A 230,686-nucleotide genomic window follows, 5' to 3' on the forward strand; every position below is an offset into this window, starting at 1 on the left:
ATATGCCCATAATGCGGTAACTCCAACATAACAAGCTGCAAGACTAATCCAGAAGGAAACAGTTAGGATTGATTTTCCAAACAGTGTAAATGACATAATGGATACGAGTGACAAACCGACTATATAGATCAGGCTCAAGATTAGGGCGTTACCACGTTTTAGAAACATTTATGTGTCACTCCCATCCTGTAATTTGTTGCCGCACTCCAGACAGAACTTCTGACCGGGTTTCACTTCGTGATGACAATGATTACATTTCAAAACCAGGCTGGAGCCACAATTGCCACAAAATTTGATATTGCCTAAATTGATATGATTACACGATGGACATGGACTTGGCATAGGTTGATGACACTGAACACATTCATTGGCATTCTCTGGATTATCTGCTCCGCAAGAAGGACAAGCATGGTATTTGTCTCCACAATTAGGACAAAATTTGGTTCCTTTTTGCATGGAATAACCACATTTATTACAGTCCCTTACTGTTGTTTCAATTCCCAAAGTCTTGCCGCATTTACTACAAAAAGAAGCATCTGCCTGATTCGGGTGATGACAATGATCACATAAGCGCATGCCTGGTGTTTCGGTAGTAGACATTACCCGTGACATCTGGGACATTTCGCCCCCGAATGTGCCACCTAGGCCGACCCCCATGCCCATTCCAAGTCCAGCTCCCATTAAGCCAGATTGCATGCTTCCTTCATTTTTGGCTGCACCTTCAAGCGTATCGAATGAACGCTCCTGTTGATAGGTGTACCCGATAATGTCCATTTCGGCTTTGCGTGCCAGCGCTTCTCTCAATCGAATGACCGAGGGGTCCTCTTCAGGCAGATTCACACTGTGGATATACAGGTTCATTAACTCAATACCAAACTCTTCAAAAGCAGATGCGATCGTATCAGCAAAATGTCGTGATATTTCGGCGATATAAGCATTGATTTCCAGTACACTTACTTTTCTATGTATTAGATAGGAAGACAGCATCGAGTTAATATTCATAATAATCAGCCCGCGAAAGTAATTGACCATATTAACCTGGTTGAATTCGGGCAGCGTTCCCACAAGTTTAACTAGAAATTTGCGAGAATCCGCTATTTTTATTCCCATCTGCCCAAAGGCTCTCACAGGAACGATAATATTATATTTTGGGTCCTGTATCTGAATTGGATTTGCTGTTCCCCATTTCACGTCTAATGCACTTACTTGATTGACATACCACACTTCTGCTGCAAAAGGTGATTTTCCTCCGAACGGAAGGTTAACTATCCGATTTAAAATCGGGATATTCGCCGTACTTAGCGTATGTCTTCCTGGCCCGAACATATCAAGCGCCCTTCCATCCTTAAAGAGGATTGCCTGTTGGGATTGATTCACAATCAACTGGGTCCATGTTCCCAATTCGTTCTCAGGATGCTTCCAAGCAAATACATCAGGTGAACCGTCATACTTGATTACGTCAATAATGGCCATTTCTCTTCCTCACTCCAGTTGTAGAATACTATAATTTCACTTAATCACTTGCACTAACAATCGATTTCTAACAATCTAAAGTTGAACCATTTGATATATTCCTTATCTATTAATCTTTCAACAAAAATATTTTTCATGTTTAGGCATTGCTATTTTACCATTTCTAACCTCCCTTCGCACTAGTATAGTTCATATTTCGTGAGATTTTTTTCCTATTTTAGTGTTATAAATATACTAAAAAACCTCTTGCATATAGATACATACAAGAGGTTTATGAAATTTTCTGAAACACTCCAGTTAATTCAGGAGACTTTCCAAATGTACTTCAGGTCCGTCCAGGAAGTTTTCAAAAGAACATATCGTTCCATGCTCCTGATGTTCAATGTCAGCATAACCAATCATTTTTTTACTCGGATTCCAGACGATCAGGAGATGGGAGTACTGATCCACGTCAGAGGATATGCGCAGCAGTTTCTGTCTGCCCATCTTCATTTCTACCGTATCAACCAGTTGGAAGAATTCGATGTACCCCACGCCAGACGGATTGTCCGGCAAGTCAATTCTGTGCGGGCCTTCGTTCAGAAAATGTATCAATGCATCAGGCAGCCTATACGATTTGAGCGCATGCAATTTGTTGCTCAGATCGTGAAATTTTTGTGGCTCATGAGCCTTCAGATATTCTGCCATTTCTTCATTCTTTTGACTGATGGCAATCGTATATGCCCGTTCCCCATCCTTCTCCTGAAGGGTTACATCGGACCCCTGTTCCACCAGAAATTGGACCATCTTCATATTGTTGCTGCGAGCAGCTACCGTAAGCGGGGTAGCCTTATAGGGATATACCATATCGGGCTCGTTGTAATTGATGTCCACGCCCTCGTCCAGCAAATACTGGACCATCTTCATGTCGTGATCCGAAACAGCTTTACGTATCGTTTTGCCGCCATATTTTCGAATATCCAGTCCGAGGTCATTCAGCACTGTGATGTTCTTTTTGTTACCATAATACGCTTCATCGTATGCACTGGACTTGACCTTGTTTAAACCGTTCAATTTGGCGCCCTTCTGATGCAAATATCGGATAATCTCTTCTCCACCATATCGGACCGCCTTGAGGATTGATGGCTTATCCTTCACATTCAGGTTCACTCCATGCTCTACCAACCGCTTGACCACTTCCTGCTGATTAGTGATAAGAGCAAGGTCCAGGGGTGTCAAAGCTATGTACTTGCTGAGCGAAATCTCTTGTTCGAGATCCATGCCCTCTGTGATAAATTTTTCTACCGCAGCAGTATCTCCCTTGTAAATCGCCATAGCGTGATCGGGCAACGTTTCAAACGTACCTTGATTTCCGATTTTGAACAAAAGTCTAACCTCCCCCTGGTTAATAACTACACGACTAATTCCTGTGATGCACATTACTAATAGTATACCTGCTATCTATTTCTTTTGTACAAATCCTCCAACTTTCAACAGATAAATGTTCTGTGGTCTGCTCCGGTGTATCAGTAAATACGAATATCCGAATCAGTCTGCGGTTCAGTCCTTTCTAATCCGGATTTCTGAGGTGTTAGAATTGAGAACTTATTTATTCGTATGCTATGATGATGGTTCAAACCTTTTTCTACTGAATACTCAATTTATGGGATATGTCCCAAATAAGAAAGGACATTATGAATCCTTTATCCATACCATCTATGTTGCATCACATCATCCCGCCGCTGGATCTGCGCAGCTGCCTTGTCAGCGTACGTGGTGAACTCATTTACGAGCACTATCGCAACCAAGAGGCTGCAACCCATATTGCTAAAATCAATTCATGTACCAAGAGTGTGCTGTCCGCACTTATCTGTATGGCGATGGATCAAGGGATGCTGCCCGAGGCAGGCACACCGATCTCCACTTTTTTCCCACAGCTGGAATCTGATCCTGACCCACGCAAAGCGGAAATTACATTGGAGCAGTTACTAACCATGACGGCCGGATTCAACTGGGACGAATTCGGAGGACAGAATTCATTTCCGCGCATGACGCGTACAGATCACTGGGTAAATTTTGCGTTGGAGCAACGCTTAAGTCATGTACCAGGTACACATATGGAGTACAATTCGGGAGTATCACAGATCTTGTCTGCCATCCTCATGCAAAGTACAGATATGTCGGTAGCTGAGTTCGCGGAACGTTATCTATTTGGCCCCTTAGAGATTCAAGAGTATCAATGGGAAAGCGACCCTCAGGGTGTTCATACCGGGGGGTTCGGCTTAAAAATGCTCCCGAAGGATTTGCTAAAATTCGGACAACTGTTTTTGCAACAAGGCATGTGGAACGGACAGTCGCTAATTTCGAAAGATCTTGTTAGCCGCTCTACCAAACCTGCGATTACGGTAACTCCACCCAATCATGGCAGCTATGCTTGGCATTTGTGGGTCGATGTCTATTCAGACGAGACCACTTCCTTATCTGATGCATCCATTTCATCGGAACAGAACCTGCCTCCACTGGATTATTACTATGCCCGCGGATTTGGCGGTCAATTTGTATATATCGTCCCGGCTCTGGAACTCGTTGCCGTGCTGACTAATGACAAACGAAAGAAAGAAAAACCTCCACTGGATGTGTTCCCCAAACGGATTGCACCTCAACTGGCGAAACTCTTATAATCAGATTTGATTGATTTTTGGTTATCGCAAAATAACCCCTTAGCTTACCAGCTACTTCATTGGTAAACTACGGGGTTATTCAATCATTTTTTCAGATTATTCATAACTAATCAAAATCAACTTGAACTTTAATTTTCATAAGAATTAGGCCGTTTCACCAATACCTCTTCCACCGCAAGAGTTATTGGGTAAGGACCCGATTCTTTGTTGGAGAGGACAACAACTTGCACGTTGTGATCCGGATATACAGAAGACATGAACGACACCCCAGGATCAAAACCCATCAGATGCCATTTAAATAGTTCTTCCCCTCTCCGATCAATCCAGATCCCCTGCCCATAAAAGGTTTCATCGTCCTCAGGCACATATGGCGTAATCAACTTTTCAGTTGTTTCTTGGCTCAACAGTTCATTACTTAATAACGCTTCCCAGAAACGAATCATATCCGGCGCTGTCGTATAAGCTCCACCATCAGCCCCACCCTTAATAGGAATGGAAAAAATGTTGCTTGTCCATGAGCCGTCTTCATGATCCATATATCCGATCGCAGTATTACCCGGAAGCCGGTCTGTCACGAAATAACCCGAACTCGACATGCCGCACCTTTTGAAAATATATTCCTCTACATACTCCGTAAACGAATGTCCCGTGTGCTCTTCAACAATAAGGCCCAATACGATGAATGCCGCATTATTATAGTGGAACCGTTCACCCGGGGCAGATTTCATAGGCAGATGCTGAAACATCGGCAAAAAATCATTCAATTGCCGCATCGAATAGACGGGCCGGTCCTTCCACAATTCAGCAAAATCCTCCATCACTTCTTCATCAAAATAATCCGGGATGCCTGAAGTATGTGTTAACAGCTGATGGATTGTAACTCCTTGATCCCATAGAGGAAACTTAATGCTCAAGACATCTGCCAACCTGGAATCGTACGATAATTTTCCTTGTTCAATCAATTGGCATATACTCACTGCCGTAAAGATTTTGCAACCAGATGCAATGCCGAACCGTGTATCTGGCTGATTCAACCGTTCATCACTTCGATTGGCATATGCACGAGCCGTATTCAATAGCGTATCTCCGTTTTGTTTTATCAAAACTACGCCCGAAAAATCAACCTTCTCCATCACTTCTTCTATTTTGCGTGTCAGATCTGTTATATTCATCATTCTATTATTCACCTGATTCTTTTGATTTGATTTCTATGCTCCGGCTGGAAATCATACGATGTCATATCAACAACTGAATGAGGAATGTAATCACCTACAAACTTTTCTATGTAATCGTTATCTTCCTCATTATTTATTCTTGATCAGAACCTGTATACCTTCCTATTTCTGCAAATAAAAAGAAGATTCCCTTATCCCATCAAGGAAATCCCCTTTTAAGTTAATTCAAATTACGCCTGACAAAGCATGCTTAAATGTTGTCCAATCACGTTTTCCACCTTTTGAACGGTTAGCCTTTCAGGCTGCATCAACATATGAATGGCAAGTCCATCAACCAAGGCATACAACCTTTCGGTTTCGATCTCAGCATCCATCCCCGTACGTGCCATACCCTGTTTCTGCAACTCCTGAATTACAAACTGGGCAGCCCGATACATGCCTTGATGCATCTGATCACTTAACTTTTGCAGTTCGGGATAAACCAGCACTTTAGCCGAAAAAGAGAACCAAACCTCCATTTCTATTTTTCTGTCTTCATCTAAAGGAAGAAATTGCAGTAGCAGATGTTTCATATTTTGTAATACAGAATCAGTCATCTGTAATGCCTCTACTCTTTGTTGAACTCTTTCAGCGAAAAGGTTCATGCAAAAGGCAAAGAGCTCCGCCTGTGTGGCAAAATAATGCCTCATGGAACCTACGGATAACCCCGCTTCCTTTGCTATATTTCTTACGGTAGCATGATCCAGTCCGTTATCCCGAATGACTCGAATGGCTGCGTCAGCAACGATTATTCTTTGTTTTTCATGATCTACGATTTTTGGCATACTCCCATTATACACCAAGCTTCTCTTTTTTTAATACGTCGTGCTATAATAAATTTTATAGTACATTGTATTAAAAAAATATAACAAGAGAGGATTTAATGGCAGATGGACACAAGTATTCAAAGCAAACACAAACGTAAATTTGGAGTATTGAAGTTCACCCTCGGGCTGTTCTGCACCGTTCTATTGATTATTGGTGGAGGTTTCCTGTATGAGTGGTACGCCTCTTCTCAGGCCAAAAGTGAGTTCCCTCCTGCAGGAAAGTTGGTTGAAGCAGGAGGTTACAAGCTTCATATTCATAAACAGGGGAATGGATCACCTACCATTATTATGGAGGCCGGTAGTGGTGAGACCAGTTTGTCCTGGAGAGATATCCCCTCTGAGCTTGCTAAACACGCAACTGTCGTGACCTATGATCGGGCAGGATACGCCTGGAGCGAAGCCGCGCCCACAGAGCGTACAGGAGCCAACATCGTACAAGAGTTACATCTGGCTCTCGAAAATGAAGGTATTAATGGACCATATGTCATGGTAGGCCACTCCTTGGGGGGCATGTATGCCAGACTATTTACGCAGATGTACTCAAACGAAGTACAGGGCCTTGTCTTAATTGATGCCCGTCCCGAGGATGATGATCGGAATACGAAAGCTTTACTCCAACAGGATCATTTCATAGGGAACCCGCCTGCCTCATTATTATCACTGTTGAAGTTATCCGGAAGTTTCCGTCTATTTCCAGACTTCATGCTGGAAGGACTGGTTGCAGAGCAAGATCGGGATGCATTTATTAACGTGATAGCAACCCCTTCCTTTTTTCATGCCAAAGAAGAAGAAGGCGCTCTCGCATTTACAACAGAAGATGCCATTCGTGGGCAGAATCTCGGATCCATTCCGATACGAATCATTGCCAGGGGTCTCCCCCAGAACTATGCCCAGGCGGGAATTTCAACTGAAGTTGGGCAGCAACTTGAATCCATATGGCAAACCGGTCAGCGTAATATGATGAATCTGTCCAGTGATAGCGAGTTTATCATTGCCAAGCAGAGTGGCCATATGGTTATTCATGATGAACCGGAATTGGTTGTGCAGACAATTCTTGAATTGATTTCGAGTAGGAAATGACCGGGAAGGCATGAATTGAACCCCTGTTTTAGCAGAACATTTCTGCAGGGGCTGGCATATAACAAAGACCTCTCTCACCATATTGGTGAAAGAGGTCTTTGGGATGGCATATTAGCATTTTTCCAAAAATACAAAATTCATAAATTGCGCTCACAGTTCCGCCTCTTGATCACTATTCTACCTCTTGGCTGGACCCAAAGACCTTGTATTGACCAGATAGTACAGCGTGGCATAGATCGTAAGAATAAATGTGCCAAAGAACATACAAAACGCAAGTGATGGCCGACTTACACTCTCATGCATCAGTTCAACCAGCGTGTCCCGATTGGTTAATGCATCCCAGCTGTTCAGGCGATAAACACGTCCCAGCAGCACGCCGTAACTTCCCAGAGCACAACCTCCAAGCACGAAGATCCATGAAGCCCATCGTCCCAGGTGGTAATGGATCACTTCCTGCAGCTGATACATCGATAGGAATCCGAGCAATAATCCCGTCCAGACGAACATCAAGACCACGATCAAGTCATACCAGTACATGTAGTCCACACCATGTCCACCGCCGTAATAGCGGGAACTGCGTGCTGTCAGATGAACCAGATCCGTTACAATGTAGGAAGAGTTCGGAAAGAACAGCAGCCATAACAGTCCGCTTGCAACGGCAAGCCATGCTGCACCTTTCCATTTCATATGACTGAAGCCATAGGCGATATAAGAGAATACAAAAGGAATCCAGCCCAGAAACAAATTCCAGATAAGGAAACGAAAATAGCGATGATCCAGCCAATCCGCTGCCGCGTAATACAAACCCAGGGTCACCACTGTGACCACACTAAGGAAAATAAATATTTTGATATAATTCAGTCTTCTCAATGATATTTACCTCACTTGATCCAATGAAATACATTCAGTTCCGAAAATATCGGATAATCTCTTCCTTGTTCTTTTCGACACGAAGATTCAGTCCACGTTTATCCTTCAAGCCATATTGTTGTAGTTCATGTCCCGGATCAAGCACCAACGGTTTGGTTGCCACATCCTCCAACAAGTTCATCGTCAGTTGATAGGTTTCACGAAGCTTGTCCACCGGAATAATGGATTCATATCGCTTAATCAACTCCAACAGACGCTCCGCATACACCAGACGTACCATACTATCCGCACTGGATAGTTGTCTCGATGCGAATGCTGTAATTGCAGCGATGATCAGCGGATTCGCATGATATCTGGCAATCAGGGTAAGCTCATCAACTGCGTCCCAGTTCATAATGGATAATTCAGACGTTAACTGATGGATTCTTTCGTCCTTCCATGTCTGCTCCAACTCCTGCGGCACATCCCATTGTTTATATTCCGCATAAACACCACCACGATGCATTTGAACAGCGCTCCCGTAATGTTTAACAAACAACGCCTGGGGAACAGCCCAATCCATTTCCACCCAACCACCACCATACTGTCTCTATTTTTGCTCATTTTCATTCGGCATTACATAAATTTTACTGTAAAAACCATACTAGGATCATACCACTTCCCAAAGGAGAATCAAATTCACATGAATGAAAATCAAATGCAATTCAGAAATGAAGCAAACCCAGGCCTCACGCCCCATATGAACCATGGTGGACATGAAATGTTCGATATGCATGAAGTCCTGTCATGTGCAATCAACGTATTGGATCAATACATGATCTTCAGAACGTTTGTGCAAGATACCGAACTGCTTGATATACTTGACCGCCAGTACAATTTCATGTTGTCTCAGTACAATGTGACTGCTGAATGTTTCTCCACTGGACAGAAACCCGGGCAGGAGACAGGGACCTACATGATTCCAGACATGGTTCCGCCTATCTATGGTCTTAAGCCAGCTGCACCAAAAAAACCAAACCAATCCCTGGCTGATGTAAAAGATGCCGGAATCAGCGGTCATATGCTGGGACTGATCAAAACACACGCTTCTCTGCTCGCCATGGCTGCTCCTGAAATTACAAATCCGACAGTACGCCGTGTGGTTGCTGCTCAGGTTCAACATTTTATCGAGATGGCTTACGAAATTTTCATGTATCAAAACAAAAATGCTTATTACCAAGTTCCGCAACTCAATGCAAATGACACACAGCAGATGCTTAAGGCTTACGTACCAGCAACCGGCGCACCGCAAATGCCAACGAACAATAAACCACCTCTTCATTAGATTAAAATGATGTAGGATCAACAAAGAACAGGCTCTTCAACCCGTACAGGTTGGACGAGCCTGTTCTTTGTTTTCAGAAACATCCGATTTCTATGGCTTACCCCCGTTATACATTTTTCAGTGAATATATACTTGATTAGATTACCAAAAACTGGTTTAATCAAGTGAAACCTTTACTGTGCTGACCTGCGAACCACACGTCTAATGCTATAATGCAATCATAAAAATATAAGTATAATTGGAGACCACTTATTATGTATTAAGGGAGGACCTTGAATGCGATTGAAATCATCTATTAAGCTCAGTTTTCTAGCCATTACCCTAAGCATTACGGCTATTGGTACAACATGGACATCATCCCAAACTGCTTTGGCTGCGCCTGTTTCAGCTTCCAAAACGGTATATCATCAATTTCAAATGTACTGGAAAAATGCAATGCATTCCACGTGCAGCCTGATTCAGGCACGTAAATATCTATCGAATCATATCGATGAGGTTGGCCCATGGCAGGCCACCTTGATGACTCTTCAACTGGAAAATTTGCAAAAGATCCAACTGGCTGACCTGGATCAAAGAATGTATACAGAGTTGTTTCAACATGTTCTTTCCGAAGCCCATTCCAAGATAGGATATGAAAAACAGCTTACATACAGCCGACTGCTCAAAGAGATTAAAGATCCGGCGGTTCACAAGCTTTTGCAGGAAGCATCTGATTTGGGGTTCAAACTGGAAACCAGTGAAGGTCTGTACTATCCCATCATCAATTATGAAATGTACAAAAAGTTTCAACCCTACGTGAAACCTGACATTGTTGCTTACATTGATATTATGGCTGCGGAATCCAACCAGCCTACCACTTCAGATGCGGGTCTTATAATAACCTGGAATGAACTCATCCGTCGCACCTTGGAAAAGGAAGCTTTCCTGAACAACTTCCCAAGCTCCAATCGTGCGTCAGCAGTCAAGAATTTACTGTTCGTCAGTTACCTGTTTTACGGAAGTGATAACACTCCGGCCTATGACTGGTACTCGGAAGAAGAAATCCGTACAATCGATCCAGAAGTAAAAAAAGCATACGAAAAGGCTGTCGCTAAGAGAGAGCCTAATACTCAGAGTATACTTCTCGACACAGTGGAGAAGATTTTGCATCTCCTTGATGAGAGCAATAACGAACTCACCCCGGAAATCAAAGAAATTATAGAACATGTTGAGAAACAATTTACCAATGAATGATGAAGGCAAACCCTGGAAACGGTTCAACGGCCCTTTGTTGGCCACGATCAAAATCGCTTCAAGCGATAAGCCAAAAAAGCGGCACTCCTTTTTACAGGTGTGCCGTTTTTGCTTGTTTCCATACCTTTTATCCTGTACCCATCCAAAACAGTATTATGTCGATACCGATGTTAGTTTGTCTGGATTCACAACCAGATAAACTCCCTCAATCCGTTCACCCGAAGAATCGAGTTCCAGACACAGAACCTCGGATAACTGACCCCTTTCCAATAACGCAAGGTGAGGCTCTCCGTTAATAACTGTAGGTACCCACTCTCGTTCTCGCAATCGGGTAAAAACCCGACGAGAGGTCAACAAGGCGAGTACGCCCTTGCGAACTCTCATCGTTCTCATGACCGTATGCACACGCCCACCGCCATCTGCGGTAAATACAGGTTGTTCGGCTAGCAGATCCAGCATGGCGGACACATCATAACTCAGAAAAGCGGTTGTAAAGCGGGCAAGTAATTCCTCTTTTACAGCATACTCAGCAGGGTTCTGTTCCATGGTAGGAAGGCGATCAGGCAGCTTGCGTCTGGCCCGGCTAAAGATCTGACGGCAGTTGCTCTCCGATTTACCCAGCCAATCCGCGATTTCGTTATACTCATACTGGAATGCTTCACGCAGGATAAAAACAGCACGTTCCATCGGAGAAAGCTTCTCCAGCATAACCAGATAAGCGTAGGAAATCATCTCCTTCTGCTGCACGGTTTCCTCCGGAATATTGGCTGATCCACCGTTACTCATCGGCTCTGGAAGCCATTCCCCAACGTAACTTTCCCTTTGATTGCGGGCAGAATTCAGCAGATTCAGACTGCGGTTTACGACCAGTTTCGCAATGTAGGCCTTGAGATTACGGATATCATGAAGGGGCTTGCTCTGCAGCTCTGCAAAACAATCCTGCACCATATCCTCAGCCTCTACAACACTGCCAAGCATGCGGTAAGCTATGGAAAATGCATAGGATTTGTAGCGAATGTACAGTTCACCAATCTCCAGAGAAGACACTTCTGGCTCATTGGTGAAGAAATTGGATTTCATGAAAATGGCCTCCTCTGGCAGATGGTTATCGTTTCATTTAGTTGAAGCAGCCAGGGTACATCCCTGTTGTAATCGCAATCCGGTTCCAGTTATTAATGGTGTTAATCGCCAGAATCAGATCCACCAGTTCGGCATCACTGAAATGATCTTTCACTTTTTCAAACAATTCAAGTGGCACGCCTTGATCCGAAATACAGGTCACGGCTTCAGCCAGCTCCAGCATAACACGTTCTTTTTCCGTAAACAAAGGCACCTCACGCCACACACTCAGCAGCAAAATGTGATCGGCATAATCGCCCAGCTTCAACAGATCTTTGGCATGCATATCAAGACAAAAGGCACAACCATTGATTTGTGATACACGAATTTTCAACAGTTCATATAACACTTTATCTTCAAATTGACCCGAAACATGCTGCTCCATGGCCATCATCGCTTTGAAAGCCCCCGGATTAGCCACTCTGTAATTCACTCTTAAATTCATCTCATTCGCCTCCGTATATTGGTCTACAATCTGAAGACAAATGAAGACTCACATCTGTGACACTTTTCTTCAAAAAAAATTCCTATTACATTTGAAGACAAAATAAATACGCGACGACATTAAAAGGAATAGCATGAATGAAACGTTGCCCAATTGTTATATAGTTTACATAAACTGTTAAGTTCAAACCGATCCTTCCGTTTTTATGTTAGGTATCTGCTCTTACGTTTGTCATTTCAAACAAAAAAGGATTACACATATTGATATACCAAACAAAAGAGTAGTAACATACGACTACAAAGTAAACTTTTCTGACATTAAAAATGAATGATTTATTATTCTAGCAAGGAGTGACTTCCATGATAACTTCCAATTCCAATCCTCAACTACCATCTGAACTGCCCCGTGGCTGCACATTCTCTGCTGAAGACTGGCATGTCTTATCCCAATATTGGTATCCGATTGCACAGGTAAGTGAAGTAACAGATAAACCTCTCGCAGCTCAATTGCTTGATGTCCGATTGGTCCTGTATCGCAGCAACGACAACGTTGTGGTCGCCAAGGATCTTTGTTTTCACCGAGGGGCCCCGCTTAGTAAAGGATGGGTTGAAAATGGGGAAATCATCTGTCCTTATCATGGTTTCCGTTATAACTGTGAGGGAAAATGCACCGCCGTACCTGCTCACCCCAGCTCCAAAATCTCTCCCAAACTGAAACTTATTGTATATCCAGCAGTCGAACGTTATGGCCTGATCTGGACTTCACTCGCCGGAACAGATGAGCAGATTCCTTCATTCCCAGGTTGGGATGATCCGGATTATATTAATATCCTGCCTCCGAATTTTGATATTGCAGGTTCTGCCGGAAGACAAATGGAAGGATTTCTGGATGTATCCCATTTTGCCTATGTGCATACCGAGACGTTTGGCGACCGAAATAATACAGAGGTACCCCAGTACAAAGTAAAACGCGAAGGCAATGAACTGCTTGCCGAGTATTGGAGTTCTGTTAGCAATTATGGCAAGGGCCAGGATAACGTGGCGCCGGAAGGATTTCAATGGCTGCGCGAATTTCGGGTATTCCCGCCCTTTGCTGCATCACTTACAGTTCACTTCCCGGAAAACGACAAGCTGAACATTCTAAATTGTGCCTCCCCCATCTCTGCACGTTATACGCGTTTATTCTGTCCCATTACCCGCAACTTTGACAAGGATGCTCCGATCGAAGATACAATCAAGTTTAACTTACAGGTATTTGAGGAAGACCGTGAGATGGTGGAATCACAGAAGCCAGAGGATCTGCCACTGGACCTGTATGCGGAAGCTCATATTCCCGCAGATCGCACCTCCATTGCTTATCGTCAGTTATTGACCGAACTTGGGTTGGGACGAAACTACACATCGTAAATCCAAAAACAAATGGAAAAAGAAGCAGAAACGTTCCCATGAACGATCTGCTTCTTTTTCCATGGTGGCTGCAATCTCACTCATGACGACATACCGGGATCGAGCCCATCCTAATAAGTCTAGATCTGTCACTTACCCTTGAATATTTTTATTCACCGGAGGTTCTGTATAATACGGACAGCCTGGTTCGTGAATAATACGAGGATCTACCCACGTTCCCCAATATGGAAGGCGATTCACATATGGCTGTTCGTTGGGCTGACTGTTCGGATGCGGCATATTTGTGGTCGGGGAAACTTGAGTTACACAGTCTGCTGGAGGCCCCACAATCACTGTTTTTTGGATTGGAGCGAGCGTATCCTTCACCTTGTTCTCATCCAGACAATACGTATGGGCCAGAACACTCGCTGGTGTCAGACGTAGAATATCTGAACCAAATATGGCTTCAGGGATTGGAGCATCAAAGATAGCCAGCAGGTGGGTCTGATCTACCGTTGCCATTTCATAGTGCCACCAGCCTTGCGGAACATTGGCTACTTGGCCTGGGGTGATCGTAAAGTTTAACAACTCATGAGTAAACGGGTTAATGAGGGAAACAACGGCTGAACCACGGATGCAATATACCAGTTCGGATGCATTCTGATGGATATGAGGTTCAACTACACTGCCGGTATTCAAGAAAATATCCAGAAGGGAATTATTCCCCAACGTATTTAATTGTTTAATGGATAGGTAATTAATATAGTTTTGTTCATCTTTTTTGAAGAAAGGATTCTGGTTCAAGTCAAATGTAAATTGAGTGGTTGGTAAGGTATAGTCCATATAGGAAGTTGCCAAAATAAACGCCTGCCCTTCGCTCTCGGTTTAGGTGATAACCTATACGCCAGCTTATGCTCTGGGCTCCTATGCGTGAGCCCATTTCTGTTGAAGGTTTGCTGATCCCAAAGAACCCTGACAAAGGAGGCCTTATCAGGGGTTTTTCGTTATTCATTTTCTTCTTCCGCCAAAGTCTCTTTCCAACCGATGCCCACGGGTGTATTGGTCAAGTCCACGTGCTGCAACCAATTCATCCGCGAAACGACATCAGGAGTCTCTTCAATTAAGCTATTCGTCACACCTAGATAACGCAGATTCTTCAGCTTCTCCAGCTCAGGAGGAAGAACACGTATCCCAGAATAAGCAATGTTTAAACTTACTAATTCGGTCAGTTCTCCTATCTCCGCAGGAATGGAATCAAAACTAAGCTCTGATTTGGACTTTGGTTTCCATCCCGGCACCACACGGTCAGAACTTCCACAATAAATCGTTAGTCTCTGTAACTGCTTTAACTGTCTGATCCCCTTAGGAATGCACTCCAGATCAGCCGTCATAATTTCCAATTCTTCCAGTGTGGTCAATTCAAATAAAGCCAGGGGAAGCTTAAATACATCCTGCTCAAATATCTCAAGTTTCTTCACATGCTTTAGTTCCCGAATCCGTTCCGGAATCTCGGTCAAATGATGGGAGCAGATCTGGAGAACATCGGTCTGATGATTGATCGCATCGTCCAGATAACTTTCAAATTCACGATGCCTATCCAACCTGAAAAACAAGCCAGGTATCCTTTCCATCAAGTCGCTAGCCTCTTCTTGGGTAATATGCATTCCATATATATTCTCATGTGCAACGTTAAAGAAATAATCACTTCCATCCTGCTTCAAAAAACAAAGATCATCTGGCAGTGATGGATACAACCAGTCATGAAAACGATTTGCTTCTTCCTTAAGGATCTGACCCGATTCCGGCGTGCAGCGATATATGTAATAAATCCCCTCTGAATACATGGCTCCACTCTGCATCATCATTTCTTCCATCGTACAGCTTTCAATAAGATGAGGCTGGAGTCTTCCCAATACTTTGGAAACCCTTGGTGGTTCGTCTTCATTGTACCGTCGTCTGTCAACTAGTAAAAAACGATCAGTCTTCTTGATTAATTCGTCAATTAATTGTTCATAGGCAGAGCCTCTTGGATCGGTATGAAAAAAAACGGTCAACACTCATCTCCCTCTCTGCGCTTGCATCCTTATATTGAATCCTTTGTATCATCTATTTACATCTTGGCATAGGCTGATATCATCAATCGAGTCATTGGAGGCATGCAGCATGGTATACGGACCTGGTTCTGTTTCATCCCCGCAATCAGCGGGTTATCCTTACCCTTATTATCCACCAGCACCCTATCCCTACCCTTATCCATATCCATATCCATATCCGCCCATCGTCCCGTTTCCACTACCATTCCCGATAGGCGGACCTTGGTGGCATGGTGGCTATCCGGGTGGCGGTTACCCAGGCGGACCACACGGCCCATACCCTGGAGGTGGCTATCCAGGCGGTCCTCATGGTGGAGGACCTGGAGGACCTGGGGGTCCTGGCGGAGATTTCCACGGCCATCGTTTCTTTTAATGATAATATGAGCAATACAGGAGCTGCTATCGGCAGCTCCTGTCCTTATTCAACTTTCTTTTAAAACACCTAAAGATGATGTCCTTCTTTCATAAAGCATTCTACCTGCTCAATACTCAATTTCATCCATGATCCTTAGATTCCGAGTGGACATTTCCAGCAATTCTGTAAATGTATCTGTCAAATAATAAACAAAGTCCGGATCATGCACATACATAATAATCTGTCCATAGTTCCCCTGTTCTGCCGGATCAAAATCAAGCATCAAATACAGGGAACCCCCGGCCATCGTTGCAAAAGGAATCCATTGTTTATGAAATAAATACGGCTTGATTTCCGGGTCCAGCTTACTGATCTCTTCCGCGGAATAGTACTCATCCAGTTTCATGTCTGCTTCACAAAAGTATTGTTTGGTTTCACGTATGTCCTCCAGTGACATCAGATAAAACGGGGTACACTCTTCTTTTTCCGCATCGCCTGGATACAAGATATGAAATGCATAACCACTGCCATCCTTACGCTGATAGAAGGCCCGAAAATCTTCCGGCAGCCGGACACCATATTCCGTTTCAAATGCGGTTAGGTATTGCTCGGAAGCACCCTCCCGATGCTGGTATTCCTCGTATAATTGCCGAATTTCGTCATCTTGGATTTTTTCGTTCAGAAGCTCATTCAGCGTGTTGAACAAGTCATTCCATCTTGCGGTGTTCTCATGTGTCACGAAGCTTCATCTCCTTCTTCACTCAGCTCTGCCGGTTCCCACACATATTCCTGCTAATTTTTCGGTTAAATCCGTCATTCTGTACGTCGGATATTACCAGCGCACAGGTTCTTCTCCGCGCCATAACACATAACGCTCCAACTCACGGAGGGTTCCTGTGCCAATGCCATACTCATCCATCTTATCGGAATGCAGATCAAGGATGTGCAGCATGCCTCCAAACGTACCCACGGCGAGCTTCGACTGATCAGTAGAAACGACAAGGGAATAGATGGTGCCGCCTACAAAATGTCTCCACACTTCCTGTCCGTTACCATTCACGCAATATAAATATCCGTATGCATCCCCAAGCACCATGCCTGCATCTATCTCTACAGCAGCGTAAACGCGGGCATTCTCATCCATTACAGGCCAATCTTCTTTACTCTCATTACTATCAATCGTTTCCAACTGAACTTGTATCGTAGCACCGTTATAAAAGTGACATGCATTAAACCATACCTTCGAGCTATCGGTGGTGAACACTGCATAATGAGGATAGCTGGATTCAGGATAAAGTGAATACGTCTTATTCTGTTTTCGATCCAGGACCATATGGTTGCTCACCTGGCTGCCGTAGGCAATCCAGCGACCATCACGCGAGACCGCTGCATGACCCATATCAATCTGTGTGTCTTCCAACTCATATTCTTCAATCTCTGCAAGATCCGGATGCAGCAGGGATACCTGGTCTTGCTCAAGCAGATAGATCCCATAATTGGAGAAGATAAGAACGGATTTTCCTGTATTAAACGGAATGAGTCCTTCAAGTGTACGCTCCGGGTGCTCACAGTCAGCAAGGGATTCGATACGCGGCAAAGCCTGCTGAATACTGGATTGAATATCTTCCCAACGATACACTGCGAGCTCTTGTCCCTCCAGATGGCGATCAGGTTGTCTAATGACACGAATAGTTTCAGGTCCGGCAAGGGCATAGTCCATCCCATCCGGTGAACAGCCTGCGAAGGTATACTGGGAGAAAGGTACACATCCATGTACATTAGCCGTGTACACACAACCATTCTCTGTAAAGGCACCGAGCGAAAATACCAATGTGTCCACATTCAAATAGCCAACCACGCGTATAGCCTGCATGTAGGATTGAAAATGTTCATTCAATGGCCATGTTGCAGCAGGCAATTCCAGCCGGAGCCGTTCCAAATCTCCTTGAAGATTGGCTTGCTTCACCATCTCCCACACTTCAGTGCTGATCTGGGCTCTGGCATCCTCCGCAAGTTCCATTTCATCCAGCTGCTCTCCCGCCATGCCTCTTCGCACAAAGGCATTCACATCCCTTGCATACCGTTTGCCTTCATTACGCCATGATTCCGCAATTTCTTCGTTTATCCAACTCAATGGTTATTCCTCCCCTCCGCCTCTATTCAAAGCCGTACACTGATGTGCCAACAAAAAAAGATTAATCTCATGATCCATCGCCCCTTCGCCTCCATCCATTTCTTCATAGAAGAGCGCAATTTCTCGTCCATTCGCATAATTAAAACGCAAATATCCGCCCATGGAAGCCATAAACAGCTTACACATATATTCATTTTCTAGCACGGCATCCCACTTGAATCTCGCTTTGCACAAATCAGCCAGTTCTTTCATGAAGCCTTCACGCGTGGTGTTAGCCAAGTGGTAAAATGTGTGGTTTCGCAGTTCATTCCAGGGTTCAAAATAGGCTGGGGTCAGCGGTTTATCCTGATGGTAATAGGTGCAATAGATCCGGTTCAGCGTCTCTGCAAAATCAGCTTCAGGACATGTCCACAGGATGATATTCTCATCATGACGCGGGAGCCATAACAATCCCTCCACGTCTGGATGAACTGCCAGGAAATCCCCATCCACCGAACTGCCAATACTGATACACTCTTGAAGCTGATCTTGAGTGACCGGTGTATCCTCCGTATGCATCCAAAAATCATATTCAGCAAAAGGTTTCAATACCTCCTGATCCGGCCGCTGCACATTCATCCAGCCTGTGTACGTCCCTTCCCCGTATTGTTCCAGCCATTTTCGATAAGAGGAAGGCAACGAGATGGAATGCTGTTTTTCAAATTGATCCAATTCCTCAGCGGGTACGGGTTTAAACGTACGGGTTACCATATACATTTCACGACATCTCCCTACGATCCGTTCGATCAGTTCGTTCAATTCATTCCGTTCATGAAGATCGTTCACTCTATATCCGAACGTGATAATTCATTCAATCCTTCGGCAAATCAATCAGCTATGCCCGTTCTTCCTGCACTATTTCGGTCACGACACCCTTGCGGTTTACAATGCTAATGGCAAAGGCATCATAGCCGTCACGTTTCACTTGCTCAAAATCCATGCTCTCTCCCGTAATTAGTTCGTATTTTCCGTCTTCATCCACATCTTCTCCAAACTCTTCATCCCACGGCACGTTGTAAAAAGCAGATAGCTGTACTTCAAATATATCTTCTCCTTCAACGTCCAAATAAGGTCGCAGAGGCCTGTTGTTCAGGTCCTCCTCCGGATAGGTCTCGCATAACATGGCATCATAACCGTGTTTGGCTGCATCGATCAACAAGTATCGTTCTCCGGTTACGGTGTGCTCCGCATATACGATGAGCGGTGTCGAATCATGCCAGGTTATCAGATCATCCTCGGTTAAGTCACCATAATAAAAGATATGGAACTTGTCATGGCCATCCCTCGTTTGCAACTTGCCTTTCCATTCCACTTCATGAGTCTGAACATCCCGAATTCCCTGAACCACCCCTTCCAAATATGCAGGTCCTTTATGTACACCAAACAAATTCATGATCTCGCCTCCAGTTTATTCATTCGAATGGTTACGACTTTATGTTCTTCATCGACGTCCAGCTTCACATCGATATTCAACTTATCATGGAACAATGTCGTAACGTTGATATAAGGATCACGAGCAGCTTCGCTGCCTCCATTGGTAGAACGACTCATTCCCTGATGAATAATGGATTGGACCAGCTGTCCATCCCCTTTTCCGGTATTTTGATAACTATAAATCACCTCTTTATCCTGATTATAAAAATGTAACACCGTTGTAAAATCTTTGGCATTGGTATATTGCTTTTCGGTTTTTACATATTCGTTTTCTGTGGATTGATAGCTGATCGTTCCCGCCAGATAGGGATTGTCTTCACTGGGTTTAATATCAAACTCCTGATAGGCGATGCGAAAAAGGTATTGGATATGACTCATATCGACCCGGTAATATAACTGACGGTTGTCTTCCTCCTTATCCATGGCAGCGAAACTATTGATGAGCGGCAAGGCATCATAAGATTTGCCGTTCACGTCCACAGCGAGAGCATAGTCGGACAGTACCTTTTCTTTTTGAAACACACCATACGTCTGTAAAATAAAATAGGCCGGAATGAGTAATATGCCTATAATTACCGCAAATATCGTGATCTTTAGACGAACTTTCATCATCATCCTCCTTAGCGACCCGCGTTCTACCGGTTCATCCTGTCGTGTGCTGAAGTTTGGTCAACGTGCGGACCACCAACTCCCTGTTCTTGGCGTTCTTGATATACGCAGGGATGGTATGTGAAGCCGTCTTCAAAGGTACAATTCCAGGTTTCACGCGCAATTCGGCCGAAATATACGAAATCAGATAATTTAAATGCGCCCGATTAACGGCCCATACCATCTTTCCTCTGATATAGTCTAAAAAATACAATTCCATTTTAAATATAGGATCTCGTCCGTCTCGAATATCGGGATAATACCCTCTATATACTGGCTTTTTATGTAATACGACATGATTGACACTTCCACAATGCGGGCATTCGATATGCGATGATTTGTGGGACGTCTTTTTCTCATCTGTCACTTCAACATTGAACCAGCGTTCACATTGGACACAATTGCTCTTGGCTTTATACTGATATTCCGTCTCATGAACTCCGTGAGCGAAACATTGTGAACATTTCCATGCCAGGTGACCATCTTGGTTTAATATATAGGCATGACCACCGCAGCATTTGCATTTTACATCCACCTGCTCGCACCGCCGAAGAACAGCGTAGAAGCTGTATTTATATGCCCCTTCGTCTTCGAAACGTTTCATTCCGAGCCCACCTCCCTCTGATTTCTCGATCTCCCTTCACATGAAGTATGACCGAATCGAAACAATCAACATTTCCCAATTGCTATCTAAAATTATATGAAACTCTGCTGCTTTTCACAAGAAACCTCCACCAGAAAGATCATCGTATGCACCAAAAAATGACGTAATAAAGTGTGTTTCGCATCACACCAGACCTCGGCTCAATGTCGTAATCTAAACCTATATTCAAAAGAAATATATTCGTTTCATTTTATTTGTGAAAAATATTACTTGATTAAGGTTGTGTTCTCCATGTTCTCTTTGTCAAATCATGTATCCAAGGTTTCGATAATGCTTGTTGTATTCACTTCTGTACTCTCACATTGCAGTTCTTCCGAAACCATTAAACCTGCTCAGCACAGTGAAGTCCCCTCTACCGGGGTCAATCAACCAAGTCAGCCGCCAGTGGATCCGGTCATTCGCAGGGAAGGCACCACAGTATATATTGAGATGACTGCTCAAGTAACGGATATCGAAATCTCGGAAGGCGTCATGTATAACGCTTGGACGTTTAATGGTACAGCCCCCGGGCCGGTACTTCGTGTGACTGAGGGAGATACCCTGATATTCACGCTAAAAAACAAAGATTCCAGCCTGCCTCACTCTATGGATTTTCATGCTGTTCATGCTTCACCCAGCAGCAAATTCATCGATGTCATGCCGGGTGAGGAAGGTACTTTCACCTACGCAACTTCCTCACCTGGCGTATTTATGTACCACTGCGGGACAAAACCGGTTCTCGCTCATATTGCCAACGGTATGTATGGCATGATTATTGTTGAACCCAAAGCCGGTTATCCTTCTGATCATCTGATTCATCGTGAGTATACGCTTGTTCAGAGTGAATGGTACAAGGAGCATACTTATGATGCCTTTTTGAACGAAGAACCGGACTATGTTGTGTTCAATGGGAATGATTACGGACTGACCCGTAATCCTCTGCTTGCCAAAGTTGGAGATACCGTTCGCCTCTATGTAAGCAATGCCGGACCGAACGAAGTCTCTTCTTTCCACATTGTTGGTACGATCATGGACCGAGTATATATAGACGGAAATCCCCGAAATATACAATATGGAATGCAGACGGTTATGCTTCCGGCGAGTGGTGGGGCTGTCGTGGAATTTACCGTAACAGAAGAAGGAGATTATCCGATTGTAACGCATCAGTTTAACCATGTATCCAAAGGGGCTTCTGCTGTTCTTCGTGTAACCAAGGATGGCAAAGACCATGGAGGTCAGGCAATGTCACACTGAGACATCCTGACGGGAACTATACATATCCTGGACGATTTGAGGTGAGAGAAGAAATGATCTGTACGCATCAAACTCAAGACCCCTGTTTTCTGAAAGTGCCTCTATTCCAACATCTTGGCCCGGAAGAATCTGCAATGTTGACCTCACTCCTGCATTCCCGCAAGTATGATAAAGGCGAGTATGTCGTTCAGGAAGGTGAACGCTCGGATACGCTGTACATTGTTCATCAGGGATGTGTCAAGTTATCAAAATACGGCCAGAACGGCAAAGAACACATCATCCGTTTCCTGTTTCCGGGTGATTTCTTTGGGCAAGCTGCCCTGTTACACCAGAAACCTCATGATGCGAATGCCGAAATTTTGGAGTCTTCTGCCCTTTGTTCCATGAACAAGCACAACTTTGATCTTCTTCTCGAACAATATCCTAAGCTTGCATATCATTTCCTGCTTGCCGTTTCCGATCTTCTCGGTACGACAGATGAATGGAATAGTGCCCTCAGTTCCATGGATACTGAACAAAAGATAGCAAATTTGCTCTTGTATTTTCATACTCGAAATCATGCACCACATGAGATCCGATTGCCTGTTTTCAAAAAAGACATGGCACTGCTACTGGGCATCACACCCGAAACACTTAGCCGCAAGCTGGCCGCCATGCAGAAACAGGGACTGCTCCAGGTTACAGGAAATTGCATTCTGATTCTTCAACTGGAGCAACTTAAGGAAAAGATTCAATAATGAAGAAGTCTATCTAACTCCGTGCACGTTTCATATTTAACATTGAATGTGAGTAACGTCACAGTACGCATTCCCGTTCCATTATACAGTTAAGAAAAGCTCTGCAGGAGGTTGACGATATGAGTACGATTGTAAAATTGGACAAACAGATCATCATGCACAAAATGCAGGAGTTATGCTCACTCCTATTACAAGATGAAGGCTACAAAGAGATGCGCGACATGATAGATCAGTTTGCCGCAGATGAGCAGGCCACAGCGCAATACGAACGGTTTATGGAGAAACATCAGGCTTTGGAGGAAAAAGAACGGCAAAACATCGAACTGCTTGCATCCGAAATTCAGGTGTATGAAGAGGAAGAACGTGCGCTGTATGATCATCCGCTCATTCGCAGATTCATATATGCACAACGCGAATTTAGCCAGCTGCATCAGCAGATCAGCCACTATTTCACAAAATCCGTTGAGTTGAACCGTTTACCCGAACCGAAGGAACTACACAAGGAAGCATGCGGTTGTGGAGGAAACTGTTCCGGTGGACACTAGAATCTTACATTGAACGCAAAAATAAGAGTATCCATGATCAGCTCATGATCTGAATGGATACTCTTGTTTGCACTTCCATATCTCATCGTTATAAATCAAGCAAAAGTGATACCAGCAATCCCATGGAAGCAATAAATCCTACTACGGGACCACCCTCTTCAAAGGCTTCAGGCATCATGGTGGAACAGATCATGGCTATAATTCCTCCACCTGCAAATGCACCAATAGCCGCCCCCATCTCCTTGGGCAGCTGTTCCAGGAACAAATATCCACCCAGGGCTGCCAGCGCGGAGATCAGCAGTACACCCAGCCACATCAACATAATTTTGGATCGTGTATATTTATTACGCTGTAGTCCAACGGTACTGGACAGACCTTCAGGAATGTTGCTGACAAAGATGGAGACGACAAGTACAACGCTGATGCCATTCCCGGTCAGCAGACTTGCCCCAAGCATGATTGATTCCGGAATGGCATCCATAACCGTACCTGCAAAAATGCCAAGCCCACTTTGGTTCGATTCTCCTGTGCCAACCTCTTCTGAACGTTTACGCCCTGCTCCTCCCTTACTGGAAATAAGCAGATCGAACAGCGTATATACAACCGCCCCCGAAGTGAAGCCGATCGCTGTCGGTACAATTCCTCCATCATTCAATGCATCACCAATAAGTTCAAATGCAGCTGCACCGATCAGAGTCCCTGTACCAAAAGCCATAATCCAACCGATGACCCGTTTCGGAATCTTCAGAAACAGCGCCGCAAGCGCCCCAATCACAACCGCTGAGGCGGAGATGCCGCCCCACATGAGCGCAATCCACATCCAAGCCGCCCCCTCTTCTGTTCATTTAGATCTATCCATCCATTAACCCGGGGAATGACTTCAAAAACAGGAAACCGGACGAATGACTGTACGCACCTCATTAAGTCACCCGATCATTTGCAATGAAAAGATACCTTTGTGATTTATATCACCTGTCAGAATCATAAATCACGGTATGATGGAGAGATCAGACTTATAACAGGACAGACCATAACAAAAATTGCACCGAACCAACAATCTCAATGATGCCTACCTTCATGGGACGTAGAGATTTTCCCGCATAAATGAAGGTTCGTGCAGCCGAGTAGATATAAGCCAGTATCATCCATGGATAACCGATCACTGCAGGGATCACTAACAGGAGCAGATGGACCAGACGTGTCAACATTAACCAGCGTTTGTTGGTCCGTTCCCGGAAGACGGATTTCACAAAAAACGTACTTCCTGTAAAATGAAGAAAACAAAACAGAATGACTGCACCCATTTTGATATCCCAGCTGCCGCCGCCAATGAGATAAGCAGCCGCACCTCCGAGAGAGAACATCAACATCGCACAAAGGTCATTGGTCAGTGAGCGTTCCGCTTTGTGCCTGACATGCCAAACGTTCACAAGCAGCAGCCCGCCCAAGACCGGACCGAAGAATAACAGGGAGGATTGTTTAATAATCGGTGGGATCAGACAGATCACGGCTGCCAAACCGTATATTCCGGCCCATCTGTAAAAGCGAGTTCGATTGGACTTTCTTTTCAGAGACTGAAGCATAGGATACGCGGCGAGATAGAGTCCAAGCCAGGCGATAAATAACGGGACATGCAGCCACTGTGGATGGCTCGCGACTACACCTACGAAAAAAGGTACACTAACCATGGCCCATCCGCCATGTTCATGAGGGATAACGATTTTATGATTTGTCACTTCACAGTTAACCTCCTTCATATTAATGACATAGAAAGGACGAGTAGTTATGCGCAGGGAAAACAAAGATACGGCAGCTGAGTTTTTGCAGCAATTCCCCATCTTCCAGGAACTTACCCCGGAGGAACTGAACCAGATAGAGGATATTTCCATTTCCAGAACCATTCACAAAAAAACGGTGATTTTTGCCGAAGGCAGTGAGAAGGAAGCCGTATTTTTCATCCGAACCGGAATCGTTAAAGCTTACAAAACGGACGAAAATGGACATGAACAAATTGTCTCCTTCCTGAAAACAGGCGATATGTTCCCACACACCGGCTTTTTCAACACACATCCCTACCCTGCCACAGCTGAAGCAATCACCCCTACCGAACTTCTTGCCATTCCCGTCAGGCTGTTCGAACGATTAATGCTGAACACGCCGTCGATTGCGATCAAGATCATGCGAGTGCTAGGCGATAAAATACGTGAATTACAGGATAAATTGCAGGTACTCTCCGGTCAGGACGTACGAAACCGTGTGCTTTCCTTCCTGCTGATGTTAGCGGAGCAGCACGGTCAGTCGGATGGTCAGAAAGTCATCATTAACCTGCCCATGACCCATCAAGAGTTTGCCAATTCCATCGGTACAACAAGGGAAACGGCCAATCGTCTCCTGAATCAGCTTACGAAGGAGCAGCTGCTCGAGGTAGATCGCAGCCGAATTATTATTTATGATTTGCAAGGGTTGAAGCAACAAAGAGATACCTGATCGCCCCTCCTCCTCTCCCCTGTGAGCGTAGCGATATCACAGGTTGTGCACCACAATACTTTACACAATACAGTGTGCAAAAGAGACCTTAACGCCTGATACTCCTTGTTAAGGTCTCTTGCTGTATGCATAATCACCCGTACTACTATCTGGCGATCGAGAGATCGGGTTTGCCCATATCACTGAACATGCCCGCGTAATATTTTACTTCGCCAGCTTCGTTACGGATTGCCGTAATACTCAGCCATTCCTGATATATCTCTCCGTTTTTCTTCCGGTTCCATATCTCACCCTGCCAATACCCTTTTTGCCTCAACTCCTGCCATAATTGTTCATAGAAACCTTTATCCTGCTTGCCCGATTTCAGCAGACTTGGCTTCTGTCCAACTGCCTCCTCAGCACTGTAGCCAGTGACCGCAGTAAAGGCTGGGTTCACACTACGAATAACACTGTTTGTATCTGTAATCAATATCGCTTCAATTGTATTCTCCAGAATGCTCGCAGATAACTGAAGCTTCTCCTGATAGAACATCCAGATAACGAGTACCAGACTAACCAATGCGAACTGGGATAAAGCCATGAAACCAATGGCGTAATGTCCAGTCATGCTGTAGAGCAAAGTGAGCATAAGTGGTGGGAAAAACCCACCCAAGCCACCCATGGCGGATATAATGCCGTTAGCGATACCTGGTTGTTTAACGAAATACATTGGCACTAATTTGAAAATGGTACCGTTCCCCGTACCTGCGCACAAAGCCACCGTCAAACACCCGATTGTGTAGATATAGATTGATGGTGCGAAGGATAATACGATCGCGGCGATCGTTAATCCGCCAAAAACAAATATTAATATCTTGAATGGATTAAAACGGTCTCCCAGCCATCCTCCAACCGGCCGCATGATGGTTGCAACGAGAATAAATCCTGCTGTGCGAATCCCTGCATCCACTTTGTCCATCTGAAAGTAGCTGACCAGGAAATTCGGCAAATAAACCGTAAACGCTACGAACGAACCAAAGGTCAGGAAATAGAACAAACAGAGCAGCCATAGTTTATTGTTGCGTGACACCGCCTTCAACTGCTGCATCAATGGAGCGTTAACGCGGGCTTCTTGTTTATCACCCAGAACAAAATTCAGCAACGCCATGCCTATTAACAAAATACTGTATAGCAGAACGGTTGTAGACCACCCCATTCGATCCGCAATAAGCGGGGCTCCGAACGCCGAAAGTGCTGTCCCCAGATTACCAATGCCATAGATTCCGTTGACGAATCCATGTCGCTCTTTGGGATAGTATTTGGGTAGTGAAGTTACACCGACCGAGAAGACAGCTCCTCCAATACCGAGGAACAGACCACCCGTAACCAGGTCACCAAAGGTCGTTGCGCGGCTAATCCACCATATAGGAGCCAATAGCAGCACAAAGCTGATGATGAATATGTTCCGTGCCCCGTATCGATTCGTCCAATAACCAATCGGGATACGGGCGATCGAGCCAATCAATACGGGAATGGCTGTCGCCCATGCAAGCTGAGAGGAGGTCATAGCGATATCCTCTTTGATAAACGGCATCAGGGAGGACAGGATAACCCATACCATGAAGCCAAGGATCAGACTTGCCGTTTGCAAGGGCAGTTGAACTTTTCCTTTGTGCTGCATTTACATCGCCCTTTCTTTTTTTGATTTCTGATCAGGATAAACAGCTCCGTCTCTTCTCCGGTATAACACATAACTGCGTTTCAGATAACCAAGAGGCATGCTCAGCATATGAACCAGACGTGTAAATGGAAAAACGCAGTACAATACAAATGTGAGCAGGATGTGCACTTTAAAATTCAGCGGCACCGTCTGCATCAGAACCGGGTCAGGCTGAAACACCATCAGGCCGCGCAGCCATGGATTGATCGTTGTTCGATAGTCAAATCCACTATGATTCACCGCATTCGCTGAGGTCGCTAGAATCCCGGTTACAATGACAATGATCAGCATGGCGAGTGCCAGCCAGTCACCGATACTGCTTGTTGCCCGCACTCTGCGAGCAACATATCGGCGTACCAGCAATATGACTGCACCTACAAATGCAATAATCCCTGCAGGCAATCCACCTGCAATAGCCATCAGGTGATAGCCTTCGTCACTAAGGCCAATCCACCGATAGAATTCCACGGGAACAAGCAAACCGGCAATGTGCCCACAGATTACAGCAAATATTCCAATATGAAAGAGCAGACTGCCCCATTTCAGCATTCGTTTCTCCAGCATCTCACTGGACTTGGACGTCCAGCTGAAGGGATTGGTCACATATCGCCAGATCGTCGCTGTAATACAGAAAACAATGACCATATAAGGGAGAGCGCCCCACAATAGCAGTTCCAGTGTACTCACCGATTCCCCCTCCTCATCTGAGCTTCCATCTGTTGTCTTGCTTCAGGAAGTTGGCTGTTCTCTTCTCCAGGCTTCGTTGGTGCAGGAGCAGGCTCAAGGATAACCTGTAGCATCAGGCTGAGCAATGGTGCATACGGGCTGCTCTGTCCTGCTATGCTTTCTGTCATCGTGACCAGAGCCTTAAGGCAGCTGGAGAGAACTCCCATTGCATCTTCTTCGGGAGCCTCAGCCACAAATTCAAGTACCATGGGCAAATAATCCGGCAACTCACTAACTTCCATATAAAATCCCGCAGCTTCATATCTGCGCTTCAATTCAATCAACGCCGGGCCCCGATCCCGCTCATCGCCATGTATGGCGTAGGTCAGATACAGATTGGATTTTTTGTCAAAATCAAAAGTACGAACATAGGCATCCTGCCACGGAATGGAACCGGAAGACATGGCTTCATCTACAAACGTCAACAGGATTTGGTTTATCTTTTCATCCGATATTGACTGTACAGCTTCCCGGACACCTGGCAATCCTTCTCTCCACTCCGCATCGGGATATTGCAACAGATAGGAGATGAGTTTACACACCATTCTGTTCAGATCTGTTCCACAACCTAGAGTCGGGCTCGTCACTCCATTAGTATCGATTGGCATCACTGTCGTTGTCTCCTCTCCCATCAGAATACCCCGCAGGAACCCGGACCACCTGCAAAATCAAGTCCACAGCTGCCCTGTTCACTGAAGAGATCCTCCACTTCCTCGCGGTGAGCTGGCGGGATCACAAAACGGTCATTGTATTTCGCTATAGCGAGCAGACGATACATGTCCTCCACTTCCTGAGCATCCATGCCTACACTCTCCAGCAATACCGACTCACTGGTCTTACCCGTCTGCTGATTACGCATGTGAATGCGCATAACTGCCATTTTCCGCAGTACTTCACGGATTCGACCCGTATCTCCTGCCGTAAGCAGATTGGCCAGATATTCCACGGGAATACGCATGTTGTCAATTGCCGGGAAAATATCATTGGCCTCCAGGGAACTTCCCTGTCCCTCTACCCGATTGGTAATCGGACTAAGCGGCGGAATGTACCATACCATTGGCATGGTCCGGTATTCAGGATGAAGCGGGAGCGCAATTTTCCAGTCTATAACCATTTTGTAAATAGGGGACTGCTGGGCCGCAATAATCCAATCCTCTGGGATTCCTGCCTCGCGCGCTTCACGAATAACCTCAGGATCTTTCGGATCAAGAAAAATATCCATCTGGGATTCATAGAGATCCTGGTCATTTTCAACAGAAGCTGCAGCTTCTACACGGTCTGCATCATACAGCATCAAGCCGATATAACGGATACGTCCCACACAGGTTTCGGAACAGATCGTTGGCAGACCCGCTTCAATCCGTGGGAAGCAAAGGGTACATTTCTCGGCCTTGTTCGTCTGCCAGTTGAAGTAGACTTTTTTGTACGGGCAACTCGACACACAAAATCTCCAGGCCCGGCAAGCATTCTGATCTACCAGCACGATGCCGTCTTCTTCCCGTTTGTACATTGCTCCTGAAGGACAGGAGGACACACAGGATGGATTGAGACAGTGTTCACAGATCCGGGGCAGGTACATCATGAACACCTGTTCAAAATCCATTTTGATCGATTCCTCGACATCTTTCATATTAGGATCTTCCATACCTGTTACATGGGCACCCGCCAGATCATCCTCCCAGTTCGGTCCCCATTCCAGATTCATATATTCTCCGGTAATCTGGGATTTCGGTCTTGCAACAGGCTGATGTTTCTTCTCCGGACTATTCGTCAGTTTCTCATACTCATACGTCCACGGCTCGTAATAATCATCGATGGTCGGCTGATCGGGATTGTGGAAAATATTGAGCAGGCGTCTGGTACGTGTGCCCGATTTCAACTCCAGTTTGCCATTTTTTATTTCCCAGCCGCCGCGATAACGCTCCTGGTCCTCCCATTGTTTCGGGTAACCCACACCTGGTTTGGTCTCTACATTGTTCCAGTACATATATTCTGCACCAGGTCGGTTTGTCCACGTGTTTTTGCACGTTACACTGCATGTATGGCACCCGATACATTTGTCCAGATTCATGACCATGCTGACTTGTGCTTTAATCTTCAAGCCAATCCACCTCCTGCAGTTTTCTTATGATGACGTTCAGGTCACGTTGGTTGCCTGTCGGGCCATAATAGTTGAACCCGTAACTTAATTGGGCATAACCGCCGATCATATGGGTGGGTTTCACATGAATACGGGTCGGGCTGTTGTGCGTACCGCCACGTGTCTGTGATATCTTCGTTCCCGGAACGTTAATGTGTCGGTCCTGGGCATGATACATGAACGCCATCCCACGAGGAATGCGGTGTGTCACAACTGCTCGGGCAACCACGACACCGTTACGGTTAAAACATTCGATCCAATCGTTGTCGACCAACCCGGCTTCCTCCGCATCCTCATGGTTCATCCAGATCGTCGGTCCTCCACGGAACAGGGTAAGCATCGGCAGAGCATCATAATACATGCTGTGGATCGACCACTTGTTATGCGGGGTCAGATAGTTGAGAACAATTTCCTTGCCACCTTCAATCGGACGTTTGCTGTTTGGATGGAATGGCGTATGTTTCAACACAGGTTTAAACGTCGCCAGCGTCTCCCCGAACTCACGGAGCATGGCATGATCAATGTAGAACTGCTGTCTACCCGTCAATGTACGCCAAGGAATCAGACGCTCAACGTTAGTGGTGAATGGCGAATATCGACGGCCCCCTTTTTCCGATCCGCTGAATGCAGGTGACGTGATGACCGTTTTCGGTTTCGAAGTAATCTCATCAAATGTAAAGCATTCCTCCGACCGCTCTTCAGCCAGGTCTTTCAGATGCAACGCCGTTTTCTGTTCAAGCGCTTCCCACGCACGTACAGCCATCTTGCCGTTCGTTGTACTCGACAAGGTCAGAATGGCCTCTGCAACATTACGGTCTGTGCTCAGATCCGGACATCCTTGTCCAACACCATCTTTACGGTGAACGCCCAGGATGCTCTTGAGTTTTTCATATTCTTCACTAGCAGACCAGGATATGCCTTTGGTACCAATTGGTTTATCCTTCACAACAGGTCCAAGGCTGATCATTTTGTTATATACGGCAGCATAGTCACGTTCCACGACCTGAATATGCGGCATCGTTTTCCCAGGGATCGCTTCACATTCTCCCGCACTCCAGTCTTTAATCTCTCCGTACGGTTGAGCAAGCTCATCCGGTGAATCATGCAAGAGCGGTGTAGCTATGATCTCCTTCTGCGGCCCATCGAATTGCTGCGCAGCCATCTCGGAGAACACACGCGCAATTTCCTTGAAGGTATCCCAATCGGAACGGGATTCCCACTGTGCGGCTACAGCCGGGTTGAATGGGTGAACAAACGGGTGCATATCCGTACTGCTCAGGTCGCTTTTTTCATACCAGGTCGCTGCTGGCAAAACAATATCGGAATACATCGCTGTACCTGCCATCCGGAAATCCATATTAATCATCAGGTCAAGCTTGCCTTCCGGTGCTTCATCAACCCACTCCACATGCTCTGGACGCAGTCCATGATCGTCATCGTTTAACAATCCGTTCGTTGCACCAAGCAGATGCTTGAGGAAATATTCATGTCCTTTCCCGGAACTTGAGATCAGATTCGCTCTCCATACAAATAACACACGCGGGAAATTCGCTGGATCATCCGGTTGCTCAATCGAGAACTTCAGATTTTTGTTCTGCAATTCAGAGGCTACATAAGCACCAATCTCATCCTTCGTCGTTGCTCCGGCTTGCAATGCATCCTGATGCAGATCAATCGAGTTGCGATTGAATTGTGGATAGGACGGAAGCCAGCCCAGACGTGCAGCCATGACATTATAATCAGCCACATGCTGGAACCGCGGTTCACCCTCAAGCGCCGAGGTCAGCTCTCCTACTTGGGTTTCCTCGTATCTCCACTGATCTGTTGCAAAATAGAAGAACGATGTTCCGTTCTGCAGACGTGCAGGCCCGGTCCAGTCGCGTGCAAAGGCAATCGTCTGCCAGCCTTCAGCTGGACGCAGTTTCTCCTGACCGACATAGTGGGCCCAGCCGCCGCCATTCACACCCTGACAGCCGGTCATCAGGATCAGATTGATAATCGCGCGATAGATTACGTCGGAGTTATACCAGTGGTTAATGCCGGCTCCCATGATGATCATGGAACGACCTTGGGTATCGATCGCATTTTGTGCAAACTCGCGGGCAATCTGAACCACAGTCTTCTGGTCTACACCCGTAATTTTCTCTTGCCAAGCAGGGGTAAAAGGCTGTTCTTGCTGACCATACAACTTCTCCTGCTCTCCGTTGTTCTGCGGACCGCCCTTATCTGCAGCAGATACTACTTCTGTTGCATCCGCAGAACGGGTCATCTCCCGTTCAATGCCGTACTTCGCAAGTACCAGATCGTATACTGTTGTCACTGTAATCCATCTGTCTCCCACCCAGATCTGACGAACAGGGATCTGCCGCTGCATCACATGTTTTCCCTCGTCATCAAAGTATGGCAATTGAATCGTCAACAGATCGTGGTGAACACCGAGCATGGAGAGGCGTGGATCAATCGGATCGCCGTTTTCCACTTGTTCCATTTTCAGATTCCAGGTGCCTTCTTCCCCCCAGCGGAAGCCCAAACTGCCTTTTGGCATCGCATATGTTCCACTGTTCTCATCGTAAACAAGCGTTTTCCATGCCATGTTATTGCCCGTGATGCCCAGGTCTTCCCCAACGAGAAATCGGCCTGCTGTGTGTGCGCCATCTTTTTCTTCCACAATCAGCAGATTTGGAAAGTCGGTATACTGTTTGGCATATTGCATGAAATAGTCCGTAGGTTTTTCAATATAAAACTCTTTCAAGATGACATGACCCATAGCCATCGCCAGAGCGCCGTCCGTTCCTTGTTTTACTGACATCCACGTATCAGCGAATTTCACATACTCCGCATAATCCGGGCTGATCGACACCACTTTCGTTCCCCGATAACGTGCTTCAGCCAGGAAGTGGGCATCCGGTGTCCGAGTCATTGGCAGATTGGAACCCCAAACCAGAATGTATCCCGAGTTGTACCAGTCACTGCTCTCCGGCACATCCGTTTGATCGCCCCAGATCTGAGGTGAAGCCGGAGGGAGATCCGCATACCAGTCATAGAAGCTGAGCAAGGGTGATCCCATCAGGGATAAGAACCGTGATCCTGCTGCATAACTGACCATCGACATGGCAGGAATCGGAGAGAAACCAATAATCCGGTCCGGTCCGTATTGTTTGATCGTATGAATCAGTGAAGCGGCGATAATCTGTGTCACTTCACCCCAGGACGCACGAATCAGACCACCTTTTCCACGTACGGACTTGTATCTTTTCACTTTGACAGGATCATCTGCAATGCTGGACCAGGCTTTGACCGGATCACCATGCACCTGAAGTGCGTCACGCCAAAGATCCAGTAATGCACCGCGTACGTAAGGATGCTTGACACGCAGCGGACTGTACAGATACCAGGAGAAGCTCGCTCCACGTGGACATCCCCGAGGTTCAAATTCTGGCATATCCGGTCCGGTTGAAGGATAATCAGTTGCTTGCGTTTCCCAGGTTACAATCCCATCCTTCACATAAATCTGCCAGCTGCATGAGCCGGTACAGTTGACTCCGTGTGTAGATCGCACCACTTTGTCATGCTGCCAGCGGCGTCGATACACTTCCTCCCAATCCCGGTTCACCGGGGACATTTCACTCCAGCCTTCCGCATTTTTTTCACGTTTGGCGAAATATTTGAGTTTGCCCATCCAGGGCGTGCTTTGCTTACTCATTGTTGTCCTCCCACAAATATGACCTATAGTGTGAATCTGAATCCTGAACTGCTGTTTCTAACCTCCGATTTGCGACATATGTCGCACCGTCGGAACGCCCTCGATCAGCTGCCCGTTCAAAGCTTTGACCATCTCATGTGTCTCGGGTTTAGCACCGAGAGCCTTGTAAAACAGAGCCTGAACCGCCTTCTCATCACCTATTAGGGGGCGAACATTGAATTCATCCGACCAGTAGAGACATGGTTTGATATTGCCGTCTGCCGTTAGTCTTAACCGATTGCAGTTTCCACAAAAGTGACTGCTCACCGGATGAATCAGACCAAAGGTTCCAGCCGCTCCCCGTATGCGGTAACTATCTGCCGGACCGTTACCATAGATCTCTGCGCAGCTTTCGTACTCCCATAGGGCTCCGCACGTTTCCAGAACATGTTCGAGAGGCATATACCCCGATTTCCAGATTTCTCCACTTTCACCTATGGGCATGTATTCAATAAAACGAATATGGATCGGTTCTTCCCGGGTCATCTGCAGAAAATCTTGCACCTCATCCTCATTCACACCCTTCATCAGCACCACGTTCAGCTTGATTGGATGAAATCCGGCTTTTTGACTGGCTCTAATGCCTTCAAGCACACGTTGTAATTTCCCGCCCCTTGTAATGCTGGCGAAACGATCAGGCTTTAAAGAATCCAGGCTAATGTTGACTCGGGTCAGCCCAGCAGCTTTGAGCAAATCCGCATAAGCTGCCAAGTAGATACCATTCGTTGTCAGTGCAATATCCTCAATTCCTGGAATAGCGGATAACATCGCAATCAGTTGGTCCAGTCCCTTGCGAACAAGAGGCTCCCCTCCGGTCAAACGCAATTTCCGAATGCCCAGTGGAGCAAGCGTCTTAACGATAGACGTGATTTCTTCATAGGACAGGATTCGTTCTGTCGGTTCAAACTGCATTCCTTCCTCTGGCATGCAATACACACAGCGGAGATTACAGCGATCCGTAACCGAAATTCTTAAATAATCATGCACTCTTCCAAACGGGTCCATTAATATTGATTCCAAACACATACCTCCCTTCTCTAGGGTGCTGTCTTAACATCAGCCGAAGGAGAAACCTGCTTTCTCTCATCCAGTGTCATCTTGACGCTAAATATAAGGATGTCTCGCTCGCCGAACTGTGCAAAATATCACAAGAAGTGAAACATAGCACACAGTTGCACATTTATATATGCTCCGCAACCCTTTTCCAAACAGGATTTTCCTATAAATAAGTCAAGATTATGACAAACGAAAATATGTGAGCAGGCTCACACAGACCCCTCATTGCGTTATCTATAATCAAATTGCAACACCACAACATCCCAATTAGGAGGAACGACCTATGAACACATATGCAGCTACCATCAATGCCACGGAGTATCCACCACACCTGAAGCATAAAATCATTTTCGAAACCTTTGATCAGTTGAAACCCCAGGAAGCCATGCTGCTCATCAATGATCACGATCCGAAACCTTTGAGATTCCAGTTCCAATCCACACACCCTGAGGGCTTTGAGTGGGAGTATGTTGAACAGGGTCCTACAACGTTTCAGGTCAAAATCAGCAAATTATAGATTGGGGCTGAGCCGTTATGCCACACGTTGAAATCATTGATGATACTACGCTTCGCATTATGCTTGGGCTGGAAGATGCAATCGCCATGGTGCAAATGGCACATCGTGAGCAGGTGAAGTATGCACAGGAAATCATCACAATTTATGAGAAAATGCCACTGTTTGAATATACTCATTTCTGCTTCTATGCCTATGACAGTGCAGGACTTTTTGAGCATATGCTTGGAACGGACCCCAAAGCATATTTGTCCTTTTCGCTTGATGCACCGGATTCATTCTTTTATGCCCTGTACGGTGGAATGGCTGCCCTGTATGAATCGTCTCTAAAATTGGTGCAGCAGGCTGATGTAGTAGGAACAGGATCGGATGTGAACGCACATGTCTCCATCTGATGTTCATATGGTTGAATTGGATGTGCGTCCTCATCTGAGTAAAAAGCTGGAGCCATTTCAGTTGATCATGGATACGGTGAAAGGGCTACGAACCGAGGATGTGTTTGTACTTCATACTCCATTCAAACCGACGCCCCTGCTCGGTATTCTCAAATTGAAAGGGTACTCCAATTCATCTGAAAGAAAGAGTTCAGATCACTGGGTCACCACATTTATTCACAAAAGAAATATGAACAGTGCAAAAGCATTATCTGAAATGGCTTTATCGGGTTCAGAGGCTGATTCAGAACCCGATTCAGACGAAGAATCAGCTTCATGCGCGGGACATCCGGAGGCGAATGTTGTTGCGGTTAGAGGGAATGAATGCCTCGAAGCTCCAACTGTTGAGCTGGATAACCGGGGATTGCAGCCTCCACAACCGATGATGCGAACACTTGCCGCACTGGAGCGCTGCAAGCCTGGAGATATCGTTGTGATTCACAACGATCGAGTCCCTGTATTTTTGATAGAGGAGCTGAACAATTTGGGCTGTCCTTATATGATTGAGGATCAAGCCGATGGTACGGCCAAAGTGAGAATTGAAAAAGGGTAAGGAGGCGAAAGCCATGTCCAGGTTGCCGTTTCTTTTTATCATCACGGGCATCTTTGGATTTGTAATGTATCACGCCTTCTCCCTGCTCTCGCTGACAGGCTGGCTTGGTGATGAATTAAGAGGACCCGAAGGCTGGTTTCATGCCCATCTGTTTGTGCTCGGGTGGGCAACCATGCTGGCCATGGGTGCCGCTTATCAGCTGATACATGTTATTTTGCAATCCAATATTTACAGTCTGTTTCTCGGTTATTGTCATTACGTCTTGTTCACAATCGGAATTACGGGCATGTTATATGGCTTCATTCGAGGAGATGTTAGCTGGATTGCGGGTTCTGCCACACTGGCGCTCTCAGGCATTCTGTTGTTTGCATGGAATATGACCGTTACCCTCTTCCGAGCTTCACAGTGGAATCCGGTGACGATTAGCGCCGCCTGCGCCTGCCTTTATCTGGTACTCACCGGGCTATCCGGTATGCTGATGGGTCTGAATTTTGCCTTTGGTGATTGGAATGGCCTGCATGAACGGTTATTCGGCGCACATATCTGGATGGGAACACTCGGCTGGTTTGGCATGTTAATTACCGGGTTCAGTTACAAAATGCTGCCCATGTTCTACTTGTCCCACAATTATTCCATACGATTGCAAAAAGTGGTCTTGATCCTGTGGAATGCAGCTGTAATTACAGGTGTGGTTGCTTTTCTGACAGGAATAAAAGGTGGATTGCTCTGGTTTGCTCTATTACTTCTTACCGCAGCCGTTCTCTTCTATGTGTATCATCTGGAACAAATACAGGAGAACCGGCACAAAAGCAACCCCGGTCCAGGCATCCGCTGGTCTGTTTATGTAAGCCGTGCCTTAGCCGTATATGCTGTCGCTCTGCTGATCTACTCTGCACAAGGGATCGAACTGCTGCTCCATCCACGTGTTGTTCTACTGTCTGGATGGGTATATCTCGGGGGTTGGGTGTCACTCACCATACTTGGCTACGCCTCCAAAATCGTGCCTTTTCTGTGGTGGACCCACAAATATGGCAAGCAGGCAGGCAGACCCGGAACACCGCTGATGACCGGTATGTTGAGTGAACGGAACGTCAATTGGGGCATGCTCGCTATGGTGGCTGGAAGCCTTCTGCTTGTCAGTGGAATTCTGATTAATCTGGCAGAGGTTATGATGGTTGGAGGGACGATTTTATCTCTTGTCTCAATCGTTTATATTGCGAATATTGCTTTGGTATTCAGACGTTAATAAATATTAATAAGGTGGACTGGAGAGTGAAAAAGATGGAACAAACGACTCATTTGCTGGAATGTCTGAAGGAAGTATATGATCCTGAGCTAGGTGTTAATATTGTTGACCTGGGGCTTGTGTATGAAGTACGGGAAGAACCGGAGCGGGTATACGTACGGATGACGTTGACTACACCAGGCTGCCCTCTCCACGACACCATTGTAGGTGCTGTGAAGTGGGTATTGCAGGAGAATACGAATAAGACCGATATTGAGGTTCAGGTCGTGTGGGAGCCTCATTGGACCCCCCAACTCATGTCAAGTGAAGCCAAGGAAATGCTAGGATACTTCTAACGATGAACATGAATTATTCACGACTGCTCCTAACGTGGAAAAAGCGTACTTAAGCTCTGATCCTTTCAGAGTAAAGTACGCTTTTTGTTGTTCTTAAACAGGGTCATTCATCAGATAGGATGTGGAGTTACACATCCTGAGCGTACGAGGCATCCGGCACTTGATTCAATACTACAAACAGGCGTACTTCATGATCTCCAGTATTGTGGAATGCAAACTCAGTCTCACCGCTGCAGCAGATCACATCTTCCTGCTTCACTTCCTGTCCTTTCCCGTCCAGAATGATGGTTCCTGTACCTTCGACCACCAGCAAGATAACGTCTGTCCCCGGATGTTTGTGAACCGGAAGCTGTTGTCCTGGCAGAAAATGAAGCACAAATGTGACCCCACCTCCCTGCTGAAATAAAACACGTTTTGTAAAACGGTCTGCGTTAAACTCCCTTACTGCTTGCAAAGACGTAATACTCATCATTTTTTCCTCCTTCTATACTCTTGGAATGGATTCATCATAAAGCAAAAACACCCGGAAATCCTTGATCTAAATCAAGGATTCCGGGCGTTACGAATAATTACACCATCATTTTGCGCAGTGAAGATATATATCTCGAGCGAATAACGAAGAAATAGAAGGTTTGTGCAAGCAGAAATGCACCAAATACGGTTAATACCGGAACCGTATAATTGGTAATACCGAATTCAGTCAGAAACGGCTTAACAACAACGAGAGTTTCAACAATGGAGATCAGGATTGGGAAGAAAAAGAGAACCGCGATCTGAATCGTGGATGATCTTTTCATCTCCTGAAAACTGAGACCCATTTTGGACAGGGAATGCACCATTTTCCCATCTGCCTCCAGATCCGTGTGCAGTCTGAAATACAGAAAGCTGGCGGAAGAGATCGAGAAGATTAATCCAATGAAAACGCCCAAAAAGGTAAAGAGCGCTGTCCCCTGTCTGTATCTCTCAAAATCTCCGTATCGCGTGCTCAGATATCCAGAGTATTTATCATTTGAAGGGTTATCGTTTTGGATTGAATCCACGGACGAAAGCAATTGATCGCTAACCATGGCTTCCGAAGATTGCCGATCAGGCACAGCATGGCCCCAAGCCGGAATCTGATACAAATATTTCCCCGATATATAATTCTCTTTGACGTCATGTGTCATTGCTTTGTACTTTTCATCCGGGACCACGACAACGCCTGTGGCATAGATCAGGTTTGCAAACCTGGGCTCTATGTCTGTAGCCGTAACCTTTGCTTGCACTGTGCCAGCGTCCAGATTTAACGTCAACGTGTCTCCTTTCACATCATTGCGAAACCTGTTTCGTTCAATCTGATCCTGATTCTCATCATTACGGGAATCCACAAAAATCACTGATTCAGCATCCAATTGGTACTCCTTTTTTCCTTGGATTGCATTGAATCGATTGTAATGACTTAGCGGCATGACTGACACAGCACTCTGATCCGCATCAGCCCAGAAATATTCCAGGTAAACTTGCTGATAATCCAAGCCTGCGGCTTCAAGTCTCGAATCTATTGATGTCAGATCCAGACGATCCGATGGCTCGTATGCATTGTATTGGATTGGAAAATCATTATTTGTAAACTGTTCCCGGTTCTGCTGATCCAGTGACAAAATGACAACTGCACTCATGGAAGCAATGGCTATAACCACCGTCACCATAAACAGCATTCTTGCGTTGTCTTTGATTTTGTAACTCATTTCCGAAATCCACAGTAATCGCGTCCCATGCCATACTCGTTTACGATTACGCTTCAGGAGCCGGATGGCAAGAACGGAGAGTTGGGAGTAAAAGAAATAGGTTCCCGCAATACCTGTTACTGCGGCAATCAATATGGTCCCGCCATTCAGCTCGCTGCGCAGTGCAACGAATCCCGCTGTAAGTAATGCCAGTCCCAGAAGTGAGAAGAACCATGAAGCTTTGGGCTCCTTTTTGGGTTTGCTGGTACCTGTTAAGAGCTCCAATGCCCGCTTGTTCCCGATAAAAACCAGCGTGAAGAGCGAAATGCAGAAGAATAGCAGCAAAAAGGCTACTACCGTAATCAGAATCGCTTTGATCGGAAAATAAAAGGGCAGATCATCCATACCAATAAAACGAGTGGTTAACATCAGGAACAACTTCGACAGCAACATGCCTCCGCCAATACCGGCAATAATGGACAGGCAGCCGATCAACATGTTTTCCAGAACAACCAATTTCCGAATCTGTCCAGGTTCAGCACCAAGTATGGTCAGAATGCCAAACTCCTTGTTCCGTGATTTAAGAAAAGCACTGATGGAATACATGACAAAGAAAAATGCAAACACATACACAATAACCGATGCTACCTGCATACCTGTAGCGGTTGTTGCACCAATCGGTAATTCTTTCACATATGGATGATAGGTAAACATGGCGTAAGCGAAAAAAATCATGACCATAAACACACTACTGAGAAAAAAAGCAATATACGCTCGCCCATTCCGGCGAATGTTGTTAAACGCGAACTGAGGAAAGCTCATGCGAATTCCCTCCCCAGAACGACAATGTATCAATAATCCGCTGAAAGAACGTCTGACGGTTATCTCCCCGATGCACTTCGGCAGCGAGCTTTCCATCCTTGATAAACACAATCCGATGGCAATAACTTGCGGCGAGTGGATCATGGGTGACCAGCATAATGGTTGTTTTCTCCTGCTGGTTGATCTGTTCGAGCGATTCCATTACCGCTTGCGATGATGTCGAATCCAGCGCACCTGTCGGTTCATCAGCCAGTACAATGGATGGCATATTAATCATGGCTCTGGCGATGGCTGTACGCTGCCGTTGCCCGCCTGAAATCTCATAGACGCGTTTATCCAGAATGTGATCGATTCCAAGTTGAGCGGTGATTCGATTGAGCCTGCTCTCCATCTCTTTGAGTTTGACCTTGTCCAGCGTCAATGGGAGTACGATATTTTCAGCTACGGTCAGAGTGTCGAGCAGATTGAAATCCTGAAATACAAACCCGAGTTCCCTGCGTCGGAACATGGCCAGTTGTTTCTTTTTCATCTCAAACGGATTCATGCCATTAATCAGAACTTTGCCCGAACTTGGCTCATCAATGGTCGACACCATATTGAGCAGAGTCGTTTTCCCACTACCCGATGGCCCCATAATCCCTACAAATTCACCCTGCTTGATGGTCAGATGAATATCACTAAGGGCTTGCGTCTGCACTTTGCCCTGATACACTTTGTTTAGTGCCGATACTTGCAACATTTCCATAGGTGTTTCCCCTCCAATTGAACGATCTTGGTTTTCATACCCTTATCCTAAACGACCTCCCACAACCCTGCTATCGATTTACCTTAAACTTTCCTTACACGGCGTTTAAGGTTATGTTCCCTTCCATGCGAAATCCCCACTTCCATGAAAAAAAGCACCTCACCCATGGGCAAAGCGCCTCTATTTCCGATTCATCCAGCTGAATCTGACCAATGTTCCTTCATCCGGTTTGGAGAACAATTCAATCTGGTTACCCAAACGTGAACTAACCTCACGAACCAGATACAGTCCCATGCCTGTAGATTCATGATACTGTCTTCCCCGCTCTCCAGTGAAGTAAGGATTAAACACGCGATGAATATCTTCAGCCGATATGCCGATTCCCTGATCCTGTATATCCAATACAATTCGTTCTTCCTTTACATAGGCGGTGATTATGACTTTTTTGCCGGCTTTGCTGTCAGAGTAGTTGACGGCATTGGTCAAAATCTGGGTAAATATAAACCGCAACCATTTGGAATCACTGTATATGTGAAAATCTTCTTCCATTTGGATTACCGGAGTAATACCTTTGCGTATAAACAAACGTCGATTCTCGGCGATACTGCTCCGAACGACCTCAGATAATGACAGACGCTCCACGCGGAAATCCCCTTCGAACTGCTCCAGCCGGGAAGAATGCAGCACCATTTCAAGTCCTTTACGCAGCTTATCCAGCTCATCCTGAATACTGGCAGCTGTCCTATCCTCCACGTCTTCAAGTGTTAATTGAATAATCGAAAGCGGAGTCTTCATCTGATGTACCCAACGGTTCATGAATATAACCTGCTGTTCCTTACGAGTACGTAAATGGCCGATCGCATGCTGACGGTTACGCTCCAGTTCGTGCATTAATTGGTGGATGGCTTCAGCTACAGGAGCTGCACCAAGCGATTGTAAAGGCTCCTCTACCAGTAGTTGCGGCTGTTGGAGTGCTTGATAATAATGACGTAACTGAACATAACGTACGACCAGATACACAATCAGTACCACTGTGCTTAGCAACATGCCATAGAGAATGATTTTCAACGGCCGCTCTTCACCCGAGAGCCAATATGCACAAGGAACCATCACCATCTGCAATAAATAGAATCCGAATAAAGTAAGCTGGTCTTTCAGAAAGAGCTTCATTGCATTCCCTCCTGGAAGCGTGATTCGAGATCAAGCAATCGATAGCCCGCTCCCCGAACGGTTTCCAAAATCTCATCAGCCCCCAGATCCTTCAGCTTGCGGCGAACACGTGTAATATACACATTCAACGTATTATCATCAATAAAATGCTGATCTTCCCACATGAGTTCAAGCAGCCGTTCGCGGCCAACAACCCGACCTGCCTTGCCCATCAGTGCTTCGACCAACACGGATTCTTTTTGTGTCAGTTCCACGGAACGACCATCATACTCCAGTACATATCTCTCGGGATACAGCAGCATGGAACCATTCTTCACTTTCATTTCTTGTTGTACAGCTGCATACATCCCATATGCCCTACGCAATTGACTGCGAACCTTGGCCAGAACAACCTCATATTGAAAAGGTTTCGTAATATAATCATCCGCCCCGTGCTCCAGCGCCATGACCTGATCCATACCACTGTCACGAGCCGAAATAAACAGAATAGGACATATGGAATGTGTACGAATCTGTCTGCACCAATAATATCCATCGAACTGGGGCAAATTCACATCCATGAGCACCAGATCCGGTCCGTTTTCCACGAATTCATCCAATACATGACGGAAACCAGTTACAGTCTGCACCTGAAAACCGTTTCGAATCAGATATGCACCCAGCAATCCTGCGAGCTTGGCATCATCTTCAACCAGCAATATCGATTGCATTGTCAACCCTCTTTCCATACTTTAAACATGGCTTCTAACATCTAGTTTACCATTCTAGTCAAAAACAGTTTGGAAATAAAGGGTCAGACCACCAAACGTCCACGTTTTTCCGCCAAGCCAATGGTTGCTTCCACCCCGGAATTAAATTCAAGAAAGTCCTGTTCTACACCGTCGCTGAAAATAACTCCATCCTCTGGCATCTGTGATACGATCCGCAAAGGCTGTTTCGGATGAATCTGTCCAAACACCAGATTGGCAGCCGTCGTCCGGCTGGGAAAGGGCTCACGTACCGTAAAGTACAGATACGGTGCATCCCAACCGAATGAATTCAGATGACTTATGCCTCCATGTGAGGAAATGGTTGCAGGAGCTTTCGTTTCTAAAGCCCCTTTTTCCTGAACAACGTCAGAACTGAAATGGTTTTTGCCTCGATTGGAGAAAATCTGTCCATCTGAATGGATGAGCTGCCATGCCTCTGAGCCTACGACTCCAGCAGCGCCTGTTAACACACTTTTAAACCATCCCGTCGATCCCATTCCGGTAGATACAATTACACCACTGGAGGATTGCTGTTCTACCGAGGAGCCCAATCGAACTTCATAACGGGCGGAGACATGAGTCTTCCGGCCAATGAACAGATCGTTAACGCCATACAGATATTGCCCATCGTTCAACTCGACTTTGGCCAGGGTCACCTCTTTCAGGGAGCGCCGTTTACGAATAACATCGGGAATAATGAAGCTTAGATCCTCCACGGTAAATGGCAGCAGTACCCCATCCCATCGCATCGGATCAGGATTTACACCAATGAGCGGTTGTTCGGTTACATACTTGAGTGTATTGGCAACAAGACCATCCTGTCCGATCACAACCACAATGTCCTGTGCTCCAAAGATGAAGTTGGGTACATGCTCCCGATCAATCGTCTGAACCCGGCCCAACGGGCTCAGCTGCTGCTGGGCCTGCTGTACTGCATGATGATAACGCCTATCCTCCTCCAGGTAATCACTAAAATCTGCTCCCAGTCGTTCAATATAGAACTGGGCTTGCTGGACCGTATTATACCGTACCACCAATTCTTCCAGCCTTGTTCTTCGTTTGACCAAAATCAACTTGTATTCGGTCATTCGCTCTTCTGCAACAGGGTGTGCTGCTACTGGTTTGCTTGCTTTACCCAATCTCATCACGCACGACCTCCTTGCTCTCTTGCCTGAGGCGTCATTAATCCTTGCAGCAGATCGGGCGAGATGTTCAGCTGTCCAATCTTCCCGGCATTCTCCGCCAGTTCCTGGAACGCAAGGGCTATCAGTTTATCCGAATTCATCCCCATATTAGCCATCGCTTGCAGCACATTCGGCTCAACATTCTGTAATGAATTCATTACGGCAGCAATTTCATAGGCTTTCGCATCAGCTTCGGCATTGTGATTGGCAATCGTCAATTCAATAAGCTGTCGCTTCCGTTCCTCCATCGCTGTATTGAACTGGAGCTGCTCCTGTTCCATCTCATTCTGTTTCTGTTTCACCGAGCGCTCGGCATGCAATTGGGTTTCACGAATTTGTTGTTTCTTCGTCTCAACGGCAATTTCCGTGTTCAACTCGTTCTCCTTCACTCTGCGCTCCTGTTCAATGGAAGCATTGCGACGTACATACAGTGCCTCGTCAGCCTGTCGCAAAATGTCTTCCCTCGCTTGTGCTTCCAGAGCACGCATGGTCTCTTTATTGGGTAAAATGGCAAGGATGGACAGACTCATTAACTCTACGCCCAGTTTCTCCAGTTCTTCACTCTGAACCACTTCCCGTTTCATGCTGCTTGCCAGTCGTTCACTGGATTGAATGGCCTCCTTCAGCGGCATTTGTTCCAGGTGTTTTTTGGTTAGCACTTTGGCAATCGTGATCACACGTTGATCCAGCTTGCCAGGGTCATCGGAGATGTATCGGTTTTTACGCAAATTGTACGTGTAATTCAAGCTTTGGGTAATTTTCGTATAATCAACAATTCGATAGCTCAGTTGGCCTTGGACGGTAACCGTCTGATAATCAGCCGTGATCTCTTCGAACATGAATGGTACATCCACCGAAGATACGGGCAAAACGACCACCGAAGTGGTTGGCTCATAATAATAAAAGGACAAACCTACACCTTGACGTTGTACCTGACCATTCTTCACTTTCATTACATACTCACTGGGTTGAAACTTCACGAATCGGAATCCAAACATGGTTCATTCCCCATTTCTCAATATTATCATTATGATATTATCGAAATGATATCAAAGAAGTTCAATATTGTCAATATGACATTAACAAATCCCTTTTTCTTTTGACAGCAAAAAAAACCGCCCCAGGCCAAAGGCCCAAGACAGGTTGATTTTCTATAATAATAATCAGTAATGACTACTTATGATGGATTGGACGTTATTTTAACATTACCTGTAACATTAACATTAACATTAACATTAACATTAAGACTAACAGCAACCCCGTCGCTGCTCATTTATTTATTTGCTTTGTTCAGCACTCTTCGTGATCAGATCAACAAACAAATCAATCTGGGCTGTAATGGCAATCGGATCATACCGATAGAATGTATCAAAATCATTCTCAAAGAATCGGTGATTCTTCACCGCATCCAGACCGTTCCACACATTGGACTGTTTGAATTCCTTCAACGCCTCTCCCTTTTTCTCGGGATCGTACACGGTCATGAACATATAATCCGCTGCGTATTCAGGCAGCACTTCCAGAGATAGTTGGGCAGTTTGATTATCATTACTTACCTTGCTTGGCATTTTCAATTTCAAAGCGTTATAGACGGCTTGCCCGCCTCGGCCAGCATTATCACCAAACGTCCATAGGTCACCTTTGTCTGTCAACTCGTACAAACCAACGGTTGTATTTTCGTCCACGATGCCTTTCAGCTTCTCGCGTCCTTCAGCCGCCTTTTTCTCATACTCGGCAATGAACGTCTTCGCCTGCTCCGGTTGACCGATCAAATCACCAAACAGCTCAACGGTCTTGTAGATATCTGTCGCTGTGCCGTATGGGATATGTACGGTTGGCGCAATTTTGGACAGTTCCTCATAGTTATCATCATACATCACAACAATCAAGTCAGGCTGTAACTCCAGCGTCTTCTCCACGTTAACCGGATAACCCACATCAGAGGTGTCTTTCAGCTGTTCCTTAATGAACGGATTGTCAAAAGCACTTGGCTCCACACCGACCAAATCCCCGCCTACAGACAGGATTTCGCCACCATAGTAATCGGTCACAATACGCTTGGGATGTGCAGGAATGGTGATAGTTCCTTTGTCCGTCTCATAGTCGCGTGTTTCACTTTCCGTTGATTTATTCTGAACTGAATCGGTTCCATTGGATTCCTGATTCTCTGTCGTCTGTCCTCGCTCGCTTCCCGTATCATCCATTGCCTTTTCTGCATTTCCGCAACCCGCTAGAACAAGCGCAAACACAATGAATAATGTGTAAATGGACAGCATCGATTTGGATTTAAACATAAATATGATAGCCCCCTATAATTCAACGCTTTTTATGATAATGGTAATCATTATCAATTAGATCATAGCAGAATTGGTCTCTATCTGTCTACCATTTAGATGAATAAACAAACATAGGGATCGAGCCAGAAAGGCCCGATCCCTATCTCATGTATACACTTAGAATGAATAGATCTGCTCCATCATTCTGGCTACAGCGACTGCTCCCTGTGCACGGTTAGCATTCTGTTTCGGCGCAAAGTTGCCATCAGCCATCCCGTTTAACATGCCCTGTTCTTGCATCAAGGCAACAGCTTGTTTTGCATATTCGGATATCTCTGCATTATCCTTAAATCCGGTACTGCTGGATGTACTTATGGTTGAACGTTCATTCTTCGTCATAACCTGTATTGCACGGTTTAACATCACCGCCATGTCCTCACGGGTAATACGTTCATTAGCTGCGAACGATCCGTCTGCTCTACCTTGCACGATTCCCATCTCCAGACCAAGGCGTACGGAATCTGAATACCATTGATCACTCTTCACATCCGCTAGGGCTGAAGTGGATGTATCCGGCAAACGTGATTCGCCAATACCCTTAATAATCATTTGTAGAAATTGTGCTCTTGTCAGCTCTCCCGCGGGATTGAATCGAGTATCCGTCATGCCTGTAATGATTCCTTTGCCATACAGATTCTGAACCTCTTTCATGGCCCAGGAGAAGGATTGCAAGTCATTCAAGGGAACCTGCACTTCAGTAATCACGAAATGGCCTGATTGAAGCGGCTTAAATGCCAAACTTTTAGTCGTTTCATTATATTGAGTAAAAGTTACTGGCATCATTTCACCATTTGGCAAAAGGGATTGAATAACCAGCACAACGTCTTCTGCATTTGAATTTTGAACATTCGACATCGCGATTTCAACGGATCTGTCTGTCCACTGTAACGGCTGCCCGTTTAACAACAGATTCACGCTGACCACGTTGTGGTTACCGATGGTTTTCTTTTGCGCTTCAGACAGATTCGCTGTGGAGTCTTCGGCCAGAATGACATCCATTGTAGCCTCATCTTCGCTACGAGCATCCTTCAGTAAACTTAATGGGATACGGACAGATGTCTGTTTCATGATCAGCTCCAGCGACTGTAATGCCTGAGTACGTGCCCATTCCTGAAGTTGATTTGCATTGAGCTGAAAGGTCACAGACTTTGCATCCTTAGGAATATCCGCAATCAAGGTTAGCTTTTTGCTCCCCGCTCCCATTCCACCAATCGTCTGAGACAACTTCTTCATATCAGGTTGAATCACATAGGTGTCCACTCCCGTACTTGTCCCTTTGATTGTAATGGAACCACTTTCTCCTGGATTAACGGATTCAACTGGCGGCGTTACAATAGGGTTGCCAGGATTCTGCGATGATCCAGGTGTGGAAGGCTGAGCAGGTTGGCCGGGCTGTGATGGCTGACCCGGGGTCGATTCTTGCCGCACAAGCTGACTAACCGCCATTTTCAAAGCGTTATCCGCAGCACTGATTTCCTGTGCACTTGCTTCTGCATCATTGATAAGCACGCGGGCAAACGACAATGCCTGTGCAAACACATTCCAGCTTGCGGCTGTGTATTCACTTTGACGTAGCTTCGCAGCGGAATTCACTGTAGTCTCCATGGCAGATTTGTTCGCCGGGAAAACCCCGTACGCTTCAAAATCCATAAAGCCTACCCAATCGGAACCTGCCGTTACGGTAAGACGAATATAACGCGCCTCCGTGCCTGCGGGCAGGATATGTCTTGGATTGGTGGATACAACGACATCACTTGTTGTATCCACGACTTTCACAAAGTTCTTGTTATCGTCGGATACCTCAATCTTGTATTTAATGCCACCACTCCACATGGACATTTCCAACTTGCGGATTACAGCGGTTGCTCCCAGATCCACTTGCCACCAGCTACCCACACTTTGATCGGTTCCCCATGAAGTATTGGGATTGCTGTCGATTGCACCCCCAGGCGAGTTAGCTTCTCCACCACCTGTACCTGCACTGCTTGATGCAGTAGCTGTTTTGCCTGTTGTTAATGCTTCCAGCAAAACAAGACTGTTATTCGCTTTTTGAAGTGTAGTCAGAGCCCCTTGCACTTCAGATTGTATGGCATCCTGCTTGTCTCTAACTGTGATTGCAGATAACAAAGCCGATTTTAGGTTCGCCCAGCTTCGTTGGGTAAATGACGATTCGGTCAATTGCTGCATTTCACCGATGAACTGTGTTAGCTCGGTTTTGTCCACATTGGATAAACCATGGATCGCGGCTTCCACTTGTTTTGCTGCTGTATTTACCTCTGTTTGTGTCGCCCTTTCATCCGCCATGACCTGTTCTGCATGCACTAGAGCCTTGGTCAAACGCCCCCACGTGGCAGCAGACCAGTCGGTTTGCATGTATGTCTTGGCTTCGGCGATAATCGCCTGAAGTGTGTCCCGATTCGCAGCTATAACATCCATCTGCTGCATAACCGTATTCAGCGCCAACGTCGCAGCATCCGTATCCTGCTGTGTCACACCACCAGATGTGTAAGCCAATTTGTACGTATTCTCGGCTGCCTCAATGGCTGGACCGAGTGTGTTCCAGCTTTCAGTTGTGAAATCACTGACTACGAGCGCCTGTGCGCGTGTAATGGCTGCCGACAACTCTTTCCGATCTGCGGGCAGATTGTCCAAGCCACGTTTGTACACATCCAGCGAGGGTAGAGCACGGCCTTCATAGGAGTAACCGCCATTAGCCGGATATTCGTCATAATCAAACATGGCATGATTCTCCCATGCGTCTCCCTCCGATGCAATCCAGCCTACATTAGCTGCAATCCATGCAGGCTCCCAATAGAAGAAACCGGCTCCCTTCTGATCAGGAACTTGTGAAATCATGTCCATAATGCCTGCAATCGCATCATATTGTCCCTGTACGGTTGCCGGGAAGGTCGCTCCTCCTACATTCAGCGTATCGGGATTGCCAATAATATTGCCATGGGCATCCCCGTTTTTATACGAGAACGGATAGGACGTCTCGGCGATAATAACTTCCTTTCCATATTTGGCGGATACTTCATTCATCGTTTTTCGCACATCTGCAAATGTTCCGTGCCAGAATGGATAATACGAAAGACCGATGATATCGTATTCCAGCCCCCGTTTCTCCAATTCACCGAAATACCAGTCAAAGGTATCCGCTTTGCCCCCTTCAGCCAGATGGATCATAATTTTGACCTGATCTCCTCCAGGGACTGCGCGAACACCATCCACCCCGCGCTGAAGCAAGGCAGCGTTTTCATCAAAATTGACTTTACTATTCAATCCGTTTAATACACCACTGTTGATTTCATTACCGATTTGAACCATGTCTGGCATGGCGCCCGCTTCCTTCATTTCGCCTACCACTTCACGCGTGTAATCATAGACAGCTGTCTTCAATTCTTCGAATGAGAGGTTTTCCCAAGCTTTAGGACGAAGCTGTTGACCCGGATGTGCCCATTCATCAGAATAATGGAAGTCGAGCAGAATCTTCATGCCTTTCGCCTTTACCCGCTGGGCCAGACGAATCACATCTTCCTTGTTGTTATATCCATTGGATTTCTGTGGATCATTCCACAGACGAATCCGCACGTAGTTCACGCCGCGGTCTTTCAGAATGTCGAGCAGATCGCGCTTTGCGCCATTACTTTCCAGATAATAACCGCCATGATCCTCAATAGCTGTCAACGTGGAAATATCCACACCTCTGACAAAATCACTGCGGTATCCTTCAACTGTAACTTCGGCTTCCGGTTGTACCGGCGCTCCATAGACATCACCTGTGACCGTAAATTTGCGTGCTGATGCGTACTGTGAAGGCTCAATCTCTTCCCAAGTAACCGGAACAAGGCCAGATTTCCCGTTCTGGTAATGTGCCTTAACTTCGGTAGGCAGAACAGGTACAGTACGACTTACGGTAGATACATGGACTGCATCATATTCCACGATATCTGCCGGGTTCCTTGCCTCTTTCTCTCCCCAGACTTGAAACTCGGAAATGCCAGGCCACCAGTCAGTACCCGCATAATAAGGAATCGTGACCTTTACAAACTGAACTGCGCCAGCTTGAAAATCCAGGTTGGCTATGCTCTGAGCCGTTTCATTGGACGTTTGATCCGCTACTTTTGTCCAGTTCGTGCCGTCAGCAGAAACTTCGACGAGAAACTTTACAACCTGGTTTGCATCCTTCCATGTCAATTCAGCTCCGGAGAGCTGGTATGAATCTCCCAGGTCGACCATTAACCAGTGAGGCTGGTCCACTGAGGTCGCTCTGTCCGCACTCCATTTTGTATCCCCTTTGCCGTCTACAGCGTTCTCTTTATTGCCTCCCCACTTTAGATCTTCCGCGCTAACCGTTACCGCCTTGTTCAGTGCAACGTTTGTTTTCTCTGCTGCTGCTGCCGGTCGAACGATCAGTCCCAGATCGCAGAACAACATTAATAATACGAGACAGCCGCTTATGTATTTCTTGTGCACGCTTGATCTCCCCCTTATCATGTTTGGATAAACTTGAATCCATGAGTTTGTAAATCATTATAATTGTAAGCGCTTTATGTTGATCAGGGACACGGCATTATCCCAAGTAAACAGCAGTTATTTTAACAATCGTCTGGTAATTCCTTACTCACCGTGGATCGTTTCCCATTGTTAACATAAAAAATCTGCCCCCTCTGCCAGACAGGCAGAATGGAACAGATTTAGGCGTGTAACGATGTACATAAATATTGGTTTCTCCGTCTACATCACTGGAATGTAAAACAAGTTGGATTAGTCTTATGTACTCAATTCTTACTTGCTGAGCTTCAGCTCCAACCGTACCTGGATATCATTCTCGGCCGAGAGAACAACAGAGTGCGGATTTTTCAACCCAAAATCTTCAAAGGTAACCATCGTTGTACCAGACAACAACACCTGATTATTCTCATAAGCCGCTTTCACGTCAAACGTAACCTCTTTCTCAATTCCTTTTACCGTAAGGATTCCATTCATTTTGAAGTCCACCGTCTGCCCTGCGGTCCATTCTGCTGGCACATTCTCGAAGGAAGTTGCGGTGAATGTAGCTTGAGGGTATGTGCTCGCGTCGAAGAAATCGGCCTCTTTTACATGACCATCGCGCTGACTGTTACCCGAGTCGATTCCATTCATCTGGATCTGTCCTTCCGCTTTCATTTGGGAAGGGTCTGCCACATTGATCGTCCAGTTACCACTCACCTGCTCGTCCGCAAAATTGACGGTCTCCTGAGATGTTGTTACCGAGAAATAAACTTTCGAACCTTCGCTGATGCTCCAGTCTCCATTCAGTTGCTCTGCTCCAACGGTTTCTTTGGATACTTTTGTCCCACTGCCGCTGTCCGATCCGGTTTCCGTTGTGGAAGCTGCCGTACTCACAGGAAGCACTTGCTCAATCTCAACATTATTTCCCAGATAACTGTTCGCGAAGTAGTAACCTCCGCCCCCAAGAATGACGACTGCTGCGACACCTGAAATGATCCATGTTTTTGTCTTTTTGTTCATCTCTATTCTCCTCCAATGGATAACGGTATAAGTTGGTTGTTAATCAGCATCTTAACAGTCCAATGTGTCAGGATGACGTCAAGAAATGACGTATAACGCATTTTTTTCTGAAAATAATTGCCTCATTGGCATTGTGCTCCCGCTCATGTAAAATCAGTACACAAGCTTCTGAAGTGAAAGGAGACATCTTCTTGAGATCCATACTCATCGTCGAAGATGAACAAGCTATTGCCCGCGTGCTGGCTGCCTATCTTCGAAAAGCGGGATTTGTCGTTCGTCACGCAGCGGATGGACATGCCGCCCTCACTCTATTTGATTCGGATGTCCCATCCCTGGTGTTGCTGGACGTGATGCTGCCCGGCATGGACGGTTGGGAGCTGCTGCGAATGATCCGTGAAAAAAGCGCTTGTCCTGTCATCATGCTTACCGCATTGGATGATATTCAGGATCGTCTGAACGGTCTGAATGCCGGAGCTGACGATTATATGAGCAAACCCTTTGTCCCGGAGGAAGTCGTGGCCCGGGTGAATGCCGTACTTCGCCGCAATCCGCACTGGACCGCTGGTGGTGAAGGCAAACGTTACTTTGGCAATCTGGTCATTGATCTGGCCGCCAAACAGGTGCTTTTGAACGGAGCTGAGGTTGCATTGACACCACGTGATTTGTCACTGCTCCTGTTTCTGTCCGAATACCCCAACCGCACGTTTACCCGTGAGCATCTCATTGAACAGGTATGGGGGATGGACTATGACGGAAGTGACCGGGCTGTAGATCTTTCCATCAAAAGACTGCGTCAGGCGCTTTCTCATTGGATACCGGAAACAGGAGAAATTCGGACTTTACGGGGAATGGGGTATCAATTTTGGATCGCCAACTAAAACGAAATAAACCCAAACGCAAAACATCCATTCTATCCTATTGGACGCTTCGATATTTTCTAATTCTCTGCATCGGCTTCATTATTATTGTTGCAGGTGCACTCTACTGGATCAGAATCACTTCCATTGAGAAGAGTCTCAAAACAGCTCAACTGCTAGGCTTCGAAATTGCGGAGAAGATTACTGAAAACGAGAACAAGCTGCATATTCCTCCCGATCTTGACAGACTGGTGGACAAGCGTATCAAGCTGTTCAATACAGATAACTATTTTTGCATTATGGTGCTCGACAACAATAATCAATTGATCTATTCCAGACCGAAAATGACGCAGCAAGATGTGTATTACAGGCTGTCAGATGACCTGCGCGAACCACGAAACAACAAATTTGCCGGGGTGACAGTTAACGTCACAGATGACGATCAGACGCTGGGTAAGGTGTGGGTCATGCAATCCAAAAAATCCATTACATATAATCCGGAAGCGATGCTGGTGGTATGCCTAATTTTTGGCGCATTAATTCTGTGTGGATGGTTTACAATCTACCTCCTGTCACGAAAGCTCTCCAGACCGATTCGCCAGGTCGCTCTTGCAGCGGAGCAGATTCGAAACGGCAATTATGAAGTCAATCTGAATCTGAATACACGGGAGTGGGAGATGAATGAGCTGGTTGATTCCTTCCGGGAGATGTCCATTCGTTTGCAGCAGCTGGAGGAATGGCGTGCCCTGTCCCTTGCAGGGGTATCCCATGAATTAAAAACACCCGTCACTTCCATTAAAGGACTTGTGATGGCCGTTCGGGATGATATCGTCAGTCCGCAGGAAGGAAAGGAATTTCTGGATATTGCACTAAAAGAATCTGAACGTATGGAACGTATGGTCGCTGATCTGCTTGATTACAATGCAATGAGTGCTGGCAATGTTGGTGTGCGTCAGGAGCGCATTGATCTGAATCTGTTGGTGGGTGAAATTATCTATCAGTGGAAAATTGCATATGAGAACAAGTCTCCCGAGATTGAACTGCTAATCCCTTCGAGTACACTCTATGCCATTGGTGATGCGCTTCGGATTCAGCAAATCATTGTTAATCTGCTAAATAACGGTCTACAGGCGACAGCTTCCGATCAAGCTACGGTCTTTCATATCCGTTTGCGGGCCGAGGAAGACAAGCTGTTCATTGACGTTCAGGACAACGGTACAGGGATTATCATGGAAGATCAGCCCAAAGTCTTTGAACGCTTCTATCGCGGTGAGATCAAGAAACGTCATACTCGCGGACTCGGCCTCGGTCTGACCTACAGCAGCTTGCTGGCTCGTGCTCAAGGCGGGGAATTGTTACTGACCTCCAGCAGCCCTGAAGGCAGTCTCTTCACCTTATCGCTGCCGCGTTGGTCTGCCCCGGATAAACCTGGGAAAGAGTCATCTTACCGGGCGACTGCTAATGCTTAATACAACATGCTGAATTACCAAATAGCCCGGTTTCCTTTGAAGGAATACCGGACTATTTTCTTTCTATGTGATCAGACTATTTCCTGTCGTCCTCCCCAAGTTATGGGGTTAGAACACGTGGCATATATTCTGTATACGCATCATTGATTAACTTTTTTGCAGCGGACTACTGGCAATTATGGCTTTTCGCTTGGCCTGGAGTCCAATTTGTTGCAAGAAAAAGTAAAATTTGCTATTCTAAACATGCATCGTTGTGTATAACGCAAAAAAGCCCTCTATTTCCTCGAGAGAGCATAGCATTTTTTCCAGATAGCAAGCGGCAACTTGCATTCTGGGTTTTCTTTTATACCAACGAATGTAAATCCAAACAAAGTGAGGTTTAACAATCATGGCAAAAGACGTATTATGTGAAGTTGATTCCTGTCGTTACTGGGCTCAAGAAAACAAATGCAACGCAACTTCGATCTACATCGTGAGTCACAGTTCCAAACCAGTCAATGAATCCGCTGAAACGGATTGCAAAACGTTTGAAGTGAAATAAGAAATTAATTTTGTTTGTACCAAGTAAAAGGAGCCCCAGCCGGTTCCTTTTTTCTTTTGTATTGTAACAAGAATGATAATTATTATCAAGCTCTTTTATAAAGCTTTCATATTCATTTCTCTCCATGCACAACAGAGTGCCTATTTACGTACACTACGAGAGAAGTCAAACTGCCCATGAACGATTCAATCCAAGAGGTGAGTAACGATGCCCGCTAAAAGTGGCAAACAGTATATTGAACGTATCGATACCCAGACTGTCCCCTGCTGGTACAAAGGAGAACTGGTTACCGGAAAACGCTCTGAACATTTTGCTTTTGCAGGTTTAATGAAAACGCAAGCCAAGCTGTATGATCTTCAGAACGATCCGCAATGGATAGATACAATGACTTATTCCTCCCCAACCGATGGAAAGCCTGTAGGCATGTCCTTTCTGCCTCCAACCAGTGTGGATGATTTGCGCAGGCGTCGTGAAGCGATGAGTGTCTGGTCAGGCATGCATCATGGATTTCTGGGCCGCTCACCCGATTACATGAACACAGCGATCATGGCATTTTATACAGGAGCTGACATTCTTGCCGAGTTATCACCACAATATGTCGAAAATCTAAAAAACTATTATGCCTACTGTCGGGATAATGACATTACGCTCTCCCACGCATTCATTCAGCCCCATGCCAGCAAAATATCGGGACAGTTGGATGCAACCGAAGATGCCATTGCCGCCAAAGTGGTCGAACGGACGAATGAAGGCCTGATTATCAACGGTGCATTCATGATGGCTACCCAGGCTGCAACGTCGGACGAAATTCTAGTGTATCCTTCTCCATCACCGGCTCCATTCGACGATGAAAACCCGTTCGCTTTTGCTTTTGCAGTGCCAAACGACTTGCCGGGAATCAGCCTGATCTGCCGGGATACCTATGCATCCGAATCCAAATTTAACTACCCCCTCAGCTCCAGATATGAAGAGATGGACAACATTGTCATCTTTGATCATGTGCTTGTTCCTCATGATCGGATATTTTTCGCGGGAAATGAAGAAATGTCCTCCCGCTTATTCACCGGAAGCCATTTTCACATCCACGCGGGTCATCAGGTGTTATGTCGCTATATTGCCAAAACGGAATTTGTCCTCGGCACGATCCAGTTACTCGCAGATACGCTCGACCAGGCAGCCGAAACTCACGTAGTGGAGAAAACAGCGCGTGTCCTTGCTGGACTTGAATCCTTAAAAGCATTGGCCGTGGCAGCTGAAGTAGGTGCCATAACGGACGAACGTGGTTTTGTGTTACCTGCCCCGAAACCACTAATGGCCGCCAACCTTCTGTACCCCAAACTGTATCCTGAAATGATTGAAATACTACAACTTTTGGGTTCCAGTGGCGTCATTATGGTGCCTCAGGAAGAAGAGTTTCGCTCAGATATCGCACCACATCTGGATACGTATCTTCGCGGGAGCGACATGGTATCGCAGGAACGTACAGCTTTATTTCGTCTGATCTGGGAGCTAGGGGCAGGATCATTTGGGGGAAGACAGACCCAGTTCGAACGGTTCTTTTTCGGTAATTCAATCACCGTGTCAAACCGGTTGTACTCCGCCAGCTCCAAAGATTATTCGTACCGACAGCTCGTTCGAGATTTTATTACGAATACTGGCACATCGCTATGAACGGTTATACCATCCTTTAGACCAGATGGTCGTATACCGTCATCAGCTCAGAGGCTGGTCTGCTTGCATCGTTATTCCGAAGCACAGACTGGTCTCCGTAACCGATGTGGAATACACCCATTACCTTTTCCTCACTGGTTAACCCCATCAAATTCATAAACACGGGGTGCTGTTGATAATCATTGATCTTCCAGACGGCATTAAGGCCATGTTCCGCTGCCAAGATACAAAAACGTTTGCTCCAGGCTTTTGCAGGCAATACATGGTCCTCGCTGGCCCTTGAAGGAGTCACGACAACCAGATGCGCCGGGATAGCCTCTGTATACTGATATGTAGCCCAATCCCCGTACCGATCTGCCAAATGTGGTGGGTAACTCTGCCTAACCGCCTCCAGATAAAGCTGACGTCCTTCACTGGCGAACAACATAAACCGCCAAGGCTCTGGACTCATCACATACAAAGATGGATCGGCTTCATCCAGTAACCGTCGTATAACCGACTGTGGCACAGGCAACGGACTGAATTCACAAGTTCCTGTACGTTTCTTCTTGCCGCTTGCGGCATCTTGTCCCAAACCGGTAGACATGGCTCTTCACTCCTTAATCTGCGCGATATACCACAATATCCCTCGATCCTTACATCAACCAGTTTTTTTTCGGTTCGATCTCACTTCTCCAGCGATCGACCTCTTCATGGACTCTGGCTTTGTCCTGAACTGTAAATTGATCAGACTCCACCTTCTCTTCGCTCGGAATGCTATCCCGAATCAGTCGAAGATAATCCATCGAACGGACAAGCGATTGACGTCCTGGGATATATCGAATCTTGCGCCCTTCGAGCAAACAATAGATTTCGATCATGCCTGGCAACTTGCCAAATGCTTCCCAGCAGAACGCGCTCACCATATGCTGGTACGCCTCAACAACATTTGGATCATGGACAACCATATATTTTTGGATGAGCAGTGAATCCCAGCCCTCTGGCAGCCAAGCCGTATGGAGGATCATGGACAGATGCATCGACAGGGAAGGAAGTTCCGTTCGCCATTGTTCAAACAGAATGGCCGGATACTTCAGATCATCGTTCATCGCAATGGCGAGCGATAATTCATCCGTAATTTTGTTTTTTACATCCCAGTAATGAAGTACCGATTCGAAGCCGGTTGCCTTTCTGGGCCACCACTTTTCAAGCAGATACTGGACAGGCATCTCTTTGCGCACATCCGAGTCCAAACTGTAAAAAGCGTTGACTGCATGGCTGACTGCATATTGTACATGGTGTCTCCATTGCAGCGGAGCGTACTGCTTTGCCTCCGGTTCCGGGCGGATGAACCGATGCGGGCTGCGCAGCATCTCTTCCAGTCTGTAATCTACAAGCAGCCGTTCCGGGACGTCTGACACTCCTGGCTGCATAGCTGCCTGAACATTATGTCTTAACATGAGTCCTAGGACACCTGTAATCCGGCAGCAGCGAAACGCTTGCCAAAGTCACGGCATGTATCCTTCTCCTGCTCCATCGGACTGTATTCAATCTTTAGCATCTCTGGAAATACCTCCGCCCCACGCTCCACCAGCTTCGCAGCCGCAAGATCTACAGCACCGCAATACTGCTCGTAAGAAGTATCCCCGCTTCCGAACACCGCTGCCCGTTTGCCACTCAAGTCAAGCTCATCCAGCTCTTCGTAAAAATCGAGAAATTCATCTGGCAGTTCACCGTCTCCCCACGTGTACACACCAATGAGGAACCCGTCATAGTCGAGCACATCAGAGGCATTGCAATCCGTGACGGACTTGAGGTCTACTTCATGCCCACCTTGTGTAATGCCTTCCACGATCAGTTCCGCAATCTCTTCCGTATTTCCCGTCATACTTGCATAAGCCACCAACCATTTAGCCATCTATTTTTCCCTCACTTTTTATTGATCCTGTCATACGGTTCCTGAAGAGTAACATTTGAATGTATCAGAATCATAAGTGATAATGATTATCATTGTCAAATTAATTTTCGTTTGTATTCCATTTCAGTATATGGGAATGAAGCAAATTCAACACCTTAAAGGGCACTTCGCCCTTTAAGGCGCCCACCACAACTGGCGTACAGGCCCTTTTTTGTTGTACAATAGTATCCAAATGACTTTTGAAGGATGGATAAATCATTATGTACGTAGCAAAGAACTGGAAGGACTATGAAGTAATTGACACAGGAGGCGGTGAAAAGCTGGAACGTTGGGGCGATGTCATTTTGCGCAGACCCGACCCACAGATTATTTGGCCCCTTGAAAAGGAAACCAATGAATGGCGCCAGGTGCATGGCCATTATCACCGCAGTTCTTCGGGCGGCGGCAGCTGGGATATGAAAAAACCGATCCCGGAACGCTGGACCATCGGATACGAGAACCTGAAATTTCATATTAAACCAACCAGCTTCAAACATACTGGTCTGTTCCCTGAACAAGCGGCCAACTGGAGCTGGATGATGGATAAAATCGCCGGAGCAGGCCGTCCCATCTCTGTACTGAACCTGTTTGCGTATACAGGCGGTGCAACCGTTGCTGCAGCTTACGCCGGTGCTTCGGTTGTACACGTGGATGCGGCCAAAGGAATGGTGCAGTGGGCCAAAGAAAATGTTCAATTATCCGGGCTTGCTGATCGCCCTGTTCGTTTCATTACAGACGATGTATTCAAATTTGTACAGCGCGAACAACGCCGCGGAAATCGATATGACGCTATCATTATGGACCCGCCTTCCTATGGTCGAGGCCCTAACGGGGAGACATGGAAGCTGGAAGAGAACCTCTACCCATTCCTGAAATCGTGTATGACTATTTTGTCGGACAACCCGTTATTCATGCTGGTGAATTCCTACACAACGGGGATCTCCTCCACCGTTCTGCGTAATATGCTGACAATGACGATGTCTGCCCAATATGGCGGTCAAATTACGGCAGGTGAAATTGGCCTCCCCATTACCCGCAGTGGTCTGGATCTGCCTTGCGGCATCTTGGGCCGCTGGGAGTCCTGATCATGTCCGAGCCATTGCAAGGAACCGGTGATATTCCGATTCTGTTTGAGGACAATCACCTGCTGGGCATTACGAAGCCGGTCAATGTACCTACACAGGAAGATGCATCCGGTGACCCGGATTTGCTTACACTGCTGAAACAGGATCTGAAAGAGCGGTATAACAAACCGGGCAACGTCTATCTCGGACTGGTCCATCGTCTTGATCGCCCCGTTGGTGGTGCAATGATTTTTGCCAAAACATCAAAGGCTGCTTCGAGATTATCCGAGATGGTCCGGGGACGTCATTTCCGCAAAATATATGCGGCTGTTGTCCATGGCAAGCTGCCAGCACAGCAAGGAACGTTAAAACATACGCTGCTGAAAGATGCGCGCACCAATACCGTCACTGTTGTGCCCAAAGGCACTACGGGTGGCAAAGACGCCGTTCTGGATTACCGGGTCATCGGTGAAACAGACCGTTATAGTCTGGTTCATATCGAACTGCACACCGGCAGATCTCATCAGATTCGGGTTCAAATGAAGGAAATCGGCTGCCCACTGTTCGGGGATCAGAAATACGGGGCAGGTGTGAATAAGCCGGGACAACAGATTGCACTTTGGTCTGCCATCGCTGCTTTTCCTCACCCCGTAACCAAGGAAGAGGTTGTCCTGCAGTCCCTGCCTCCCCGTGAATTCCCATGGGCAGAGTGGCCGGCTGCTGTGTATGAGAAAACATTTAAAGCGGAACAATAACCAACACACTTTAAAAAATCATTCACAGGATCAAGTCAAATCTGATCGTACACCGTGTCATCCAGATTCCGAATCTGAATGGCACGGTTTTTTGATCTCTTTCCATTCCAGCGATATGATAAACTAGTTTTGTTGGAATTACCACCATACTTAGACCCTATTGGCTTACTCAAATGGAAAGGAAGACTCACTACTATGACACCGTTTACCAAGCAGGTTGTCGCCATCATCGCATCAATCCCTGAGGGAAAAGTCATGACCTATGGTCAGATTGCCGCTCATGCTGGCAGTCCGAGAGCTGCCAGACAGGTTGTACGCATTCTGCATTCGATGAGCCGCAAGGAACGCCTTCCCTGGCACCGTGTCGTCAATGCCAAAGGCCAGATCTCCATTCCCGACGAACATTCTCGTTTGATGCAAGAGACGGAGCTTATTAGCGAAGGTGTTGAATTTCAGATGGATGGGAGCATCAACCTCAGACTCTTCGGTCATGATCCCGGTCCTACCTTCCTCCTTGATCCATCGACCGATGAAAAATAAAGCCAAAATAAGGCATAGCAAAAGAGAGTCCAAGCAGTGTAATCTGCCTGAACTCTCTTCTGCATATATAAAACCTTTATTGGATCAATAATAACTGTAATCTAGGTTAATTTAAGCTGTTGCATTCACTTTTTGTTGCTCTGTTGTAACAGGTTCAGTAGCCGGTTTTGTTTTACGAATAAAGAACGCCAGCAGCAAAGCAACAACAGTCATCGCAGTCGCTACAACAAACGCATAGTTTACGCCGTAGATGGTTGCATCTGCGGTAGCACGCATCATTGCAGCCTTATCATCTGCAGCAATTTGGCCTGTAGCCAAGGTATCTGCCAAATGAGATTTTAGCTTACTACTCATAATTGTAACGAGAATCGCTGTACCAATCGCACCCGCAACTGTACGCAGTGTGTTGGACATCGCTGTACCATGCGCATTCAGGCGCTGTGGCAGCTGATTCAGACCCGCCGTTTGAATCGGCATCATCAACATCGACATACCGAACATACGAGCTGTGTAGATAAACATCATGTAACCATAAGTCGTATCGATCGAGAGTCGGCTAAGGCCCCAAGTGGTGATAGCTGTAATCGCAAGACCGGCAACGGACAACCAGCGTGCTCCAACTTTGTCAAAGATACGACCTGTGATTGGAGACATAATCCCCATCAGAATGGCACCTGGCATCATCAGCAAACCTGATTCAATCGGTGAGAACCCTCGAATATTTTGCAGGAAAATCGGAAGCAAAATCATACCCGCAAACATCGCCATCGTAACGAGCATATTAATAATTGTTGTTAATGTGTACATGTTGTATTTGAAAATACGGAACTCCAAAAGCGGATGATCGGTTGTCATTTGTCGAATAACGAACAGGATCAGGGATATGGCCCCGACGATCAGACATCCGATAACAATAGCACTTCCCCATCCATCTGTCCCCGCATCACTGAAGCCGTACAACAAACTACCAAAACCGAGTGTGGAAAGAATAACCCCTGGATAGTCCAGTTTAGGTTTGGATTGACGTGTTACATTTTTGACAAATGCAATACCAATTGCAGTTGCAATAACCGAGAATGGCAAAATGATATAGAACAACAGTCTCCATGAATAATGCTCCACCACATAACCTGACAGTGTCGGTCCAATGGCCGGAGCAAGAATCATCGCAATCCCCATCGTACCCATGGCCTGACCACGCTTCTCAATTGGGAAGATCGTCAAGAACACAACCGTCATCAGAGGCATCAGTATACCTGCGCCTGCCGCTTGAATAACACGACCTACCATCAGGATACCAAAGGTCGGACTAAGTCCACAGACCAATGTCCCTAATGTAAAGAGGGTCATCGCTGTAATAAAAATTTGACGTGTCGAGAATTTGGCGATCAAATACGCCGTAACCGGAATCAACACACCATTCACGAGCATATAACCGGTAGTCAGCCATTGGGCTTTGTTCGCTCCGATGCCGAGGTCTTCCATGATCTTAGGAAGAGCCACGTTCATCAATGTTTGATTCAGGAAGGCAACAAATGCACCGATTAACAGTGCGGCCACAATCGGGCCTTTCTTGATATTGTCCATCGCTGATGATGGCGCTGCTGCTGCAGTAGTACTCATTGGTTGTTCATCTCTCTTCCTTCTAACTTTTCAATCATTTGATTATGAATTCTTAGCAGATGCTCAAGGTCTTCCTTCGGGATATCCAGAATGGGTGAAACTCGTTCCATCCACAAGTGGTGTGTTTCCTGCTGAGCCTGTTCCCCTTTGTCCGTAATCTGTAGCTTTACGGATCGGCGATCAGAGTCGGAACGCGTACGAACTATGTACTCCCCTTTGACCAAACGTTCCACCACAGCGCTCATGGAACTGCTGCCCATATGACAGAGTTCAGCCACTTCATTAATCCCGATCGAAGGGCGCTCCTTCAAAATGGATAACACCATAAATTGAATCGAAGTGAGCTCAATTTCCTTGTTTTCATTCCAGAATGCACGGAAGAGCATTTGATTGACCTGCCGAAACGAATTGATAATGTAAAATACTTCGTATGTGTCAGACATTAATTCACCCTTTTTACTTATGGAATATAATATTTCGTACACGAAATATCAGGGGAACAATTATTTATTATAACAAAAATAATTACATAGTCAACTCTTTACATATAAAATTTTAGAAATTATTCTTAGTGACTCAAAGGAGGCGATATTTTTAACGTATACATAAATAAAATAACCATAGTCGTCCTGCATGATTCAGCAAGAGTTCCATGGTTACTATAATTCCAATGTAATTAAGATGTAGATAAGGCAGGCTCTTTTGTTTTTGGTGTTGTCATTTTGTTCAGCAGATAGATCAGCAACTGCTGGTTATGCATCGAAATGTTGCTGAGAACGGAATTCATAAATTCATTCCGGATTGTGATCCCCCGTTCGGTCTCCATTCTTCCCTTGTCAGACAGGGATACCCATACAATGCGCCGATCCTGATCATCCCGATCCCTGCGAATCAGTCCATTTTTCTCCATGCGATCCAGCAGCATCGTTACTGCTGCGGGCGTTGTAGCCAAGAAAGGAATCAGGTCGGATGGTTTCATCTTCTCATGGTCCTCAAGAACCTCCAGTACAGCCAACTGAGCCTCCGTTAACGAGGGGGCCAGCTCATGATCCATATGCAGCTTGTAGTCCTTGGTCAGCCTCGACCAGCACTTGGCAAAATCGGAATTATACATCTTGCATCGCTCCTCTCTGCAACCGGTTATCACTTCACCTGCTTAAGTTTTCGCCCTTCAAAGCCGCATTCCTGCTGCCTTTTTTCAATTTCCCAGCGATCGACCGTAATCGACGAAGGTTGTTAAACTTCGCATGGAGGGCATCTTTTAATCCGCGTTTGAACAACAAAAAAAGACTTTCCGCATGACAGGATCAGCCTGTACTGCGAAAAGCCTTGTGTTGATATTTCTTATGAAGATGAAGCTGGCTGATTCTCGTTAAAATCCGTCAGCAGTTCCACGATCTCATCCTGTTTGTCCACATGAACGAGCAATTTACCGATATGCTTCCGCTCAGTAATAGGCACACTTTCAGAAGAAATATGATGTGATTGTCCTTCTTTCGTCATCACCGTTACATTCCGTTGTTCCCGACAATAAAACGCTCCAGCTATGCGGCTGCCGTTCGGCTTCACCCGTTTGCCTTCCTTGAATTCAAATGTTGCCAGCCCCTTGCCGCCACGACTTTGCAGCGCGTAATCCAGCAACAACGAGCGTTTACCGTAACCCAAGTCAGTCAATACAGCGACTTCGCCTTCATCGCCTTCCACCCATAGAGCAGATACAATTTCATCCGTATCTTTTAACTGAATACCACGTACGCCTCCAGACACACGTCCCATCGGATTCACCTCATCTTCACGGAAACGGATGGCCATAGCTTCTTTGGTGATCAACATGATGTCCTTGCCAGCTGTGCTTAGATGAACGGATAATACTTCATCATCCTTGCCCACTTTGCAGGCTGCTACAGCACCGGAACGCTTGGTGACGTATTCCTTCAGCTCGGTACGTTTAACCTGTCCTTTGCGGGTGACAAAGACCAGACTGTGATCCGGTTCTTCGAAAGATTTAACGGCAAGTACACTTGAGATCCGATCATCCTTCGCCAGAGGAATGACGTTGACGATCGCTGTCCCCGGATCTTTCCACTTGAATTCGGGCACCTGGTGGACAGGCAGCAGGAAATACTGCCCTTTCTTCGTAAATACCAGCAGATTCTCAAGGGTGTTCACTTCAAGAACCTGGGCAATATAATCGCCATCCTTCACGCCACTTGCGTTACGTTCCCCGCCGGATCGTGTAAATGACTGCATACCCGTACGCTTGATGTATCCTTCTTTGGACAAGGTAACAAATACATCTTCCGCGTTGACCAGCACTTCCAGATTGACCTTGAGTTCTTCCACTTCACCCTGAATGGCAGAGCGACGGTCTATTCCATACTTTTCGCGAATCTCCATCAATTCTTTGCGGATAACTCCGATCAGCTTGCGATCGCTATCCAGAATGGAGCGTAATTGCGAGATCTTCTTCATTAATTCGCCGAGTTCCTTCTCCAGAGAAGTAATCTCCAGATTGGTCAACCGGTACAATTGCAAAGTCAGAATGGAATCCGCCTGACGTTCCGAGAATCCGAACATCCACATCAGGTTATTTTGAGCATCCTGACGATTTTTCGACGCTTTGATGGCCGCAATGACCTCATCGAGGATGTTAAGAGCCTTTACCAGGCCTTCCAATACATGCGCACGGTCTTCCGCTTTCTCCAGCTCAAAGCGGGTACGGAACGTTACAACCTCACGCTGATGGGCAATATAAGCCTCGAGGATTGATTTCAATCCCAATTGCTGAGGAGCTTTATTCACAATCGCAACCATGTTGAAGTTGTAGGTGACCTGCAGGTCGGTTTTCTTCAGCAAATAAGCCAGAATGCCTTGAGCATCCGCTTCTTTTTTCAGCTCAACCACGATCCGCAGGCCTTCACGCCCACTCTCATCCCGGACTTCGGCAATCCCTTCCACCTTTTTCTCAAGCCGGATGTTTTCCATCGCAGTAACCAGACGGGATTTCACGACCTGATAAGGGATCTCCGTTATAACGATCTGCTGTTTGCCGCCGCGCATATTCTCGATATCGGTTTTGGACCGGATATAGATCCGTCCTTTACCTGTTCGATAGGCATCCAGAATCCCGTCGCCGCCCATGATTAATCCACCTGTTGGAAAATCGGGACCCTTCATGAACATCATGATCTCGTCCAGCTCAATGGATGGCTTCTCCATCACAGCGATACAGGCATCTATGGTTTCACGCAAATTGTGAGGAGGAATCTCCGTTGCAAATCCGGAGGATATTCCGCTCACGCCGTTAACGAGCAAATTGGGATAACGGGATGGCAGTACAACCGGTTCTTTGGCCGTATTATCAAAGTTATCTTTAAAAAGAACGGTCCGTTTCTCGATATCGCGAAGCATCTCCATCGCGATGGGCGACAACCGAGCCTCTGTATAACGCATCGCCGCTGCCGGATCATCATCCTGTGAACCCCAGTTACCATGACCATCCACGAGCATATGACCCATTTTCCATGGTTGTGCCATCCGCACCATACCTTCGTAGATGGAGGAATCCCCGTGAGGATGGTAGTTACCCATAACATCCCCAACCGTTTTGGCTGATTTCCGATACGGTTTCTCCGGAGTATTACCTGAATCGTACATGGCGTATAGAATACGCCGCTGCACGGGCTTCAAACCGTCCCGAACATCGGGAATAGCCCGGTCCTGAATAATGTATTTGGAGTAGCGACCGAAACGGTCCCCTACGACCTCTTCGAGAAAGGCGGGCATAAATTGTTCTGATAGACTCATTCCAAGCACCTTCTATTCTTCGTACTCTGTAAAGTCGACATTCTCTACAATCCAGCGTTTGCGCGGATCAACCTTATCACCCATGAGTGTAGATACACGGCGTTCCGCTTTTGCTGCATCCACTATTTCTACCTTGAGCAATGCGCGCGTTTCCGGATTCATCGTTGTCTCCCACAGTTGATCCGGGTTCATCTCACCAAGTCCTTTATAACGTTGAAGCTCCACATTGTTTCCGAATTCTTTCATGTAATTCGCCAGCTCTTCATCGGTCCAAGCATAACGCACACTCGCCATTTTGCCTGATTTGCGTGTGAGCTTGTACAGCGGTGGCTGAGCGATATATATTTTACCTGCATCAATTAGCGGCTTCATATACCGATAGAAGAAAGTCAGCAACAGGACCTGAATATGTGCGCCATCCGTATCGGCATCCGTCATAATAATGATTTTGGAATAATTGCTGTCTTCAACTGCGAATTCGGTTCCAATTCCTGCTCCGATTGCGGATGTAATGGCACGGTATTCTTCGTTTTTCAGAATATCAGCCAACTTTGCTTTTTCCGGATTAAGGGGTTTGCCCTTAAGCGGCAGAATCGCCTGAATTTTGGAGTCACGTCCCTGTTTGGCTGAACCTCCAGCGGAATCCCCTTCGACGATAAACAATTCATTCCGGGTAAAATCCTTGGATTGAGCCGGAGTCAGCTTGCCATTCAAATTGGAGCTTTCGCTGCGTTTTTTGCCTGTACGCATCTCATCGCGTGCTTTGCGTGCAGCTTCTCTGGCCCTGGAGGCCTGAACTGCCTTACGAATAAGTGTTTGTGCAACCTGCGGGTTTTCTTCCAAAAACCGCTGGATATTCTCGGATACGACAGAATCCACGGCGCTTCGCGCGGAAGCGCTACCGAGTTGGTCCTTCGTTTGGCCTACGAATTCAACCTCCGACATTTTGACGCTGATGACCGCCATCATGCCTTCACGCAGATCATTACCTTCAAGGTTTTTGTCTTTCTCCTTAATCATGCTGGTACGCCGTGCGTAGTCATTCATCACACGTGTATAAGCCGCTCTGAATCCGGTCTCATGTGTACCCCCGCCCCTCGTGGGAATCGAGTTTACGAACGACGCCAGCGTTTCCGTATAACCCGCGTTATACTGGATCGCCACTTCGACCTCAATATCATCCTTCTCCGCATAGAAGTGAATGACATCATGCAGCACATCTTTATTTTCGTTAAGAAAAGCAACAAACTGGCTTGCTCCGCCTTCGTACATGTACTCATCCTGATTGCCTGAACGTTCGTCCTTGAGTACAATTCTCAGACCCGAATTCAGAAAAGCAATTTCCTGAAGACGTTCTGCCAGTGTATCATAATTCAATTGAATCCCGTTCTGGAACACCCGAATATCCGGTTTAAACGTAACTTTGGTACCCGTCCGATTGGTGTTGCCCAATACTTCGAGACCCGACACCGGCTCTCCGACATGTTCAACGCCTTTTTTGTCCTGCCAATATTCGAAACGTTGACGATGTATCTTGCCATCACGGAAAATCTCGACTTCAAGCCATTCGGACAATGCGTTTGTAACTGACGCACCTACACCGTGCAAACCGCCGGATTTTTTATATCCTGATCCACCGAACTTTCCGCCTGCGTGCAAAATCGTAAACACGACCTGGGGAGTGGGAATCCCTGTTTTATGTATGCCTGTCGGAATTCCCCTTCCGTTATCCTGAACCGTAACAGAACCGTCCTTATGCAGCGTGATATCGATTTTGGAGCAGAATTTGGCGAGATGCTCGTCGACAGCGTTATCCACGATTTCCCATACCAAATGATGTAGACCTGAAGTGCTGGTGCTGCCGATGTACATCCCCGGCCGTTTCCGTACCGCTACCAGTCCTTCAAGTACTTGAATGTCGTCCGCGTCGTAGCCTGAAGACCCTTGTCCTCCGCCTGTCGAACCTGCCGACATATCGATTTGCTCGACCATTCATGCTCCCCCTTCTTAACTTGCAACTAAAAAAATGCCTGAAATGCAAACAGATGTTTTCTTATCCTTGTCCATTTTAATTCAAGATATCCCGTTTCGTAAAGACAATGAATGACACAAAGAGTGAAGCAATGCCCCAAACGCTAAGCACAATAAGGGAAAAACCCAAATTCATCCCTTCAATTGGCGGCAATCCGCCAGACAAATAATCCGGTAGTTCGAGATTCACCATAAACAGATATTTCGCTGACTGCCAGGAGGCAGCCATGCTGGTGAGAATGGTTCCTGCGATGAGTGCTGCCATCATAATGACAATACTTGCAGCTGTACTTCGCACTAAGACTGAGACCATGAATGCAAGCATCGCCACAATTACACTGACAAACCAGATCAGTCCAGCCTGCATCAACATGTATAGCCATTGGTCCACAGCATGGACTGCCGACATATCAACATCTGTGCCCACAACCTTGAATCCGGTAAAAATCGGCATGCCGAAACCTTTATATCCGAACACCGCTCCCGATATCACATAACAGATAATGTACGCCGACACCACGATAATTGACACAAACATAATCAGTGTAATGAGCTTGCTCAGCAATACTTTCCAGCGTTTTACCGGTCGGGTTAGGAGCATTTTTATCGTTCCTGTGGTACGCTCACCGGACACCAGGTCGGAAGCAATCGCCATAATGAGCAGCGGGATGAACAGTCCAACGGCGTTATTCATGAATTCCCTCGTAAAAGTTACACCGCCAGGCTCCTTCGGATTGATGTCATTCTCCAGATAGTATTGCATTTGCTGGATGTACACTGTCCTGTACTTTTTGTATTCTTCAGGTACCCGGTCACTGCCAAGCGAGTTCTGATTATCCGTAATAGCCTGTTGCAGTTCCAGCCGCCAGTCGCCACCAAACTTGTCACGATTATTTTCTGCAGATTTCATCTGGGCATACGTAAACATTGGTACCAGGACCGCCAGTACAATAAAAATAATATAAAGACGTTTCTTCTTGACCATCTTGATCGTTTCGTTGCGGATCAGCGGCATAATGTTACTCAATGGATTCACCTTCTGTCATTTTTAAGAATAACTGTTCCAGCGTAGGCTGAATCCGCTGTACGCCTTCAACCTGAATTCCGGCTTGTACCATCTGCTGTACCAGTGCCGGAATCCGATCTTCATGCATTTCAGCAACGACAGCATTCGGACCTAGCCCTGCAACAATGGTATCATCCATAACATCCGCAGGCCGATCTACGAGGGAAACACCTGCATCCAGCAGCATTTTTTTGCCTTCTTCCAGCGGCGTAACATGCCATATTGCCAATTTGGAATGGTCTTCAATCAGTTCATTGACGCCTCCAACTGCCAGCACACGTCCTGCACTGATAATGGCGACTCTGTCACAGAGAAGCTGAATCTCACTGAGCAAATGACTGCTGACGAATACAGCCATACCTTCACTTGCAAGCTGTTTGATAAAGACACGAAGTTCCTTAATCCCTTTGGGGTCAAGTCCATTCGTAGGTTCATCCAGTATCAGCAGTCGCGGGTGTCCAAGCAGAGCCTGTGCAATACCAAGGCGTTGACGCATTCCCAGAGAGTAGGTTCTTACTTTATCATGAATCCGCTGATCGAGCCGCACAATATCCACAACTTCCTGAATACGGTCATTATCCACGCCAGGCTGCATTCGGGCAAAATGCTCCAGGTTCTCCCATCCGGTCAAATATGTGTAGACCTCCGGGTTCTCCACAATGGATCCCACGTATTTCAGGGCTCTTTCAGGATCACGATTTACATCATAACCACAGACTTTAATCTTGCCTTCCGTCGGTTTAATCAGATCGACTAACATCCGGATAGTTGTAGTCTTCCCGGCACCATTGGGTCCCAGAAAGCCAAAAATTTCACCTGGTTTAACGTCAAACGTAACATCCTTAATGATCCACTTGCGTCCAATCTTTTTCTTCAGATGCTGCACGGACAATACGGGATCAGTCTGTTCTTGTGCCATTTATTTTCCGCTCCCTTCTGCTGGAGTCTCTGCCTGATATTCCTGCGCAACCCGAGCGGCAATCTGCTCGTATCCTTCTCCATTGGGATGGAAATGATCTGATGACAGATACTGTCCCAGATGATTTTCAAACAGATCAAATGTAGGCACGAGTGTCATCTTGTCCTCGTTGTTCATAACCTTCAGTGCAGCATTGTTCCATGCTGCTACAACCGCATTTCCCGGCCCTTTGAGTTCTTTCACATCACCAAACGGGTTGTATAGCCCTATGTAGGCAATCTGTGCATCAGGGTTAATTCCTTTCACTTTCTTCAAAATCTCCTGCAAACGCTTCGATGTCTCGGGCAATGCGGCCGCAAGTGTCTCTGCAGTTGGAGGATCTTCTCCCTGTAAGACTTGTCCACCCTGGAACAGATCATTGGCTCCGATCGATAACAGAATAAAGTTGGACTGTTGTAAGACATAACGTACGCCTTTTTCATCCAGCTTGCTCAACAATGCGTCTGTTCTCAAACCGTTCACACCCATATTGTTGAGCACTTGCACATCATATCCCTGATCTTTGAGCAAATTGCCTGCTCTCCTTACAAAACCAAGCCCCTCATCATCCCCCGTACCTCTTGCCAGGGAATCACCGATTACAGCCATTCGAATTTTGCCATCTTTCACCACAGGTGCTGACTGCCCGTTACCCTTCGCAGGTGTCATTGTCTGCTGTCCTTTCCCTAACTTGGCATCTCCCTCTGGAAAAATGACGTCTTTGATGGCATACCCAAATCCAAATAACAGCAGCAATGTTGTCAATATGGATACTGTACTGATGGTTCTCCAGATCCATGGCGCTGAATCAAGATTTCTTTTTTTCATTCATCACATCTCCGCTCATGTACACCTGGCCGGGTACTTAAAATTTAAAATGATTTTACATTAAGATGACGCTTTTTCTAAATAACATAAATGTTCTGTCGTTAATTTGCAAATTTTGCTGTTATATAAGTGGAATTCGGTATCCAATACGTTTTTACACAAAAAAAGCCATGTCACGCACAGCTTCAAGCCGTGATGACATAGCCTTTTTTTGAATTAAACCAGATTATTCTTCAATAAAAATGATTAATTGCCGATAAATTCTTGAGCCCAATATCCGTTGTAATATCCAACACCAATTTTGGTAAAGTTTTTGCTCAGGATATTCGCACGGTGGCCTTCACTATTCATCCAAGCTGTAACAACCTCTTGAGGTGTTTTTTGCCCTTGCGCGATATTCTCGCCAGCATAGCTGTAAGTTACTCCGAATTGTTTCATCATGTCAAACGGAGAACCATAGGTTGGTGATTGGTGGTCAAAATAATTGTTGTTGCTCATATCTTTCGCTTTGGCTAAAGCCACTTTGTCCAAAAGAGCATCGGAAGCCAATGCGCTCAGACCTGCTTTGGCACGTTCAGCGTTAACCAGTTTTACGACCTGAGCTGCAAAATCCGATTGTGTGCTCTCACTGCCACTGTTGTTTGTATTGCCTGTAGTCGTTCCATTTCCAGTATTTGAAGGATCTTTGGCAGGTGTAGTTGCCGGTTTCTTCTCTGGAGTTGGTTTTGCAGGTGTTACCGGTTTTGCAGGTGCTGTCGGTTGAGCAGGTTTAGTGGCTTGATCAGGCTGTGTTGCAGGCTTCTCTACCGTTGTTTGCCCTTCGCCAGTGGATACAGTGTAACCATTATCTTTCAACCATTGTTCAATGTATGCTTTTAGACTCTCTGCACTCGTAATTTTATACGTTGTAGTCTTATATGATACATCTGCAGCAGAAGCGGAAGCAGGGAGCATAATCCCTACGGCAAGTACGGCTGTCAGACTGCTGGTCACGACGGTTTTCATCCATTTCTTCTTCAAATTCAATTCATCTCCTTAGAAATTAGTTATGACAACTTTGTAATTAATACTCTAGGAGTATATCAATTCATAAGTAGAATGTGAACCTATAAAATATGGAAAAGTAACTTTTTTGTCATTTTTAGGACCTCTTTCAAAACAGATCTGACGGTTCAATCCCATTGCATCATCGTCAGGAATCGCTTAAGAACACTGCATATTTAATGATTAATCACATCAATTCAAGAAAAATTGCATAAAAAAACGGCATTCGGACAAAAAACTGCTCGCCGAATGCCATTCACCATCTATTTATCATTCACCACACCAGAACGTGAAGATCACGATATAATGAAATTTTTTCTATAGAAGAACTTTACTGAAACGATAGCCTCTCTTCTGGAAGCCAATGTGCTCATAAAAAGAATATGCCGTTGAAGTCACTTCGCGATTCGCACCTGTGACAAACAATTGTTTCCCGCCTTGTTGTCTGCCCCAGTCCTCAGCACGAGCCATCAGACGACGGCCAATCCCGCCTCCACGGTGCTCCTGACCTACGATCAAGGACGTGATTTGGGCAGCAGGTTCCGGATAGGCATGACTTTGCACACACTGCAAGCCAATCACACCAATAATTTGTTCATCCACTTCGGCAACAAGCATGCATGCGTTAGGATTGCTCTCCAAACATTCAATGCGCTCTTTCATAACATTAGCTGTTGTCGGATAGCTAACCTCTCGCATCAGTCCCGTTACCGCTTCAGCATCTCGCAGTTCACACTCCCGGATCATCAGTACAGGGGCCTCAACATTATTGGACATGATTTACCTCCACTTTCAGCATATTAGCGGCTTGAACCGCAGTTTTACGAGCTTCTTCCACATCTGAACCGGCGCTTAATGCTACGGCCATACGGCGTCCCACTTTGGTTTCAGGCTTGCCAAATACACGAACCTGAGTGCGAGGAAGCGCAAGCGCTTCTTCAATCCCGCCTATAGTAAAGTCAGATGTTTCATCATTAGCCTTCAGCGTAGCTGAAGCTCCCGGTGTCAGCAGATGTACATCTGTGACCGGAAAACCAAGAATTGCACGTACATGCAGCGCAAACTCGGAACTGTCTTGCGTCACCATGGTAACCATGCCCGTATCATGCGGGCGAGGAGATACTTCGCTGAACACAACACCGTCTGGTGTCAGAAATAATTCAACGCCGAACAGTCCGTAACCGCCAAGTTCATCTGTAACCGATTTGGCGATATGACAAGCTTGTTCCCATTGCTCAGAAGTCATGGCATGAGGCTGCCAGGATTCGACATAATCCCCATCCTTCTGAATGTGACCAATTGGAGGACAGAATACGGTTCCTGATACGGAACGTACAGTTAACAGCGTAATTTCACTGTCAAACTTCACAAAGCTCTCCACAATGACTCGTACGGATTTGCCACGAGCTCCCGAAAGAGCGATGTTCCAGCAATCCTCCACGTCATCCGGTGTATGGCAAACACTCTGCCCTTTGCCGGAAGAACTCATCAGTGGTTTAATCACACAAGGTGTGCCAAGTTCACGTACGGCTTCCTGAAGCTGTTCCAGGTTGTCCGCAAAAAGGTAGGCCGCTGTTGGAAGATTCAGTTGTTCGGCTGCAAGACGACGGATGCCTTCGCGGTCCATGGTTAGACGTGCAGCTCGCGCGGTAGGCACGACACAAAATCCCTCTTCCTCAAGCTCCAATAAAGCTTCTGTTGCGATAGCTTCAATCTCAGGTACGATGTAATGAGGTTGTTCCTTACGGATCAATTGTTTCAAAGCTTCGGCATTTAACATGTCGATGCAGTATGACCGATGAGCAACCTGCATTGCAGGTGCGTTGTCGTAACGATCGACAGCGATCGTCTCTACTCCCAGTCTTTGAGCCTCAATAACGACCTCTTTTCCCAATTCTCCACTGCCCAAAAGCAGCATTTTTTTGGCTTGAGCCGTAAAAGGAGCACCCCACATGTTCTTTCCAATCCTCCCAAAGAGAAATCTTCTATATCTATCTCTCTATTTTCGGGGTTTTGGTTAAAGAATGCAAGAGTGCTCCCTATTTTTCTTGTGAATTTTACAAGATTTTTTGTTTTTTTTCGATCAATTTTTACAATTACCGCTTATAGATTCGATACTCCTTCCATTCCTCCCAAATTTAAGGTTGTAATTCTAATGTTAGTCAACATTCGGTCATAAACTTGATGAAGCCTACTTCCCTAAAGTTCTCCCAACTTGTATTTGCCGATTTTTCTCTCGGAAAAGGTCATATGATACACTCCGCTATCATCCAGTGAATGAACATTGGCCTCAACCAACTGACCCGGCAGTTTGATGGAGATGATCCAATTGGTCAAAACGTTACACTGGGTTTCGCTATAATCTTCCTGCATCGTTCTCCCTCCAGCCATCCTGATTCGTTCCTATCGGTTATCTTTAAAAGATAACATAAATAAACAAAAGACACTCACGGTATGCCTTATCCCTGCCTTCAATAAAACAATTGCTTCTTGAAGTAAATAGGGATTGAGGTTACCGGAGTGTCCGTCAAAAAAAGTCTAAAGTATATATGGACAGGTGTTCATTTACAAAAATCTGTATTGAGCTTCTATTAAGCCATTATAAACCCCTTGTTTCTGGATAAGTTGCTCATGGTTTCCTTCTTCCTTAATTTCGCCATGATCCAGCACAATGATCTTATCTGCATTTCGGATCGTCGAGAGACGGTGGGCTACCATAAAGGAAGTTCTTCCTTGCAGCAGCACTTTCAAAGCCTCCTGAATTTTGAGCTCCGTTTCGGTATCTATACTGGCCGTCGCTTCATCCAGTATCAAGATCCGAGGGTCTGCAAGCAAGGCGCGGGCGAAGGATAACAATTGCCGTTGCCCCATGGATAATACATTCCCGCGTTCCTCCACTTCGGTATCATATCCCCCGGGCAGCTTCATAATGAATTCATGCGCATTTACAGCCTTCGCAGCTTCTTCCACTTCTTCATTGGTTGCGTCCAGCCGTCCAAAACGAATATTGTCTCGAATGGTGCCAGAGAAGATAAACGTATCCTGCAACACAATACTGATTTGGCTGCGCAAACTTTCTACCGTTACGTCCCTTACATCCTGACCGTCAATGGTGAGTCGTCCGCTAGATATGTCATAGAACCGGCTGATGAGATTGATAATGGTACTTTTACCGGAACCCGTATGACCTACAAGAGCAATCGATTGTCCTGCACTTGCAGAGAAACTGATTCCTTTAAGCGCCTGTCTGCCTTTCTCATATTCAAACACCACATTGTCGAATACAACATCTCCTTTAATAGAAGCAAGCGGCTTGGCCCCAGGTTTATCTGCAATACTCGGCTCCTCATCCATAAACTCGAAGATCCGTTCAGAGGAAGCCATCGCAACGAGCAGCTGATTGTACATTTGCCCCAGACGATTAATCGGGTCCCAGAAGTTACCGACATAGTTGGCAAAGGCAACAAGCAATCCGATCGTCAGCTGCCCTTCTTGAATCAGGTAAGCACCAAACCAGAACAGGATTAACGTCCCGAATCCGCCCGTAATTTCAATCAGAGGACCAAACCCCTGATTCATGGCCGATGCTCTGTCCCAGGATTTTTTGCTCGACAGATTCATGTTGTCAAAATATTTGATGTTCTCTTTTTCCTGTGTATACGCCTGAGTTACCCGAATCCCCTGAATGGATTCATTCAAATGGGAATTGATACGGGAGTTCTTCATACGTACATCCTGCCATGCTCGGCGGATCAACACGCGTAGTTTGGTCGAAATGATAAACATGAGCGGAACGGTAATAATGACCGCAAGACCCAGTTTCCAGTTGATCAGCAGCAGGATAACGATAATTCCGAGCAGCTGCACACAGTCAATCATAACGTTTACCGCACCGTTGGTGAATAGATCCTGCAGGGAGTTGATGTCATTGGTGATACGCACCAGAACCGAACCCGCAGGTCTTTTATCAAAAAAGTTAAAAGACAGCTTCTGGATATGTTTGAACAGATCCGAACGAAGATCGTAGATGACCCGTTGCCCGATAATGTTCGTCAATTTGATTCGGTACGTATTGGCCGCCCATTGAATCAGGTACAACACAAGCACAGAACCAGCAATAATATAAAGCATCGTCAAGCTTGGCATCCCCGTTGCAGGTGCAATCGCTTTATCAATCGCCAAACTGATCAGGAATGGAACAGACAATTTCGTAATCGTGCCCAAAATCATCATGAGGATAATGAGTGGTAACAGTTGTCTTGCATAAGGTTTCATATATGAGAACAATCGTCCGAATTCCCGCCAGTTAAACGGTTTTTCTATGATTTCATCATCCTGATATACAAAACGTTCATTCATTTTCTTGTCAGAGGCTTCTTTAGCCTCGCGCCTATCGGCTACCGTTTCGGCACTCATGAATTCACCTGCTCCCCAGCCTCCCGCTTACCGCGGGCAATATAATCTGCGTATTGAATCTCATATACGTCCCGGTAAGGCCCCGGCTCTGCAATGAGACGTTTGTGTGTACCACGTTGAACGACCCGTCCTTCATCCAGCACCAGTATCTCATCTGCGTGACGTAATGAAGAGATCCGATGTGCAATGATAAACGTCGTTCTTCCACGCATGACTTCCTGGAACCCGGATTGAATTTCATGTTCGGTCTCCATGTCGACTGCACTCGTTGCATCATCCAGAACGAGAATTTTCGGATTCTTGAGTAAAGCCCTCGCAATCGCTATCCGCTGTTTCTGTCCTCCCGACAAGCCCATACCGCGTTCGCCAACAACCGTATCGTATCCTTCAGGGAATTCCATGATGAACTCATGGGCTTTGGCAAGTTTGGCTGCGCGAATAATTTCTTCCATTGTTACATTCTTGAGTCCATATGAAATGTTGTTTCGAATGCTGGAAGAGAACAGGAACGTTTCCTGGAACACAGAAGCAATCTGACTCCGCAAGCTGCGAATTCCAATGTCCTTAATATTTTTGCCGTCCAGCTTGATGGTTCCCGAGTTCACGTTGTATGCACGCATCAGGAGCTGAATAATGGTCGATTTACCCGAACCTGTTCCTCCCAGGAAACCGATGACGGAGCCTGGTGGTGCATCAAAGTTAATATCGGTTACTGCCGGCATTTTATTGCCGTAAGCAAAGGTAACGGATTCAAAGGTTACATGCCCATTGACTTGATCAGCCTCCACAATGACTGGATCTTCTGTCTCTTGCACATCTACCGGCGTATTCAACAGTTCCAACACCCGTTCACCCGATGCTTTGGATTGCGTATAGTTGTTGATATGGAAACCAAGGTTCCACATTGGACCGATTATGTACCAGATCAAACTGAAAAAGGCAACGAGTTGACCGAGTGTTAACGATTTTTGAATAACCATGTTTCCACCAACCAGGAGCAGCAGGACTACGCTGACCGAAGCGAGAATCTCCATGATCGGAAAATAGTGGCTCCACAATGTGGCTGCATGAATCTGATTTGTTTTGTAACGCTCGTTGCGTGTGGAAAACTTCTCCACTTCGTAAGGCTCGCGCGCAAAAGATTTTACAGTGCGCACCCCTGTGATATTCTCCTGTACCGCAGTCGTCAGTGAGCTGAGGGCGAGCCGCATTTCTTGGAACGCTGGGTGAATGCGGGATTCGAATCTCAGCGCAACGAAGGCAAGCAGAGGAATACATATGAGCGTTAGCAGGGTAAGCTTCCAGCTCATGGTCATCATCATGATTGCGCCGAATACGACCATCAGAACCATATTGAGAATCTGGGCGAAGCCAAATCCGATAAAGTTACGGATTGCTTCGAGATCTCCCGTGAGGCGGGACATCAAGTCACCCGTTTTGGCCGTATCATAATACCGGAAGGATAAAAATTGAAGCTTTTCGTAACAGGCGTTACGAAGTCGGTACGCCAGAAAGTTCCCCAGGCGACCTCCAAAAAGACCGTGTAAAAATTGCATTCCCGCTTTCAAAATAACGACACCTAACACTGTCAAAGCAAGTTTGGGAACGTCTTCAAAATTACGCGGGGTAATGACGTCATCAATCAGTATCCTTAGCAGGTTCGGATACACCAGTCCAAGCGCGGTCGCTATGGCGAGGCATAAGATCGATAAAAATAAATACGTGCGCTTCTCCCAGAAAAAGATCTGCAATTGCCTGAGAACATCCATGTCTCTCCTCCTCTTATATCGTTCAAAAACAGTATGAACATTTATGAAGTTTATCACCGTCCCCCATTCGCGGCAAAGCGAATAAGCGACCATATTCAGGCTACTTTCACCTTAATGCGTCATTAAGGGAGGCAGATACCCTCCTATCAATCAAATGTTTGAATATTCTCTTCCTTTCAGGTTGTTCGTATCAAAAAAGGCTCCCTGTATGCCTTTAGGGGCAGGGGCCTTTTTGGGTACAACGACAACATTTCAAAATATCGCTGTATAACTCATTTTGTTTTACAACCGTTTCCATACAGACATGGATTTCAATACCTTTTATTCACGTTCAATCTGCCCAAGGTGTACAGACAGACTCTCCCACTTTTCTGCAGGAATTCCACTGGTCAGTGTCTCATGAAGGGCACTTACAGCCTCCTCAAGTCTCTCTTCCAATTGACGGGATTGATGCTGCAAAGACTGCCCGATCTGGCTGTCATAAAACTGAATCAGCTTGTTCTCCGCAGCGGGCAGAACATCGATTATCATCTGTTTTATTACAGGATCAAGCGCCTCCTGCAGCCGTTGTCGTCCATCTCCCTCGAAGAACTGTTTCGGATTACGGAAATAACCGAGATATGCTTTCCACCCCGTTGGCTCTTCCAGACGCACCTCTTCCAGGACAGGTGTACTCCAGCGTTCAATCGGTGGCAGCGACAGATCCATGCCTCCGGATAATCGTTTCAGTTCATCTATACATTCGTTCACTTGCTTGTGCAGCCAAGTCTGACCTGCCTGTTCGAGTCTGAGTGTGGTGGCAAGCAGTTCCTGCTCCAGCTCGATGGCAATCATACGCAGCAATTCGCGTCCGCAGGCGGCGAAGGCAGCTTTCAGATTCCCGCGGTCCTCCCGAAGCACGGACGGATGGAATGCTTCTGCCATGAAGAGGCCGAAGCGGTAACCCAGGCGCTGCCGCACATGGAAGAGCAGTTCAGCCGTTTCCTGAACCAACTCTGCCTTCATGGACCGTTCTGCAAGCAACTGTATCCTATGAAGTGACTGCTCCTGAATTGAACCCAATTCATCACGACGTCGCTGTAGAGCCACTTCGCCCTGAGCCGCATCCTCGGCACGTGTCTTGAGTCGTCTGATAACCCGTGCAATCTCTTCTGCAGCCCCGCCGACGGCAAGATCCGCAAGTTCTGTGCCTGCAAAGCGGTTAAATTCTTCCTCGAACTGAATAAATCCGGATTGCTCCATCAGCTTTGCATCGTTTGCAATCTTGCCTTCCATCGCCAGCATACTGGATACCGGAAAGAGTCGTGGTGCCCGAATGCCGTTACTGCGCAGTTGTGTGCTCACATGATCCAGAACCTGCTCCAGCTCTTCCTCAGAAGATGACAGATCGCTTGCATTAACTACAAAGAACATCTGATCCATCGCCGAGCTGTCTTTCACTCGTCCCAATTGATTCAGAAACTGTCGATCTCCCTGAGAGAAGGCATGATTGTAGTACGTTACGAAAATAAGTGCATCCGCATTCTTCATATAATTGAAGGTCACACCTGTGTGACGGGCATTCACGGAGTCTGCACCCGGCGTATCCACAAGCACAATGCCTTGTTCGGTCACATCACAACTGTAGTACAGGTCAATACTGTCGACAAAGCAAGACTTTTTCTCGTTGGCCACAAAGTTTCGATAACCGTTCAGATCCACCAGCACATCCTGGCCAAGCTGTTCCGAGGTATCCTCCCATCCGGCCGCGGCTGCCTGCAAAAAGCTGTAATGCGGGCGCCCCGCCGGATGTACATCCTGTGGCGAAAGAGTTTTGACGCGTTTTTGCCAGTCTCCCCCAGGCTCGCCCAGTCCGAGTAAACGGAAGGAATACGCAAGATCTTCCTGGAAAGCGTCCCGGGACTTCATCCGGACCCGGGCTGTTCCATGCTCCGCGCCGCCTGCCGGAGCCATGATCCGGTTAATTGCCGCAGTCGTTGGATGCGGCGAGACCGGTAGTACAGCTTCGCCGAGCAACGCGTTGGCGAAGGAGGACTTGCCGGCGCTGAACGCTCCGAACAGCGCCAGCGTAAACGTGCCGCCCGCAAGCGAAGCCGCGCGTGCACGCAGATCCCGTACCGCCGACCCCATGGCGGGGTACGGCTCGACCAGCGCAGCGGCGGCTTCCAGCCGTGCCGCCGCTGCGTCCAGGCGCCGGCGGCGCTGTGCGCCAGCCGCCGGCTGCCCAGGCACCGCCGCTTTGCGCGGCGGCGGTGCCCCTGGAGTCTGTGGCTGCGCAGCCACAGACTCTGCCGTGCCCGTGTGCGAGCCGGGTGAAGCACCCGGCTCATGCGCGGGCACGGGCGGGCCCTGCACCTCCGGCAACAGCCCGGAGGTGAGGGGGCCCGCGGCAGGCAGCAGGCTGCGCAGCCCTGCTGCCTCTGCGTCGGCGGCGCGCTGCAGCGCCGTGTAGCGCGCCGCCGACGCAGATTGCGCCAGCAGCGCTGCGCGGCTGGCGTCCAGCGCCTGAAGCGCGGCTTCGCCCTGCGCGCCCAGCGCTTCAAGCAAACGGTCGGCCAGCATCATGGCCGCCCTGCGGTAACGGGTCTCAATCTCGCCCCGTATGTCTTTGCTGAATTGAAGCACATACTCGGGAGATACCTCTGCACTGGCGCTCCGTTTCATCTCCAGCAGTGCTTCATCTACCGCAGGCAACTCCGCGTTCAGTGCCTGCTCCCACTCTGCGCCCCATAGCTGATGGGCTTCACCCAACTGTCTAAGCATGGTACGGATATGCACCTCAACTTGCCCCGAGGCCTGATCCTGCAAGAGCCTCACAAGCTCGGCCGCGCGACGCTGCTTCTCCTGCTCGGTCTTGCCACCAGCGAACAGTAATCCTACCCGAAATCCAGGTTTGCGGCTCTCCAAGTACTCCCCGGCGGAAGTTCGAATATCTGCCGGGGTCAGATTCGCATTCGCCAGAAGAGGCTCCAGTTCTGCCCGAAACTTCTCCCGTTCACGTGAAGGTTTAGAACGAAGCTGCGTTTCCTGTTGATCCAGGAGCTCCAGTTCCCGTTGCAACCGTCCCATACCTTCCTTGCCCCCAACTTCCTCCAGAAGTGCAGCTTCTTGTTCCTCACGTTCCTCGGCCTTCCGTGTTAGGTGCTGCTCTGCAATGTGGTTCGCCGAACTAGCCAGACTGTGCCGTATTAGTCCTTCCTTTTCTTGCATCATATGCTTAATGAGTTCAGGAAGCTGATTCCATTGGCTGTAACGATGCTCCTTGTCTCGAAGCGAAGTGAACAACAGCCCGTCATACCTGACCTCCCATGCTGCAAAAATCGCTTCTACCCCTACTACATATTGATCAAACGAAAGCTCACGCTCTCGATGTTTATCAATTTGGTTCACAATAAGAAACAACGGTTTTCCCCAATCAGATAAACTCTTGGCAAAAGAAAGATTGCTCTCGGATTGTACATGGTTATAATCCATCACATAGAACACCACATCAGCAAGATGAAGTGCTGAATGTGTTGCCAGGCTGTGCCCCTGATCGGTCGAGTCCACGCCTGGCGTATCAAGTAATACCGCATCATCTTTCAGAAGAGGGATGTCATCCCATACTTCAATGGAGGTGTATGCCCCACCATTCTTGCAATACTCTTCCAATTGTTCTGGAGAAACCTCAATAACTCCCGCTGAATTGTCAGCGCTTACGTTCGACGACGTATAAATAAGTGCTCTGGGTTCACCGTTACGGATGGAAACCACATTCGCACTCGTTGGCACGGGACTTGAAGGCAAAACCCGCTTACCGCATAAACTGTTGATTAGACTCGATTTACCTGCCGAGAAATGTCCACAAAACGCAATCGTTAACTGTTTCATTTCCGCTTTATTGATCAAATCCGTTAATGCCTGTACAGCTGTATGGTCTCCTGTCTGCTCCATCGCTTCTCGCAGTGGAAGCAGAGGTTTGGCCATCTCTACTGGGTAATCTGTTCTGGACATGACTGGCCTTCCCCCTGGCTCCTCTAATTTGACATCTGTTCCGATGTCTTTATCTTATAATTCATTTATTTTACCATGATCAAGTTTGAAATTGAACGATTAGAATTGCAGGCAAGCTGATAACGAATACGCACAAGCCATTCTCCACATAAAAAAATAAAACCGATCCTGTCGGTTTTATCTGCGAAATGATTGTATTCATAAGCATGCTGCATTCACGCCCAACGAGATAGGTCCTTCCAAGAGGATAACCCTTTGGACTTGAAGCAGCATGGCTCCTTGGTTCAAATCTCTTATGAAACAGCGTTCTCCATTGAAGGCAGCAAAATTTCAAATACTTGTCCATGCTGCAAAATCGTAATGCCACGACCTTTGTCTCTCATCACAACGACCTCTGGTTTGACAGACATACGCTCCAAATAATGTTCAGGCACATCACCAGAATGACTTACAGTGATTCCTTCTACTTCTTTTTCTTCGTTTTCAGCCATCTCCTGTTCAACGATTTGTTCGAAAATATCGGAGAAGGCCTCAAAATTGTCAGTGTACACGGAAATGCATTTCATAATTACTCATCCTCTTCTGCTCATTAATTTATTTTTCGTTTTGGGGTTGTTGCACGTTCCTTATCTTTCCTGATTTGGGACGTTTTCATACGTTTTTTCCCTTCCCTGCATATGTCCAGCAATGGACAAATATGACATTGAGGGTTCTGTGCCTTGCAATGGTAGCGTCCAAAAAATATGAACCGGTGATGAGTTAAAGTCCACTCTTCCCGGGGTACGCGCTTCATCAGTTTTTTCTCGACTTCAAGTACGGAGTCATCCCAACCTGCCAGTGCCAACCTTTTGGATACACGTTCAACATGCGTATCCACCGCAATCGCCGGGACTCCAAAAGCATTCGATACAACTACATTTGCGGTTTTCCGTCCGACACCAGGAAGCGTAACAAGCTGATCATGTTCTTGTGGTACGTCTCCGCCATATTGCTCTATTAAAATTCGGCACATGTTCTGAATATGCTTGGCCTTGTTACGATACAAACCGATCCGCCGGATATCCTGTTCCAACTCCTCGAGAGGAACGGCCAGATAATCGGCTGGGCTCTTGTATTTTTGGAACAAGTCTGCGGTTACCTTGTTTACCGTTTCGTCGGTGCACTGGGCAGACAACAGAACGGCTACCGTCAATTCAAACGCATTGCTGTGATTTAATTCGCAATGTGCATCAGGAAACATCGCTTCCATCGTCTCGAGTATATGCCTAACAGTCGCTGCATTCATGAAGAGCTACCTCCCACAAAATAACTCCACGCCGTGGAGCCTTACTTCGAAGCTTCTTTCGAGTACTTTGCGGAGAACCCAAAATCTTGCAAAAAAAACGTCCTGATACGGGAAAGATCCCGCATCAAGACGGTCATTCTTTTGATCCTCGAAAAGAAACGATTACTGTTTTTGGATCTCCAGTACAACGTTGTTCAGGAGATACAATACAATATTATCATTATCTTTGAGAGATTGCACGCTTAAAGTGTTGTCACCCTGGTGAACAAATACGCCCGTTCCCAGCGCAAAACGATAATTCGTGTCTGATGTAGACTCACGTTTAACCAAAATTTGGTTACCTACTCCATCATAAGACCAGAACTGTTTGCTCATGACCGTCAACACTCTGAAACGAGTGGAATTATCCGTATCCTTCGTCATCTCAACACGGTCACCTACAGTAAGACTGGTAAGAGTGGTTAACGTAGATCCCGATTTGACCACTTTAACAGTGCCGCTCACAGGAACCGTCTCGCTTTGACCGTTAAATAGCTTAAGTGTGACTGACGAAGCATCAACAGAAGTAACTTCCGCCAGCGTACGTTTGACCACTTGAACCGCTTTTGGCGTTGTTCCCTCAAAAGTAACATTAATCAGGTTGCCAGCTGTCAGCTGTGATGCCGTAATCGTCTGGCCAGTTTCATTTGTGAGAACCGCTTGATCCACGTAGAACTGACTGGTCAGGGCATCCGATTTTACACGAACGCGGCCATTGGTTTCCACAGACACAACTTCAAATTGTGCCACCGTGTTCAACGCCACTTTCTGTACGAAGTCCTGGTTTGAACCCAGTGTAACTGTAACTTTATCACCGATCTTCAGATCACTTAGACTTGCTCCTGACTTGTTGTAAATCTCAATCGAAGGAAGTGTGGAGTACGGCACAGTGATCGTTTGGTTTCCGGACAACAAACTGATTTTTCTGCCCGCAGTATCGATGCTGCTAATTGTGCCTTCGTACTTGAAGATCACTTTAACGGATAGCGCACGAGTTCCCACATATGTCAGATCCAATTTGCGACCGTCATTCAACAACGATTCCAATCCAGCAAGTGTAGGCTTCGTTGCATTGTAGTCCAGCTTCGTTTTGTCATCAAGCGTGAACACAAACGGTTTTTTATTGCTGTCAAGAACCGTCAATACTTTGGTTTTGCTGTTGTAAGATACAACAGATGCCCCGTTCATGGGCTCCATCTGACGTCCGACCACTTGAATGCGCGTCACGCGATCTTCAGAATTTAACGTAAGCTCAACCTGATCTCCATTGGTTGCGTCTGTAATCAGATCATTCAACGTTGCATCCTGTATTCCGTTAATGATTACTTCCGGCTTCTCTACCAGCAGCTTCGCTTCCAGAGATCCACCTTCACGTTTAAATGTCAGTGTGGACTGGTTACCACCGATTTCCACCAGTGTGCCGCGTACAGACTGCTCTACACCTTGCGACAATTCAATGGTTTGCAGGACACTGTCTTTCACCGTATATTTTACAGCACTCCCCGCTTTTAGCTCAGCCAGGGAAAGGATTCGGTCCTGATAACGAATGATCAAATTATCGTTATAGGTGTACTGCTCTGTAGCTCCGGCTGCATTGGTCAGTTTAATCGTTTTGGCTGAAGTCGTTACTTCAGCAATGACACCACTATCACTTTTATTGACAATACCGGACTTCACACGAATAACGACTGTCTTTTTGTCAGCCGAGAACGTCTCACGTTGTACTTCAATGGTGCTGTCTGTTGTAATATCAGACAGTTTGATTGCATTTCCGTTTTGATCGATAAATGCCGTTGCCTCATCATAGCTATACGTTTCATAATTCTCGCCTACAAACAAGCCAATTTTATTACCTGATAATGAACGAGCAAAAATTCCTTCAACGCTTTCTACCTGTGGCGTAGCATCAACCACTTCCACATAGGAAGCTGTACCGGCAGCACCTACAACCTGAACTTTCGTATACAGCTTCACATCCGCAGACGATGCACGGGATTCACTGTCTTTTGTAAAGTAAGGTGTACTGCTGTTCACTGCGAAGTTGACAGCTTTGCCGTCCACAACCAGCGTGATCTGCCCATCTTTTAATCCTGTTACATAACCTGTAGATGTATTCGCATACTTCGTATCCGTTAACGTTTCGCCACGGCTAAAGAATGTAGCGAGTTGGGCACGAGTTACAGAGCCGGTTGGATTAAATTTGTTGCCTTCTACACCTTTGGCCAGATCCAGACTTACAGCCAGATTAATGTATCCTTTTCCACTTTGGGAAATGCTATCATTATCAGCAAATCCGGTAGATTGGTTGTTTTGCGCCTTCGCTTCAGCATCTTTGTTCAACGAACGGATCAGCAATTTCGTAATCCATTCCCGTGATGCCTGTTTCTGTCCCCAGGAAGTTTTGGACACATCCACTGTAGATTCTTCGGTTTTATCAATCAGTCCCAGTTGAAGCGCCAAAGCGACATATGGCTTGAAATAGTTTCCCACTTCCATATTTGTCGGTAATGCCGTAGCCGTGCTGTCGTTCAACTGGTTCTCCTTGTTCATAAAACGGATCGCCATCGTCACAGCTTCCTGCTGTGTTACCGCGTCTCCCGGACGGAACAGGCCGTTGTTACCGAGAAGAATGCCTTGGTAGGCCAGCTTGTACACATGTTTCTCAGCCCAGTATCCGACCTTGATATCACTGAACAAGCCGGTTGATGCAGCTGTATTGCTTACAGTCGCAGTCTGGCCTTTCCCCGTTTCTGTTGATTCTGCTGCCAAGGCAGCTCCGCCGGCACTAAGGGCCATCATGCCTGCAAGCACGGCTGAAACTACTTTTTTAGAGTGTGATGGATTGTTATATTTAAAAGTCAACTGTGATTCCCCTCTCTCATGTAAAACGGCCGATATTCCGCAGATTCACGGTAAACAACATGCTGTACAACCTATTCGGATCGTGTCATTGGATGCTCAAGATCCACATGGCCCATCAAGCTCTCGGATGGCTGGCCGTCCACCAGCAAATCAAGCGATTTGACTTCATCAAACTGGAAGAACGTTTGTTTCAAGGCATCAATGGCAAACACTTCGCCACCTGCACCAAGACGTGCTGTATCTGGCATGTGGATATCCAGTGTAAGCGCCCCGTCTTTGAACTGAGCAGATTTCAATTCTATTTCTTTTGCCCAAAGAGGAACGAGTTTGTCGTCCTTGCTTTGTTGCAGCGCTGCAAATGCAGCCTTGTATTTGGCATCATCTGAAGCGTAAGAAAGTTCTGCCGTTGCTTTGTGCAATTCCAGCTCTTCCGGATCTGTGTAGTACACATCAATGGTCTTCTTCTCATTGCTTTCGGAAGTTCCAGGCTTCTCCGAGGAAGTTTCGCTCGATGGAGTAGTTGTTGTACCCTCCGTACTGCCTTCTGTAGTACCCGGTGTCGTCGTTGTTTCCTCCGGTTCCACGATTGCAGGTTCAGTAGTTTCCGTCTCATTCTGATTTTCAGACGCATTATTCTCTGTTCCCGCACCTTGTGTCTGACTTGGAGATGGAGCTGCTGTTGGCTTGCTTCCACATCCAGCAGCAACTGCCATAACCGTTACCAACAGCGCTGCAATCCATAATTTTTTGTTCATTCTAACTCCGCCTCCTGATCATAAGGGCTAAAACCCTTATTTAATTCCCAGATACTCCTTGATTCCTGCAACAATCCCTTTGGCTACACTGTTCTGGAAGCTTTCAGTGAACAATGCAGCTTCATCACTCTTGTTGCTCAGGAAACCGGCTTCCAGCAAAACTGCCGGCATCGTTGTTTCGCGGGTTACGTGGAGACTCGCCGTTTTCACTCCCCGATCCTTCAGACCAGATGATTGCAAAAGGTACTTATGCATTACCGTAGCCAGTGCCTTGCTGTTAGAACGGGTATAATATGTCTCCACACCGTTCGCCGCAGCAGAACCACTGTTTGCATGAATGGAAATAAAGATATCAGCCTTCAAGCTTTCTGCGATCTTCACACGTTCTTTCAAAGCCAAAAATGTATCATCGCTGCGCGTCAGCACAACGTCAATGTTGGATTCTTTTTTCAGCAATGCTTCCACTTTCAGCGCCATTGCCAGATTGAAATCTTTCTCTCTTTTGCCCGTTACCCCAATGGCTCCTGGGTCCTGATCACCGTGTCCAGCATCTACAACAACAACCTTTTTGCCATTGTTTCCAACTGGAGGTTGTGGTGTTGTAGTCCCTTCTTTGTTCAGATCAATCATAACGAGGCCCGAGTCACTTTGCACGTCATAACCTTTGGCATTGCTCAAATCAATAACAAAGCGAAGCGTCGAAGGGCTATTGCTGTATAAAGAATAACGAATTTTCGACACATCCGGATATCCACTCACAACAAGCTGTCCATTCTGGTTGCTATCAAGAGCTTGTCCTTCACTGAAAGAATCAGCAAAAGCAGTGTTCGGCAAGTCAATAACGATTCGATCCGGTCCTGTCATCGTGAAGACGTTCGGCTTCGTATTACCGCTTGTTGCAATCAAGAGGCGGTTATCGCTGAAGCTGATGCCGTTCACCAGTACAAGACCCTCCTGATTGGAACCTCCGCCGTCATTGCCAGAGTTCGGAGGAGTGGTTGTCCCGTTTCCGGAACCTGAATTCTGGGTAACTAATGTTACCGTCTTCGTTGTATTGTTCCAACCCACCTTAAGACCCATTTGCTCACCAATGAACCGGAGAGGCACAAGTGTGGTACCATTTTTTACGAGTGGTGGGGCATCCAGGTTCACGTTACTGCCGTTCACCGTTGCCGTCTTCTGTCCTACAATCATCTGCATGGCAGTGTTGTCTTTACTAATAGTCACGGTGCTTGTTGCCTGTTTCCAGTCCACACCATATCCCAGGCTCTCCGAAATCACCCGAATCGGAACCATCACTTTACTGTTGATGATTTCCGCTTTGGCATCCGAAGGCTGTACAATCTCTTTCCCATCTAGGATAATGTGCGTATCTGCTGCTGCATGACTATAGCCCGGGAAAACGAGCCCAAAGACAAATAACAGTACCAAAAAACCGAACTTCTTCATCCTTCACCCCTACCATTCTCATATTTTTTTGCCGCATGTTGTGAATCTTCAGCTCCGACTGACCACTTGGGCATTACCAGACACCTATTAGACGCCCCGCGCTCCCAAAAGTTGCGAATATATTCCAACATAACAGAAAAAAAACGTTGTCAAATCAAGCTTTTTCTACATTTTATTGTCTGGATTTTCCCTTTATTATCAAATATGCATCTCTAAACAACGAACTGTCCTAATCTGCATAATTGCGCATACAAAGCTTATAAACCCAAATATTCCACGATTCCGTCGACAATGGCCTGTGCACATTTATCCTGATAATCCTCTGTAAGCATAATTGCTTCATCGGAAGGATTGCTTAAAAATCCGAGTTCAAGTAGAACCGCAGGCATTGTTGTTTCACGGGTTACATGCAGACTTGCTGTTTTGACTCCCCGATCCTTGAATCCCGTAATTGGTAACACATGTTTGTGCAGTATGTCAGCCAGAGTTTTGCTTTCCTTGCGACTGTATAGTGTTTCTATCCCATTAGGAACTGGGGTTGTGAACTTGTTTCCATGAATGGAGACAAAAATATCCGCTTGATTCAGTTGGGCGATATCCACACGCTGCTGCAGGGATAACTCCGTATCATCCTGTCTTGTGATCACCGTCTGAATCTCCGTATACTGTTTCATTAGCTCCTGCACTTTTAATCCCACAGACAGATTAAAATCCTTCTCATAGGCACCTGACACACTCACGGCTCCCGATTGACGTCCGCCATGTCCCGGATCGATAATAACGACCTTTTTGCCATCATTGGTTGGCAATGCCGGCTGACTTGTTGGTTCTCCGTCACTTGCTGTAAGGTCAACGAGCAAGACGTTGTTCTCGCCTAGTGACCATTTGGCAGTAGCTGCCTGATTCAGATCTAGTACCACACGCACCGTTGAAGGTGACTTGCTAAATATCGCATATCGGACCTTCGAGACCAGTGCTGAATCCGTAACCTGAATACTCCCGCTCCCATCCGGACTGCTTACTTGCCCCTGACTGAATTCCTTGGAAAATGTAGTGTCAGGCAGATCCACGATAATGCGATCAGGTCCGCTGATACTGGACACTTTGGGTGTCATATCACCATTCGTCGCAACAATCAGTCGATCCCCGCTGAAGCTGATGTTCTGAAGCTCTCCAAGACCATTCGATGCAGGTGTTTCTACTGGATCATTTTCATTTTCTGGATCTGCTACAGGAGGGATGCTAAATAGGCTAACTGTCTTGGTTCCATTGTCCCATCCCACACGCAGACCCATGCCCTCACCGACAAACCGTAGTGGAACCAGTGTAGTCCCCTGCTTAACAAGGGGCGGCGAGTCCAGACTGACCCGACTTCCATTCACAGTGGCTGCATCCTCACCGGCCGTCATCTGGATACTGCTGTTACCTTTGAGAACTCGGACGGTCTGGGTGGCTTTCTCCCACTTCACCTGATATCCGAGATTTTCAGAGACAATCCGAATGGGCACCATCACGGTCTTGCCAATGTTCTCGGCCGGAGCTCCCGATTGTTGCTTAATGGTCACACCGTCCAGCACAATCGATGGAGACGAATCGGCATTTGCCATGACAGGAAATAAACACAGGAACAGAAAAACAAAGACTGCTGCCGACCACTTTTTCATACATCAACCACCATTCTGTTTGTCTTTTGAACCTTCCACCTGATTCGCTGTGATGCAACACTCGACTCTATCAACCCTTCCATAATCTACTAATCAGTTTATCAGATATTGTCTCTTCATCCGGTTACAACGTTGTCATATTTAGTCGGATTATCCCTACAATCAGAAGCTGCACGCTTAATAGGCACAATGCAAAAAAACCTCAATCCCGAGTCTGGAACGTTGAGGTTCCATGCTCGGTCTAGAGGTTCGATATTCATTTTGCCAAAATTGAAACGCTTGGTTGGTTGAAGCTATTTATCCAAACAATTTAGCCGCGTGACGCTCTTCATAAGCTGTAATTTCATCATCATGCTGAAGTGTCAGACCGATATCATCCAGACCTTGCAACAGGAATTGACGACGGTGTTCATCCAGATCAAAATCAATATGCAACCCGTGTGCATCTGTAATCGTTTTGTTTTCCAGATTCACATTTAGTTCATAACCTTCATGAGTCGCTGTACGCTGGAACAGATCTTCTACCTGCTCTTCCGACAGTTGAATTGGCAGAATGCCATTTTTGAAACAGTTATTATAGAAAATGTCAGCATAGGATGGTGCAATCACGCAACGGAATCCGTAGTCCATAATTGCCCATGGCGCATGCTCACGGGATGACCCACAGCCGAAGTTGGCACGTGAAATCAGAATGGATGCCCCTTTGTAACGAGGTTTATTCAGTTCGAAGGAGGGATTGTTGTTCCCCTCTTCGTCAAAACGCCATTCATAGAACAAAAATTGTCCAAATCCGGTCCGTTCGATCCGTTTCAAAAATTGTTTCGGAATGATGGCATCTGTATCTACATTGACCCGATCTACCGGTGCAACGATGCCTTGCAGTGTTTTAAATTCTTCCATATCATTCGTTCTCCCTTCAATCCGTTCCTATGTTAGATAGCTGCTTCCGTTTTGAAATTCCAGTCACGTACGTCAACGAAGTGTCCCTTAACCGCTGCTGCTGCTGCCATTGCAGGAGATACAAGGTGAGTACGTCCTCCGCGTCCCTGACGTCCTTCGAAGTTACGGTTGGATGTCGAAGCACAGCGTTGTCCTGGTTTCAATACATCCGGGTTCATGGCCAGACACATACTGCATCCTGCATCACGCCATTCAAATCCAGCCTCAGTGAAAATTTTATCCAAACCTTCTTTTTCGGCCTGAATTTTAACACGTCCCGAACCTGGAACAACGATCGCTGTAACATTACTGGATACAGTGTGACCTTTGGCTACCTGTGCAGCAGCACGCAGATCTTCAATCCGTCCATTGGTGCATGAACCGATAAATACATAATCAACCGGGATTTCGGAGATTGGTGTTCCAGGTTCCAAGCCCATATATTCAAGCGCTTTTTCAGCTGCTTTACGTTCATTTTCAGTTGGCAATTCAGCCGGTACAGGAACTTTCGAAGAAATGTCGGTTCCCATGCCTGGACTTGTGCCCCAAGTTACTTGCGGAATCAATGTTTCCACATCGATTTCAACCACTCGGTCGAATTCAGCACCTTCGTCGGTTACAAGCTCTTTCCAGGCAGCAACCGCTTCATCGAATTTGCCATCAGCAGGTACGTATTCACGTCCACGCAGATATTCAAATGTGGTTTCATCCGGAGCAATCATGCCCGCTCTCGCTCCACCTTCGATGGACATGTTGCAGACGGTCATGCGCTCTTCCATGCTCAGTTCACGGATCGATTCACCTGTATATTCAATAACATAACCTGTTGCAAAATCTGTACCGTATTTGGCGATAACTGCGAGAATCATATCCTTCGCCGTTACACCCGGGTTACGCTTGCCGACAAAACGAACTTCCATCGTTTTGGCTTTGGCTTGCTGCAAACATTGGGTTGCCATAACATGCTCGACTTCACTTGTTCCGATTCCGAATGCCAATGCACCAAATGCACCATGTGTGGATGTGTGGCTGTCTCCACATACAATCGTTTTACCTGGATGAGTCAGACCCAGTTCAGGTCCCATAACGTGTACAACACCTTGGTCGATGGTATCCAGATCATACAGTTTTACGCCGAAATCACGGCAGTTTTGTGAAAGCGTGTCAATTTGTTGTTTGGAGATCGGATCTGTAATGTTGAAACGATCCTTGGTTGGAACGTTGTGATCCATGGTCGCAAACGTCAGTTCAGGGCGACGGACTTTCCGACCACTCAGACGCAGACCTTCAAATGCCTGCGGTGATGTTACTTCGTGCACCAAATGCAGATCAATATACAAAATGCTTGGCTTGCCTTCTTCCTGATGAATCACGTGATTTTCCCAAATTTTCTCAAACATCGTTTTTTTACTCATCATTTTCACCTCATCATAAGTTCGGTCCTTGGAAGAGCCTTGTACGTTCCTCTAAAAGTAAAGCTCTTGAATGACATAAATATATCACCCTGTCCTTCATTGTTCCAAGATATAATTTCTATAGATGTAATAGGTTCAGCCTATAACGAGGAAAATGCAAATAAACCACTGCTTTACGCAGGGGTTCCAATTGATAACAATTATCATTATCATATAAATTTTATACTACGTTCCAGCCTCTTCTCTGTCAATGCTTTTTATATAAAACACAAAAAAAGCAGCCCTGTTACCAGGGCTACCATGAATACATCTCACCTGTTCCAGACGATCGTATTCCCCATATTTATCCATTCATTGCATTCCTGCCTCTGCTGGAAGTGAATTACTTCTTGTCCCCACTGCTTTAATAACGAAATTGTAGGCTTTAGCAGAATCTATGCCGTTTACTGTATAGCTGTAACTCATCTGACCACTTACCGCCGGTACATATATGCTCCAATTTGTGCTGACTTTATCATTCTTCTCGTAAATCCGGTAACCTCGCACCGGCTCAGAGCTATTTGCTGGCGCTTTCCACGAAAGAACTGCACGGTTCCCGGACTGTCTTACTGCGCTTGGGTTTTGAACTGTGCCGGGTTTGACGTCCGTCCGTTTAATACTGTAAACATCATAGACAGCAAGGGGTTTATCTTTAACAGCTGTGTAAGATGTAAACTTCAGCACGTCGTTTGAAATGGAAACATCCACAAACATTTTCTTGTTGGGCTGCTCGTTTTTTGCTGCAAAAAACGTGTCTGCATCTGGATTAAGAGCATAGAATTTCGAAGCGGCCGAGTTACCCATTAAATATACAGTCCCCTTGGGATTCAGCACATTTCCTTGCTCATCGGTAATGACATTCTTAATTGGAACGTTGTTCAGCATTTGAAAAGACCTCATATACATATGGTCATGTCCCTCAAACACCATATCCACACCCAGCTCATCAAATACAGGAATCAGATATTTCCGGTAAAATTCTACCCGATCGCTTTCGGCCGAAGCATTATCCCCTGAAGAATAAGCTCCCTTATGCATAGAGACGAATTTCCACTTTTTGTCGGTCTTTGCCACCTGATTCCGCATCCATTCCAACTGCTTCGTGAACTGAATATCCGCTTTGTAAGGTTTGACCTCCCCTTCGTACTGGGAATTGATTTGCATGAACAAGGCATCGCCGTATTCGAAAGCATACACCGACCCGTCATGAGCGCCCGTCCCGACATCCTTTGGAAGATTAAAATGGTTATAGAAGTTATTATTCGGATAATCCTCTATCTCATGATTACCGATGATCGGCGCAAATGGCACATTGGCAAATTCTTTTTTCGGCACTCCCAAGAACCACTGCCACAGCTGCTCCAGATCACCGTCATCCGTTAGATCCCCTGTAAGAAGAACAAACTTGGGATCTACTGTTTTCTCAATAGCTCTCTTAAAAGTATCCTGCCACAGATCGAAATTCGACTTGCTGGAGCCTTGGGTGTCGGTAACATAGAGGAAATGGAAATCCTGATTATTCGCCTTGTCCGTAGTAAAAGAACCTGTCTCGCTCCAGCCGTCCGCATCACCGTTACCAGCTCGGTACATATACTTGGTTCCAGGCTTGAGATCGCTTGCGATAACCTTATGACTGGCGAACTTTTTATACTTCTTGGAGCTTCTGTCTCCTGAGGTCATTAAGGTTTCAATAACTGTTGAGCTGCCCTCATACGAAGTCGCCAGTTGTTCCGGGAAATCGTTTCCTCCCGCATTGGAGGCCTCCACCACTTGCACTACTGTACCTCTGACGGTTTCGGCTGTATACCAGTCAAAGGCGATACTTGTCTTTGGATCCCCATTAAAAGTCATGTTCAGCAGTGTTGGTGTTTTGTTGCCGGTATCCAGAGACTTCGTCTTAAAGCTCCAGGTAATATTGTTGTCCGGTGTCCGGCCGTCCATAGCCCCCTTAACAAGCTCTTTAGGGATGGTCACCTGGTAAGTTTTTCCTGAAGTAAAATTAGGGTGGCTGACTCTAACCGTGTCTTGACCGAGAAGCGAGGCAGAGATGTTGTTAAGCGGGACACTGTTTTCCGTGATTACAACTTGAAAGCCACTGTCGAGACTGATGGCTTTATTAAACTTTATTGTGATCTCTGCGTTAAGAGAAACATCTGCAGCTCCTGAGGCTGGAGTTTTGCTTACCTCAAGTGTGGGAGTGTCCCCAGGTTCGCCACTAATACGTGTTCCTTTAATGACTACATCCTTGATTCTGCTTGAGCCTGAGCTGGACACCGTTCCTCCGCTTACGCTTTTTACAGAGTCTACCACCCAACGGATATAGACTACATCTTGATTGTTTATTCCCGCAGGCAAAGCGAGGTTCGTTAATTTGCAGGAATTATTAGCACAATTAAAATTGTTCTGGGCAAGAACCAGTTTACCGCCTACAACATCTGTCCATTCCTGCTGATTTGTACTGTATTGCACCTTAAAATCCTTGGGTCCCGTACTTGAAGAAGTTTGCTGTGAAGAGAGGGAGATAGCTTCGAAGTCTTTGGTCGAAAGCGTGGCCAGCCAGTATTTAATGCCCGTTCCTTCATGCCAGCCCTGGTTGCGTACACTGTTCTCACCTGACTCATAGGTGTATGCATCTGTATTTGTTCCTACATCACGAATGGATGAAGCCGTTTGATTTACCCCGCCGGTAGCCGGAAATAATCCGTTCTCGCCTTTGTCCTTAAAAATCCACTGGGCAATCGTTTCCTGTACTGCAGCTGCTTCACTTGCAAGACCTTCCTCACTTTCTTCCCTTCCTGCTGAGACAAAACCGGTCAACTCCATGGCAAGCAGCAAACCTATAGCCATTAGACTGATCACCTTGGAAAATCTGTTCTTGAGATAAGATTGGTTTTTATCCATTTGGCCCATCTCCTTCTTCATTAAACTCACTTATCATCAAACCGCCGTCACCGAGAAGAACGGCGGTTCTGCTACCCTTACATTCCTGTTATTGGAGTTCCCAGTCGGTGACTTGACGTACTGCCGAATCTGCGCTCTTCAGGTCTGTCTCCCCCATGTTCAGCAAATTACTCCATTGCTTCACACGATTCTTCCCGTTAGGCGGAGAGTTGTACTCATTCGTATCCACAATCTTGGTCCGTTCTTTATAAAATTTGGTCATGAAAGTCTTCTCATCCGTGCTGCTTCCTGATTTACCCAAAAGCCCTTGAAGAGTCTCGGAGCCGCCGGTCGCTCCATGATTCAGCGCAGCGTCCACGAAGGAACCAATCGTTAATGCCGAGTTAAAGCCGCGTTTGCGGGCCTGATCCACACTGTACTTAATATAGACATTGTAGAACGTTTTCCACATAGCCTCTCTCCACTCGGGATCATTCTGCAAATTGCCGATCTTTTTGCAGAAACTCTTTTCACTTTCATTGATTTCGAGGATCTTCCCTTTCATCGCACCCTTGACACCGATTCGGGCCAATGCGCCTTTAACCGAAGGATTACTCGCGCCTTTGGCAGCGTCATATTCCTTGAACAGATCCGGACCGTCGGGACCGGTGTCATTTGAGCCGCCTGTAGTCGCACCGAATATTCCAATCGTATAACCACGGTCATCATCAATATCTTCACAATATCCGTAAAACTTGGTCCAGTTCAGATCGTCCTGCTCCGGTTTGTTGACAAGCATCATAATATTGTTCCATTGCTCACCATCGAGACCAGTGTTAATACGCAAGAATTGAAGTGTTGCCGGTGAGAAATTTGAATCAGGGTTCCCTGCCGCGTAACTCTTCTGTTGGAACGTACTAGACAGAGAGCCATAAGAGATAATGATTGAAAAACTGAGCAGGATCAACAATGAAAATTTCATCTTCCTGAAAACCTTGCTATTCGTTGAATTAAGCACCGCAATCTCTCCCTTAACCAAATAGTATAAGCGCTTTAACTTTTAACAGAGATGAACCTTATCCCCAAACCTCTGAGCATGACACCTCCTTTTCCAGCACTTGGTAAATTCAGCTTAAGCTTAACTCAAAAAGTTTGTCTAAACAGCACGTATTCTCTTGTAATTATTAAATTTTTATACATATATTGCTACACACTATAGATCAAGTCTACAATCCTCTTAGGGGGTGCTAAATGAAGCCGGTATTTTATGAGTCTACTCTTTTTGACATCAGCCACAAGAAACAGGTATATACCAGCATGCCTTCAAGTCACTATCATGATGCATATGAGATTCTGTATTTAATATCAGGAGATTTTTATTATTTTATAGGGGACAGAACATACCAGGTTGCGGGTGGAACACTGCTATTTGTGGATATTCACGAAAAGCACAAACTGGTTAATTCCGGCTGCAATATGTATGAACGGGTTACACTGCTGTTCAAGAAAGAATTTCTGCAGCATTTCTGCACCGGCGGTCAATGTGAGGAACTGCTCAAATTGTTCAAAAGTGATTACCGCTCTTTGAAGATGAACGGGAAGGATCAGTATTTCATGGAACAGCTTTTTCAGAAGATGATTCAGGAAGAGAAAAAGCAAGCTCGCGGATATGAACAGTACCAACAAATTTTATTGGTGGAGTTGCTCATCAATCTTAATCGTAAACTATTTGACAGCCTTGCAGCTCCATTGGTGGAATCCAATCGTGCACACAAGAAAGTCCTGGACATTGTTAATTATGTAAATCAACATTATATGGAACCGCTTAAGCTCTGTGAGATTTCACGGCAATTCGATATAAGCTCTTCCTACCTTTGCCGAACTTTTAAAGAATCCACCGGATTCAGCTTCATTGAATATATCAATAACATCCGTATTAAAGAAGCGCGTGATTTGCTGGTTGGCTCTTCTTTTAATGTTACTGAAATTGCGGGAATGGTTGGGTTTGATAACACCTCCCATTTTGGACGAACCTTCAAATTAATGATGGGCATCTCGCCGCTCTGCTTCCGCAAACAATTTAAGTCTTAATAGCAAAACCACTGGAATACCAATCATTAGAGAAAATAAAATGCCCAATCTCTCCCCCGTCTATCGTATCGTACCCTGCCGACATAGTATAACGATAGGATATTAACATTCCGGTTAGTGAGATTACCTCATATACTCATTCGCCATTATGGATACCTTTTGAAAAATACCCATAATCGAGTAGGAGGGGGCGTTTAAGCCCCCTACCTCTCACACCACCGTACGTACCGTTCGGTATATGACGGTGCATTATTAGTAGCCATTCTTCTCCTTATTACGTGCTTCATTCTTTTGATTCAGGGCAGTTATACACACTACTTTATAGAAAATACCATTATAAGAACTAGTTGTATCGTGTACGCTTCTGTTATTTTCTTCGGGCGATGGGTGACTTTAGACAATAGTTACTAGGCATGAAAAACTGCCTTAAAGACATGCAGACCACAGTTTAAGCGCTTAAACTTTCACGCGACAAATCACACCGTAGCTTTAAGAATTAGAGAATCAAGTCCACTGCATCCTGTGAAACCCACACTTTATCTTTAATCATTACCGTCAGTACATTGAGTTTCGTTGTTTTGCCGTCCAGAATGGCGATGTTTTTATCTATAGGCAGCTTGAGAACTTGGCCTGCTTTTTTCACTACAACCACCGGATTGGTCTTATCTGCCTTATCTAGGGTGATCGTAGCCCCTTTGGCCTTGAATTTATCACTGGATACGTACAGTGTATTCTGAAGTTGAGCCAGATTTAGTCCAGTCACTTCTTGAATATACTTACTCACATCCGTATTCTGGATTACGCCGCTGTTCACGAAATCGGTCGGTTTAAAATTAGCCGGATGATAGGCGAACAATCCGACTTCTTCCGATGTGTGATCATCCGTGGAGAAGGTTACGCCTGTCTTATTCCCCAAGATTTTACCGATGACCGGCGAAAGGTTATCTTTCATTCCTTTTTTGACTCGTTCTGCTTCTTCTTTAGTTAAATCACTAAGTCCATAATTATCCGCAAGGACCTTCTTGAAATTGTTCTCATTAATACTGCCTTCAATGTAATAACTGGTATGCTTCGCTTTCTTCATCACGGAGACAAGGTCCTTGGTGGAATCATAGTTCGTCATATTGAGCCCACCGGTAGCATGATCCGAAACCGATAGGACTGCTGTATTTCCATCTTTTTCTGCAAAGTCAACAGCGGCTTTGAAGGCTTTATCAAACGCTAATGTCTCACTCATAATCCCCACCGGATCGTTATCATGACCATACCAGTCAATCTGACTTGCTTCGACCATCAGAACAAAACCTTTCTCATTCTGTGACAATTTCTCTACAGCTACTTTGGTCATTTCAGCAAGGCTCGGCTGTTTTTGCGGGTTCAGGTCAAAATCAGCATCCAGCGCTTCGGAGTTGAACAGACCCCAGATTTTATTCGTTTTAGAATTTATTAATCCTGCTTTATCCGTTACATATTCATATCCATTCGATTTAAGGACTTTGGTTAAATCTTCTCCGTCCTTGCGGTTAATGTCTTCTTTGCCGGGTACCAAATACCCAGCCCCACCCCCGAGAAGAACATCTACCCCACTGTAGACCATCTGCTCTGCAATAGACTGCGCATTGTCACGCGTGTATGCATGACTTAGAAATGTCGCAGGCGTCGCATCCGTTAATTCACAAGTAAATACCGTTCCTGTACTTTTCCCTGCCATTCTGGCTGCATCCATAATCGTAGGGAGAGGTTTGTTCACGTCCTCGGGTTTAACTGCATCCACGAACGGCATCGTTATTAGGTCTGGAAGTATGGATACCGTCTCACTCTTAACCTTATGGCCTGTGGCATATGCCGTAGCCCCCGCAGCGGAATCCGTGGTAAGTGAATCCGTGGAATACGTTCTGACCAGGCCGCTAAAATACTTATCCATCGTAAGCGCCTGTCCTCCCTGATACCATCTGGCCAAGTTAACATCGGATAAGCTCATCCCATCCGTAATAAACAGGATCACATTCTTGACCGATTTGTTCGTAGGAGCATCAGAGTTATTGACGCCATTGGCGTAGGTCGTTCCGTTGTTCGCCGCAAGCAGACTGCAAACCAGAACTGTAGTGCAAATTCCCCCGATAACCTTTTTGCGCATTTGAATCCCCCTCTAGCAGATTTTGTTAAGTACGCTTCAAGTTTAAAGGAGGATTGTTTGCGGGAACAGCACCTATTCTCTTGTTATATGTTAAATTCTATGCATATTTTGTCTTGACCTGTGCTACTGATATATGTAAAAAAAGGGCGCCCTTTTCAGTACTACACTGCCTTATTACGAGGATATCGCGAGGTGATCTACCAGTGCTTTGAATTTGGGGAATTTCGGAGATTGTAAGGTTACGGCCTACCAATATCAACGAAGATGAGACATTATTAAAGTTAAAATTACTCAAGTTCGCTACATTCTGTATGGGTCGGAATGTGAAGAAAATAAAAAATAAGCCCACTAGACTTATCTAATGGGCTTTCGCTGTGGAATCGCAAATAATAGTGATTTATAGAATTTGACCGCCCACCATCGTCCAGAGAACCTGAAATTCATCATCCAATAGGACGAGGTCGGCATCGAAACCAGAGGAAATTTCCCCCTTTTGTTGAAATCCAAGAATATTGGCTGGCGTAGTTGAAGCCATCTGTAAGGCATCTATCAAGGGAATTCCGGTTTCGACAGTATAACGTAAGGCTTCATTCATGGTAACTGTACTGGAGGCCAGTGTTCCATCCTCCAGTTTTGCAATGCCACCCGATACCGTGACATGATGGCCTCCAAATAGATAATTCCCATCGCCCATACCCATTGCTTGTAAAGCATCTGTGATCAAGACCATTCCTTCCGGTCCTTTCAGGTTATGCATCAGTCGAATAATAGCAGGATGCAGATGGACATTATCTACAATAGCTTGAAGACTTACATGTTTCTCTTCAAAAGCAGCCACGATCAGACCCGGGTCTCGATGATGGATCGGCCGCATGCCATTAAAACAATGCGTAACATGACTCGCACCTGATGTAAAGGCTTGTTTGGCTTCCTCATATGTAGCATCCGAATGAGCGATCGCTATAACTACTCCCTGTTCTTTCAAAAAGGAAATCAAGTCCATTCCTCCCGGCAGCTCGGGAGCAATAGTAACCATCTTAATGAGTGACCCTGCTTCCTGGAAAATGATCTTCATTTCTTCTATGTTGGGATGCCGCAAATACTTTTCATTCTGCATTCCTTTTCGCTTCGGGTTCAGATACGGCCCCTCTAAGTGAATCCCTGCGATCTTTGCCCCCACTTCTTGTCCTATTACACGCTTGACACTACGAATCATTTCCAGAAGATCCTCCATCGTAGAACTAACAGATGTAGCCAGAAATGAGGTACACCCCGTTAAAGCACATTGGCGTGAAACTTCTTGAATACTCTCTTCAGTACCGTCCATCATATCAAAGCCATTGGCACCGTGGATATGAACATCTATCATCCCAGGTACTAGCAAATGTCCTCTCCCATCAATCCGTTCATACTCTCCTTCTAGCGTAGGAAGATCACCTGTGTCTATCCTCATGATTTTCCCTTCAGAAATCCACACATTGGCTGATGGAACGATACGGTTGCGAAGTGCCATCTGTACATTATGCAAAATATAATACATAAAAACCCTCCTCTTTCCTATGGTTATCAGTCTTGCTTTCGAACCTCTTCATTTTCTTCCTGACACTCAATAACAGTGATGTTCTTCTGATCCAGAACTTCTCTGATCTCACTCGGGAGTTCCAGATTTGTGACTAAAATGTCAACGAAATCAAAGTCCAGCCGATGAATAGATTTGCCAATAAATTTTGTGTGATCGGCTACTACGATAACCTGATCAGATCTTCTCGCCATTTCTTTCTTTACCCGGGCATCTTCTTCATATGGATAATAGAGCCCATCAGACCGGATTGCCGATGCTCCAATGAAGGCTTTATCAGCACGAATTTCACTGAGTTTATCGATAATGGAAGATCCATATAAAAAGCGGTGCTTTACATTCAAGTAACCACCGAGAATATAGATTTGAAGATCCTCTCGATTGGACAAGATCCCTACGTTATCAATCGAGTGCGTGACCACCGTGCAATTTTTTGCGCTAATTTGTTCCGCTACAAATTGCACCGTAGTTGATACGTCTAAAATCACAGTCTCATGGTCTTGGATAAGTTTTGCCCCAAACTTCCCTATTTTTTTCTTACTCTCGGATTCATCAATCAAACGATCCTGATAAGACAGCATTTCTTTCTGTAACTCAGGTAACGATAGCCCCCCATGAGTTCGAATCACAACGCCTTCCTGTACTAATCTAACAATATCCCTTCGTGCAGTATCCCTTGATACTTCAAACAGCGTACAGATATCTGTAACACTCATCGATTGGTGTTGTTTCAAGTATTCGAGTATTTTTAACAATCTTTCCTCTTGATACACAATACTTGCACCTCCTTTTAAGTAATTATAAGTATAATTTTTATTTTTCGCAAGTTAATATAAGCAAGTTTTAAGTTTGTTTAAGTATTTATTCCTGACCGTTCATAATAAAGACGTTAGCCAGATGAATTTACATCCGTTAACGTCTTCATAAGTTAAGATTTACTGCTAAGAAAAAATGAAGGATGGATTTCGGAGCCATTTGCTTAACAAATTGACTTAAATCACTCAGATACTTATCATCAAAAAGCGCTCTAATGCTCGTTGCAGAATTGGACTTCCCGCTCCCCCCCTTGCGGGGCCGTTTCTTTTTGTTATAGTTGTGCCTGTGTTGTATTAACTCTTTTTAAGCAGTGCAAGCGTTTCAGCAAAAATAACGATTTCTTCATCTGTAGTGCTATAATGATGGCATAACGAAAGGAATGACGTGTTGATATGGAATTCAGACAACTTCAATATACGCTGCAGATCGCGGCAGAGCGGAATTTCTCCCGTGCAGCCGAGAAGCTGCACATCGCCCAGCCTTCGCTAAGTCAGCAGCTGTCCAAGCTGGAAAAGGAGCTGGGTGTACTTTTATTCCAGCGTAATACCAGCACCGTGGAGCTAACTCATGCAGGGGTGACTTTTGTAGAGCAGGCCCAGAAAATCATTGATGCCGTCGAGCTGCTCAGACAGGAAATGTCAGACATTTCCCAGCTGCGTAAAGGTAAAGTCGTTGTAGGCAGCATGCCAATCACTGGCTCCCACCTACTTCCGCATGTGCTTCCCGCATTTCAGCAGGCCTATCCCGAGATTGAAGTAACCTTGCTGGAAGACTCCGGGCTTACGCTTGAAAAGCTGACGGCCAGTGGCAAAGCAGACTTAAGCCTGCTCTCCCTCCCATTGCAGGAGCCAAGCCTATCTTATGTAACAATTGGGGAAGAGCGAATTGACTTGGCTGTTCCCCCAAATCACCCTCTGGCACGCAGAGGAGATCCGGAACATCCGGTTCCCGTACGGATGGAAGAGCTTCGCGATGAACCATTTGTTGTACTGAAGAAAGGACAGGGATTCCGCAAACTTACTTTTGATCTGTGTGAGGAAGCCGGGTTTGATCCCAATGTGGTGTTTGAGAGTACAAACATTGAGACGGTACAGTCACTGGTCGCTACAGGCATGGGGATTACACTGGTTCCACGCTTTATTGCCCGCGCGCCCCGCAGTGAATTTGTTCCAGTTTATGTACCGTTGGCCGAGCCAACCCCCAGCCGTACACTGGTGGTTGCTTACCGCCAAGGGCGAGTCCTTTCCAAAGCTGCTGAAGCTTTCATCCATACGTTTCAACAAACCGTCGCCGAACTTTCTCAAGGAGAATAACAGGATTATCCGCAAATTATGTTCGCCACACATGTCAATAAAATAAACAAAGGCTTGACCCATAAGGGCCAAGCCTTTGTTCTATACTCGTCTCCCGCATCCGCAGGATAAAGTTCTTACATGGTATTAGCAATTATCGTTACATTACAATGTTGCTGATGTCATTATTGAATTGTTAACGTAAAAACGTACATATGAGAATTTCAAGTTTGGCGGTTTATTTTCGCAAATTACGTTCACTTGTCAGCCTGTTCTGCTGATTCACAAGGCGGCCTTCGTCCTGAACAGATCGTTCAGGGGGTGATAGCCCTCCTGCCCCATTCTCTAAGAATGGCCTAAAGTGATCTACCCTGGTGTTTTCCTGTTCCAGTCTCCTGAGCGTATCTTTCACATGGTTGTCCATTGATTGATCATCCTCCTTGGTGACGGGATAGTTATCATTACCCGCCTCTCGGGAGAATAAACACTTTATTTGGAAAATTACCGTTTTTTATTTACCGCCAAAATAAATGCCTGGTCTGCGGTCTTCGAATACCGGAATGCGGCCACGAACCTCATCCACAAGCGAAGGACGGATAATTCCGGTCACGATCTCTTCTCCTTCTCCGCCTTCAGCCACAATTTCACCCCAAGGATCAATAATGAGGGAATGTCCGAAAAATTCAGTGTCTCCCCCTTTGCCTACACGGTTGCAAGCAATAACATACATCTGATTCTCAATGGCTCTTGCTGTGAGCAGCGTGCGCCAATGATGCAGGCGCGGGTTAGGCCATTCAGCGGGTATGATTAATGCCTTGGCCCCGTTCAAGGCAAGCGTGCGAGCCAGCTCGGGAAAACGAATATCGTAACAGATTGAAGCTCCTGCGGTAAGACCATTCTCCAGCTCAAATATTTCAGGTTCTGCACCAGGCTGCAGATACTTTTCTTCATCCATCAGACGGAACAAATGCAATTTATCATAACGTGTTACCTGATTTCCTTCGCTATTGTAGGCATACATTGTATTGTAAATTTGGCCATCACGTTTCTCCGCAATAGAACCGCCGACGATAGAAATTCGATGTTTTTGGGCAAAAGCCGCAAGCCATTCCCTTGATTTCTTTCCTTCCGGGTCAGCAAGCTCATGAATTTGTTCCAATGCATAGCCCGTGTTCCACATTTCGGGCAGTACAGCCAGACCCAGATCGGGATACTGTTCTACCGCCCGTTCGAGCAAAGACTGCATATGTTTATGGTTGGCCTCAGGGTCTCCGAGCTGAATATCCCCCTGAATGAGGGCTACACGCATTTCCCCTTGTTGTTTTGTCATGACAAGCACTCCTCTGAATCGTGATACCTGTAATCATAGCTTGAGCTTCCAGACGTCTGCAACCTGTTTTCGTTATGAATTGTGCACAATAACCCACGAAGCAGCGTTAACAATCGGTTCCTTGCTCAATGGACAAAAATAAATGGCCTGTTTCAATTTTGTTCAAAAACCAGTTCATTCTTGCCGTCTTCGAGTAACTGAAGTGTTTTCCCCTCTATACAGCTCGGGATTGACGTGATAAATTAATGAATACTATTGCCATCTTTCATAACCGGAGTGATGTATAGCATGACTAATCTGCCTAATTCATCGGGTCGTTCCGCCTTTACCATACCTACATCCGATGTAATGACACAGCTACCAACACAATTTTTTGCTTCCCTTGTTCAAAATGTAAACCGCGAAATCGCAAGTGGTCACGATGTTATCAATTTGGGTCAGGGCAACCCGGACACACCTACACCGCCCCACATTGTTAAAACGTTGCAAGAGTCGGCAGAGAATCCGCTTTACCACAAATATTCACCTTTTAGCGGTCATGCCTTCCTGAAGGAAGCCGTTGCGAAACGTTACAAGGAAGATTACAACGTGGACCTGGACCCTGAAACGGAAGTTGCCATTTTGTTCGGCGGAAAAACTGGCTTGGTCCAGTTGCCTCAGATATTGCTCAATCCCGGCGACGTATGTCTCGTGCCTGATCCAGGTTATCCGGATTATTGGTCCGGTGTGGCACTGGCAAAAGCACATATGTCTTTCATGCCACTGCTGGAGTCCAATGCATTCCTGCCTGATTATGAAACAATCTCTGCCGGAGATCGGGAAAAGGCCAAGCTGATGTTCCTGAACTATCCCAACAATCCCACATCGGCCACCGCTCCGCTTGCCTTCTATGAAGATACGGTAGAGTTCGCCACTCAGAATAAAATCGTCGTAGCCAGTGACTTCGCCTATGGGGCGATCGGATTCGATGGCCATCGTCCAGTGAGCTTTTTGCAGGCACCAGGTGCCAAAGAAGTGGGCATTGAGTTCTACACATTATCCAAAACGTACAACATGGCAGGTTGGCGTGTCGGTTTTGCGTTGGGCAACGCCGAGATTATCTCCAAAATCAATCTGCTGCAGGATCATATCTACGTGAGTCTCTTCGGAGGCATCCAGGCCGCTGCAGCGGCTGCACTGACATCTTCCCAGGAATGTGTTACTTCATTGGTTGCACGTTATGAATCACGTCGCAACATTTTCTATGATGCACTCTCATCGATCGGCTGGCAGGCCCCAAAACCAGGAGGTTCCTTCTTTGGCTGGCTGCCTATTCCAGCGGGCTTTACTTCTGCTTCCTTTGCAGACGTGTTACTTCGTGAAGCGAAGGTTGCGGTCGCACCGGGCATTGGTTTCGGTTCACATGGTGAGGGGTATGTGCGTGCAGGACTGTTAAGTGATGAAGCTCGATTAAAAGAAGCTGCAGAGCGGATTGGCAAGTTGAATTTATTCAAGTAATTTACAGGGGCATCCCCCCTTTGCATCTACCAAGTTTCCATGGTATGTTATAAGGAAATATTGAACGAAACGTGATGACGGGACCAGTACGAGAGGATCAGCCGCGCCCAGAGAGTAAATTCCATCCGGCTGCAAGAATTTACCGCGGCTTCTCTCCGAAACCTACCCCTGAGCGGCCTGTGATGCACAGGACAGTGCCTTCTGTTACAGGGCATGAAGCCGGATGATTCAATCATCAATAAAGGTGGTACCGCGGAAGTAACGAACTTTCGTCCTTTTTAACTAAAAGGGCGGGAGTTTTTTTTGTACCCAACGGTCTGCTTTCAAATCTCTCATTAATATTGTTTAAGGAAGTGAAAACATGACCTCACGTATTGTCGTTAAGATCGGAAGCAGTTCGCTTACTACGGAAGAAGGCGGGCTCGATCGAAGTTCCATTACTTTTTTTGCCGGAGAAATTGCTGCCTTGGCTGAACAAGGCCATGAAGTTCTTCTTGTTACCTCAGGAGCAGTGGCTGCCGGTTTCCGGGAGATCGGTTACCCCCAGCGTCCCAAGCAACTGCATGAAAAACAAGCTGCAGCGGCTGTTGGTCAAGCTTTGCTGATGCAGGCATATCAACAGGCTTTTGCAGCGCACCGCGTTACTACAGCACAAATTCTGCTTACCCGTACCGACTTTCATAGCCGGAAACGGATGGGCAACGCGGGCATGACCGTGGAAGAGCTGCTCAAACAGCGCGTCATTCCGATCTTTAACGAGAATGATACGGTGTCTGTTGATGAATTGAAGTTTGGAGATAACGATCTTTTGTCGGCTCTTGTGGCGAATCTGGTCAAAGCGCAGCATCTGATCATACTTACGGATACCAACGGCCTCTATACAGCCGACCCACGCAAAGATCCATCAGCTGTACGTTATGACCGCATTCCCGAAATCACAGCTGAGATCTACGCTTACGCTGGCGGTTCGGGATCATCGGTTGGCACAGGCGGGATGCGATCCAAGGTAGATGCAGCCAAAGTGGCTACCCGTGGAGGCGTGCCTGTCTTTGTGGGAAGCGTGAATGAACCTGGAGATATGCAGAAGGCGGTAGATGGGACTGGAAAAGGAACCTATTTCGAGACTCGCCTGGCTGCGCTCTCACGTAAAAAGCAATGGCTTGGCTTCATGTCCACTCCGCTCGGAACCGTCGTTGTGGATAATGGTGCCGAAGAAGCTCTTGTCCATGGCGGTCACAGTCTACTGCCTGTAGGGGTGAAGCGGGTGCTGGGCACCTTCCACGCCGGAGACGTTGTAGAGGTCGTTGGTATGGATGATACCTTGCTCGGTCGTGGTATCGTCAATTATGATGATGACCAGCTTCGTCTTATTGCGGGATTATCGAGTGGCGAAGTGATGAAGCAGCTGAACAGCATCCATCGACTTGAAGTCATCCATCGGGATGAATGGATTACGTTAAAATAGAACATCTATGGTCCTGACGATTCACCTCTCAGGGTTCATAATTATCACCAATAAACAATCTTTTGTTTCCACTTTTAAATATGGGAGGAATTTATAATGAGTGAAGTCAGAGAAAAAGCGAGTAAGGCCCAAGCCGTAGTTCCGCAGTTGAATCGCCTGAGTACAGAACAAAAAAATAACGCGCTGCTGGTTATGGCAGACGCATTGATTGCCCAGACCGATTCCATTATTGCAGCGAACGCTGAGGATCTGGAACGTGGCAGAGAGCAAGGCACTCCGGAATCGATGCTGGACCGCCTCGCTTTGAATAAAGAGCGTATCGCCGGTATCGCTGAAGGACTGCGCCAGATCGTTGAGTTGCAGGACCCTGTCGGTGAAGTGCTGGAGACATTCACCCGTCCGAACGGATTGCATGTTGAAAAATTGAGAGTACCGATCGGTCTGATCGGCATTATTTATGAGGCTCGTCCCAATGTGACCGTAGATGCAGCCGGGTTATGCCTCAAAACAGGCAATGCTGTTCTGCTTCGTGGCGGCTCCTCTGCTCTGTCCTCTAATCGCAAGATTGTTGAGGTGCTGCATCAAGCACTCGCTACAACAGACATGCCCGCTGACGCATTGCAGCTTGTTGAGGATGCAGACCGTTCTTCCGTAGACGAAATGCTCAAGTTAAACGGACTGCTGGATGTCATCATCCCGCGTGGTGGAGCCTCGCTGATCCGCAATGTGGTTGCCAATGCAACAGTGCCTGTGATCGAAACAGGAGCAGGTATCTGTCATACCTATGTGGATGAATCCGCCGATCCAATCATGGCAGCTCAGATCGCTGTTAATGCCAAGGCACAGCGTCCTTCCGTATGTAACTCTATGGAAACTTTATTGCTTCATGCTGTATTTGCAGAAGAGCATCTGCCCGTTCTGGCCGAACAATTCCGTGAGGCTAATGTGCAGCTGAAGGGCTGTGACACGGTTCGCCGTCTGGTTCCCTCTGCCCTTCCAGTGACGGAGGAAGATTATGCAACAGAGTATAATGACTATATTTTAAATATCCGTATTGTTCAGAATCTGGATGAAGCGATGCAGCATATTGCACGTTATGGCACGAAGCATTCGGAGTGTATCGTTACTCGGGATACTACCAATGCAGAGCGCTTTTTGCATGATGTAGATGCGGCCGCTGTATACCATAACGCTTCCACTCGTTTCACTGACGGGTTCGAATTCGGTTATGGAGCGGAGATCGGGATTAGCACCCAGAAGCTGCATGCACGCGGACCAATGGGCCTGCCTGCCCTGACATCGACCAAATACCGTATCACTGGCAATGGACAAATCCGGCAATAATATCCCAGCTACAGTTATATAGGAGGAACGATAACAATGAGTCAAGAACAACAGACGTTATTACAACAAAATATTACTTTCCACGGAGCAGGCGCGATGGCTGAAGCCATCGTGCGCGGTCTGATCTCCCGCCTGGTCGTTCGTCCTCAGGATATTACCATGCTGAACCGCAGCAACCAGAAACGTCAGGAGGAGCTCAGTACCCGATATGCTGTACATACCGGAACCGCAGCACAGTCTCTGGACCATCTTGCCGCTTCTCCGGTCATTGTACTCTGCATGAAACCGAAAGATGCCGCAGCAGCTTTGCGTGAACTGGGACCACTCCTGTCACCAGATCAATTGATCGTCTCCGTCATTGCCGGTTTATCGATCCGTACGATGCAATCCTTGCTGGGCCGCAAACAGCCGATCGCCCGTACGATGCCGAATACATCCAGTACCATCGGGCTTGGTGCAACCGGACTTGCCTTTTCTGCGGAAATTACGGATGAACAACGAAGTACAGTCATGACCATGTTTGAAGCCGTTGGAATCGTGACCATCGTGCCTGAAGATAAACTCGAAGTGCTCACAGGTATTTCCGGAAGTGGTCCGGCTTATGTATACTATTTGATGGAGGCCATGATTGCCGCAGGTATTCGTGGCGGCTTGTCCAGCCAGCAATCCCGCGATCTGACTGTGCAAACCGTATTGGGCGCTTCACGAATGGTACAACAGACTGGATTGGAGCCGATGAAACTCCGTAGTGATGTGACCTCCCCGGGAGGTGCAACCCAGGCAGCACTGAAAACGCTGGATGAGGGAGATTTCTTTGAAAATGTAATTGCAGCCGTCAACCGCTGTGCAGAGCGCTCACGGGAGATGGGAGCTGCATTGGAAGGGGATTTAAAATGAACAATATGTGCACAGCCACATATCGTCTGCATGATGACCGTACAGACTTCCGCAAGAAGGCAGAGTCCATTGCTGTCGGCATGACTGTTGGCAGTTGGACCGAATTGCCTCAGGCCAAACGCGAAGCGATGCAGAAACATTTGGGCGAAGTCATCAGCGTTGAGGTCCATGAAACTGAAGGCATGGCCCCAGGTGAGCGTTACGCCGATATTACCATTGGTTATCCTGATGTGAATTTCAGCCGTGATATCCCTGCCCTGCTTGTGACAGTCTTTGGCAAAATCTCAATGGATGGACGCATCAAACTGACACGCCTTGGTTTCTCGGATGGTTTCCTTAGCGCGTTCCCTGGTCCCAAGTTTGGATTAAATGGAGTTCGTGATCTGCTCGGTGTACACGATCGTCCATTATTGATGAGTATCTTTAAATCCGTTATCGGACTGGATGTAGATGAACTGCGGGAACAATTTATCCGTCAAGCTCTAGGTGGAGTAGACTTGATTAAGGACGATGAAATTCTGTTTGAGAACAAGCTGACCCCGATCGAAAAAAGAGTGGAGATCTGCATGAAAGCCGCCGAACAGGCACGTAGGGAGACGGGCAAGAAACTTCTTTATGCCGCGAATTTGACCGGACCTACATCACGTCTGAAACAGCAGGCTGAACGTGCGATAGGTGCAGGAGCAAACGCATTATTGTTCAATGTTTTGTCCTACGGATACGATGTGCTGCACGAACTTAGCAGTGATCCCGACATCAACGTGCCGATCATGGCTCACCCTGCGCTTGCAGGTGCACTGTATCCTTCACCACACTATGGTATCTCAGCTTCGGTTCTGCTCGGTCAGCTCATGCGACTTGCCGGAGCGGATCTGGTGCTCTTCCCTTCCCCTTACGGATCAGTCACGATGCCGAAGGAAGAAAATATGGCGATCACCGAACAATTACTGTCATCGGATTTGCCTGTGAGAACCAGTATGCCCGTGCCTTCAGCAGGTATCCATCCAGGGCTTGTACCGATGATTCTGCGTGACTTTGGCACAGATGTCATCGTGAATGCCGGTGGCGGGATTCATGGACATCCCATGGGGACCGAAGCAGGTGGACGTGCATTCCTGCAAGCCATTGAGGCTGCACAGCGCTCTATCCTACTTGCAGATTATGCGGCAGAGCATCCAGAGCTGAAAAGCGCATTGGACCTGTGGGGTGGCGAACGATGAGAAGTGACAAAAAGACCGTTATTTTCTGTGATTTTGATGGCACCATTACCCTCTCGGATAACATTGTAGCGATTATGAAGCATTTCAAGCCCGAAGGTATTGAAGCGATTATGAACGATACGATTGAGCAAAAAATCTCCCTGCGTGAAGGTGTTGGAGCCATGTTCGCCCTGCTGCCTTCTTCGCAAAAAGATGAAATTGTGGAATTTGTGCTTGGACAAGCGGGGATTCGCGAAGGGTTCAGTGAATTTCTTGAATACGTTCGAAGCGAAGGCGTTGAATTCAATGTAACCAGTGGGGGAATGGACTTTTTTATCGAACCGTTACTTGCACCATTTCATATTCCACAGGATCACGTTTATTGCAATGGAGCTGACTTCACGGGTGAATTCATCCAGATCGAATGGCCAAACCCCTGCCAGCCTCCTTGTGAGAACGGCTGCGGCATGTGCAAAACGACCGTTATCCGTACATTCCCGGAAGAGCAATATAATCGCATTCTCATTGGAGACAGTCTGACCGACTTTGAAGGTGCCAAGATTGCTGATCTCGTCTACTCCCGTTCCATTCTGACGGACAAATGCGTAGAGCTGGGAGTGAACCATGTGCCATTCGCGACCTTTTACGATATTATGGAAGACATGAAACAGAAGCAAACACAAGGAGTGCTGTAAAGATGGGTTTTGAAAAGATTACATTGGAACATAAACGCCAGGTCCTCGAAGAGCTGGCCGATATCAAAGCTCTATTTGCCAGCCGTAACTGGTTTCCTGGCACAAGTGGCAACCTGTCAATGCGTGTGGGCGACTACGATCCGGAGCAATTTTACTTTGCGGTCACAGCTTCAGGCAAAGACAAATCTCTCCGTACACCGGAAGATTTTCTGTTTGTGGACAAGCATGGTAAAGCCATTGAGACCACAACCCTGAAACCAAGCGCTGAAACGTTGATTCACTGCGAAATCTATCGTTTAACCGGGTGTGGTGCGGTGTTCCATGTTCATACCGTATTTAACAACCTGATCAGTGAGTTCTTTGGATCAGATGGCTATGTACCGATTCAAGGAATCGAGCTGATCAAGGCTTTCAACATCTGGGAAGAGAATGCGGAGATTCGTGTACCAGTTCTGCCTAACTTCGCGGATATTCCATCTATCGCTGAATTGGTGCCAGGTGTACTTGACGCCAAGGTGCCGGGTATTTTGCTGCGAAATCACGGCATCTATGCCTGGGGCAAGGATGCTTTTGAAGCGAAACGTCATCTCGAAGCGTTCGAATTCCTGTTCGAAGTGATGTACCGTCAACTTCTCCTGAATGGCGCTACGAAATAAGTAAGCATTGTAATCATTCATTCAAGAAACCAATGGAATAAAACAAAAACACACCAGAGGCTGTAGACATGGCCCTTGGTGTGTTTTTGTTTTGAAATACTCGTTTTCAGTGATCGCTTGTGTAGCGTCGCTAAGGAAGCTCTACAGTCGATCATCCCGATCCTTGAACAAAAAGAGACTGTCTGCTCCCTCATCATTCCGATGGATCGTATGGGTACCCGCTCCCCGGTGCTTGCCGAACAGCAGCTTGAGGCCGCCAAAAATGAGCAGCAAGGAAACAATGACGGTGTTCACATACGAACGAATCTCGTAGGTCATAAATATATTGGGGAACATCTCATTCAGCTGTGGAATAACCAACCGGATGACCAGATAATACAGACCCAACGCTGCAATACCGAATCCGATCAGTCGCTGGTGACGAGCCCAGTCCTTGAAAATGGGTTGATCAGTCAACGGTTCACGGCCGTAACGACTCGAACACTGGAGTCCGTCAAAGAAGCTGTAGAACCAGATCAACGGGATCATGAACAGGAATACCGACAATCGAAGCAGGTCTAGAATATAGATGCTGCCGAGAAACAGGAACATCAATTGCATGCCTCTTTTTTGCAGTCCCAGATACAGATGACCCGCACCCGGAAAAGCCGATAACAGTGTTGCTAGCACTTTACTGCGCCGTCCAGATGCTCTGCCCATCTCCAGTTCCTCGAACAATGTCCGATCCTGCAGTACCTCACCAGCCTGCTTGCGATGGACATGCTGGACCGCATCAAACATGCAGTACACCCAAATCACAGGCAGAATGAGCAGGAACATCAGAAATACCGATTCATTCGTAATGGAAGCCACAAAGACCATCATGGCAAATGAACCAAAGAACGCCATCAGAAACGATAGTCCGCGATGTAACAGTCCGAGGTGAAGATGACCCAGTCCAGGAACAAAGGAAAGTAAAATGGTGAAGAATCGTTCTCCCTCGCTACCTTTTCGATACATAGGTTGACCATACCCACCCTCAGGAACATCATACTCACCGCCCTGATGCTGTATTCCCTCGTGGTCCATCTCCATCTGTCCCAGATCTCCTTCATGACCAGCGTACGCTCCCTGATATGCGGCCCCCTGATGGGGACCACCGTAATGTGCGCCATATCCCCTGTAATGAGCTTCTCGGGCAGAAGGTGCACGGAGCAGAACGATAACGATGTCCAGCATGCTGATGCACCAGAAGAATATGGCCCCCAAGGCCCCAAGAATCATTAATTCTTTCTCACTCACCAGAATGGCCAGCATAAACGAACCAACAGCTGTCCCAAAAAAGAGTAAAGGATAGATTACAGCTCTGGCGGGCCGACCCCAATACAGAAAACCCAGACCCGGTATCAGGTTTAATAGAAATGCAAGTAATTTGTTACGATCTGATTGCACAGTCGTCATCCTTTCTTTTCAGGCAATGTGACTAAATTTATGGTTTAGGTTTAAAGTGATCCAGCCAGGAAGTGGCTGCCTCCGTCCATTTTTCCGTGAAAGATCCCCTGTGGTCACCATCCTGGAACTTATGATAAGGCGCGACTTTGTCAAACACCCCAGAGGAGAGAAAGATTAGCGTCAGACAAGCCGCTACTGCATAATGAAACACTTTATGATTCAACCAGAGTCGGCTTCGTCCGGAACGCGATTTGCCCTTTGGCTTGGAGAATTGCATATCCGTAATTCGGTTCATGACTGAATCTGCAAAGCCTGCCGGGTCGTTCAGTTGGGGCAACTCTCGATGAATCCCTAGTGCTTCGAGATAGTTGTCCATCGCATCCGGTACGTCCATTAATACCTGTTCCATACTATTTGCCTGGTTTGCAGTCATTCGGCCTTCGATATAATCAGTCCATTCCTGGACAGTGTACTTGTCTTTATTCCTCACGCCACTCATCCTCCTTCCAATGATTTCGAATCCATTGCCGTGCACGATACAGCCGGGACTCCACGGTTTTCACTGCCACTTGTGCATCACTGGCGATCTGTTCATAATTTTTTTCGCTTAAGTAATACGCAGTAATAATATCTCTGTGTTGGGCAGGCAGCTGATTAATGCGTTCACGAATCTTCTCCTGACGTTCTTCACGAACAAGACGGAGAAGTACATCTTCTTCATGTCCGGGCATGTTTATTATTTTCTCTTCTCCGCCCAGATCCTCAGCACTCCGTCTGCCCAACTTGCGTTTGGCATCGATTGCTTTGTGAAAGGCAATTCGGGTCAGCCATGTTTTGAAACCTTCAGATCGGTAATCGGGGAGAGATTTAACCATTTGAATGAACGCCTCCTGCGCAGCATCCTGTGCATCCTGATCGTTCCGCAATACGGAATAGGCCACGTGATATACATGTTGGCTGTATTTTTCGATCAACAAACGCAGTTTGGATGTATCGCCTTGACGGATTTGTTCAATTAAGCGCGCTTCATCAATGACTCTCCCCTCCTCTCCACTACAATAGACGACAACTTATTTGTTGACCCCTGCATATTCATTCAAATTTTTATAAAAAGATTGCTCATTGCCTGAAAAGATTAGCTTTCATGAACCTAAACGCCTCTATAATCTAACAAAAACAGGCGCAGAAATCTTCTGGCCTGTTCTTGGTTTATTCTGAATTCAATTCATTGAACTTGCTGGTTAACCTGACATTAATCCTACCGTCCCCCGTTACGGAAACGTTGCGTATATGCCTTCGCATCCTGCACATTCTTCACGCGATTGCGGCTCCATTCGAGCAGAATCCGATCGATATAGCGGAAATGTACTTTACCAGCAAACACTGCTTCCTTCAATGCCATAAGAATAAGTTCCTCTTGATAGCGATCCTGATCCAGCCAACTGGATATCGTCTCACATTCCATTGGTGAGAGTGGACGGCCAAATTCTTTTTCAAAAATAGAGAACATGTTTCGTTCTTCCTCTTCTTTTTGAACACTGTTCGAATCCGGTCGCGATGCATTACGGTCCAGCTGTTGCTGACGGGAAGCGTCCATATCTTCCGCTGTACAAACTGCCAGCTTGGCATACAATCCGTGCAGGTCGTAACGTTCATACTGAATATCACGCTCTTCATCCCGATGTTCGTCAATGTGAATGTACCCTTCTCTCATAAGACGTTGCAGCATTCTTGCAATGCCTTCAGGAGCAAGACCCATGCGGGTAGCAAGCTCTTCAAGTGTTGGGAACTCATTGAATTCGACTTGCCGAAATCCAAACAATTGAATCAGCAGAAGTACCTCAGCATCACTTAACCCCAGCTGATGGTAATAGCGCAGTAAAGCATATGGGAGCTGCGCTGTGCCTGCTGCCATACCGAAAGCTGCTCCATTCAACCAGGCTTTGGAGCCGGTCTCTTCCATAGACTCACGGTTCAGCATTAAGGATACAGACGGTAGAGCATACGTGGGAATGCAATGGTCTCACGTACGTGATCCAATCCACAGATCCAAGCTACCGTCCGCTCCAATCCCAGACCGAAGCCGGAGTGAGGAACCGATCCATATTTACGCAAGTCCAGATACCACTGATATGCCTCTTCTGACAATTGATGCTCATCAAAGCGCTGCTGCATCAGTTCCGGATCATCAATACGCTGGGAACCGCCAATGATCTCCCCGTATCCTTCTGGTGCGATCATGTCTGCACAAAGCACCACTTCAGGCCGATTAGGATCAGGTTTCATATAGAATGCCTTGATTCCAGCTGGATAATGTGTGATAAAGACCGGAGTTTCGTATTTCTCAGCAATCGCCGTTTCATGTGGGGCACCGAAGTCTTCTCCCCAAGGAATATCAAAACCTTGTCCATTCAGGAACTCAATCGCTTCATCATACGTAATACGCGGGAATGGAGCGACAATTTTCTCAAGCTTGGATACATCACGTCCGATGGACTCCAGTTCAGCACGGCAGTTGTTCAGAACCGTTTGAACCACGTGAGCAATAAACTTCTCTTGCACTCGCAAGCTTTCTTCGTGATCCACAAATGCCATCTCCGGCTCAATCATCCAGAACTCGATCAGGTGACGACGTGTTTTGGATTTCTCGGCACGGAACGTAGGACCGAAGGAGTACACTTTGCCCAGCGCCATTGCTGCAGCTTCCATATACAACTGTCCACTTTGTGTCAGATAGGCATCTTCATCAAAGTATTTGATGTGGAACAAGTTTGTTGTCCCTTCAGCAGATGAAGGTGTGAGGATTGGAGGATCAACCTGTGTAAATCCGTTACCATCAAAAAACTGCTGAACAGCACGGATAATTTCCGCACGAATGACCATAATGGCACGTTGTTTCGTCGAACGCAGCCATAAGTGGCGATGATCCATCAGGAAGTCTACCCCATGTTCTTTAGGAGTGATCGGGTAATTTTCAGTAAGATGAATAATCTCTACACCAGTAACTGTCATCTCATAACCAGACGCGCTACGTGGCTCTTCGCGGATGATGCCTGTAACGTACAATGAACTTTCTTGTGTCAAGCTTTTGGCAGCATTCCAGATATCTTCGCTGACTTCGCTCTTAACCACTACCCCTTGAATATATCCGGTTCCATCACGCAATTGCAAAAATTGAATTTTGCCGCTGGAACGTTTGTTGTTAATCCAGGCGCCGATCTTAACGGTTTCGCCCACATGCTCATTCACATTACGAATTACACAATCCGTACTCATGCCCATATCTCTCCTCGGTATCCTGAATTTGAAAATGCAGCGGGCAGGCCTATGCCTGTCCCCTGCACTTCCTTGTCACGCTATATTCACTTTACAATTAGATTACTGAGAATTCAATACGATTCGGTGTGTATCTCTTGCAATAACCAATTCCTCGTTCGTTGGTACAACGAGAACATCCACTTTTGAATTCGTAGTTGTAATACGACGTGGTTCACCCGAACGAATGGCATTCAGCGCTTCATCCAGTTCAACACCCAGATATGTGAGCTGCTCACATACTTTTTGACGAAGAACAACAGAGTTTTCACCTACACCAGCCGTAAATACGATCACGTCTACACCGTTCATTGCTGCTGCATAAGAACCGATGTATTTACGCAGACGGTATTCGTACATTTCGAATGCAAGCGTGGAGTTAGCATCGCCAGCCTCCATCCCTTCCGTGATTTCACGCATGTCGCTGCTGATGCCGGAGATTGCAAGAAGTCCACTATGTTTGTTCAACATGGAGTTTACTTCGCTCACGCTCAGTTCTTCTTTGTTCATCACATAAGGAACAATTGCCGGATCAAGGTCCCCACTACGTGTACCCATCATCAGTCCTTCGAGTGGAGTCATCCCCATGGAAGTATCTACGGAAACGCCGCCCTGCACAGCAGTTACGCTACCACCATTACCGACGTGGCATGTGATGATCTTCAGATCTTCCAATGGACGATCCAGATATTCTGCTGCAGCTTTGCTTACGTAATCATGGGAAGTACCATGTGCTCCATAACGACGCACTTTATACTTTTTGTAAAGCACACGTGGAATGGCATACAAATATGCTTTTTCCGGCATCGTTTGATGGAAAGCCGTGTCAAATACCATAACTTGAGGTACACCCGGCATATTGGATTCAGCCGCACGAATACCCATCATTGCTGCAGGATTATGAAGTGGAGCCAAATCGAACAGACGGCGGATTTCTGCTTTGGAAGCATCATCAACCAACGCAGATTCCTTAAATGCTTCACCACCATGAACCACACGATGCCCAACAGCCTGAATTTCATCAACGGAATCAAGCACACCGTTTTCTTTGTCTGTCAGGATATCAATAACTTTACGAATCGCTGTTGTATGTTCCAGAATCTCGCTAACTTCTGTAACATCCTCACGACCCGTTGGTTTGTGCGTCAGAATGGAAGAATCCATTCCGATCCGCTCTACCAGACCTTTGGCCAATACGGATTCATCCAACATGTTATACAATTGATATTTGAGCGAGGAACTTCCCGCATTAATTACGAGTACTTTCACAGCCGGTCACCATCCTTGTCGTACTTGAAGAATCCTTCGCCTGTTTTGACACCCAGGTGTCCTGCCCGTACCATTTTCTTCAGGACCGTGGAAGGACGATATTTCAATTCACCGAATTCACGGAACATTCTTTCGAGTGCTGCTTCTACAGAATCCAGCCCGAAGCGGTCTGCCATCTCAAGCGGGCCATGCTGGAAGTTGTATCCGATACGCATAGCGTCATCGATATCTTCAGCAGAAGCGACGCCTTCCTGCAAAACATGAAGAGCTTCATTAATCAAAAGACAGATCAGTCTGGACGTAACAAATCCAGGGGACTCATAGATCATGACACCTTTTTTGTCTGCTACTTCTTCCACAAAACGTCTGGTCTCTTCAAAAGTGGGATCTGACGTTTTCAGTCCACGGATAATTTCTACAAGATCAACCCGGGAAACCGGGTGAATAAAGTGCATACCAATAACACGCTCTGGGTATTTGGTTGAGCTTGCAAGCTCAGTCAAACTCAGCGTGGATGTATTACTTGCAAGAATTACGTTGCTTGGGCAAACCTGATCAAGCTGACTAAATACCGCTTTTTTCGCTTCCAGATCTTCAGAAATAGTCTCAATGACCATATCGCAAGTTCCGAGTTCAGCCAAATGAGCAACTTTGGTAATACGGGAGAGAATCAATTTCTTCTCAGCCTTCGTAATGGCCCATTTCTCCAGTTGTTTATCGAGGTTCGTCTCAATCATGTTATATGCATGATCCAGCTTCTCCGTTGTGTGTTCCACCAGAAGCACATCAAGTCCTTTGGCTGCAAGCATCTGGGAAATACCTTGCCCCATCGTGCCGCCGCCGACAACTCCTATCTTTTTGAAAAACATGGTTCTGCTCCATCCTTTCGGTTCTCTATTTCTCTATTGTACCCTGTTCGCCGAAAATTACAAATTTCGACCCAACATATAATAATATCTTAGCACGACTGAAATGTAAAAAAAAATAACCGACATAAATAAATTATGCCGGTAGAAGGGCGCTGTCACGAAATTGACAACGAAATTGATCGCCAGACAACACTTCTTCCCTGAGCAGCGTGTCGAGGGAATTGTCGAAAATTGTCCGCTGTTCTTCAAGCAATCGTTTGGTCTGTTCCATCAGGTCTTGCAGAATCAATTTGTTCTCACGCATCAATTCTTCCGTCGTTACCATGTCCATGTTAACAATACCCAACGTCGTGAGCCCGGAAGCCATCATCGTCTGTACCACATTCGTTGCTTGCTCAAAGTCATTACGTGAGCCTGTGCTGCGCCCACCATAATACATTTCTTCTGCTGCCGCCCCTCCGAGCGCAATCATGATCTGTTCTTCAAGAAAGCGCTTTGTATACAGAAATTGTTCTTGCTGCGGGTTATGACGTACATATCCCAATGCCTGTCCACGTGGACTAAGCGCAACTTGACTTACACTTCCAGGACGAACCAATTCTGCCATAATGGCATGTCCCAATTCGTGAATAGCGACCCTTTTTTTCTCTTCCACACTGGATTCACGATCTGTCTTCTCACCCATCATTACTTTATCAATCGCAAGCGACAGATGGCGCTGTTCTATGTTGAGCAGTCCGTCTCTCATCGCATAAATTGCAGCTTCATTCATTACACTTTCCAGCTGAGCCCCAGAGAAACCATAGGATTCTTCAGCTGTCTTATCGAGACTGACGCCTTCCAAAAGAGGTTTATTGACTGCATGAAGCTCCAGTATGTGTTTTCTTCCTTTTTTGTCTGGCAAGTCCACCTGAATATGACGGTCAAAACGTCCCGGACGAGTCAGGGCGGTATCCAACATTTCTTTTCGGTTTGTCGCTGCAATTACGAGTATGCGTGGTGTGTCGGAAGAGTATATCCCATCCATTTCAGTCAACAACTGATTCAACGTCTGATCGTACTCACGCTGCTGCCCACCTTCACGTTTACCCCCAATGACATCAATTTCATCGATAAATATGATGGCATTTTCTTTATTTTCTTTGGCAGCCCGAGTTCTCGCATCCCGGAACAAATCCCGGATTCTGCCGGCACCCACACCGACGTACATTTCAACAAACTCACTGCCTGAGGCTGCTACAAAAACAGAGTCCGTATAATGAGCAGCTGCCTTGGCCATTAATGTTTTCCCTGTTCCGGGAGGGCCAGTGAGCAAAATGCCCTTCAAAGGACGAATCCCGTACTTCTGGATTTCTTCGTGCCGGATCAGAAAATCAAGCGCTTCCCTCAGTTCCTGTTTGGCACTTTCCTGACCCCCAATTTCTTCAAAGGTCAGCTTCGTAGGTCCTTTTTTCTTGCGTTTACGTTCCTGACCAGCTCCTACCGTAATTCCTCCGCGCATTTGCATCATGAACAACAGCCCCCCCACAAGCAATGCCGCGATTAAGATGGGAACCATGTTTACACCAACAAAAGCAAGAAAGATAATCAATACGGGTACAAATCCAATGGCAATTTCTTTCGTCCATTTAGGCATTGGGCCACACTCCTATCTGACCGGGCACACGCGGCAGAATAATAAACTTGCTGGCATCTCCATCTCTGAGACTAACATATACATTGTTATCGTCCATAGCCGTGTTTACCTTGATTCCATTCGTTGCCATCTTGGACAACGTCGGGGTAATCTCGGTGTATTGCTTGTTTTCCATCGCCTGAGCCACGGTAAACATGGCGCTACCCCACCAGCTCTCTAGCGCTTCGTTGGAATGATCCACGACATCCAGTTTCAACGATCGGGTGCCAATCAAGGTCTGTCCTTCTTTATGAATATATTGTACCAATCTGCCCAAATCAACATCTGGCTGCAGATCGAGTTTCAACTGTACATCATTGCGGTTAATAGATAATTGAACGTCATTGACTCCGTCGTATTGGGTAACCATCTTTTCAATAGGGCTCTGCAAAGCCACATGACGATACACAAACCAACCTCCAAACAACAAGACGGCTGAAATGACGGCAGTTAAAGCAATAGGCAATACTTTTATCTTCAAGTGAGTTACCCTCCTATATGTTGGCTCATCCTATAGCTTGTAGCCAAGAATATGAATATGTGTACGTAATATCCTGTGATGTGCCTAACAGGATTTATTTGTGTATGATGTATCCTTGAGTACATATTCGAGTATATCACATCGTATATACAATATCTAAGGCGAAAATATGAATAAATTAATAATTTTAACTATTCAAATCCAAAATGATCAAGAAGGTAAGCCAAAGAACCGGTTCAGTCGGGTTTCCGTCTGCCGGCTCTTTGCATGTGCTTTTTTTAGACAATAGTAAACCTGCTGCCTATTCTAGCTATTCGGGATGGTATAGACCAGATCAACCTGTTCACCGTTACTAAAACGATAAAAACGGTAGTAATTGTGAGTGCCATCCTTATAGTACACTTGCCATACATAGATTCCATTCACAACGCCTGGCATGATTCGCTTGATCTCCCCACCTGGGACTTCAGAGCTGAACCGATTTCGAATCTGAGCTTCAGACATGCCGTTTTGCAAGAGTTCACTGTGTACTGCATTGGCCCCCGTCACAGGCTTGTTATTTCCATCAAACTTGATCCATACCACGACACTCTGGTTATCCTTATTTTTGCCGATCAGGGTCCAGTATATGTTGTCTCCGCCGTCTTTCTGACCCCATACATACTTCCGCAGGTCTTCATATGACGTTATCCCAAGCTGGTCTTGTGCCGCCTGTATGGCCAACGCCTCTTCCTTGCGCTGATCCTGGGTAACATAGACATAATAACGCTGAAGACCAAACAGAATCAGAACCAGGAGCAGCAGCGAAATCCATATCCACTTCTTTTTTTTCTTCAAAAGCCGAACTTCCTTTCCCCTATGACGCTGCAATCCTGAAATTAACGAGCGAGCAGACCGTCAAATGCAAGCTGAGACTCATGCAAAATGCGCTCTTCGTCCATGGTAAGACATTCGCCATGTTTGACCACTTGTTTGCCATCCACCCATACATGCTCCACATCTTTGGCTGATGCCGAGTAGACCGTGTGGGAAATCAGATCGGTATGTGGATAGAAATGGGCCTGTTCGATGTTAAGTGCGATGAAGTCAGCCTTCATGCCTGCTTGCAGAGCGCCTGTATTGTTCAGGAAAATGGATTTGGCACCATATGAAGTTCCGAGCTGCAGCGCTTCCCCGGCTGGAACGGCCGTTGGGTCACCGGACACACCTTTGTGAATCAATGCAGCCAGTCTCATCTCTTCAAACATATCCAGGTTATTGTTACTTGCAGGTCCGTCTGTTCCCAGGGACACGGTCACACCTGCTTTCAGCAAGTCAGGTACACGTGCAACACCCGAAGCCAGCTTCAGGTTACTGCCTGGATTGTGGGAAACGGCTACATCATGCCGTGCGAGAATCTCGATCTCCTCATCATTCAGATGCACGGCATGGGCGACCAGGGATGGACGTGAGAAGAAACCCAATTTCTCCAGATGTGCGACAGGACGAAGACCATAGTCGGTTACATTCTGCTCCACTTCACGAAGTGTTTCAGACATATGGGTATGCAAAGGCAGATTCAGGTCATGTGCAACCTGTACCAGCTTCTCTATGTAGTCTGGAGGACAAGTATAAGGGGCGTGTGGAGAGATTACGGTGGTAATTCTTCCGTTTGCTTGTCCATTCCATTGACGTGCAAATGCTGCGGACTCTTCCAGTTTACGCCGTTGTTCTTCTTCTGAGCAAAGTCCGATTACGCCACGTGCCAGAGCAGCCCGAACGCCGGATTGTTCCACTACTTTCGCAACCTGATCCATATGATCATACATATCGAGGAACGCCGTTGTTCCGCCTTTCAACATTTCAAGCACGGAAAGTGATGTGCCCCAATATACGTCTTCAGACGTCATTTTGGCTTCCATTGGCCACATTTTCTCCTGCAGCCAAACTTGTAGCGCCAGATCGTCCCCGTGACCTCTCAGAAGCGACATCGCTGCATGACCATGCGTATTGATCAGACCCGGCAGGAAGAGCAGTCCTTTTCCATCCACCTTTGTCAGACTTTCGTCTCCTTCCGGCAACGTCTCACCAATATGCACAATCTGGTCATTCTCTACGACCATATAACCGTGAACCACTTTCCAATTCGCACCCTCGCTAACAGCAAATTTGCCGTTATGAATAACCCATCTATTTCTCGTCATCTTCCTCGTCGTCCTTTCCATTCTCCAAGTAATAAGCCAAACTAAGCAGATCCGTCGTAAAATCGGCATGATGAATGCGAATATGCGGCGGGGTTTTGAGGATGGTTGGTGCAAAGTTCAGAATCGCTTCAATTCCAGACTCAATCAGCTGATCCGCAACATTTTGGGCTTCCGTGTCGGGAACAGTGATAATTCCGATGCGAATGTTATCCTTTTTGATCGAATCTGTTAATTCATTCATCGGCTGTACCGTCAGGCTGTTGATTTGACTTCCAATCTTCGGACCATAGGCATCAAATACAGCAACAATCTTCATGTTGTCTTTCAGATATGCGTTGTAATTGGACAATGCATGTCCCAGATTACCGGCTCCAACAAGAGCCACATTAATCTGCTGGTCTATCTTTAAAATATGACGAATTTTTTCGATGAGATATGAAACGTCATAACCGATGCCTTTACGGCCAAAATCACCGAAATAAGCCAGATCCTTACGAATCTGAGCTGGATTCAGATCCAGCCTTAGTCCAAGCTCTTGAGAAGAAACCGTAGTGACTTCGCGCTGATGCAATTCATTTAAGTAGCGCAAATAAACGGGCAAACGTCGCACCACGGCTTCCGAGATTTTATCTGATTTCATTCATTGCTCCCCCTTACCAAGGCCACGATAGATAGATGAAAAGATGAGCATCCTGCATAAATCAGTTCATACGAAAAGAAAAGTAAATATACAGAATGCTCTAGTTATATAAATGATAATTGCATTACTTCAAATTCATGAAACAAATGAATGATCTAATCAATTTTACCGCTGATCACTGGCTTCATGCAATGATGTAGTGAGCACGAGGTATCTCTAGTCTGTTATTGTTGTTCCCCGGCTGGCTTATCGAGCCATTCCGTAATTCGCGGAACCATCTGTTCCGCAAGCATATGCTCCATTTTGGGTCCTGGTAATGAATATAAAAAGTACTTGCCATAATAGGCTTCAATGACGCGTGTATCGTATACGATCACGATGCCTCTGTCTTGACCTGTGCGAACCAGCCTACCGAAACCCTGTTTGAAACGAATGACCGCTTGCGGCACAGACAGCTTCATAAACGGATTTTTCTTCTGTTCTTGCAAAAGCTCACTCTTCGCTTCCACCAATGGATGATTCGGCGGTTGAAAAGGAAGTCTGACAATGGCTAGACAAGTCAATGCCTCTCCCGGAATGTCCACCCCTTCCCAGAAGCTGCTTGTGCCAAGAAGCACCGTAGCTTTTGCGTCCTGGAACCGGCGTGTCAATTTGGATCGGCTGCCGCTGTCCACCCCTTGGCCCAATAATGATATATCGTTGCCGGACAACGCCTCTTTGAGTGGATCATAGACCTGTCGCAGCATGCGGTAGGATGTAAACAGCACCATCATGCGGCCACGAGTGGCAATGGCCGTTTCCGCGAGTGAGTGTACAAGCATATCCACAAAGTGGGCATCACCAACACTGCCCTTCACGCTCGGGAAATCACGTGGAATAACGAGCAGGGCCTGTTCACGATAGTTGAAGGGTGACGGCAGCATGGACGTCAACAGACGGTTATTCTCGGAAGCTTCCTGCAAGCCAAGCTGCTCAATCATGAATTGAAATGATTTGTCAACCGAAAGCGTAGCCGATGTAAGCACAACGCTTTTCTTTTTATCAAAGAACATTTCTTTTAATTGTGCACTGACATCTACAGGAACAGCATACAATTGCAGCGATTTACTGCGGAATTGGCCGCTGGCTTCCATCCAATAAACGGTTTTGGTATCATCCATCCGCATGAAGAAACGCAGATTATCCTTGATCGTTGCCAAGTCCTTTAGCAGACCAGAGATATCCGTAATCAAACTATCGGACTGATAATCATCCTGATCTTCTTTCACTTCAAGCAGCAACTTGTCACCCTTACGGATTAAGTCACCCAGGGTTACATAAATCTGGTTTTCAGCCTCCTGCAGTTCCTGCCATTTGGCTGGTTTTTGCGAAGGCTTCAGTCGAAGAGAAAACTGTCCTGTCTCGCCTGGAGAAGCATCAGATCGTTCAGGCAACAAGCCGAATAAAGTATCGCTCAATCGATCCCACATCTCTTTGACTTCAACCGCAAGCGGGAACATCTGATCAATCATGGAACCCCATTGTACCGAGTTTTCATGACCCGACAATTGGGAACGAAGCATGGGAAGTTGGCCGTTGCGGCTATCTTTAAACAGCCGGGTCAGTGTATGAACCAACGTGAAATATTTCATATGCAAACCAAGATGCTTACCCGCCACGTCCTCCAAATGATGTGCTTCATCAATCACCAGACTTTCGTAGGCTGGCAGCAGTTGATGCGCTGCTTTGACATCGGTAAACAATTTAGAGTGATTCGTAATGACGATATCGGATAACCCTGCTTCATGTTTGGCCCGATGATAGAAACATTTGCGGAACCAAGGACAAGAACGTCCAAGACAAGACTCGGACTCACTCTGTACTGTCTCCCAGAAGTCACCTCCGCGTCCGCTGAGATTGAGTTCCTCATCATCACCTGTCTCCGTCTGAGTAAGCCAAACGATCATCTGAGCCGCTGTGAAGTAGTCCTCTTTGGGTGTAGCAAATTCGCGCTTATTGATTTTGTGCTCAAATTTGCGCAGACACAGATAATGCCCACGTCCCTTGAATACAGCTGCCTTAAAAGGGAAGGGAACCACTTGGGTGAGCATGGGAATATCCCGCTCTCTCAATTGCTCCTGCAGATTGATGGTATGCGTGCTGACCATGACTTTCTGTTCTTGCTTCACACTTTCATAGATGGCAGGCAGCAAATAACCGAGTGATTTACCTGTGCCTGTTCCAGCCTCAATCAACAGGTGTTTCTCTTCGTCCAAGGCTTGTCGCACACTACTGAACATTTGAGTTTGCGCCTCGCGCTCCTCATAATGATCCAGCGTTTCCTTCAAGTTATCTCGGACCTGATCCATGTACTGTTCAAAACTGATGCCTTCCAGGGGATTCCCTTCCCGCTCGTCCCGTGGTGCACCAATCTCTGTCCAGTCACTCACGTTTAGGGCAAGCTGTCGGTAATACGTATGACCATCCAGATCCTGAATGGGCTCAGCTTCCTTCTCTGTGCGCATCCCGTCGAAGAACCAACCCAAGTCACTATCCTCCGGTGCAAACAGGTCACTGAGGCGCTGAATCGTTATAAGCGGTAATGCACGTAACTCATCGAAGCATTTCAGAAGCACATAAGCTGTCGCAAGTGCGTCACTATCTGCCTGATGAGGGCGGTCATGCTGAAATCCAAATTCGGAAGATACATAACCGAGTTGATAAGAACCCAGTGATGGGAACGTGATCTTCAGAAAATCAATCGTATCCAGAATACGGCCGGTGAACGGCAGATAGCCGCATCGATCCAGTGCATTTTGAAGAAAGTGAAAATCAAACGCCACGTTGTGTCCAACAAGAACGACATCGTCCAGTAACGGAACCATCTCCATCATCATCTCTTCCAATGAGGGAGCTTCCTCCACATCTTCGTTAGTAATACCGGTTAACCCCGTTATAAACGGAGGAATCGGCACACCCGGATTCACATAAGAACTATATATTTGAGTTATGCTGTAGTCATGATCTATGATGGCAAGCCCGGCTTGTATAATCTCACCGTCGGACTGCGTGCCGGTTGTTTCGAAATCCAATACGGCAAATTTCATTGCAATGTACGGTCCCTTCCATTCCAGTCTATGTTACAGCATAGCAAAAAAAAGGGCATTTGAAAATTAACTGACAAAAAAAGGCGGTGTCCCCGCCGCTATGCCAGAGGAGAGAACACCGTCTTCTTGCCGCCAAACGGCTCCTAGTTCAGGGCCGTCAGCTGATTTGCATATTGCAATTGTCCGTTGTTCAATCGACATGCTTCCATGTTATACAACGGTTCGGTCAACGTCGGGTCATACTGAAGCGCCTGTGCAAACAGGGAACATGCACCATCAAGGTTCGCGAGCTTGGCCTCAATACAGCCCAGAACGTTACATACCAGCCCTTTTAATCTCGGCGATCCATTTAAATGCATAATACGCTGCAAGTGTATTCCAGCTTCTGAAGTTTGCTCCAAATGAAGATGAGCCAAAGCCAGGTAAAAACGAGTCAGTGCGCTTTCCGGATGGTCGGTCACAACCCTCGAAAATTGCATAATCGCCTGTGGATACATCTGCAATTTGAAATATCCCTGACCGCGACTGAAACATTCCAGATGGAGTTCTGGCAAAGCGGTCACAGCTTCCTGTTCAGGTTCAAGAGAAGCAGGCTTAACCATTTCCTGCTCCCTTACCTGACTCATTTTTTCTTCAAACATCAGCCACTCATCAATCATCCCGTCACTCATCCGCTTCAGTAAATTCCACTTTTGAAGCAGCTCCTGTTTGTTTAGGCCTTCAGCAGAAGGGTAGCGCTTGATAATTTCATCTAACATGTCGTTCATTTCTGCGAAAACATGCTGGAACATCGATGCATCCCCACCCTTGAAAAAATGGATTAGTGCAGTGACCTGTACTCATTTTTTGTAGAATGGACCGATTTCATTCCCCTTACCAGTCGATTACATAATCGTCGCGTGAACTTCCTGCTTCATCGTTTGTACAGGTTTATTCTGTCCATCCACGAAGACCACAGTAGGCTTGTGATTATTTACCTCTTCTTGAGACATCATTGCATATGAAATGATAATGACGGTATCGCCAGGCTGTACCAGGCGGGCAGCAGCTCCATTAAGACAGATAACACCACTTCCTCGCGGTCCTGGGATGACATATGTTTCCAGACGAGCACCATTATTGTTGTTCACAATCTGAACTTTCTCATTCTCCATCAGATCGGATGTTTCCATCAGGTCTTCATCGATGGTAATGCTACCCACATAATTCAGGTTTGCTTCCGTAACGGTTGCCCGGTGGATTTTGGATTTCATTAATGTTCTAAACATGGGACAGTACCTCCGATGGTTGCAGCCTTATATTGTCAATTAATCTTGTTTTGCCGAATTTTACTGCAAGTGCGATCAACAGATCGTCACGACCATGAACTTTTTCCTGATCTGCAAGTGGCTCCAGGCTTGGAAAAGACTGAATTTCAGCGTAATCAATGACAGCCAGCCGTGAACGTTCAATATTCTGACGCAATATACTGCGGATTTCTGCTGCTGTTGTCGCGCTGCCTGCATCTACAGCTTCTTGAGCCTTACGCAGTGCTTTGGACAGTACCAGCGCTTCCTGACGTTGTTCAGCGGTCAAATATACGTTACGCGAGCTAAGCGCCAAGCCATCATTCTCACGAATGATAGGACAAGGGACAATCTCTACTGCCATATTTAAATCGTTAACCATTTGCTGGATAACAGCAACTTGTTGAGCATCTTTCATGCCAAAAAAGGCACGCTGTGGCTGCACAATATTAAACAATTTCGAAACGACCGTAGTCACTCCATCAAAATGTCCGGGGCGGGAAGCACCACACAAGCGATCTGTTAGACGGGAAACGGATATAGTCGTTTGTGTTGGCTGTGGATACATCTCTTCAACAGAGGGAATAAATACGATATCCACCCCTTGTGCACGAGCTGTTTCTACATCCCTCGCCTCATCTCGGGGATAGCTCTCAAAGTCTTCATTCGGACCAAATTGAATCGGATTAACAAAGATGCTCAATACCACAATATCGCTTTGTTGTTTGGCAGCAAGCATCAAGCTGGCATGGCCTTCATGAAGAAATCCCATCGTAGGCACCAGTCCAACAACAGGCTCTCTGGACCGAATCGACTGACGTTGCAAGCTGATTTCTTGTCTTAATTCTGCGATTGTCCGTATCACTTTCATACGCTCGTCTCCACCTTTTCTTTACCATGTCCGTACAATTGATCCAGAACGCCGTCAGCGGCGGTAAATACGTGCTCTTCAGCTGGGAAGGAGCGGTCCTTGACTTCTTTCACATAGGACTCAATGCTATTGCGAATCAGTGTTCCTACATCTCCATATGTTTTTACAAAGCGTTTTGGCGTATAAGGGGAAGCGTACTGAACCACATCATGGAATACGAGTACCTGACCATCACATCCTCTACCTGCTCCAATGCCAATTGTAGGGATAGAAAGTTCTTCTGAGATGGCTCTTGCCACTTCTTCGGTAACCAGTTCAAGTACTATGCCGAAAGCTCCAGCCGCTTCAAGTGCCTTGGCTTCGTCCATGAGACGTCTGGCATCCGCAGCATCCTTACCCTGAATGCGATAACCGCCAATTTGATTCACGGATTGCGGAGTCAGTCCAATATGTCCAAGAACGGGTACACCGGCTTGCACAACTGCCTTTACCGTATCCGCTATTTCGACACCGCCTTCCATCTTGACCGCATGTGCATGACCTTCCTGCATTAAACGACGCACACCTTTAAGTGTCTCATCTACACTGCCATGGTACGTCATGAAGGGCATGTCAGCCACGATAAACGTATTTCCTGCACCACGCACGACAGAGCGTGTATGGTACACCATATCGTCGATCGTAACAGGCAAGGTGGAGTTGTACCCCAGCACCACATTTCCCAGTGAATCACCGACCAGAATCAGATCAATACCTGCTTCCTCTGCCAATTGGGCTGTCGGGTAATCGTAAGCCGTGATCATACTGAGCGGCACGCCGTCCTGCTTATATTTTTTCATTTTCACAATATTCAATGCTTGTTTATTTCCCATCTTTTTCATGGCTCCTCTCACCTTTTCAATTTAAACGCAACAAAAAAAACCTTTTAGTTTTCCACTAAAAAGTCCCGAAAAGTCAAAAAAGAGTCACTTGCGATCGTCCCTTCTGTCTCGGTCCTCTTCGGCTCAGAGCAGAATCCAACAACTCACTTTACTACCATTCGTTCATGCCTTATTGCTGCACAATTTGAAGCAGAACAAAGCATACTACCGCCGGAGTGCAATTCGGTCTGCATTAGCCGATATCGCCTCACGAACACAGTATACCAAAGTTCTGCTCAAACTTCACGTTTTATGTTTCATTTTACCTGTGTAATTTCGACATAATGTTTAATCTACCAGCGAAACTTCACCTGAGTACACGGATACCCGTTCGCCGTTTTGCTTCTCCACAATCAGAGCTCCAGAAGGATCAAGACCTATTGCCATCCCTTCGAGACCGCCCTGTGGATTGACCACCTTAATCTCACGATTCATTGAAACGGATAAGGCTTCCCAAAGTGAAGAGATTACCCCGAATCCTTCTTTCTGGTACAAGAAATACAGATGTTCCAATTCTGAGAGAATGGCTGCTGCAAGTTTGGTCCGATCTATGGATTGACCCGTCTCCATCTTAAGCGAAGTTGCAATCGACTTGAGATCTTCTGGATAATCCTTGGGGTCAAAATTAACATCTACCCCTATTCCTGCAATACAGTATCGTACTTCATGGTCTTCAACCGTTGATTCAAGCAGGATTCCACACACCTTACGACCATTAATCAATAGATCATTGGGCCACTTGATCCCAGCGTCAGCGCCTGTGCAGGCGCGAATGGCACGACACACTGCCACACCTGTAAGTAGCGTTAACTGGGGTGTGTTTTGCAGCGCAAGCTCAGGACGCATCAGTACACTCATCCAGATCCCTCTTCCAGGTGGAGAAAACCACTTACGACCAAAGCGGCCGCGCCCACCTGTCTGTTCTTCCGCCAGCACAACTGCCCCTTCACTCTGCCCCTGTTCAGCCATGTGCTGGACATCCCCTTGGGTGGATAAGGTGGAATGAAGGATTAAGGCTTTCCGGCCAAACACCGTTGTTTTCAGCGCCAGCTGTAACGCCGTTGCATCAATGCTGTCCGGTTTGGTAACCAAGCGATATCCTTTGCGAGATACGGCTTCAAACTCATAACCCAGGTCACGCAGTTTGTTAATATGTTTCCACACGGCCGTTCGGCTAATGGACAGCATGCGACTGATTTCTTCACCAGACACAAACTCTCCTTCTGCATTCAGTAACATATGTAACAGTTCTTCATGCTTTGTCATCTGCAGACACCCGCTTCACTTCGTTAGTCAGCACTTCATGCTGATTCTTTATCTTACCAATCGCCGTCTCTTTCAAGAGATATTTCATCAACTGTCCCAGCCACGGTCCGCCCTTGCGCCCAAGCAACTGCAAAATGTTTTCACCGGTAATATGCAGATCTTTCATTTCATGTACCTTCATGGATTGACTCCATGCAGCACCATTGAATTGTATCGCATCGATCTGTCCTTCAAGCAATCCCCCTTGTTCCCGCCAACCTGATGGGAGTAAGCGTTGAATCATTAGCCAGTCCTCTGTTGCCTGACGCCCGCAAGATAACACCGTAACGATCCATTCGGCTCGCAGTGTCTCTTCGTCCTTCTGTTCCTGAACGAGAGACTTCACCTGTTGTTCCACCTCAAGAACACCGGTCATGCGAGAGCGATCGTCGTTAGAAAATGTCCATTTCCGAAGCAAAGCATCTGCTTCATCTCTGGTAAAATATCCTGCAATAAGCAATATCGACCAGCGTAATAGAACGTTCTCACCCTTCAATTGTTCCATATTGGATAAGAGAATTTGATTAAATCGTTCCACGTGAACAGGTGCCTTGACATACTCCAATGCCTGACTTCGGCGCAGCAATTCCAGTCCTCTCAGCGGATGGGCGCCTGCCATCATTTTGACCATTTCGGTTCGAACCCGTTCCATGGCAATATGTTGCAGGAGATCTTTCTGTCGAACTAATCCCTTCCAGGTGTTGTGGGCAATTTTGAAATCGAATACCGAAGCAAAACGAACGCACCGGAGCATCCGCAGCGCATCTTCACCAAAACGCTCATTGGCTGATCCCACACATCTGACCCGTTCATCCTGAATGTCCGTCTGTCCGCCAAAAGGATCAACGATATTTCCGTTTCGGTCCATGGCTAGTGCATTCATCGTGAAATCACGCCGTTGCAGATCTTCCTTGATATCCTGGACAAAGTGAACCGCAGTCGGCCTTCGATTGTCCTTATATTCAGATTCTGTACGAAAAGTCGTAACCTCAAAGTAACAGCCTCCTGATCGAACGGTAACCGTTCCATGCTGGAGGCCTGTTGGAATACAATCCGCGAACAGTTCCATGACTTGCTCAGGAGAAGCAGACGTAGTGATATCCATATCATCCACACTGCGTTTCATAAGCTCATCACGGACACAGCCACCGACCCAGTAGGCTTCGTACCCTTTTTCATTTAATGTTCGAAGCACCTGCTCGCTTTGTCTTGCCATTTCAGGGTCTACCTGTGTCCATTGAACCACTTACTATCACCTCATGACTACCTGTTGCTTCGGTATGGCTTACACAGAACTATTTCCACGGTGAACTATCTGAGAATTAGCCACAAACGGGCTTCAGATTCGGGACTTCACGTCCCAGCACCCGGTAGTATATTTGTTCATATTCATGCCGTATCGCATCGTTGCAGAAATCATGATGGGCCCGTCTCAAACATGCCTCTCTGAAGTCCGCTGTCAAACGGTTGTCTGTCAACAAGCGAATCGTGTTCTCTGCCATCGATTGTGTGTCGCCAATCGGAGACAAAAATCCGGTCTTGCCGTGCAATACCAGTTCAGGGATACCCCCTGCCTGTGATCCAATGGTAGGTACACCACAAGCCATAGCTTCGAGCGCCACCAGTCCGAAACTTTCCTTCTCCGATGGCAGCATAAGTACATCAGCCATCGAAATGACTTGAGCAATATCATCCTGCTTCCCTAGAAAATGAACCTTATCATTCAGTCCAAGCTCATTAATCTTCCATTGAATCTTCGGCAAGTCCGGTCCTTCTCCAACAAACAGCAGTTTAGCAGGCACTTGTTCCTGTACCTGACGGAACACCTCCACCACATCCTGCGTTCTCTTCACAGGACGGAAGTTGGAGATATGCATCAGTATTTTTTCGTGAGGTGCTGCGAAATCTCTACGCAGATTTGCTGCATCCCTCGGATAATAAATTCTTTTATCTATAAAGTTATAAGTCAGGTCAATTGGACGCCTTATATCGAGCAATTCAACCGTTTCACGAATCAAGTCTTGTGATACCGCTGTGACGGCATCACTCTCATTAATGGCAAGTCGAATCAGATCCTTCAAAGATTCATCCTGTGCCAGTACAGTAATATCCGTTCCATGTAACGTTGTGACTACCTTCAGGTCCTCACCCACCATTTGTTTTGCCAAAAAGGCACACACGGCGTGTGGTACTGCATAATGCACATGCAGCAGGTCCAGTTTCTGTGATTTGGCTACTTGAGCCATTTTCGTTGCCAATGACAGATCATAAGGCGGATAACGAAATACGTAATAATCGTTGACTTCAACTTCATGATAAAAAATATTTTTCTGAAATGTACCCAGTCTGAACGGGATACTATTAGCAATAAAGTGAACCTGGTGACCCTGTTCGGCAAGCAACTTGCCCAGCTCCGTTGCGACAACGCCAGACCCTCCGAGGGACGGATAACAGGTGATCCCAATCTTTAGCTTTTGATCCATCCGGTGGACGCTCCTTTAATCTCCCGCATGTGCAGGTTGATATAATGCAACGGAAGTGCAACTAATATATATTCATACGAGCAAGCTCGATCATCTATTACTTGGCTGCTAGGCCAAACTGATTAACCACATAAGGCGTGATACTTGCGAACCCTTCCGCATAAGGAATAAAGCTTCGTTGCCCTAGCAAGGAATCCCGGGCTCTCACACGTTCAATATATCCTTGATTGAGCGGAGTGGAAACTGCCCCTTCTCCCCTTTCAAATTGGGAACGATAACTGAGCAACGAATGTTCCTTTTGCTCGTAGTATTCCGTAATATCCACAATCAAATCCGTTGGCCCGATATCGTTGATGAAGTAAAAATACAATTCTTTCACCTGAACAGCGGGCATGTCCGGCATATAATTTCTAAGCTTGGCGTTGAATACCGCCTCCTGTACAAGCTTGCTGCACATCACATGGTCCGGATGGCGATCCTCCCAATAGGGAGCAAACACGATTCGGGGTGCATGACGGCGTATCTCGGAAGTTACTGCCTGAATGTGTTCAGGGGTAACATGCAGTCCCCTGTCAGGCAAACCCAGATTGCTTCGACACGAAAGACCGAGGACGCGGGAGGCTTGCTCCGCTTCCTCGGCTCTGCGCTCTACTGTCCCGTTCGATGACATCTCTGCCCGGGTCAGATCACACACGCCAACTTTCAGTCCTGCAGCAGTATGTTTGGCAATCGTTCCTGCCATTCCAATCTCTGCATCATCCGCATGTGCACCAAATATGAGAATGTCCAAACTCATTGAGCATCACCCGAATTTAATCCGCCCTCTGGCTTGTATTTATGTACAAGCTCTCTCCAGCCAAAATCGCCGCGATCCAGCGCTTTAACGAGAATCTCAGCAGTTGCGATGTTGGTGGCAAGTGGAATACCCTGCACATCGCAGAGACGCAGCAAAGCGTTAATATCTGGTTCGTGAGGTTGTGCCATCAGTGGATCACGCAGGAATATAATCAGATCCATCTCATTTTGTGCAACCAAAGCTCCGATCTGTTGATCCCCGCCTAGCGGTCCGGATTCAAAACGGTGTATCTGTAATGAGGTTCCTTCCATAATACGCAGGCCGGTTGTGCCGGTAGAGTATAGTTGATGGTCTGTAAATACAGGTTCGTAAGCTGTCACGAAGTTAACCATCTCTTCCTTTTTGCGATCATGGGCAATAAATGCGATTTTCAACATGACAATCTCCTTTTAGTGTGTGTTCAAAAAGTCAGGTTTTCAGCACCAAGAAGGTTGGATGAAGCTAGGGACTGAGTAGCGGAGCTACACGTTTTCGGAGAAAACGGCTTCGGAAGCATGTGCTTGCGAACCTACGTGAGCAACGGAAGGCCCGGCCGAATTCAAGATTCGATGTCGTATCCGCTTCTCGAGTGACCTCGTGATCAAAAGTTGACTTTTTGAACTACCTCTTTTAGTCGATAAAGTGATCAAATCCGTAAATGAGTCCTGTATATTCCATAACCTTTTGTACTCCAATTTTAACACCAGGCATGTAACCTGCCCGTTCATAGGAGTCATGGCGAATTTTGAGGGATTGGCCAAAATCTCCAAATACCACTTCCTGCTGGGCGAATACACCCGGCAACCGTACACTGTGAATTCGGAATCCATTATAATATCCGCCACGCGATCCTTCGATCGTCTCTTCTTCATTCGGATTACCTTGACGAAATTCCTCACGGTTTGCTGCAATTAGCTCGGCTGTTTTGATGGCTGTGCCTGAAGGAGCGTCCAGCTTTTGATCGCCGTGGTATTCGATGATCTCGACATTCGGCATATGTTTGGCAGCCTGTGCGGCAAACCTCATCATCAAAATGGCACCGATTGAGAAGTTCGGGGCAATTAACCCTCCAATGCCTTTCTCCTGACACTGCTTGTCCAGCTGTTCAATCTGATCCGGCGTAAAGCCGGTAACACCCATAACAGGTCTGACCCCATGACGGATTGCAATCTCTGTATGGGCAAAGGCATATTGGGGGACAGTGAAATCCACCATAACCTGTGGTTTTGTCTCTGCAAAGGCCATCTCGATATCGTCGGTCAAAAGCACCCCACATTCAGGCAGACCGACAAGTGTTCCGGCATCCGTGCCTACCCCGGAGCGGTTGACCGCTGCTGCGAGTTCCAGTTCAGGATCTTGAAGCACCAATTTCACGACTTCACGGCCCATCCGGCCAGCCGCTCCAATCACGGCAACTCGTATTACTTCACTCATCTTGGCTGCATCTCCTCACTATGTTGGCTCAATCGGCTGAATCCATTTCATGACCAATCCCTTACACCCATAAAATGGATTCTTATTGTATAGACTTCATACGCTGCTTAATTTCCTGTAACAATTGATGCAGTTGCACATTCTGCGGGTCCAATAACAGTGCATCACGAACGGACCTGGTTGCAAGGTCGAACTCATTCAGATCACTGTATGCAAGAGCAAGCATGATATGGGCTTCAACATATAACGGGTCAAGTTTAACCGCCCGTCTCAGCAAATCGGCCGCCTGAACATATCTTTCATGCGTTCCGTCCCCTGCCTGTTCAAGCAGTACCTTAGCCTGAGTGCTGAGCTGTTTGGCTTCCAGGGTCTGTAAATGCAATACATACTCCTCTATGCCCTGAGACAGCTCAACTGCCTTACGCGCGTATTCAAGCGCTTGACTCAGATGCTGACTGCGGGCATGCGTAATGGAACAACGATAATAGAGTTCCGCATGTTCCGGGTGAGCATTGATGGCGGATTCAAACCAACGAATGGCCTGCTCAAAATCATTTTGCAAAATACAGCGGTATGCTTGCTGCATATACTCTTCCGGTTTCATCATCCAAGCTGTCCCTCCCCATTGAGGTGATGGTACAGCATATGTAATCTACGCCTAATCGGTGTTTTTTGGAGTCCACCGATTTGCATCGCGTGTGTTAAATTTATGCATGACTTTGTCATGTGCCTCTGCCAGATCAATCCCTAGAGAGTTCGCAAAACAAATCGTGATAAATAAAATGTCCCCGAGCTCAAGCTCAATGGAATTTTCTGCTTCGGAAGATTTTTTCGGTTTTTCGCCGAACTCATGATTGACTTCCCTCGCAAGTTCTCCCACCTCTTCGGACATTCGAGCCAGCATGGCCAGCGGACTGAAATATCCTTCTTTGAACTGGGAAATATATAGATCAACCTCACGCTGCATTTCTGCAATGCTTTTCTCCATGAGAACGGATTCTCCTTTTGAAATTGTGTCGTATTTGTACCTAATATATCAGTTATTTAGATTCACTTCCACCATCATAAACGACAAATCATTTTTAAAGAATCGATAAACAGGTATACTAAGGTGGGAATGATTGCTTTCACATTCTAATTTGCAAATGGAGAGGGAACTTATGAGCATTTCCAAAACCTGGGTTCAGTTCAAAATGATTCTTCCCATCCTGTTGGGAACCGCATTATACGCCTTTGGACTTCTGTATTTCATCATTCCCAACCAGCTCATGGAAGGCGGGGTAACGGGAATTACGGTCCTGCTGAATTATGCGTTCGGCATCTCTCCTTCACTAACAACCTTAATTGTTAACATTCCGCTCTTTTTGATTGGGCTCAAAATTCTGGGCGGTAGACAGATGATCTTTACAGGGGTTGGTATTGGAGCACTTACAGTGTTCCTATGGTTGTTCGAAAAATGGATTCAGATCGGCTGGATCCAGCCGCTACATACCGAGAATGATCTTCTGCTTGCGGCGTTATATGCCGGGGTCACCCTGGGCGCAGGGCTTGGCATCGTATTTCGCTGGGGCGGAACAACAGGCGGCTCTGACATCATTGCCCGGATTCTCAATCGAAAATATGGATGGAGTATGGGACGTGTATTACTGGGTATCGATTTCATCATTATTGGCATTTCGCTTATTTACATTCCAAAAGAAAAAATACTATATACGTTGGTAGCTGTATTTATCGCCTCTAAAGTGATCGACTTTATTCAGGAAGGAGCATACTCTGCCCGGGCCTTTATGATTATCAGTGACCACGCCCCGGAAATTGCAGACCTGATTACCCGTGATATGGATCGCGGCGTAACACTCATTCCAGCTGTTGGTGCCTATTCAAAACAGGCCAAACATGTAGCCTATTGCGTCATTTCCAGGCAAGAATTCAGACGTTTACAGACGATTGTGCGCTCCGTTGATCCCAGAGCCTTCGTCATCATCAGCGATGTCCACGATGTGCATGGAGAAGGGTTTAAGGAAAGTTGATCCAGATTGCTGAAAAACCCTCGAATCATAAGAACAGAGCCAGCGAATTGGCCATTCTTGTGAATCGGGGTTTTTCTATTTTTTCTATTGTTTTTGATTAAATTCAGCGGCGAAAAGGAAAGATCCCCTGCTGCTGCGCCCGGTATTTACGGTAACCCGCATAACCCAGTGCTGCTACAATCACGGAACTAATGAACAATCCGGCCGCCCTGCGGTTGGGACCTTCAACAAATGGTACAAAAGCACTTTCGTCCTTTTCCCGACCAAACAATTGGTTCACCAGCTCTTCACCATGAACGACCATACTTTTCAATTGGGCAATGTCGGGTTTCTTGGCCGTAGTCAGACCCTTTGTATGCGATAGCCAGGCGTCAAGCTGGGCCATTTCGTAGGGTTCACGGCGGATCGTAGCCGCAGGGCGGATGGTCTCATAATGCTCCTCCAGCAAGGCGTAGCGGCTCGCTATGATTGCCGCACTTTGCTGTTGATCTGCCGCGGTTGATAACGCGTCGAGATCATTTTTCACAATTTTATAATACTGGAGCCATAAAGGTTTGGATGGATTAGCAAGACTGTCTGCTGCAAGCCGAAGTTTGGCAGAGGCCTGCTGGAGTGACGCATCATCACTTTTAACCCGGACGGCGGCTTCTTTCACTTCAACAATGGTTTCGGATAGGGCGTGTATGCCTTCTACTGTCGTCTGACCCTCAAAGGATATATGCTCCAGACCTTTACTGATTCGCAAAATACTGCCTCTCACTTCCTCAATATCATGATCGAGGGCATGTCGATACAGTTGCGCCGCTTCTTCATTCAATTGCTCTATTGAATTTTTGACAGAGACTTCCTTACCCTTTTCTCCGTTAACCCCACTACTTTCCGCTGATACGCTGTATGACAAGTTCGTCCAGAACAGCAGAGCCATGAACGACACCACCATTAATCCAGTTTTGATCCTGAACGTTCTTTTCATGGACATCCCTCCCACCATCAATGTATGGCAGGGTACAGCTCCTTAGAACAAGCTTTCTTTATGAAACTAGGCTCGTCTTGCCTGTCTCAAGGCCACCCATGCACACAGAATGCTCACCAGCGTCAGTCCTACAGTGAAATTGCGCACACCATCCAGTTGATCCATCAGTGACGCAGGCAGCCAAGGGAAAATGTCATAGGTATAGTCAACTGTATCATTTAGCAAAGTCCATAATCCGGCAATCACCAGAGCTCCCCAGCGGAAACCGAAGAACCTCACATACAGCAAAGCCTCGATGGCCATGGCGCTATGCGATGCAATTAACATCCAATCCTGCCAGTTTTGCGAACCTCCTTGCATCCAGCCTGCAAATATAATGGAAACCGCCCATACACCATACTTCACCGAAGTAACCACTGCGAGCGCCTGAATGACATGTCCGATCCGGTTCAGGATTCTGGACTGCGGCTTATACAAAACCCACAATAAAGACAATGTGAAGAACAAGCTCGCTGTCGGACTATCCGGCACAAACACAATCTGCCACAAGGGTTGCCGCGCCAATGTATACTCCAATTGATCCCCGTACCATATGTATCCGTACACCGTTCCCACTGCATTACACCAAAATAAAAGCCACAGGAAATAACGGTTCGTTAGAAATTCCCGGCTCCAGAAAAACGATAAAGCCACGTTCTCTGCCCCTTCCTTCATATGTGTTCTGCTTCCAGAGGTATTGCTAAAAAACACTTCAAAAAAACCTGACCGCATAAACGATCAGGTTTCATTGGTTATTTCGATTTTACTGTTCCGCCTTTTGTTTCGCAAGCCATTCCGCCAAGTGATTGATGTCATCATCCGACAGCCCTTGAGCAATAGCGTTGTCATACTGAGCAGGCATGCTGTTATATCCTTCTTTGATAATCGTCAGGATTTCTTCCTGGCTGTGTTTATCACCTACACCACGAAGTGAAGGTCCGCCTGCTCCCTTCATGTCGGCAGCATGACATCCGATACAACCGGCCTTTTTGAAGGTCTCCATTGCCGGATCATCCTTGTCTACGATTGCCACTTCTTGTTTCTGACCTGGCGCATTCGACGTAGGAAGACCCAGCTCGTGTTTCTCCCGCGCTTCTTCTTCACGCTGAATATGTTCCGGCTTCTGACCGCTTGCTTCCAACTCATGCTCGTAATGCGTCCACGCCACGTTAGTCAGATAGATTACGGACATCACCGACAGAATCATAAGCGATGATGCAATGGGGCGTCTGTAGAAACGCCGCTCTTTGCCTGTATCCAGAAATGGAGCGAGCAACAGAGCGCCGAAAGCAACTCCGCTGACCCCCAGTACCCCCAACAGGACGTAATCACCTGAGGCATACGGGTATTTCAAATACTGGTACAGAAAAAGGAAATACCAGTCCGGCATCGGAATAACCGATGCACTTGGATTGGCCGGATAGCCCAAAGGTGCAGGCTCCGAAATCGTTAATACCAGAATACCAACCAGCACAACGACACCAACCATCCATTCCTTTAGCAAGAAGTTAGGAATAAAGGCCTCTGATTTGCCGGGATACGCCGTGTAGTCCGGTGGAGTAATAAACCCCGCCCCTTTACGGACGCGTGAATCCCCAACGAAGATAATCTTTTCCTGGTCATCCGACTTGTGTCCGTGAGCCATGTCGATTCCTCCCTTCTCAGATTATAGTGGTCCCGAAATGCCCTGTCTGCGGATCATAATAAAGTGTCCGACCAGAAGCACCAGAAGCACAGCGGGGAGGAAGAATACGTGCAGGGCAAAGAACCGTGTTAACGTCTGTGCACCTACAATGGTTCCGCCTTGCAGGAACTCTTTAATGATCGGCCCCAGCCAAGGAACCGTGTTCGCTATCTCCAAAGTAACCTTGGTTGCAAAGTAGGCTTTATTATCCCATGGCAGCAAGTACCCGGTAAGCCCCAGACCCAGCATGACAAAAAAGATCAGCATGCCGACAACCCAGTTCATTTCGCGCGGTGCTTTGTAAGAGCCGGTAAAGAACACACGCATCGTATGTAAGAACATCATAACGATAACCAGACTGGCTCCCCAATGGTGCATACCGCGAACAATTTGGCCGAAGGCTACTTTGGTCTGCAAATACTCGACACTGGCGTAAGCATTAATAATATCAGGCACATAGTACATCGTCAGGAACATTCCTGACAAAATCTGAATTACAGTGATAAAGAACGTCAATCCACCAAAGCAGTACACGAATGCGGAAAAGTGATGAGCCGGGTTAACGTGCTCTGGAACTTCATGATCCGCAACGTCCCTCCAAATTGGCGTGATATCGAGACGCTCGTCAATCCAGTCATAGACATTTTTAAACATCTGCGTTCACGCCTCCTATTTGACTCGGGTGTTCGGAACAATGTCGCCCAGATAAACCCAGCCCTGATCTTCTTTAACCACATACTCATCCAGTGGCTTCGGGGCTACGGCAAGATTCTTGCCTTCTTTGTCATAGTGCGCGCCATGGCAGGGGCAATGATATTCATCAGGGTACTGTTTATCGCTATTCCAACCTACGGTACAACCCAAATGTTTACAAATGGGTGAAAGCGCATAAATTTTACCCTGTTCATCTTTCCTGATCCAGGCGATTAACGAAGCATTGCTCAAATACCAACCGTCTTGTTGCTGCAGTTCAAACGTAAATTCTTGAGGTTCATTCGTAATTTTGCTAATTTCTGCTACTTTGACAGAGGTGCCTTCTCCCTTGTGCTGCAAAATCGGGTCCACCGCAAAACGGACCATAGGGAGTATTGCACCGGCGGCCATGTAGGCGGTAGCTCCACCAAGCGTGTACGTCAAAAACTGCCTGCGTGACATTTCCATGCGGCTTGGCAATTTCATGGAAGCTTCGTGCTGGTCATGCTCACTGCTCATACTGTCTTCAACCCCCTTTTTCAGCCAACTCTCTCAATCGTTTTCATTATCAGAAATTCCACGACTTACTAGAACATACATAATCATATAGTAGCCCTAGAACACCGTCAAGAATTTGTCACACATTTTTAAGGTACATTTGTAAGCGTTATTAAAAAAGTGTTGGTAAATTGTCACATTTGTCACAGGAAGGTCACCTTTTCCATAACTCACGGATTTTTTCCCCGACAAAACGCGCAATTCCGTCTTCTCCCACCTCTTGAGTCAAAATGGAGCGACTTAAAAGCAAATCAGCAGAAGGAATTTCAGCTTTTTCCAATACACCATCTGATGACATTACAACCACATATTTGAAACCGGAAGATTTAAGTTGTTCACATAAGGTATTTAATGCCATTGACATCTCCGGATATGCGTAATGGAATGCAGGGTAAGTCATGATCCGCCCTTTGAAAGGAATCTCCACCAAATCCAAAAAATCTCTAAGTCGCTCCAGCGCTTCCGTCACTTCAACCGGAGACTGCTCGCCATTGAGGGCTGTAAATGGGATAAGGCATGTATCCAGATAGAGTTGCAGTTCAGCCCAGCTGTCTTGAGTCATCTCACTGAATTTCAATTCCCTAATTCCCCTCTCTATCCATTTTATTCCCATATTATATATGACCCTATATTATAAATCCAGAGATTCGTGTAGAACGGGGACTTGAGTACCATTTATGAGGTTTTTCATAAACAAAAAAAGAGATGCGTTTTCACGCATCTCTTGTATTTTTATTTTGATATGCTCATCAGTTTATGGCCTTCAGTTCATCCGTCAGACTCCGGAAAGCTACTTCGTCTCCGGTAGCCAACGCCTTGTCGATTTCCATATACAGCTTCTCACTGCGCTGTTTACGAAGCGCGTCGTCCCACACCATCTCAGCAGCCAGCCCCAACATGACTTCATACGTAACTTTCATTTTATCCAATAGGATGCACCTCCAAAACGGATTTAAGAGCTCCTATATTCCTTTCCTTTGGCAACATAACCTAGTGTAGTTCTTGACATCCGCTCAAGGTCTGCATCAGTCAACTCACGTATAACTTTGGCTGGTGTACCCAAAGCAAGGGTATAGGGCGGAATTTTAGTATTTTCAGTGACTACAGAACCGGCCCCGATCAGCGTATATTCGCCAATTTCGGCTCCATTGAGAAGGATGGCTCCCATACCAATCAACGAACCTGTTCCAATACGACAACCATGGATGATCGCAGAATGTCCTACCGACACATCGTCTTCCAAGATCAAAGGCTGACCCGTGTTGACATGTCCAACAGCATTGTCCTGTATATTACAACGTCGTCCAATTACAATCGGCGCTAGATCAGCCCGCAGCACAGCATTGAACCAGACTGAAGACTCTTCCCCCATAGTGAGATCACCTATAAGCTTGGCACCTTCAGCCATATATACCGAAGGGTGTAACTGCGGTTGAATACCTTGGTACGGAATTATCATTCGTATCACTCCTTAATTTGGGAGTGATTTTAGCAACTTGTCCTTCAATTGTCAAACATGACAGGTGTAATGTCCTTGGACAGCGAGCGACAAGATGACGCAAGGCGTGAACCCCATGCTGTCATTTGTATCGTTCGTCCATCCGTATGCTCCCCAATTCGAAGCATACCTAGATGAAGCATCATTTTGAGTACCCTGTTGTCATAAATCGTCTCTGCAGTGTCGTAGTAGAACGGCTGAATGAAAGGACCTATCTGGCGGAACAATGACTCTGCTGTTGACCAGCCGGCTGCACATTCCCCTGTCCAATACACGATAGAGGACAGATTGGGAATAGCACCTTTATAGAGTCTTAACCAAAACCTAAATAGCTGTATCATCTCGGCTGTTTTCTCTGCCCCCAGCTTGTCTTCTCCTGATGGGGACAATTTCAGCATGCCCTGGTCCTCACGTACCAGACGATGGTGAAAAGCGTAGTCATAGATGAAGGCAAATCGGTCGGGGTAGTCTTTGAACGAACGACCATACCCGAATCTCCATCCAGCTTTCCCTACCAGTGCTTCACTCACATGCAGATGCTCCATGATCTGCTGCTGAGAACGCCGATACATCATGCCTTCTGCATTTAGAGCAATTTCCTGCTGCTGGACAAATTGCAGAAACAGCTTGAGATCTTCCGCGAGAAGATGGTATTCATCCCTGTACACGGGAGGCTCGCTTGTCTGTACAACACCTGCCTTCAGGTGAGTGGCTAGTACATCCCGGAATCTCATTTGCAAATCCTGGGGTACCTGATACAGGTATCTGGTCTGTTGAGTTGTGCCATTGAACAACCATCCGCTCTTCGTAAAGCGTACGATAAGATCACGAGGACTGGCTCCAGCCTCACTATCTTTTTTGTCCATCGACTGGCGAGCAATGGCGACGAGCTCCTCCATCCCGAAATATTGCCGGGCATCAAACAGCAAGTTGTTCAAAAATCGCAGATCTACTTGATTCAATTCGCGAACCTGCTGTTCGAAAAAAGGTCTGCTGCCCAATGTAGTGAGGATGCTCTGGATGAGTTCATGTTTGGAATTGGGCTTGCACTCGCATTGATAATAGTCTGCTATTCGATTAAGCTGGCCGATATCGGCAAAAGTAAGCATATCCGCTAGATTCATGGGTCCATCGCCTCGCCCGCTGACTACTTTTTGGCTGATGATTCGGGGCCTGAAGTAGTTTGGTTTTGTAAACATCGTTGACGGAATTCCCACGATCTAAACCTCTTTTTTTGGAAATCTTTTATGTTTTAACCATACTATGCCTGAAGTAGCCTTCTCAGAAGGAAAATGAGAGGTTCAAATTCATATAGAATCATGGTTTATATACCTGTAACGCAAAAAAAACAACCCGAGTATATTACTCAGGTTGTTTCGCCAGATCCAATGAAAGGTGCCGTGTACAGTTATAGAGCAATGGACTCCAATCCTCACGTTCCTTCTCCAGGATGGTGAGCGACAGGTTACCAATTCGTTCCGTATAGCGGTCCTTATACAAAGCTGAAAGCAGATTGGCAAGGAAAGCGCCATGAGAGACAATCAGCACATTTTTGTCCTGATAGGCCTCCCATAAATCCTCCAGAAAGCTCAATGCACGTGTTTGAATATCAGCAATCTGTTCCTGGCCCAAATCCAGCGTCTCCCAGGCAGTGCCCCAACGAGCAACACGTTCTTCGGATGTTAGACCTTCAATCTGACCAAAGGCCCTCTCCTTCAAACGTGCGTCTGGCTCCAACAAGGGAACATTTAGAAGCCCGGAGATAATCTCTCCTGTCTCCTGAGCCCGGGATAGCCCACTTGTAATGATATGGTCCCAGCGATATTCTTCGGAGAGCAAACGTCTTCCCAGACGCATTGCTTGCTCACGACCTTCTGCATTCAGAGGTATGTCTGTCTGACCCTGAATGCGTCCTGCCGCATTCCAGTCGGTTAGACCGTGACGAATAAGCCCAATCCTCATCTCATCCCTCATTTCTCTATACGGTGAACGAAAGCCTCAGCTAAGCACGTGCACCTTGTTTGCGTTTGTTTGTTGTACGATGCATACGTCCAAGAGAGAACAACGCCATACCTATTGCGAGCAATGACAACGCCATCCAATACTGAGGGTAGGCCGGCCCCATGCTCACAACGAAGGGCTCAATAATACTCCCTCTGTCCGCTCCCGTCATATTATACTTGTACACACCAGAAGAAGAAGGTTCACTACCTGCCACCCCGGTCTCCAAAATACCCGTAGAGACCACTCTGGTCTGTTCAGCTTCCGATACATCTGGCTTAAACATCGCCATGTACAGAAAGCTGCATAAAAAAATTGCCAGGAACGCAGCAATCCACAAAGACATATGCTTGCGGATCACAGCAGAAAAACGATTCACCTTTGCCTCTTCCGGCAATAGCCATGGAGACTCCGCATAGATCCGGTCCATAACATTACGGTTTACTTTCTCTGCTTGTTGTTCTGTCACTGGGACCGGTATGCTGTGCAGCAGAAACTGAGCTTCTTCCCAGACTTCAAATTGCTGCGAGCACTCTTCACAACCAGCGAGATGAGCATGAAATGCAATCCGCTGAGGATGAGCTTCCGGCAAGTCCCAGACCAGTGCAAACAGTTCCTGGGCTTCATTGCAATTCATCGGTTCTTCATCCCTTCATATGGCTCGTAGACCGGTTCGAAGAAATAAGGTTCCAATTGAGTTTTTACGCTTGACCTTGCTCTGAACAATAACGATTTCACAGAACTAACGCTCTGCCCAAGAATATTTGCAATCTCCTGGTAGTCTAGTTGATCATACTCACGGAGTATAATGGCAGAACGCTGCTTCTCCGGTAAATTGTTAATCGCATCCCTAACCAGCATCACCCGCTCACTGCGCAATACAGCATGCTCTGGCGCGTTCTCGGAAGGAGCGATTGGTACAATACCGCTCTCTTCGAGTGGAATACTTCCGCTGCGCTGTTTGCGAAGCTCACTCAGTACCGTATTTCTCGCTATGGTATACAACCAGGTTGAGAATGAGGCATCCACCTCTCGGAATGAGTGCAGACTGCGGAACGCCTTATAGAAAGTCTCAGAACAGAGATCTTCCGCAAGCAGCTCCATATTGGAACTTTTCAACATATGATATACGAAAGCCAGTATTTTACGCTGATAACGACTCATCAGCTCGGAATATAACTCCAGGTTACCTTCCTTGATCTCTCGAATCAACTGGGAATCCGTCATTTGAGTGCGACCCCTCCTCGCCCATCCATGTGCTTCTCCCCGTTCGACTCTATCCATGTATTACCGAACAGGCACAAAAAAGTTGCGGTTCTCACCGCATAAAACAGCGTTCAGTACCTTAACAGGCCTTCTCGCCAAAATCCCCTATGTAATGGCAATTTCCCCAACGTTTCTACATTAACAGTATTTATTGTACAACGGTCTGCATCATCCTGGCAAATCCAGTGCTCCTCATCGCAGCCCGACCTGTCATTCATATGCGCCATTTTTCGCCTGTATGACTTCAATTTGAGCCAATTTATACTAGCCAATATACATTAGACGAATAGACTCCCGAAAAAGTTGAAGAGAATAATCATGATTTGAAAATTTCTCATCGTTTCTTTAGTATAGTTCATCGCTTATTATAACTTAATTTTGCGTTACCTTGGTCAAACGAATGTATTTCAAACCATAGAACCACCGAGTCAGTGAATTTTCAACTATCCTTCGAATAAGGATTAAATCCCCTGAATTTACGAAATCTATAATTAATTCAAACAATTTTACTTAAAGTGTTGACAAAATGAAAACGTATACATATAATAAAAGTACAGTATGGTTTCTCTCCACTCCTATCCAATAACTGTATTGCTCCACGTGAGCAATGGCCGCTTATGTAAGCGGTCTTTTTTTTGTCCTTTTTTTGTCACGTATTGTAACAACTCGTTAACAACACAAAAAGGAGGGCTTATCGCCCCCTTTCATTTTGCTAAACCCACACCTGATACCCAAGAGAATCCAGCAATGTCCTGGCACGTTCCATATCCTCTTCCTGACGGAAAGACAAACGCATAATGCCTGGAACATCGACCCGGTTCTCAATAATTTCCATATTACTTAAGTTAATATCATTCGCCCCAAGCTCGGTGGCAATCTTTCCGATCATCCCCGGCGCATCCTGCACATCCGTATAAAGATCAAACAACGACGAGATCATACCTTTCCGTCGTTCAGGCAACACGCTGCGGAACTCGCGTGCCTGTCGGAACGCCTCTTCAATGCCCTCACCATTCTGTTGCTCCAGCATATCGGTGAAAGCGGTCATCTGGCCATTCCAGTCCTTCAGCAAGCCCAACAGCACCTCACGGTTGCTCAACAGGATATCTCTCCAGACAATGGCATCACTGGAGGCAATCCGGGTAATATCTCGGAATCCGCCTGCAGCCAGCATTTTATACAGAGGGTTCGATTCATTATATTCACGTACCTGATTCACCAGCGCCACTGCAATAACATGTGGCAAATGGCTGATCGCCCCCACAATATCATCGTGCAGCATAGGCTCTACTCGAACAATCTGGGCACGTGTATACGCAAGAAGATCAGATAATTTGCCATAGGCTTCCTCAGGTACATGTTCTGAAGGGGTCAAGACATAATAAGCATTCTCGAATAACACAGCTGAGGCAGCATCCACACCGGCACGCTCTGATCCGGCCATCGGATGACCGCCGATAAAGTATGCATCACTCATGCGGACATGTTCAGCACATGCTGCAATGGAAGCCTTGGTGCTTCCTACATCCGTAATAATGCATCCCTTTTTCAAGGGAAGCTTGGATAGTTTTTCGAAGTAGGTTTCCAGCAGACCTACAGGTACACACAAAAAAATAAAGTCAGCATCCTCTACCGCTTCCTCCAAAGAAAGCGTAGCATCATCCACTACTCCGCTTGTTATGTACTTGTCCTTCAGTTCAGGCAGGTGAGCATAGCCCATCACCGATATTCCTGGCTTGCCTTTGAAGCAAAGCGCAAGTGATCCGCCGATGAGCCCTACACCGATCATTGCAATTTTTAGTTTCATGGGTCCTCACTCTTTTCATCGCCAGTATTAAGGGCGTGCTACCGCCTTCTCAGCCAGCGTGTTCTCCAGTGCCGTGACAAATGCACGATTCTGTTCTGATGTTCCGACGGACACACGAATGTACGTTGGGTATTTATCGAATCCAGCACGAACAATAATGCCTTGCTTGAGCAAGGATTGGAACGCATCCCGGGATGGCATACCGACATCAACCAAAATGAAGTTCCCCTGCGAAGGGAAAAATGGAAGTCCCAAGTGCGTAAATTCATTTTGCAAATAATCGCGCTCCGTTGCATTCCGTTCCGAGCACGCTTGAACAAAAGCCTGATCTTCAAGTGCAGCCTTCGCCGCAACTTGACCGATACGTGAAGTATTAAACGGCTCACGCACACGATTAATGAGATCAATCACTTCAGGACGTGCAATACCATATCCAATACGTAATGATGCCAGTCCATAGATTTTGGAGAATGTCCGCAAAATGACCAGGTTAGGATAACGCTCAATCATAGGAATACTTTGTGGATAAGCCTCATCTGTTACAAATTCATAATAAGCTTCATCCAGCACAACCATGACATCAGAAGGCACACGGTCCATAAATGCCATGAATTCCTGCTCTGAGATGATTGTACCCGTTGGGTTATTCGGATTACACACCCAAACCGCTTTCGTCTTATCATTAATTTGTGACAGCATAGAGGTCAGATCATGAGTTCCATCTTTGAGCGGCACTTCAATGCTGACAGCACCTTCGATGTCTGCGTTGCTTTTGTATACGGAGAACGTCTGGTCCGCCATGATGTTCTCGTCTCCCGGGAGGAAGAATGCACGAGTAATCAACGCAATGACCTCATCTGATCCACAGCCAAAGATCAGATTATTCCGTTCCACACCCAGATGCTTAGCGAGCACTTCGGTCAGTTCTGCGGAACTGCCATCCGGATATATGCTAACATTGACCAACTCTTTGGTGATTGCCTCAAGTGCAGCAGGCGAACTACCGTATGGGTTCTCGTTGGAAGCCAGCTTAATCACTTGCTCCAAACCCAATTCACGTTTTACTTCTTCAATCGGTTTGCCCGGCTGATATACAGGCAAATTGATAATCTGGGACTTCGGTTTCAACCCGACCGCCTCCTGTTCGCTAAAATAGTTATGGACATGCTCAGCATGTTGCTGAGCATGTCCCAAGGATATAACATTATTCAATCTCTATCCTTTTAATTGTGCCACAAAGTTGCGAATTTGCAACAGCCCTGCCTCACGTGTATCCGGGTTTTCAAGAAGAGGAATCGCTTCTTCCACCTGACGAACAATAGCACTGCCTACAACCACACCGTCACAGATGCGGGAGAAGCGAGCCACCTGCTCGTGGCTGGAAATACCGAATCCTACAGCAACCGGAAGGTCTGTCAGACTTTTTACCGTTTCAATGAAGCTTTCCACGCCATCGAAGAAAGAAGCTCGCTCTCCTGTTACGCCCAGTGAAGAGACACAATAGATAAAACCACGTGCTCCCGTAACAATACGTTCGATCCTGGCGTTAGAGGTAGGAGCCACAAGTGGAACCAAGTGCACACCTGCTGCATCCGCACGGCGACGCATTTCCTCTGCCTCCTCAATCGGAAGATCCGGGATGATCATGCCGCTGATTTCATGTTTGACCAACTCGTCAAAAAATACATCCAGCCCCGTCTGCAACACCGGATTATAATAAGTGAACAGAACAAAAGGCATTTTCACACCCTCTGCACGTGCTCTTGCTGCTGTTTCCATACAAGTCCGAATCGTGATCTGACTTTTCAAGGCACGCTCCGAAGCACGCTGAATTACGGGTCCATCCGCGAGCGGATCGGAATAGGGAACACCGAGTTCCAAAATGTCCGCTCCCGCGTGCTCCAACTCCTTAATGATTTCCACCGTGGTATCCACATCGGGATCTCCAACGGTAAGGAATGGAATCAAGGCTGTACGGTTCTGTTCTTTCAATTGCTGGAAGGTCTGGTCCATCAAGTTCATGCCAAGTCCCCTCCCGTATATTTCATAATCGATTCAACGTCTTTGTCACCACGACCGGACAGACAGATTACAACGATATCGTCAGCGCCGAGTTCAGGTGCGAGCTTGACGACCTGAGCGACAGCATGTGCTGACTCCAGCGCGGGTATGATACCTTCTGTTCGACTTAGCAATTGAAGGGCATCCAATGCTTCTTGGTCCGTAATGGGTACGTATTTCGCACGTTCGATGTCCTTGAGATAGGAATGTTCCGGACCAACACCCGGATAATCAAGTCCCGCCGAAATGGAATGCGCTGGCTGAACCTGTCCATATTCATCCTGCAAGAGATAACTCATCGAACCTTGGAATACACCATGTGTTCCTTTGCTCATCGTAGCCGCATGGAACTCGGTATCCACCCCTTTACCGGCAGCCTCAACACCAATAAGCTTCACATCCTGATCTTCAATAAACGGATAGAACATGCCGATTGCATTACTTCCGCCGCCTACAGCTGCAACAATTACATCCGGCAACCGTCCTTCAATCTCCTGAATCTGACGTCTTGTCTCATCACCGATTACTCGCTGGAAGTTACGAACCATCATTGGGTACGGGTGAGGACCGACTACGGATCCAAGAACGTAAAAGGTATCTTCTACATTACTAACCCAGTAGCGGAGTGCCTCGTTACCTGCATCTTTCAATGTCCGCGTTCCAGATGTAACCGGAATGACTTCTGCTCCAAGCAGCTTCATCCGAAATACGTTCAGCTGTTGTCGCTGCGTATCTTCTTCACCCATAAACACTTTACATTCAAGGCCCAACAGAGCAGCGACTGTGGCCGTGGCAACGCCATGTTGCCCTGCACCCGTTTCTGCGATCACTTTCTTTTTCCCCATCCGTTTAGCCAGCAGTCCCTGCCCAATAGCATTATTGATCTTGTGCGCACCTGTATGATTCAGGTCTTCACGTTTCAGATAAATTTTGGGCCCACCCAAGCGGCGGGACAATTGCTCTGCATGGTATAAAGGTGTTTCCCGGCCAGAATACTCACTTAGCAAATAATTTAATTCCTTGTTGAATTCCTCGTCTTCTGAGAAGTGGCTGTACGCTTCTTCCAACTCGATCAGAGCGTTCATTAGTGTCTCAGGTACAAAGCGGCCTCCGAAGGGACCGAAACGCCCGTGTTGATCCGGCAATTGATGTGTCATGCCTGCTTCACCCTTTCTACAAATGCTGTTATTTTCGCAATATCCTTCACACCTTCGGACTCTACGCCGCTGGAAACATCGACGCCGTTCGGTGCATATGTCTGTATCAGTTGTTGCACATTATCCGGCTGTAATCCACCTGCCACGAACAACGCAATTCCATGATTTCTCGCCCATTCGGCATAGAAAGGAATTCGTTCCCAGGCAAAGGTTTTACCGGAACCCCCTCCATAGAGCGGGTCGTAAGTATCGAGCAATATGGCGTCCACCACATTTTTATATGGATCAAGTGCCATCAAGGCATTATCTTCAGTTAATGAACCTTCTTCATCCTTGGGAAAAGAAAAAGCCTTGAACACTTCGGTATCAAAACGTTGTTTCACCTGTTCACAAAAATCCGGCGATTCCTGTCCATGCAGCTGAATGACATCCAGACGTGAAACCTTCATGATACTGTCCAGCTCTTCGAGCGTGGGATTCACGAAAACACCCGCCAGCTTCGGCCGATCAAACATCGTCCAGTCCAAAAGAACAGTTCTTAGCTCAGCACCCTGTTCAGGTGTAATTCGGCGACGGGATGGGGCAAAAATAACACCAATGTAATCCACAGGCAAGTTTATCATCGATTTTAGCACTTCAACGTCCTGAAGTCCACATATTTTTATAGCCGCTGCCGGCTGACTTCGCAGATTCTCATCTCTACTGCTTGTGCCGTCATCATTGAATGCACTCATGCTTTTGGTCCCATCAGTTCGTAAACCGCAGCCTCAACATCATCCTTGCGCATCAGATGCTCTCCAACAAGGATACCATGTACACCTGCCTTAATAAGAGATTCCAATGGCTGCGGACCGTCAATTCCACTTTCACTGATCAAGGTTACACTATCCGGAATCAAGTCCATCAAATCCAGCGTGGTGTTCAGACTAGTTTCGAACGTTTTCAGATTGCGATTGTTGATACCTACAAGTGTTGCCTGCGGAATATCCAATACTTGCTCCAGTTCGGTCCGATCATGAACTTCAATTAATGCATCAAGGCCCAGACTTTTGGCAAACGTCAGATATTGACGCATCTGTTCGGGTGTCAGAATGCTCGCAATCAGCAAAACAGCATCCGCGCCAAGCAGCCTTGCCTCGGCAATCTGTCGTTCATCTATAATAAAATCCTTGCGCAGCAGCGGTATGTTCACAGCCTGATGAATCGCCTGCAAGTATTCGCTATTTCCCTGGAAATAAGAAACATCAGTCAATACCGAGATACAATCCGCTCCAGCCCGCTCGTATGCGGAAGCGATCTCTACCGGATGGAAATCAGGACGTATCAGTCCTTTGGACGGAGATGCCTTCTTTACCTCGGCAATGAGGCCGAGCTTACGGTTGCGATCCTCTGATAAAGCTCGTTCAAATCCACGAGTATTGGGTAATGCGTCTATCTTTTTCAACGCATCGTCCATCTGAAAGGTTTGTGCAAGAACTTCAACTTCTTTATGTTTAGTTGCTACGATTCGATCAAGATACATGACTGTACGCCTCCGTTGTATGAATTAACTGTTCCAGTTTCCCGGCAGCCTTGCCGGAGTCTACAGCTTCTGTCGCCATCAACACACCTTCTGCAATGGTGTCCGCGAGACCAGATACGTATATGCACGCACCGGCATTCAAAAGAACGACATCACGGTATGCACTTCGCTCTCCCTTGAAGATCCTTTTAATAATTTCTGCATTCTGGGCTGCATTTCCTCCAAGGACTGATTCCAGCGGATGCAATGAAAGCCCCACATCACGTGGATCAATATCATAGGTCTGCACTTCACCGTTACGCAATTCAGATACCTGGGTAGGTGCGGAAATACTGATTTCATCCAGACCATCATGACTCGCAACGACCAAAGCTCTTTTCAGTCCCAGACGATTCAGCACCTCAGCAATCATCGGAGTCCGGCTGCGGTCATACAGACCAAGCAATTGGCGATCGGCCCCGGCAGGGTTGGTTAGCGGTCCAAGCATGTTAAAGATTGTGCGTACACCCAGCTCTTTTCTTGGCGCAGCCGCATGTTTCATGGAAGGATGATACACCTGGGCAAAACAGAAACAGATTCCAATCTCATCAAGGCACTGCCTCGCCTGTTCTCCGTTCAGATGAATATTCACACCAAGCGCTTCTAGTACATCCGCACTTCCTGCTTTGCCTGATGCCGAGCGATTGCCATGTTTCGCAACCCGAACAGAAACTGCTGAAGCAATAATGGCTGACGCCGTTGAAATATTGAACTTATGAATACCTGAACCACCCGTTCCACAGGTGTCCAACAGTCCATTACCGTCTGTCAGAATTCGTCCACCCTGCCCACGCATGGCCTCCGCAAACCCGGTGATTTCATCCACCGTCTCCCCCTTCATCCGCAAGGCCATAAGCAACCCCCCGATTTGAGCCGGAGTCGCTTCACCTCTCATGATGGAATACATCAAGTCGCGTGCTTCCGCCTGCTCCAGATGGCTGCCCTCCAAAATTTTGGCAAGGCCATTTTTCATTCCTTCCGCTTGGCTTGTTTCAGTTACGGGCCGTTTGGATTCTTCATTCATTACTGGGTTCATACTCATTTCCGGTCTCTCCTCTCTCAGTTCTGTACAGCTGTGGCTGGAGTAACAAAATAATCAGCGTTGGCCAGGTTCATGATACTGTCCTTCTCTTTCGCAGGAAACATGGCTTCTGCTGTACGGATCGCCTTTAATAGTGCCTTGGCTTTATTTACCGTTTCTTCATATTCATTCTCAGGTACGGAGTCCCATACGATTCCGGCTCCAGCCTGCACATATGCTTTTCCTTTTTTGAAAATAATCGTTCGAATGGTAATACAGGAATCCATGTTCCCCGAGAACCCGAGATAACCGATGGCTCCTGCATACGCACCTCGTGCTTCTTTCTCCAGTTCCGCGATGATCTCCATTGCACGCAGCTTCGGCGCCCCAGATACCGTTCCTGCTGGCAAACAGGAGAGAAATGCATCAAAGAAATCCTTGTCTTCTCTAAGCTCACCTGTAACATTGGACACCATGTGCATGACGTGGGAATAACGCTCAATCTCCATGAACATGTCACATTTCACACTTCCAAAGTTAGATACTCGGCCCAGATCGTTGCGACCCAAATCGACAAGCATCAGATGTTCTGCGCGTTCCTTCTCATCCTGAAGCAGATCCGCTGCCAGCGCACGATCTTCGGCTTCCGTAGCTCCTCTTGGACGAGTCCCCGCAATCGGTCGTGTCTCTACGCGGTTTCCATCCACTTTGACCAGTGCTTCAGGTGAGGTCCCAACAATAATCTCATCATCCATCTTCAGATAGTACATATAAGGGGAAGGATTCAATGTCCGAAGAACCCGATATACATGCAGCGGAGAAACTTCGGTATCAATATGGAATCGTTGGGATAATACTACTTGAAAAATATCTCCTGCCCGAATGTACTCTTTGGCCTGCTCTACATTACCAATAAACTGTTCTTTAGTTAGATTGGATTGAATATCCCCTAATTCAATATCTCCTGGAATGGAGCGCGGATTCAGGTTCTCCCCTGGTCCTTGCTGCTGTAAACGTTCAGCGGCTTGTTCCAGCTTCTCTGAGGTTAAGGCATAAGCTTGACGGATATCATCATCCGTTGCACCGTCTTTCACATGTACATTTCCCACCAGCAGCATCTGCTGCTTCACATGGTCGAACACGATAATCTGGTCACAGAACATGAAGCGTATATCGTCCATTTTCAGATCATCCAACGCATGAGCTGGGAGCTTCTCATAATATTGCAGCAGATCGTATCCAAAGAAACCAATGGCCCCGCCCGTGAATGGTGGCAGTTCATCATCTTTCGGACTGCGATACTTACGCAGCAGTGCTTTGAGTTCTTCAATCGGTTTGCCTGGCAATTCCCGAGTATGGCCAGCTTCTTCTACCATAATCCTGCCTTTTTTGGCTGAAATCATCAGGAACGGATCTGTACCGATGAAGGAATATCTCGCCCATTGAATCCCACCCTCCACACTTTCCAGCAGAAATGCCCGGTCGTTGTCAGCATAACGGCGGAAAATTCGAATTGGGGTCTCCATGTCTGCCAGAATCCGTTTGACTACCGGAATCAGATTATATTCATTCGACATTTTCAGTACTTGATTAACGTTTGGCGTTATCATCAGATCACGTCCTTTCAGATTAGGTAGAAGAAAAGTACTACATACAACAAAAAAAGCCTCTACCATCAGGTAGAGGCTTGATTATAAGCTGTTTCAACAGGTTGGTGCTTCATAAATAACAAGTCCCTATACATACACCGTTACCGAATTATTATACAGGCTGTGGTATGGATGTATTATGCATCCAGCCAAAACAAAGGAAATGTAGCGGTATACACTGAACTTTATCCGATTCGTGCATTCTTTCAAAGAAATGCATAAGGATATGGATTGTGTTATACCAAAACAAACGATGTCCTAAGACATGTTCCCTTGCCTTAATCCTGTTTCAAATTCCGTAGCATGACGTACCGCGAATCAGTTCACCGGCTACTGTTGCTCCGGCTACCACCCGCTGGACTCTGCTATATACTCCACTCGTCTCAGCTGCTCTCAGCTCAATCTCATACTCTACTCAACTGGTTCTCACTATACATTATTCCGAACGATTTGACAACCACCCTAATGTTACGAATTGGAAGGTGCCGCCAAATCCGGCCGAAGAGACTGTGCCCCATTGAGGTATACGTGGTGAATCTCATTCTGACTTTTTCCTGTGTTGATGTGTACCATAAAACGAATGCACTGTGGCAAAGCTCCTGCAACCGGAACTTCGAGTGCACACATCAAGGGTACAAGCTCCCAGCCGTCTAACTGACGAATCGCCTTTGCCGGGAACGCAGCATCCAGATCTCCTGTCATCGTAATCCACACACTGCAAATATCTTCAGGTGTAATCTCGTTACGATCCACAATTTCCTGCAATAGCACAGCCGTTTCTTTCAAAATCTGTTCTTCGTTGTTATGCGTGACCGTTGTGGCCCCGCGAATCCCCCGAGTAAACATCGCTTTTATTCTCCCTTCTTGAGCCATTCAATGACGTCGCGTACTACCGTTACAGGCACGTCCTTCACAATTCGGGCGGCGCCGATCCGGTCAGGAATAATGAAGACCATATGACCTTCACGAAACTTTTTGTCATGCATCATTGCATCCATTAATTCATCCGTTTCCAAATGTTTTGGCATCGTCACCGGAAGGCGCAATGAACGCAGCATGCGGACCGTATCGTCATAGAGCCCTGCCGGTGCTCCCAGCTTCTCGCCAAGTAATGCCGAGCCTGCCATACCAATGGAGATGGCTTCACCATGCAAAAATTCGCCGTAGCCGGCAATCGCTTCAATCGCATGACCAATCGTATGACCCAGATTCAACAACGCACGTTCTCCATGTTCACGTTCGTCTCTGGATACAATCTCTGCCTTGATGCCACAGCCACGTTCCAAACCGTAACCCAAAGCCTCCGAATCAAGGGCAAGCAGTTCCTCCGCATGCTCCTCACACCAGTATGCAAAAGCTCCGTCCCGAATCAGTCCGTGCTTTAACATTTCTGACAAGCCAGCTGAAACATCGCGCGGCGGTAGAGATTGAAGAGTATCCACATCATAGAGCACAAGCTCTGGCTGATGGAATGCACCAATCATATTTTTCGCCAGTGGATGATTGACTGCTACCTTGCCGCCAACACTGCTGTCGTGCGCCAGGATCGTCGTAGGCACTTGTATAAACTTGATTCCGCGCATATATGTAGCAGCAACAAAACCAGCCAGATCCCCCACTACACCGCCGCCTAAAGCAACAATAGCCGAACTGCGGTCCAGTTTGCCTTCGATGGCGACAGTCATCATATCCTGATAGACCGAAAGGGATTTCGACGTTTCACCAGAAGGGACCACTGCTGAGACGACTATAAAACCTGCCGTCCGCAGCGTTTGTTCAAGATCTGACAAATATTTGGGTGCCACATTCTCATCGGTAATAATGAGTAGCGGGCTTTTTTTGGTCAAGCCATATTGCTCAAAATATTGGGGTGCTTGAGCCAGCAAGCCGCTGCCAATCAGGATTGGATAAGAGCGCTCCTCCAACTGCACTGTCAGCTGGCGCATCTTAGTAATTCTCCAGTTGATTATTGTAGCTTTCAAAGTTCGAGCGGATTTCCTCCATGGAATCTCCACCGAATTTCTCAAGGAAAGCCTTCGCAATTTCCCAGGCTACCACATGCTCCATAACGACACTAGCTGCCGGAACTGCACATGCATCTGAACGCTCAACCTGAGCTGTGAATGCTTCTTTTGTATCGATATCCACACTTTGAAGCGGTTTGTACAATGTAGGAATAGGTTTCATAACTCCACGTACCACAACCGGCATTCCGTTGGTCATTCCACCCTCGAATCCGCCAAGACGGTTAGTCGCCCGATGGTAACCGCGCTCTTCACTATACATAATCTCATCATGTACCTGAGAACCACGAATGGTTCCGGCTTCGAAGCCGATACCAATTTCAACACCCTTGAATGCATTAATGGACATCACACCCTGAGCGATTCGTGCATCCAGTTTGCGATCATACTGTACGTAGCTCCCAAGACCCACAGGCACACCTTCAACGATACATTCCACGATTCCCCCGATGGAATCACCTTCCTGCTTGATTTGATCGATGTAGGCCTCCATCTTCTTCTCGGTTTCTGCATCGGTCACACGTACGGAGGAAGCTTCTGTCACTTCGATCAGTTCATCGATCGGCAGATCCTGATAAGGTGCTTCGATCTCTCCAATGCGCAGCACACGACCTGCTACTTTGATCCCAAATTCAGCGAGGAATTGACGTGCAATGGCGCCACAAGCTACACGAACTGTTGTCTCACGGGCACTGGAACGCTCCAGTACGTTACGCAAGTCTTTCAGGTTATACTTCAGTCCTCCGTTCAGATCAGCATGTCCCGGACGTGGACGATGAACACGACGTTTCTCTTCATCGCTGCCTTCAATCGGCTCAATATTCATAATCTTCTGCCAGTGTTTCCAGTCATTATTTTGAACGACCAATGCTACTGGAGCACCCGTTGTATATCCGTGACGGATACCACCAACGAAATTGGCCTGATCTTTCTCAATTTGCATCCGGCGACCACGGCCATATCCTTTCTGGCGGCGTTGAAGCTGGAAATTCAGCTCTTCAAAGTCAATATTCAGATTACTAGGCAAACCTTCAATAATTGCGGTTAATTGGGGTCCGTGCGTCTCCCCTGCGGTTAAATAGCGTAAACTCATAATACGTTCCCCCTTTAAACTGTTAAACTTCACATTGCTAAAATCCCATAATTTCTTTGCTTATTATAGTATAGCTGACGGGCTTTGACAAGAAAGCCGATCGTTTCTTCTCCGAGATTGACCTGCCTGGATGAGTGATAACCAAGATTATGACGTGTGAGGGTTATTTTCCATCCAGCCGTTATACAAATAACCGCCTGGACACATGTACATGTGCACTCCAGACGGTTATGACATCAATTGAAGTTATTTTTTGCGATAAAAGAATGTCTCCGCTGTCTCCAGACCATATTGTCCCGGGGAGAAAATCTGTTCCGTACTGCCCACAAATAAAATACCACCTGGACGCAAGCTTGCTGCAAACTTATGGTACAGCAGGTTTTTGGCTTCCTCGGTAAAATAGATCATGACATTTCGGCACACAATCAGATCATATCCATCGTCAAAATGATCGAGCAACAGATTTTGTTTCATGAACTTGACAGAACTTTTTAATTGCTCATCAATGCGGTATACCAAGCCATCTTGCTTAAAGTATCGATTGGCCGTTTCCTTCGGTACGTCTTTGAGCGAGCGTTCCATATAACGCCCTTCCTTGGCTTTCGCAAGAGCTCCTTCATCCAGGTCACTTGCTGTGATGGAGCTTCCCTTAAGAATCCCCATCGTGTCCAGTATCATCGCCAAAGTGTAAGGCTCCTCGCCTGTGGAGCAAGCCGCACTCCACACTTTAACTCCACGTTTCGAACCCTGCAACTCAGGCAGGATTTCATCTCGCAGCACTTCCCAGCGATTGGGATTCCGCCAAAATTCCGAGACGTTAATGGTCATGCGATCCAGAAATTCGTAGAACAGTGACTTGTCTTTCTGCATGGCATCAAAAAAGATAGAAAACGTATGAAATCCGTTTTTGTTACGAAGTGTGGTCAGCCTTCTTTTCATCTGGCCTTCCTTGTATTGAGCAAGATCAATACCTGTGCTCTCTTTGATTTTACGAATAAATCCGGTGTAATCCGGGTCTAGTAGTTGTTCCTGCTCCAGCATCGTATCACCCTTCTGGCTAATAAATTACAACCAGGCTGCGATGCTCTTGTCGTACGTTACCAGCTCATCGGGAGCAAAGAAGTTTGCTGCTTCACGTAAGGCACTTTCTGGTGAATCTGCCCCATGAATCAGATTATGCGGTGTATGGCTGGCGAAATCTCCGCGAATCGTTCCCGGAGCCGCTTCCTTCACATTGGTTTTACCGATTACGATGCGTGCAAGCGCCACGATGTCGTCCCCTTCCCAAACCATGGCAAATACAGGTCCAGAAGTGATAAAACGCACCAGGTCATCGAAAAACGGTTTTCCCTCATGTTCAGCATAATGGCGTTTGGCCTGATCCTCAGACATTTGCACCAGTTTGCCTGCCACCAACTTAAATCCTTTGTCTTCCAGACGGCTAACGATACGCCCAATCAAACCACGCTGCACACCATCCGGCTTCACCATCAAAAATGTACGATCCATAGGCTCACTCCTCACTCACGGTTCAAAGTTATTTCATTATGTAAACGCAATCCCTTTGATTGTAACATACATGTCCAGATCCCCCCAATGAGGAATATCACATGTTTGTTATTTTTTGAGTAAGTACATCTGCCCAGGAAGCTTCATTTTTCCAAGCTCTTGTAGAAAACAGAGAAATGATCAAAACAGATTAATGAGTACGTTGGACCACAAAATGTGCGATATCACGCAGGTTTTTGGTCGTCTTGATGTTAGGCAGTTGATCCAGAGCATCGAGCGCTTTCTTCATATATCGGTCAGCCAGGGCTTCTGCTTTAGCAATTCCTTGACTTTGGCGAATCATTCCAATCGCGTCGGACGCACTTGCCCGCCCCTCCTCATGCTGAACACGGGAAATTTCCTTTAGCAAAGGTTCACGCAAATCAGGCTCCTGCAACGCGTACAGTACGGGCAGCGTAATATTGCCTTGCTTCATGTCACTGCCTGGGGGCTTGCCCAGTTGCTTCTCAGTGCCGACCAGATCAAGTACATCGTCCTGAATCTGGAACGCCATACCCACGTTGTAACCGTAGGTGTACAGCAACGAACATACATGTTCCGGCGCACGAGTGGCAAGCGCCCCCAGCTGGCAGCTGACAGCAATAAGAAGCGCCGTTTTGCGACGAATTCGCAAGAGATAGTTACGTACACTTTGTCCCGTATTGAAAAAATCCCGAATTTGTTCCATTTCACCAATGGACATCTGCACCATCGCTTTGGCCAGAATACGGTGTATCGCCGGATCGGACAGGCCCGCCGTCATTTTAAGCGCTTTGCCGTAAATATAATCTCCGGTATACATCGCAATCCGATTATCCCATTTGGATTTCACCGTTGGTTTGCCACGTCGTGTCTCGGCATTATCAATAACATCATCATGAACCAGAGAAGCCGAGTGAATCAATTCCAACGGAACTGCTACCAGCTTTAGGCGCTCGATGTCGTATGTACCAAATTTCCCGCCAAGCAGCACAAATACAGGACGTAATCGCTTCCCCCCTGCCTTAAGCAGGTGAAGTGAGGTTTCGCTCAGCAGTTTCTGTTCTCCCTGAACGCTGCGGTACAACTCTTTTTCAATGTAATTCATGTCCTTTTTTAACAACCCGAAAATATCCAATAGTTTCATTCGTTCACCCGTGTCAGCGTATTATCAGTCCATAAATCCATGCTTACCTTCCCCTCCAGCAAGTCGGGCCTGCAGGCATAACGAAAAACCAGGGCTTGCCTTTCCTGCTTGCGTTCTTCTTTAACGTACTAACCTTGTTCGAATGTCATGGCTGACACTCGGGAATTAAACTCTGCGACTTGTTCTGAAACATAAGTTCAGAAGCTGCCGGAGCATGGGTCAAGGCTGTGGCTCATACGAAGCATGACCATCAGCGCTCACCAATACCCCGGTATTTGGGGGGCGACCAAGTCACTTATGCACTTACTTATCAGATACAAAGCGAGAGTACTTGGTCCTATCCCCGTTCATCCGGTTCTCCCCATCTCGTAAACAGTTGATGTGGAATGCGAAGGCTATCGAGCACCTTACCCACCAGAAAAAGAATCAACTCGTCCATCGTTTGGGGTTTGTAATAAAAAGCAGGCATCGCTGGTATCATTCGGACACCAAGCCGGGAGAGCTTCAACATGTTCTCCAGATGGATTGCATGTAAAGGCGTCTCACGCGGTACCAAAATCAGTGTTCTTCCCTCTTTCATCATGACATCAGCAGCACGGGACATCAGATTATCGGACGCCCCCTGTGCAATCGATGAAAGAGTGCCCATGGAACATGGCATAATTATCATGCCTTCTGCCAGGAAAGAACCGCTTGCGATTGAGGCACCAATATCACTAACGGGATGATAGATTAGGGAACCAGCACGTTTGCCGAATTTTTCTTCCAGCACATGGTCCCGGTTCGTAATATCCCAGTCCATTTCTTCTTTCAATACACGCCAGCCGGCATTGGATATCACCAGATGCACGGTGTAATCCAGATCAAGCAGCGTTTCAATTAACCTGATGCCATATATACTGCCACTCGCTCCGGTAATTCCGACAACCAGTCGTTTATTTTCCGGCTGATGCATCTTTATTTCACCGCCAGATCAATTAGAGTAAATGTAAATACAACCAGGCTTAGTACACTGTTCATGGTAAAGAACGCGGTTTGCACCCGGCTCATGTCATTTGGCGATACAATATAGTGCTCATAGAAAAGAATACCATAAGTAATCAGCATTCCGGCACCATACCACCAGCTTAGATCAGTCATCAATAACAAGGCCAGAAAACCAACTGCGGTAATCACGTGAAATAACTTGGCGATCTGCAATGATGTGTTAAGACCGAAACGGGAAGGTATGGAATGAAGTCCCTCACCCTGATCGAACTCCAGATCCTGACATGCGTAAATGATATCGAACCCTGCTGTCCAGAACACAATCGTAACGTACAGCACAATCGCTGTCCAATCCATTGTACCCGTTACAGCTACCCAACCCCCAAGCGGAGCCAGACCAATAGTCATACCGAGTACTACATGGCACAACCATGTGAAACGTTTGGTATATGAATACAATACCAGCATAAATACAGCTATCGGCAACAATTGCATGGATAACACGTTAAGGTTGGAAGATGCCCAGAACAAAAGCACAAACGACAATATGATAAAAATAACGACCTCACCGTTTTTCAATAAACCGGCCGGAATCGCTCTCATCGCGGTACGTGGGTTTTTCTTGTCTATCGCCTGGTCAATCATGCGGTTCAAGCCAAAAGCAGCGCTTCTTGCACCAATCATTGCCAGTAATACCCACATAATCTGGAGCCAGGTTGGGAATGTATCATTCACTACCATGGAACCGAGAATGGCCCCCATAAATGCAAAAGGTAATGCGAAAAGCGTATGTTCAATCTTGATCATTTCTAAAAAGATGCGAATTTTCCTAAACATGCTGATTCTCCTTGGTTCCAATATGCAGTGCCGCGATACCTCCGGTCAGAGGATAGGCCTGCACTTGCTTCAATCCGGTTTCTGCAAAAATATCGGCCAGTTCCTTCCTCCCTGGAAAAAGTGCCAGTGAGTCCGGCAGCCATTTATACTGCTCATAACGTTTGGCAAACAATTTGGCAATCTTCGGTAGTAATTGTTCAAAATAAAAATAATAAATGGCTTTAAACGGTTGCCATGTCGGCTTAGATAATTCCAGACAGACTACCATGCCTCCCGGCTTCACGACACGCTTCATCTCCGACAGAACCTGACGAAGATCAGGAACGTTGCGTAATCCAAATCCAATAGTGACATAATCAAATGAATTGTCCTCAAAGGGAAGTGACATCGCATTGCCTTGAACCAGCGTGATCTGTTTCTGACGGTTTACTGCATTAACCTTGGTCTGCCCAACTTCGAGCATATTGCTGCTAAAATCAAGCCCATGCATGTGACCCGTTTCACTTGCCTGGGCCATGGCGAGTGTCCAGTCACACGTACCGCAGCATAAATCGAGCCCGGTATCGCCTTTGGACATATTCATCTTCTTCATGGTGAATTTACGCCAAGCCTTGTGCCTGCGGAAACTCAGAATATCATTCATGACGTCATATTTCCCGGCTATACTCTGAAAAACCGAATGGACAAATTCTTCTTTCGGTTTGGTCTCTCCGCTCCCCATTCGTCTGTCTCCCCCTCAATCTTCCCTTACTGCCGCATGTGAAGGCTGCAAATACGTCAGGTAAGGCTCCAGTATTGCATCGAATTCATGCAAGCCCAATGGATTCTCCTCGTCTTGCAACAACTGCTGTATGCGGCGTGTGCAGTCTCGAAGCTTGTCCAGCAAAACTTCGCCAATTCGATGCTTGAGGACCATTCTGCTCCATGTCCGTGCATCCATCTCTGGCTGACGAAGCCATTTCTGCTCGTCGTCGTTGCCGTGTTCGTAAATATGCCAGAAAGCATAACTGTGATAAAAGTTTTGATCGTCGTTCATCCGTCGCAACTCTTCCGCGATCATTTCGCAGCAGCTGATTTCCGACAGCAGACTGTTCCATAGGGACTGTTCCTTGGAACCAATCATGTCTGAAAAAGAAAGAAACAGCTGCATCTTCAGCTGTACCGTTTCACGCAAGTATTCTTCAGCCGAAACGAGGAGTTTTTTCATCCGTTCATACAGCGTCATCTTGCGTGCATTCACTTCGGATACAGCACCACTGAGTTTGCCGATCATTTCAATTCTGCCCGCATGAGCGAGCAACTGATAGAAACGGCTGCTCAGATAGTCTCCGGCAAGCACGTTCAACTGGCGCGAACGCATCTCCTGTTCTCTGCGCTCTCCGGATATCGTATCAATCCGATCATGCGTATCCATAGCCAACTGAACGAGCGAGGTTGCAAGAGCGTAAAGCTCATCATGCACCTTTTCGTCTGTCCGGCCCACAAATACCTGCAGCAGACGTGCCCGGCTATCCGGAAATGATGGGATTTCCGTATGTTGTCGAATCATGTCGTAATCCGTATATTTCTTTGCTAGTTGGGGTACGCGATATGAATTCATTCTCAGCCTCCGAGCCTTTACATTGTTAAACCATTTCTGCACTACAATCTTATATATTATAGCATATGTTTATCGGACACGCACTGAATCCTGCTATTCTATTACCCCTGACTTGTCATTTCGAATTGCTTCTTCCACAGTTCCGTCTCCATCATATGAAACCAGTCCTTTAATTCTTCCGAGAGGATTGGACTTTTCCAGCTTCGAAGCGTTTCGATTGCATACATCGGCCATTCTCCACGTCGAAAATCAGCTGCAAGTAATAAATGCCTTTTGTGCAGCCATTCGTCCTCAGCCATCACACGCAGCAACACCTGATTCACATTGTCGAGACTTTGAAAGCCAAGATCAGCCACAGCAGCCATATTAGCATAGATTTCGGTGTAGCTAGTGCCGGTTCCGGTGACTTTGAGATCAAGCGTCAAAATCGATTGTTTCCATTCCACCCTCGCGATGGGTGTGGATAGTTGAAGGGTACTCAGCACATCCACCAGATTTTCTTCCGATAACTGAGCTGGATGCCTTGTGGCAGAAACCGGTTGCGCCCTTTCTCCGCCCCATGTTCGAATATGTAAGGTTTGTATGGCAACAAGCAGAAGGACCGCTGCAACCGTTGCCAGCAGTGAAGCAGTCACGATCATCCGCGGTTTCATAAATGCCTCCCTGCCCTTACCTGTTAGTGTAGTCTGTCCGGTAAAGGCTCATACCTCATTGTACAATGAAAAAAAGCAGGCTATGCCTGCAATTTTCATTATTCGGACTGAACCTGTCCATGCTTGGTAATCAGGGTAGCTTTTCCACGGATTTTAATGGCTGAAGTATGGTTCGTAAATTGGGCAAACATGACTTCTCCCTTGTCCAGCTTCTCGGTATGATGAAAGCGTGTATCCTGACCTCGGGTTAAGCCGATCACCTGGACACCATTCTCCTCTGCCTTAATTACAATATAATCACTGCCGGTTGGATGATCCATTACGCACGACCCCTCTCCTAGTTCAATAGCGTTAATGATGATAAAGATTGTTTCATTTGTCAACCAACCCTTATGTGTAAGGTGCGCAACATTCTGTTACCCCTTGGTCATACTACAGTTAATCCCGCCACAGAAAGGAGAGACCTTATGAAGTATGCCCCTGCAGCGCTGACAGACGAGCATATTCACCAATTAAGAGAAATAGAGCATCATCTGTCTGCAGCCGCTGGAGAAGAACTCATTCTCATAGCCTATGCACAACAATCGGACGAGCCAGAGTCCCTGAACAAAAGGGAGACAGATCAATAGTGGGCAAAAGAAAAGGCCGTGAACAAGTCACGGTCTTTTTGTCGACATATGGAATATGTAGAAATCTTATTTAATTCCGTCTTTGAGCGCTTTACCTGGTTTGAATGCAGGAATTTTGCTCGCAGGAATTTCGATTTCTTCACCTGTTTGCGGGTTGCGTCCTTTACGTGCAGAGCGCTCGCGAACTTCGAAGTTCCCAAAACCAACCAATTGTACTTTGTCTCCGCTTTGAAGAGCACCAGAGATTGCTTCGAATACGGCATCAACCGCTTTCGTTACATCCTTCTTGGACAATTCAGTCGCTTCAGACACTTGTGTAATCAAGTCTGATTTGTTCATTGTTTTTTCACCTCCTGAATCAATGTCCTGAATGTTATACTGTGTTTCCGTTTTATAGCGAAATATACGTTCATACGCAAAAAATCTACGTACATCTTGAGCGTGATGAACACAAATCTCCGCCTGCGGTCAACAGTCATTTCCGGCAGAATGTCGCCTGAAACAAAGGTTGTTTCGGACGCCGAACAAATTTTATACTAATACAGACAGCCCACAATTTCAAGTGCGGTTGCGGTTTAAGACGTAAAATGTCACTGCCAGGGCAAGGACGAGCACTCCACCCTTGACAATATCATGGGTGAAATATTGGACATTCATCATGGTCAAACCGTTGACCAATACACCAATTAGAACCGAGCCGATAAACGTTCCAATCACGTTCGGTTTACCTGCGCCAAATACAGAGAAGCCGACAAACACAGCTGCCACCGATTCCATTAACAACGGAGATCCCGCGTCGATTTGCCCTGATCCTACTTTGGATGCATAGATAATACCTCCAATTGCAGCAAACACTCCAGCTGCCACATAGGCGAGAGTGCGCACCTTTTTCACCTTGATTCCAGACAGACGTGCCGCTTCCTCATTACCCCCAGTAACGTACATCTGGCGCCCATACTTTGTATACGTCAAAAAGATATGCACAGCAATCACAGCAATGAGCAGCAGGATGACCGAAATCGGCATACCCAGCCATTTTCCCTGCCCAATCAATAGAAATGTGGGATCCATCTCCCCGGCAGCTTTACTCCCGTCAGGAAATTGCATATGGTTGTATATCGTGTAACCTTGGGCATACGTTTTGTGAATTCCACCGATGATGTACATCGTGGCAAGTGTCGCCAGCAGATCCGGGATACGGAGTTTCACGATCAGCAAGGAATTAAGCCAACCAATAACAGCCCCAATGATTAGAGGGACAATAATGACAACAGCCAGCGGCTGCTGGTACCAAATCATTAACGAAGCGGTAACGACAGTCGTTAGCGAGACGGTTGCCCCCACCGAGAGGTCAAATCCATCTACAATGAGAGATAAGGTTACACCAATCGCCACAAATGTCACAATGGAGATGGAACCCAATATATCTGTCAAGTTACTGTACGTAAAGAAATATGGCAATTTAATACCGAAAAATGCAATAACACCAACAATAACGATAATCGCACCATAACGGAACGCAAAATCCAATGATTTATCCTTCATGCTTCCACCTCTTGTCCACCGCTTGCATAGTATAGCAGCTGTTCTTGGTTAGTCTCGCCCCGTTTGAATTCCTTGACAATAGTCCCTTCACACATTACTGCAATTCGGTCACCAATGCCCAATCCTTCATCCAGTTCACATGTGAAATAGATTACAGCTTTTCCTGCCAAAGCCAATTCGTTAATAATGCGAAAAATGTCACTTTTTGCACCGATATCAACACCTTTTGTCGGCTCATCAAATATAAATACGTCTGCATCCGCATTCAGCCATTTGCCAATAGCGACTTTCTGTTGATTGCCTCCGCTTAAATATTTCACTTCCTGCCGAACGGACGATGTTTTGATTCCGAGTTGCTGGACCAGAGATTCCGCGTTCTCACGTTCACGCTTTCGGCTCACAAAGCCCAATGTACTTAGGCGTCCCAGCAACGGCAGGCTCAAATTCCGTTCCACATTTTCCTGGATCAGAATCCCCTGTTTACGACGTTCTTCCGGCACGGAAACAATGCCTAGAGCAGCGGCATCCGCAGGTTGGGAGAGGTGAAGCTCACGGTGATTCAGCCGAATTTCTCCACTCTCCAGACGATCTGCACCAATCAGCAAGCGGGAGCATTCCGTTTTGCCTGCACCAACCAAACCTATCACGGCAAGCACCTCGCCTCGACGAACAGAAAGATTCACTCCCTTAACCCTGAGTCCACGACGAAGTCCGCGTGCTTCCAGCAATACCTCACCTATTGGCGCTTCTGTCTTGGGAAACTCTTCCTCAAACGGTTTACCCAGCATATGCGTCACCAGATCATTAATCGTAAGCCCCCGTGCTTCACCTGTGAATACATGCTGCCCATCTCTCATTACTGTGACCCGATCACAGTGACTCGTAACTTCAGGAAGACGGTGAGTAATGAAAATACATGCCACACCCCGATCTTTCAACAAATGCACAATTCTAAAAAAGGCGTCGGTTTCTTCCCGGCTTAGTGGCGCAGTCGGTTCGTCAAATATAATGACCTTGGCATCCTGAATCAGAATGCGTGCCAGCAGAATCATCTGTTTCTCCGCCAATGTCAGGTCCGCTACCTTTTTGTGTACCGATATGTCTGCCCCCAGTTGCTGCAAAGCTTCAGCTGCACGCTGTTGCAGTTTCCGAGGACTTTTCCACCAGCCTCCGCCAGACGACGCCAGTTGGTCCAACATAATATTCTCGGCTGCCGTCAATTGAGGAACCAATGCAGCATCGACCTCTTGGTACACACAATGAATACCGTTTGACTTGGCCTCACCAGGTGATGATAATTGAAGAGTTTGTCCACTCAATCGGATGGTGCCTTGATCCAGCTGGTATGCACCAGACAAAATTTTCATTAATGTGCTCTTCCCCGCACCATTTGCCCCCAGAAGCGCATGAATCTCTCCACCTTTTACCAAGAACTGCACATCTTTCAGGGCAGGAATGCCTGCAAATTGCTTATGAATATGTTCCATTTGAAGCAGGATCGGTACAGTGCTCATGACGCAAACCTCCTATCACTCCCCGCTGGGATTATCGATATCCTCATGCATTTAAATTTCGTCATCATGGTTGGAAAAAGCGCGCCTTGCGGCGCGCCCCTTACGCTGCTTTATTTAGCAGTAACCCCGTACTCTGTCATCCAATCCTTGATTCCCTGTGTACTTCCTCCCCAGCCCTCAACATACTCGGACAGCTCTGAAGTGGAGATTTGTTTGTCAGGCAGCGCCTCACGTTGCACATAGACTGGATTGAGAACCACTTGGTCTTCCGTCTCATCCCCGTTCAGTTTCTGGTACGCATAACGAACCTGTACACGACCAATGTCTGTTGGATCAACCGCTGCGGAAGCAACCCACGGATTTTTCGGATCCTGGATCATCTGCAAATCTTCATCACTCATATCAATGCCGTACACTTTGATTTCGTCACGTCCTGCTTGCTGAATGGCACGTGCTGCACCTTTGGCGAATTCATCCCATGCAGTCCAGACAGCTGTGATTTCGCCTTTTGGATATTGTTTCAGGATTGCTTCCATCTTGGCTTGTGTATCCAAAGCCGGGTTCTGTGCTGAACCAAATGTCGCAATCTCCTTAATATCCGGGTTATCTTTCAAGAACTTGCCGTAGGCAAGTTGGCGGCGTTCCATCGGTGCAAATCCGGCTACCCATACTTTTACAATGTTTCCTTTTCCACTGATGTCCTTTTTCATTTGCTCCAGCGTCAATTCAGCCATCTTCTGATCATCCTGGGACAGCACTGTTGCTCCAGGAACGCTAATGTCTGCGTCGAAAACAACAACCGGGATATTTTGCGCTACTGCCTTTTTCACACCTGGCTCCAGCAAGGAATCTCCGTGGTCGGTCAAAATGGCATCGAACTTCTGATTAATCGCGCTATCGAGCAACGATACCATCTTGGCTTTATCATTATCGGCAACAAACGTAGTCAGTTCCCCACCGAATTTTTCGATTTCTTCTTTAACGCCTTGCACATATTGCTGTGAGAACGTGCCTGTGTTAAATTCCATAATCAATGCGACTCTTTTGCCGCTCAATGGACCAGTGACTGCTTCTGTCTTGGGCTTGTCCTCAGTCGTTCCCGAAGCTGTAGTCGAAGCAGGTTCTTTTTTGATCCCGCAAGCGGACAGCGCTAATGTAAATACGAGCAATACACTCAACCATATCCATTTTGTATCTTTCTTTTTCATCTCTGTCTCCCCCTGTTCACACTCTCTGTGATCTCGATCACAATCGTTGAATATTAATATAACGGCTAATCCCTAGTATGTAAATGGGTTTTAGCAATTTAAAGCTAAAACTCGCTAAGTTTTTACGAAACGTATAACTTTCCATCCAATTCATCCAGAATAAAGGAAAACAAAAACAAGAAAAAGACCGTAAAGGGGGGCCTTTACGGTCTTTTGGCATTACAGAATAATGGCGATTAATCCACCCGAACCTTCGTTGATGATACGTCCAAGCGTCTCTTGCAGTTTGTATCGAGCATTGTCCGGCATCATTGCGATCTTACCCTGTATACCTTCTCTGACGATAGAGTGCAGCGAACGACCGAACATATCTGAATCCCATACCTTGATTGGATCGTTCTCGAAGTCCTGCATCAGGTACCTCACCAGTTCCTCACTCTGCTTTTCCGTTCCGATAATCGGAGCAAACTCCGATTCCACATCCACCCGGATCATGTGAATGGAAGGTGCGGTCGCTTTCAGGCGGACACCAAATTTGGTACCCTGCCGAATGAGTTCTGGTTCATCCAGTGCCATCTCGGCGAGAGATGGAGCCGCAATACCGTAACCGGTCGTTTTGACCATCTCCAGCGCTTCAGCAAAGCGATCGTACTCTCTCTTCGCATGGGAGAATTCCTGCATTAGTTGCAGCAGATGATCCTTCCCTCGAATTTCAATACCGACGACTTCCACGAGGATCTGATCGTATAATTCATCTGGTGCATACAAGTCAATTTCCGCAACGCCTTGCCCCATATTCATGCCGCTCAGCCCTGCTCGGTCGATGAATTCATACTCCATAAACTGGGCGACAACCCGATCCACGTCACGCAGCCTGCGAATATCCTTAACTGTGTCGCGCACTGAGTTTTCGTAGTTGCTGCGCAGCCAGTGGTTCTCATTGAGCACCATCACCCAGCTCGGCAGGTTTACATTCACTTCATGCACAGGGAATTCATACAGCACTTCACGAAGCACACCTGTCACATCATCTTCTGTCATTGTCGCTGCACTGAGTGTCATGACTGGAATGTCATATTTGGCTGCAAGCTCACTGCGCAACTGCAATGCTTCCTCACTGCGAGGACGGGTCGAGTTGATCACCAGTACAAACGGCTTACCGACTTCCTTCAGTTCAGCAATAACCCGTTCTTCTGACTCCACATAAGAGCTGCGGGCAATTTCTGCGATCGTACCATCTGTTGTGACAACCACACCCAACGTGGAGTGCTCCTGGATGACCTTGCGTGTGCCGATCTCAGCTGCTTCCTGAAAAGGAATTGGCTCTTCGAACCAGGGTGTGGAGATCATGCGTGGTCCATTCTCGTCCTCGTATCCCTTGGCTCCTTCCACAGCGTAACCTACACAATCCACAAGGCGCACATTGACATCAAGTCCCTCTGCGACCTTGATTTGAACCGCGTTATTCGGTACGAATTTTGGCTCCGTAGTCATGATTGTTTTGCCAGCTGCGCTCTGTGGCAGTTCATCTACTGCCCTCGCGCGATCAGCCTCGTTTGTGATGTTTGGCAACACAATCGTTTCCATGAAACGTTTGATAAATGTTGATTTACCCGTCCGGACTGCGCCGACAACCCCGAGATAGATATCCCCTCCGGTCCGCTCGGCAATGTCCTTAAAAATGTCCACTTTCTCCAATGAAATCCCCTCCCTAAATTACTCCGAAGGAAAAATGCTAAAGAGCATCCGCTTCGTTTTTTCAATCAGAAGACTGAAATCCCTGCAACGGTAGAGCCGCCTTTGTGAGTGCCCGGAAGTCGTCCGCCGCCGAACGTTGCATTCTGATGAAACCGGCGAAAGCGGCGTTAACTCGTACATGCAATTGGACTAGTATCATCTTATGTATCCGTATGCAGCATTATGACGCGTTTTTTGTTTTTTTCTCAAGGTAGTGACCTTGTGAGAATCGCCTTCTCTCGGACTGCGCGTCTTTATTTCAATCTACTTTATGTGTAAGGCGAAGCATTTATGACCGTTCATTGATTTGTAATTGGTGGTATTCATCAAGCCTTACAAAAGTTATACTTAGGAGGAAACCATTAAAAGCAGAGCATAGAACAGAGATGAGCAGAGAAAGGTGAGATGAGTGTGGCACAGATCAAGATTTACGGATTGAGAGACCAACTGAATCCAATAAAAGAGCAGCTTTCACAAGTTATACATTCCGTTATGATGGATGTCTTGGGATTACCCGAGAATAAGAGGTTTCATCGGTACTTCCCTATGGGGACGGAGGACTTCCTTTTCTCTCCGGATCGTTCAGCAAATTATACGATTATTGAAATCAGCATGTTCGAGGGCCGATCCGATCTGTCGAAGAGAGAACTCATGATGCAATTATTCTCAAGGTTAAATGATCAATTGAATTTATCACCCACAGATGTGGAGATTACGCTATTCGAGACGCCGCGCAATCATTGGGGGATTCGTGGATTGCCTGGCGATGAGCTTGGTTTGTCTTATCAGGTGGAGGTCTGAACAAAGTTATCTGAACTTTTCATGGTTACTCTGGATTTACAGATGAACCTGTATCATTAAAAGGGGCTGTCCCATAAGTCATGAACATGACGGTGGGACAGCCCTTATTAGCGTTATTGTGGTCTAACGAACCAACCTGGTGCACTATACGTTATTGAAGCAACATCAACGCGCTCTTTATTTGCTTTGTGCAACGGGGGCGTTATTTTCCCAAGCGTAAGCAACTGATTTTACAGGGACAAAGTAAGAATGCTCCAGCAGAATTTCACGCATATCCCCTGCCTGAGTCGGGGGACTTTCCGACTTCTCTACTGCCTGCATAATGTCAAAGGCGTAATCCACATAAACATCGCCTTCATCGTTCAGCATGAAAGGAAGCTCCTGACCAGAGTATACACTGTTCAACGTAACCCCCGGAGCACCAGCCTGTGCGGCTTTTTCCATATCGACAGCATATAGCCCAGGATACAGTTCTTCCCCACTTGGCAGTTGATTGTTATGTACCGACTTGTATTGATTGACCATTCGCTGAACATCATTAACTTTCTGCACCGTTTGCAGATCCATAACTTTAACAGTCGGCTTTACTTCTTCATCCTGGATGATAAAGTAAGCGCTCCCACCACTCTCAAAAGCTGTTCCAGGAATTTCATCCAAATATCCCTGCTGTTTCAGCTTGGAGAGATCGATTCTAAATTTTTCATATTTAGGTGTTTCCATATCTGCATTAACTATGGGCAAAATCCCCTGATCCTGTTGGAATGCTTCTACGGCCGTCTGGATACGGTTTATACTTTCCCTGTAAGCAACTTTGGGATCAGCATTACTCTGGGATTGATACATGCAACCACTCGCTGTCAACGCAAACAGCAGGAGTAACAGCAGATAAGTCATCTGCTGCTTTAGACGTCGCCGTCCGCTTAACTTCACGTATTTCCACTTCTTCCTGTTCATCCGTATCCTCCTCGAATCGTTCCCTTCAGGTCTACTTAGAACCAGTCATCCTCTTCCTGCTGCTGACGCTCTAATTGTTTGCGAATTGCGGCCTTCAGGGGATCCTCCGGTACGTGAACCACCATCGATCCCCTCACCTTCGCTTGACAAGCAAGTCGGGTCCCCGCATCCAACAGCGAACCCAGCTTACGTTTCTCCGCATCCGTTGGTAAGTGTAGTGCTGCAAGATGTTCCGCGTCCACTTTCACCTTACACATCAAGCAGGCTGCCTTGCCATCGCATCGGGTCGCTATTTTCACACCTGCACGTCGTGCAGCATTTAGCAGCGTTACCCCAGATTTTATCCGAATTGTTTTGTTTTGTGGTAAAAATGTAATCGTGTAATCCATCATTTTTCCTCCCTCAGTCTACTGGGGCCAGTCGAAGCCAACAAGCTCTTCCACTTCCGCTCTGAAACGGCTTGTCCATACATTTTGCTGCCCCAATAAAACCATTAGAGGTTGATGCAATTCGGGCCTCTGCCGAATCTGTCTTGCAATGGGTTCATAACGATCAGCTCGACCTCTCATCAGGTTGAATAACAGCTCATGAGCAAGCGGCATCAGTCTTACTGTGTAGCCACCGACCATGGCTTCAGGTGCATGCTTCACCAAGACATGCTCAATCTCAGTGCGATACCAGCTTTTTCTTGACCATACCTCAAAACCACCAACCAGCTCCAATGCACAGTTCCCCACCTGATAATGACTGAGTAGTGATGCATAGGGTCCAGTCCTATCTACTACCGGCACGTCCAACCCCACTCCAGGAGCAGATTTATGCAGCATCTTGGCTGCGGTGATATCAGCATAAATATCAATATCTCTGGGAGCCTGCTGTAACTCCACCTGCTGGAGCAACAAACCACAACTTCCTCCAAGCAACCATGTGTAAGGCTCTCTACACCAGGCTTTTGCGGTTTCCAGCAAAGCCGCGTGCAATTCAGGAAAGCGTTCTGTCCGATCCTCCGTTTCATGCGGCCCCATCGGCTCACCTTCCCCTCATCCGTTTTCATTTGTGTCAGTTCTATGATGTGTATATGCGGATGTTATCTCTCAGGTAGAAAGATCAGGTCAGAGAAGCTATTCCGCCAAAAAAACCAATCAGCATAATTAGAAAAGCAATTAATGAAAGAATCCCCCGTACAACACCTTTTGTTTTGGCACGAGCAAACGTAATCAGGAATACAGATAGTCCCATAATGAGGATTGCGACCAAAGACAGCCACATCTTGTCCATTGCGTTCATAATCCAGAAGTCTCCCCTTCAATCCGTTATTCATCACTGACACTGTGATAATTGCAATTATTATAACACGAAACTCGGCCCAACTTTCCAAAAAAAAGACAAAAAGCAAGTCGGCAGAAGCCGACTCGTCTTTTTGTCTTGCTCGACAACCTGCCAGAGCAGGTGCGATCTATTATTTTTTCATCATCATTTTCATTAATGATTCCATACTGTTTGGGTTTAATCCGCTTTTTTTGACGGCACTTACAATGTCCTGAACTGTATCTTCAGATACAGGTACTTTCGCCATAGCGGATACTTGCTTGATCAATTGGCGCAACTGAGCTTCATTTTGCATGGTGGACGGTTTCACTGTACTCGCCAATTTCTTAACGGCACCTTCTGTGATCGTTTTGCCTGTTTTTTTGTTGATCGCTTTCAGCGCATCTTTGGAAATGTTGTTACCCATTCGTCTCCCCTCCTCCGGTAATACTCATGTGTATAGTATGAGTACACCGGAGAAAAGGTGAATAAGCTTCCCGTTTCGCATGATTTGCCTATAGCACCCTCAAATCCATATTAAGAATGCCATTGCTCCCATGTTTCAAGCGTCATGACTTCCATTTCAGTTTTCGGGTCACGTCCCATTAAGGCTTCAACCGCATCCCGCGGCTCTCTTTCCTGAAAAAGAACGTGATACAGCTGATCTGCAATCGGCATTTGAACACCGTATTTCTGAGAAATAAAGTAAGCTGCCTGCGTGGTCCGTATGCCTTCCACAACCATGCCCATGGAATTCAAAACATCGTCCAGTTTCTGTCCTTGACCTAGCAGGGAACCCGCTCTCCAGTTACGGCTGTGCTGACTTGTTGCGGTCACGACCAGATCGCCGATCCCTGCAAGTCCAGAAAATGTAAGCGGATTCGCACCCATCTCGACACCTATACGGGTGATTTCAGCAAGTCCACGGGTTAACAAAGCAGCCTTTGCATTGTCACCAAAATTAAGCCCATCGGACATCCCCGCACCAAGAGCAATGATGTTCTTGAACGCTCCTGCCAATTCAACCCCCAGCATATCGCGATTCGTATAGACACGGAAATAGGCATTCATGAATAAACCTTGAGCTGCCTCGGCAAAAGCTTTGTCCAATGAAGCCACAACAACCGTTGTTGGGCAACGCTTTACCACTTCTTCCGCATGACTTGGGCCGGAAAGTACAACGATACGTCCTTCTTCACATTCAAGTTCTTCCGAGATGACTGTGGACATTCGTTTCAGGCTCTCCGTTTCAAACCCCTTGGTTGCATGAATAATTAACATTTCCGGTTTGTAATACGCTTTAAGCTGGTGTGCCACCGAACGCATCGCCGATGAAGGAGCAACAATTAACACCGCTGAAGCCCCTTCAACTGCCGTTGCCATATCCGTAGTTGCGTGAATACGGGGTGACAGTTGTGCATCAGGAAGGTAACGTTGATTTGTATGTTTAGTATTGATCTCTGCGGCCTGGTCTTCACCACGTGTCCACATGATCACGTCCAGCTGATTGGCAGCCAATACACTGGCGAGCGCAGTTCCCCAACTGCCTGCAACCAGAACAGCAACTTTTTTAGACAACGCGTTTTCCCCCTCCAGGGTTTTTCGATCCCAATTTATTTTCCTGTCCTTTGGCGAGCTTCGCAATGTTGGTACGATGTCTCCAGAACGCAAACAGACAAATAATCAGACTTCCCCAGAAGATACTCATCGAATATCCAGGTAACATAAGGATGAAGAGCGGTGTCAAAGCTACAAAAATCAGGGAACCCAGTGAAACATATCGTGTCAATACGATGGACAGGATAGCAAATACTCCGGCACATAGCGCAGGAACAAGAGCAAGAGTCACGAGCACACCAATGGCTGTAGCGATGCCTTTTCCTCCACGGAAACGGAAGTACAGCGGCCAGTTATGTCCCGCAATAGCAGCAATCCCACTGAGTGCAGGAATCCAATCGGAACCGTTGCTGAGCCAAACCCCAATCCAAACAGCCGCAATACCTTTAAGTACATCCAGCAGCAGTACCAGAATTGCCGGTCCTTTACCCAATATCCGCAATGTATTGGTAGCCCCCGCATTTCCACTTCCGTGCTGACGGATATCGATCCCCCGTAGTGCTTTTGCAAGGAGGACACTAAAGCTGATTGAACCGAGCAGATAGCTCAGTACAATCGCTGCGATTTGTAAAATCACAAACTTCTCCCCTAACCTTCGTCGGACTTCCTCCGAGTAAATATGCGAATTGGCGTCCCTTCAAAATCAAACGCTGCACGAATTTTATTCTCGAGGTAGCGTTCGTACGAAAAGTGCATCAATTCCGGATCGTTCACAAAAATAACCATGGTTGGAGGTTTAACAGCAACCTGCGTCACATAGTTGATGCGCATTCTGCGTCCTTTATCTGTCGGTGGAGGATTAATCGCCACAGCGTCAGATACCACATCGTTAAGTAAATGCGTCTGAACACGCATGGAATGCTGCTGTGCTACACGTTGAACAACAGGTAACAATTTTTGCAAGCGTTGTTTTGTTTTAGCTGACAAAAATACAACCGGAGCGTAAGTCATAAACAGGAAATGGTCCCGAATTTTTTTCTCAAACTCGTTCATTGTTTTATCAGACTTCTCCACAACGTCCCATTTGTTTACAACAAACATAGAGGCCTTGCCTGCTTCGAATGCATAACCTGCAATATGCTTGTCCTGTTCAATAATGCCTTCTTCGCCATTAATAACAATCAGAACCACATCTGCACGCTCAATGGCACGCATAGCACGCATCACGCTGTATTTCTCCGTCGTTTCATAGACTTTACCGCGCTTACGCATACCTGCTGTATCAATCAGCACATAGCGTTGGCCATCTTTTTCGAATGGTGTATCAATAGCGTCACGCGTCGTTCCAGCAACATCACTGACAATAACACGTTCTTCGCCCAAAATGGCGTTTACCAGTGAAGATTTCCCCACGTTAGGGCGTCCAATCAGAGCTACACGAATGACGTCGTCATCGTAAGTCTCTTCCTCAAGTTCAGGCAATTTCTCGACGATCGCATCGAGCAAATCTCCTACACCTGTGCCATGACTTCCAGATACTCCGATGGGATCACCAAACCCAAATCCATAAAACTCATAAATGAGCTCACTGCGCCCGATATTATCCACTTTGTTAACGGCTACAACGATAGGCTTGCCTGAGCGGTACAACATCTCTGCGACTTCTTCATCAGATTGCGTAATCCCTGCTTTTGCATCACACATGAATACAATAACATCCGCTTCTTCAATGGCGAGCTCCGCCTGCATCCGGATTGATTTTAGAATGACGTCCTCGCCGTCGATTTCGATACCACCGGTATCGATAATGCTAAATGGTTTACCGTTCCATTCACCGATTCCGTATATACGGTCACGGGTAATGCCCGGTTTGTCTTCCACAATGGCCAATCTGTCGCCGATAATCCGATTAAAAATGGTGGATTTACCCACATTCGGTCGCCCGACAATTGCCACAACGGGTCTTGCCATACATTCCACTCCTCCTGTCCATACTTACGATACTCATCATAGCAAAAAACACCTGTCTTGGCTAACGTTTCATGCTGTTATACTCGGCAATAACAACAATCGGCGAACCCGCTGGGGCTCGCCGATCTTGCTTTTATTGTTCAGCAAAATATGCAGTATTTAACTAAGAACCATGCACAGATAACTTATTTGAATTTGCTGAGTTTGTCACCGAAGCGCTCGCCGAGCGTGATGCTCAGACCTTGATTGCTCATGGAAACGTTCGGGTTATTGATTTCTTCACGTGGAGCGTTGTTTCTTGCTGGTCTTTCCGATTTAGGCGCTTGGGCAGGAGCTTCTTCTGTTTCCTTGATGCTCAGGCTTACACGTTGCTCAGAAGGGTTCATGTCCAAGATTTTAACTTGAACTTCTTGTCCTTCTTTCAGCACTTCATGAGGAGTGCCAATGTGTTTGTGGGAGATTTGTGAGATATGCACAAGTCCCTCAACACCAGGAGCGATTTCAACAAATGCACCGAAGTCAACCAGACGTTTTACAACACCTGTTACGATATCGCTGGAATTGAATTTGTCGCCAGCTGTTTCCCAAGGGCCTGGTTGAACAGCTTTCATGCTCAAGCTGATTTTACCTTTTTCAGGATCAACTTTCAGCACTTTTACGTTAACTTTGTCGCCTTCAGACAGGACGTCAGATGGTTTTTCAACGTGTGTCCAAGCCAGCTCGGATACGTGAACCAGACCGTCTACTCCGCCTACATCAACGAATGCACCGAATTGAGTCAGGCGTTGTACCGTACCTTCGATGACTTGACCTTCTTGCAAACCAGCCATAACCGTAGCTTTGTTTGCTTCGAATTCTTGCTCAAGTACGTCTTTTTGAGAAAGGATCACTTTGTTGTTCTCACGGTCGATCTCTTTCACTTTAACACGCAATGTGCGTCCTTTGTAATCGCTGAAATCTTCAACGAAATGGCGCTCAACCATGGAAGCCGGGATAAATCCACGTACGCCCACGTCTGCAACCAGACCACCTTTAACAACATCAGCTACAACAACTTCGAATACGTCTTGGTCTTCAAAATGCTTTTGCAATTGATCCCAAGCGTTTTCGCTGTCGATTGCACGTTTGGACAGTACGAGTTTTTCTTTCTCGTCGTCGATGCTAAGTACTTTAGCTTCAACTTCTTGTCCAACTTCAACTGCATCAGACGCGCTGTCTACGTGTAAAGAAGACAGTTCACGAATTGGAATTACACCGTCATATTTATATCCAATGCTCACATAGGCTTGGTTATCTTCCAATTTGACGATGGTTCCTTTTACGGTATCTCCTTTTTTCAAGGAAACGAATTGATCCAACTCATCTTGGGTTGCTTCTTGATTTTTCATTTCTTCCGACATGTCAAATACCCTCCTCAATTCAAAAACCCCATTATATTCAAACCTGCCTGTAGCAGAGTTCAAAACACTTTCAGAACTGAATGCATAGCTTAGCTTCCCTCAAAAAAATGGAAACATGCACTCTGTTGTCCAACGCCACCTTGCTTACTTGCTCGGCACGCCCGTTTGCACCATTTCGTTAATCTTGGACATAATCTTCTCCGTCGCTCTCTCCAGAGCATCTCCGGATGGATCTTCTTTGAACTCGTCCAAATTAACAGGTGCTCCATACACAACTTTCATCTTACGAAAAACCTTGTAGTTACCGATAATAGCAGTAGGAATAACAGTAGCACCACTTCGGAGTGCAAAGCTCGCTGCCCCTTTTTTACCGATGCCTCCATCATTGTGACGGCTTCCTGAAGGGAAAATGCCAAGCACTTCACCATTACGCAAAATGTTGAGTGAAGTCTTAATGGATTCCTTGCTGACACCTCCGCGTTTAACCGGGAAAGCGCCTACGGCTTTGATAATTCGGCCTAAGACCGGAATATCAAACAATTCGCTTTTGGCCATAAATCGCACCTGACGGCGAATCTTGATACCTACCGTTGGAGGGTCAAAGTTACTGATATGATTGGAACATAAAAGTACGCCGCCTTCTTTCGGGATGTTCTCCCGTCCGATAGCCTCCAGGCGGAAAAGAATGGTGTAAATGATCCGCAGTAATGTGCTGCAAAATGTGTAAATCATAGACCGATCTCTCCTCTGACCATTGTGCAATAAGACACGATTTTGTCAACCACTTCATGGATGCTCATCTTGGTTGTATCGAGCACAGTAGCGTCCTCAGCACAACGAAGCGGGGAAATCTCCCGACCTTCATCCAATTTATCACGGGTGGCAATATCTCGCTCAAGTTGCTGCAACGTCAGTCCTTCAGAGGGGTCCAGTTCTTTGAAGCGGCGAAGTGCACGCTCTTCCACACTGGCAGTCATGAAGATTTTCACTTCCGCATCGGGCAGTACTGTCGTTCCGATATCGCGTCCATCCATGACGACGCCCTTGCGCAAAGCCATTTGCCGCTGTGTATCCACTAATTGTGTACGCAGCCCCTCGATTTGCGCATATCGGGACACGATTCCCGTCACTTCACGGGAGCGGATTTCCGAGGTTACATCTTCCCCATTACAGAACACTTTCTGTCCGTCGGGATCCGGTTGTAAATCAATGACCAGCTTTTGGGTTTCCTGAAGCACCTCTGGCACATCTTCCGGTGAGATTCCTTTCCGAAGCATATGCAGGGTTACCGCACGGTACATTGCGCCAGTGTCGACGTATATATACGCGAGCGCCTCTGCAACCAATCGGGCCACCGTGCTTTTCCCGGCACCGGCAGGTCCGTCAATTGCAACGTTCATTTTCCCGTTCTCTGATGTGTTCTGGCTTGCCAACGGGGCATTCCTCCTCAAACGATAAGCCTCAATAAAAAAACAGGCATTGCCTGCATCGTCAAAATTATACCACACTATACACATGGATGCAAAAACAGACAAATTAGTGTTGCACCAAATCGTTTACCATTTGCATCTGAATTGGTGTTCCTTCCAAACGATCAATTGTCGTCATATTTTTCTTCAAATCAGGCACTTGAAGTAACAATTGATATACCACAAGCAGGATCAAAAGGAACACGATCAGTTTCATAACCTTTCTCTCCATCCTCATGGATAACACATAATACAGGCGCTTGTATCTTCGGGATGCATGGCGATTGTTCATGAGCCGAACCTCCGTTTTCCCATTACAGTGCCCACCGCTGTCCCTTTTTATGCCAGACAAACAACATTTTTTTATTTCGTACGATAATCTAATTGTCGTTCAAAGCAAAACTTGATGATCTTCTGTCGTTCCGAATCCGTAATCTGTACGAACTTTAACATGCATAGCTGTCTGCCTGTTTCCGTGGTTTTGATTCGAACCACTTCAGCTTCAAAATTCGCATGTTCAATTGCCCCATTACGATAGGGGATCAGCAACCAGCATTTCAGCTTCTGTCCTTCAGCAATGATAAAGCCAGGTTCACCGTGTATGGATAACCCACCGCCCCCAATATCTTCAGTCAACCCCACTGCACGGGTCAGATCTTCACTCTGAATGGCCATTTCAAGATTTGCATGAACACGCAAAAAACTGCGACGCTGGATTTTGGTAATATCATCCGGTAAGGGCTTGCGAATTCGTACAAGCCGGACAACGTCTTCTTCAAATCCGGTCACGTACGTGTTGAAATAATGATTGACCCCATCTTCCGTAATATAAGAAATGGACAACTCCTCGCCAAAAAACAACCTTTTTAACCGACTGCTTCCTTGCTGCATGGGAACTTCGATCAAAAAACTGTTATCGTCCACATCTGCAATGCGTGATTTGTACTCTTTGCTTTCCTCTTTTTCATCTACAGAGGCAATCTGGATGTATAGAACTTCATTTATTTTGGGAAACAAGCTGTTCACCGCCACCTTAGCTTTTTATCTTCGCATCGTATGTACAAGGACTATTATACCATGACCTTTCTCATAGTGGACAACAAAAAACAGACCACCATGATGGTCTGTTCCTTAATTGATTTGAATTTTTAACAAGCTGCCGGCTCTGGATGTTATTTGGTCTCATTCACCGGTTTGATTTCCTCAACTGCTTCTTCCACACCTGTATCGGCGTTGATGTAAATTCTATACTTCGTGCCGTTAATGCGTCCGCCGAATTCGTAACAAAGAACTTCTTTGCTGTAATCATTCTTAATGAGTGACTTACGAGCATAGCTCTCCTTGAATTCGGGATTCAGCTTTTTGCGGGCTTGTTCGACGGTGAGAGCCGCTTTGGGAATCTCCCGTTTCTTCTGATGCTCATATACGAAGTCACTTGCCTGGAAACCGGTAACATCCCCGTTATCCAGCCCCACTCGAACAGACATTTTTTCCGGATAAATCAATGTATCGCCTTGTTTGCGCACATAGGTCAGGTTACCGAGATTTCCAAACTCATCATAATTGACCGCCTTCATATCTTTGTAACCTTTATTGGAAAGGAATTGATCCGCTTTTGCCATGGCATCCTTACGTGTTACTTTCTTTGTCCCGATCGGACGTGTGTCACTGTAAGAGATGAGCAAACCGCCATTACGTGTGAAGTCCATCATTAATTTACTGTCTTTGGATCGATCAACCGTGGCTGTATACGATTCCCAATCTGTACCTTTACCATTTTCCTGTACTTGAATCTTACCGTGTTCGGCATCAGAAAACTTGGCAGCTTTAGTTTGGATCTGCTCTTTGGTCATCGGTAAACCATCCAGCTTTTTCACCGAACGTTTGGCATAAATGCTGGAGACTGAAGGACCCCAATCAAGCTCAGGGTATTCCTGAACCTTTTTGTTCACCGTACGGAACCCGTCCACGATGCTATTGTCCATCGTTTGTTGTTCCGTTGCCATTGCTGACTCGGCATCCATCCAGCGTAAGCGATCGGTAATAACCTTCTGCTGTACATCCTGCAGATTCTTGGTAATCTCGGACGAATTCTGATACAGTTTCTTCAGGTTGCCCATTTCTTTTTCACTTAAAGGTTCATTTGTCAGATCACGCATGGACGCCTGATAAGCAAAGTTTGAAATACGGGAGAGAAATTCCTCCGTTTCATTGAATGGCAGCATCGTAAGCGGCAATTGATTAATCTCATTTTGCGCTTCACTGGTAAGTCGCCACACGTTCATCAGACCTTTGCGATGCATTCCCTGGGACGTAGCATGAACAGCCAATGTATTCCCAATCTCCGAATGCAATTTGTCCATATGAAAAGATAAATCGTGAAAAGCACGCTGATACTGATTCTCTGCTTTGATCAGAATTGCATTTTTCTCCTGGTTCTCTTGGTATCCCCATACGAGAGCACCGATCAGCAGAACTGCAAATATCGGAAACATAACTGAACTTAAACGTTTATACATCGGTAGAGTCTCCTTTCTTCTAAGCCACTACCTCTATTGTGGATCGAAGAAAGACCTCTTATGCATGCGATTTCCAGTCTGGCCAATTACGGTTCATAATTGTTGGTTCAATATTGTTCGTTTAATTCAACTGGACCCAGGTTACACCGCCATCCTCCTCAATTTCGAACTGGTCCCGATTGTCACATAGACACTGTTTGAAGCCAGTCTCAATTCTTCCTCGTTCCTTCTTACCTCGCAGCGTAAAACGTTCACCACATTGTTTGCATCTAATTTTGATCTTGATCCTCATCACGTGTATCCCCGTTTCTATTTGTCTTTCCCCGGGGATTTTTTATATTGTACAAACAAAAAAAAACACACCGGGGCATCAGGCGCAGGTTGCGCTCCATGTCCACCAGTGTGTCCGAATTTTTATAATTTAATCTCTTCCTCACGCTTCACAAATCGAAAAGGAGAACGGTTATTGGCCCTTGTAATCTTGCCTATCGCTCCGTACCATAAACCAGCCATCAGTGGGGCAATGAACCACAACCAATGATTCACCATGGTGTTCATAATGACATCGTAAAGCGCATGCCAGAAGAATGGCAAGACGAGTGAAAGCATAAGAAACCAACGTTTCTTCTTGCCATCCGTGAACTTGGCCCGACCCATGTAATACCCCATAATGACGGCAAACATAGCATGACCCGATACAGGAAGTAATGCACGAATGAACATGGCTGAGACGGAAGCATTCCCCGCAAAGGCATACAACACATTCTCTACTGTAGCAAATCCAAGTGAAACCGCAACGGAGTACAAAATCCCATCGTAAGGTTCGTCGAACTCAGTGTGGTTATAGATAATATGATATATCACAAACCATTTAACGAACTCTTCGACCCCACCCGAAATCAGGATGGCTTCAACATAAGGATTATCTCCAAGCCAGATCATCATACCCCGTTGAATAATCATGACAGGCAGTACCATCAGAATCCCCATCAAAAAAACTCGAAATACCATGTGAAGAGGTTCGGAGTCATAACGGTCTTTCAGATAAAAGTATGTTAACAAGGCGAGACCCGGAGCTACTGCTGCCGCTAAAACCGAAAACAAAAGCACCGAAATTCCCTCCTCTGACTAAGACGCAGTTACAACTTGAACTTATTCTTGACGTTTGAAGTGGGTGCAGATAACTTCAATCGCTTTTTCAGGCATAACAACTTTTCCGTATTCTTCCATAACTGCTGGAGTAACTGAAGATCCTTCACCGAACTCAGCGAGCAACGCTATCAGTGCAGCATGTTTGGTGGAATCCACGTCATCCGGTTCCAAATGCAAAAACCACTTATCATTATAGGAATAGAGTCTTCCTGCATCTGTTACGTGCTGATGCAACATATGTGCAGCCTCAACTAACACTTCAAAATCTTTGAATGCATAGACGATGGAATCACTTTGCTCCAGTGTAACTTCCATCTCATAAACTTCTTCAGGCAGATCATCCTCATGACCTGAACCATATTGTTGCGGATCATATTTCCCCCGGGTGACAATGACAACCATCCCTTGAGCGGGAAGTGCGAATACTTCGACTGCAAGTGGACCTGTAGCATCAAATCCAAGTTCGGAATAAGCCTGGTCCATCATTTCAGTGAACAGTTCATGAACTTTAGGTATTTCCTGCCACATATCTTCTTTTTGTATTCCGCGCTCGCTCAGATCGTCAAAGGTCAGGAAAATCCGTATCTTATCGTGACTTAATCGTTCTATTTTCATACAGGATCTCCCCTTTATAAGCAAGTCTTATAACAGATTATGATGCACAAAACAATATGTGCTGAAAATAAATCTATGTAGTTATGTTATCATTTTATACCTGCAAATGCACGAAGTAAAATCGACAAAAAAAGAATCAATCCACATCAAAACAGGACTGTGGATGATTCTAATGGGGAGTTTTGGTTTATAAACCCGGTACTGTTGTGTTTGTTTGAGTTAAAATCTGCTCAACTTCATGTTTGACATCTGGATTGGTGCGAATAAAATCCTTTAACATGTTCATATTCTCTTCCTTTTCCTGCGGAGTAACTGTTCTTGTACTCTTTTTAAGCGAGTTCTTGTGTGACTCTTCACCATGTTCATTTGATTTGGAGCTGAATCCGTCCATGCCCGGGAATGTCATCTCCATCATCTTATGTTTGGCCTGATTCATCATGCTGCGGGATGAACCGGAAGACAGCATTGGCATTTTACCTTTGGACAGCCAAGTACTGGCTGCTACGCCAACTGCAATGCCCACTAAAAAAGATGACGCCTTCATTACACCAACCTCCTCTTAATGTTAAAATCACAACTAGTGTTTGCGGGAGCGCGCCATATCATTCGCATAAATACAGGAAAGGGAGTTGAAATCATGGTTAGACACATCGCCGCCTTAATTATGATTGCATGCATGCTGTTGTCAGCGTGTGGAGCAAAAGAACAAACATCACCTGAAATCGCGAGGTCCAGCAACGAATCAGATACTTCTTCCCCGAACAAGCAGAACGGTCCAACTGCAACTGGCACAGAGGAAGCTCATTCCACTGATTCCCAGTTCCCAACGGATAAAACATCTGATCAGGAAACACCCGGTGATGACGATACGTTTCTAACAGAAAAGGAAAATACAAACAGCACAGCCGGTACAGAGGCATCCACAGATAATATTGAAAAAACGTACCACATGAACGCCAATTATTACATCAAGCCCAATGATAAAACGAGTGAAAACAAAGTGGTGTTGCTGACATTTGATGATGGCCCCAAAGAAGAAAAAATGATTAATGCTTTAATCGACACATTGGATAAACATGAAGCGAAAGCGATATTTTTTGTTAACGGATACCGAGTGAAGAGTCACCCAGAATTGCTAGAGATCATTCATGAACGTGGTCAAGTGGTAGGAAATCATGCGTGGGATCATGAGGATCTGAAAAAGATGTCCACCTCGGTAGCTACCAAACAGGTAACCGATGTTCAAAAGATTGTGAAAGATACGATTGGCGTGGAGCCCCAGTTCTTCCGTCCACCCTTCGGCTCAGGTAATGATGCTTTGAAAGCCACTGTCAAAAAAAACGGCATGTTATATATGACATGGTCTAATGGTTCACTGGACTGGGACAAGAGTACCAAAAACAAACCGGATAAAGTCATCCAGAATGTACTGGATCAATTAAACCCGGGTAGTAATATTTTGATGCATGAGCTGCCCTGGACTGTTGACGCACTCGATGAGTTGTTAACCAAACTGGAAAAGAAAGGCTACACTTTTGTCGACCCCCGCTCCATTGAATTGGAAGCACGCTAACTTACTTATTTGGCCAACACTCAGCATAATCTCAGTGATGATTTAGAATGGACATAAAGGAACATACAAAGTTAAATAAACAGCCTTGATCCCATGTGGATCAAGGCTGTTTATTTGAGAGCATTCGCAAAGTAATGATATGCATTTCTGCGGGACAACAAAGTCTGAACGGCAAATGATTTGTTCCGTATCCTTTGCTAACCAGCATTTTGCCTTCCTGCTCGGTATCATTACCATCTTTTCTCAAAGAGAACCATCCGCTAGATACCGAGCGGTACGCTTTGTTAAGAAAAACGGGGCCAAACCCAGGCATTACCAATTGTCCGCCATGCGTGTGACCACTTAATATCAGATCAACTGGTTCATTTAAATGAAGAGCCTGCAGGGGATCGTGCACGATAGCAATTTTGCAATCTTTGGTATCCAGCTCTGTAAGCAGTGAATCCCCTCGCCCTGAACGATAATCAAATCCAACCAGGCAAAGTTTGCTTTTGCCTTTATGAAGATAGACGGTAGAATCTTGCAAAAGTTGAATGCCCGTATCCCGGAATATCCGTTCGAGCTGTACAGTTCCTGCTCTTTTATCGTGGTTTCCATACACGGTATATGCAGGAGCTATATATGATAATAAGCTCATGTTATGTCTGACAATGGGCCATGAAATTCCTTTTTCTGCCACATCTCCCCCAATGATAACCCAGTCAACCTGATTGCGAAGGTACTCCAGATCCTTCTGTTTCAGTCTGCGTTTATGGATATCCGATAAATACAGGATTTTGCTCCCATCAAAAGAAGACGGCAAATTCGACACTTCAACCTCTTCGGAAACAATGTGGTGAAGATGCGCCTCACGCCACATATGAACCAGCAAGATAATCCCTGCCAAAATAACGACCACAAACCAGATCCACATTACCAAGGCCATGGAAGAAACGTATTCAGAGGAGGCGCTCCTTCCACTCCCCACCAAATAAGACTTATGGTAAGCAAAATAAATATAAAAATGAGTGAGTTTACAAATCGTTTACTAAGCCGCAAACGCCGAGAAGGATGAAGCTCTGTCCGTGTAGGCAGTGTACCCGCTTCGGAAACGGATTCTTCTGATGGATTTTGTGCTTTTTTGGTGCGTGCTGGTGCCCGCTGGGGGAGTACCGGACTTTCCAACGATGTTATATTCGATTTGCGTTGTGATCTTGGTATGGAGACAGAAGTGATCTGCGGGATGATGGCCACCTCCGCGGCAGCAGCTGATTCAACAACCAAATTGACTTGAGAAGTTTCAGAACGCTCAGACGTCTCTGTCTTATCCGAGTTACGATGGCGCTGTCTGCCGTATGTCTTCATTCTACTTAATTGCTGATTCATGATCCCCTCCGAAAACGTATCGCTAATCCAGACACCAAATCAATAATAAAATGACATAATATTGGCGCCCATAATGTGCCGGATTGCAAATAAATCCAACCCAATCCGTAACTGGAGACAAATACCCAACCTGTTGGAATCCAATGCCGCAGATATCGGATGTGGATCACTGCAAATATAATACTTGTCCAGTAGGGACCTATCGCATACTGTATAGCTCCACGAAATAACAATTCTTCGCAGACAGCAACGATGGCTGCTATACATACAATATGCCAGATCGGACGCTGTCGAAACAGCATCTCGTTAATCCCCCCGTCGTCCATACTTTCTTGAGGAATGACATAGGACAGAATCAAGTCCATTACAAGCATTATGCCAGCAAGTCCAAGTCCCCACCATATAAAATGGTAGCTGTCAGGCCATGCAAACACATCCAACAAATTTCGCTTCTGCAATAAAATCCACACAACCCCAACGATCAGAGTTAAACCTTGTGTAAAATATAGATTGATCAGGAGCAAGCGCTCGGTAAGCTGCTGTGGTTCAGCCTTCTGAATCTTGAACTTGGGAAACTTCAACTTTTTCATCGATGTGTCTGTCCTCTTGACTTATATTTGATGGATAACAAGTTCGTTGTCCAATCGGATAGTATACTAAATCATAGCCAAAAAACCAAATAGGTTCAAGGCCTGCCCCAAGTCCCGATTTTTCAGCGTAGCTATATCCGATGGATTAGTTCATTACTACAATAAAATTCGATTCACAAAACAGCTTGTAATCAAGATGATTTTATCATTAACGAAGTCAATTGCTAACATTTATTTGCTTTGTCTGCCACTGAAGAAAATGAATTTCGTAAATTGAACTAAAACATTTATGCCTATTGACATGCTCATGTCAGCCATGATACATTATGAAAAAATTAGTCACGTTAAACACGATGATGGAAAAAAGACGTTGCTTTGTCTTACAGAGAGCCGATGGATGGTGTAAATCGGTGGCAGGCAGATGATCTTGAGCGCTCCTGAGTTATTGCATTGAAATTGGAGTAGGTGCAATCGGTTTAGACCCGTTATCCTCTTCGGTCTTCATTGACCGCTAAGACTGTCGTTGCGAAACGGCGGTGAATTAGGGTGGTACCACGACAACTCTCGTCCCTTATTGCGCAAGCAGTATGTGGATTGAGAGTTTTTTGATTTATTTTAAGTAAAGACGTGGGAATTGCCCTATTTGCTACACCCTCCCCCTCTGCTGCGACACCGCGTTGTTGAGAGGAAGGATCGGAATGGTTTTAAGGAATACCTCTTCTGTGAGGTCAGACCTTGACGATATAGATACACATACCAAGGAGGAAGAAACCATGTACAAAGTGTTAGTGTCGGACCCTATTAGTGATCTGGGTATCCAGCAACTGGTGGATGCAAATGATGTTGTTGTAGAGAAGAAAACAGGTCTTAGCGAAGATGAACTTGTTGCCATTATCGGCAATTATGATGCCCTTCTGGTTCGAAGCCAGACTCGTGTTACGGATCGTATTATGACTGCAGGTACAAATCTTAAAGTCATCGGACGTGCTGGTGTAGGTGTAGATAACATTGATCTGGAAGCTGCTACACAACGTGGTATCATTGTTATTAATGCTCCCGATGGTAACACCATTACGACATGTGAGCATACATTTGCCATGATGATGGCACTTGCGCGACACATTCCTCAAGCTTATGCCAAAACCATTCAAGGTACTTGGGATCGCAAAACCTTCCTTGGTGTGGAATTAAGAAACAAAACACTGGGTGTACTCGGTATGGGACGAATTGGGAGTGAAGTTGCAAAACGAGCGAAAGCGTTCGGTATGGACATTCTTGCATTCGATCCGTTCCTCACACAAGAGCGTGCTGAAAAACTGCAAGTTAAACTGGCCAGCGTGGATGACATCATTCGCAATGCCGACTTCATGACTGTACACACACCATTGACACCTGAAACACGCCATATGATTTCCCGTCCACAATTTGAAGTCATGAAAAAGGGAATGCGTATTATCAACTGTGCCCGCGGTGGAGTTGTTGATGAACTGGCACTTGTAGAAGCCATTGATGAAGGTATCGTTGCTGGTGCAGCATTTGACGTTTTCGAGAGCGAGCCGCCAGCTGCTGATCACCCGTTCCTGAATCACCCAAGCATTATTGTTACACCTCACCTGGGTGCATCCACAGTAGAAGCTCAAGAAAACGTAGCTATTGATGTATCAGAACAAGTACTGCACATCCTGCGCAATGAACCGTTCAAAAACGCAGTTAACATGCCAGCTGTGGCTCCAACAGTAATGAACAAATTACAGCCGTACTTTAAACTGGGCGAAACACTGGGTAGCTTCGCGGCTCAGATCACTCAAAATGCGGTTCAGGAAATTCGGATCGATTATGCTGGAGACCTGTCTGAAGTGGATACTTCCCCTTTAACTCGTTACATTGTAAAAGGGATTCTGGCAAGACATCTAGGTGGAGAAGCCAATATTGTCAACTCCATGCATTTAGCTAAAGTGCGGGATCTCAATGTAGTGGTTAGCCAAACATCGACTACCAAAGGATTTACAAATCTGATTACCGTTACACTTGTAACGACTCAGGATTCCGAGGAGCGCCGTGTTGCGGGCACATTGCTTGCCGGTTACGGAGAACGAATCGTGCGTCTTGACAAATTCCCAGTGGATATTGCTCCGGAAGGTCACCAAATTCTAATCTCGCATAATGACAAACCAGGTATTATCGGACGAGTGGGAACCTTGCTCGGACAAAACGATGTGAACATCGCATCAATGCAAGTTGGTCGGAAAATTATCGGTGGAGCTGCTATTATGATTCTGACAGTTGACAAGGAAGTTCCGAAAGATGTTCTTGTACAGCTCGCTGCTCTTCCAGAAATCAATACAGCCGTTGAAATTGTACTCCATTAATATCAAATATTCAAAAGAGGCAATCCTGTAAAGGATCGCCTCTTTTTTGGTTAACTTAACTGAATAATGTTTAGTGTCGCCCCCGGAGGAGATAGAACAGCTGTACCAATAAGCCCAAATAATTGAAACTGGATTGTTGAACCGGCGGTAACAGTCACAATAAAGTCAGATTGCAACTGACTAATTGAAAGGGTTGGAGATACTACACTTGCCGGAATGGCGGTCCCGTTAAGCAAAATTCGAGATTGAATAGCGAGTGCAGCTGTCAGATTTATTTTGTAAGAGATATAATAACGGCCTGCATTTGTAAGAGTGAAGGTGTCATTCGCCCCATTGACCGTTATGCCAGTTCCTATATTTTGGTTATTCGGCAATGGAATAAGTGTACCACCTAATATTACAACAATCGTACCACTCGTGTTTTCTGCGTAAGCTGAATTGGAAGTTATGGAAGCTCCTGTTGCTCCTGTTGCACCTGTACTTCCACTTACACCAACGCCGGTGGCTCCCGTGACTCCCGTATCTCCAGTGGCCCCAGTGACTCCGGTGACTCCTGTTGCGCCGATGGCTCCTGTACTTCCAGTTACACCGACCCCGGTGACTCCGGTAATTCCCGTATCTCCAGCGACCCCAGTTGCCCCCGTAACTCCTGTATCCCCTATGCCTCCTGTGGCTCCTGTAGCTCCTGTAGCTCCTGTACTTCCACTTACACCAACACCTGTCGCTCCAGTAACTCCTGTTGCCCCGGTGGCTCCTGTACTGCCAGTCACACTTACTCCCGTAGCTCCAGTTTCCCCCGTTGCTCCTGCTCCGGCAAGCAAGGTATAGTCTGGCGAAGTGCCCGGTGTTCCGGTTGGCGACGCCACATCTGCAATGAACGTATTACCATTGAACGTTACCACCTGACCAGCTGGATACGTTGGCGCTACTGATGGGTCAAACGGTACTATGCCGCTTAGTCCTACGCCGGTGGCACCTGTTATTCCCGTAGGTCCGGCGCCTGCAAGCAATGTATAGAACCCGGAGTTCCTGTTGGTGAAGATACATTCGTAATATAAGTACTGCCGTTAAATATTACGACTTGAACTGCTCCATCCAATCCTATGCCTGTTGCTCCTGTAACACCGGTAGGTCCTGCACCAGCCAAAAGCATATAGTCAGGAGATGTTCCTGGAGTCCCCGTTGGAGAAGCCACATTTGTAATATAGGTACTACCATTGAATGTTACGACTTGACCCGCTGGATATGTTGGTGCAAGCGCCTGATCAAACGGAACCGAGCCCGTTAAACCTGCACCTGTTGCCCCCGTTGTTCCGCCTGACACAAACAACGTGTAGTCTGGTGAACTTCCCGGTAAACCCGTGGGTCCATTCACATTAACAACATAAAGACTGCCATTATACAAAACCACTTGACCTTGCACATAACCAGGTGCCTGAGCTGAATCAAACACGGAGATATCATACAGTCCAACTCCTGGCAACCCCTGCGGACCTGGTACGCCTTGGGGACCTACAGGACCTATGGGTCCAGCTGTTCCTCCTGGCCCGGCTGGACCAGGCACCCCGGGTACACCTGGCACTTCTGGTGGACCTGGAGGACCAGGGGTTCCGGGTGTACCAAACGAACTTGTGGCACGACTTAAAGATATGGATATGGATCGAATCAATCCGACCAGTTTATCTTTTTCGTCAGGTGAAACTTCCAGAAGCAATGTGACGCTTAATAAATCATCTAGTAGATTTTGTAAATTACCCACCAAATTGATGACCGCTACCGGCACAACTTCAGAACCTGCTATTGTGAGTTCCAACACAGATTGCAGCTCTGCTTTCACCCCAGGACGAAAACTGGTAGTATTAACAAAAAAGAGTAAATTCCGTAAACTGTTTTGTAAAGCCAAAATATGGGCCGCAGTAGGCTGGCTGACCGCGACCGGAATAGTCACAGTGAGAGAGCTCAAAATAGACTGAAACTGCTCCACTTCACTGGATGTTATTGGAATAAATAGTGATCCCGCTCGAAACGATCTTCCTTCCAGAAAAGCCTTAATATTAACCCGTTTTCTTTCATCAGGCATGCGAAATCCAATCCTCCTTTTACTTCCTTGTTTTTAAACTTATGTTACATAGGAGGCAAAATTATCTTGGACACTTTTTTATGCAAATAAAAGTGACTTCTTATGTTCCACGTTGAACAAGATTAAACGGTACTGTTCAACAAAAAAGCACCCTCTACAGGCAATGTCATTAAGATAAGGCACAGACCCAAAAATGAATAACAAGAGCAGGTCATCCAAAAGATGGCCTGCTTTTTTTGCGTAAAAAAACTTGACAAGTTGTTAGAAATGTGTGGCGAAGCCCCTTGAAACAAAGAGGAGGTTACGCCAATGAATTCGTACGCAATTTCGCTAAAAGACAAGTTGACATCCCTCATACGAGAAATGTCTCTCGCGCCCGCACCTTATGTTAGAAACGCGGAAAACGATTTTACCCGAAAGAAAAAGTTGCCTTTTGAAACGGTAATGCATCTTCTCATCTCTATGGGAGGCAACAGCCTGTACAAGGAGCTTCTGGAATCCCAAGGCTATGATGTGAACACCGCAACCACTTCTGCTTTTGTCCAGCAGCGGAATAAAATTCTGCCGTCTGCTGTGGAGTTCTTGTTTCACCAATTTACGCAATCCTACACGGATATCAAGGACTACCGCGGGTATCGGTTACTTGCCGTTGACGGTTCGGATTTGCATATCGCTACGGACTCGTCAGACACGGATACCTACTTTCAAAATGCGCCTGGGACGAAAGGCTACAACCTGTTGCACTTGAACGCTGCCTATGACTTATGCAACCGACTATATGTAGATGCGGTCGTCCAGCCGCGAAGATTGTGCAACGAGGGAAGGGCGCTCGCCACGATGGTGGATCGTTCTCCCATTCAGGGAAAAACCATTGTCATTGCTGACCGGGGCTATGAAAGCTACAACAATTTCGCACATTTGGAACGCAAGGGGTGGAGCTATGTCATTCGGGTAAAGGATCTGAATTCAAAGGGGATTCTTTCAGGCTTACACTTGCCTTCTGGGGGAGAATTTGATACGAACGTGCATCTGACACTTACCAAAAAGCAAACCAAAGAGATTAAGGCTCAGCCTGAGAAGTATAAGTTCGTCCCATCCACCTCTACCTTTGATTTTTTGGATCTGCAGGAGAATCTGTATTACCCGATTTTCTTTCGGGTTGTTCGTTTTGTACTGCCAACGGGCGATTATGAAACCGTCATTACAAATCTTTCAGCCGATGATTTTCCGCCGGATGCACTGAAATCTATTTATCACCTGCGCTGGGGCATTGAAACTTCTTTCAGGGCACTAAAATACACTGTGGGTCTGACCAATTTTCACGCCAAAAAGCAAGAGTCCATCGTCCAAGAGATATTCGCAAGAATGATCCTGTACAATTTTGCTGAAATGGTGACCTCGCACGTCATCATTTCGCAAATGGATAAACAGCACCTATACCAAGTAAACTTTACGGTTGCTGTTCATGTGTGTAGGTACTTTCTGCGCTCAAGGGACGAAGAACCCCCGCCTGATGTTGAAGCACTGATTCGCAAGAACATATTGCCCATTCGACCCCATCGACCAGGACAGGAGAATAAGCGAAAAATCCGCTGGAAATCAGTCGTTAGCTTCGTATACAGAGTAGCATAATTAGTGCCATATGAACATTTTTTAAGCGGACATTCCTTCCGCTTTGTTTGCTGTATCATTTTTTCGTACTTGGACAAAAAAGTAACGGCACAGGACTTTTCCCATGCCGTTTCAATTTTATTTTTTTATTCTCATTTTTGTCTTTAAGCTAAACTTAATGACATTGCCTCTACAGGAGGGTGCTTTCGCACTTTTTGTATGAAATCGGGCTATTTCGGGGAATCCACAGGAAATTGTAAAATAAACTCCGTACCTTCACCAAGTACACTGTTGACATTAATGGTGCCGTGATGCGCATCCACAATATTTTTCACAATCGCCAGACCTAGTCCTGTACCGACACTTTCCCCTCGAACACGAGCCTTATCTGCTTTGTAGAATCGTTCAAAAATGAATGGCAGATCCGAAGATGGAATGCCTACCCCTTCATCTTTTACAATCACTTTAGCTGCAGGTGTCCGCAGATCTGTTAAGAATTCTGCTGATATGACAACATTTTTGCCCGACGGTGTGTGCCGGAATGCATTATCCAGCAAATTCGTAAACACCTGTTCAAGCCGATCTTCATCGGCCTGGTGAAGTTCAATGGAAGACTGATTGCATTCAAACTGAAGATGAATATCCTGTTCCTTAGAGCGTACGGAAAACTTCCTGTATACCCGTTCCAGCAGCTCAACCAGGTCAACTTCCTTTACGGCCATATCCGTATGTCCCGCTTCCATTCGGGCAAGATCAAGCAGATCCTTAACCAATCTGCCCATACGTAAAGACTCATCATGAATAACTTGAATTAACTCTTCGCTTTCTTCTGGAGAAGCCGCCATTCCATCCAAAAGAGCTTCACTATATCCTTGCATCATAGATAGTGGAGTTCGTATTTCGTGAGATACGTTTGCGACAAAATCACGACGCATTTTCTCCAGTCGTACTTCTTCCGTTACATCACGAAGCACGGCTACAGCACCTCGTACGACACTATCAGCATATAAAGGCGCCATCTGAACAGACCAGACTCCCTGTTGCACATGCACGTTAGAGTTCTGATCCTTGCCTTGTTCCATGACCGCTTTGAACAACGGAACGAGCGGTTCGGGCACTTCCCGTAAAGAGCTAACCGAACTGTCCGATTCATTTCCTTCACCCATCTGCTGCGCCCAGTCAAGATCACACCATGCCTGCATGATTTTCTCTCCAGGCGGATTGGTCAGAATCACTTTGCCCTCACCGTCGAATGTAACTACTGCATCAGTCATACTTCTGAGAACACTCGCCAAATGTTCCTTCTCATGGTTAAGATTGCGGATATTATCTTCCAACTGTGCAGCCATATGATTAAAAGTATTTCCCAATTCGCCGATCTCATCACTCGTCACAAGGGAGAGACGCGTACCGTAATTTCCTTTACGTATGGCATTCGCTGCCTGGATTAACTGCTGCATCGGTTGCGTAATTTTCGTAAAAAGAAACAACGCAAAGAAGGTCGTCAGGCTGAAACCGATAATACAAACATATGTGAACAAACGCTTGATATCTCTAGACTCAGACTCAGCAAAATTTGTATCAATATACGGCAGCAAAAAAAGACCCAGCGCTATGAGTACACAGCCCACAAGGCAAATAATGGTGATCCATAACTTCCCGACCAGCGATCTCCAGAAATTGAAACTATTTCGGTACTTCCAGTTTATAACCCACACCCCACACTGTCGTAATCATCGCCGCTGATTCAGGCGATACTTTGTTTAGCTTCTCACGAAGACGCTTCACATGCGTATCTACAGTACGAAGATCACCAAAGAATTCATAGTTCCATACATCCTTGAGTAGTTCTTCCCGGGAGAAAACTTTGTCTGGTGATGTCGCAAGGTAATGCAACAGTTCATATTCCTTAGGCGTAAGACTGATCTCTTCTCCACCCGCAGTCACCCGGTGAGCGTCATGTTCAATGACCAAATGCGGAAATACAATATTGTTACTCGAATTACTCTCTTTCGAAAGGTAGGCTGTCGCTGAAGATCGGCGCAAAATCGCCTTCACCCGGTAAATTACTTCACGCGGACTGAACGGCTTAACTACATAATCATCTGCCCCAACTTCGAAGCCCTGAACGCGGTTAATTTCTTCGCCTTTTGCAGTAAGCATCAACACCGGCGTTGATTTTACCTGACGCAGACGTGTACATACTTCAACGCCGTCCATACCCGGTAACATTACATCAAGCAAAATCAAACCATAGTCACCCGCAGTTGCTTTTCGCAGCGCAGTTTCCCCGTCTTCCGCTTCATCAATTTCATAACCTTCTTTTTCGAGATACATTTTCAAAAGTCGGCGGATTCTCTCCTCGTCATCCACAACCAGTATACGGTTCTCATGTTCAGCCATTCCACTCCAGCCCCTTTGCAATAACTCCTCATTACTTCTATTATGTTCGATCTGGCGAACAATATTTGAAAGCCCCTATTGAAAGAAGGGGCTTTCACATATGTTTCATGGATTTCTCTCCGGAACTTCACGAAAACAAAACGTCCTACCCTAGTCTGCCCCGGCGTAAGAATGCAACCCTGCGATGATTAAATTCACACCCACGAGGGTAAACATAACGACCAAGAATCCAAGCACAGCCAGCCAAGCAGACTTGCGGCCCTGCCAGCCTCTGGACAAGCGCAAATGCAGATACACACTATAATATAACCATGTTATCAGTGCCCACACTTCTTTGGGATCCCAGCCCCAGAAGCGGCTCCAGGCAATCTGGGCCCAAATCATGGCAAAAATTAATGCACCCAGCGTAAATATAGGAAACCCGATAGCAATTGCGCGATAACTAATTTCATCCAGATCATCGGCATCAATACCATCCAGCATCGGTTGTAGTGCTTGCCCAAGCGGTTTTCTTACGATTAAACGAATAAGACCGTACAGAATCAGCCCTACAATCAATGACCAGACTACTGTATTCAGTTTACGCCCGGCATTAACTCCATTCATCCAGGAAGGCGTTTCAAGCAAAGGTTCCTTCATGCCAAGAAACGGTTTTATACTTTCCACTTCGCTATTATAAGGTGCGAAAATGGGAGGCATGCGATAAACCACTTTCTCTATTGTACTATTTTCCTGTACCTCTGTGTCAATGCTAGTGGTTTTCTGTACAAAAACCGCCTCATATCCGGAAGCACGGAAAGCAAATACAATTCCGATAAAACCGACGACTACCACAATTGTAATCATCGTGAATTCAACCCATCCACGCTGGCGTCTGGAAGATTTGTCCTTGCCACTAAAGTCGACGGTACGCAACAAATACATGAACCCAGCTGCAAAACCTACGGCAAAGAATGCTTCTCCAAAGGCGGCCAAAGTCACGTGAATCTTGAGCCAAATCGACTGCAAAGCAGGAATCAGTGGCTGCACTTCCTGAGGAAATACGGCGGCATATGCCATAATTATGATCGTAAGAGGCAATGCGAATAACCCCAGCAAGGATTTACGATAAATTGCGTACACTACAATAAATGCCACCATAATCATCATGGATAAAAAACTCATAAACTCATACATATTACTTACCGGTATATGGCCTGCACCCGCCCAGCGTGTGCCAAAAAAGATAAGATGTGCAGCCAATGCAACAGTGGAAGCGATAAAAGCCCGCTTTCCCCAACGATCTAGATGAGCCTGAGGATCGCGATTACTCCATTTCTTTCCCATAACGGCAACGCCATATAACATAAATGCAGCACAATATAGAAAAAAAGATACGATAAATGCGTCGCTGCTGAAATCCAATAAACTCATGCTTGGTTCCCCCCGTTATCCAACGACTTCTCATCCACTTCCACATTCAACTGTTTCAACACAGCTGCAACTTCACGTCTGAAGCCAAACCAGTTTTTGTTGGTATGTCCGCCCAAGGTAAGCTGTCCAGCATCTATCCGAATCCAAATACGTCGATGGTGCCAGTAAAAGCCCATAACCAGTCCCAACATTACGATTCCAGCCCCGATCCATACAAAAGGCATGGCCTTGTCGATACGTATATTGAGGTAACTCACGGATTGAATGATATCAACCTTGTCCATACTGTCCACTTCCAACTGCAGAGGAATTTCTCCTCCATTCAGCTGTGTATTAATCGCATCCTGTTGAAAACGCTGTTTGTCCACCTGCTTTGCAAAATACAAATACTGCATGCCATTTTCGGGCAAATCCGGCCCTTTGATGTTAAATAGAAAGGCAGGTGCATTAGGCGAAGGAGACTTTGATTTGGGTTGTCCATTATCATCCAATGCAAAATCCATATATTTTTCTTTGACTGTCAAACTATAGGCTCCAGCTTCGAACGTTCGCTGCGTATCCACCATATCAATTTGGATGGAACCATACCGCTCACCTGTCTTGGTATTGACCAGATCAGGTGTTACCGAACGGATCGTTGGCGTCAGGTCATAATCAAACTGATACGCTTTCAATCCGTTATAATTTAATGGATGGTTCACTTGAACGTCATGCCTGGCCACCTCAGACAATTGAGGTTTCTTTGAAGGGTCTGAACAATCTGCAGTACATTCATACAAAACCACTTTGGTTTCGAAAAGTTTTGGAACCGTTTTGTTCAAGTTACGAAATTGTTCAGGCACTTCATCTTCTGTGTAAAACTCTACGTTGAACTGTTCATTCTTTAGATACATGGATGTATTCGGGATTTTCTTAATCTCCCCTTCAGGAAATGCAACATGCTCATCCAGATTCAGGCCAGGAAGTCCCCGCGCAAGTACTGCCAGTAGAAAAATAATCAGTCCGATATGGATAACATACGGCCCCCAGCGACTGAATCGCTGTTTTTCGGCCAGCAATGCAGTACCCTCGGTGTGTACACGATATCCTTTCTTTTTAAGCGGCGTAACCGCTTTCTTGATCCAGTCTTCTGGGGCCTCTTCAAAAGGGCCTTGGTACACCAGACGCTGGCGTGTAAGGAACTGCAAGTGTTTCCGTATTTTTTGTTTATTCAGTGCTTTGTATAGCGGAAGTACCCGGTCAAGACTGCAAATGACCAGTGAAGCACCGATCAGGACCAGCAGCAAAATAAACCACCATGACTCATATGTATGGGACAGACCCAGCAGATAATAGATATGACCCAACTGACCGTATGTGTCCTTGTAATAAACGGATGGATCAATATTAAGAAAGGTACTTTCTTGTGGATAGACCGTGCCGAGCATGGAACCAACAAGCGTAAATACAATCATGTATACGGCAATTTTGACCGACGAAAAAAAGTTCCATATGCGGTCGATCATATTGGGGTTACTACGTTGCGAACGCCGCGCCATACCATCATAGCGCATTTCAAGTAATTCATCCGATTTAACCTCAGCCTCCAGCAGCGGCTTGCCGCACGCTTCACACAGCACGGTGCCTACCGGATTCTGGTGTCCGCACTCACACTTCGTATTCTGAAACACGACTAGACCTCCTGTCAGGGCTGCTTCGCCAGTTGTGAAATTTGAGCGTCAAGTGTGTCCAAGTCAAGTTGACCGATATGAATGGTGGAGATTTTACCCGTGTCGGAGACAAAAAATGTGGTGGGCATTGGAGATATGCCGAAATCCCGGATCGAATTTTTGTCCCGGTCAAGCATAATTGGAAACGTTACGCCCACCTGTTTCACAAAATTTTCCACGGTCATTTGGTCTTCCCCTACATTGATACCAACAAATTGCACACCCTGGTCCTTCCACTTGTCCGCTTGCGCTTGAAGTGCAGGCATCTCTTTGACACAAGGCTCGCACCATGTTCCCCAGAAGTTGATCACCATGGCTTTGCCTTTGTACTCCTCAGACGTATGAACTTGACCATCCAGGCCCAGCAGTTCGAAAGAAGGAGCTTTGTCTCCTTCTTTCGGTTTGCCATTCGAGCCGGATACCGATGTCGTAATCGCATATCCGCCCAACACCAGGATCAATAACAAAATAACGATTTGCACCGCTCTTCTTGATTTCCCCATGTGCTGCTCCCCTTTTAAGTAACTATCATTCAGATATAACCGTCTCGGACAACTGTGAACATCCTATGAACAATTATAGCGAATTTCGTCACAAAACTGCGGCGGTTTTATGAAGATTATGTGTCCTCACATTACCTTTTTTTCATTTTTTTGGCGGGTTCTGATTTTGCGAGGGTAATTAGGTTGTTGACTTCCTCTTTGGTCAGATTGCGTGTGAGCCCACGTTTCAGGTTTTGCAGCAAAATGCCGCCGAACGAGATCCGTTTCAGACGTGTTACCGGATGGTTAATCGCCTCGAACATACGTCTAACCTGACGGTTACGCCCTTCGTAAATTGTGATGGAAATTACGGCTTCATTCCCTGCCGTATCCACATCCTTGTACTCGACTTCTGCAGGAGCTGTCATACCGTCATCCAGCATAATGCCTGTCTTTAATTTCTCCAGGGCAGTACCATGCGGAACCCCTTTAACGGTTGCAAGGTACGTCTTCGGTACATGATGCTTTGGATGCGTCAGCAAATGAGCAAACTCTCCATCATTCGTCAAAATCAGCAAGCCTTCCGTGTCATAATCCAGACGGCCAACAGGATAAACGCGTTCTTTGACACCTTTAAGATAGTCGGATACAATTTTCCTGCCTTCCGGGTCTGAAGCACTTGTGATAACACCTTTCGGCTTGTTCAACATCATGTACACTTTCTTTTCACTGCGGATCGGTTTTCCATTAACCGTAATCATATCCTCTTCGGGGTTCGCTTTCGTACCCAGTTCGGTTACGACCTCCCCGTTAACTTCTACTTTGCCGGACAGGATCAGTTCCTCACTCTTGCGGCGGGATGCAATGCCTGCCTGTGCGATAATTTTTTGTAATCTTTCCATGTTTGTCATGTCACCTCACACTAATGATACCCATCAAGGCCGGAAATCACAAGGATAATCCATCGATTTTGTAAACGCAGTGGCTGAAAACGCCTTTTGACCTGTGTTTAGCTATGAATTCAGACCAAAAAGCTCACCTTTTCACTGCCTGTATTCAACAGGAAGCGTCAAGGTGAACCTTTCACTTTCAATCATATGTAACCACTAAAACGAATAAGGTTAACTGGCTACTTTGCCGGCTACAACGACCTGTTTTTTGGCAGGTACTGCGCTCTCTTTAATGAAGGATTGCAGCGTTTTGGAAGTAATAAAATAAGTGCGTCCTCCGTATACAAAAGTCATCATGCCAACAACCTGATTGTTCTGATCCAGAACTGGGCCACCTGAATTGCCTTGTGCCACCGATTTTACGATACTGCCGATGCCCTTCTTGCCTGGGACGTCTGAATCTTGTGAATTAAATACTCGGCTCTTGGCTATCGTATTGTAGGTTGAAGGAAACTCCTCGTCCAACAGCACGAGTTCCCCAGCAGGATTTTTGGGAAATCCAATTGTATAGACAATTTGGTTATCCTTGCTATTCGCGAACGTCACGGGTTGTGCATCGATTGCTTTGTCCAGCTTTAGCAATGCCATATCCGTCACCGGATCTGTTTTGATGATTTTGGCCTTCACAGGCTTATCCAGTTGACCTGGGCTCGCTACAGTCAGTGTTCCTATGTCCCCGTCAGACAGTTCAGCAATATCCTGAATGACATGATAGTTGGTGAGCACTTCATCCTTGGAGATCAGTATTGAGGTACCCACATCATAATATACTGTATCGGGTTCATCCTGTTTCTCCAGACGTACGTTCACAACGGGGAAAGAATCCGCAGAAACGGCCAGTTGAGCACGCAATTGTTTATCAAAATAACCCGTAAAATGAATCGTATTAACGGCTTGAGCCGCGGCCAGCTCCGTCTGTCCTCCTAGCAACGCAATAGCAAGCATACCTGACATTCCAAAGCGGAGCATTTGTTTCCAACTCTTTTGCATGGTTCCCACTCTCCTCCGCTATTATTCTAGCATAATTCATATATCGGAAGGAAAGGGCAACTTTTTTATTCAAATACAATTAAACAAATGACCAAGGCAGCAATGAAACCAACCACATCAGAAAACAACCCGACTTTGAGGGCATAGCGGCCATTACGAATGCCTACTGCTCCAAAATAAACAGTCAATACATATAGAGTTGTATCCGTACTCCCTTGAATCGTGGAAGCCATGCGGCCAATCATAGAGTCAGGACCATAGGTCTTGATCAGATCTGTCGTAAAGGCAAGTGAGCCTGTCCCGGTCAAGGGACGCAAAATGCCAAGCGGCAATACTTCTCCCGGAACCCCCATCCAGGACACGAGTGGAGCGATCAGACTAATCACATAATCCAGTGCACCGGAAGCCCGAAATACACTAATCGCTACCATCATGCCTACCAGATGAGGAATAATGCTAATTGCCGTGGAAAATCCATCTTTGGCCCCATCAACAAAGGATTCGTAAACCGGGACCTTTTTGGTGAACGCATATAATGGTACAAACGCGATAATAACCGGAATGGCCCAGACGGAAATCCAGTTGATGAAGGTTAACAACGCTACTCATCCTTTCATAGCGGGATTGTCACTTTTATGTACACGCGGCGGTTTGTGAAGTGCTCTGTTGCGGTACCAACGATCAGCTACGATGGCTGCAAATGTCGCGACAATCGTTGCCATCAGTGTTGTCCCTACAATTTCCGTAGCATTGGCGGAATGATAATTGAGCCGAATGGCTATCAGGGTTGTTGGAATAATGGTGATACTCGCTGTATTCAATGCCAGTAAGGTACACATGGCAGGGGACGCCGTTTGTTTATCCGGATTCAATTCCTGCAGTTGCTGCATGGCTTTGATCCCCATTGGGGTAGCCGCATTGCCGAGGCCAAGCAGATTGGCACTCATATTGGATAAAATGTAGCCCATGGCTGGATGATTCCGCGGAACATCGGGAAACAAATAGCCGACGACCGGACCCAGCAGCTTCGCAATCCGGCCCAGCAGCCCGGCATCTTCAGCCATTTTCATCATCCCCATCCAGAACACGAGCACACTGATCAGCCCAAAACATACGGTTACTCCGGTTGCCGCTCCATCAAAAGCCGCCTGGGTAACGATTTCAATTTTCCCCTGTGCTGCTGCAAAAACAAATCCCGTTACGATCATGATAAGCCAGATAAGATTAATCAAAAGATAACCCTCCCCTCAACTTCAATATCTGTTTGTTTCGGAGGAACAAACTTAGCATTCAATTTTTTCGGCAATTTGGATTTATGGAGATAACAGATGACTTAATACTGCGCGCCAGGCCGCCGCCCACGAGGAAACATCGGCAATTCCGCCCCATGTTGAATCCTCTGTCTTCGGTTCCGGCGGAATATAACTTCCCTTGTGGTATACAGGGATGGAGCCCACAAGTTTCCCGTCAAGCTGCATATCAATTCTGCCGGCCAGTCCAAAAGAAGGATCTGTCGGTTTGGCACCTGCCTCTGCACCTTCCTGAACACGATTTTCGAGTAAAATAAGCTTTTTCGTCAATGAGGATGTCTCACTCTTCGCCAATGGATAGATGAACCCGCGGCCTGTGACCACATCTGTGTTTTGTACAGGCTGTTCCTTTTTTGCTATTTCCACCAAAGGGAAGTTTTCAAAACCAAAATCCAGCATTCGCGCATGATCATTCCAGTCATCGCCATCGTTCAAGGTTACCGCAGCAAGCTGTTGTCCATCGCGTGTTGCAGAGCTGACCAAACAACGGAACGCCTTTTTGGTATACCCGGTCTTCACCCCATCGGCTCCTTCGTACAGCCGCAGCATTTTATTTTTGTTTTGCCAGGAATACTCCCAGCTCTCATTCGGATTTGGAGCCTTCTTGTTCTCCGTCGCTACAATTCGTTTGAAAACCGGATTCTTGAGCGCATATGCGGTTAAGCGTGCCAGATCATTAGCGGTGGAGTAATGACCGTCGGCGTCAAGTCCATGAGGATTCATAAAATGGGAATGGGTCAGACCCATTTGCTCTGCCTTTTTGTTCATTAAGAGTACAAAACCTTCTTCAGATCCACCGACATGTTCAGCAATTGCAGAGGCCGCATCGTTGCCTGATCGCAGCATTAAACCATATAGCATGTTTTCAAGCGTCATTTCTTCGCCCAGTTTGAGATAGAGAGAAGACCCTTCTTTGGCAAAAGCCGAAGAAGTCACTTTTACTTTGTCATCCAGTTTGCCGTGTTCAATCGCAACAATCGCCGTCATGATTTTGGTCAGGCTGGCAATTCTGAGTTCCTTGTCCCCATCTTTGCTGTACAAAATCCGGCCCGACGTCACATCAATCAGAGCAGCACTTTGCGCATGAGTTGAGGGCCCCGGTATAGTCTCTTGGGCTTCTGCAAGCCCAAATGAAGGAAACAGAAACAAAGGTACAAGCATACATGCCACAAATTTCATTAATTTTCGCATCAATTCATTCCTCCGGGTCACTTGGAATCTTGTACTAGCTTATGTCTGGACAACCCGAAGTATGTCCCAGTACAAGAAAACAGCAAAAATCCCTTTCGCACACTCACTGCGGAAGGGATTTTGAGCGAATCATTTAGCTGAACGTTGAAGGATTAGGTGTGACAGGTATGCCGGACTCCGAAGGTTGTTGTTCCGTATTACGATTGCGGAACATGTCCTGAATTCTGTCCATCACATATGGTGTGGAGTCAATCAGTTTCTCGAACAGATGCGTTGAGTTGTCAAGCGGCACAATGTGAACACCCTGTTTTCCAACCACCAGGAACGCAATAGGACGAATAGATACGCCGCCTCCACTACCGCCTCCGAATGGAGAAGCAACCGAGGCAGAGCTGGCATGCTCAGTAGCACTTCCAGCACTCGCTTTGCTGCTTCCTCCATCATTTACATGAAAATCACTGCCACCTGCAGCAAATCCGAATCCTACTTTACTGATTGGCAGAATGACGGTACCGTCAGGTGTTTCTACCGCATCACCTACGATTGTATTGACATCCACCATGGCCTTGATATTTTCCATTGCGGTTTCCATTAAGCCTTGAATTGGATGATCTGACATTTAAATTCCCTCCAGTTTCATTATAAGCTAGGTTTGATCTAACCATATCATCCCCAAACTTGAAGGGAGTTATGTAAGTGAGTATTTCTCGAATCGTAGTCAAAATCACGGGCCAAGAACATGTCACATTCCGGTGTCGGTCGTTGGCAACCTTATACTCATCTTTGGCTGTATAAAAAGAGGACACCCACCTTCTAAACATCCTAATTGGTATGATGTCTTTTCAGCTTTTTCTTGCGTCTGCGCCGTTGTTCCTGCAAAAGTTTGAACCACACACGCCATCCTCCCTCCACTTGCAGTACACGGGTTAACAACATAAATCCTGCAATCAAAAGCGCTGTAATTCGAATTTTCATTTTCCAATCCAGTTCGGTTTGAAATTCCATATCATCTCCCCACACCGGCACAACCTGCAGGACTGGTGTTCGTTCAAAATGGATTTGATAAGACAAATATCCAATGATGCTCGATTTGATACTCCATACCCAGCCAATGAGAATAGCCGTGTACGCTGCATCGCCAACACCCACGCGGGTAGACCAGGACATATGAGTCATATGTACACGAGTGAGCGTTTGCTTGACCCACTGCTTCAATGCATCCGTTGCCCGAAGCATGATTTTTACATCTTTCGCCCATTTTTCAACTTTTCGTTTGTTGACACGCTTGCTACCCTGAGACTCTCCTCTTGAATGATTCGTTCGCTGTTCTGTTTTCACCAGAAATCCTTCCTTCCAATTACGAAAGACGATGCTGGGAATTTCATAGTTAATACGCACAATGCCATAGAACATACGAATCGTAATTTTGGCATAATCATCATGATTCTGTTTACTGAATGTAAAATGCACATGAACATACGAGATGAGGACTGCGGCAAGCAGCAGTGCGATCAACAAGCCGATTCCTCCAAGCCAAATCCACACAGGCCTTACCTCCAAGCCCTCAATTCTTTTCTTGTCTAGTATGACACTCTATATAGGAAAAAATTCACGTCCGACCTGAAAATTCCATTCTAACTTCCGACGTACCCAATCAACTATTCGAAAAGACAACAAAAAAACCGGCCCCCTTTAGGGTACCGGTTATCGTCCAAAACAATATTATGAATTAATGGAATCATCTTCAATGTTGATATCGTGTATATCGTCCGTAACTTCATTGTCATCCAGATTTGTATTTTCCAGATCCAATTCCACAGGCTGCACATCCAGCTTTTCAAAGAGCAACTGTGTCTCTTCCTCCAGATTCTCGGAATCTTCAAACAAGCCCGGCTCAGGCAGATCTTTGAGTGAAGCCAAACCGAAGTAATCCAGGAATGATTTGGTTGTTCCATATAGAATTGGGCGTCCAATCGCCTCAGCGCGTCCCACTTCCTGAATCAAATCCTTGTTCACAAGCGTGTGGATGGCGCGTTCAGACTTTACTCCACGGATCTCCTCAATCTCTACCCGCGTGATCGGTTGACGATACGCTACAATCGCAAGTGTCTCTAGTGCGGCCTGGGATAGGGAGGTACGTGCAGGTGAGTATGCCAACTTCTCAAAATACGTCGCATGCTCCGGCAAGGTACCCAACTGCACAACCCCTGCAATTTTAAGAATTTGCACGCCTCTCCCCTGGTTGGCAAATTCGGCGATCATTTCCTCAATCGCGTCGGACACCAACTCCACCCGCTGATCTACGATTTCGGCAATTTGTTTGATGCTCAGACCTTCTTCTCCGGACAAAAACAACAGGCCTTCAATAATCGATTTCAATTTCGGAAAATCCATGATTCTTTGTTTCCCCTCTCCACTCCATAACAATATCCTCAAACATCCGCTCCTGGTAACAGACAATCTGCTTCATCTTCATCAGCTCCAGCACCGCCAGAAATGTGACAACAATTTCATGCCGATAGATCTGGTTATCCAACAGTTTTGAAAATAACAGTCTGCCTCCTGGCCCCATGCTTTCCAAAGCGCCGATGACATCACGGATGCGATCCTTAACCGATATTTCATCCCGGTGGATCCGGGTAACGGTTGTCCGCTTCTCCGCCTTACGCAGCGCCTTCTGAAATGCAGCAATCAGATCCGAGGTATGCAACCCTTCCACCGGATTAGATTGTGCTTCTACGGGCATATACGGTCGCAAATCCTCGGGCTCTTTGGAAAAAATAAGGCTGCGTTCCCACTCCCGCTCATGTAAATGACGCGCAATTCCCTTGTATTTGCGATATTCAATCAGACGTGCAATCAGCTCAGCACGTGGGTCATAATCTTCTTCTTCCATATAAGCATAATCCTCAAAGTCCTCGATTACCGGTGGCTTGGGTAGTAAAAGTTTGCTCTTGATCGACAGAAGTGTTGCCGCCATTACCAGAAATTCACTCGTAATATCCAGCTCCAATTCCTGCATCGAATGCAGATACGCCATATATTGATCGGTAATATCGCTGATGGGAATATCCTGGATATGAATCTCTGCTTTATCGATCAAATGAAGCAGCAGATCCAAAGGCCCTTCAAAAGTCTCCAGTTTGTATGTCACTACCGTCACTAGACGAATCCTCCCGCCAGAAAAATAAAAACCCCCGCTAAGCCGCCGAATCCGGTCTCCCGTTTTCGTCTGCGCAGAGCAGGGCACTATATTAAATAAGCACTATTTTAGCTGTTTCGTCAAGTTTGCCATTTCGATAGCGGCAGTAGCTGCATCCCAACCTTTATTTCCTGCCTTTGTCCCAGCACGCTCAATGGCCTGTTCAATATTCTCTGTCGTAACCAGACCAAAGATGGTAGGCACGCCTGTTTTCAGGTTAATTGCGGCTACACCCTTAGCCATCTCATTGCACACATAATCATAATGTGTCGTTGAACCACGAATAACCGTACCGAGCGTAATGACCGCATCGTATTTTCCACTTTCGGCCATTTTTTGTGCAATCAACGGGATTTCAAAGGCACCTGGAACCCAGGCTACATCCACTTCATCATCTTGTACACCGTGACGTTTGAACGCATCCAATGCTCCACTGAGCAGCTTGCTTGTAATGAATTCGTTAAACCGACCCACGACAACTCCATATTTTAATCCTTCCGAAACCAAATGTCCTTCAAAAAAGTGTGGCATTCATGTCATCTCCCTAATTGTATTATATGATGTACGTAGCTGATCTTCGGCAAAAAATATTTCACCTTATTTTACTTCAGAACAGCCACTCAGTTTTTTTCTTCATTCTGCTCGATATCGTCGAATTTCAACATATGGCCAAGCTTCGCCTGCTTCGTATGCAAGTAGACCGTATTATCCTCGTTCTCTTGCATCTGAATCGGTACTCGTTCTACCACTTCCAGCCCGTAGCCTTCAAGCCCTTTAATTTTGCGCGGGTTGTTGGTTAATAACCGGATTTGGCGAACGCCAAGATCCTTGAGGATTTGGGCACCAATGCCGTAATCACGAAGATCAGCAGCAAATCCAAGCTTCAGATTGGCATCTACGGTGTCCAGACCTTCTTCTTGCAACTTGTAGGCTTTGAGTTTGTTGATCAATCCAATGCCACGGCCCTCCTGTCTCATGTAGAGCAGAACGCCATTACCTTCTTCATGGATCTGTTTGAGGGCTGCATCGAACTGCGGACCACAGTCACAACGATGAGAATGGAATACATCCCCTGTCAGACATTCAGAGTGCACGCGGACCAACACAGGCTTCGAACCGTCAATCTCTCCTTTAACCAAAGCTACGTGCTCTTTGTTATCCACCGCATTGGTATAGGCTACCGCTTGGAATTCGCCAATATCCGTAGGCATACGCACAGCGACTTCGCGTTGAACGAGCTTTTCCTTTTCATTCCGGTAACGAATCATGTCCTGAATACTTATGAGCTTCAGATCATGTTTACGGGCAATCTCCTGAAGATCTGGAAGTCTGGCCATCGTACCATCTTCCTTAATCACTTCACAGATGACACCGGCCGGGTATGAGCCGCACATAATAGCGAGATCCACAGCTGCTTCCGTGTGTCCGGCACGCCGCAGGACACCCCCGTCTTTCGCGATAAGCGGGAACGTATGCCCCGGCTTGCGGAAATCTCCACTTTTCGCTTCTGGATCGATCAAGCCCTTCACTGTTATGGAACGTTCATGTGCCGAGATGCCAGTTGTCGTATCTTTATGATCTACCGAAACGGTGAATGCCGTTCCATGAAAGTCCGTATTTTGTTGAACCATTGGTTTCAAATTAAGTTCGTCCGCACGCTGCTGCGTGATGGGAACACATACCAAACCTCTGCCTTCGGTAATCATAAAATTGATTACTTCCGGTGTAGCCTTCTCGGCCAATGCGATAAAATCGCCTTCATTCTCCCGGTCCTCATCATCTACCACAATGACAGGTTTCCCCCGCATTAAATCATAGATCGCTTCTTCTATAGGGTTCAGAATGGATTGTTCTCCTGACATAAGTCCCCCTCCAGTTTCCATTTCAAATTATATTTGTATTCAAACAATTAGTTAAGCAAATCCGTGATTAGCTAGGAAATCCTCACTGATACTTTTCGGCTTGCCTGCACCAGTCTCCTGATGTCCCTTACCGTAGTGCAGCAGATGATCCACATATTTGCCCAAAATATCACATTCAATATTGATGGTATCACCCGTCTTTTTGACATTTAATACCGTTTCACCAATGGTATGTGGAATAATGGACACAGTGAATGCAGTCTGTGAAGTATGCACAACTGTTAGACTAATTCCATCCAGGGTTACGGACCCTTTGGGTATCAGATATTTAAACAATTGCGTATCATCAGGTTTGATCTCGAAAACAATCGCATTCTGGTCACGTGTAATGCTGCCAATAACGCCAGTGCCATCTACATGACCCTGAACGATATGTCCGCCAAAACGTCCACCAGACAGCATGGCTCGCTCCAAATTGACTTTGTTGCCGGATTGCAATTGACTAAGATTGGTATGGCGGTATGTCTCGGGCATTACATCAGCTGTAAACCCACCGGCCTCCAGGGTTGTTGCAGTTAAGCATACCCCGTTTACAGAAACACTATCGCCAATCTTCAAGTCATTCATGATGGCGGAAGCTCCGATATTCAGGACCATCGCTTCGCCTTTCCGACCTATGCGCCGGATCTGACCGACTTCTTCCACCAAACCGGTAAACATGCTGCCGCCTCCTTTATTTATTTCGTTAACATAAATGTATTTATTCTGGCCAAACCGGAATTCCGCCAATGCTGATATTATCTCCAACTTGCTCAATTTCCAGCTGATGCAGTTGAATGGCCTGACTCATGCGCTCCACACCCTCGAAGCGGAAACTGCCTGGTGTATCGTATCCTCCGACAATTTTCGGAGCAATGAACATAAGCAGTCGGTCTACCAACCGAGCTTCCAACATAGCCCCATTCAGTGTGCCTCCGCCTTCAAGCAGGATTGAACCAATCTCACGTTCACCGAGCTTGCTGAGTGCATTCAGCAAATCTACACGCGGTCCAGGTCCACAACGAATAATCTCCACACCGTATGCTTCCAAACGCTCAGCTGCTTCAGTGCTTGCTTCATCCGTTGTAAGCACCCAAGTTGGTACTAGGCCATCCTTAACCATTTTGGAGCCTACAGGCAGACGCAGCTTGGAATCCACAACGATCCGCACCGGGCTGATCCCTTCCACCTGCAGACGAGTGGTCAGCTCCGGATTGTCAGCAATTACAGTTTCCACACCAACCATAATTCCTTGATGACGATGACGTAGAGCATGCACAATCTCGCGTGCCGGCTCGTTAGAGATCCATTTGCTGTCACCGCTACGAGTAGCGATTTTGCCATCAAGAGTAGTAGCCGTCTTTAAAGTTACAAAGGGAAGACCTGTTGTAATGTATTTAATGAATTTTTCATTCATCCGTCTGCCGCGCTCACGGAGGACACCCACTTCAACTTCAATCCCTTGTTGGCGCAGCATGCTGATGCCTCTGCCGGAAACTTGCGGATTCGGATCTTCACAGCATACAATGACACGTTTCACTTTCTCGTGAATGAGACGTTCGCTGCAAGGAGGGGTCTTACCATAGTGACTGCAAGGTTCGAGTGTAACATACACTGTACTGCCTTCAGCATCGCTGCCCGCCATATTCAGTGCATGTACCTCTGCATGGCCCGTCCCCCGTTTCAGGTGACTTCCCAGGCCTACGATACGCCCCTCTTTCACAACGACACAACCTACAACCGGATTAATTCCTGTCTGTCCTTGTGCCCGTTCTGCCATATCCAACGCCAGCGCCATATAAAATTCATCATTAATCATTTCCAATCCGTTCACCCCACGGTTAAAATCTGAGTTATTGTATTGACCTCCCTTCCAACAGAGAGGCATGTTCCATATCTATTAAAAAATCCCCGTCGAACAATCCGTTCGATGGGGATGATGAGAGACATGTGTCATCAGCAATACTATTGATACAGTACCAAAAACACTTCGCCCAAAAACTTCATTTCAGGCAAGTGAAAGCAGACACATACCTTAATGAACTTCATTTACAGGTAAAGAGCTTCTATGATGTGGCATATGTATGAAGATTTCCGAATGTAACCGGATTTCTCCCTGCACAGAAAATGAATTCGTCAAAAACTGTACAGCAACAATACTGCGGAATGCGGCCCGTTAGGACTGCACCCTCTCCTTCTCCCATCCAGACTATACTGTCGGTTCTGGAATTACACCAGATCAGCCATCTGCCACGGGCAGACGGGTCACGGACTTTGCACTTCGTGCTGGATTGACATCCTCACACGACTGCATCACCGCCGGTAGGGAATTACACCCTGCCCTGAAGGATTCGCTTTCGTTATTAATTGGATGTTAGCACTTTAATGTCAAAAAATCAATTATTTTTTGTTCCTTTTTGTCACATACTAACTTTTAATAAGCTAAGTGTAATAAAAAACCGTCTCGCCAAAGCGAAACGGTTTCCTTACAGAGATCCTGATTAAGCTTCTACAACTTCAACAGTCTCCATTTTGTCTTTACCTTCAAAAGCATCTACGAACTCCATACCTTTGGTTACTTTACCAAATACAGTATGTTGACCATCCAAATGTGGTTGCGGTTGGTAGCAGATGTAGAACTGGCTTCCGCCTGTGTTACGGCCTGCATGTGCCATAGCCAATGTTCCGCGCTCATGTTTGTTCGGGTTGATCTCACAGTTGATTGTATAGCCAGGGCCACCTGCACCGGTACCGTTAGGGCATCCGCCCTGAGCAACGAAGCCCGGAATAACACGGTGGAATGTAAGACCATTGTAGAAACCGGAGTTAGCCAGTTTCTCAAAGTTTGCTACTGTGTTTGGCGCTTCTTGATCGAACAGATCGATCAGAACTTCTCCGCCGTTTGCCATTTTGATTTTCGCTTGTTTCGCCATATGTAAATGACTCCTTTCGTATTGACCATCGTTAATGGTGCCAGAACGCATTGACCCTGGGTCAAGCTTTATAGCACTTTTCTTAGTGTACACCGAAAATGGATGGATCGCAAAATAATCAGCAAGATTTTTTAAAAAATCCAGCCTTATAGATGCAAAGAAGACAAAAAAGGAGCACTCCTTTTTTGTCTTCTTTATTAACAATTCAGCATCGTTCTCGAATTAACGAGTTACAGGCTGCTTAGCAATACGCTCAGGAACGAGGTCATTCTGGATAATGTCCTGATACGTCTCACGGCGTACCACAACATCCCCTTGACCGTCTTTGACAAATACTACTGCCGGACGACGAATCCGGTTGTAGTTACTTGCCATGGAGTAATTGTACGCGCCTGTGCATGCTACTGCGAGCAGATCGCCGCTTTGTACTTTGGGCAGTTCCAGATCCCAGATCAGCATATCGCCGCTCTCACAGCATTTACCAGCAACCGATACCGTTTCCTGAGCAGCCTCATTCGCACGATTGGCAAGTACTGCTTCATATTTGGACTCATACAGTGCCGGACGCGGATTATCTGTCATCCCGCCATCAACAGCCACGTATTTACGAACCCCTGGAATGTCTTTGCTTGTTCCAACGGTGTAGAGTGTTGTTCCCGCTTCACCCACGATGCTGCGGCCTGGTTCAACCCAGATCTCAGGTACGGCATAGCCGATTTGGGCAAAATGATTTTTAACCGCATCGGTGATGGCTTTTACGTATTGTGAAACTTCAAGCGGGGTATCTCCATCAATATAGCGAATGCCAAAGCCGCCGCCCAGGTTAACCACTTTGAAAGCAACGTTAAGACGCTCATGAACATCAGCTGCAAACTCTGCAACACGCTGAATGGCCATTTGGAAGCCTTCAACTTCAAAGATTTGCGATCCGATGTGTGAATGCACACCGAGTAAAACTAAGTTCGACTGCTTGGAAGCAAGTTCAATCGCTTCGAATGCAGTTCCGTTCCCGATATCGAATCCAAATTTCGAATCGGTTTGTCCTGTGGAGATATATTCATGCGTATGCGCTTCAACACCAGGCGTCACACGAAGCAAAATGTTTACTTTACGATTTTTGTCTGCCGCTACGGCTTGCAGCAGGTGCAGTTCATTAAAGTTATCCACAACAAAGCAGCCAATCTCAGCATCAAGCGCCATTTCAATTTCTTCCAGTGTTTTGTTGTTGCCGTGGAAGTGAATACGCTCTGCCGGGAAGCCAGCTTGCAGTGCAGTGAATAATTCACCATCGGATACAACATCCAATGAAAGTCCTTCTTCCGCAGCAAGAGCACACATGGCCATTACGCAGAATGCTTTACTTGCATAAGCAACTTGAAAGCCCAGTCCGGAAGCACGGAATGCTTCCATGTACTCTCTGCAGCGCTCGCGAACCAGTTGCTCGTCCACAACGTAGAGTGGAGTTCCGAATTGTTCTTTCATATCCGTTGTATCCACGCCACCAATTTCCAAATGTCCTTGCGCATTTATTTTACTTGTACCATGTAAATACATATTCTGCATTCCTCACTTTTTATATACTGGAACAGCTGTTATTCCAATGATTTTACACCAGTATATCAAATTAGTGAATGAGAAGAATGGATTTTTCAACTGATCATTTGTGTTTTTTACTTTTTCGCAATTCTCCGTCAGGGTCATCGTCCATTTTGGTATTGTCACGCGTCTTGTTGATTGATGGACGTTTTTTATTTTCCAACAAAGGCAAACGAAACAAAAAGTTGCCCAATGCCTTTGCATTAAACGGTATGAATGGCCAGAGATAAGAAGAGTTGTACGAGCGATGCAACGTAAGGGCCACTATAATGAACGTGGTTCCAACAACGAATCCAGGAACCTTGAATATCGCTACTGCCACTAGCAAAAACAACCTGACTAGCCGATTCGCCAAACCAAGCTCATAACTGGGAGTTGCAAACATGCCAATCGCAGCTATAGCCATGTAAAGTACAACTTCATTCACAAAATAACCTGTTTTCACAGCGATATCACCGACCAGAATGGCGGCAATCAAGCCCATGGCCGAAGCGAGTGGTGTGGGGGTATGAACAGCCGCCATCCGCAATAAATCGACCCCGAACTCAATGAGCAGGAACTGTAGAATCAGCGGAAGCTTGGCATTCTCATGAGGACCGATGAACTCCATTCCAGCCGGCTTGATCCCCGGATCAATCACCATCAATAACCACAAAGGTAACAAGAAAAGCGAAATCAAAATGCCCCCAAAACGTACCCAGCGCAGATAGGTTCCCATAAAGGCGGTCTGTCTGTTCTCTTCTGCATGTTCACACAGGTCAAAAAAAGTCGTGGGCAGAATCATCACACTGGGTGAAGTATCTACAAAGATAACAACTCGCCCTTCAATCAGATGAGAAGCCGTCACATCCGGCCGTTCCGAATAACGAACCAACGGATATGGGTGCCAGCCCTTGTTAATGATCGCTTCTTCAAGTTGCTTATCAGCAGCAGGAATGCCGTCGATATTCACTCGTTTAATTTTCTCGCGAACCGAATCCACCTGAACCTTATCCACGATATCATCTATATAGACGACGCAGACATCCGTTTGAGATCTCCGACCGACCTGCATAATTTCGAATTTTAATCCAGGGTCTCGTATTCTGCGACGTACTAGCGCAACGTTCGTCAGGAGTGTCTCGGTAAAACCGTCTCTAGAGCCGCGCACCACTCGTTCCAGCGAAGGTTCCTCCGGTGAACGCACTGGATAACTGCGCGTATCCATAATAATAACGGAACGATCCCCTTCAACAAACAAAGCGCTCATACCCGTGAGAACCTTGTTAATTACAGCACTCATTTTTTCTACTCGCTCAACCTGTATATGAGGGATGTAACAATCAAAATATGACTTTAGTGCATGTCCTGATACCTGGTCTGGTGTAAGATAGGTTAACCGTTTTAACACTTCAAGCAGAATCTCATCTTTCGCAAAACCAGTTAATAACAGCAATCCCACATGCTTTCCGCCCATAACCATTTCTCTCATATTGACATCGAAGGATTCACCAAGACCCAATACTTGCTGCAGCGTATATTTGTTTTCACTCATGCTCGGGGAGATATCATCGTTTCCCTGCCAATATTCTACCGATTCCTCAATACTGTCCGACATTTCATTTTGTTTCTTTTTTTCGTATGCCTTCTTCTCTTCCTCCTTCTGGGTTTCATAATCAGATTTGTTCACCATCTCTTCCGACATTGATTCGTCGGAGTTACGCCCGTCGTTGTCCGGTCTTACATCCATTTCCCAGCCTCCTTTGGCCAACACGATTTAACGCTGATATACAAAAAAGTCAAATAGCGAACCAGTCATTTTCCCCAAAATCATGGCGAGCAATAGTCCGAATAAATAAGATTTCATGCCCAAACGTTTCGCGAGTACAGGCAGCACATTCAATACCTCTGTGAGTGCGGCAGCGAGCAGACCGATGAACACACCGCAAAACAATCCAATGATCGGGCTGAGCAGCAACACGCCATGCACTTTCCAATGCCAGAAATCCGCAACGGTACCGATCAGCGAACCGCCAATCAATGCCCCTTCATACCAATGGGTTTTATCATAGGAACGTGTTAGCTGCGCCAATCTGGGAATCATATCGAGCACGAGAATAAGCGCAATCACACCGCTTCCTACGGCGACTCCCCCCGCAACACCCAGCACGATACTGATCGCTCCATTAAGAACGCTCATCCGCATTCATCTCCCTGCGTTCCTCTTCATGCATACGTTCGGTTTCTTCAATCACTACATATTTGTCTACATTTTGCTGGTATAGGAACATTTCCACTTCCAAAGGGGTAGGTTCTTCATTCCATTTTTTCTTGAATAAATGATTGAAAAACACAGCCATACCAAATCCAATCCCAATGGAATAGGCCACTTGGAACAAATAGGGATGCTCATCACGGCGTCCTGTAATCATTTCGACGATTCGAATCTGTACTTCCTGCATGTTTACGTCTGCATGAAAATTCATAATGGTCAGGGCTGATCCGAAAAATAGCAGCAACCATACCAGAATGAACAATGATATGGATGCCTTGCCAGTTCCCGCAATCACCTCAACAAGTGTATGTCCCGATCCGATTAATTCAACAGTGACACCAGGCAAAGCCATACGGATCTGGGGAATAATCTGTAGTATGTCAATGAGGATCAGATTTCCGTCCTCCGGTCCGGGGCGCAGCAGTTCAAGCTCAAGCAGCCTCCCTTCCTGTTCCTCTGGAGAGGTTAGCAGATGAGCCACATCCCCAAGCTTGACGCCCCGCCCCCTCTGGATGCGAATACGACTGCGCAAGCGAACGTAGACCGTTGGAGTGGGTGTCATGGACATCCGAAACACTCCTTTACTGCGTAATTTAGGTTAGTATTTGAAGAATGTGCAAATTTATTACATTCTGTTGGAAAAAGGTTGTATGAACCTTGCGGGCACTTCGGGATGGATCGGCCTCGGTCGCTGTTATCCCCAGATTTCTTTGAATCTCCTTTATCAAGGAGGAAATCCGGTGCTAAAGGCGAACGCTTCGCTCCTTAGTCCGATTCCATCCCTCCGCTGCACGGGTCTCCATTTTTCCCAAAGGTCTGCAATAACTATGCTGGGAGCGGTAGTAGGAGATAAAAAAAAGCCGCTATTATAGCGACTTAGCTGAAATTAGAGAGTCAGCTCGAAATCAAAACCGGTAATAGCTAGCAGGACGGATAACAATACCTTCTTTTTTATTTCATCGCTCAATACCCTCCTTATTCCTTAACTCCAATTCCTTTCTGAACTTTAACGGGGTGATTTTCATGATTTTGCGAAATTGGTTAATAAAATAACTTGTGCTATTAAAACCAACTTCATAAGCAATCTCGGTAATGCTGCGTTCTTGGATCTGTAACAGCTCCACACTCTTTCGAATGCGATAATCGATAACATACTGCAAAGGTGTTGTCTTCAACATTTGTTTGAAATAACGGCATGTTTCCGAGCGGCTTAACTGACCTGCCCTTGCAATGTCCTCCAGTTTGATGGGATCGGCAAAGTGCATGTGAACCCATTCGACCATGTCCTTCATTCGCCTGCTTTTGGTGATTTCTGAAGGATCATATTCCAGCACGTAGCCACTGGTAATCAGATGTTTCCACATCGTCAAGAGGTGTGAAGCCACATTTATTTCGTACAACGGGAGCTGCTCATCCAGATCCTTTTTAACATGACGGATGGCGTTCAGAACATGAGCGCCCCAAGGTAGTTCCCCTTTGATCAGAAGATAAGGTAAATTAGTGGCTGAGATGTAGGGATGAACATACTTCACATATAACTCGGAAGGTACGACAAAATGGGGTGACAGGTTCAAACAGAGATAAATACAATTATCATTCTTACCATGATCTTCTGCCATATGCATGGAACCACTGTTGATAAACAACCCATCACCTTGTGACACAACGATCTTTTGATCATTCACATGAAAAAGAGCTTTACCCTGGACAATCAAAACAAATTGCAATTCATCATGCCAATGCAAAGGGATGTGACCATGAACATGCCGTACAATTGTGGTTTCGTAACAAGCTACAGGCAAAGTAACCGTACGATGATCCGTCAGTTCCTTCCGGTTCTGATCCATTTTAAATTCTGACTTAATCATATTTTATCATCTCAATATAGTTATATTTATCTGTGCGATATTGATATTATTATAGCTTGTTTCACCTTAATATATCATTATTCTTATATTTAAGGCGGGGGAACTATCCATGATAATACCTATTCAAAATTCTAGAAAATCAGGCATATTCTTCGTTCTTACAGGAGCAATATGCTGGGGCATTGGTGGAACGGTTTCACAGAAGCTGTTTCAACAATACGGAATCGAAGTCAACTGGTTTGTAACGGTACGACTGCTGATTGCCGGCATACTGCTTCTTGGCGTGCAATCCTTTACACCGAGGCGCACACAAATTTTCGATATATGGAAAAGCAGTAAATCAGCCCTGCAGCTAATCATTTTCGGTTTATTCGGGATGCTGGCTGTTCAGTATACGTACATGGCGTCCATTCAACATGGCAACTCCGCGGTAGCTACATTACTTCAATATTTGTCACCAGTGATGATCATGGTGTATATGATCTGGCGAAGACAGGCTGCCTTGACCAGAAAAGATGTTACATCAGCGATTTTGGCTCTAAGCGGGTGTTTTTTTCTGCTTACAAATGGTTCTCTCTCCCAATTGTCTGTGGCGTTACCCGCAGTATTGTGGGGGCTGTTATCCGGAGTTGCAGCTGCCTTCTATACCCTCTACGCCGTGAAGCTTATTGAAAAGGTTGACTCACTCGTTGTTGTAGGCTGGGCAATGATCATCGGTGGGGCTGCACTGAGTCTCATTCACCCACCTTGGAAAATGGACTTTGCCAGCTTGCGTATGGAAACCTATGGATATTTGATATTTACTATTATATTTGGAACAATGATTGCATTCTGGTTCTATATTGAGAGTCTTAAAAGCCTGACCGCAAAAGAAACAAGTCTGCTTGGAAGTGCCGAGCCGCTTGCTGCCGTCGGAGCAACAGTCGTCTGGTTGCATGAACCTTTCGGTTATTTCCAGTGGCTGGGGACCGTATGTATTATTGGATTGATATTACTGTTGCAGTCGAATCGGAGCCGATCCGTAAAGGCTAACGACAAATAACCTTCTCCGCATATTCAAGCGCGATAGAAGGTTGTTAGTTGTCGTATATTGGAAATTCAGCACCAATAATGTGGTCAGCAATCCAAAATTACTGCGCGATCTGGTCGCGAATGGATTGAAGTATTTTTTTCTCCAGCCGTGACACCTGCACCTGGGATATGCCCAGCCTGCTGGCAACCTCGGATTGCGTCTGATCCCGGTAGTACCGGAGGTACACAATCAGTCGTTCCCTTTCACTAAGACCGCCGATTGCTTCGTTCAGCGCAAGCTTGTCAAACCAACGTTCCTGAGATTCGTCGGCAATCTGATCCATCAGTGTAATCGGATCGCCGTCATTCTCAAACACCGTCTCATGAATGGAGGTCGGCGGTTTGTTCGCTTCCTGCGCAAATACGACTTCCTCCGGAGTCACCCCCAGCTCTTCAGCCACTTCCTTGATCGTTGGAAGACGGTCCAGTGTTTTGGACAGCTCATCCCTTTTCTTGCGGACTTTATTCGCCATTTCCTTGAGTGAACGACTGACCTTGAGGGTACCGTCGTCTCGCAGGAAACGCTGAATCTCTCCGATAATCATGGGTACTGCATAGGTGGAAAATCTCACATCGTAACTGAGATCAAATTTATCCACCGATTTGAGCAGCCCAATACAACCAATCTGGAACAGATCTTCCGGCTCATATCCCCTGTTCATAAAACGTTGTACGACGGACCAGACGAGTCTGATGTTGCAGTTCACCAGCGTATCCCGTGCGACATGGTCACCCGACTGACTGAGCGCAATCAGCCGTTTGACTTCGGCATCGTCCAAATAGGTCTGTGAAGACTGTTTCACTTCAGCATCCATAAGACCACCAACCCCTAATTATACAATGCTTTCTTGGATTCAATCCTCTTCTTCATCTTGATGGAGGTGCCTCTGCCGGGCTCACTGCTGACTTCGAATTCATCCATGAAGTTTTCCATAATGGTGAAGCCCATGCCCGAGCGCTCAAGTTCGGGTTTGGACGTATACAGTGGCTGTTTAGCCAGTTCAAGATCTTCGATGCCTTCACCGCGGTCTTCCACAATGATCGTAATCATGTCATCCCGAATCTGGGCTTGAATGGACACGACACCTTCAGGATTGTTGTTGTAACCGTGGATGATGCTGTTGGTCACTGCTTCCGAAATGACCGTCTTCAGATCGCTAAGCTCGTCCATTGTAGGATCAAGCTGGGAGATGAAAGCAGCAACGGTCACCCGTGCGAACGATTCGTTCTCCGACTTGGCCGCAAATTGCAGATTCATGAAATTTGTCCCCGTTCCTTCATTCATGAGACGACCTCCAGACCTGAGAGAGCAGTTCCCTCATTTTCGTAAATCGGCATAATCTTGAACAAACCCGACATTTCCAGCAAACGGTACACCGGCGGATTGACATCACAGACAACCATCTTGCCGCCTTTATTCTTAATGAGCTTGTATCTTCCCAAAATAACACCCAATCCCGAACTGTCCATGAATTGCAGATCTTTCAGGCTGAGTACCAGATGCTCGCATTGTCTGCGCTGGATAGCTTCATCCATCTGCATCCGTACCATATCAGCTGTATGGTGATCCAGCTCCCCGGATAATCGCACAATCAGAATCCCGCGGTGATGTTCCATTTCCACATGCAAGTTCACGTTTGCTCACTCTCCTCCCTGTCTTGAACAAGGATTTCTACGTTCCCGAAGGCTTTTCCTGCCCCCCGACAAAACTAGAAGAAAACCCCTATTTAACTACAAAATATGTTCAGTCACCGAACTGATCTGCATATGGGAGCTCTAATCAAAGAGTGTAGAGGTTGTGCGTTTGAACAGCTTCCACCAGCCTGCCTTGGCCACATCCTGCGGTGCCTGAATGTCGAATTCCTTAATCACTTCATTGCCTTGGTACACAACAAGCTTGCCGACACTCTGACCTGCTTTAACCGGGGCTTTTACTTCTTTTGCCATCTGCAATTCATGACGGAGCTCATTGGATTTGGCCCCTTTACGCATCAGCACACTATAATTTTGCGTTGCATTCAGCGGCAATGAAGGGACCTCACCTTTTTCAATTTTGAGACTGCCAAGCAGATCGCCTGACTTGTACAATGCTTTCATGGTGTATTGACCGAACGCATAGTCAAACATCGATGATACTTCACTGTTTCTTGTTTTGGTGTTGGGTTCACCCAAGACAACCGCAACCGTGCGAAGGCCGTCCTTCATTGCTGTAGCTGACAGACAGAATTTGGCTTCCGATGTGTATCCGGTCTTCAAGCCATCCGCACCCGAATAGAACCGAACCAGCTTGTTCGTATTCACCAGCCAGAATGGCTTCTCGCTATCTTTGCGAAGATAGTCCTGGTAAGCACCTGTATACTTTGTAATCCCCGAATGCTTAAGCAATTCACGGCTCATCAACGCAATATCATAGGCGGAGGAATAATGGTTATCAACCGGAAGACCGTTACAGTTGGCAAAATGAGTATCCTTCATGCCAAGCTCTTTCGCGCGCTCATTCATCCGCTGCACAAAGGCTTCCTCCGAGCCGGCAATTTTCTCTGCCATGGCCACAGAGGCATCATTGCCGGAAGCCATGGCGATTCCTTTTAACATGTCGTCGACCGTCATTTCTTCCCCAGGCTCCAGAAAAATCTGTGATCCACCCATGGATGCCGCATATTCACTCGTTCTCACTTTATCCGTCAGCTTCAGTTTGCCAGAGTCAATTGCTTCAATGGTGAGCAGCATGGTCATAATCTTCGTAATGCTCGCGGGAGGCAGCTGATCATGACTATTTTTCTCATAAATAACGGTGCCCGTATCTGCATCCATCAAAATGGCAGAGCGTGCCGACGGGGCCAAATCTGCTCCACCCGCTCCTTTGGGTGTTTCTTCAGCCAGCGCTGTTGATGCCATCAGGGGCAGCAGGATACAAAGGGTCATGAACGATGCCATTATTCGTTTTTTCACAAGGGTTACCTCCTCAAATGACTTGCTTACTGCATGTTCCATGCATGTACTGCTAATCATTGTCGGCCCAATTAAAGTAAATTATTCCATGAAAAGAATGATTTCCCGAACTTTTTGTGTAAAAAGAGGCCGAAGACCAAATGCTCCTGTACTCATCGGTTCACTAAGCGGCACTTTACAAGAAAAAATAAAGAGGCAATCTGCCCCAATGTTCACATTAGGGTAGATTGCCTCTTCTAAATTACCAGTTACATTTGTGGAATAACAGCCAGGACAAGCGCCAGGAAGGATTCACGGACACGTTCTGTCGTTTCCATAACCTCATCATGAGACAATGGCTGGTCCAGAATTCCGGCAGCCATGTTGCTGATACAGGATATGCCGAGTACTTCCAGTCCTGCGTGGCGTGCTACGATGACTTCGGAAACGGTAGACATGCCCACTGCATCTGCACCGAGTGTACGCAGCATCACAATCTCAGCCGGTGTCTCGTAGTTAGGGCCGAGCATGCCTGCGTATACCCCTTCTCGCACGCTAAAGCCTTGCGATGCCGCCGTGTCCTTCGCCAGCGCACGCAAGCGACGGCTATAGGCCTCAGACAAATCCGGGAAACGCACGCCCAAGGCAGAGTCATTCGGTCCGATTAGCGGATTCTTGCCTGTAAGATTCAGATGATCCGAGATCAGCATCAGGTCACCCGCCTCATACGAGGTATTCACACCGCCTGCTGCATTGGTTACGAGCAAGGAGGTCACTCCCAGTTCTTTCATGACACGTACCGGGAAGGCTGTCAGTTCCGGACCGTATCCTTCGTACATGTGGAAACGACCTTTCATCATGACGACCGGACGGCCTTTAATAGTTCCCACAAGCAATTCGCCTTCATGCCCCTCTACGGTGGACACCGGGAAATGCGGGATATCCTGATAGGCGATGCTTACGCCATCTTCAATCAGTTCTGCCAAAATCCCAAGTCCTGAACCCAAAATCAAACCAACTTCCGGTTTAACTGAACTTTTACTTTGAATATAGGATGCTGCTTCCAAAATCATCTGTTGGTTTAATGCTGTCATAAGATGTTCCCCCTTGAGTTGAAACGATCCGTCTGTATTTAGCAAATGGCATCATTCTTAATATTACACGCTAAAGATGCATCTGCTTATGTATAACGGCGTTTACCTGTGTTCAATTTATTTTATCCTAAATCGGCTTCATGTTCCGCATTTTTTGCAGATTGGCATCCACATCAACCACTATCTTGCACGCGGATGATGCGATTCGTAAACTTCTTTCATCGTTTTGCGACCATGATGGCCATACTGTTGCCCAGGCTGCTCCACATGCCCAAGCATATCCTGCACCGCACGGGTATCTGCTCCACTGGCGATCAGGTGAGCAGCAAAGGAATGACGCAGCGTATGCGGTGTAATTTCACCTGAAATTCCTGCATCCAATGCCGCTTTTTTGAGCAGCTTCCAGAAGCCCTGCCTTGTTAATCGTCTACCGGATACATTGACGAATAAAGCCTGCTCGTCCAATTCGTTCTTGATTAACAAGTTGCGGTAATGATCTACGTAGACACTCGCCCAATGCGCGGCTGGCGCACCAATCGGCAGAATGCGTTCTTTACCAGCGCCTCCACAGCGGATAAAGCGCATGCCAGGCTGTACATCCCGAACATCCAGCGCGATCAGTTCTGAAACCCGAATGCCTGTCGCGTACAACAACTCCAGCATGGCCCGGTCACGTACACCTTGTGGCGAACGCGTATCCGGCGCTGCAAGCAACAGCTCGATCTCTTGGATGGTCAACACCTGCGGCGGTGCTTTGTCTGCTTTTGGCGCCTCCACGTCAAACGTAGGATCCTGTACGATCTCTCCTCGCCGCATCAAAAAATGAAAATAGGAACGCAGGGATACCACGCTACGAGCGATGGTTGCATTCGCACGTCCTGCCTGTTTCAGCTGACCGATAAACAGGATGACATGCGTACGACGCACCTGCTCCGCTTCCCGGATACCGTATTCTTTGTCCGCAAATTCGATGAACTTGTCCACGTCTCGAAGATACGACTCCAACGTACTGCTCGACATCCCTTTATCCTCTTCCAAGTATAAGGCATAGGCGTGTATCGTCTGCTTCATGCACAACGCTCCTCATCTGACAGGACTGCCTTGCTGGCAGCCTGCATCCGTATTTGCATCCCTGGCTGTCCAGGCTACTCTCCGTACCAATAGAATAAACGGAGACGCTCTGCCATCGTAGGGCGCCCTTCTTCGTAGCCTTGCCACACATTTTCCTGAAATACCTTAACTGCATTTCCGGATGGCATCTGATATTGGTCCACAGGCGAGATCCAGCCGTTGAACAAATCCAGGACATGATAGAACAGATAAACCAAAGCAGCAAAAAATACGATAAATCGAATAAAACGGAGTCCTCTCCGCAGTGATATGATCATGGGTCGTACCCCCTTCTGATTCAAATCCGGTTCGTCCTTGAATCAGGGTATGTCCACCAACACAGAAATATGACATTCTGGGCAAACCTCACATCACATGCGGTACCAAAAAAGCTCTCCCGTCAAAACCGCCGGTGAGAGCTTGAAGATATGCTATGTTATTCTTCATCTTTGGGCTTCTGGTCATTTTTAGCTTTGCAACGGTAACAAATCCCATGAAAATCCAATCGGTGATCTACTACCGAAAAATTAAATTCCCGCTCCAGTCGCTCTTCAAGCGGTCCAAGCCAGTCTTCACGTATTTCATCCATACTTCCGCATTGAACACAGATTAAGTGATGATGGTGATGCTTGGATGTATCTCCGCGCAGATCATAACGCGCTACACCGTCGCCGAAGTTGATTTTCTCTACAACATGCAGCTCACTCAGCAGTTCGAGGGTACGGTACACGGTTGCCAGACCGATTTCGGGAGCCTTTTCTTTCACGAGCATGAATACGTCCTCTGCGCTCAGATGATCTTCTTCATTCTCAAGAAGTACTCTTACGGTGGCTTCCCGCTGGGGCGTTAATTTATATCCTTGGGACTGTAGTTGCTGCTTAATTTTATCGATCCGTGCTTCCATTTTCTCCCTCCCCCTAGGAAATCACTGCACACTGCAACTTAACCCACTTCTTTCATTATAGGGGGAGTACATAATTAAAGTCAACATTTTACACTGTTGCATGCAAGCTAGGCTGGAAGCAGCATCGGCGTGACCCAGCGCATCATCGCGGGAGTGACCCAGGTTTCAAAAGAGGCGACACCTAACAACAATGCAGCCATCACGAGAGTCAACACCATATAAGATGCAAAAGGTCTCTGGTTGCCTGTTGTCCGCTGCATCAATACCCGGTTCCGAATGATGTATAATGAAAAGGTCATCGCTGACACACTGCAAATCAGCAGGACAGGAATCACGAATAGATTATGTGGCGCAACCGATACCAATGCAAATAGAAGCCCTTTCCAGGAATACTGTCCAACAAGATAACCTACTGTAAAACCAATGAGCACCCCTTTCAGGAAATCGAGAACCAAAATGCCCGGCAGGCCAATGACCGATAAACCCAGAATAAAAATGAGCCCCACCCATTTCAAATGAAGCATGGCAATGTCCCAATAGGTACCAGTCTCGGTCACCTGCCCACTGTGCTGCACCGTCATAAAGAAATTGCCGAGATACCCCTCCAGATCCTGACGCTGCTCAAGAGACAAGGCGTTGACCATCAGGGCACCAAAGATGACTCCGACCAGAAACAAGACGGCCACGAATACATATAGCGAGGTTTGACCTTTAAATGTGAAGAAGGCAGAACGCATACAGGTACGAGTCCCCTTTCCGGTTATCATGCTGCAAGGATGTCGAGTGAAATCCTTATAGTCATTCTTATGAACCGGAACGCACACGTATGACTTCTTGTCCAGATTGCCCCTACCTCGAACTACTCTGTTACTTCTCTGGCGGTTACTTTCCCATAAGTACCTCCACCGCCGGAAGAGAGCACCAGTTCACCATCTCGAGCAGCAACGATAAGTCCTGCCAGAACGGGTCCTACCACCGCTGCAAGTTCATCTTCACTTGTCAGATGGAGTACGTTCATTTCCGTGCCAAAATGGTCCAGCAGCAGGCGCAGTTTGGCTTTACCCAGTCCTGGGATGAATTCCAGCGGCACCTGGTATTGATAGGCTGGCCTGCTGGCAGGGACATGCGGATTCTCCCGGTCAGCGATCGCCAATATGCGATCAAGCACGCCCTGAACAAGCTTCACACTGCCACAGTGTGGACAGCGTTCTGCTGACATTGCATGTTCGTCCATAATACTTCCACAGGATGCACAATAGGTACGGTGATATTTGCCGAGTCTTGGATTCAAACCGTAATTGGCGGTAATTCTTCTGCCCTCCTCTCCTTTAAGTGCCATGTTGAATTCGTCAAAAGAAGGTTTCGCGAGTTGCAACTCATTGTACTCTCGTCCGATCTTGCCCAGAGAATGTGCATCCGAGTTGGTCAGAAAGGGGACCTGATCCAGTTCCCGAATGTAACTGGCCATGGATGAGTCGGAGCTTAGGCCAAGCTCGACTGCATCGATCAGGTTCGTATCCAGCACATCAGCCATACGAGGAGCCGTACTGCCATATATGCCCTTATGCGGTGTAAAAACATGTGCAGGCACAATCAGTCCACCACGGGCCTTAATCTCGGCCTGCATCTCCAGAGCGGGTACATAGACTCGCTGAGAACTAAGGTTCACATTTTTCATATACCGTTTCATCCAGTCCGTAAAGGACTTCATCGTGCTTAGAGCCCGGAAATAGGCAAGCATATGAAATTCCCGCATTTCCGGTTCGCGCAGTTCCAGCTCCGTACCTAGCAGGATCGTTGTATCCTGATACGCAATTCCTCCGCCCTCTACCTCGGTCATGGTGCCGTTCTCCAGCAACTGCTCGATATCCATCTGTACCACGGGAGAATGACAATCAATGACGCCGAGTAAACGAATGCCTTTGCGATCCGAAGCTTCCCGAGCAATGTTCTCAAATGTCAGATCCCGGCTGCCACTAATTTTAACGGCTTCCCCGCGCGAAGTTCGTCCGATATGAATATGAAGGTCTGCATAACACGGCTCCCACATTGCAGATGATGTCCGTTGCTCATCCATTATTAAAACCGTCCTGTC

The 230,686-nt window shown here is 46.5% G+C and carries 225 protein-coding genes, 1 riboswitch and 1 other annotated feature (2 of these 227 only partly in view); of the genes, 37 read left to right on the forward strand and 188 right to left on the reverse strand.

Going from position 1 to position 230,686, the window contains the following annotated elements:
• From JNUCC31_RS02055 to JNUCC31_RS02065, 3 genes are all read right to left on the reverse strand, one after another.
• Positions 1-168, reverse strand: the 5' portion of a protein-coding gene (locus JNUCC31_RS02055) for a hypothetical protein (RefSeq protein WP_192268104.1). Its footprint begins 576 nt before the window's first position; the window shows 168 of its 744 coding nt (coding positions 1-168); it begins with the start codon at positions 166-168; its stop codon lies beyond the left edge, outside the window.
• Positions 169-1,473, reverse strand: coding sequence for an SPFH domain-containing protein (locus JNUCC31_RS02060; RefSeq protein WP_192268106.1), 1,305 nt, complete (start codon positions 1,471-1,473; stop codon positions 169-171).
• A 297-nt stretch (positions 1,474-1,770) separates the two neighbouring features.
• Positions 1,771-2,838, reverse strand: a complete 1,068-nt coding sequence (locus JNUCC31_RS02065; RefSeq protein ID WP_192268108.1) for an ankyrin repeat domain-containing protein — start codon at positions 2,836-2,838, stop codon at positions 1,771-1,773.
• A 332-nt stretch (positions 2,839-3,170) separates the two neighbouring features.
• Between JNUCC31_RS02065 and JNUCC31_RS02070 the strand changes: the two genes are divergently transcribed.
• Complete coding sequence (locus JNUCC31_RS02070; RefSeq protein WP_228469447.1) at positions 3,171-4,133, forward strand: serine hydrolase domain-containing protein; 963 nt, start codon at positions 3,171-3,173, stop codon at positions 4,131-4,133.
• 128 nt (positions 4,134-4,261) lie between these two features.
• Here the strand turns inward: JNUCC31_RS02070 and JNUCC31_RS02075 are convergent, their stop codons facing one another.
• Both JNUCC31_RS02075 and JNUCC31_RS02080 read right to left on the reverse strand, forming a co-directional pair.
• The gene (locus JNUCC31_RS02075; protein WP_416234360.1) at positions 4,262-5,308 is read right to left on the reverse strand and encodes a serine hydrolase domain-containing protein; all 1,047 of its coding nucleotides are present in this window, start codon (positions 5,306-5,308) and stop codon (positions 4,262-4,264) included.
• Positions 5,309-5,538: 230 nt separating this feature from the next.
• On the reverse strand, positions 5,539-6,132 hold the full coding sequence (locus tag JNUCC31_RS02080; protein ID WP_192268112.1) for a TetR/AcrR family transcriptional regulator: 594 nt from the start codon (positions 6,130-6,132) through the stop codon (positions 5,539-5,541).
• Between the two features lie 105 nt (positions 6,133-6,237).
• Between JNUCC31_RS02080 and JNUCC31_RS02085 the strand changes: the two genes are divergently transcribed.
• Positions 6,238-7,254: an alpha/beta fold hydrolase gene (locus tag JNUCC31_RS02085; protein ID WP_192268114.1), complete on the forward strand. Its 1,017-nt coding sequence runs from the start codon at positions 6,238-6,240 to the stop codon at positions 7,252-7,254.
• A 177-nt stretch (positions 7,255-7,431) separates the two neighbouring features.
• Here the strand turns inward: JNUCC31_RS02085 and JNUCC31_RS02090 are convergent, their stop codons facing one another.
• Positions 7,432-8,124 (reverse strand): DUF1361 domain-containing protein, encoded by a 693-nt coding sequence (locus JNUCC31_RS02090; RefSeq protein WP_192268116.1) that lies wholly within the window; start codon positions 8,122-8,124, stop codon positions 7,432-7,434.
• Between the two features lie 34 nt (positions 8,125-8,158).
• Positions 8,159-8,692: a hypothetical protein gene (locus tag JNUCC31_RS02095; RefSeq protein ID WP_192268118.1), complete on the reverse strand. Its 534-nt coding sequence runs from the start codon at positions 8,690-8,692 to the stop codon at positions 8,159-8,161.
• A gap of 114 nt (positions 8,693-8,806) precedes the next feature.
• Here JNUCC31_RS02095 and JNUCC31_RS02100 point away from each other — a divergent pair, with 114 nt between their 5' ends.
• Positions 8,807-9,448, forward strand: a complete 642-nt coding sequence (locus JNUCC31_RS02100; protein ID WP_192268120.1) for a spore coat protein — start codon at positions 8,807-8,809, stop codon at positions 9,446-9,448.
• A 276-nt stretch (positions 9,449-9,724) separates the two neighbouring features.
• Positions 9,725-10,681, forward strand: a complete 957-nt coding sequence (locus JNUCC31_RS02105) for a hypothetical protein (protein WP_192268122.1) — start codon at positions 9,725-9,727, stop codon at positions 10,679-10,681.
• Positions 10,682-10,834: 153 nt separating this feature from the next.
• On the opposite strand, the gene JNUCC31_RS02110 is transcribed toward JNUCC31_RS02105, so the two are convergent.
• Positions 10,835-11,761 carry a sigma-70 family RNA polymerase sigma factor gene (locus tag JNUCC31_RS02110; RefSeq protein WP_192268124.1) on the reverse strand — a complete coding sequence of 309 codons (927 nt, stop codon included), beginning with the start codon at positions 11,759-11,761 and terminating at the stop codon, positions 10,835-10,837.
• A 37-nt stretch (positions 11,762-11,798) separates the two neighbouring features.
• Positions 11,799-12,245, reverse strand: a complete 447-nt coding sequence (locus JNUCC31_RS02115) for a carboxymuconolactone decarboxylase family protein (protein ID WP_192268126.1) — start codon at positions 12,243-12,245, stop codon at positions 11,799-11,801.
• Positions 12,246-12,604: 359 nt separating this feature from the next.
• On the opposite strand from JNUCC31_RS02115, the gene JNUCC31_RS02120 reads away from it, so the two are divergent.
• A complete protein-coding gene (locus tag JNUCC31_RS02120; protein ID WP_192268128.1) occupies positions 12,605-13,651 on the forward strand; it encodes an aromatic ring-hydroxylating oxygenase subunit alpha in 1,047 nt (348 codons plus the stop codon).
• A 132-nt stretch (positions 13,652-13,783) separates the two neighbouring features.
• On the opposite strand, the gene JNUCC31_RS02125 is transcribed toward JNUCC31_RS02120, so the two are convergent.
• From JNUCC31_RS02125 to JNUCC31_RS02165, 9 genes are all read right to left on the reverse strand, one after another.
• Complete coding sequence (locus JNUCC31_RS02125) at positions 13,784-14,488, reverse strand: cupin domain-containing protein (RefSeq protein ID WP_192268130.1); 705 nt, start codon at positions 14,486-14,488, stop codon at positions 13,784-13,786.
• Positions 14,489-14,634: 146 nt separating this feature from the next.
• Positions 14,635-15,687: a leucine-rich repeat domain-containing protein gene (locus tag JNUCC31_RS02130; protein WP_192268132.1), complete on the reverse strand. Its 1,053-nt coding sequence runs from the start codon at positions 15,685-15,687 to the stop codon at positions 14,635-14,637.
• 53 nt (positions 15,688-15,740) lie between these two features.
• Positions 15,741-16,001, reverse strand: a complete 261-nt coding sequence (locus tag JNUCC31_RS33065; RefSeq protein WP_228469449.1) for a hypothetical protein — start codon at positions 15,999-16,001, stop codon at positions 15,741-15,743.
• Between the two features lie 204 nt (positions 16,002-16,205).
• Positions 16,206-16,817, reverse strand: coding sequence for an SMI1/KNR4 family protein (locus tag JNUCC31_RS02140; protein WP_228469450.1), 612 nt, complete (start codon positions 16,815-16,817; stop codon positions 16,206-16,208).
• A 93-nt stretch (positions 16,818-16,910) separates the two neighbouring features.
• Entirely contained in the window at positions 16,911-18,212 is a 1,302-nt protein-coding gene (locus JNUCC31_RS02145; RefSeq protein ID WP_192268136.1) for a hypothetical protein, read from the reverse strand.
• A gap of 3 nt (positions 18,213-18,215) precedes the next feature.
• Entirely contained in the window at positions 18,216-19,037 is an 822-nt protein-coding gene (locus JNUCC31_RS02150) for an SMI1/KNR4 family protein (protein WP_228469452.1), read from the reverse strand.
• Positions 19,038-19,086: 49 nt separating this feature from the next.
• Positions 19,087-19,644 carry a hypothetical protein gene (locus tag JNUCC31_RS02155; RefSeq protein WP_192268140.1) on the reverse strand — a complete coding sequence of 186 codons (558 nt, stop codon included), beginning with the start codon at positions 19,642-19,644 and terminating at the stop codon, positions 19,087-19,089.
• Positions 19,641-20,300: a hypothetical protein gene (locus JNUCC31_RS02160; RefSeq protein WP_323374357.1), complete on the reverse strand. Its 660-nt coding sequence runs from the start codon at positions 20,298-20,300 to the stop codon at positions 19,641-19,643. The genes JNUCC31_RS02155 and JNUCC31_RS02160 overlap by 4 nt, the downstream gene beginning before the upstream one ends.
• A gap of 28 nt (positions 20,301-20,328) precedes the next feature.
• Positions 20,329-20,937: a hypothetical protein gene (locus JNUCC31_RS02165; protein WP_192268142.1), complete on the reverse strand. Its 609-nt coding sequence runs from the start codon at positions 20,935-20,937 to the stop codon at positions 20,329-20,331.
• A 291-nt stretch (positions 20,938-21,228) separates the two neighbouring features.
• On the opposite strand from JNUCC31_RS02165, the gene JNUCC31_RS02170 reads away from it, so the two are divergent.
• The 3 genes from JNUCC31_RS02170 (at position 21,229) to JNUCC31_RS02180 (ending at position 23,512) form a co-directional block, all read left to right on the forward strand.
• Positions 21,229-22,230 (forward strand): multicopper oxidase domain-containing protein, encoded by a 1,002-nt coding sequence (locus tag JNUCC31_RS02170; protein ID WP_192268144.1) that lies wholly within the window; start codon positions 21,229-21,231, stop codon positions 22,228-22,230.
• A gap of 134 nt (positions 22,231-22,364) precedes the next feature.
• The gene (locus JNUCC31_RS02175; RefSeq protein WP_192268146.1) at positions 22,365-22,967 is read left to right on the forward strand and encodes a Crp/Fnr family transcriptional regulator; all 603 of its coding nucleotides are present in this window, start codon (positions 22,365-22,367) and stop codon (positions 22,965-22,967) included.
• A gap of 119 nt (positions 22,968-23,086) precedes the next feature.
• Positions 23,087-23,512: a YlbF/YmcA family competence regulator gene (locus JNUCC31_RS02180; protein ID WP_192268148.1), complete on the forward strand. Its 426-nt coding sequence runs from the start codon at positions 23,087-23,089 to the stop codon at positions 23,510-23,512.
• 88 nt (positions 23,513-23,600) lie between these two features.
• Here the strand turns inward: JNUCC31_RS02180 and JNUCC31_RS02185 are convergent, their stop codons facing one another.
• Both JNUCC31_RS02185 and JNUCC31_RS02190 read right to left on the reverse strand, forming a co-directional pair.
• Positions 23,601-24,332 carry a ZIP family metal transporter gene (locus tag JNUCC31_RS02185; protein ID WP_192268150.1) on the reverse strand — a complete coding sequence of 244 codons (732 nt, stop codon included), beginning with the start codon at positions 24,330-24,332 and terminating at the stop codon, positions 23,601-23,603.
• A gap of 193 nt (positions 24,333-24,525) precedes the next feature.
• Complete coding sequence (locus JNUCC31_RS02190; RefSeq protein ID WP_228469454.1) at positions 24,526-25,248, reverse strand: YwiC-like family protein; 723 nt, start codon at positions 25,246-25,248, stop codon at positions 24,526-24,528.
• Between the two features lie 49 nt (positions 25,249-25,297).
• Here JNUCC31_RS02190 and JNUCC31_RS02195 point away from each other — a divergent pair, with 49 nt between their 5' ends.
• The gene (locus JNUCC31_RS02195; RefSeq protein WP_192268154.1) at positions 25,298-25,999 is read left to right on the forward strand and encodes a Crp/Fnr family transcriptional regulator; all 702 of its coding nucleotides are present in this window, start codon (positions 25,298-25,300) and stop codon (positions 25,997-25,999) included.
• A gap of 145 nt (positions 26,000-26,144) precedes the next feature.
• Here the strand turns inward: JNUCC31_RS02195 and JNUCC31_RS02200 are convergent, their stop codons facing one another.
• From JNUCC31_RS02200 to moaA, 6 genes are read right to left on the reverse strand one after another with little or no spacing between them, the layout of a single operon-like run.
• Positions 26,145-27,659, reverse strand: coding sequence for a nitrate/nitrite transporter (locus JNUCC31_RS02200; protein ID WP_192268156.1), 1,515 nt, complete (start codon positions 27,657-27,659; stop codon positions 26,145-26,147).
• Positions 27,660-28,385: a respiratory nitrate reductase subunit gamma gene (gene narI, locus JNUCC31_RS02205; protein WP_192268158.1), complete on the reverse strand. Its 726-nt coding sequence runs from the start codon at positions 28,383-28,385 to the stop codon at positions 27,660-27,662.
• A complete protein-coding gene (gene narJ / locus JNUCC31_RS02210; RefSeq protein WP_192268160.1) occupies positions 28,382-29,032 on the reverse strand; it encodes a nitrate reductase molybdenum cofactor assembly chaperone in 651 nt (216 codons plus the stop codon). The genes narI and narJ overlap by 4 nt, the downstream gene beginning before the upstream one ends.
• Before the next feature lie 23 nt (positions 29,033-29,055).
• A complete protein-coding gene (gene narH, locus JNUCC31_RS02215) occupies positions 29,056-30,525 on the reverse strand; it encodes a nitrate reductase subunit beta (RefSeq protein ID WP_192268162.1) in 1,470 nt (489 codons plus the stop codon).
• Positions 30,515-34,267 carry a nitrate reductase subunit alpha gene (locus JNUCC31_RS02220; RefSeq protein ID WP_192268164.1) on the reverse strand — a complete coding sequence of 1,251 codons (3,753 nt, stop codon included), beginning with the start codon at positions 34,265-34,267 and terminating at the stop codon, positions 30,515-30,517. The genes narH and JNUCC31_RS02220 overlap by 11 nt, the downstream gene beginning before the upstream one ends.
• Positions 34,268-34,324: 57 nt before the next feature.
• The gene (gene moaA / locus JNUCC31_RS02225) at positions 34,325-35,332 is read right to left on the reverse strand and encodes a GTP 3',8-cyclase MoaA (protein ID WP_416234361.1); all 1,008 of its coding nucleotides are present in this window, start codon (positions 35,330-35,332) and stop codon (positions 34,325-34,327) included.
• Positions 35,333-35,645: 313 nt separating this feature from the next.
• Here moaA and JNUCC31_RS02230 point away from each other — a divergent pair, with 313 nt between their 5' ends.
• The 5 genes from JNUCC31_RS02230 to JNUCC31_RS02250 are packed head-to-tail and all read left to right on the forward strand — an operon-like array spanning position 35,646 to position 38,444.
• Positions 35,646-35,879, forward strand: a complete 234-nt coding sequence (locus JNUCC31_RS02230; RefSeq protein ID WP_192268168.1) for a DUF2249 domain-containing protein — start codon at positions 35,646-35,648, stop codon at positions 35,877-35,879.
• 17 nt (positions 35,880-35,896) lie between these two features.
• Positions 35,897-36,271 carry a hypothetical protein gene (locus tag JNUCC31_RS02235; protein WP_192268170.1) on the forward strand — a complete coding sequence of 125 codons (375 nt, stop codon included), beginning with the start codon at positions 35,897-35,899 and terminating at the stop codon, positions 36,269-36,271.
• On the forward strand, positions 36,258-36,863 hold the full coding sequence (locus JNUCC31_RS02240) for a DUF2249 domain-containing protein (RefSeq protein WP_192268176.1): 606 nt from the start codon (positions 36,258-36,260) through the stop codon (positions 36,861-36,863). Before JNUCC31_RS02235 ends, JNUCC31_RS02240 begins: the two co-directional genes overlap by 14 nt.
• Positions 36,864-36,876: 13 nt before the next feature.
• Entirely contained in the window at positions 36,877-38,109 is a 1,233-nt protein-coding gene (locus JNUCC31_RS02245; protein ID WP_192268178.1) for a hypothetical protein, read from the forward strand.
• 35 nt (positions 38,110-38,144) lie between these two features.
• Positions 38,145-38,444, forward strand: coding sequence for a metal-sulfur cluster assembly factor (locus tag JNUCC31_RS02250; protein WP_192272668.1), 300 nt, complete (start codon positions 38,145-38,147; stop codon positions 38,442-38,444).
• A gap of 127 nt (positions 38,445-38,571) precedes the next feature.
• On the opposite strand, the gene JNUCC31_RS02255 is transcribed toward JNUCC31_RS02250, so the two are convergent.
• The 10 genes from JNUCC31_RS02255 to JNUCC31_RS02300 all read right to left on the reverse strand — a co-directional run bounded on the left by JNUCC31_RS02255 (position 38,572) and on the right by JNUCC31_RS02300 (position 52,670).
• Entirely contained in the window at positions 38,572-38,916 is a 345-nt protein-coding gene (locus JNUCC31_RS02255) for a cupin domain-containing protein (protein WP_228469456.1), read from the reverse strand.
• A 97-nt stretch (positions 38,917-39,013) separates the two neighbouring features.
• A complete protein-coding gene (locus JNUCC31_RS02260; RefSeq protein ID WP_192268180.1) occupies positions 39,014-40,972 on the reverse strand; it encodes an ABC transporter permease in 1,959 nt (652 codons plus the stop codon).
• Complete coding sequence (locus JNUCC31_RS02265) at positions 40,947-41,717, reverse strand: ABC transporter ATP-binding protein (RefSeq protein WP_192268182.1); 771 nt, start codon at positions 41,715-41,717, stop codon at positions 40,947-40,949. The genes JNUCC31_RS02260 and JNUCC31_RS02265 overlap by 26 nt, the downstream gene beginning before the upstream one ends.
• A 180-nt stretch (positions 41,718-41,897) precedes the next feature.
• A complete protein-coding gene (locus tag JNUCC31_RS02270) occupies positions 41,898-42,887 on the reverse strand; it encodes a sensor histidine kinase (protein WP_192268184.1) in 990 nt (329 codons plus the stop codon).
• Entirely contained in the window at positions 42,884-43,597 is a 714-nt protein-coding gene (locus JNUCC31_RS02275; RefSeq protein ID WP_192268186.1) for a response regulator transcription factor, read from the reverse strand. The genes JNUCC31_RS02270 and JNUCC31_RS02275 overlap by 4 nt, the downstream gene beginning before the upstream one ends.
• A gap of 83 nt (positions 43,598-43,680) precedes the next feature.
• On the reverse strand, positions 43,681-44,781 hold the full coding sequence (locus tag JNUCC31_RS02280; RefSeq protein WP_192268188.1) for a diacylglycerol kinase catalytic domain-containing protein: 1,101 nt from the start codon (positions 44,779-44,781) through the stop codon (positions 43,681-43,683).
• Positions 44,781-45,818 (reverse strand): SPFH domain-containing protein, encoded by a 1,038-nt coding sequence (locus JNUCC31_RS02285; RefSeq protein ID WP_192268190.1) that lies wholly within the window; start codon positions 45,816-45,818, stop codon positions 44,781-44,783. The genes JNUCC31_RS02280 and JNUCC31_RS02285 overlap by 1 nt, the downstream gene beginning before the upstream one ends.
• A gap of 279 nt (positions 45,819-46,097) precedes the next feature.
• Positions 46,098-47,114 (reverse strand): iron-hydroxamate ABC transporter substrate-binding protein, encoded by a 1,017-nt coding sequence (locus JNUCC31_RS02290; protein ID WP_192268192.1) that lies wholly within the window; start codon positions 47,112-47,114, stop codon positions 46,098-46,100.
• A 159-nt stretch (positions 47,115-47,273) separates the two neighbouring features.
• Complete coding sequence (locus JNUCC31_RS02295; RefSeq protein ID WP_192268194.1) at positions 47,274-51,632, reverse strand: glycosyl hydrolase 53 family protein; 4,359 nt, start codon at positions 51,630-51,632, stop codon at positions 47,274-47,276.
• Between the two features lie 312 nt (positions 51,633-51,944).
• Positions 51,945-52,670 (reverse strand): YceI family protein, encoded by a 726-nt coding sequence (locus JNUCC31_RS02300; protein WP_192268196.1) that lies wholly within the window; start codon positions 52,668-52,670, stop codon positions 51,945-51,947.
• A 191-nt stretch (positions 52,671-52,861) separates the two neighbouring features.
• Here JNUCC31_RS02300 and JNUCC31_RS02305 point away from each other — a divergent pair, with 191 nt between their 5' ends.
• The 4 genes from JNUCC31_RS02305 (at position 52,862) to JNUCC31_RS02320 (ending at position 57,208) form a co-directional block, all read left to right on the forward strand.
• A complete protein-coding gene (locus JNUCC31_RS02305) occupies positions 52,862-53,548 on the forward strand; it encodes a response regulator transcription factor (RefSeq protein ID WP_192268198.1) in 687 nt (228 codons plus the stop codon).
• The gene (locus JNUCC31_RS02310) at positions 53,533-54,996 is read left to right on the forward strand and encodes a HAMP domain-containing sensor histidine kinase (protein ID WP_192268200.1); all 1,464 of its coding nucleotides are present in this window, start codon (positions 53,533-53,535) and stop codon (positions 54,994-54,996) included. The genes JNUCC31_RS02305 and JNUCC31_RS02310 overlap by 16 nt, the downstream gene beginning before the upstream one ends.
• A 388-nt stretch (positions 54,997-55,384) precedes the next feature.
• Positions 55,385-55,537, forward strand: a complete 153-nt coding sequence (locus tag JNUCC31_RS02315; RefSeq protein WP_192268202.1) for a DUF1540 domain-containing protein — start codon at positions 55,385-55,387, stop codon at positions 55,535-55,537.
• A gap of 207 nt (positions 55,538-55,744) precedes the next feature.
• Positions 55,745-57,208 (forward strand): 4-hydroxyphenylacetate 3-hydroxylase family protein, encoded by a 1,464-nt coding sequence (locus JNUCC31_RS02320; protein ID WP_192268204.1) that lies wholly within the window; start codon positions 55,745-55,747, stop codon positions 57,206-57,208.
• Between the two features lie 16 nt (positions 57,209-57,224).
• On the opposite strand, the gene JNUCC31_RS02325 is transcribed toward JNUCC31_RS02320, so the two are convergent.
• The 3 genes from JNUCC31_RS02325 to JNUCC31_RS02335 are packed head-to-tail and all read right to left on the reverse strand — an operon-like array spanning position 57,225 to position 59,105.
• On the reverse strand, positions 57,225-57,794 hold the full coding sequence (locus JNUCC31_RS02325) for a nitroreductase family protein (protein WP_192268206.1): 570 nt from the start codon (positions 57,792-57,794) through the stop codon (positions 57,225-57,227).
• A 49-nt stretch (positions 57,795-57,843) separates the two neighbouring features.
• The gene (locus JNUCC31_RS02330) at positions 57,844-58,647 is read right to left on the reverse strand and encodes a hypothetical protein (protein WP_192268208.1); all 804 of its coding nucleotides are present in this window, start codon (positions 58,645-58,647) and stop codon (positions 57,844-57,846) included.
• A 5-nt stretch (positions 58,648-58,652) separates the two neighbouring features.
• Positions 58,653-59,105, reverse strand: coding sequence for a flavodoxin (locus JNUCC31_RS02335; protein ID WP_192268210.1), 453 nt, complete (start codon positions 59,103-59,105; stop codon positions 58,653-58,655).
• A gap of 260 nt (positions 59,106-59,365) precedes the next feature.
• Here JNUCC31_RS02335 and JNUCC31_RS02340 point away from each other — a divergent pair, with 260 nt between their 5' ends.
• The 3 genes from JNUCC31_RS02340 (at position 59,366) to JNUCC31_RS02350 (ending at position 61,503) form a co-directional block, all read left to right on the forward strand.
• The gene (locus JNUCC31_RS02340; protein ID WP_192268212.1) at positions 59,366-60,229 is read left to right on the forward strand and encodes a class I SAM-dependent methyltransferase; all 864 of its coding nucleotides are present in this window, start codon (positions 59,366-59,368) and stop codon (positions 60,227-60,229) included.
• Positions 60,230-60,231: 2 nt separating this feature from the next.
• The gene (locus JNUCC31_RS02345; RefSeq protein WP_192268214.1) at positions 60,232-60,963 is read left to right on the forward strand and encodes an RluA family pseudouridine synthase; all 732 of its coding nucleotides are present in this window, start codon (positions 60,232-60,234) and stop codon (positions 60,961-60,963) included.
• Between the two features lie 195 nt (positions 60,964-61,158).
• Positions 61,159-61,503 (forward strand): MGMT family protein, encoded by a 345-nt coding sequence (locus JNUCC31_RS02350; RefSeq protein ID WP_192268216.1) that lies wholly within the window; start codon positions 61,159-61,161, stop codon positions 61,501-61,503.
• Between the two features lie 111 nt (positions 61,504-61,614).
• Here the strand turns inward: JNUCC31_RS02350 and JNUCC31_RS02355 are convergent, their stop codons facing one another.
• The 25 genes from JNUCC31_RS02355 to JNUCC31_RS02475 form a co-directional block, all read right to left on the reverse strand.
• A complete protein-coding gene (locus tag JNUCC31_RS02355; protein WP_192268218.1) occupies positions 61,615-63,126 on the reverse strand; it encodes a DHA2 family efflux MFS transporter permease subunit in 1,512 nt (503 codons plus the stop codon).
• Positions 63,123-63,569, reverse strand: a complete 447-nt coding sequence (locus JNUCC31_RS02360) for a MarR family winged helix-turn-helix transcriptional regulator (protein WP_192268220.1) — start codon at positions 63,567-63,569, stop codon at positions 63,123-63,125. The genes JNUCC31_RS02355 and JNUCC31_RS02360 overlap by 4 nt, the downstream gene beginning before the upstream one ends.
• A gap of 233 nt (positions 63,570-63,802) precedes the next feature.
• On the reverse strand, positions 63,803-64,240 hold the full coding sequence (locus JNUCC31_RS02365; protein WP_192268222.1) for a MarR family winged helix-turn-helix transcriptional regulator: 438 nt from the start codon (positions 64,238-64,240) through the stop codon (positions 63,803-63,805).
• Positions 64,241-64,470: 230 nt separating this feature from the next.
• Positions 64,471-66,933 carry a DNA gyrase subunit A gene (gyrA, locus tag JNUCC31_RS02370; protein ID WP_192268224.1) on the reverse strand — a complete coding sequence of 821 codons (2,463 nt, stop codon included), beginning with the start codon at positions 66,931-66,933 and terminating at the stop codon, positions 64,471-64,473.
• A gap of 12 nt (positions 66,934-66,945) precedes the next feature.
• Positions 66,946-68,925: a DNA topoisomerase IV subunit B gene (gene parE, locus JNUCC31_RS02375; RefSeq protein WP_090900409.1), complete on the reverse strand. Its 1,980-nt coding sequence runs from the start codon at positions 68,923-68,925 to the stop codon at positions 66,946-66,948.
• A gap of 76 nt (positions 68,926-69,001) precedes the next feature.
• Complete coding sequence (locus JNUCC31_RS02380) at positions 69,002-69,991, reverse strand: ABC transporter permease (protein ID WP_192268225.1); 990 nt, start codon at positions 69,989-69,991, stop codon at positions 69,002-69,004.
• Positions 69,984-70,949: an ABC transporter ATP-binding protein gene (locus JNUCC31_RS02385; protein WP_192268227.1), complete on the reverse strand. Its 966-nt coding sequence runs from the start codon at positions 70,947-70,949 to the stop codon at positions 69,984-69,986. The genes JNUCC31_RS02380 and JNUCC31_RS02385 overlap by 8 nt, the downstream gene beginning before the upstream one ends.
• The gene (locus tag JNUCC31_RS02390; RefSeq protein WP_192268229.1) at positions 70,950-71,816 is read right to left on the reverse strand and encodes a GDSL-type esterase/lipase family protein; all 867 of its coding nucleotides are present in this window, start codon (positions 71,814-71,816) and stop codon (positions 70,950-70,952) included.
• Positions 71,817-72,062: 246 nt separating this feature from the next.
• Positions 72,063-72,836, reverse strand: a complete 774-nt coding sequence (locus JNUCC31_RS02395) for a CAP domain-containing protein (protein WP_228469458.1) — start codon at positions 72,834-72,836, stop codon at positions 72,063-72,065.
• Between the two features lie 342 nt (positions 72,837-73,178).
• Entirely contained in the window at positions 73,179-73,637 is a 459-nt protein-coding gene (locus JNUCC31_RS02400) for a GNAT family N-acetyltransferase (protein ID WP_192268231.1), read from the reverse strand.
• On the reverse strand, positions 73,627-74,814 hold the full coding sequence (gene purT / locus JNUCC31_RS02405; RefSeq protein ID WP_192268233.1) for a formate-dependent phosphoribosylglycinamide formyltransferase: 1,188 nt from the start codon (positions 74,812-74,814) through the stop codon (positions 73,627-73,629). Before purT ends, JNUCC31_RS02400 begins: the two co-directional genes overlap by 11 nt.
• 245 nt (positions 74,815-75,059) lie before the next feature.
• Entirely contained in the window at positions 75,060-75,233 is a 174-nt protein-coding gene (locus tag JNUCC31_RS02410) for a hypothetical protein (protein ID WP_192268235.1), read from the reverse strand.
• A gap of 192 nt (positions 75,234-75,425) precedes the next feature.
• Positions 75,426-77,276, reverse strand: a complete 1,851-nt coding sequence (locus JNUCC31_RS02415) for an ABC transporter ATP-binding protein (protein ID WP_192268237.1) — start codon at positions 77,274-77,276, stop codon at positions 75,426-75,428.
• Positions 77,273-79,045, reverse strand: coding sequence for an ABC transporter ATP-binding protein (locus tag JNUCC31_RS02420; RefSeq protein WP_192268239.1), 1,773 nt, complete (start codon positions 79,043-79,045; stop codon positions 77,273-77,275). Before JNUCC31_RS02420 ends, JNUCC31_RS02415 begins: the two co-directional genes overlap by 4 nt.
• Positions 79,046-79,366: 321 nt before the next feature.
• Complete coding sequence (locus tag JNUCC31_RS02425; protein ID WP_192268241.1) at positions 79,367-83,038, reverse strand: dynamin family protein; 3,672 nt, start codon at positions 83,036-83,038, stop codon at positions 79,367-79,369.
• A gap of 293 nt (positions 83,039-83,331) precedes the next feature.
• A complete protein-coding gene (locus tag JNUCC31_RS02430) occupies positions 83,332-83,604 on the reverse strand; it encodes an NAD/NADP transhydrogenase alpha subunit (protein ID WP_192268243.1) in 273 nt (90 codons plus the stop codon).
• A 23-nt stretch (positions 83,605-83,627) separates the two neighbouring features.
• Positions 83,628-84,323 (reverse strand): endonuclease III, encoded by a 696-nt coding sequence (gene nth / locus JNUCC31_RS02435; RefSeq protein ID WP_192268245.1) that lies wholly within the window; start codon positions 84,321-84,323, stop codon positions 83,628-83,630.
• Positions 84,324-84,485: 162 nt separating this feature from the next.
• Positions 84,486-87,224 carry an S-layer homology domain-containing protein gene (locus tag JNUCC31_RS02440; RefSeq protein ID WP_192268247.1) on the reverse strand — a complete coding sequence of 913 codons (2,739 nt, stop codon included), beginning with the start codon at positions 87,222-87,224 and terminating at the stop codon, positions 84,486-84,488.
• 71 nt (positions 87,225-87,295) lie between these two features.
• Positions 87,296-87,979, reverse strand: coding sequence for a GerMN domain-containing protein (locus JNUCC31_RS02445; RefSeq protein ID WP_192268249.1), 684 nt, complete (start codon positions 87,977-87,979; stop codon positions 87,296-87,298).
• Positions 87,980-88,015: 36 nt separating this feature from the next.
• Complete coding sequence (locus JNUCC31_RS02450; RefSeq protein WP_192268251.1) at positions 88,016-89,428, reverse strand: N-acetylmuramoyl-L-alanine amidase family protein; 1,413 nt, start codon at positions 89,426-89,428, stop codon at positions 88,016-88,018.
• A gap of 257 nt (positions 89,429-89,685) precedes the next feature.
• The gene (locus tag JNUCC31_RS02455; RefSeq protein ID WP_192268253.1) at positions 89,686-91,092 is read right to left on the reverse strand and encodes an N-acetylmuramoyl-L-alanine amidase family protein; all 1,407 of its coding nucleotides are present in this window, start codon (positions 91,090-91,092) and stop codon (positions 89,686-89,688) included.
• Positions 91,093-91,389: 297 nt separating this feature from the next.
• On the reverse strand, positions 91,390-91,992 hold the full coding sequence (leuD, locus tag JNUCC31_RS02460; protein ID WP_192268255.1) for a 3-isopropylmalate dehydratase small subunit: 603 nt from the start codon (positions 91,990-91,992) through the stop codon (positions 91,390-91,392).
• A 32-nt stretch (positions 91,993-92,024) separates the two neighbouring features.
• Entirely contained in the window at positions 92,025-93,446 is a 1,422-nt protein-coding gene (gene leuC, locus JNUCC31_RS02465; protein WP_192272674.1) for a 3-isopropylmalate dehydratase large subunit, read from the reverse strand.
• 351 nt (positions 93,447-93,797) lie between these two features.
• Complete coding sequence (locus tag JNUCC31_RS02470) at positions 93,798-96,386, reverse strand: metallophosphoesterase (protein ID WP_192268256.1); 2,589 nt, start codon at positions 96,384-96,386, stop codon at positions 93,798-93,800.
• 88 nt (positions 96,387-96,474) lie between these two features.
• On the reverse strand, positions 96,475-97,347 hold the full coding sequence (locus JNUCC31_RS02475) for a chitosanase (protein WP_192268258.1): 873 nt from the start codon (positions 97,345-97,347) through the stop codon (positions 96,475-96,477).
• Positions 97,348-97,616: 269 nt separating this feature from the next.
• Between JNUCC31_RS02475 and JNUCC31_RS02480 the strand changes: the two genes are divergently transcribed.
• The gene (locus JNUCC31_RS02480; RefSeq protein ID WP_192268260.1) at positions 97,617-98,456 is read left to right on the forward strand and encodes an AraC family transcriptional regulator; all 840 of its coding nucleotides are present in this window, start codon (positions 97,617-97,619) and stop codon (positions 98,454-98,456) included.
• Positions 98,457-98,952: 496 nt separating this feature from the next.
• Here JNUCC31_RS02480 and JNUCC31_RS02485 read toward each other — a convergent pair whose 3' ends face one another.
• From JNUCC31_RS02485 to JNUCC31_RS02495, 3 genes are all read right to left on the reverse strand, one after another.
• A complete protein-coding gene (locus JNUCC31_RS02485; protein ID WP_192268262.1) occupies positions 98,953-100,593 on the reverse strand; it encodes an alkaline phosphatase in 1,641 nt (546 codons plus the stop codon).
• 397 nt (positions 100,594-100,990) lie between these two features.
• Positions 100,991-102,133 (reverse strand): N-acetylglucosamine-6-phosphate deacetylase, encoded by a 1,143-nt coding sequence (nagA, locus tag JNUCC31_RS02490; protein WP_192268264.1) that lies wholly within the window; start codon positions 102,131-102,133, stop codon positions 100,991-100,993.
• A gap of 26 nt (positions 102,134-102,159) precedes the next feature.
• The gene (locus tag JNUCC31_RS02495) at positions 102,160-102,945 is read right to left on the reverse strand and encodes a DeoR/GlpR family DNA-binding transcription regulator (protein ID WP_179282962.1); all 786 of its coding nucleotides are present in this window, start codon (positions 102,943-102,945) and stop codon (positions 102,160-102,162) included.
• Between the two features lie 435 nt (positions 102,946-103,380).
• On the opposite strand from JNUCC31_RS02495, the gene JNUCC31_RS02500 reads away from it, so the two are divergent.
• Complete coding sequence (locus JNUCC31_RS02500; RefSeq protein ID WP_064636917.1) at positions 103,381-104,301, forward strand: LysR family transcriptional regulator; 921 nt, start codon at positions 103,381-103,383, stop codon at positions 104,299-104,301.
• A 217-nt stretch (positions 104,302-104,518) separates the two neighbouring features.
• Here the strand turns inward: JNUCC31_RS02500 and JNUCC31_RS02505 are convergent, their stop codons facing one another.
• On the reverse strand, positions 104,519-104,704 hold the full coding sequence (locus JNUCC31_RS02505) for a hypothetical protein (protein ID WP_192268266.1): 186 nt from the start codon (positions 104,702-104,704) through the stop codon (positions 104,519-104,521).
• Positions 104,705-104,791: 87 nt separating this feature from the next.
• Positions 104,792-105,610, reverse strand: coding sequence for a carbon-nitrogen family hydrolase (locus tag JNUCC31_RS02510; RefSeq protein WP_192268268.1), 819 nt, complete (start codon positions 105,608-105,610; stop codon positions 104,792-104,794).
• 288 nt (positions 105,611-105,898) lie between these two features.
• On the opposite strand from JNUCC31_RS02510, the gene JNUCC31_RS02515 reads away from it, so the two are divergent.
• The 7 genes from JNUCC31_RS02515 (at position 105,899) to JNUCC31_RS02545 (ending at position 113,363) form a co-directional block, all read left to right on the forward strand.
• Positions 105,899-107,107 (forward strand): pyridoxal phosphate-dependent aminotransferase, encoded by a 1,209-nt coding sequence (locus JNUCC31_RS02515; RefSeq protein ID WP_192268270.1) that lies wholly within the window; start codon positions 105,899-105,901, stop codon positions 107,105-107,107.
• Positions 107,108-107,468: 361 nt separating this feature from the next.
• Complete coding sequence (gene proB, locus JNUCC31_RS02520) at positions 107,469-108,572, forward strand: glutamate 5-kinase (RefSeq protein ID WP_192268272.1); 1,104 nt, start codon at positions 107,469-107,471, stop codon at positions 108,570-108,572.
• Between the two features lie 96 nt (positions 108,573-108,668).
• A complete protein-coding gene (locus tag JNUCC31_RS02525; protein WP_192268274.1) occupies positions 108,669-109,916 on the forward strand; it encodes a glutamate-5-semialdehyde dehydrogenase in 1,248 nt (415 codons plus the stop codon).
• A gap of 36 nt (positions 109,917-109,952) precedes the next feature.
• Positions 109,953-110,813 (forward strand): pyrroline-5-carboxylate reductase, encoded by an 861-nt coding sequence (gene proC, locus JNUCC31_RS02530; protein ID WP_192268276.1) that lies wholly within the window; start codon positions 109,953-109,955, stop codon positions 110,811-110,813.
• Positions 110,810-112,033 (forward strand): 2,3-diketo-5-methylthiopentyl-1-phosphate enolase, encoded by a 1,224-nt coding sequence (locus JNUCC31_RS02535; RefSeq protein WP_192268278.1) that lies wholly within the window; start codon positions 110,810-110,812, stop codon positions 112,031-112,033. Before proC ends, JNUCC31_RS02535 begins: the two co-directional genes overlap by 4 nt.
• Positions 112,030-112,707: a 2-hydroxy-3-keto-5-methylthiopentenyl-1-phosphate phosphatase gene (locus JNUCC31_RS02540; protein WP_192268280.1), complete on the forward strand. Its 678-nt coding sequence runs from the start codon at positions 112,030-112,032 to the stop codon at positions 112,705-112,707. The genes JNUCC31_RS02535 and JNUCC31_RS02540 overlap by 4 nt, the downstream gene beginning before the upstream one ends.
• A gap of 2 nt (positions 112,708-112,709) precedes the next feature.
• Positions 112,710-113,363, forward strand: coding sequence for a methylthioribulose 1-phosphate dehydratase (locus JNUCC31_RS02545; RefSeq protein WP_192268283.1), 654 nt, complete (start codon positions 112,710-112,712; stop codon positions 113,361-113,363).
• Between the two features lie 141 nt (positions 113,364-113,504).
• On the opposite strand, the gene JNUCC31_RS02550 is transcribed toward JNUCC31_RS02545, so the two are convergent.
• From JNUCC31_RS02550 to JNUCC31_RS02670, 25 genes are all read right to left on the reverse strand, one after another.
• On the reverse strand, positions 113,505-114,794 hold the full coding sequence (locus tag JNUCC31_RS02550) for a multi-tm2 domain protein (protein ID WP_228469460.1): 1,290 nt from the start codon (positions 114,792-114,794) through the stop codon (positions 113,505-113,507).
• 37 nt (positions 114,795-114,831) lie between these two features.
• Positions 114,832-115,284 carry a hypothetical protein gene (locus tag JNUCC31_RS02555; protein ID WP_192268287.1) on the reverse strand — a complete coding sequence of 151 codons (453 nt, stop codon included), beginning with the start codon at positions 115,282-115,284 and terminating at the stop codon, positions 114,832-114,834.
• The gene (locus tag JNUCC31_RS02560; RefSeq protein ID WP_323374358.1) at positions 115,274-115,771 is read right to left on the reverse strand and encodes an RNA polymerase sigma factor; all 498 of its coding nucleotides are present in this window, start codon (positions 115,769-115,771) and stop codon (positions 115,274-115,276) included. The genes JNUCC31_RS02555 and JNUCC31_RS02560 overlap by 11 nt, the downstream gene beginning before the upstream one ends.
• 281 nt (positions 115,772-116,052) lie before the next feature.
• Positions 116,053-116,775, reverse strand: a complete 723-nt coding sequence (locus JNUCC31_RS02565; RefSeq protein WP_228469461.1) for a DnaD domain-containing protein — start codon at positions 116,773-116,775, stop codon at positions 116,053-116,055.
• Positions 116,775-118,070, reverse strand: a complete 1,296-nt coding sequence (asnS, locus tag JNUCC31_RS02570; RefSeq protein WP_192268289.1) for an asparagine--tRNA ligase — start codon at positions 118,068-118,070, stop codon at positions 116,775-116,777. Before asnS ends, JNUCC31_RS02565 begins: the two co-directional genes overlap by 1 nt.
• A gap of 102 nt (positions 118,071-118,172) precedes the next feature.
• Entirely contained in the window at positions 118,173-119,378 is a 1,206-nt protein-coding gene (locus JNUCC31_RS02575; protein ID WP_192268291.1) for an acetate/propionate family kinase, read from the reverse strand.
• Positions 119,375-120,247 carry a 3-hydroxyacyl-CoA dehydrogenase family protein gene (locus JNUCC31_RS02580; protein ID WP_192268293.1) on the reverse strand — a complete coding sequence of 291 codons (873 nt, stop codon included), beginning with the start codon at positions 120,245-120,247 and terminating at the stop codon, positions 119,375-119,377. The genes JNUCC31_RS02575 and JNUCC31_RS02580 overlap by 4 nt, the downstream gene beginning before the upstream one ends.
• Positions 120,248-120,380: 133 nt before the next feature.
• Positions 120,381-121,883, reverse strand: coding sequence for an AAA family ATPase (locus JNUCC31_RS02585; protein WP_192268295.1), 1,503 nt, complete (start codon positions 121,881-121,883; stop codon positions 120,381-120,383).
• Positions 121,876-122,403 carry a hypothetical protein gene (locus tag JNUCC31_RS02590; RefSeq protein ID WP_192268297.1) on the reverse strand — a complete coding sequence of 176 codons (528 nt, stop codon included), beginning with the start codon at positions 122,401-122,403 and terminating at the stop codon, positions 121,876-121,878. Before JNUCC31_RS02590 ends, JNUCC31_RS02585 begins: the two co-directional genes overlap by 8 nt.
• 306 nt (positions 122,404-122,709) lie before the next feature.
• On the reverse strand, positions 122,710-123,240 hold the full coding sequence (locus tag JNUCC31_RS02595; protein ID WP_192268299.1) for a cell wall elongation regulator TseB-like domain-containing protein: 531 nt from the start codon (positions 123,238-123,240) through the stop codon (positions 122,710-122,712).
• Positions 123,241-123,281: 41 nt separating this feature from the next.
• Positions 123,282-124,586 carry an amidohydrolase gene (locus JNUCC31_RS02600; protein WP_192268301.1) on the reverse strand — a complete coding sequence of 435 codons (1,305 nt, stop codon included), beginning with the start codon at positions 124,584-124,586 and terminating at the stop codon, positions 123,282-123,284.
• Positions 124,573-125,226, reverse strand: a complete 654-nt coding sequence (locus JNUCC31_RS02605) for a redox-sensing transcriptional repressor Rex (protein WP_192268303.1) — start codon at positions 125,224-125,226, stop codon at positions 124,573-124,575. Before JNUCC31_RS02605 ends, JNUCC31_RS02600 begins: the two co-directional genes overlap by 14 nt.
• 224 nt (positions 125,227-125,450) lie before the next feature.
• A complete protein-coding gene (gene dinG / locus JNUCC31_RS02610) occupies positions 125,451-128,312 on the reverse strand; it encodes an ATP-dependent DNA helicase DinG (RefSeq protein WP_192268304.1) in 2,862 nt (953 codons plus the stop codon).
• 143 nt (positions 128,313-128,455) lie between these two features.
• On the reverse strand, positions 128,456-129,079 hold the full coding sequence (locus tag JNUCC31_RS02615; protein WP_228469462.1) for a tetratricopeptide repeat protein: 624 nt from the start codon (positions 129,077-129,079) through the stop codon (positions 128,456-128,458).
• 117 nt (positions 129,080-129,196) lie between these two features.
• A complete protein-coding gene (panD, locus tag JNUCC31_RS02620; protein WP_192268308.1) occupies positions 129,197-129,580 on the reverse strand; it encodes an aspartate 1-decarboxylase in 384 nt (127 codons plus the stop codon).
• Entirely contained in the window at positions 129,573-130,469 is an 897-nt protein-coding gene (gene panC, locus JNUCC31_RS02625) for a pantoate--beta-alanine ligase (RefSeq protein WP_192268310.1), read from the reverse strand. Before panC ends, panD begins: the two co-directional genes overlap by 8 nt.
• Complete coding sequence (gene panB, locus JNUCC31_RS02630; RefSeq protein ID WP_192268312.1) at positions 130,466-131,341, reverse strand: 3-methyl-2-oxobutanoate hydroxymethyltransferase; 876 nt, start codon at positions 131,339-131,341, stop codon at positions 130,466-130,468. The genes panC and panB overlap by 4 nt, the downstream gene beginning before the upstream one ends.
• A gap of 336 nt (positions 131,342-131,677) precedes the next feature.
• On the reverse strand, positions 131,678-132,655 hold the full coding sequence (locus JNUCC31_RS02635) for a biotin--[acetyl-CoA-carboxylase] ligase (protein WP_192268314.1): 978 nt from the start codon (positions 132,653-132,655) through the stop codon (positions 131,678-131,680).
• Positions 132,642-133,940, reverse strand: coding sequence for a CCA tRNA nucleotidyltransferase (locus JNUCC31_RS02640; protein WP_228469464.1), 1,299 nt, complete (start codon positions 133,938-133,940; stop codon positions 132,642-132,644). The genes JNUCC31_RS02635 and JNUCC31_RS02640 overlap by 14 nt, the downstream gene beginning before the upstream one ends.
• A gap of 76 nt (positions 133,941-134,016) precedes the next feature.
• On the reverse strand, positions 134,017-135,177 hold the full coding sequence (gene bshA, locus JNUCC31_RS02645; protein ID WP_192268315.1) for an N-acetyl-alpha-D-glucosaminyl L-malate synthase BshA: 1,161 nt from the start codon (positions 135,175-135,177) through the stop codon (positions 134,017-134,019).
• A gap of 97 nt (positions 135,178-135,274) precedes the next feature.
• Positions 135,275-135,973 (reverse strand): bacillithiol biosynthesis deacetylase BshB1, encoded by a 699-nt coding sequence (gene bshB1 / locus JNUCC31_RS02650; RefSeq protein WP_192268317.1) that lies wholly within the window; start codon positions 135,971-135,973, stop codon positions 135,275-135,277.
• Entirely contained in the window at positions 135,970-136,410 is a 441-nt protein-coding gene (gene mgsA / locus JNUCC31_RS02655) for a methylglyoxal synthase (RefSeq protein ID WP_192268319.1), read from the reverse strand. Before mgsA ends, bshB1 begins: the two co-directional genes overlap by 4 nt.
• 232 nt (positions 136,411-136,642) lie before the next feature.
• Positions 136,643-137,446, reverse strand: a complete 804-nt coding sequence (gene dapB, locus JNUCC31_RS02660) for a 4-hydroxy-tetrahydrodipicolinate reductase (protein ID WP_192268321.1) — start codon at positions 137,444-137,446, stop codon at positions 136,643-136,645.
• A gap of 82 nt (positions 137,447-137,528) precedes the next feature.
• Positions 137,529-138,053, reverse strand: a complete 525-nt coding sequence (locus JNUCC31_RS02665) for a tetratricopeptide repeat protein (RefSeq protein WP_228469466.1) — start codon at positions 138,051-138,053, stop codon at positions 137,529-137,531.
• Between the two features lie 51 nt (positions 138,054-138,104).
• Positions 138,105-138,434, reverse strand: coding sequence for a nucleotide pyrophosphohydrolase (locus JNUCC31_RS02670; RefSeq protein WP_192268323.1), 330 nt, complete (start codon positions 138,432-138,434; stop codon positions 138,105-138,107).
• Between the two features lie 172 nt (positions 138,435-138,606).
• On the opposite strand from JNUCC31_RS02670, the gene JNUCC31_RS02675 reads away from it, so the two are divergent.
• Positions 138,607-139,476: a YitT family protein gene (locus tag JNUCC31_RS02675; protein WP_192268325.1), complete on the forward strand. Its 870-nt coding sequence runs from the start codon at positions 138,607-138,609 to the stop codon at positions 139,474-139,476.
• Positions 139,477-139,579: 103 nt separating this feature from the next.
• On the opposite strand, the gene JNUCC31_RS02680 is transcribed toward JNUCC31_RS02675, so the two are convergent.
• The 32 genes from JNUCC31_RS02680 to mtrB form a co-directional block, all read right to left on the reverse strand.
• Positions 139,580-140,449, reverse strand: coding sequence for a sporulation protein YpjB (locus tag JNUCC31_RS02680; protein ID WP_192268327.1), 870 nt, complete (start codon positions 140,447-140,449; stop codon positions 139,580-139,582).
• A 66-nt stretch (positions 140,450-140,515) separates the two neighbouring features.
• Positions 140,516-141,142, reverse strand: a complete 627-nt coding sequence (locus tag JNUCC31_RS02685; RefSeq protein ID WP_192268329.1) for a DUF1405 domain-containing protein — start codon at positions 141,140-141,142, stop codon at positions 140,516-140,518.
• A 109-nt stretch (positions 141,143-141,251) separates the two neighbouring features.
• A complete protein-coding gene (locus JNUCC31_RS02690; RefSeq protein WP_192268331.1) occupies positions 141,252-142,133 on the reverse strand; it encodes a menaquinol-cytochrome c reductase cytochrome b/c subunit in 882 nt (293 codons plus the stop codon).
• Positions 142,134-142,154: 21 nt separating this feature from the next.
• Positions 142,155-142,826: a menaquinol-cytochrome c reductase cytochrome b subunit gene (gene qcrB, locus JNUCC31_RS02695; RefSeq protein WP_017687726.1), complete on the reverse strand. Its 672-nt coding sequence runs from the start codon at positions 142,824-142,826 to the stop codon at positions 142,155-142,157.
• Positions 142,827-142,841: 15 nt separating this feature from the next.
• A complete protein-coding gene (locus JNUCC31_RS02700) occupies positions 142,842-143,384 on the reverse strand; it encodes a QcrA and Rieske domain-containing protein (protein ID WP_192268333.1) in 543 nt (180 codons plus the stop codon).
• Positions 143,385-143,577: 193 nt separating this feature from the next.
• Entirely contained in the window at positions 143,578-144,000 is a 423-nt protein-coding gene (locus JNUCC31_RS02705) for a DUF2487 family protein (RefSeq protein ID WP_192268335.1), read from the reverse strand.
• 172 nt (positions 144,001-144,172) lie between these two features.
• Positions 144,173-144,352, reverse strand: coding sequence for an IDEAL domain-containing protein (locus JNUCC31_RS02710; RefSeq protein WP_192268337.1), 180 nt, complete (start codon positions 144,350-144,352; stop codon positions 144,173-144,175).
• A 23-nt stretch (positions 144,353-144,375) separates the two neighbouring features.
• Entirely contained in the window at positions 144,376-144,882 is a 507-nt protein-coding gene (locus JNUCC31_RS02715) for a gamma carbonic anhydrase family protein (protein WP_192268339.1), read from the reverse strand.
• A gap of 44 nt (positions 144,883-144,926) precedes the next feature.
• Complete coding sequence (locus JNUCC31_RS02720) at positions 144,927-146,045, reverse strand: hypothetical protein (RefSeq protein ID WP_192272684.1); 1,119 nt, start codon at positions 146,043-146,045, stop codon at positions 144,927-144,929.
• A gap of 238 nt (positions 146,046-146,283) precedes the next feature.
• Positions 146,284-146,883, reverse strand: a complete 600-nt coding sequence (locus JNUCC31_RS02725; RefSeq protein ID WP_192268341.1) for a histidine phosphatase family protein — start codon at positions 146,881-146,883, stop codon at positions 146,284-146,286.
• Between the two features lie 40 nt (positions 146,884-146,923).
• Complete coding sequence (locus JNUCC31_RS02730) at positions 146,924-147,559, reverse strand: anti-sigma factor family protein (RefSeq protein WP_192268343.1); 636 nt, start codon at positions 147,557-147,559, stop codon at positions 146,924-146,926.
• Positions 147,556-148,149 (reverse strand): RNA polymerase sigma factor, encoded by a 594-nt coding sequence (locus tag JNUCC31_RS02735; protein ID WP_192268345.1) that lies wholly within the window; start codon positions 148,147-148,149, stop codon positions 147,556-147,558. The genes JNUCC31_RS02730 and JNUCC31_RS02735 overlap by 4 nt, the downstream gene beginning before the upstream one ends.
• A 751-nt stretch (positions 148,150-148,900) precedes the next feature.
• The gene (locus JNUCC31_RS02740) at positions 148,901-149,995 is read right to left on the reverse strand and encodes a prephenate dehydrogenase (protein WP_192268347.1); all 1,095 of its coding nucleotides are present in this window, start codon (positions 149,993-149,995) and stop codon (positions 148,901-148,903) included.
• Positions 149,996-150,022: 27 nt separating this feature from the next.
• Positions 150,023-151,123, reverse strand: coding sequence for a histidinol-phosphate transaminase (hisC, locus tag JNUCC31_RS02745; protein WP_192268349.1), 1,101 nt, complete (start codon positions 151,121-151,123; stop codon positions 150,023-150,025).
• Between the two features lie 87 nt (positions 151,124-151,210).
• On the reverse strand, positions 151,211-152,017 hold the full coding sequence (trpA, locus tag JNUCC31_RS02750; RefSeq protein ID WP_192268351.1) for a tryptophan synthase subunit alpha: 807 nt from the start codon (positions 152,015-152,017) through the stop codon (positions 151,211-151,213).
• The gene (trpB, locus tag JNUCC31_RS02755; RefSeq protein ID WP_192268353.1) at positions 152,014-153,213 is read right to left on the reverse strand and encodes a tryptophan synthase subunit beta; all 1,200 of its coding nucleotides are present in this window, start codon (positions 153,211-153,213) and stop codon (positions 152,014-152,016) included. The genes trpA and trpB overlap by 4 nt, the downstream gene beginning before the upstream one ends.
• A complete protein-coding gene (locus JNUCC31_RS02760; protein WP_192268355.1) occupies positions 153,210-153,947 on the reverse strand; it encodes a phosphoribosylanthranilate isomerase in 738 nt (245 codons plus the stop codon). The genes trpB and JNUCC31_RS02760 overlap by 4 nt, the downstream gene beginning before the upstream one ends.
• The gene (trpC, locus tag JNUCC31_RS02765; protein ID WP_192268357.1) at positions 153,944-154,735 is read right to left on the reverse strand and encodes an indole-3-glycerol phosphate synthase TrpC; all 792 of its coding nucleotides are present in this window, start codon (positions 154,733-154,735) and stop codon (positions 153,944-153,946) included. The genes JNUCC31_RS02760 and trpC overlap by 4 nt, the downstream gene beginning before the upstream one ends.
• Positions 154,725-155,798, reverse strand: a complete 1,074-nt coding sequence (gene trpD, locus JNUCC31_RS02770) for an anthranilate phosphoribosyltransferase (RefSeq protein WP_192272686.1) — start codon at positions 155,796-155,798, stop codon at positions 154,725-154,727. The genes trpC and trpD overlap by 11 nt, the downstream gene beginning before the upstream one ends.
• A gap of 35 nt (positions 155,799-155,833) precedes the next feature.
• Positions 155,834-157,405: an anthranilate synthase component I gene (gene trpE, locus JNUCC31_RS02775; RefSeq protein ID WP_192268359.1), complete on the reverse strand. Its 1,572-nt coding sequence runs from the start codon at positions 157,403-157,405 to the stop codon at positions 155,834-155,836.
• Positions 157,406-157,912: 507 nt separating this feature from the next.
• Positions 157,913-158,290, reverse strand: coding sequence for a chorismate mutase (aroH, locus tag JNUCC31_RS02780; RefSeq protein ID WP_192268361.1), 378 nt, complete (start codon positions 158,288-158,290; stop codon positions 157,913-157,915).
• A gap of 5 nt (positions 158,291-158,295) precedes the next feature.
• The gene (aroB, locus tag JNUCC31_RS02785) at positions 158,296-159,390 is read right to left on the reverse strand and encodes a 3-dehydroquinate synthase (RefSeq protein WP_192268363.1); all 1,095 of its coding nucleotides are present in this window, start codon (positions 159,388-159,390) and stop codon (positions 158,296-158,298) included.
• A 1-nt stretch (position 159,391) separates the two neighbouring features.
• On the reverse strand, positions 159,392-160,561 hold the full coding sequence (gene aroC / locus JNUCC31_RS02790; RefSeq protein ID WP_192268365.1) for a chorismate synthase: 1,170 nt from the start codon (positions 160,559-160,561) through the stop codon (positions 159,392-159,394).
• Between the two features lie 246 nt (positions 160,562-160,807).
• Positions 160,808-161,602, reverse strand: coding sequence for a CheR family methyltransferase (locus tag JNUCC31_RS02795; protein WP_192268367.1), 795 nt, complete (start codon positions 161,600-161,602; stop codon positions 160,808-160,810).
• A gap of 24 nt (positions 161,603-161,626) precedes the next feature.
• Positions 161,627-162,070, reverse strand: coding sequence for a nucleoside-diphosphate kinase (ndk, locus tag JNUCC31_RS02800; RefSeq protein ID WP_192268369.1), 444 nt, complete (start codon positions 162,068-162,070; stop codon positions 161,627-161,629).
• Between the two features lie 190 nt (positions 162,071-162,260).
• Positions 162,261-163,235 carry a polyprenyl synthetase family protein gene (locus JNUCC31_RS02805; RefSeq protein WP_192268371.1) on the reverse strand — a complete coding sequence of 325 codons (975 nt, stop codon included), beginning with the start codon at positions 163,233-163,235 and terminating at the stop codon, positions 162,261-162,263.
• 337 nt (positions 163,236-163,572) lie between these two features.
• Entirely contained in the window at positions 163,573-164,190 is a 618-nt protein-coding gene (locus JNUCC31_RS02810; RefSeq protein ID WP_192268373.1) for a UbiX family flavin prenyltransferase, read from the reverse strand.
• A 2-nt stretch (positions 164,191-164,192) separates the two neighbouring features.
• Positions 164,193-165,059: a UbiA-like polyprenyltransferase gene (locus JNUCC31_RS02815; protein ID WP_192268375.1), complete on the reverse strand. Its 867-nt coding sequence runs from the start codon at positions 165,057-165,059 to the stop codon at positions 164,193-164,195.
• A complete protein-coding gene (locus tag JNUCC31_RS02820; RefSeq protein WP_062327382.1) occupies positions 165,052-165,780 on the reverse strand; it encodes a demethylmenaquinone methyltransferase in 729 nt (242 codons plus the stop codon). Before JNUCC31_RS02820 ends, JNUCC31_RS02815 begins: the two co-directional genes overlap by 8 nt.
• Before the next feature lie 15 nt (positions 165,781-165,795).
• Positions 165,796-166,659, reverse strand: a complete 864-nt coding sequence (locus JNUCC31_RS02825; protein ID WP_192268377.1) for a heptaprenyl diphosphate synthase component 1 — start codon at positions 166,657-166,659, stop codon at positions 165,796-165,798.
• 101 nt (positions 166,660-166,760) lie between these two features.
• Entirely contained in the window at positions 166,761-167,312 is a 552-nt protein-coding gene (locus tag JNUCC31_RS02830; protein WP_192268379.1) for a hypothetical protein, read from the reverse strand.
• A 98-nt stretch (positions 167,313-167,410) separates the two neighbouring features.
• Positions 167,411-167,632: a trp RNA-binding attenuation protein MtrB gene (mtrB, locus tag JNUCC31_RS02835; RefSeq protein WP_062327625.1), complete on the reverse strand. Its 222-nt coding sequence runs from the start codon at positions 167,630-167,632 to the stop codon at positions 167,411-167,413.
• A 147-nt stretch (positions 167,633-167,779) separates the two neighbouring features.
• Here mtrB and JNUCC31_RS02840 point away from each other — a divergent pair, with 147 nt between their 5' ends.
• Complete coding sequence (locus JNUCC31_RS02840; RefSeq protein WP_192268381.1) at positions 167,780-167,941, forward strand: hypothetical protein; 162 nt, start codon at positions 167,780-167,782, stop codon at positions 167,939-167,941.
• A 66-nt stretch (positions 167,942-168,007) separates the two neighbouring features.
• On the opposite strand, the gene JNUCC31_RS02845 is transcribed toward JNUCC31_RS02840, so the two are convergent.
• From JNUCC31_RS02845 to spoIVA, 5 genes are all read right to left on the reverse strand, one after another.
• The gene (locus JNUCC31_RS02845; protein ID WP_062327372.1) at positions 168,008-168,280 is read right to left on the reverse strand and encodes an HU family DNA-binding protein; all 273 of its coding nucleotides are present in this window, start codon (positions 168,278-168,280) and stop codon (positions 168,008-168,010) included.
• A 219-nt stretch (positions 168,281-168,499) separates the two neighbouring features.
• Complete coding sequence (locus JNUCC31_RS02850; RefSeq protein WP_192268383.1) at positions 168,500-169,486, reverse strand: ABC transporter permease; 987 nt, start codon at positions 169,484-169,486, stop codon at positions 168,500-168,502.
• On the reverse strand, positions 169,483-171,000 hold the full coding sequence (locus JNUCC31_RS02855; protein WP_192268385.1) for a sugar ABC transporter ATP-binding protein: 1,518 nt from the start codon (positions 170,998-171,000) through the stop codon (positions 169,483-169,485). The genes JNUCC31_RS02850 and JNUCC31_RS02855 overlap by 4 nt, the downstream gene beginning before the upstream one ends.
• A gap of 110 nt (positions 171,001-171,110) precedes the next feature.
• A complete protein-coding gene (locus tag JNUCC31_RS02860; RefSeq protein WP_192268387.1) occupies positions 171,111-172,208 on the reverse strand; it encodes a sugar ABC transporter substrate-binding protein in 1,098 nt (365 codons plus the stop codon).
• Positions 172,209-172,427: 219 nt separating this feature from the next.
• Positions 172,428-173,906: a stage IV sporulation protein A gene (spoIVA, locus tag JNUCC31_RS02865; RefSeq protein WP_024630674.1), complete on the reverse strand. Its 1,479-nt coding sequence runs from the start codon at positions 173,904-173,906 to the stop codon at positions 172,428-172,430.
• Between the two features lie 450 nt (positions 173,907-174,356).
• Between spoIVA and JNUCC31_RS02870 the strand changes: the two genes are divergently transcribed.
• The gene (locus JNUCC31_RS02870; protein ID WP_192268389.1) at positions 174,357-174,746 is read left to right on the forward strand and encodes a tautomerase family protein; all 390 of its coding nucleotides are present in this window, start codon (positions 174,357-174,359) and stop codon (positions 174,744-174,746) included.
• Positions 174,747-174,923: 177 nt separating this feature from the next.
• Here the strand turns inward: JNUCC31_RS02870 and JNUCC31_RS02875 are convergent, their stop codons facing one another.
• The 17 genes from JNUCC31_RS02875 to JNUCC31_RS02955 all read right to left on the reverse strand — a co-directional run bounded on the left by JNUCC31_RS02875 (position 174,924) and on the right by JNUCC31_RS02955 (position 188,235).
• Positions 174,924-175,700 carry a DUF3939 domain-containing protein gene (locus JNUCC31_RS02875; protein ID WP_192268391.1) on the reverse strand — a complete coding sequence of 259 codons (777 nt, stop codon included), beginning with the start codon at positions 175,698-175,700 and terminating at the stop codon, positions 174,924-174,926.
• A gap of 35 nt (positions 175,701-175,735) precedes the next feature.
• Positions 175,736-176,089: a 2Fe-2S iron-sulfur cluster-binding protein gene (locus JNUCC31_RS02880; protein WP_192272688.1), complete on the reverse strand. Its 354-nt coding sequence runs from the start codon at positions 176,087-176,089 to the stop codon at positions 175,736-175,738.
• Between the two features lie 18 nt (positions 176,090-176,107).
• Positions 176,108-176,725 (reverse strand): hypothetical protein, encoded by a 618-nt coding sequence (locus JNUCC31_RS02885; RefSeq protein WP_192268393.1) that lies wholly within the window; start codon positions 176,723-176,725, stop codon positions 176,108-176,110.
• Positions 176,726-176,807: 82 nt separating this feature from the next.
• Positions 176,808-176,987: a DUF2768 family protein gene (locus tag JNUCC31_RS02890; RefSeq protein ID WP_192268395.1), complete on the reverse strand. Its 180-nt coding sequence runs from the start codon at positions 176,985-176,987 to the stop codon at positions 176,808-176,810.
• Positions 176,988-177,159: 172 nt separating this feature from the next.
• Positions 177,160-177,435 carry a stage VI sporulation protein F gene (locus JNUCC31_RS02895; RefSeq protein WP_056696692.1) on the reverse strand — a complete coding sequence of 92 codons (276 nt, stop codon included), beginning with the start codon at positions 177,433-177,435 and terminating at the stop codon, positions 177,160-177,162.
• Between the two features lie 110 nt (positions 177,436-177,545).
• Positions 177,546-178,586, reverse strand: a complete 1,041-nt coding sequence (locus JNUCC31_RS02900; RefSeq protein WP_192268397.1) for an NAD(P)H-dependent glycerol-3-phosphate dehydrogenase — start codon at positions 178,584-178,586, stop codon at positions 177,546-177,548.
• Positions 178,579-179,202: a glycerol-3-phosphate 1-O-acyltransferase PlsY gene (plsY, locus tag JNUCC31_RS02905; RefSeq protein WP_192268399.1), complete on the reverse strand. Its 624-nt coding sequence runs from the start codon at positions 179,200-179,202 to the stop codon at positions 178,579-178,581. Before plsY ends, JNUCC31_RS02900 begins: the two co-directional genes overlap by 8 nt.
• An 11-nt stretch (positions 179,203-179,213) precedes the next feature.
• Complete coding sequence (der, locus tag JNUCC31_RS02910) at positions 179,214-180,536, reverse strand: ribosome biogenesis GTPase Der (RefSeq protein WP_024630683.1); 1,323 nt, start codon at positions 180,534-180,536, stop codon at positions 179,214-179,216.
• Positions 180,537-180,721: 185 nt separating this feature from the next.
• Positions 180,722-181,936 carry a 30S ribosomal protein S1 gene (rpsA, locus tag JNUCC31_RS02915; RefSeq protein WP_192268401.1) on the reverse strand — a complete coding sequence of 405 codons (1,215 nt, stop codon included), beginning with the start codon at positions 181,934-181,936 and terminating at the stop codon, positions 180,722-180,724.
• 144 nt (positions 181,937-182,080) lie between these two features.
• Positions 182,081-182,668 (reverse strand): lysophospholipid acyltransferase family protein, encoded by a 588-nt coding sequence (locus tag JNUCC31_RS02920; protein ID WP_192268403.1) that lies wholly within the window; start codon positions 182,666-182,668, stop codon positions 182,081-182,083.
• Complete coding sequence (cmk, locus tag JNUCC31_RS02925) at positions 182,665-183,369, reverse strand: (d)CMP kinase (protein WP_062327326.1); 705 nt, start codon at positions 183,367-183,369, stop codon at positions 182,665-182,667. Before cmk ends, JNUCC31_RS02920 begins: the two co-directional genes overlap by 4 nt.
• A gap of 103 nt (positions 183,370-183,472) precedes the next feature.
• Positions 183,473-183,697, reverse strand: a complete 225-nt coding sequence (locus JNUCC31_RS02930) for a hypothetical protein (RefSeq protein ID WP_192268405.1) — start codon at positions 183,695-183,697, stop codon at positions 183,473-183,475.
• Positions 183,698-183,768: 71 nt separating this feature from the next.
• Positions 183,769-184,422 (reverse strand): flagellar brake protein, encoded by a 654-nt coding sequence (locus JNUCC31_RS02935; protein WP_192268407.1) that lies wholly within the window; start codon positions 184,420-184,422, stop codon positions 183,769-183,771.
• Between the two features lie 155 nt (positions 184,423-184,577).
• Positions 184,578-185,924 carry a germination protein YpeB gene (gene ypeB, locus JNUCC31_RS02940; protein ID WP_192268409.1) on the reverse strand — a complete coding sequence of 449 codons (1,347 nt, stop codon included), beginning with the start codon at positions 185,922-185,924 and terminating at the stop codon, positions 184,578-184,580.
• 414 nt (positions 185,925-186,338) lie between these two features.
• Positions 186,339-187,034, reverse strand: a complete 696-nt coding sequence (prsW, locus tag JNUCC31_RS02945; protein WP_192268411.1) for a glutamic-type intramembrane protease PrsW — start codon at positions 187,032-187,034, stop codon at positions 186,339-186,341.
• Positions 187,035-187,076: 42 nt separating this feature from the next.
• Positions 187,077-187,691: a genetic competence negative regulator gene (locus tag JNUCC31_RS02950; RefSeq protein ID WP_192268413.1), complete on the reverse strand. Its 615-nt coding sequence runs from the start codon at positions 187,689-187,691 to the stop codon at positions 187,077-187,079.
• A gap of 187 nt (positions 187,692-187,878) precedes the next feature.
• A complete protein-coding gene (locus JNUCC31_RS02955) occupies positions 187,879-188,235 on the reverse strand; it encodes a hypothetical protein (RefSeq protein WP_192268415.1) in 357 nt (118 codons plus the stop codon).
• A 93-nt stretch (positions 188,236-188,328) separates the two neighbouring features.
• On the opposite strand from JNUCC31_RS02955, the gene JNUCC31_RS02960 reads away from it, so the two are divergent.
• Complete coding sequence (locus tag JNUCC31_RS02960) at positions 188,329-189,264, forward strand: polysaccharide deacetylase family protein (protein ID WP_192268417.1); 936 nt, start codon at positions 188,329-188,331, stop codon at positions 189,262-189,264.
• A 100-nt stretch (positions 189,265-189,364) separates the two neighbouring features.
• Here JNUCC31_RS02960 and JNUCC31_RS02965 read toward each other — a convergent pair whose 3' ends face one another.
• From JNUCC31_RS02965 to JNUCC31_RS02975, 3 genes are read right to left on the reverse strand one after another with little or no spacing between them, the layout of a single operon-like run.
• Positions 189,365-190,189, reverse strand: coding sequence for a metallophosphoesterase (locus JNUCC31_RS02965; RefSeq protein WP_192268419.1), 825 nt, complete (start codon positions 190,187-190,189; stop codon positions 189,365-189,367).
• Positions 190,177-190,629, reverse strand: coding sequence for a hypothetical protein (locus tag JNUCC31_RS02970; protein WP_192268421.1), 453 nt, complete (start codon positions 190,627-190,629; stop codon positions 190,177-190,179). Before JNUCC31_RS02970 ends, JNUCC31_RS02965 begins: the two co-directional genes overlap by 13 nt.
• Positions 190,626-191,219 (reverse strand): type II CAAX endopeptidase family protein, encoded by a 594-nt coding sequence (locus JNUCC31_RS02975; RefSeq protein WP_192268423.1) that lies wholly within the window; start codon positions 191,217-191,219, stop codon positions 190,626-190,628. The genes JNUCC31_RS02970 and JNUCC31_RS02975 overlap by 4 nt, the downstream gene beginning before the upstream one ends.
• Before the next feature lie 344 nt (positions 191,220-191,563).
• Positions 191,564-191,794 (forward strand) — a binding site (T-box leader).
• Between the two features lie 198 nt (positions 191,795-191,992).
• Here JNUCC31_RS02975 and serA point away from each other — a divergent pair.
• Positions 191,993-193,588 carry a phosphoglycerate dehydrogenase gene (gene serA / locus JNUCC31_RS02980; RefSeq protein ID WP_192268425.1) on the forward strand — a complete coding sequence of 532 codons (1,596 nt, stop codon included), beginning with the start codon at positions 191,993-191,995 and terminating at the stop codon, positions 193,586-193,588.
• A 50-nt stretch (positions 193,589-193,638) separates the two neighbouring features.
• Here the strand turns inward: serA and JNUCC31_RS33900 are convergent, their stop codons facing one another.
• Entirely contained in the window at positions 193,639-194,598 is a 960-nt protein-coding gene (locus tag JNUCC31_RS33900) for a BclA C-terminal domain-containing protein (RefSeq protein WP_323374359.1), read from the reverse strand.
• Entirely contained in the window at positions 194,568-195,668 is a 1,101-nt protein-coding gene (locus tag JNUCC31_RS02990; RefSeq protein ID WP_192268427.1) for a collagen-like repeat preface domain-containing protein, read from the reverse strand. Before JNUCC31_RS02990 ends, JNUCC31_RS33900 begins: the two co-directional genes overlap by 31 nt.
• 309 nt (positions 195,669-195,977) lie before the next feature.
• On the opposite strand from JNUCC31_RS02990, the gene JNUCC31_RS02995 reads away from it, so the two are divergent.
• Positions 195,978-197,300 (forward strand): IS4 family transposase, encoded by a 1,323-nt coding sequence (locus JNUCC31_RS02995; RefSeq protein WP_192265659.1) that lies wholly within the window; start codon positions 195,978-195,980, stop codon positions 197,298-197,300.
• A 209-nt stretch (positions 197,301-197,509) separates the two neighbouring features.
• On the opposite strand, the gene JNUCC31_RS03000 is transcribed toward JNUCC31_RS02995, so the two are convergent.
• The 24 genes from JNUCC31_RS03000 to JNUCC31_RS03115 form a co-directional block, all read right to left on the reverse strand.
• Positions 197,510-198,910, reverse strand: a complete 1,401-nt coding sequence (locus JNUCC31_RS03000) for an ATP-binding protein (RefSeq protein WP_228469470.1) — start codon at positions 198,908-198,910, stop codon at positions 197,510-197,512.
• Between the two features lie 55 nt (positions 198,911-198,965).
• Positions 198,966-199,682: a response regulator transcription factor gene (locus tag JNUCC31_RS03005; protein WP_017687664.1), complete on the reverse strand. Its 717-nt coding sequence runs from the start codon at positions 199,680-199,682 to the stop codon at positions 198,966-198,968.
• A 150-nt stretch (positions 199,683-199,832) separates the two neighbouring features.
• On the reverse strand, positions 199,833-201,095 hold the full coding sequence (gene ccsA, locus JNUCC31_RS03010) for a cytochrome c biogenesis protein CcsA (protein ID WP_192268429.1): 1,263 nt from the start codon (positions 201,093-201,095) through the stop codon (positions 199,833-199,835).
• Complete coding sequence (gene resB, locus JNUCC31_RS03015; protein ID WP_192268431.1) at positions 201,092-202,765, reverse strand: cytochrome c biogenesis protein ResB; 1,674 nt, start codon at positions 202,763-202,765, stop codon at positions 201,092-201,094. The genes ccsA and resB overlap by 4 nt, the downstream gene beginning before the upstream one ends.
• Before the next feature lie 14 nt (positions 202,766-202,779).
• Positions 202,780-203,307 carry a redoxin family protein gene (locus tag JNUCC31_RS03020; RefSeq protein ID WP_192268433.1) on the reverse strand — a complete coding sequence of 176 codons (528 nt, stop codon included), beginning with the start codon at positions 203,305-203,307 and terminating at the stop codon, positions 202,780-202,782.
• 131 nt (positions 203,308-203,438) lie between these two features.
• Positions 203,439-204,188 carry a pseudouridine synthase gene (locus tag JNUCC31_RS03025; RefSeq protein ID WP_024634051.1) on the reverse strand — a complete coding sequence of 250 codons (750 nt, stop codon included), beginning with the start codon at positions 204,186-204,188 and terminating at the stop codon, positions 203,439-203,441.
• A gap of 219 nt (positions 204,189-204,407) precedes the next feature.
• Positions 204,408-205,226, reverse strand: a complete 819-nt coding sequence (locus JNUCC31_RS03030) for a S1 family peptidase (protein ID WP_192268435.1) — start codon at positions 205,224-205,226, stop codon at positions 204,408-204,410.
• Positions 205,227-205,291: 65 nt separating this feature from the next.
• Positions 205,292-205,825, reverse strand: coding sequence for a spore maturation protein (locus JNUCC31_RS03035; RefSeq protein WP_192268437.1), 534 nt, complete (start codon positions 205,823-205,825; stop codon positions 205,292-205,294).
• A 6-nt stretch (positions 205,826-205,831) separates the two neighbouring features.
• Complete coding sequence (locus tag JNUCC31_RS03040; protein WP_192268439.1) at positions 205,832-206,458, reverse strand: nucleoside recognition domain-containing protein; 627 nt, start codon at positions 206,456-206,458, stop codon at positions 205,832-205,834.
• 81 nt (positions 206,459-206,539) lie between these two features.
• Positions 206,540-207,727 carry a D-alanyl-D-alanine carboxypeptidase family protein gene (locus tag JNUCC31_RS03045; protein WP_192268441.1) on the reverse strand — a complete coding sequence of 396 codons (1,188 nt, stop codon included), beginning with the start codon at positions 207,725-207,727 and terminating at the stop codon, positions 206,540-206,542.
• A gap of 133 nt (positions 207,728-207,860) precedes the next feature.
• Positions 207,861-208,346 (reverse strand): GerW family sporulation protein, encoded by a 486-nt coding sequence (gene ytfJ, locus JNUCC31_RS03050; RefSeq protein WP_192268443.1) that lies wholly within the window; start codon positions 208,344-208,346, stop codon positions 207,861-207,863.
• A 203-nt stretch (positions 208,347-208,549) separates the two neighbouring features.
• Entirely contained in the window at positions 208,550-209,272 is a 723-nt protein-coding gene (locus JNUCC31_RS03055; protein ID WP_192268445.1) for a DUF2953 domain-containing protein, read from the reverse strand.
• 177 nt (positions 209,273-209,449) lie between these two features.
• Positions 209,450-210,121, reverse strand: coding sequence for an SMC-Scp complex subunit ScpB (gene scpB, locus JNUCC31_RS03060; RefSeq protein WP_192268447.1), 672 nt, complete (start codon positions 210,119-210,121; stop codon positions 209,450-209,452).
• Positions 210,090-210,890, reverse strand: coding sequence for a segregation and condensation protein A (locus JNUCC31_RS03065; RefSeq protein ID WP_062324409.1), 801 nt, complete (start codon positions 210,888-210,890; stop codon positions 210,090-210,092). The genes scpB and JNUCC31_RS03065 overlap by 32 nt, the downstream gene beginning before the upstream one ends.
• A 102-nt stretch (positions 210,891-210,992) precedes the next feature.
• Positions 210,993-211,460, reverse strand: a complete 468-nt coding sequence (ribH, locus tag JNUCC31_RS03070; protein WP_024630943.1) for a 6,7-dimethyl-8-ribityllumazine synthase — start codon at positions 211,458-211,460, stop codon at positions 210,993-210,995.
• A gap of 89 nt (positions 211,461-211,549) precedes the next feature.
• On the reverse strand, positions 211,550-212,791 hold the full coding sequence (locus JNUCC31_RS03075; protein WP_323374360.1) for a bifunctional 3,4-dihydroxy-2-butanone-4-phosphate synthase/GTP cyclohydrolase II: 1,242 nt from the start codon (positions 212,789-212,791) through the stop codon (positions 211,550-211,552).
• Positions 212,792-212,842: 51 nt separating this feature from the next.
• Positions 212,843-213,511: a riboflavin synthase gene (ribE, locus tag JNUCC31_RS03080; RefSeq protein WP_192268449.1), complete on the reverse strand. Its 669-nt coding sequence runs from the start codon at positions 213,509-213,511 to the stop codon at positions 212,843-212,845.
• Between the two features lie 40 nt (positions 213,512-213,551).
• Positions 213,552-214,655: a bifunctional diaminohydroxyphosphoribosylaminopyrimidine deaminase/5-amino-6-(5-phosphoribosylamino)uracil reductase RibD gene (gene ribD, locus JNUCC31_RS03085; RefSeq protein WP_192268451.1), complete on the reverse strand. Its 1,104-nt coding sequence runs from the start codon at positions 214,653-214,655 to the stop codon at positions 213,552-213,554.
• Positions 214,656-215,018: 363 nt separating this feature from the next.
• Positions 215,019-215,184: riboswitch (FMN riboswitch) on the reverse strand.
• Between the two features lie 147 nt (positions 215,185-215,331).
• Complete coding sequence (locus JNUCC31_RS03090) at positions 215,332-215,763, reverse strand: peptidylprolyl isomerase (protein ID WP_192268453.1); 432 nt, start codon at positions 215,761-215,763, stop codon at positions 215,332-215,334.
• A gap of 222 nt (positions 215,764-215,985) precedes the next feature.
• Positions 215,986-217,317, reverse strand: a complete 1,332-nt coding sequence (gene lysA, locus JNUCC31_RS03095; RefSeq protein ID WP_192268455.1) for a diaminopimelate decarboxylase — start codon at positions 217,315-217,317, stop codon at positions 215,986-215,988.
• 103 nt (positions 217,318-217,420) lie between these two features.
• Positions 217,421-219,088 carry a spore germination protein gene (locus tag JNUCC31_RS03100; protein WP_192268457.1) on the reverse strand — a complete coding sequence of 556 codons (1,668 nt, stop codon included), beginning with the start codon at positions 219,086-219,088 and terminating at the stop codon, positions 217,421-217,423.
• A gap of 27 nt (positions 219,089-219,115) precedes the next feature.
• Entirely contained in the window at positions 219,116-219,544 is a 429-nt protein-coding gene (locus JNUCC31_RS03105; protein WP_192268459.1) for a stage V sporulation protein AB, read from the reverse strand.
• Entirely contained in the window at positions 219,525-220,181 is a 657-nt protein-coding gene (locus JNUCC31_RS03110; RefSeq protein ID WP_192268461.1) for a stage V sporulation protein AA, read from the reverse strand. The genes JNUCC31_RS03105 and JNUCC31_RS03110 overlap by 20 nt, the downstream gene beginning before the upstream one ends.
• 388 nt (positions 220,182-220,569) lie before the next feature.
• Positions 220,570-221,481: an AraC family transcriptional regulator gene (locus tag JNUCC31_RS03115; protein ID WP_192268463.1), complete on the reverse strand. Its 912-nt coding sequence runs from the start codon at positions 221,479-221,481 to the stop codon at positions 220,570-220,572.
• Positions 221,482-221,590: 109 nt separating this feature from the next.
• Between JNUCC31_RS03115 and JNUCC31_RS03120 the strand changes: the two genes are divergently transcribed.
• Positions 221,591-222,523 (forward strand): DMT family transporter, encoded by a 933-nt coding sequence (locus tag JNUCC31_RS03120; RefSeq protein ID WP_192268465.1) that lies wholly within the window; start codon positions 221,591-221,593, stop codon positions 222,521-222,523.
• 88 nt (positions 222,524-222,611) lie between these two features.
• Here JNUCC31_RS03120 and sigF read toward each other — a convergent pair whose 3' ends face one another.
• From sigF to JNUCC31_RS03175, 11 genes are all read right to left on the reverse strand, one after another.
• Complete coding sequence (sigF, locus tag JNUCC31_RS03125; protein WP_192268467.1) at positions 222,612-223,367, reverse strand: RNA polymerase sporulation sigma factor SigF; 756 nt, start codon at positions 223,365-223,367, stop codon at positions 222,612-222,614.
• Between the two features lie 14 nt (positions 223,368-223,381).
• Positions 223,382-223,837 (reverse strand): anti-sigma F factor, encoded by a 456-nt coding sequence (gene spoIIAB, locus JNUCC31_RS03130; protein WP_192268469.1) that lies wholly within the window; start codon positions 223,835-223,837, stop codon positions 223,382-223,384.
• A complete protein-coding gene (gene spoIIAA / locus JNUCC31_RS03135) occupies positions 223,834-224,187 on the reverse strand; it encodes an anti-sigma F factor antagonist (RefSeq protein WP_036663380.1) in 354 nt (117 codons plus the stop codon). The genes spoIIAB and spoIIAA overlap by 4 nt, the downstream gene beginning before the upstream one ends.
• A gap of 141 nt (positions 224,188-224,328) precedes the next feature.
• Entirely contained in the window at positions 224,329-225,450 is a 1,122-nt protein-coding gene (locus JNUCC31_RS03140; RefSeq protein WP_228469684.1) for a D-alanyl-D-alanine carboxypeptidase family protein, read from the reverse strand.
• A 302-nt stretch (positions 225,451-225,752) separates the two neighbouring features.
• Complete coding sequence (locus JNUCC31_RS03145; protein WP_192268473.1) at positions 225,753-226,577, reverse strand: purine-nucleoside phosphorylase; 825 nt, start codon at positions 226,575-226,577, stop codon at positions 225,753-225,755.
• A gap of 180 nt (positions 226,578-226,757) precedes the next feature.
• On the reverse strand, positions 226,758-227,648 hold the full coding sequence (locus JNUCC31_RS03150) for a tyrosine recombinase (RefSeq protein ID WP_192268475.1): 891 nt from the start codon (positions 227,646-227,648) through the stop codon (positions 226,758-226,760).
• A 74-nt stretch (positions 227,649-227,722) separates the two neighbouring features.
• A complete protein-coding gene (locus JNUCC31_RS03155) occupies positions 227,723-227,965 on the reverse strand; it encodes a DUF4227 family protein (RefSeq protein WP_192268477.1) in 243 nt (80 codons plus the stop codon).
• A gap of 158 nt (positions 227,966-228,123) precedes the next feature.
• Positions 228,124-228,591, reverse strand: coding sequence for a ferric iron uptake transcriptional regulator (gene fur, locus JNUCC31_RS03160; RefSeq protein WP_024630961.1), 468 nt, complete (start codon positions 228,589-228,591; stop codon positions 228,124-228,126).
• 107 nt (positions 228,592-228,698) lie between these two features.
• A complete protein-coding gene (gene spoIIM / locus JNUCC31_RS03165) occupies positions 228,699-229,328 on the reverse strand; it encodes a stage II sporulation protein M (RefSeq protein ID WP_192268479.1) in 630 nt (209 codons plus the stop codon).
• A 122-nt stretch (positions 229,329-229,450) separates the two neighbouring features.
• The gene (locus tag JNUCC31_RS03170; RefSeq protein ID WP_228469472.1) at positions 229,451-230,668 is read right to left on the reverse strand and encodes an endonuclease Q family protein; all 1,218 of its coding nucleotides are present in this window, start codon (positions 230,666-230,668) and stop codon (positions 229,451-229,453) included.
• A 2-nt stretch (positions 230,669-230,670) separates the two neighbouring features.
• Positions 230,671-230,686: the 3' portion of an NUDIX domain-containing protein gene (locus tag JNUCC31_RS03175; protein ID WP_192268481.1), read on the reverse strand. 569 nt of this gene lie beyond the right edge of the window; the window shows 16 of its 585 coding nt (coding positions 570-585); the start codon falls outside the window, past its right edge; the stop codon is at positions 230,671-230,673.

Source organism: Paenibacillus sp. JNUCC-31 (assembly GCF_014844075.1).
Classification (GTDB): Bacteria; Bacillota; Bacilli; order Paenibacillales; family Paenibacillaceae; genus Paenibacillus.

What these genes read in the sequence shown, in the direction of transcription:
- JNUCC31_RS02060 (WP_192268106.1), bottom strand. Translation starts at nt 1,473, where the DNA reads ATGGCCATTATTGACGTAATCAAGTATGACGGTTCACCTGATGTATTT.
- JNUCC31_RS02070 (WP_228469447.1), top strand. Translation starts at nt 3,171, where the DNA reads ATGTTGCATCACATCATCCCGCCGCTGGATCTGCGCAGCTGCCTTGTC.
- JNUCC31_RS02075 (WP_416234360.1), bottom strand. Translation starts at nt 5,308, where the DNA reads ATGATGAATATAACAGATCTGACACGCAAAATAGAAGAAGTGATGGAG.
- JNUCC31_RS02080 (WP_192268112.1), bottom strand. Translation starts at nt 6,132, where the DNA reads ATGCCAAAAATCGTAGATCATGAAAAACAAAGAATAATCGTTGCTGAC.
- JNUCC31_RS02085 (WP_192268114.1), top strand. Translation starts at nt 6,238, where the DNA reads ATGGACACAAGTATTCAAAGCAAACACAAACGTAAATTTGGAGTATTG.
- JNUCC31_RS02100 (WP_192268120.1), top strand. Translation starts at nt 8,807, where the DNA reads ATGAATGAAAATCAAATGCAATTCAGAAATGAAGCAAACCCAGGCCTC.
- JNUCC31_RS02105 (WP_192268122.1), top strand. Translation starts at nt 9,725, where the DNA reads ATGCGATTGAAATCATCTATTAAGCTCAGTTTTCTAGCCATTACCCTA.
- JNUCC31_RS02110 (WP_192268124.1), bottom strand. Translation starts at nt 11,761, where the DNA reads ATGAAATCCAATTTCTTCACCAATGAGCCAGAAGTGTCTTCTCTGGAG.
- JNUCC31_RS02115 (WP_192268126.1), bottom strand. Translation starts at nt 12,245, where the DNA reads ATGAATTTAAGAGTGAATTACAGAGTGGCTAATCCGGGGGCTTTCAAA.
- JNUCC31_RS02120 (WP_192268128.1), top strand. Translation starts at nt 12,605, where the DNA reads ATGATAACTTCCAATTCCAATCCTCAACTACCATCTGAACTGCCCCGT.
- JNUCC31_RS33065 (WP_228469449.1), bottom strand. Translation starts at nt 16,001, where the DNA reads ATGGGCCGTGTGGTCCGCCTGGGTAACCGCCACCCGGATAGCCACCAT.
- JNUCC31_RS02155 (WP_192268140.1), bottom strand. Translation starts at nt 19,644, where the DNA reads ATGAATTTGTTTGGTGTACATAAAGGACCTGCATATTTGGAAGGGGTG.
- JNUCC31_RS02160 (WP_323374357.1), bottom strand. Translation starts at nt 20,300, where the DNA reads ATGATGATGAAAGTTCGTCTAAAGATCACGATATTTGCGGTAATTATA.
- JNUCC31_RS02165 (WP_192268142.1), bottom strand. Translation starts at nt 20,937, where the DNA reads ATGAAACGTTTCGAAGACGAAGGGGCATATAAATACAGCTTCTACGCT.
- JNUCC31_RS02170 (WP_192268144.1), top strand. Translation starts at nt 21,229, where the DNA reads ATGTTCTCTTTGTCAAATCATGTATCCAAGGTTTCGATAATGCTTGTT.
- JNUCC31_RS02175 (WP_192268146.1), top strand. Translation starts at nt 22,365, where the DNA reads ATGTTGACCTCACTCCTGCATTCCCGCAAGTATGATAAAGGCGAGTAT.
- JNUCC31_RS02180 (WP_192268148.1), top strand. Translation starts at nt 23,087, where the DNA reads ATGAGTACGATTGTAAAATTGGACAAACAGATCATCATGCACAAAATG.
- JNUCC31_RS02185 (WP_192268150.1), bottom strand. Translation starts at nt 24,332, where the DNA reads ATGTGGATTGCGCTCATGTGGGGCGGCATCTCCGCCTCAGCGGTTGTG.
- JNUCC31_RS02195 (WP_192268154.1), top strand. Translation starts at nt 25,298, where the DNA reads ATGCGCAGGGAAAACAAAGATACGGCAGCTGAGTTTTTGCAGCAATTC.
- JNUCC31_RS02200 (WP_192268156.1), bottom strand. Translation starts at nt 27,659, where the DNA reads ATGCAGCACAAAGGAAAAGTTCAACTGCCCTTGCAAACGGCAAGTCTG.
- narJ (WP_192268160.1), bottom strand. Translation starts at nt 29,032, where the DNA reads ATGCCAATCGATACTAATGGAGTGACGAGCCCGACTCTAGGTTGTGGA.
- JNUCC31_RS02220 (WP_192268164.1), bottom strand. Translation starts at nt 34,267, where the DNA reads ATGAGTAAGCAAAGCACGCCCTGGATGGGCAAACTCAAATATTTCGCC.
- moaA (WP_416234361.1), bottom strand. Translation starts at nt 35,332, where the DNA reads ATGTGTTTGGAATCAATATTAATGGACCCGTTTGGAAGAGTGCATGAT.
- JNUCC31_RS02230 (WP_192268168.1), top strand. Translation starts at nt 35,646, where the DNA reads ATGAACACATATGCAGCTACCATCAATGCCACGGAGTATCCACCACAC.
- JNUCC31_RS02235 (WP_192268170.1), top strand. Translation starts at nt 35,897, where the DNA reads ATGCCACACGTTGAAATCATTGATGATACTACGCTTCGCATTATGCTT.
- JNUCC31_RS02240 (WP_192268176.1), top strand. Translation starts at nt 36,258, where the DNA reads ATGTCTCCATCTGATGTTCATATGGTTGAATTGGATGTGCGTCCTCAT.
- JNUCC31_RS02245 (WP_192268178.1), top strand. Translation starts at nt 36,877, where the DNA reads ATGTCCAGGTTGCCGTTTCTTTTTATCATCACGGGCATCTTTGGATTT.
- JNUCC31_RS02250 (WP_192272668.1), top strand. Translation starts at nt 38,145, where the DNA reads ATGGAACAAACGACTCATTTGCTGGAATGTCTGAAGGAAGTATATGAT.
- JNUCC31_RS02255 (WP_228469456.1), bottom strand. Translation starts at nt 38,916, where the DNA reads ATGATGAGTATTACGTCTTTGCAAGCAGTAAGGGAGTTTAACGCAGAC.
- JNUCC31_RS02260 (WP_192268180.1), bottom strand. Translation starts at nt 40,972, where the DNA reads ATGAGCTTTCCTCAGTTCGCGTTTAACAACATTCGCCGGAATGGGCGA.
- JNUCC31_RS02265 (WP_192268182.1), bottom strand. Translation starts at nt 41,717, where the DNA reads ATGGAAATGTTGCAAGTATCGGCACTAAACAAAGTGTATCAGGGCAAA.
- JNUCC31_RS02270 (WP_192268184.1), bottom strand. Translation starts at nt 42,887, where the DNA reads ATGAAGCTCTTTCTGAAAGACCAGCTTACTTTATTCGGATTCTATTTA.
- JNUCC31_RS02275 (WP_192268186.1), bottom strand. Translation starts at nt 43,597, where the DNA reads ATGCAATCGATATTGCTGGTTGAAGATGATGCCAAGCTCGCAGGATTG.
- JNUCC31_RS02280 (WP_192268188.1), bottom strand. Translation starts at nt 44,781, where the DNA reads ATGAGATTGGGTAAAGCAAGCAAACCAGTAGCAGCACACCCTGTTGCA.
- JNUCC31_RS02285 (WP_192268190.1), bottom strand. Translation starts at nt 45,818, where the DNA reads ATGTTTGGATTCCGATTCGTGAAGTTTCAACCCAGTGAGTATGTAATG.
- JNUCC31_RS02290 (WP_192268192.1), bottom strand. Translation starts at nt 47,114, where the DNA reads ATGTTTAAATCCAAATCGATGCTGTCCATTTACACATTATTCATTGTG.
- JNUCC31_RS02300 (WP_192268196.1), bottom strand. Translation starts at nt 52,670, where the DNA reads ATGAACAAAAAGACAAAAACATGGATCATTTCAGGTGTCGCAGCAGTC.
- JNUCC31_RS02315 (WP_192268202.1), top strand. Translation starts at nt 55,385, where the DNA reads ATGGCAAAAGACGTATTATGTGAAGTTGATTCCTGTCGTTACTGGGCT.
- JNUCC31_RS02320 (WP_192268204.1), top strand. Translation starts at nt 55,745, where the DNA reads ATGCCCGCTAAAAGTGGCAAACAGTATATTGAACGTATCGATACCCAG.
- JNUCC31_RS02325 (WP_192268206.1), bottom strand. Translation starts at nt 57,794, where the DNA reads ATGTCTACCGGTTTGGGACAAGATGCCGCAAGCGGCAAGAAGAAACGT.
- JNUCC31_RS02330 (WP_192268208.1), bottom strand. Translation starts at nt 58,647, where the DNA reads ATGTTAAGACATAATGTTCAGGCAGCTATGCAGCCAGGAGTGTCAGAC.
- JNUCC31_RS02335 (WP_192268210.1), bottom strand. Translation starts at nt 59,105, where the DNA reads ATGGCTAAATGGTTGGTGGCTTATGCAAGTATGACGGGAAATACGGAA.
- JNUCC31_RS02340 (WP_192268212.1), top strand. Translation starts at nt 59,366, where the DNA reads ATGTACGTAGCAAAGAACTGGAAGGACTATGAAGTAATTGACACAGGA.
- JNUCC31_RS02345 (WP_192268214.1), top strand. Translation starts at nt 60,232, where the DNA reads ATGTCCGAGCCATTGCAAGGAACCGGTGATATTCCGATTCTGTTTGAG.
- JNUCC31_RS02350 (WP_192268216.1), top strand. Translation starts at nt 61,159, where the DNA reads ATGACACCGTTTACCAAGCAGGTTGTCGCCATCATCGCATCAATCCCT.
- JNUCC31_RS02355 (WP_192268218.1), bottom strand. Translation starts at nt 63,126, where the DNA reads ATGAGTACTACTGCAGCAGCAGCGCCATCATCAGCGATGGACAATATC.
- JNUCC31_RS02360 (WP_192268220.1), bottom strand. Translation starts at nt 63,569, where the DNA reads ATGTCTGACACATACGAAGTATTTTACATTATCAATTCGTTTCGGCAG.
- JNUCC31_RS02365 (WP_192268222.1), bottom strand. Translation starts at nt 64,240, where the DNA reads ATGTATAATTCCGATTTTGCCAAGTGCTGGTCGAGGCTGACCAAGGAC.
- gyrA (WP_192268224.1), bottom strand. Translation starts at nt 66,933, where the DNA reads ATGAGTCTATCAGAACAATTTATGCCCGCCTTTCTCGAAGAGGTCGTA.
- parE (WP_090900409.1), bottom strand. Translation starts at nt 68,925, where the DNA reads ATGGTCGAGCAAATCGATATGTCGGCAGGTTCGACAGGCGGAGGACAA.
- JNUCC31_RS02385 (WP_192268227.1), bottom strand. Translation starts at nt 70,949, where the DNA reads ATGGCACAAGAACAGACTGATCCCGTATTGTCCGTGCAGCATCTGAAG.
- JNUCC31_RS02390 (WP_192268229.1), bottom strand. Translation starts at nt 71,816, where the DNA reads ATGAAAAAAAGAAATCTTGATTCAGCGCCATGGATCTGGAGAACCATC.
- JNUCC31_RS02400 (WP_192268231.1), bottom strand. Translation starts at nt 73,637, where the DNA reads ATGTCCAATAATGTTGAGGCCCCTGTACTGATGATCCGGGAGTGTGAA.
- purT (WP_192268233.1), bottom strand. Translation starts at nt 74,814, where the DNA reads ATGTGGGGTGCTCCTTTTACGGCTCAAGCCAAAAAAATGCTGCTTTTG.
- JNUCC31_RS02410 (WP_192268235.1), bottom strand. Translation starts at nt 75,233, where the DNA reads ATGCAGGAAGATTATAGCGAAACCCAGTGTAACGTTTTGACCAATTGG.
- JNUCC31_RS02415 (WP_192268237.1), bottom strand. Translation starts at nt 77,276, where the DNA reads ATGAGTGCCGAAACGGTAGCCGATAGGCGCGAGGCTAAAGAAGCCTCT.
- JNUCC31_RS02420 (WP_192268239.1), bottom strand. Translation starts at nt 79,045, where the DNA reads ATGGATGTTCTCAGGCAATTGCAGATCTTTTTCTGGGAGAAGCGCACG.
- JNUCC31_RS02425 (WP_192268241.1), bottom strand. Translation starts at nt 83,038, where the DNA reads ATGTCCAGAACAGATTACCCAGTAGAGATGGCCAAACCTCTGCTTCCA.
- JNUCC31_RS02430 (WP_192268243.1), bottom strand. Translation starts at nt 83,604, where the DNA reads ATGAAATGCATTTCCGTGTACACTGACAATTTTGAGGCCTTCTCCGAT.
- nth (WP_192268245.1), bottom strand. Translation starts at nt 84,323, where the DNA reads ATGAATGCAGCGACTGTTAGGCATATACTCGAGACGATGGAAGCGATG.
- JNUCC31_RS02445 (WP_192268249.1), bottom strand. Translation starts at nt 87,979, where the DNA reads ATGAACAAAAAATTATGGATTGCAGCGCTGTTGGTAACGGTTATGGCA.
- JNUCC31_RS02450 (WP_192268251.1), bottom strand. Translation starts at nt 89,428, where the DNA reads ATGAAGAAGTTCGGTTTTTTGGTACTGTTATTTGTCTTTGGGCTCGTT.
- JNUCC31_RS02455 (WP_192268253.1), bottom strand. Translation starts at nt 91,092, where the DNA reads ATGAAAAAGTGGTCGGCAGCAGTCTTTGTTTTTCTGTTCCTGTGTTTA.
- leuD (WP_192268255.1), bottom strand. Translation starts at nt 91,992, where the DNA reads ATGGAAGAATTTAAAACACTGCAAGGCATCGTTGCACCGGTAGATCGG.
- leuC (WP_192272674.1), bottom strand. Translation starts at nt 93,446, where the DNA reads ATGAGTAAAAAAACGATGTTTGAGAAAATTTGGGAAAATCACGTGATT.
- JNUCC31_RS02470 (WP_192268256.1), bottom strand. Translation starts at nt 96,386, where the DNA reads ATGGATAAAAACCAATCTTATCTCAAGAACAGATTTTCCAAGGTGATC.
- JNUCC31_RS02475 (WP_192268258.1), bottom strand. Translation starts at nt 97,347, where the DNA reads ATGAAATTTTCATTGTTGATCCTGCTCAGTTTTTCAATCATTATCTCT.
- JNUCC31_RS02480 (WP_192268260.1), top strand. Translation starts at nt 97,617, where the DNA reads ATGAAGCCGGTATTTTATGAGTCTACTCTTTTTGACATCAGCCACAAG.
- JNUCC31_RS02485 (WP_192268262.1), bottom strand. Translation starts at nt 100,593, where the DNA reads ATGCGCAAAAAGGTTATCGGGGGAATTTGCACTACAGTTCTGGTTTGC.
- nagA (WP_192268264.1), bottom strand. Translation starts at nt 102,133, where the DNA reads ATGTATTATATTTTGCATAATGTACAGATGGCACTTCGCAACCGTATC.
- JNUCC31_RS02500 (WP_064636917.1), top strand. Translation starts at nt 103,381, where the DNA reads ATGGAATTCAGACAACTTCAATATACGCTGCAGATCGCGGCAGAGCGG.
- JNUCC31_RS02505 (WP_192268266.1), bottom strand. Translation starts at nt 104,704, where the DNA reads ATGGACAACCATGTGAAAGATACGCTCAGGAGACTGGAACAGGAAAAC.
- JNUCC31_RS02510 (WP_192268268.1), bottom strand. Translation starts at nt 105,610, where the DNA reads ATGACAAAACAACAAGGGGAAATGCGTGTAGCCCTCATTCAGGGGGAT.
- JNUCC31_RS02515 (WP_192268270.1), top strand. Translation starts at nt 105,899, where the DNA reads ATGACTAATCTGCCTAATTCATCGGGTCGTTCCGCCTTTACCATACCT.
- proB (WP_192268272.1), top strand. Translation starts at nt 107,469, where the DNA reads ATGACCTCACGTATTGTCGTTAAGATCGGAAGCAGTTCGCTTACTACG.
- JNUCC31_RS02525 (WP_192268274.1), top strand. Translation starts at nt 108,669, where the DNA reads ATGAGTGAAGTCAGAGAAAAAGCGAGTAAGGCCCAAGCCGTAGTTCCG.
- proC (WP_192268276.1), top strand. Translation starts at nt 109,953, where the DNA reads ATGAGTCAAGAACAACAGACGTTATTACAACAAAATATTACTTTCCAC.
- JNUCC31_RS02535 (WP_192268278.1), top strand. Translation starts at nt 110,810, where the DNA reads ATGAACAATATGTGCACAGCCACATATCGTCTGCATGATGACCGTACA.
- JNUCC31_RS02540 (WP_192268280.1), top strand. Translation starts at nt 112,030, where the DNA reads ATGAGAAGTGACAAAAAGACCGTTATTTTCTGTGATTTTGATGGCACC.
- JNUCC31_RS02545 (WP_192268283.1), top strand. Translation starts at nt 112,710, where the DNA reads ATGGGTTTTGAAAAGATTACATTGGAACATAAACGCCAGGTCCTCGAA.
- JNUCC31_RS02565 (WP_228469461.1), bottom strand. Translation starts at nt 116,775, where the DNA reads ATGCTGAACCGTGAGTCTATGGAAGAGACCGGCTCCAAAGCCTGGTTG.
- asnS (WP_192268289.1), bottom strand. Translation starts at nt 118,070, where the DNA reads ATGAGTACGGATTGTGTAATTCGTAATGTGAATGAGCATGTGGGCGAA.
- JNUCC31_RS02580 (WP_192268293.1), bottom strand. Translation starts at nt 120,247, where the DNA reads ATGTTTTTCAAAAAGATAGGAGTTGTCGGCGGCGGCACGATGGGGCAA.
- JNUCC31_RS02585 (WP_192268295.1), bottom strand. Translation starts at nt 121,883, where the DNA reads ATGCCTAAATGGACGAAAGAAATTGCCATTGGATTTGTACCCGTATTG.
- JNUCC31_RS02600 (WP_192268301.1), bottom strand. Translation starts at nt 124,586, where the DNA reads ATGACGAGAAATAGATGGGTTATTCATAACGGCAAATTTGCTGTTAGC.
- JNUCC31_RS02605 (WP_192268303.1), bottom strand. Translation starts at nt 125,226, where the DNA reads ATGAAATCAGATAAAATCTCGGAAGCCGTGGTGCGACGTTTGCCCGTT.
- dinG (WP_192268304.1), bottom strand. Translation starts at nt 128,312, where the DNA reads ATGAAATTTGCCGTATTGGATTTCGAAACAACCGGCACGCAGTCCGAC.
- JNUCC31_RS02615 (WP_228469462.1), bottom strand. Translation starts at nt 129,079, where the DNA reads ATGAACGACATGTTAGATGAAATTATCAAGCGCTACCCTTCTGCTGAA.
- panD (WP_192268308.1), bottom strand. Translation starts at nt 129,580, where the DNA reads ATGTTTAGAACATTAATGAAATCCAAAATCCACCGGGCAACCGTTACG.
- panC (WP_192268310.1), bottom strand. Translation starts at nt 130,469, where the DNA reads ATGAAAGTGATACGGACAATCGCAGAATTAAGACAAGAAATCAGCTTG.
- panB (WP_192268312.1), bottom strand. Translation starts at nt 131,341, where the DNA reads ATGGGAAATAAACAAGCATTGAATATTGTGAAAATGAAAAAATATAAG.
- JNUCC31_RS02635 (WP_192268314.1), bottom strand. Translation starts at nt 132,655, where the DNA reads ATGACAAAGCATGAAGAACTGTTACATATGTTACTGAATGCAGAAGGA.
- bshA (WP_192268315.1), bottom strand. Translation starts at nt 135,177, where the DNA reads ATGGATCAAAAGCTAAAGATTGGGATCACCTGTTATCCGTCCCTCGGA.
- bshB1 (WP_192268317.1), bottom strand. Translation starts at nt 135,973, where the DNA reads ATGAGTTTGGACATTCTCATATTTGGTGCACATGCGGATGATGCAGAG.
- mgsA (WP_192268319.1), bottom strand. Translation starts at nt 136,410, where the DNA reads ATGTTGAAAATCGCATTTATTGCCCATGATCGCAAAAAGGAAGAGATG.
- dapB (WP_192268321.1), bottom strand. Translation starts at nt 137,446, where the DNA reads ATGAGTGAAGTAATACGAGTTGCCGTGATTGGAGCGGCTGGCCGGATG.
- JNUCC31_RS02665 (WP_228469466.1), bottom strand. Translation starts at nt 138,053, where the DNA reads ATGATGAAACCGGAAGAGTATATGCAGCAAGCATACCGCTGTATTTTG.
- JNUCC31_RS02670 (WP_192268323.1), bottom strand. Translation starts at nt 138,434, where the DNA reads ATGGAGAAAAGCATTGCAGAAATGCAGCGTGAGGTTGATCTATATATT.
- JNUCC31_RS02675 (WP_192268325.1), top strand. Translation starts at nt 138,607, where the DNA reads ATGAGCATTTCCAAAACCTGGGTTCAGTTCAAAATGATTCTTCCCATC.
- JNUCC31_RS02680 (WP_192268327.1), bottom strand. Translation starts at nt 140,449, where the DNA reads ATGAAAAGAACGTTCAGGATCAAAACTGGATTAATGGTGGTGTCGTTC.
- JNUCC31_RS02690 (WP_192268331.1), bottom strand. Translation starts at nt 142,133, where the DNA reads ATGGCTCACGGACACAAGTCGGATGACCAGGAAAAGATTATCTTCGTT.
- qcrB (WP_017687726.1), bottom strand. Translation starts at nt 142,826, where the DNA reads ATGTTTAAAAATGTCTATGACTGGATTGACGAGCGTCTCGATATCACG.
- JNUCC31_RS02700 (WP_192268333.1), bottom strand. Translation starts at nt 143,384, where the DNA reads ATGAGCAGTGAGCATGACCAGCACGAAGCTTCCATGAAATTGCCAAGC.
- JNUCC31_RS02715 (WP_192268339.1), bottom strand. Translation starts at nt 144,882, where the DNA reads ATGATAATTCCGTACCAAGGTATTCAACCGCAGTTACACCCTTCGGTA.
- JNUCC31_RS02720 (WP_192272684.1), bottom strand. Translation starts at nt 146,045, where the DNA reads ATGAATCTAGCGGATATGCTTACTTTTGCCGATATCGGCCAGCTTAAT.
- JNUCC31_RS02725 (WP_192268341.1), bottom strand. Translation starts at nt 146,883, where the DNA reads ATGAGGATTGGGCTTATTCGTCACGGTCTAACCGACTGGAATGCGGCA.
- JNUCC31_RS02730 (WP_192268343.1), bottom strand. Translation starts at nt 147,559, where the DNA reads ATGAATTGCAATGAAGCCCAGGAACTGTTTGCACTGGTCTGGGACTTG.
- JNUCC31_RS02735 (WP_192268345.1), bottom strand. Translation starts at nt 148,149, where the DNA reads ATGACGGATTCCCAGTTGATTCGAGAGATCAAGGAAGGTAACCTGGAG.
- JNUCC31_RS02740 (WP_192268347.1), bottom strand. Translation starts at nt 149,995, where the DNA reads ATGAAACTAAAAATTGCAATGATCGGTGTAGGGCTCATCGGCGGATCA.
- trpA (WP_192268351.1), bottom strand. Translation starts at nt 152,017, where the DNA reads ATGAACTTGATGGACCAGACCTTCCAGCAATTGAAAGAACAGAACCGT.
- trpB (WP_192268353.1), bottom strand. Translation starts at nt 153,213, where the DNA reads ATGACACATCAATTGCCGGATCAACACGGGCGTTTCGGTCCCTTCGGA.
- JNUCC31_RS02760 (WP_192268355.1), bottom strand. Translation starts at nt 153,947, where the DNA reads ATGAGTGCATTCAATGATGACGGCACAAGCAGTAGAGATGAGAATCTG.
- trpC (WP_192268357.1), bottom strand. Translation starts at nt 154,735, where the DNA reads ATGTATCTTGATCGAATCGTAGCAACTAAACATAAAGAAGTTGAAGTT.
- trpD (WP_192272686.1), bottom strand. Translation starts at nt 155,798, where the DNA reads ATGAATGAAGAATCCAAACGGCCCGTAACTGAAACAAGCCAAGCGGAA.
- trpE (WP_192268359.1), bottom strand. Translation starts at nt 157,405, where the DNA reads ATGATAACGCCAAACGTTAATCAAGTACTGAAAATGTCGAATGAATAT.
- aroH (WP_192268361.1), bottom strand. Translation starts at nt 158,290, where the DNA reads ATGTTTACTCGGGGGATTCGCGGGGCCACAACGGTCACGCATAACAAC.
- aroB (WP_192268363.1), bottom strand. Translation starts at nt 159,390, where the DNA reads ATGCGCCAGCTGACAGTGCAGTTGGAGGAGCGCTCTTATCCAATCCTG.
- aroC (WP_192268365.1), bottom strand. Translation starts at nt 160,561, where the DNA reads ATGAGTTTACGCTATTTAACCGCAGGGGAGACGCACGGACCCCAATTA.
- JNUCC31_RS02795 (WP_192268367.1), bottom strand. Translation starts at nt 161,602, where the DNA reads ATGCTGGAGCAGGAACAACTACTAGACCCGGATTACACCGGATTTATT.
- ndk (WP_192268369.1), bottom strand. Translation starts at nt 162,070, where the DNA reads ATGGATCGTACATTTTTGATGGTGAAGCCGGATGGTGTGCAGCGTGGT.
- JNUCC31_RS02805 (WP_192268371.1), bottom strand. Translation starts at nt 163,235, where the DNA reads ATGAAACTATTGGATATTTTCGGGTTGTTAAAAAAGGACATGAATTAC.
- JNUCC31_RS02810 (WP_192268373.1), bottom strand. Translation starts at nt 164,190, where the DNA reads ATGCATCAGCCGGAAAATAAACGACTGGTTGTCGGAATTACCGGAGCG.
- JNUCC31_RS02815 (WP_192268375.1), bottom strand. Translation starts at nt 165,059, where the DNA reads ATGTTTAGGAAAATTCGCATCTTTTTAGAAATGATCAAGATTGAACAT.
- JNUCC31_RS02820 (WP_062327382.1), bottom strand. Translation starts at nt 165,780, where the DNA reads ATGGGGAGCGGAGAGACCAAACCGAAAGAAGAATTTGTCCATTCGGTT.
- JNUCC31_RS02825 (WP_192268377.1), bottom strand. Translation starts at nt 166,659, where the DNA reads ATGAATTCATATCGCGTACCCCAACTAGCAAAGAAATATACGGATTAC.
- JNUCC31_RS02830 (WP_192268379.1), bottom strand. Translation starts at nt 167,312, where the DNA reads ATGAAACCGCGGATGATCGTGACTGCTTCACTGCTGGCAACGGTTGCA.
- mtrB (WP_062327625.1), bottom strand. Translation starts at nt 167,632, where the DNA reads ATGGATCATCCAACCGGCAGTGATTATATTGTAATTAAGGCAGAGGAG.
- JNUCC31_RS02840 (WP_192268381.1), top strand. Translation starts at nt 167,780, where the DNA reads ATGAAGTATGCCCCTGCAGCGCTGACAGACGAGCATATTCACCAATTA.
- JNUCC31_RS02845 (WP_062327372.1), bottom strand. Translation starts at nt 168,280, where the DNA reads ATGAACAAATCAGACTTGATTACACAAGTGTCTGAAGCGACTGAATTG.
- JNUCC31_RS02850 (WP_192268383.1), bottom strand. Translation starts at nt 169,486, where the DNA reads ATGAAGGATAAATCATTGGATTTTGCGTTCCGTTATGGTGCGATTATC.
- JNUCC31_RS02855 (WP_192268385.1), bottom strand. Translation starts at nt 171,000, where the DNA reads ATGAGCACTGTACCGATCCTGCTTCAAATGGAACATATTCATAAGCAA.
- JNUCC31_RS02860 (WP_192268387.1), bottom strand. Translation starts at nt 172,208, where the DNA reads ATGAAAAAGAAAGATACAAAATGGATATGGTTGAGTGTATTGCTCGTA.
- JNUCC31_RS02875 (WP_192268391.1), bottom strand. Translation starts at nt 175,700, where the DNA reads ATGAACAGGAAGAAGTGGAAATACGTGAAGTTAAGCGGACGGCGACGT.
- JNUCC31_RS02880 (WP_192272688.1), bottom strand. Translation starts at nt 176,089, where the DNA reads ATGGATTACACGATTACATTTTTACCACAAAACAAAACAATTCGGATA.
- JNUCC31_RS02885 (WP_192268393.1), bottom strand. Translation starts at nt 176,725, where the DNA reads ATGGGGCCGCATGAAACGGAGGATCGGACAGAACGCTTTCCTGAATTG.
- JNUCC31_RS02890 (WP_192268395.1), bottom strand. Translation starts at nt 176,987, where the DNA reads ATGAACGCAATGGACAAGATGTGGCTGTCTTTGGTCGCAATCCTCATT.
- JNUCC31_RS02895 (WP_056696692.1), bottom strand. Translation starts at nt 177,435, where the DNA reads ATGGGTAACAACATTTCCAAAGATGCGCTGAAAGCGATCAACAAAAAA.
- der (WP_024630683.1), bottom strand. Translation starts at nt 180,536, where the DNA reads ATGGCAAGACCCGTTGTGGCAATTGTCGGGCGACCGAATGTGGGTAAA.
- rpsA (WP_192268401.1), bottom strand. Translation starts at nt 181,936, where the DNA reads ATGTCGGAAGAAATGAAAAATCAAGAAGCAACCCAAGATGAGTTGGAT.
- JNUCC31_RS02920 (WP_192268403.1), bottom strand. Translation starts at nt 182,668, where the DNA reads ATGATTTACACATTTTGCAGCACATTACTGCGGATCATTTACACCATT.
- JNUCC31_RS02930 (WP_192268405.1), bottom strand. Translation starts at nt 183,697, where the DNA reads ATGAACAATCGCCATGCATCCCGAAGATACAAGCGCCTGTATTATGTG.
- ypeB (WP_192268409.1), bottom strand. Translation starts at nt 185,924, where the DNA reads ATGTATAAACGTTTAAGTTCAGTTATGTTTCCGATATTTGCAGTTCTG.
- JNUCC31_RS02950 (WP_192268413.1), bottom strand. Translation starts at nt 187,691, where the DNA reads ATGAAAATAGAACGATTAAGTCACGATAAGATACGGATTTTCCTGACC.
- JNUCC31_RS02955 (WP_192268415.1), bottom strand. Translation starts at nt 188,235, where the DNA reads ATGAAGGCGTCATCTTTTTTAGTGGGCATTGCAGTTGGCGTAGCAGCC.
- JNUCC31_RS02960 (WP_192268417.1), top strand. Translation starts at nt 188,329, where the DNA reads ATGGTTAGACACATCGCCGCCTTAATTATGATTGCATGCATGCTGTTG.
- JNUCC31_RS02965 (WP_192268419.1), bottom strand. Translation starts at nt 190,189, where the DNA reads ATGGCCTTGGTAATGTGGATCTGGTTTGTGGTCGTTATTTTGGCAGGG.
- JNUCC31_RS02970 (WP_192268421.1), bottom strand. Translation starts at nt 190,629, where the DNA reads ATGAATCAGCAATTAAGTAGAATGAAGACATACGGCAGACAGCGCCAT.
- JNUCC31_RS02975 (WP_192268423.1), bottom strand. Translation starts at nt 191,219, where the DNA reads ATGAAAAAGTTGAAGTTTCCCAAGTTCAAGATTCAGAAGGCTGAACCA.
- serA (WP_192268425.1), top strand. Translation starts at nt 191,993, where the DNA reads ATGTACAAAGTGTTAGTGTCGGACCCTATTAGTGATCTGGGTATCCAG.
- JNUCC31_RS02990 (WP_192268427.1), bottom strand. Translation starts at nt 195,668, where the DNA reads ATGCCTGATGAAAGAAAACGGGTTAATATTAAGGCTTTTCTGGAAGGA.
- JNUCC31_RS02995 (WP_192265659.1), top strand. Translation starts at nt 195,978, where the DNA reads ATGAATTCGTACGCAATTTCGCTAAAAGACAAGTTGACATCCCTCATA.
- JNUCC31_RS03005 (WP_017687664.1), bottom strand. Translation starts at nt 199,682, where the DNA reads ATGGCTGAACATGAGAACCGTATACTGGTTGTGGATGACGAGGAGAGA.
- ccsA (WP_192268429.1), bottom strand. Translation starts at nt 201,095, where the DNA reads ATGAGTTTATTGGATTTCAGCAGCGACGCATTTATCGTATCTTTTTTT.
- JNUCC31_RS03020 (WP_192268433.1), bottom strand. Translation starts at nt 203,307, where the DNA reads ATGGGGAAATCAAGAAGAGCGGTGCAAATCGTTATTTTGTTATTGATC.
- JNUCC31_RS03025 (WP_024634051.1), bottom strand. Translation starts at nt 204,188, where the DNA reads ATGGAAAGATTACAAAAAATTATCGCACAGGCAGGCATTGCATCCCGC.
- JNUCC31_RS03030 (WP_192268435.1), bottom strand. Translation starts at nt 205,226, where the DNA reads ATGCAAAAGAGTTGGAAACAAATGCTCCGCTTTGGAATGTCAGGTATG.
- JNUCC31_RS03045 (WP_192268441.1), bottom strand. Translation starts at nt 207,727, where the DNA reads ATGCGAAAATTAATGAAATTTGTGGCATGTATGCTTGTACCTTTGTTT.
- ytfJ (WP_192268443.1), bottom strand. Translation starts at nt 208,346, where the DNA reads ATGTCAGATCATCCAATTCAAGGCTTAATGGAAACCGCAATGGAAAAT.
- scpB (WP_192268447.1), bottom strand. Translation starts at nt 210,121, where the DNA reads ATGGATTTTCCGAAATTGAAATCGATTATTGAAGGCCTGTTGTTTTTG.
- ribH (WP_024630943.1), bottom strand. Translation starts at nt 211,460, where the DNA reads ATGCCACACTTTTTTGAAGGACATTTGGTTTCGGAAGGATTAAAATAT.
- JNUCC31_RS03075 (WP_323374360.1), bottom strand. Translation starts at nt 212,791, where the DNA reads ATGTCAGGAGAACAATCCATTCTGAACCCTATAGAAGAAGCGATCTAT.
- ribE (WP_192268449.1), bottom strand. Translation starts at nt 213,511, where the DNA reads ATGTTTACCGGTTTGGTGGAAGAAGTCGGTCAGATCCGGCGCATAGGT.
- JNUCC31_RS03090 (WP_192268453.1), bottom strand. Translation starts at nt 215,763, where the DNA reads ATGGCGAAACAAGCGAAAATCAAAATGGCAAACGGCGGAGAAGTTCTG.
- lysA (WP_192268455.1), bottom strand. Translation starts at nt 217,317, where the DNA reads ATGTATTTACATGGTACAAGTAAAATAAATGCGCAAGGACATTTGGAA.
- JNUCC31_RS03100 (WP_192268457.1), bottom strand. Translation starts at nt 219,088, where the DNA reads ATGGATGTAAGACCGGACAACGACGGGCGTAACTCCGACGAATCAATG.
- JNUCC31_RS03105 (WP_192268459.1), bottom strand. Translation starts at nt 219,544, where the DNA reads ATGCGGATGAGCGTTCTTAATGGAGCGATCAGTATCGTGCTGGGTGTT.
- JNUCC31_RS03110 (WP_192268461.1), bottom strand. Translation starts at nt 220,181, where the DNA reads ATGTCCATGACACCCACTCCAACGGTCTACGTTCGCTTGCGCAGTCGT.
- JNUCC31_RS03115 (WP_192268463.1), bottom strand. Translation starts at nt 221,481, where the DNA reads ATGATTAAGTCAGAATTTAAAATGGATCAGAACCGGAAGGAACTGACG.
- JNUCC31_RS03120 (WP_192268465.1), top strand. Translation starts at nt 221,591, where the DNA reads ATGATAATACCTATTCAAAATTCTAGAAAATCAGGCATATTCTTCGTT.
- sigF (WP_192268467.1), bottom strand. Translation starts at nt 223,367, where the DNA reads ATGGATGCTGAAGTGAAACAGTCTTCACAGACCTATTTGGACGATGCC.
- spoIIAB (WP_192268469.1), bottom strand. Translation starts at nt 223,837, where the DNA reads ATGAATGAAGGAACGGGGACAAATTTCATGAATCTGCAATTTGCGGCC.
- JNUCC31_RS03140 (WP_228469684.1), bottom strand. Translation starts at nt 225,450, where the DNA reads ATGGCATCAACAGCGCTGGCTGAAGAAACACCCAAAGGAGCGGGTGGA.
- JNUCC31_RS03145 (WP_192268473.1), bottom strand. Translation starts at nt 226,577, where the DNA reads ATGACAGCATTAAACCAACAGATGATTTTGGAAGCAGCATCCTATATT.
- JNUCC31_RS03150 (WP_192268475.1), bottom strand. Translation starts at nt 227,648, where the DNA reads ATGAAGCAGACGATACACGCCTATGCCTTATACTTGGAAGAGGATAAA.
- JNUCC31_RS03155 (WP_192268477.1), bottom strand. Translation starts at nt 227,965, where the DNA reads ATGATCATATCACTGCGGAGAGGACTCCGTTTTATTCGATTTATCGTA.
- fur (WP_024630961.1), bottom strand. Translation starts at nt 228,591, where the DNA reads ATGGAAGCACGGATCGATAAAATTAAGCAGCAACTACAGTCCCAAGGA.
- spoIIM (WP_192268479.1), bottom strand. Translation starts at nt 229,328, where the DNA reads ATGCGTTCTGCCTTCTTCACATTTAAAGGTCAAACCTCGCTATATGTA.
- JNUCC31_RS03170 (WP_228469472.1), bottom strand. Translation starts at nt 230,668, where the DNA reads ATGGATGAGCAACGGACATCATCTGCAATGTGGGAGCCGTGTTATGCA.